The organism is Amycolatopsis halotolerans (assembly GCF_042647905.1).
Lineage (GTDB): Bacteria > Actinomycetota > Actinomycetes > Mycobacteriales > Pseudonocardiaceae > Amycolatopsis > Amycolatopsis halotolerans.
The window spans coordinates 1-210,535 of record NZ_JBHRWI010000062.1 but is presented as its reverse complement, the minus strand read 5'-3'; the positions used below and the strand labels follow the sequence as shown (position 1 = coordinate 210,535).

Annotated in this window: 200 protein-coding genes and 4 tRNA genes; 62 read left to right on the top strand and 142 right to left on the bottom strand. The window is 68.7% G+C overall.

The genetic code is table 11. From position 1 onward, the window contains the following. Positions 1-730: 730 nt before the first annotated feature. The gene (gene groL, locus ACFORO_RS40430) at positions 731-2,347 is read right to left on the bottom strand and encodes a chaperonin GroEL (RefSeq protein ID WP_354742500.1); all 1,617 of its coding nucleotides are present in this window, start codon (positions 2,345-2,347) and stop codon (positions 731-733) included. 98 nt (positions 2,348-2,445) lie between these two features. Then, positions 2,446-2,739 carry a co-chaperone GroES gene (gene groES, locus ACFORO_RS40425; RefSeq protein WP_009072407.1) on the bottom strand — a complete coding sequence of 98 codons (294 nt, stop codon included), beginning with the start codon at positions 2,737-2,739 and terminating at the stop codon, positions 2,446-2,448. Positions 2,740-3,120: 381 nt separating this feature from the next. Here groES and ACFORO_RS40420 point away from each other — a divergent pair, with 381 nt between their 5' ends. Then, positions 3,121-5,043 (top strand): N-acetylmuramoyl-L-alanine amidase, encoded by a 1,923-nt coding sequence (locus ACFORO_RS40420; protein WP_377874046.1) that lies wholly within the window; start codon positions 3,121-3,123, stop codon positions 5,041-5,043. A 46-nt stretch (positions 5,044-5,089) separates the two neighbouring features. On the opposite strand, the gene ACFORO_RS40415 is transcribed toward ACFORO_RS40420, so the two are convergent. Together ACFORO_RS40415 and xrtP are read right to left on the bottom strand one after the other, a co-directional pair. Then, positions 5,090-6,418 (bottom strand): glycosyltransferase family 2 protein, encoded by a 1,329-nt coding sequence (locus ACFORO_RS40415; RefSeq protein ID WP_377874049.1) that lies wholly within the window; start codon positions 6,416-6,418, stop codon positions 5,090-5,092. A gap of 53 nt (positions 6,419-6,471) precedes the next feature. Then, positions 6,472-6,978, bottom strand: a complete 507-nt coding sequence (gene xrtP / locus ACFORO_RS40410; protein ID WP_377874048.1) for an exosortase P — start codon at positions 6,976-6,978, stop codon at positions 6,472-6,474. 377 nt (positions 6,979-7,355) lie between these two features. Here xrtP and ACFORO_RS40405 point away from each other — a divergent pair, with 377 nt between their 5' ends. From ACFORO_RS40405 to wecB, 3 genes are all read left to right on the top strand, one after another. Then, a complete protein-coding gene (locus ACFORO_RS40405) occupies positions 7,356-8,132 on the top strand; it encodes a choice-of-anchor P family protein (protein ID WP_354748129.1) in 777 nt (258 codons plus the stop codon). 12 nt (positions 8,133-8,144) lie between these two features. Then, positions 8,145-8,324 carry an LPXTG cell wall anchor domain-containing protein gene (locus ACFORO_RS40400; protein WP_344270349.1) on the top strand — a complete coding sequence of 60 codons (180 nt, stop codon included), beginning with the start codon at positions 8,145-8,147 and terminating at the stop codon, positions 8,322-8,324. Positions 8,325-8,393: 69 nt separating this feature from the next. After that, the gene (gene wecB, locus ACFORO_RS40395; protein WP_377874047.1) at positions 8,394-9,557 is read left to right on the top strand and encodes a non-hydrolyzing UDP-N-acetylglucosamine 2-epimerase; all 1,164 of its coding nucleotides are present in this window, start codon (positions 8,394-8,396) and stop codon (positions 9,555-9,557) included. Here wecB and tsaD read toward each other — a convergent pair. From tsaD to tsaB, 3 genes are read right to left on the bottom strand one after another with little or no spacing between them, the layout of a single operon-like run. Beyond that, a complete protein-coding gene (gene tsaD, locus ACFORO_RS40390) occupies positions 9,538-10,584 on the bottom strand; it encodes a tRNA (adenosine(37)-N6)-threonylcarbamoyltransferase complex transferase subunit TsaD (RefSeq protein ID WP_377874045.1) in 1,047 nt (348 codons plus the stop codon). The two genes, wecB and tsaD, sit on opposite strands and share 20 nt — an antisense overlap. Then, positions 10,584-11,066 carry a ribosomal protein S18-alanine N-acetyltransferase gene (gene rimI / locus ACFORO_RS40385; RefSeq protein WP_377874044.1) on the bottom strand — a complete coding sequence of 161 codons (483 nt, stop codon included), beginning with the start codon at positions 11,064-11,066 and terminating at the stop codon, positions 10,584-10,586. Before rimI ends, tsaD begins: the two co-directional genes overlap by 1 nt. Next, positions 11,063-11,728, bottom strand: coding sequence for a tRNA (adenosine(37)-N6)-threonylcarbamoyltransferase complex dimerization subunit type 1 TsaB (gene tsaB, locus ACFORO_RS40380; RefSeq protein WP_377874043.1), 666 nt, complete (start codon positions 11,726-11,728; stop codon positions 11,063-11,065). The genes rimI and tsaB overlap by 4 nt, the downstream gene beginning before the upstream one ends. Positions 11,729-11,809: 81 nt before the next feature. On the opposite strand from tsaB, the gene ACFORO_RS40375 reads away from it, so the two are divergent. The 9 genes from ACFORO_RS40375 to ACFORO_RS40335 all read left to right on the top strand — a co-directional run bounded on the left by ACFORO_RS40375 (position 11,810) and on the right by ACFORO_RS40335 (position 20,910). Continuing rightward, entirely contained in the window at positions 11,810-12,355 is a 546-nt protein-coding gene (locus tag ACFORO_RS40375) for a DUF3558 domain-containing protein (protein WP_354748218.1), read from the top strand. Positions 12,356-12,467: 112 nt separating this feature from the next. Next, positions 12,468-12,956: a hypothetical protein gene (locus ACFORO_RS40370; protein WP_377874042.1), complete on the top strand. Its 489-nt coding sequence runs from the start codon at positions 12,468-12,470 to the stop codon at positions 12,954-12,956. Between the two features lie 4 nt (positions 12,957-12,960). Next, complete coding sequence (locus ACFORO_RS40365) at positions 12,961-13,554, top strand: DUF3558 domain-containing protein (protein WP_377874041.1); 594 nt, start codon at positions 12,961-12,963, stop codon at positions 13,552-13,554. Further along, entirely contained in the window at positions 13,554-14,222 is a 669-nt protein-coding gene (locus tag ACFORO_RS40360) for a DUF3558 domain-containing protein (protein ID WP_377874040.1), read from the top strand. The genes ACFORO_RS40365 and ACFORO_RS40360 overlap by 1 nt, the downstream gene beginning before the upstream one ends. Further along, the gene (locus ACFORO_RS40355) at positions 14,222-15,523 is read left to right on the top strand and encodes a hypothetical protein (protein WP_377874039.1); all 1,302 of its coding nucleotides are present in this window, start codon (positions 14,222-14,224) and stop codon (positions 15,521-15,523) included. Before ACFORO_RS40360 ends, ACFORO_RS40355 begins: the two co-directional genes overlap by 1 nt. Before the next feature lie 3 nt (positions 15,524-15,526). Then, positions 15,527-16,273: an ESX secretion-associated protein EspG gene (locus tag ACFORO_RS40350; protein WP_354748143.1), complete on the top strand. Its 747-nt coding sequence runs from the start codon at positions 15,527-15,529 to the stop codon at positions 16,271-16,273. Positions 16,274-16,382: 109 nt separating this feature from the next. Continuing rightward, on the top strand, positions 16,383-17,804 hold the full coding sequence (locus tag ACFORO_RS40345; protein WP_377874038.1) for an acyl-CoA synthetase: 1,422 nt from the start codon (positions 16,383-16,385) through the stop codon (positions 17,802-17,804). Beyond that, positions 17,801-19,117, top strand: a complete 1,317-nt coding sequence (locus ACFORO_RS40340; protein ID WP_377874037.1) for a carboxyl transferase domain-containing protein — start codon at positions 17,801-17,803, stop codon at positions 19,115-19,117. Before ACFORO_RS40345 ends, ACFORO_RS40340 begins: the two co-directional genes overlap by 4 nt. Positions 19,118-19,506: 389 nt before the next feature. Then, complete coding sequence (locus tag ACFORO_RS40335) at positions 19,507-20,910, top strand: MFS transporter (protein ID WP_377874036.1); 1,404 nt, start codon at positions 19,507-19,509, stop codon at positions 20,908-20,910. 67 nt (positions 20,911-20,977) lie between these two features. Here ACFORO_RS40335 and tsaE read toward each other — a convergent pair whose 3' ends face one another. The 8 genes from tsaE to glmS all read right to left on the bottom strand — a co-directional run bounded on the left by tsaE (position 20,978) and on the right by glmS (position 30,496). Beyond that, complete coding sequence (gene tsaE / locus ACFORO_RS40330) at positions 20,978-21,433, bottom strand: tRNA (adenosine(37)-N6)-threonylcarbamoyltransferase complex ATPase subunit type 1 TsaE (RefSeq protein ID WP_377874035.1); 456 nt, start codon at positions 21,431-21,433, stop codon at positions 20,978-20,980. Further along, the gene (locus ACFORO_RS40325; RefSeq protein WP_162834387.1) at positions 21,430-22,518 is read right to left on the bottom strand and encodes an alpha/beta fold hydrolase; all 1,089 of its coding nucleotides are present in this window, start codon (positions 22,516-22,518) and stop codon (positions 21,430-21,432) included. The genes tsaE and ACFORO_RS40325 overlap by 4 nt, the downstream gene beginning before the upstream one ends. Continuing rightward, positions 22,515-23,636, bottom strand: coding sequence for an alanine racemase (gene alr, locus ACFORO_RS40320; RefSeq protein WP_377874034.1), 1,122 nt, complete (start codon positions 23,634-23,636; stop codon positions 22,515-22,517). The genes ACFORO_RS40325 and alr overlap by 4 nt, the downstream gene beginning before the upstream one ends. Positions 23,637-23,665: 29 nt before the next feature. Then, positions 23,666-24,766 (bottom strand): ABC transporter ATP-binding protein, encoded by a 1,101-nt coding sequence (locus ACFORO_RS40315; protein ID WP_354748156.1) that lies wholly within the window; start codon positions 24,764-24,766, stop codon positions 23,666-23,668. 3 nt (positions 24,767-24,769) lie between these two features. Beyond that, on the bottom strand, positions 24,770-26,203 hold the full coding sequence (gene xylB, locus ACFORO_RS40310; RefSeq protein ID WP_377874033.1) for a xylulokinase: 1,434 nt from the start codon (positions 26,201-26,203) through the stop codon (positions 24,770-24,772). Continuing rightward, a complete protein-coding gene (locus ACFORO_RS40305; protein WP_354748160.1) occupies positions 26,193-27,017 on the bottom strand; it encodes a DeoR/GlpR family DNA-binding transcription regulator in 825 nt (274 codons plus the stop codon). The genes xylB and ACFORO_RS40305 overlap by 11 nt, the downstream gene beginning before the upstream one ends. Before the next feature lie 159 nt (positions 27,018-27,176). Further along, positions 27,177-28,622: an NAD(P)H-hydrate dehydratase gene (locus ACFORO_RS40300; protein WP_377874032.1), complete on the bottom strand. Its 1,446-nt coding sequence runs from the start codon at positions 28,620-28,622 to the stop codon at positions 27,177-27,179. An 11-nt stretch (positions 28,623-28,633) separates the two neighbouring features. Then, positions 28,634-30,496, bottom strand: a complete 1,863-nt coding sequence (glmS, locus tag ACFORO_RS40295) for a glutamine--fructose-6-phosphate transaminase (isomerizing) (protein WP_354748163.1) — start codon at positions 30,494-30,496, stop codon at positions 28,634-28,636. A gap of 194 nt (positions 30,497-30,690) precedes the next feature. Between glmS and ACFORO_RS40290 the strand changes: the two genes are divergently transcribed. After that, positions 30,691-31,527, top strand: coding sequence for a dienelactone hydrolase family protein (locus ACFORO_RS40290; protein WP_377874031.1), 837 nt, complete (start codon positions 30,691-30,693; stop codon positions 31,525-31,527). A 14-nt stretch (positions 31,528-31,541) separates the two neighbouring features. Here the strand turns inward: ACFORO_RS40290 and ACFORO_RS40285 are convergent, their stop codons facing one another. From ACFORO_RS40285 to rplM, 6 genes are all read right to left on the bottom strand, one after another. Next, positions 31,542-31,991, bottom strand: a complete 450-nt coding sequence (locus ACFORO_RS40285; RefSeq protein WP_377874030.1) for a hypothetical protein — start codon at positions 31,989-31,991, stop codon at positions 31,542-31,544. Positions 31,992-32,007: 16 nt separating this feature from the next. Then, positions 32,008-34,677 carry a hypothetical protein gene (locus tag ACFORO_RS40280; RefSeq protein WP_377874029.1) on the bottom strand — a complete coding sequence of 890 codons (2,670 nt, stop codon included), beginning with the start codon at positions 34,675-34,677 and terminating at the stop codon, positions 32,008-32,010. Next, a complete protein-coding gene (locus ACFORO_RS40275) occupies positions 34,677-34,991 on the bottom strand; it encodes a hypothetical protein (protein WP_354748171.1) in 315 nt (104 codons plus the stop codon). The genes ACFORO_RS40280 and ACFORO_RS40275 overlap by 1 nt, the downstream gene beginning before the upstream one ends. Positions 34,992-35,119: 128 nt before the next feature. Next, positions 35,120-36,457, bottom strand: a complete 1,338-nt coding sequence (gene glmM, locus ACFORO_RS40270; protein ID WP_377874028.1) for a phosphoglucosamine mutase — start codon at positions 36,455-36,457, stop codon at positions 35,120-35,122. Between the two features lie 248 nt (positions 36,458-36,705). Continuing rightward, the gene (gene rpsI, locus ACFORO_RS40265) at positions 36,706-37,194 is read right to left on the bottom strand and encodes a 30S ribosomal protein S9 (RefSeq protein WP_037816243.1); all 489 of its coding nucleotides are present in this window, start codon (positions 37,192-37,194) and stop codon (positions 36,706-36,708) included. A gap of 11 nt (positions 37,195-37,205) precedes the next feature. After that, complete coding sequence (gene rplM, locus ACFORO_RS40260; RefSeq protein WP_009072361.1) at positions 37,206-37,658, bottom strand: 50S ribosomal protein L13; 453 nt, start codon at positions 37,656-37,658, stop codon at positions 37,206-37,208. Positions 37,659-37,911: 253 nt separating this feature from the next. Between rplM and ACFORO_RS40255 the strand changes: the two genes are divergently transcribed. Continuing rightward, the gene (locus tag ACFORO_RS40255; RefSeq protein ID WP_377874027.1) at positions 37,912-38,817 is read left to right on the top strand and encodes a hypothetical protein; all 906 of its coding nucleotides are present in this window, start codon (positions 37,912-37,914) and stop codon (positions 38,815-38,817) included. Positions 38,818-38,869: 52 nt separating this feature from the next. Further along, positions 38,870-39,565 (top strand): DUF4333 domain-containing protein, encoded by a 696-nt coding sequence (locus tag ACFORO_RS40250; RefSeq protein ID WP_377874026.1) that lies wholly within the window; start codon positions 38,870-38,872, stop codon positions 39,563-39,565. Positions 39,566-39,786: 221 nt separating this feature from the next. Here ACFORO_RS40250 and ACFORO_RS40245 read toward each other — a convergent pair whose 3' ends face one another. From ACFORO_RS40245 to eccCa, 5 genes are all read right to left on the bottom strand, one after another. After that, the gene (locus ACFORO_RS40245; protein WP_354748179.1) at positions 39,787-40,077 is read right to left on the bottom strand and encodes a WXG100 family type VII secretion target; all 291 of its coding nucleotides are present in this window, start codon (positions 40,075-40,077) and stop codon (positions 39,787-39,789) included. Between the two features lie 63 nt (positions 40,078-40,140). Further along, positions 40,141-40,461 (bottom strand): WXG100 family type VII secretion target, encoded by a 321-nt coding sequence (locus ACFORO_RS40240; RefSeq protein WP_116202477.1) that lies wholly within the window; start codon positions 40,459-40,461, stop codon positions 40,141-40,143. Between the two features lie 241 nt (positions 40,462-40,702). Then, the gene (locus tag ACFORO_RS40235; protein WP_377874025.1) at positions 40,703-41,062 is read right to left on the bottom strand and encodes a hypothetical protein; all 360 of its coding nucleotides are present in this window, start codon (positions 41,060-41,062) and stop codon (positions 40,703-40,705) included. A gap of 10 nt (positions 41,063-41,072) precedes the next feature. Then, on the bottom strand, positions 41,073-43,088 hold the full coding sequence (locus ACFORO_RS40230) for a type VII secretion-associated protein (RefSeq protein WP_377874024.1): 2,016 nt from the start codon (positions 43,086-43,088) through the stop codon (positions 41,073-41,075). 43 nt (positions 43,089-43,131) lie between these two features. Beyond that, positions 43,132-47,151: a type VII secretion protein EccCa gene (eccCa, locus tag ACFORO_RS40225; RefSeq protein WP_354748186.1), complete on the bottom strand. Its 4,020-nt coding sequence runs from the start codon at positions 47,149-47,151 to the stop codon at positions 43,132-43,134. Between the two features lie 329 nt (positions 47,152-47,480). On the opposite strand from eccCa, the gene eccD reads away from it, so the two are divergent. Together eccD and ACFORO_RS40215 are read left to right on the top strand one after the other, a co-directional pair. Further along, entirely contained in the window at positions 47,481-48,881 is a 1,401-nt protein-coding gene (gene eccD / locus ACFORO_RS40220; RefSeq protein ID WP_354748188.1) for a type VII secretion integral membrane protein EccD, read from the top strand. A gap of 8 nt (positions 48,882-48,889) precedes the next feature. After that, positions 48,890-50,548 carry a S8 family serine peptidase gene (locus tag ACFORO_RS40215; RefSeq protein WP_354748190.1) on the top strand — a complete coding sequence of 553 codons (1,659 nt, stop codon included), beginning with the start codon at positions 48,890-48,892 and terminating at the stop codon, positions 50,546-50,548. Between the two features lie 124 nt (positions 50,549-50,672). Here the strand turns inward: ACFORO_RS40215 and ACFORO_RS40210 are convergent, their stop codons facing one another. The 3 genes from ACFORO_RS40210 to eccB form a co-directional block, all read right to left on the bottom strand. Further along, positions 50,673-51,722, bottom strand: a complete 1,050-nt coding sequence (locus tag ACFORO_RS40210) for a WXG100 family type VII secretion target (RefSeq protein WP_377874023.1) — start codon at positions 51,720-51,722, stop codon at positions 50,673-50,675. Continuing rightward, positions 51,719-52,027: a hypothetical protein gene (locus tag ACFORO_RS40205; RefSeq protein ID WP_377874022.1), complete on the bottom strand. Its 309-nt coding sequence runs from the start codon at positions 52,025-52,027 to the stop codon at positions 51,719-51,721. Before ACFORO_RS40205 ends, ACFORO_RS40210 begins: the two co-directional genes overlap by 4 nt. A gap of 91 nt (positions 52,028-52,118) precedes the next feature. Further along, entirely contained in the window at positions 52,119-53,669 is a 1,551-nt protein-coding gene (eccB, locus tag ACFORO_RS40200) for a type VII secretion protein EccB (RefSeq protein WP_377874021.1), read from the bottom strand. 882 nt (positions 53,670-54,551) lie between these two features. On the opposite strand from eccB, the gene eccE reads away from it, so the two are divergent. The 3 genes from eccE to ACFORO_RS40185 all read left to right on the top strand — a co-directional run bounded on the left by eccE (position 54,552) and on the right by ACFORO_RS40185 (position 58,136). Continuing rightward, the gene (eccE, locus tag ACFORO_RS40195; RefSeq protein WP_354748198.1) at positions 54,552-55,784 is read left to right on the top strand and encodes a type VII secretion protein EccE; all 1,233 of its coding nucleotides are present in this window, start codon (positions 54,552-54,554) and stop codon (positions 55,782-55,784) included. Between the two features lie 82 nt (positions 55,785-55,866). Continuing rightward, a complete protein-coding gene (locus tag ACFORO_RS40190) occupies positions 55,867-56,586 on the top strand; it encodes a hypothetical protein (RefSeq protein ID WP_354748200.1) in 720 nt (239 codons plus the stop codon). A 134-nt stretch (positions 56,587-56,720) separates the two neighbouring features. After that, positions 56,721-58,136, top strand: a complete 1,416-nt coding sequence (locus tag ACFORO_RS40185) for an alpha/beta fold hydrolase (protein WP_377874019.1) — start codon at positions 56,721-56,723, stop codon at positions 58,134-58,136. Here the strand turns inward: ACFORO_RS40185 and ACFORO_RS40180 are convergent. The 40 genes from ACFORO_RS40180 to ACFORO_RS39985 form a co-directional block, all read right to left on the bottom strand. After that, the gene (locus tag ACFORO_RS40180; RefSeq protein ID WP_377874018.1) at positions 58,133-58,528 is read right to left on the bottom strand and encodes a type II toxin-antitoxin system death-on-curing family toxin; all 396 of its coding nucleotides are present in this window, start codon (positions 58,526-58,528) and stop codon (positions 58,133-58,135) included. The two genes, ACFORO_RS40185 and ACFORO_RS40180, sit on opposite strands and share 4 nt — an antisense overlap. Continuing rightward, positions 58,525-58,728 (bottom strand): CopG family transcriptional regulator, encoded by a 204-nt coding sequence (locus tag ACFORO_RS40175; RefSeq protein WP_067587897.1) that lies wholly within the window; start codon positions 58,726-58,728, stop codon positions 58,525-58,527. The genes ACFORO_RS40180 and ACFORO_RS40175 overlap by 4 nt, the downstream gene beginning before the upstream one ends. A 57-nt stretch (positions 58,729-58,785) precedes the next feature. Next, positions 58,786-59,622: a tRNA pseudouridine(38-40) synthase TruA gene (gene truA / locus ACFORO_RS40170; RefSeq protein WP_377874017.1), complete on the bottom strand. Its 837-nt coding sequence runs from the start codon at positions 59,620-59,622 to the stop codon at positions 58,786-58,788. Positions 59,623-59,694: 72 nt separating this feature from the next. After that, positions 59,695-60,240, bottom strand: a complete 546-nt coding sequence (gene rplQ / locus ACFORO_RS40165; RefSeq protein WP_354748208.1) for a 50S ribosomal protein L17 — start codon at positions 60,238-60,240, stop codon at positions 59,695-59,697. Between the two features lie 42 nt (positions 60,241-60,282). Then, entirely contained in the window at positions 60,283-61,356 is a 1,074-nt protein-coding gene (locus ACFORO_RS40160; RefSeq protein WP_009072342.1) for a DNA-directed RNA polymerase subunit alpha, read from the bottom strand. A gap of 106 nt (positions 61,357-61,462) precedes the next feature. Next, complete coding sequence (rpsD, locus tag ACFORO_RS40155; RefSeq protein WP_116202463.1) at positions 61,463-62,068, bottom strand: 30S ribosomal protein S4; 606 nt, start codon at positions 62,066-62,068, stop codon at positions 61,463-61,465. A gap of 23 nt (positions 62,069-62,091) precedes the next feature. Further along, positions 62,092-62,496: a 30S ribosomal protein S11 gene (rpsK, locus tag ACFORO_RS40150; RefSeq protein WP_009072340.1), complete on the bottom strand. Its 405-nt coding sequence runs from the start codon at positions 62,494-62,496 to the stop codon at positions 62,092-62,094. An 18-nt stretch (positions 62,497-62,514) separates the two neighbouring features. Continuing rightward, positions 62,515-62,700 carry a hypothetical protein gene (locus ACFORO_RS40145; protein WP_009072338.1) on the bottom strand — a complete coding sequence of 62 codons (186 nt, stop codon included), beginning with the start codon at positions 62,698-62,700 and terminating at the stop codon, positions 62,515-62,517. Further along, the gene (gene rpsM / locus ACFORO_RS40140) at positions 62,697-63,077 is read right to left on the bottom strand and encodes a 30S ribosomal protein S13 (protein ID WP_009072337.1); all 381 of its coding nucleotides are present in this window, start codon (positions 63,075-63,077) and stop codon (positions 62,697-62,699) included. Before rpsM ends, ACFORO_RS40145 begins: the two co-directional genes overlap by 4 nt. 197 nt (positions 63,078-63,274) lie before the next feature. Next, positions 63,275-63,388, bottom strand: coding sequence for a 50S ribosomal protein L36 (gene rpmJ, locus ACFORO_RS40135; RefSeq protein ID WP_004558882.1), 114 nt, complete (start codon positions 63,386-63,388; stop codon positions 63,275-63,277). Positions 63,389-63,425: 37 nt separating this feature from the next. Continuing rightward, on the bottom strand, positions 63,426-63,647 hold the full coding sequence (infA, locus tag ACFORO_RS40130; protein WP_004558881.1) for a translation initiation factor IF-1: 222 nt from the start codon (positions 63,645-63,647) through the stop codon (positions 63,426-63,428). A gap of 238 nt (positions 63,648-63,885) precedes the next feature. Beyond that, the gene (gene map / locus ACFORO_RS40125; protein ID WP_354748220.1) at positions 63,886-64,662 is read right to left on the bottom strand and encodes a type I methionyl aminopeptidase; all 777 of its coding nucleotides are present in this window, start codon (positions 64,660-64,662) and stop codon (positions 63,886-63,888) included. Between the two features lie 44 nt (positions 64,663-64,706). Beyond that, a complete protein-coding gene (locus ACFORO_RS40120) occupies positions 64,707-65,261 on the bottom strand; it encodes an adenylate kinase (RefSeq protein ID WP_116202460.1) in 555 nt (184 codons plus the stop codon). Continuing rightward, positions 65,258-66,565: a preprotein translocase subunit SecY gene (gene secY, locus ACFORO_RS40115; protein WP_344270202.1), complete on the bottom strand. Its 1,308-nt coding sequence runs from the start codon at positions 66,563-66,565 to the stop codon at positions 65,258-65,260. Before secY ends, ACFORO_RS40120 begins: the two co-directional genes overlap by 4 nt. 872 nt (positions 66,566-67,437) lie before the next feature. Beyond that, positions 67,438-67,884: a 50S ribosomal protein L15 gene (rplO, locus tag ACFORO_RS40110; protein ID WP_009072329.1), complete on the bottom strand. Its 447-nt coding sequence runs from the start codon at positions 67,882-67,884 to the stop codon at positions 67,438-67,440. Next, entirely contained in the window at positions 67,881-68,066 is a 186-nt protein-coding gene (gene rpmD / locus ACFORO_RS40105) for a 50S ribosomal protein L30 (RefSeq protein ID WP_004558875.1), read from the bottom strand. The genes rplO and rpmD overlap by 4 nt, the downstream gene beginning before the upstream one ends. 1 nt (position 68,067) lies before the next feature. Continuing rightward, on the bottom strand, positions 68,068-68,715 hold the full coding sequence (gene rpsE, locus ACFORO_RS40100; protein WP_067583695.1) for a 30S ribosomal protein S5: 648 nt from the start codon (positions 68,713-68,715) through the stop codon (positions 68,068-68,070). 31 nt (positions 68,716-68,746) lie between these two features. Further along, complete coding sequence (gene rplR / locus ACFORO_RS40095) at positions 68,747-69,148, bottom strand: 50S ribosomal protein L18 (protein ID WP_354740637.1); 402 nt, start codon at positions 69,146-69,148, stop codon at positions 68,747-68,749. Beyond that, a complete protein-coding gene (rplF, locus tag ACFORO_RS40090) occupies positions 69,148-69,687 on the bottom strand; it encodes a 50S ribosomal protein L6 (RefSeq protein WP_354740635.1) in 540 nt (179 codons plus the stop codon). Before rplF ends, rplR begins: the two co-directional genes overlap by 1 nt. Positions 69,688-69,703: 16 nt before the next feature. Continuing rightward, on the bottom strand, positions 69,704-70,102 hold the full coding sequence (rpsH, locus tag ACFORO_RS40085; RefSeq protein ID WP_354740633.1) for a 30S ribosomal protein S8: 399 nt from the start codon (positions 70,100-70,102) through the stop codon (positions 69,704-69,706). A 106-nt stretch (positions 70,103-70,208) separates the two neighbouring features. Further along, positions 70,209-70,394: a type Z 30S ribosomal protein S14 gene (locus ACFORO_RS40080; protein ID WP_116204585.1), complete on the bottom strand. Its 186-nt coding sequence runs from the start codon at positions 70,392-70,394 to the stop codon at positions 70,209-70,211. 4 nt (positions 70,395-70,398) lie between these two features. Further along, entirely contained in the window at positions 70,399-70,962 is a 564-nt protein-coding gene (rplE, locus tag ACFORO_RS40075) for a 50S ribosomal protein L5 (protein ID WP_354740630.1), read from the bottom strand. 1 nt (position 70,963) lies between these two features. Further along, positions 70,964-71,278, bottom strand: coding sequence for a 50S ribosomal protein L24 (gene rplX / locus ACFORO_RS40070; RefSeq protein WP_033291190.1), 315 nt, complete (start codon positions 71,276-71,278; stop codon positions 70,964-70,966). Further along, complete coding sequence (rplN, locus tag ACFORO_RS40065) at positions 71,278-71,646, bottom strand: 50S ribosomal protein L14 (protein WP_004558867.1); 369 nt, start codon at positions 71,644-71,646, stop codon at positions 71,278-71,280. The genes rplX and rplN overlap by 1 nt, the downstream gene beginning before the upstream one ends. A gap of 75 nt (positions 71,647-71,721) precedes the next feature. Then, the gene (gene rpsQ / locus ACFORO_RS40060; RefSeq protein WP_116204582.1) at positions 71,722-72,000 is read right to left on the bottom strand and encodes a 30S ribosomal protein S17; all 279 of its coding nucleotides are present in this window, start codon (positions 71,998-72,000) and stop codon (positions 71,722-71,724) included. Further along, positions 71,997-72,242: a 50S ribosomal protein L29 gene (gene rpmC / locus ACFORO_RS40055; protein WP_009072314.1), complete on the bottom strand. Its 246-nt coding sequence runs from the start codon at positions 72,240-72,242 to the stop codon at positions 71,997-71,999. The genes rpsQ and rpmC overlap by 4 nt, the downstream gene beginning before the upstream one ends. Then, complete coding sequence (gene rplP, locus ACFORO_RS40050; protein WP_020662795.1) at positions 72,242-72,658, bottom strand: 50S ribosomal protein L16; 417 nt, start codon at positions 72,656-72,658, stop codon at positions 72,242-72,244. Before rplP ends, rpmC begins: the two co-directional genes overlap by 1 nt. A 3-nt stretch (positions 72,659-72,661) precedes the next feature. Further along, positions 72,662-73,507, bottom strand: a complete 846-nt coding sequence (gene rpsC / locus ACFORO_RS40045) for a 30S ribosomal protein S3 (protein ID WP_377873171.1) — start codon at positions 73,505-73,507, stop codon at positions 72,662-72,664. Beyond that, on the bottom strand, positions 73,507-73,920 hold the full coding sequence (gene rplV / locus ACFORO_RS40040; protein ID WP_344270166.1) for a 50S ribosomal protein L22: 414 nt from the start codon (positions 73,918-73,920) through the stop codon (positions 73,507-73,509). Before rplV ends, rpsC begins: the two co-directional genes overlap by 1 nt. Before the next feature lie 28 nt (positions 73,921-73,948). Beyond that, positions 73,949-74,230: a 30S ribosomal protein S19 gene (rpsS, locus tag ACFORO_RS40035; RefSeq protein ID WP_003102083.1), complete on the bottom strand. Its 282-nt coding sequence runs from the start codon at positions 74,228-74,230 to the stop codon at positions 73,949-73,951. Positions 74,231-74,248: 18 nt separating this feature from the next. Beyond that, positions 74,249-75,082 (bottom strand): 50S ribosomal protein L2, encoded by an 834-nt coding sequence (gene rplB, locus ACFORO_RS40030; RefSeq protein WP_037816266.1) that lies wholly within the window; start codon positions 75,080-75,082, stop codon positions 74,249-74,251. 15 nt (positions 75,083-75,097) lie between these two features. Further along, the gene (gene rplW, locus ACFORO_RS40025; protein ID WP_009072304.1) at positions 75,098-75,409 is read right to left on the bottom strand and encodes a 50S ribosomal protein L23; all 312 of its coding nucleotides are present in this window, start codon (positions 75,407-75,409) and stop codon (positions 75,098-75,100) included. Then, on the bottom strand, positions 75,406-76,095 hold the full coding sequence (gene rplD / locus ACFORO_RS40020; protein ID WP_377873170.1) for a 50S ribosomal protein L4: 690 nt from the start codon (positions 76,093-76,095) through the stop codon (positions 75,406-75,408). The genes rplW and rplD overlap by 4 nt, the downstream gene beginning before the upstream one ends. Before the next feature lie 2 nt (positions 76,096-76,097). Then, positions 76,098-76,748, bottom strand: coding sequence for a 50S ribosomal protein L3 (gene rplC, locus ACFORO_RS40015; protein WP_344270152.1), 651 nt, complete (start codon positions 76,746-76,748; stop codon positions 76,098-76,100). Positions 76,749-76,778: 30 nt separating this feature from the next. Next, positions 76,779-77,084: a 30S ribosomal protein S10 gene (rpsJ, locus tag ACFORO_RS40010; RefSeq protein ID WP_003102098.1), complete on the bottom strand. Its 306-nt coding sequence runs from the start codon at positions 77,082-77,084 to the stop codon at positions 76,779-76,781. Positions 77,085-77,470: 386 nt separating this feature from the next. Continuing rightward, a complete protein-coding gene (gene tuf / locus ACFORO_RS40005; RefSeq protein WP_354740624.1) occupies positions 77,471-78,664 on the bottom strand; it encodes an elongation factor Tu in 1,194 nt (397 codons plus the stop codon). A 129-nt stretch (positions 78,665-78,793) separates the two neighbouring features. Then, positions 78,794-80,893: an elongation factor G gene (fusA, locus tag ACFORO_RS40000; protein WP_354740622.1), complete on the bottom strand. Its 2,100-nt coding sequence runs from the start codon at positions 80,891-80,893 to the stop codon at positions 78,794-78,796. A gap of 63 nt (positions 80,894-80,956) precedes the next feature. Then, on the bottom strand, positions 80,957-81,427 hold the full coding sequence (rpsG, locus tag ACFORO_RS39995; protein WP_007031033.1) for a 30S ribosomal protein S7: 471 nt from the start codon (positions 81,425-81,427) through the stop codon (positions 80,957-80,959). Continuing rightward, positions 81,427-81,801 (bottom strand): 30S ribosomal protein S12, encoded by a 375-nt coding sequence (gene rpsL, locus ACFORO_RS39990; protein WP_003102113.1) that lies wholly within the window; start codon positions 81,799-81,801, stop codon positions 81,427-81,429. The genes rpsG and rpsL overlap by 1 nt, the downstream gene beginning before the upstream one ends. A 979-nt stretch (positions 81,802-82,780) precedes the next feature. Further along, positions 82,781-82,933: a hypothetical protein gene (locus ACFORO_RS39985; RefSeq protein ID WP_101436018.1), complete on the bottom strand. Its 153-nt coding sequence runs from the start codon at positions 82,931-82,933 to the stop codon at positions 82,781-82,783. A gap of 74 nt (positions 82,934-83,007) precedes the next feature. On the opposite strand from ACFORO_RS39985, the gene ACFORO_RS39980 reads away from it, so the two are divergent. After that, positions 83,008-83,496 carry a GNAT family N-acetyltransferase gene (locus ACFORO_RS39980; protein WP_377873169.1) on the top strand — a complete coding sequence of 163 codons (489 nt, stop codon included), beginning with the start codon at positions 83,008-83,010 and terminating at the stop codon, positions 83,494-83,496. Here the strand turns inward: ACFORO_RS39980 and ACFORO_RS39975 are convergent. From ACFORO_RS39975 to ACFORO_RS39955, 5 genes are all read right to left on the bottom strand, one after another. After that, on the bottom strand, positions 83,489-83,980 hold the full coding sequence (locus ACFORO_RS39975) for an MmpS family transport accessory protein (RefSeq protein WP_377873168.1): 492 nt from the start codon (positions 83,978-83,980) through the stop codon (positions 83,489-83,491). The two genes, ACFORO_RS39980 and ACFORO_RS39975, sit on opposite strands and share 8 nt — an antisense overlap. 70 nt (positions 83,981-84,050) lie before the next feature. Then, positions 84,051-84,284: a hypothetical protein gene (locus ACFORO_RS39970; RefSeq protein ID WP_377873167.1), complete on the bottom strand. Its 234-nt coding sequence runs from the start codon at positions 84,282-84,284 to the stop codon at positions 84,051-84,053. An 18-nt stretch (positions 84,285-84,302) separates the two neighbouring features. Next, a complete protein-coding gene (locus tag ACFORO_RS39965) occupies positions 84,303-84,683 on the bottom strand; it encodes a hypothetical protein (RefSeq protein ID WP_377873166.1) in 381 nt (126 codons plus the stop codon). Positions 84,684-84,723: 40 nt separating this feature from the next. Beyond that, on the bottom strand, positions 84,724-86,484 hold the full coding sequence (locus ACFORO_RS39960; protein ID WP_377873165.1) for a hypothetical protein: 1,761 nt from the start codon (positions 86,482-86,484) through the stop codon (positions 84,724-84,726). A 100-nt stretch (positions 86,485-86,584) separates the two neighbouring features. After that, positions 86,585-88,447, bottom strand: coding sequence for a hypothetical protein (locus tag ACFORO_RS39955; protein WP_377873164.1), 1,863 nt, complete (start codon positions 88,445-88,447; stop codon positions 86,585-86,587). Positions 88,448-89,077: 630 nt separating this feature from the next. Between ACFORO_RS39955 and ACFORO_RS39950 the strand changes: the two genes are divergently transcribed. From ACFORO_RS39950 to ACFORO_RS39930, 5 genes are all read left to right on the top strand, one after another. Next, positions 89,078-89,659 (top strand): YbaB/EbfC family nucleoid-associated protein, encoded by a 582-nt coding sequence (locus ACFORO_RS39950; protein ID WP_377873163.1) that lies wholly within the window; start codon positions 89,078-89,080, stop codon positions 89,657-89,659. Beyond that, positions 89,656-89,991 (top strand): hypothetical protein, encoded by a 336-nt coding sequence (locus ACFORO_RS39945; RefSeq protein ID WP_377873162.1) that lies wholly within the window; start codon positions 89,656-89,658, stop codon positions 89,989-89,991. Before ACFORO_RS39950 ends, ACFORO_RS39945 begins: the two co-directional genes overlap by 4 nt. Before the next feature lie 13 nt (positions 89,992-90,004). Beyond that, entirely contained in the window at positions 90,005-91,168 is a 1,164-nt protein-coding gene (locus tag ACFORO_RS39940) for a hypothetical protein (RefSeq protein ID WP_377873161.1), read from the top strand. A gap of 132 nt (positions 91,169-91,300) precedes the next feature. Next, entirely contained in the window at positions 91,301-92,779 is a 1,479-nt protein-coding gene (locus tag ACFORO_RS39935) for a hypothetical protein (protein ID WP_377873160.1), read from the top strand. A 122-nt stretch (positions 92,780-92,901) separates the two neighbouring features. Continuing rightward, entirely contained in the window at positions 92,902-94,404 is a 1,503-nt protein-coding gene (locus ACFORO_RS39930) for a hypothetical protein (protein ID WP_377873159.1), read from the top strand. A gap of 4 nt (positions 94,405-94,408) precedes the next feature. On the opposite strand, the gene ACFORO_RS39925 is transcribed toward ACFORO_RS39930, so the two are convergent. From ACFORO_RS39925 to rpoB, 3 genes are all read right to left on the bottom strand, one after another. Then, complete coding sequence (locus ACFORO_RS39925) at positions 94,409-95,047, bottom strand: zinc ribbon domain-containing protein (RefSeq protein ID WP_354740599.1); 639 nt, start codon at positions 95,045-95,047, stop codon at positions 94,409-94,411. 129 nt (positions 95,048-95,176) lie between these two features. Continuing rightward, a complete protein-coding gene (locus ACFORO_RS39920) occupies positions 95,177-99,088 on the bottom strand; it encodes a DNA-directed RNA polymerase subunit beta' (protein WP_377873158.1) in 3,912 nt (1,303 codons plus the stop codon). 90 nt (positions 99,089-99,178) lie between these two features. Next, positions 99,179-102,682: a DNA-directed RNA polymerase subunit beta gene (gene rpoB, locus ACFORO_RS39915; RefSeq protein WP_354740595.1), complete on the bottom strand. Its 3,504-nt coding sequence runs from the start codon at positions 102,680-102,682 to the stop codon at positions 99,179-99,181. A gap of 719 nt (positions 102,683-103,401) precedes the next feature. Between rpoB and aroQ the strand changes: the two genes are divergently transcribed. Further along, a complete protein-coding gene (gene aroQ, locus ACFORO_RS39910) occupies positions 103,402-103,848 on the top strand; it encodes a gamma subclass chorismate mutase AroQ (RefSeq protein WP_377873157.1) in 447 nt (148 codons plus the stop codon). Between the two features lie 101 nt (positions 103,849-103,949). On the opposite strand, the gene ACFORO_RS39905 is transcribed toward aroQ, so the two are convergent. The 13 genes from ACFORO_RS39905 to rplJ all read right to left on the bottom strand — a co-directional run bounded on the left by ACFORO_RS39905 (position 103,950) and on the right by rplJ (position 116,958). Further along, on the bottom strand, positions 103,950-105,032 hold the full coding sequence (locus tag ACFORO_RS39905; protein WP_377873156.1) for a hypothetical protein: 1,083 nt from the start codon (positions 105,030-105,032) through the stop codon (positions 103,950-103,952). A gap of 26 nt (positions 105,033-105,058) precedes the next feature. Next, a complete protein-coding gene (locus ACFORO_RS39900) occupies positions 105,059-105,667 on the bottom strand; it encodes a hypothetical protein (protein WP_354740587.1) in 609 nt (202 codons plus the stop codon). A 36-nt stretch (positions 105,668-105,703) separates the two neighbouring features. Beyond that, entirely contained in the window at positions 105,704-106,966 is a 1,263-nt protein-coding gene (locus ACFORO_RS39895; protein ID WP_354740585.1) for an MlaD family protein, read from the bottom strand. Further along, positions 106,966-108,186, bottom strand: a complete 1,221-nt coding sequence (locus ACFORO_RS39890; RefSeq protein ID WP_377873176.1) for an MCE family protein — start codon at positions 108,184-108,186, stop codon at positions 106,966-106,968. The genes ACFORO_RS39895 and ACFORO_RS39890 overlap by 1 nt, the downstream gene beginning before the upstream one ends. 10 nt (positions 108,187-108,196) lie before the next feature. Further along, positions 108,197-109,378 carry an MCE family protein gene (locus ACFORO_RS39885; RefSeq protein ID WP_377873155.1) on the bottom strand — a complete coding sequence of 394 codons (1,182 nt, stop codon included), beginning with the start codon at positions 109,376-109,378 and terminating at the stop codon, positions 108,197-108,199. Then, positions 109,375-110,361: an MCE family protein gene (locus ACFORO_RS39880; RefSeq protein ID WP_116200921.1), complete on the bottom strand. Its 987-nt coding sequence runs from the start codon at positions 110,359-110,361 to the stop codon at positions 109,375-109,377. Before ACFORO_RS39880 ends, ACFORO_RS39885 begins: the two co-directional genes overlap by 4 nt. Next, on the bottom strand, positions 110,358-111,386 hold the full coding sequence (locus ACFORO_RS39875; RefSeq protein WP_377873154.1) for an MCE family protein: 1,029 nt from the start codon (positions 111,384-111,386) through the stop codon (positions 110,358-110,360). The genes ACFORO_RS39880 and ACFORO_RS39875 overlap by 4 nt, the downstream gene beginning before the upstream one ends. Continuing rightward, on the bottom strand, positions 111,383-112,714 hold the full coding sequence (locus ACFORO_RS39870; protein WP_377873153.1) for an MCE family protein: 1,332 nt from the start codon (positions 112,712-112,714) through the stop codon (positions 111,383-111,385). The genes ACFORO_RS39875 and ACFORO_RS39870 overlap by 4 nt, the downstream gene beginning before the upstream one ends. Beyond that, entirely contained in the window at positions 112,711-113,547 is an 837-nt protein-coding gene (locus ACFORO_RS39865) for an MlaE family ABC transporter permease (protein ID WP_037360186.1), read from the bottom strand. Before ACFORO_RS39865 ends, ACFORO_RS39870 begins: the two co-directional genes overlap by 4 nt. 2 nt (positions 113,548-113,549) lie before the next feature. Beyond that, positions 113,550-114,302: an MlaE family ABC transporter permease gene (locus tag ACFORO_RS39860; protein ID WP_051165981.1), complete on the bottom strand. Its 753-nt coding sequence runs from the start codon at positions 114,300-114,302 to the stop codon at positions 113,550-113,552. Between the two features lie 32 nt (positions 114,303-114,334). Beyond that, positions 114,335-115,513: an ABC transporter ATP-binding protein gene (locus ACFORO_RS39855; RefSeq protein ID WP_377873152.1), complete on the bottom strand. Its 1,179-nt coding sequence runs from the start codon at positions 115,511-115,513 to the stop codon at positions 114,335-114,337. Between the two features lie 454 nt (positions 115,514-115,967). Then, positions 115,968-116,354, bottom strand: a complete 387-nt coding sequence (rplL, locus tag ACFORO_RS39850; RefSeq protein ID WP_354740573.1) for a 50S ribosomal protein L7/L12 — start codon at positions 116,352-116,354, stop codon at positions 115,968-115,970. Positions 116,355-116,403: 49 nt separating this feature from the next. Next, positions 116,404-116,958, bottom strand: coding sequence for a 50S ribosomal protein L10 (rplJ, locus tag ACFORO_RS39845; protein WP_354740571.1), 555 nt, complete (start codon positions 116,956-116,958; stop codon positions 116,404-116,406). Between the two features lie 318 nt (positions 116,959-117,276). On the opposite strand from rplJ, the gene ACFORO_RS39840 reads away from it, so the two are divergent. Then, the gene (locus ACFORO_RS39840) at positions 117,277-118,287 is read left to right on the top strand and encodes a hypothetical protein (RefSeq protein WP_377873151.1); all 1,011 of its coding nucleotides are present in this window, start codon (positions 117,277-117,279) and stop codon (positions 118,285-118,287) included. Positions 118,288-118,290: 3 nt separating this feature from the next. On the opposite strand, the gene ACFORO_RS39835 is transcribed toward ACFORO_RS39840, so the two are convergent. The 6 genes from ACFORO_RS39835 to ACFORO_RS39810 form a co-directional block, all read right to left on the bottom strand. Continuing rightward, positions 118,291-119,100, bottom strand: a complete 810-nt coding sequence (locus ACFORO_RS39835; protein ID WP_344270011.1) for an alpha/beta fold hydrolase — start codon at positions 119,098-119,100, stop codon at positions 118,291-118,293. A gap of 69 nt (positions 119,101-119,169) precedes the next feature. Continuing rightward, a complete protein-coding gene (gene rplA, locus ACFORO_RS39830) occupies positions 119,170-119,889 on the bottom strand; it encodes a 50S ribosomal protein L1 (protein WP_354740566.1) in 720 nt (239 codons plus the stop codon). A 73-nt stretch (positions 119,890-119,962) separates the two neighbouring features. Further along, a complete protein-coding gene (rplK, locus tag ACFORO_RS39825; protein WP_009072206.1) occupies positions 119,963-120,397 on the bottom strand; it encodes a 50S ribosomal protein L11 in 435 nt (144 codons plus the stop codon). Positions 120,398-120,479: 82 nt separating this feature from the next. After that, on the bottom strand, positions 120,480-121,292 hold the full coding sequence (gene nusG / locus ACFORO_RS39820) for a transcription termination/antitermination protein NusG (protein ID WP_377873150.1): 813 nt from the start codon (positions 121,290-121,292) through the stop codon (positions 120,480-120,482). Positions 121,293-121,366: 74 nt separating this feature from the next. Continuing rightward, the gene (gene secE, locus ACFORO_RS39815) at positions 121,367-121,798 is read right to left on the bottom strand and encodes a preprotein translocase subunit SecE (RefSeq protein WP_354740562.1); all 432 of its coding nucleotides are present in this window, start codon (positions 121,796-121,798) and stop codon (positions 121,367-121,369) included. Between the two features lie 32 nt (positions 121,799-121,830). Further along, positions 121,831-121,903 (bottom strand) — tRNA-Trp (locus ACFORO_RS39810). 446 nt (positions 121,904-122,349) lie between these two features. On the opposite strand from ACFORO_RS39810, the gene ACFORO_RS39805 reads away from it, so the two are divergent. Together ACFORO_RS39805 and ACFORO_RS39800 are read left to right on the top strand one after the other, a co-directional pair. Then, entirely contained in the window at positions 122,350-123,252 is a 903-nt protein-coding gene (locus tag ACFORO_RS39805; protein ID WP_377873149.1) for a TIGR03619 family F420-dependent LLM class oxidoreductase, read from the top strand. 80 nt (positions 123,253-123,332) lie between these two features. After that, positions 123,333-124,211, top strand: coding sequence for an SGNH/GDSL hydrolase family protein (locus tag ACFORO_RS39800; protein WP_377873148.1), 879 nt, complete (start codon positions 123,333-123,335; stop codon positions 124,209-124,211). 109 nt (positions 124,212-124,320) lie between these two features. On the opposite strand, the gene ACFORO_RS39795 is transcribed toward ACFORO_RS39800, so the two are convergent. From ACFORO_RS39795 to ACFORO_RS39770, 6 genes are all read right to left on the bottom strand, one after another. Continuing rightward, a complete protein-coding gene (locus tag ACFORO_RS39795) occupies positions 124,321-124,719 on the bottom strand; it encodes a MaoC family dehydratase (protein ID WP_354740556.1) in 399 nt (132 codons plus the stop codon). Then, positions 124,716-125,165, bottom strand: a complete 450-nt coding sequence (locus tag ACFORO_RS39790) for a MaoC family dehydratase N-terminal domain-containing protein (RefSeq protein ID WP_377873147.1) — start codon at positions 125,163-125,165, stop codon at positions 124,716-124,718. Before ACFORO_RS39790 ends, ACFORO_RS39795 begins: the two co-directional genes overlap by 4 nt. A gap of 126 nt (positions 125,166-125,291) precedes the next feature. Continuing rightward, positions 125,292-125,456, bottom strand: coding sequence for a 50S ribosomal protein L33 (gene rpmG / locus ACFORO_RS39785; RefSeq protein WP_005152047.1), 165 nt, complete (start codon positions 125,454-125,456; stop codon positions 125,292-125,294). 49 nt (positions 125,457-125,505) lie between these two features. Continuing rightward, positions 125,506-125,578: transfer RNA gene (locus ACFORO_RS39780), tRNA-Met, on the bottom strand. Positions 125,579-125,751: 173 nt separating this feature from the next. Beyond that, a tRNA-Thr gene (locus ACFORO_RS39775) sits at positions 125,752-125,824 on the bottom strand. A gap of 79 nt (positions 125,825-125,903) precedes the next feature. Next, the gene (locus ACFORO_RS39770) at positions 125,904-128,525 is read right to left on the bottom strand and encodes a putative bifunctional diguanylate cyclase/phosphodiesterase (protein ID WP_354740553.1); all 2,622 of its coding nucleotides are present in this window, start codon (positions 128,523-128,525) and stop codon (positions 125,904-125,906) included. Positions 128,526-128,774: 249 nt separating this feature from the next. Between ACFORO_RS39770 and ACFORO_RS39765 the strand changes: the two genes are divergently transcribed. From ACFORO_RS39765 to lon, 4 genes are all read left to right on the top strand, one after another. Then, on the top strand, positions 128,775-129,716 hold the full coding sequence (locus ACFORO_RS39765; protein ID WP_354740551.1) for a GNAT family N-acetyltransferase: 942 nt from the start codon (positions 128,775-128,777) through the stop codon (positions 129,714-129,716). Positions 129,717-129,751: 35 nt separating this feature from the next. Next, the gene (locus ACFORO_RS39760) at positions 129,752-130,600 is read left to right on the top strand and encodes an SAM-dependent methyltransferase (RefSeq protein ID WP_354740549.1); all 849 of its coding nucleotides are present in this window, start codon (positions 129,752-129,754) and stop codon (positions 130,598-130,600) included. Continuing rightward, a complete protein-coding gene (locus ACFORO_RS39755; RefSeq protein WP_377873146.1) occupies positions 130,597-131,421 on the top strand; it encodes an SAM-dependent methyltransferase in 825 nt (274 codons plus the stop codon). Before ACFORO_RS39760 ends, ACFORO_RS39755 begins: the two co-directional genes overlap by 4 nt. 87 nt (positions 131,422-131,508) lie before the next feature. Beyond that, positions 131,509-133,911, top strand: coding sequence for an endopeptidase La (gene lon / locus ACFORO_RS39750; protein WP_377873145.1), 2,403 nt, complete (start codon positions 131,509-131,511; stop codon positions 133,909-133,911). Positions 133,912-133,974: 63 nt separating this feature from the next. Here lon and ACFORO_RS39745 read toward each other — a convergent pair whose 3' ends face one another. The 3 genes from ACFORO_RS39745 to ACFORO_RS39735 form a co-directional block, all read right to left on the bottom strand. Continuing rightward, positions 133,975-134,622 carry a hypothetical protein gene (locus tag ACFORO_RS39745; protein ID WP_377873144.1) on the bottom strand — a complete coding sequence of 216 codons (648 nt, stop codon included), beginning with the start codon at positions 134,620-134,622 and terminating at the stop codon, positions 133,975-133,977. Positions 134,623-134,641: 19 nt separating this feature from the next. Further along, positions 134,642-135,523, bottom strand: coding sequence for a glucose-1-phosphate thymidylyltransferase RfbA (rfbA, locus tag ACFORO_RS39740; RefSeq protein ID WP_354740541.1), 882 nt, complete (start codon positions 135,521-135,523; stop codon positions 134,642-134,644). Between the two features lie 74 nt (positions 135,524-135,597). Next, entirely contained in the window at positions 135,598-136,746 is a 1,149-nt protein-coding gene (locus tag ACFORO_RS39735) for a sialidase family protein (protein ID WP_354740539.1), read from the bottom strand. A gap of 199 nt (positions 136,747-136,945) precedes the next feature. Between ACFORO_RS39735 and ACFORO_RS39730 the strand changes: the two genes are divergently transcribed. Then, positions 136,946-137,647, top strand: coding sequence for a hypothetical protein (locus tag ACFORO_RS39730; protein WP_377873143.1), 702 nt, complete (start codon positions 136,946-136,948; stop codon positions 137,645-137,647). A gap of 44 nt (positions 137,648-137,691) precedes the next feature. On the opposite strand, the gene ACFORO_RS39725 is transcribed toward ACFORO_RS39730, so the two are convergent. After that, entirely contained in the window at positions 137,692-138,183 is a 492-nt protein-coding gene (locus ACFORO_RS39725; protein ID WP_354740535.1) for a YajQ family cyclic di-GMP-binding protein, read from the bottom strand. 118 nt (positions 138,184-138,301) lie between these two features. Between ACFORO_RS39725 and ACFORO_RS39720 the strand changes: the two genes are divergently transcribed. From ACFORO_RS39720 to ACFORO_RS39710, 3 genes are all read left to right on the top strand, one after another. Beyond that, a tRNA-Tyr gene (locus ACFORO_RS39720) sits at positions 138,302-138,383 on the top strand. A gap of 433 nt (positions 138,384-138,816) precedes the next feature. Further along, a complete protein-coding gene (locus tag ACFORO_RS39715) occupies positions 138,817-139,302 on the top strand; it encodes a VOC family protein (protein ID WP_377873142.1) in 486 nt (161 codons plus the stop codon). A 20-nt stretch (positions 139,303-139,322) separates the two neighbouring features. Beyond that, positions 139,323-140,117: a MerR family transcriptional regulator gene (locus ACFORO_RS39710; RefSeq protein WP_377873141.1), complete on the top strand. Its 795-nt coding sequence runs from the start codon at positions 139,323-139,325 to the stop codon at positions 140,115-140,117. A gap of 201 nt (positions 140,118-140,318) precedes the next feature. Here the strand turns inward: ACFORO_RS39710 and htpX are convergent, their stop codons facing one another. After that, positions 140,319-141,170, bottom strand: a complete 852-nt coding sequence (gene htpX, locus ACFORO_RS39705) for a zinc metalloprotease HtpX (RefSeq protein ID WP_354738661.1) — start codon at positions 141,168-141,170, stop codon at positions 140,319-140,321. Positions 141,171-141,318: 148 nt separating this feature from the next. Between htpX and ACFORO_RS39700 the strand changes: the two genes are divergently transcribed. From ACFORO_RS39700 to ACFORO_RS39640, 13 genes are all read left to right on the top strand, one after another. After that, positions 141,319-142,281, top strand: a complete 963-nt coding sequence (locus ACFORO_RS39700) for a YncE family protein (protein WP_377873140.1) — start codon at positions 141,319-141,321, stop codon at positions 142,279-142,281. Positions 142,282-142,320: 39 nt separating this feature from the next. After that, positions 142,321-143,190: an LLM class F420-dependent oxidoreductase gene (locus tag ACFORO_RS39695; protein WP_377873139.1), complete on the top strand. Its 870-nt coding sequence runs from the start codon at positions 142,321-142,323 to the stop codon at positions 143,188-143,190. Then, complete coding sequence (locus tag ACFORO_RS39690; protein ID WP_377873138.1) at positions 143,187-144,059, top strand: LLM class F420-dependent oxidoreductase; 873 nt, start codon at positions 143,187-143,189, stop codon at positions 144,057-144,059. The genes ACFORO_RS39695 and ACFORO_RS39690 overlap by 4 nt, the downstream gene beginning before the upstream one ends. A gap of 200 nt (positions 144,060-144,259) precedes the next feature. Further along, positions 144,260-145,498 (top strand): methyltransferase domain-containing protein, encoded by a 1,239-nt coding sequence (locus tag ACFORO_RS39685; protein WP_377873137.1) that lies wholly within the window; start codon positions 144,260-144,262, stop codon positions 145,496-145,498. Next, positions 145,495-146,283, top strand: a complete 789-nt coding sequence (locus ACFORO_RS39680; RefSeq protein WP_377873136.1) for a glucose-1-phosphate cytidylyltransferase — start codon at positions 145,495-145,497, stop codon at positions 146,281-146,283. Before ACFORO_RS39685 ends, ACFORO_RS39680 begins: the two co-directional genes overlap by 4 nt. Continuing rightward, entirely contained in the window at positions 146,280-146,924 is a 645-nt protein-coding gene (locus ACFORO_RS39675; protein WP_354738649.1) for a PIG-L deacetylase family protein, read from the top strand. The genes ACFORO_RS39680 and ACFORO_RS39675 overlap by 4 nt, the downstream gene beginning before the upstream one ends. Before the next feature lie 4 nt (positions 146,925-146,928). Beyond that, complete coding sequence (locus ACFORO_RS39670; RefSeq protein ID WP_377873135.1) at positions 146,929-147,951, top strand: NAD-dependent epimerase/dehydratase family protein; 1,023 nt, start codon at positions 146,929-146,931, stop codon at positions 147,949-147,951. Beyond that, entirely contained in the window at positions 147,951-149,216 is a 1,266-nt protein-coding gene (locus ACFORO_RS39665; RefSeq protein WP_377873134.1) for a DUF4910 domain-containing protein, read from the top strand. Before ACFORO_RS39670 ends, ACFORO_RS39665 begins: the two co-directional genes overlap by 1 nt. Positions 149,217-149,256: 40 nt before the next feature. Next, complete coding sequence (locus ACFORO_RS39660) at positions 149,257-150,549, top strand: hypothetical protein (protein WP_377873175.1); 1,293 nt, start codon at positions 149,257-149,259, stop codon at positions 150,547-150,549. Beyond that, complete coding sequence (locus ACFORO_RS39655; protein WP_377873133.1) at positions 150,546-151,499, top strand: glycosyltransferase family 2 protein; 954 nt, start codon at positions 150,546-150,548, stop codon at positions 151,497-151,499. The genes ACFORO_RS39660 and ACFORO_RS39655 overlap by 4 nt, the downstream gene beginning before the upstream one ends. Then, entirely contained in the window at positions 151,496-152,677 is a 1,182-nt protein-coding gene (locus tag ACFORO_RS39650) for a polysaccharide pyruvyl transferase family protein (protein ID WP_377873132.1), read from the top strand. Before ACFORO_RS39655 ends, ACFORO_RS39650 begins: the two co-directional genes overlap by 4 nt. Then, a complete protein-coding gene (locus tag ACFORO_RS39645) occupies positions 152,674-153,213 on the top strand; it encodes a dTDP-4-dehydrorhamnose 3,5-epimerase family protein (protein WP_377873131.1) in 540 nt (179 codons plus the stop codon). Before ACFORO_RS39650 ends, ACFORO_RS39645 begins: the two co-directional genes overlap by 4 nt. 6 nt (positions 153,214-153,219) lie before the next feature. After that, positions 153,220-154,530: a glutamate-1-semialdehyde 2,1-aminomutase gene (locus tag ACFORO_RS39640; RefSeq protein WP_377873130.1), complete on the top strand. Its 1,311-nt coding sequence runs from the start codon at positions 153,220-153,222 to the stop codon at positions 154,528-154,530. Here ACFORO_RS39640 and ACFORO_RS39635 read toward each other — a convergent pair. Beyond that, the gene (locus tag ACFORO_RS39635) at positions 154,527-157,718 is read right to left on the bottom strand and encodes a BTAD domain-containing putative transcriptional regulator (protein ID WP_377873129.1); all 3,192 of its coding nucleotides are present in this window, start codon (positions 157,716-157,718) and stop codon (positions 154,527-154,529) included. The genes ACFORO_RS39640 and ACFORO_RS39635 overlap by 4 nt on opposite strands. Before the next feature lie 117 nt (positions 157,719-157,835). Here ACFORO_RS39635 and ACFORO_RS39630 point away from each other — a divergent pair, with 117 nt between their 5' ends. Both ACFORO_RS39630 and ACFORO_RS39625 read left to right on the top strand, forming a co-directional pair. After that, positions 157,836-159,305, top strand: a complete 1,470-nt coding sequence (locus tag ACFORO_RS39630) for an FAD-dependent monooxygenase (protein WP_377873128.1) — start codon at positions 157,836-157,838, stop codon at positions 159,303-159,305. A gap of 28 nt (positions 159,306-159,333) precedes the next feature. Further along, the gene (locus tag ACFORO_RS39625; RefSeq protein ID WP_377873127.1) at positions 159,334-160,500 is read left to right on the top strand and encodes an SGNH/GDSL hydrolase family protein; all 1,167 of its coding nucleotides are present in this window, start codon (positions 159,334-159,336) and stop codon (positions 160,498-160,500) included. Between the two features lie 49 nt (positions 160,501-160,549). Here ACFORO_RS39625 and ACFORO_RS39620 read toward each other — a convergent pair whose 3' ends face one another. The 14 genes from ACFORO_RS39620 to ACFORO_RS39555 all read right to left on the bottom strand — a co-directional run bounded on the left by ACFORO_RS39620 (position 160,550) and on the right by ACFORO_RS39555 (position 179,454). Then, entirely contained in the window at positions 160,550-161,191 is a 642-nt protein-coding gene (locus ACFORO_RS39620; protein ID WP_354738629.1) for a phosphatase PAP2 family protein, read from the bottom strand. Positions 161,192-161,199: 8 nt separating this feature from the next. Beyond that, positions 161,200-162,369, bottom strand: coding sequence for a glycosyltransferase (locus tag ACFORO_RS39615; protein WP_377873126.1), 1,170 nt, complete (start codon positions 162,367-162,369; stop codon positions 161,200-161,202). Continuing rightward, a complete protein-coding gene (locus ACFORO_RS39610; RefSeq protein ID WP_377873174.1) occupies positions 162,366-163,565 on the bottom strand; it encodes an O-antigen ligase domain-containing protein in 1,200 nt (399 codons plus the stop codon). The genes ACFORO_RS39615 and ACFORO_RS39610 overlap by 4 nt, the downstream gene beginning before the upstream one ends. Before the next feature lie 10 nt (positions 163,566-163,575). After that, positions 163,576-165,102 (bottom strand): right-handed parallel beta-helix repeat-containing protein, encoded by a 1,527-nt coding sequence (locus tag ACFORO_RS39605; protein ID WP_377873125.1) that lies wholly within the window; start codon positions 165,100-165,102, stop codon positions 163,576-163,578. Then, positions 165,102-166,982, bottom strand: coding sequence for an alginate lyase family protein (locus ACFORO_RS39600; RefSeq protein WP_377873124.1), 1,881 nt, complete (start codon positions 166,980-166,982; stop codon positions 165,102-165,104). The genes ACFORO_RS39605 and ACFORO_RS39600 overlap by 1 nt, the downstream gene beginning before the upstream one ends. Further along, entirely contained in the window at positions 166,982-169,147 is a 2,166-nt protein-coding gene (locus tag ACFORO_RS39595) for a bi-domain-containing oxidoreductase (protein WP_377873123.1), read from the bottom strand. The genes ACFORO_RS39600 and ACFORO_RS39595 overlap by 1 nt, the downstream gene beginning before the upstream one ends. Continuing rightward, positions 169,144-171,048, bottom strand: a complete 1,905-nt coding sequence (asnB, locus tag ACFORO_RS39590) for an asparagine synthase (glutamine-hydrolyzing) (protein WP_377873122.1) — start codon at positions 171,046-171,048, stop codon at positions 169,144-169,146. Before asnB ends, ACFORO_RS39595 begins: the two co-directional genes overlap by 4 nt. Positions 171,049-171,061: 13 nt before the next feature. Then, positions 171,062-172,654 (bottom strand): Wzz/FepE/Etk N-terminal domain-containing protein, encoded by a 1,593-nt coding sequence (locus tag ACFORO_RS39585; RefSeq protein WP_377873121.1) that lies wholly within the window; start codon positions 172,652-172,654, stop codon positions 171,062-171,064. Further along, positions 172,651-173,955 carry an exopolysaccharide biosynthesis protein gene (locus ACFORO_RS39580; RefSeq protein ID WP_377873120.1) on the bottom strand — a complete coding sequence of 435 codons (1,305 nt, stop codon included), beginning with the start codon at positions 173,953-173,955 and terminating at the stop codon, positions 172,651-172,653. Before ACFORO_RS39580 ends, ACFORO_RS39585 begins: the two co-directional genes overlap by 4 nt. 146 nt (positions 173,956-174,101) lie before the next feature. Beyond that, on the bottom strand, positions 174,102-175,175 hold the full coding sequence (locus ACFORO_RS39575; RefSeq protein ID WP_377873173.1) for a glycosyltransferase family 4 protein: 1,074 nt from the start codon (positions 175,173-175,175) through the stop codon (positions 174,102-174,104). 130 nt (positions 175,176-175,305) lie between these two features. Beyond that, complete coding sequence (locus ACFORO_RS39570) at positions 175,306-176,640, bottom strand: nucleotide sugar dehydrogenase (RefSeq protein WP_354738613.1); 1,335 nt, start codon at positions 176,638-176,640, stop codon at positions 175,306-175,308. A gap of 221 nt (positions 176,641-176,861) precedes the next feature. Further along, entirely contained in the window at positions 176,862-177,572 is a 711-nt protein-coding gene (locus ACFORO_RS39565; protein WP_377873119.1) for a glycoside hydrolase family 75 protein, read from the bottom strand. Positions 177,573-178,179: 607 nt separating this feature from the next. Continuing rightward, entirely contained in the window at positions 178,180-178,812 is a 633-nt protein-coding gene (locus tag ACFORO_RS39560) for a polysaccharide deacetylase family protein (RefSeq protein ID WP_354738609.1), read from the bottom strand. Positions 178,813-178,989: 177 nt separating this feature from the next. Next, entirely contained in the window at positions 178,990-179,454 is a 465-nt protein-coding gene (locus ACFORO_RS39555) for a CGNR zinc finger domain-containing protein (protein ID WP_377873118.1), read from the bottom strand. A 97-nt stretch (positions 179,455-179,551) separates the two neighbouring features. Here ACFORO_RS39555 and ACFORO_RS39550 point away from each other — a divergent pair, with 97 nt between their 5' ends. Next, on the top strand, positions 179,552-180,412 hold the full coding sequence (locus ACFORO_RS39550) for an alpha/beta fold hydrolase (protein WP_377873117.1): 861 nt from the start codon (positions 179,552-179,554) through the stop codon (positions 180,410-180,412). 58 nt (positions 180,413-180,470) lie between these two features. Further along, positions 180,471-181,490: a hypothetical protein gene (locus tag ACFORO_RS39545; RefSeq protein ID WP_377873116.1), complete on the top strand. Its 1,020-nt coding sequence runs from the start codon at positions 180,471-180,473 to the stop codon at positions 181,488-181,490. A 1-nt stretch (position 181,491) separates the two neighbouring features. Here the strand turns inward: ACFORO_RS39545 and ddaH are convergent, their stop codons facing one another. Then, positions 181,492-182,337, bottom strand: coding sequence for a dimethylargininase (gene ddaH, locus ACFORO_RS39540; RefSeq protein WP_377873115.1), 846 nt, complete (start codon positions 182,335-182,337; stop codon positions 181,492-181,494). A 74-nt stretch (positions 182,338-182,411) separates the two neighbouring features. Between ddaH and ACFORO_RS39535 the strand changes: the two genes are divergently transcribed. From ACFORO_RS39535 to ACFORO_RS39520, 4 genes are all read left to right on the top strand, one after another. Next, a complete protein-coding gene (locus ACFORO_RS39535) occupies positions 182,412-182,855 on the top strand; it encodes an Lrp/AsnC family transcriptional regulator (protein WP_037712217.1) in 444 nt (147 codons plus the stop codon). A gap of 51 nt (positions 182,856-182,906) precedes the next feature. Continuing rightward, entirely contained in the window at positions 182,907-183,668 is a 762-nt protein-coding gene (locus ACFORO_RS39530) for an enoyl-CoA hydratase (protein WP_377873114.1), read from the top strand. 279 nt (positions 183,669-183,947) lie between these two features. Beyond that, positions 183,948-185,876 carry a 2-oxoacid:acceptor oxidoreductase subunit alpha gene (locus ACFORO_RS39525; RefSeq protein WP_377873113.1) on the top strand — a complete coding sequence of 643 codons (1,929 nt, stop codon included), beginning with the start codon at positions 183,948-183,950 and terminating at the stop codon, positions 185,874-185,876. Further along, entirely contained in the window at positions 185,873-186,937 is a 1,065-nt protein-coding gene (locus ACFORO_RS39520) for a 2-oxoacid:ferredoxin oxidoreductase subunit beta (RefSeq protein ID WP_354738595.1), read from the top strand. Before ACFORO_RS39525 ends, ACFORO_RS39520 begins: the two co-directional genes overlap by 4 nt. 66 nt (positions 186,938-187,003) lie before the next feature. Here ACFORO_RS39520 and ACFORO_RS39515 read toward each other — a convergent pair whose 3' ends face one another. Further along, a complete protein-coding gene (locus ACFORO_RS39515) occupies positions 187,004-188,395 on the bottom strand; it encodes a sunset domain-containing protein (protein WP_377873112.1) in 1,392 nt (463 codons plus the stop codon). Positions 188,396-188,407: 12 nt separating this feature from the next. Continuing rightward, entirely contained in the window at positions 188,408-189,445 is a 1,038-nt protein-coding gene (locus tag ACFORO_RS39510) for a polyprenyl synthetase family protein (protein ID WP_377873111.1), read from the bottom strand. Positions 189,446-189,704: 259 nt separating this feature from the next. Between ACFORO_RS39510 and ACFORO_RS39505 the strand changes: the two genes are divergently transcribed. Continuing rightward, the gene (locus tag ACFORO_RS39505; RefSeq protein WP_377873110.1) at positions 189,705-190,355 is read left to right on the top strand and encodes a hypothetical protein; all 651 of its coding nucleotides are present in this window, start codon (positions 189,705-189,707) and stop codon (positions 190,353-190,355) included. Positions 190,356-190,692: 337 nt separating this feature from the next. Here the strand turns inward: ACFORO_RS39505 and nuoN are convergent, their stop codons facing one another. From nuoN to ACFORO_RS39420, 17 genes are all read right to left on the bottom strand, one after another. Next, a complete protein-coding gene (gene nuoN / locus ACFORO_RS39500; RefSeq protein WP_377873172.1) occupies positions 190,693-192,258 on the bottom strand; it encodes an NADH-quinone oxidoreductase subunit NuoN in 1,566 nt (521 codons plus the stop codon). A 12-nt stretch (positions 192,259-192,270) separates the two neighbouring features. Then, positions 192,271-193,821: an NADH-quinone oxidoreductase subunit M gene (locus tag ACFORO_RS39495; protein ID WP_354750179.1), complete on the bottom strand. Its 1,551-nt coding sequence runs from the start codon at positions 193,819-193,821 to the stop codon at positions 192,271-192,273. A 1-nt stretch (position 193,822) separates the two neighbouring features. Next, positions 193,823-195,730, bottom strand: a complete 1,908-nt coding sequence (gene nuoL, locus ACFORO_RS39490) for an NADH-quinone oxidoreductase subunit L (protein ID WP_377873109.1) — start codon at positions 195,728-195,730, stop codon at positions 193,823-193,825. Positions 195,731-195,743: 13 nt separating this feature from the next. Next, on the bottom strand, positions 195,744-196,043 hold the full coding sequence (nuoK, locus tag ACFORO_RS39485) for an NADH-quinone oxidoreductase subunit NuoK (protein WP_033291119.1): 300 nt from the start codon (positions 196,041-196,043) through the stop codon (positions 195,744-195,746). Further along, the gene (locus tag ACFORO_RS39480; protein WP_377873108.1) at positions 196,040-196,918 is read right to left on the bottom strand and encodes an NADH-quinone oxidoreductase subunit J; all 879 of its coding nucleotides are present in this window, start codon (positions 196,916-196,918) and stop codon (positions 196,040-196,042) included. Before ACFORO_RS39480 ends, nuoK begins: the two co-directional genes overlap by 4 nt. After that, entirely contained in the window at positions 196,915-197,460 is a 546-nt protein-coding gene (nuoI, locus tag ACFORO_RS39475; RefSeq protein WP_182890363.1) for an NADH-quinone oxidoreductase subunit NuoI, read from the bottom strand. The genes ACFORO_RS39480 and nuoI overlap by 4 nt, the downstream gene beginning before the upstream one ends. Continuing rightward, a complete protein-coding gene (nuoH, locus tag ACFORO_RS39470; RefSeq protein WP_354750185.1) occupies positions 197,447-198,793 on the bottom strand; it encodes an NADH-quinone oxidoreductase subunit NuoH in 1,347 nt (448 codons plus the stop codon). The genes nuoI and nuoH overlap by 14 nt, the downstream gene beginning before the upstream one ends. After that, the gene (locus tag ACFORO_RS39465) at positions 198,790-201,348 is read right to left on the bottom strand and encodes an NADH-quinone oxidoreductase subunit G (protein ID WP_377873107.1); all 2,559 of its coding nucleotides are present in this window, start codon (positions 201,346-201,348) and stop codon (positions 198,790-198,792) included. Before ACFORO_RS39465 ends, nuoH begins: the two co-directional genes overlap by 4 nt. After that, entirely contained in the window at positions 201,345-202,625 is a 1,281-nt protein-coding gene (gene nuoF, locus ACFORO_RS39460; protein ID WP_354750189.1) for an NADH-quinone oxidoreductase subunit NuoF, read from the bottom strand. Before nuoF ends, ACFORO_RS39465 begins: the two co-directional genes overlap by 4 nt. Further along, the gene (gene nuoE / locus ACFORO_RS39455) at positions 202,625-203,488 is read right to left on the bottom strand and encodes an NADH-quinone oxidoreductase subunit NuoE (protein WP_377873106.1); all 864 of its coding nucleotides are present in this window, start codon (positions 203,486-203,488) and stop codon (positions 202,625-202,627) included. The genes nuoF and nuoE overlap by 1 nt, the downstream gene beginning before the upstream one ends. Further along, a complete protein-coding gene (locus ACFORO_RS39450; RefSeq protein WP_354750193.1) occupies positions 203,485-204,816 on the bottom strand; it encodes an NADH-quinone oxidoreductase subunit D in 1,332 nt (443 codons plus the stop codon). Before ACFORO_RS39450 ends, nuoE begins: the two co-directional genes overlap by 4 nt. Further along, positions 204,813-205,574 (bottom strand): NADH-quinone oxidoreductase subunit C, encoded by a 762-nt coding sequence (locus ACFORO_RS39445; RefSeq protein ID WP_354750195.1) that lies wholly within the window; start codon positions 205,572-205,574, stop codon positions 204,813-204,815. The genes ACFORO_RS39450 and ACFORO_RS39445 overlap by 4 nt, the downstream gene beginning before the upstream one ends. 6 nt (positions 205,575-205,580) lie before the next feature. Beyond that, complete coding sequence (locus ACFORO_RS39440; protein WP_009072052.1) at positions 205,581-206,129, bottom strand: NuoB/complex I 20 kDa subunit family protein; 549 nt, start codon at positions 206,127-206,129, stop codon at positions 205,581-205,583. Between the two features lie 4 nt (positions 206,130-206,133). Continuing rightward, positions 206,134-206,544 (bottom strand): NADH-quinone oxidoreductase subunit A, encoded by a 411-nt coding sequence (locus tag ACFORO_RS39435; protein WP_354750225.1) that lies wholly within the window; start codon positions 206,542-206,544, stop codon positions 206,134-206,136. Between the two features lie 696 nt (positions 206,545-207,240). Further along, positions 207,241-208,536, bottom strand: coding sequence for a geranylgeranyl reductase family protein (locus ACFORO_RS39430; protein ID WP_377873105.1), 1,296 nt, complete (start codon positions 208,534-208,536; stop codon positions 207,241-207,243). A 10-nt stretch (positions 208,537-208,546) separates the two neighbouring features. Next, positions 208,547-209,236, bottom strand: coding sequence for a demethylmenaquinone methyltransferase (locus tag ACFORO_RS39425; protein ID WP_377873104.1), 690 nt, complete (start codon positions 209,234-209,236; stop codon positions 208,547-208,549). Between the two features lie 10 nt (positions 209,237-209,246). Then, on the bottom strand, positions 209,247-209,894 hold the full coding sequence (locus ACFORO_RS39420; protein ID WP_377873103.1) for a DUF4386 domain-containing protein: 648 nt from the start codon (positions 209,892-209,894) through the stop codon (positions 209,247-209,249). 90 nt (positions 209,895-209,984) lie between these two features. Here ACFORO_RS39420 and ACFORO_RS39415 point away from each other — a divergent pair, with 90 nt between their 5' ends. Next, positions 209,985-210,443, top strand: coding sequence for a MarR family winged helix-turn-helix transcriptional regulator (locus tag ACFORO_RS39415; protein ID WP_377873102.1), 459 nt, complete (start codon positions 209,985-209,987; stop codon positions 210,441-210,443). Positions 210,444-210,535 lie beyond the last annotated feature (92 nt).

The window sequence follows — 210,535 nt, the reverse complement described above, 5'->3', positions numbered from 1 at the left end:
ACCGAGGCGGACCATCAGGAACCGGCACCCGAGGCTGGACACAAGCACTCAACACCCTTGCCGCACTCTTCCCAGACCGACTCCCACTCCACTAGAATAAAAGAAGAAACCATCCGTGGCTTACACGGAAATCATGACAGGGTCGATCCGGACGCCCGCAGGCGAAATCTCCTGGTCGGAAAGCTATCGCGCAGCTGCGCAACGACCAAGGCAGCGCCGGACTGCGCGACACCCTCGCGAAACTTGCCACCGGCGGCACGGACTGGGCCGCCGGAATCGTCGCGGTACCGGCGGCCATGAAAGACAACGGGTACACCCGCGCCTACCTCGAACTCACGCCGTGGAAGATCGGCCCGCGCGCCGCGGCCCGGGCCGTTCCCGGAGCTGTCCTCGATCGCGCTTCGGTCGAGCCCCGCACTGACCTACTTGCGGATCTCCAGCCGCCGAGACGCGCCCCCGCCCTCCACTGGGGGGACGCCCCAGCCCAATTCTATCGGCCCCACCCCATGGAACCCGCTTCTCAGCCGCACTTGTCCACAGCACCACGGACTTGTGGAAGCCACCCTCCAAGGCACCCAAAGCGAACCCAGCCTGAGCTCGGCCACGTCAAGTCCCGAAGCCCGTCACCGACGCAGCGGCTTCCCTTTCTCAAAGCACCGCAACAAAAAAGCGAGGCGGCACTCCCCCAAAGGGAAGCACCGCCCCGCCAAAAGACGCAGCCGGAACTACATCAGTGCGAGTGGCCGTGGCCGTGTCCGGCGTCCGGCTCCTCCTCGACCGGCTTCTCGACCACGGAGCTTTCCGTGGTGAGCACCAGCCGGGCGATGGACGCCGCGTTCGCGACGGCCGAGCGGGTCACCTTGACCGGGTCGACGATGCCGCCCGCGATCAGGTCGGTCAGTTCGCCGGTGGCCGCGTTGAAGCCCTGGCCCCAGGTCTGTTCCTTGACCTTGTTCACGATGACCGCGCCCTCGTGGCCCGCGTTCGTCGCGATCCAGTGCAGCGGGGCGGTGAGCGCGTCGCGAACGATGCGCACGCCGGTCGCCTCGTCACCGGTCAGGCCGAGGTCGCCGTCGAGCTCCTTGACCGCGTGCACCAGCGCCGAGCCGCCGCCGGGCAGGATGCCCTCTTCGACGGCCGCCTTGGTCGAAGCCACGGCGTCCTCGATGCGGTGCTTGCGCTCGTTCAGCTCGGTCTCGGTGGCCGCGCCGACCTTGATCACGGCCACGCCGCCGCCGAGCTTCGCGAGCCGCTCCTGCAGCTTTTCGCGGTCCCAGTCGGAGTCGGTGGTCTCGATCTCCTTGCGGATCTGCGCGGTCCGCCCGGCGATGTCGTCCTTCGTCCCCGCGCCGTCGACGATCGTCGTGTCGTCCTTGGTGACGACGACCCGGCGGGCCTTGCCCAGCGAGCCGAGGTCGACCTCGGACAGCTTGCGGCCGATCTCCGCGGAGATGACCTCGCCGCCGGTGACGACCGCGAGGTCGTCGAGGAACGCCTTGCGGCGGTCGCCGAAGAACGGGGCCTTGACCGCGACCGCGGTGATCGTCTTGCGCAGCGAGTTCACCACGAGGGTGGACAGCGCCTCGCCGTCGACGTCCTCGGCGATGATGAGCAGCGGCTTCTTCGCCTCGACGACCTTCTCCAGCACCGGGAGCAGGTCGGCCAGCGACGAGATCTTCTCGCGGCTCAGCAGGATGTAGGCGTCCTCGAGGGTCGCCTTCTGGTCCTCCGGGTTGGTCGCGAAGTGCGCCGACAGGAAGCCCTTGTCGAACTGGACGCCCTCGGTGATCACGAGCTCGGTCGCCAGCGTGGACGACTCCTCGATGGTGATCACGCCGTCCTCGCCCACGCGCTCGACGGCCTCGCCGAGCAGCGCGCCGATCGCCGCGTCACGCGAGGTGACGGTGCCGACCTGGGCGATGTTGTCGCGGCCCTTGACCGGGGTGGCCTTGGCCTTGAGGACCTCGATGACCTTTTCCGCGGCCGCCTCGATGCCCTTGCCGACCGAGGTCGGGTTGGCGCCGGCGGCGACGTTGCGCAGGCCGTGCTTGACCAGCGACTGGGCCAGCACGGTGGCGGTGGTGGTGCCGTCGCCCGCGACGTCGTTGGTCTTGGTGGCGACGCTCTTCGCGAGCTGCGCGCCGAGGTTCTCGAACGGGTCGTCGAGCTCGATCTCACGAGCGACGGTGACGCCGTCGAGGGTGATCGTCGGGCCGCCGAACTTCTTGTCGAGGACGACGTGGCGACCGCGCGGGCCGAGGGTGACCTTGACCGCGTCGGCGAGCTTGTTCACCCCGCGCTCGAGCGCGCGACGAGCGTCCTCGTCGAAACTGATCTGCTTGGGCATAACGCTTTCCGCTTACCTTTCGGTTGTCGTGCGACGCAAAACGCCCCGCACCCCGGCATGAGCGGGGCCCGGGGCGTCCTTGCGCTGCGAGTGACGCGTCAGTTGATGACGGCCAGCACGTCGCGGGCGGAGAGGATCAGGTAGTCCTCGCCGTTGTACTTGACCTCGGTGCCGCCGTACTTGGAGTAGATGACGACGTCGCCGACAGCCACGTCCAGCGGAACGCGGTTGCCCTTGTCGTCGATGCGGCCCGGGCCAACGGCCAGAACCTTGCCCTCCTGGGGCTTCTCCTTGGCGGTGTCGGGGATGACGAGGCCGGAAGCGGTCGTCTCCTCGGCCTCGCTCGTCTGGACAACGATCTTGTCCTCGAGCGGCTTGATGTTCACGCTCACCGGGTTGACCTCCACGGTCGTCGAAAGCGTCGGCATGATGACTGGTTACGGCTCATACCACCCCCGCCGTCGCGGGTGCCGGGGCGTGTCCGGGCCGTTCATTTAGCACTCTAGCCACGTGAGTGCCAGCTTCGCAAGGAGGGTCCGGTCACGAGCCGGAACTCGGGACGGAAGCCGCTGACCGGCGGCTTTGTTCCACGCGGATTCCGCACCCCCGGCCGGGCGCGGCGATCAGCCGCGCACGCCCGGCTCGGCAGCCGGCCCAGGCTCTCAGGCACCGCCGTGTGCCCGTTCGGCCCCATCCGGCGGATAACCCCCACCAACTCCCCCGGCGACTGGTTGGATCCGCACAGACAGGCATCTCACTCCTGGAGTCCTCCTATGCCCCGCTCACTCCCGTGGCGCCTGGCCGCCGCGACCACCGGGCTGCTGGCACTCGCCGCGATCGCGGTCACTGTCCCGGCCTCCGCCCAGCCGGCCAACGAGGCCCGTCAGCGCGCCTTCGCCGACGCCGCTCGCGAATTCGGCGTCCCGCTGGACGTCCTGCTCGGCGTCTCCTACCTCGAATCCCGCTGGGACACCCACTCCGGCGCTCCCAGCACCGCCGCCGGCTACGGACCGATGCACCTCACCGACGTCCGCACCACCGGCCTGCGCACCAGCGAGTTCGACAACCCCGACGAAGACCCCCGCGGCGACGACTCGCGTCCGACCCTGCGGCTGAAGGCGCTCAAGCCCTCGCCTCCCCCGCCCGGCAGCCAAACCATCGACAAGGCCGCCGAGCTGCTGCACACCGACGCAGCGAAGCTCCGTACGAACGCCGAAGCGAACATCCGCGGCGGAGCGGCACTGTTGGCCCAGTACCAGCGAGAGTTGGGCGTCAAGAGCGACAACGCGAAGGACTGGTACGGAGCCGTCGCGCGATACAGCGGTTCCGAAGACGTCACCGGCGCGCGCACCTTCGCCGACGAAGTCTTCGCCACCATCAGCAGCGGCATCACGCGTACGACCGACGACGGCCAGGCCGTCAAGCTCGCCGCCGCCTCTGACGTCACCCCGGACCGTGCTCAGGCAGACCGCCTCGGCCTGCGCGCCGGAGAGCCGCCGGCCACCGAGTGTCCGCGGTCGATGTCCTGCGAGTCGGTCCCCGCGCCGTTCCAGAAGATCGGCGACAGCTACGGCAACTACGACAAGGCCGACCGCCCGCGCGACCAGAAGATCGACTACATCGTCATCCACGACACCGAGGGCACCTGGGACTCGGTGATGAAGCAGGCCCAAACCCCGGGCCAGACCGCGTGGCACTACACCGTCCGCTCCTCGGACGGCAAAGTCGCCCAGCACGTGCCCACCAAGGACGTCGGCTGGCACGCCGGGAACTGGTACCTGAACGCGAAATCCCTCGGCGTCGAGCACGAGGGCTTCGCCGCGCAGGGGACCTGGTTCACCGAGGCGATGTACCGCCAGTCCGCGAAGCTCGTGCGCTACCTCGCGCACCGCTTCGGCGTTCCGCTGGACCGCGCGCACATCCTCGGCCACGACGACGTGCCCGGCCCGAACGCGGACAAGATCAAGAGCATGCACTGGGACCCGGGCCCGTACTGGGACTGGGCGCACTACTTCGACCTGCTCGGCTCCCCGCTGGAGCACGGGGGCGCGCCGGATTCCGACCTCGTGATGATCGCGCCGGAGTACTCCGCCAACCGTCCGGTGTTCACCGGCTGCGACAAGATCGGGTCCGGAAACCCTTGCCCCGAGCGGAGTTCGGGCTCCGTCGTGCTGCACACCGAGCCGAGCGAGTCCGCGCCCCTGCTGTCCGACGTGGGCATGCACGGGCCTAATCCGTCCACAATGGACGTCTCGGACATCGGCAGCCGCGCGGCCACCGGCCAGAAGTACGCCGTCGCGGACACCAAGGACGACTGGACCGCGATCTGGTACCTCGGGCAGAAGGGCTGGTTCCGCAACCCGGGCGACGCGCCCACCGCGTATCCGGCCGACGGATTCGTCGCGACTCCCAAGGAGGGCAAAGCGACCGTGCCGGTCTACGGGAGCGCGTACCCGGAGGCCGGGGCATACCCGAAGGACGTTCCGGTGCAGGAGCTCAAGCCGCTGCCGTACCAGTTCGGCACTGGCCAGAAGTACTCGGTCGGCGGGCTGACCGGCTCGGAGTACTACTCGGCGTCCTTCGACGTCGCGACCAACAAGGTCGTGAAGGGCAAGTCCAGGTACGTGGAAATCCAGCTCGGCCACCGCGTGGCGTACGTCAGCCGCGACGACGTCGACCTCGAACCGGCGTCCTGACCGCGGCTCGCTGAATGCCCGGGCCGCCCGCGCGCGACCCGGGCATTCACGCGTCCAGGGCCACCTTCACGCCAGCGCTGGCCTCGGTGTTGCGCCGGGTCTTGGCCCAGCCGTTGCGACCGCGCACCAGCCGGAACAACGCGCGCCAGGACGTGATGTAGAAGGTGTAGATGTAGGCCGCGTACAGCAGGCCCATGCCGATGCCGCGGAAGATGTTCTTGCTGCGCAAGCATTTCATCTGGTAGATCGGACCCCACACGACGAACGGCAGCAGCCCGAACGAACCGTAGATCGCGAACAGGATCCACGCGCCGCCGGTGAACCACGTCCACACCTGACCGGGATCGCCCGCGGTGCTCACGAGAAGCAGGATGAACGGCACCGGGTACAGCAGCGAGCCGAGCAGCTGCATCCACGGCTGCGCCAGGTAGTACATCATCTCCGCGGCGCCCAAAGTGGACACGTGCGGCGAGTCCCAGATCCGGCGCAGGTATCGCATGCACTGCATGGTCCCCTGCCCCCAGCGCGTGCGCTGCACCAGGAACCGGCGGAGGCTGTACAGACCTTCTTGCGCCACATGCGAATCCGGCGTGAACCCGGTGCGCCAGCCCGCGGTGAGCAGGTGCACGCCGAGTTCGAAGTCCTCCAGCAGCGAACCGCGCCACGGGGCGAACTCGTCACCGGCGATCGAGTCCAACGCGGACAGCCGGGTGAACTGTCCGTTGCCGCCCATGGAGATCGTGCCGGTGAAGCCGCGCGACGTCTGGATCGCCGCGATCGCGGTACGGAACTCCAAGTCCTGCAACTGGGCGAGCTTCAGCCCGAACGCGCGGGAGAACCACGTACGGCCAGGTGGACGGCTGCGGAAGTTGCTCATCCGCACGTCGAGCTGGACGGCGCCGACGGTCTCGTCGCCGAACAGGTGGTCCGCCGCGCACACTTCGAGGCAGTTGGGCGCGGGACGGCCGTCCGCGTCGACCACCACGACCACCACGCGGTCGCGATCCGCGTCCGGACCGAGCCATTCGTCCAGCTCGCGGTAAGCGGCGTTGAGCGCGTCTCCCTTGCCGGTGCGCGCTTCCGGGCGCTGGCGGGCGACGAGGTGCAGATTCGCGTCGTAGCCGCCGTTTCGCCGCCACACCGAGCGCACGACGCGGGCGGTGCGGTCGTCGGAGTCGTCGTCCACGACCCACACGTGCGCGCGGCGGAAGGTGCCGCGCAGGTATTTCACCGTCTCGCGGATCACCACCTCCTCGTCGCGGCAGGGAACGAAGAAGTGCCAGGAGAAGTCGGCCGGATCGCCGACCGGAGCGGGTTTGCGGCGCAGGTACGGCACGACGATCACCACGACGTACACGAGGAACGCGACGCTCATGGTGAGCGCGAACGCCTGCGTGACCGACAGCAGGATCTTCAGGCCGGAGTCGCTCACGCCGCGGCCCGCTTCTCGGCCTTCGTCTTCCGCGTCGCCAGCCAGACGAAGAGCACCAGCGAGATCGCGCCGCCGATGACGCTGACCAGCGAGCCGAGCAGGGTGTGGCCCCAGTAGTAGCCCTCGTCGGTGCCGAGCCTGTTGACCAGCCCGACGATCGTGAGAATCCGTAACTGATTAACCAGAATCACCGCGATCGCGGAAATTCCCAGCGAGAAAAAGAGCCTGCGGGCATTCTGCGGCCGGAACCACAGAAGTGCGGCGGTAACTAATAGCAACGGTAGAAGAAGGAATACCGACGAGCATTCCGGAGTCATCCGCAACCCGAATGGAGTATCGCCAGACAACCCGAAGTAGACCGATTCCCGATTTCCGGCCACATAGACCCCCGATGAGGTGACAACCCGGAGGATGACACCGGCCAGCTGTACTTCCAGTTCCCGGTACCCGCGCTCCACGAGCACCAGCACGACCCCCGCGGCGAGCACCCCGAACACCGCCATACGCAGCGGAAACCGGGATGCGCCGGACACCGGCGCGTTGACTGCTGTCACGACGACCCTCTCGAGAAGAAACCCAGCGGAACCGGGGCGGAACCGGCCACGGTCGTGTCCGCGACGGTTTCCGCCCTTCCCCGGGCAACCCCTTTCCGGGGATGCCCGAGCAGCTTTCGGCATATTCTTACTCAAGCTTGCTACTCCGTTCGAGTGATACTTCGCGCAACCTGGGAAAAAGCCGAATTCGTATCACCCGATGTGGTGATCCCACGAAAAAGCTGTGCCATTTCGGAAACGTCCGCCGATAACCGATCCGCGTGCCGACTCTTGCTCAGCGGGTTTAGTCCGCGCGGCGGCTCGCCCTGAGAAAATTCGGAGGACCAGTGAAGAGACACCTCGTGCGACGAGGCGGCATGCTCGCCGTTGTCGTGGCGAGCATCGCCCTGGCCGGAGCCGCTCCGGCCAGCGCCGCTCCCGGCGACGGGTCGGCCTACGGCGTCAACGTCAACGTGACGCTGCTCGGCCAGCCCGCGGTGCACCTTGGCCCGCTCGCGGCCGCGAACACCAACGGCCCGACGGAAAGCACCGCGGTCTCCGCGAATGTGACCGGCGTGCTCACCACCGGCGTGATCACCACGTCCGCCGTGCGCGACGACAACTCCGGCGCGGTCACGGCGAAGGCGTCCACCGCCGACGTCGGGCTGCCGCTGCTCAAGGCCGCCGTCGGCAATGTCGGCGCGAAGGCGGTCGAAGCCGTCTGCACCGCGACCCAGGAAGGCGTCAAGGGCAGCACCACGCTGGTCGGCGCGAACCTCGGCAGCCTCGGCAACGTCGACGCCAGCCCGGCCCCGAACACCGAACTGAAGGTCCAGGTCGGCCCGCTGCACGTGGCGACGCTGATCCTGAACGAGCAGATCAAGAACCAGGACGGCAGCCTCACGGTCAACGCCCTGCACCTCAAGCTGCTCGGCGGCGACGCGCTGGGCGCTCTCGGTTCGGGCGACGTGATCCTCTCCTCGGCGACTTGCGGCCCGGCCGCTCCGCCGATGCCGCTCGCTTCGGGAGCAGGCATGTGGATCGGATTCGGCGTGGTGGCCGCAGTCGCGGTACCGGTCGGCCTGCGCTTCTCCCGGCGTCGTTCGCCCCGCCTGACCCGGTGAGGTGATGGACCGATGTACAAGATGCCTGGCGCCGGGGTCGGCGTCGCCGGTGGCGGGGTGGGCACCCTCGCCGCCACCGGCGCCGACGTCGGCTGGTGGCTCGCGGTCGGCATCGCGCTGGTGATCCTCGGGATCGCCGCGCTGATCGCCGTCCGCCGCCGGAATCGGCGGTTCTCCCGCCTGGACGGCTGAAGAATCCGGGCTGCCGGCGTGATCCCGCCGGCAGCCCGGTTTTCCGGGACACTCGAAAGGGTGAAAACGTTGGACGTGATGCTGCTGGCCGGGACGCGGCCGGAGGCGGTGAAGCTCGCACCGCTGGCGCTGGCCTTGGACGCCCGGCCCGGGCTGCGGCCGCTCGTCGTGCACAGCGGTCAGCACCAGGGCATGGTCGAACAGGCGCTGGCCCCGTTCGAGGTGGCGATCGACGCGTGGCTCGACGTGCCGCCGCGAGTGACCGGCACGCAGGCGGAACTGGTGTCCGGCCTGCTGCCCGCTCTCGACGCCGCGCTGCGCCGGTACCAGCCGTCGGCGGTAGTCGTGCAAGGCGACACCACCACCGGACTGGCCGGCGCGCTCGCCGCGTTCTGGCTCGGGATCCCGGTGGTGCACCTCGAAGCCGGACTGCGCACGCACGACCTGGCGTCGCCGTTCCCCGAGGAGGGAACGCGGCAGATGATCTCGCGGATCGCGGCCTTGCACCTGGTCCCGACCGCGGCTGCGGGCGCGGCGTTGCTGGCCGAAGGCGTGCCAGCGGAGCGAATTACGCGTACCGGCAACACCGTCGTCGACGCGGTCCTGGCGGTGGCCGCGCGCGATTTGCCCGCCCGCGAACCGGCGCTTGCCTTGCTGGAGATGGGAATCGCCGAAGCGGGCGAGCAGTTGGTGCTGGTCACGTCGCACCGCCGTGAGTCTTGGGGCGAGCCATTGACGCGCACGCTGACTGCGGTGCGACAGATCGTCGACGCCCACCCGCGCGTGCAGGTGCTGTTCCCGGTGCATCCGAATCCGGCTGTGCGGGAACAGGTCGAGGAGGTGCTGGGCGGAGTGGCGCGGGTGACCGTCACCGAGCCGTTGGAGTACCCGGATCTCGTGCGCGCGCTGCGGTTGGCGTCGCTCGTGCTGACGGATTCCGGTGGTATTCAAGAGGAAGCGCCGACGTTCGGTACGCCAGTGCTGGTGCTGCGCGACACGACGGAACGCCCGGAAGCCGTCGAAGCCGGTTGCGCTTGGCTGGTCGGCACCGACACGGAGCTGATCACCGACACCGCCGCACGCATCCTTCGCGGCGAGATTAGCGCTGCCGCGTCAGCGAATCCTTATGGAAACGGCTCCGCAGCGGCACGGTCGGCGTCGGCGATCGAGACGCTGCTAGGGGTACCCCTTGACGCGGCTGCTCTCGTGAGTCCTAAAGGGACACAATGTTGACCGGCAGGCCCGGGTTCGCCGAGAAGTCCAACGGTGCCACCGCCCGGCCTGCCGCCACCACGTGCGCACCCAACGCCGCGATCATCGCGCCGTTGTCCGTGCACAACCGCGGCCTCGGCACGCGCAGCTCGATACCTGCCGCCGCGCAGCGCTCCGCCGCCAGCTCCGAAAGCCGCGAATTCGCTGCCACCCCACCGGAAATCACGATTGTGCCGATCTCCTGCTCGCGCGCGGCACGGATCGCTTTCGCGGTGAGGACGTCCGCAACAGCTTCCTGAAAGGACGCCGCGACGTCGTTCACCGGCACGGCATCGCCAGCGCGCTCGGCGTTCTCCACCCAGCGCGCCACGGCCGTTTTCAAGCCAGAGAAGGAAAAGTCGAACTTCGCGTCGCGCGGACCGGTCATGCCGCGCGGGAACGCGATCGCCTTCGGGTTGCCCTGCTTGGCCGCCTTGTCGATCGGCGGCCCACCCGGATACGGCAGGTCGAGTACGCGCGCGACCTTGTCGTACGCCTCGCCCGCCGCGTCGTCCACAGTGGATCCGAGCTCGGTGATGCTCGACGCGATGTCGTCCACTCGCAACAGTTGCGTGTGGCCGCCGGAAACCAGCAGCGCCAACACCGGCGTCGGCAACGGCCCGTGCTGCAACGTGTCCACCGCGATGTGCCCGGCAAGGTGATTCACGCCGTACAGCGGCACATCCAGCGCGGTCGCATAGGCTTTCGCCGCCGAAACCCCGACCAGCAACGCACCCGCAAGACCCGGCCCAGCCGTCACCGCGATCGCGTCCACATCGGACAGTTTCAGCCCCGCAGTGGCAAATGCCCGCTCCGCCGTAGGCACCATCGCTTCGAGATGCGCGCGGCTGGCGACCTCCGGCACGACGCCGCCGAAGCGAGCGTGCTGGTCCACACTGGACGCGACCTCGTCGGCGAGCAGTTCCACCGTGCCGTCGTCGTGCAGCCGGACGAGGCCGACGCCGGTCTCGTCGCAGGAGCTCTCGATGCCCATGATGACGCGCGCCATCAGCCGGCCACCTCGTCTCGTGCCGGGGCCTGCGCGGGGCGGGCCATGGTGAACGCGTCGGCACCGGAAGGCTGGTAGTAGCGCTTCCGGATGCCGAGTTTTTGGAAACCGTGTGTCTCGTACAGCGTCACGGCCGGATCGTTGTCCGTGCGCACCTCGAGGAAGACAGCCGCGTGCAACTCGTCGGCGCGAGTCAGCAACGCTCGTAGCAACGCCTTGCCGATGCCCTGCCCCTGCGCCTCCGGCACGACGCCGATCGTGTGGACGTTCGCTTCGTAGTCGCCGCGTCGCCCGACCACCGCGAGCCCCGCGTACCCAAGCAGGGTCTCCCCGTCGTCCGACCGCGCGGCCAAGTAGTAGTGCCCCTGGTCGAGCTCGGAATGAAACGCGCGCGCATTCCAGGGATCGTCGCCGGGAAAGAGGATCTTCTCGATCTCCGCGCACCTCGCGACGTCAGCGCGGCGCAACTGGTCGAGCTTCACAGCGCGGTCACCCTCTTGCGCGCAGCGGGCTCGACAGCGTCCGGACGACGCAGGTACAGCGGCGTCAACGGCTCCGGCTCCGCGCGCTCGAGAAGCGCCGTACGCGCCACGCGCACCAACCCAGCCGGCGACGGAAACCGCGGCTCGATCGGCACCACGCCGACCGCCGCCGCGTACTGCAACGCCCCGTCCCCCGCCGCGACGCGAATGTCAGTTTCGATGTCCGCAGGCCGCTGTACGTGCGGACCGTCCGTGCGCGCGCCCGAAGCGTCGTACGCAGCCCAGTAGACCTCGCGCCGCCGCGCGTCCGTGAAGACGAGAAACGGCTTCTCCGTACGCACCACGTCCGCAGCGATCGCGTCGAGACTGCACACCGGGTACGCCGGGATGCCGAGCGCGTGCGCGTACGCAGCCGCCGTGGCCATGCCCGCCCGCAACCCCGTGAAGGGCCCCGGCCCGACGCCGCACACGATCGCGTCGAGCTCGCGGAGCGTGACCCCGGCCTCGTCCGCAGCAGCAAGCGCATGCGGGGCGATCAGCTCGCCGTGCGCCCTCGGATCCACCGTGACGCGGTCCGCCCGAGTGACGAGCTCAGCCTCGTCGAGAGCGACGATGCCCGCCGTCACCGCCGGAGTAGCCGTGTCGATCGCCAATACCAGCACGATTTCCCAGGATAGCTCTGGTCCGAAGGGGACCGGGGAGCGGGCGGGGCGGACGGGGGGTCGGGAAAGATGCGTTCCGTGATGAAGCCGTCTTTCGTGGCCTTGCTCGGCGGGATGCTGCTTTTGGCTGGCTGTTCGGCCGCTCCGGCCCCGGAGTCCTCCGCGCCGCCCGACGTGTCGCAAGGGCCCCAACCGCTCAACGTGCGGAAATACGAACAGGACCCTTGCGCTCTGCTCCCCCAGGCCGCAGAGGTCTTCAACGCGGTCCGCAACCGCAAGATCACCGGTGCCATCACCCCGGCCTGCACCTGGAACGACAGCAAGAACAGCACCCTGACCATCGGCTTCCTCCCCGTGCAGGGCGGCCTCGCCACCATCGGCCAAAACCTGAGCAGCACTGGCTACTACGACCCAGCCCCCGCAATCGACGGCTACCCGGCGGCCTACACCAACGTCCTCGACAACCGAGCGCAAGGCGGCTGCCAAATAGCAGTCGGCGTCCAGGCTGACGAGGCATTCACCAGCTCAGTCATGCTCTTCCCGCGGTCCCCGTCCTATGGCGACCCGTGCTCGGTCGCGCTCAAAGCCGCGCAGGCGGTCGTGGCCACCCTCAAGGCAGGTTCCTGACAACTGCCCGGCTTGGGGGATTTTGTCCACGCGCGGAACCTCGACCGATTAAGCTCAGTCAAAGCATCGGCAGTCGGAGACAGTGCCGCCGGGAGCGAGGGGGAACGTCATCGTGGGCAATGGGGAGTCGTCCAGCAGCCAGCCGGCGGACGGGCGCGCGGGGTACGTCGACCCGGAGGAGCAGGCCAAGCGCGACCGCCAGGACAAGCAGTTCGGCGAAGCGATGAACTCCAACGGCGTGCGCGTCTACCAGCAGCGCGCGGCGGAGGACGCCAAGGTGAACGCCGCCGCGGCGGGCGGCGGGTTCAACATGGACGTCGACGCGATGCGGAAACTGCAGCCGAAATGGCAGGGGATCGCGGACAAGCTCGGCGACATGATGCAACTGGGTGATCAGTTCAAAGCGTTGCCGCAGCCCGCGGAGGACCCAGCCAGCACGCTGCAGAAGAAGGCCGCCGACAGTCACGCCGATGCGTATACGGCAAGCCTCAAGCAGCAACAGATCTACGCACAGGGCTACGCGAATCAGCTGAAGAACGCCATCGGCAAGTACGAGAAACAGGAGCGAGCGAACACCGACGGCCTGCGCAAGCAAGGATGAGCCGGTGAAGACGACCGTTTACGCTGCGGCAGGCGCGCTCCTGCTACTCACTGTGACCGCCTGTTCTTCCAAGCCGGGCACCCCAGCCCCGGCGACCTCGGAGTCGTCCGCGGCGCCGCCCAGCACCGCGCGCAGCGTGCCACGGGTGACCAGCCCGCTCGACGCGACCAAATACGAGCAGAACCCCTGCGCCCTGCTCAGCCAGGCCCAAGCGACCCAGCTCATCAGCTCTGTCCGCAACCGCCAGGCCGCAGGCGCCGTCGCGCCCATCTGCAGCTGGTACGACGCCGACGGCAACCGGATCGGGCTCGGGCTCCTCCCGCACCAGGGCGGCTTGGCCAGCGCGTACCAACACCAGGACAGCCAGTCTGGCTACTTCGAAGCGATCCCCGACATCGACGGTTACCCGGCAGTTCTTTCCGGAACGACCGACAGCCGGAAAAGCGGTGGCTGCCAGGCCATCGTCGGTATCGCCGACGACGAAACCTTCACCAGTTCGATCCTGCTCCAGCCAGCATCGCCTCTCTATCAGGATCCGTGCTCGCTGGCAGTCAAAACGGCCGCGGCCGCCATCACGACGATCAAGGCGGGTACGTGATGGCGAGCCGCATCGTGTTGGACGTCATCCGCATGCGCGACGCCGACCGCTCCGCGGCCACACGGCCCGAATCAGTAAAGCCTGTCGCCTTCGCTGCGGCCGGGAGCTTCCTCCTTCTCGCTGTCACCGCCTGTTCCACGACCCCAGGCACCCCGGTTCCAGCGACACCCGAGTCCTCCTCGGCACCGACAAGTACCGCGCGCAGCGTGCCCAAGGTGAGCAACCCCCTCGACGCGACCAAATACGAGCAGAACCCCTGCTCACTGCTAAGCCAAACCCAGGCCACCGAGGTCATCAACTCCGTCCGCAACCGCCAGGGCAAGGGTCTCGTCGCGCCCATCTGCACCTGGTACGACGACAGGGACAACAGCGTCGGCCTCGGGCTGCTCCCTAACCAAGGCGGCCTCGCCGCCGCCTACTCCAACAGCGACAGCGAATCCGGGTACTTCGAGGTCGCCCCCGACGTCAACGGCTACCCAGCCGTCTTCGCAGGCACCACCGACGACCGGAAACGCGGCGGCTGCCAAATCGCCGTCGGGATCAAAGACGACGAGACCTTCACCGCCTCCGTGATGCTCGACAAATCGTTCCCCGGTTACAACGATCCGTGCTCACTGGCAGCAAAGACAGCCGCCGCTGCCGTCACCACTCTCAAGGCAGGTGCTTGATGGCTAACCTCACCCCGCAGGAGATCGTTCGCCTGGTCAAATCGGGCAAGGGTTCCGGCGGCATGTTCCACGGTTCCGACCAATCGGCGGCCCTCTCCACTCAGCACGAGGACATCGCCAGCGAAATGCGGCAGCTCCAGAGCTCGATGGACGAGTACTGGAAGGGCGACGCCGCCGGGCGGGCTTACGTCGGGGCTGGGCCGCTGGTTCAGGCGTCTCAGACCAGTGGCCAGCACCTCGCGCAGGCTCAGGCGCTCTACTCCGGTCAGGGCGGTTCCTTCGACGGACTGCGCGACAAAATCACGTCGGTCGGCGATCTCGGGGACAAACCGGCGGACGACTGGGTCAGCGACACTCCGTTGTCTTTCCTCTCCAACCGCTCCAGCGAGATCGATGCCTGGAACAAGAAAGCGCAAGAAGTCGTCAGCAGTTACGAGTCGTACCACGGGGAATCGACGGAAAACTCCGCGCGCTGGGCGGACCCGTCGCAATACGGGCAGCTAGCGATGCCCTCCGCCGGCGGTGACTTCACCATTACGCAGCCCGGCGGCACCGGTACCGCTCATCTGCCCGCGCACTACACCCCGGGCGGGCCTGGCGGCACCGCTGGCACGCACTCCGAGGGCGGCTACGTCGCCGACAACAACACCGGCAGCAGCACCGGCGACAACACCAGCCACCGCGATCACACCAACGATCGCACCGGGCCGCCGGGGGCGTTGCCTCCCACGGACACTCACCGGTGGGATTCGGGGCCTCCGCCGCACAACGGTCCGACGGAGACGCCGGGCAAGTACCACCCGCCGCACAGCGATCTGCCGGATGACACTCGGACCTCCGGGTACGTTCCGCCGGATCTCACCAGCACCAACAATCCCAACAGCACCAATAACCCCAACTCCTGGTCGTTCAACAGCAGCAATCCCAACACCGCCAACCCCAACGGCGGCAGCAGCAGTCTGTACACGCCGGGGCTTCCGGGAACCGGCAGCGGCTACTCGGGCAACCCAGGCAGTGGCAACGCGGGCAACCCAGGCAACAGCGTCGGCCGAGGAGCGGGTACCGGTACCGGGCCGTTCGGTGGCAACGCTGAAGGCGTCGCCAGAGGTGGAGCAGCGGCCGGAGCCAACGGGCGCGCGGGGGCGTCGGGCATGGGTGCGGGCGCGATGGGCCGCGGGCAGAAGGGCGAAGGGGAAGACGACCTCGTCCACGAGACCGCCGATTACCTGGTCGAGCAGGACCCGGACGCCGCCCTCATCGGGGACCTTCCCAAGGCGGTTCCGCCGGTGATCGGGCTCTGACGGATGCTGGTGCTCGCCCGCGAGGTGGTGCTCCCTGCCGATTGCCTTCCCGTCGCGGCGGAGCTCGCCGGGGTTTCGCTCCCGGCGGCGCTCTCGCCGGACCCGATCTGGCGCGACCCCGAGGAGACGCACGCGTATCGCGAAGCCGCGGTGAACGCCATGGCCGACCAAGGCGTCTGGGGGCGCGGCGGTCCGGACGAGACGTTCGTCCGGACCATGACCGTGTTGTGCCGCGGGGCCAGTGAGCTGTCGGCGACCGTCGAAAGCGGGCGGGATCGGCGGTATTGGCTGGTCGTCGCGGCATTGAACAAGGACGCGGTGCTCGCGTGCCACATGCCGTCCACCGGCACTGTGGTGTTGCGGCCGGCCCGGCCGGAAGCGTTGGCGGAGGACTTGATCCGGGAGCTGCCGCGCGTCCAGCCCGCGCAGGGGCAGGCGGTGTCGGTGCCGGAATCGGCGTTGAATTTGGCGATCGACGGCGGGCCGGCGCGGCAGGACGTCCGGCATTTGCTCGACGTTGCCGCGCTCCCCCGCGTCGGCGGCGGGCAGATCACGGCAGCCGTCCGGGACGGGCTTGGCGGGCGGCGGATCAGCGGGCGCGACATCTGCACGTATTACGACACCGAGCACGGCCGTTACCTGTTCTCGTTCTCCGAAACCGAGGGCGGCGAGCGGTACGTGAACGTCGCCCCCGGCCGCTACGAAACGATGGTCCAACGGGTGCGCGCGCTGCTCGATAATCTCGCCTGAACCTGGGTACCCCTGACAATCAGGATCTGTGAATCGCGTCGCAGGTGGCCACCGCCACAAGGCGGTACGGTGCGGTTCCAGGTGCCGGTGACGCAGGAGGTCCGCGAAAGTGCCCGATCCGCTGTTCCCCGCAGTCGCCGCCGGATCCGGCAAGGAAGCGCTGCGCTTCGGAGACCGAAAACTCACCTACGCCGAGCTCGGCGCGGTCGCCGGCGCGCTGGCCGCCGAACTGCCCCGAGACCGCCGGGTCGCGGTGTGGGCGACGCCGACGCTGCACACCAGCGTCGCGGTGGTCGCCGCGCTGCTCGCCGGGGTTCCGGTGGTGCCGCTCAACCCCAAGATCGGCGAACGCGAACTCGGGCACATCCTCGCCGACAGCGAGCCCGCGCTGGTGCTCGCCGAACCCGGCGTCGAACTGCCCGCCGCGCTCGACCTGCCGCGTCGCGACATTCCGCTTGAAGGCGACGGGAAACTGCCAGCCAGCGAGCCGGACGCCGAGGCTCCCGCGTTCATCGTCTACACGTCCGGCACGACCGGCCCGCCCAAGGGCGTCGTGCTGCCTCGCCGCTCGATCGCGACCACTCTCGACGCGCTTGAGGACGCTTGGCAGTGGACGGCTGACGACGTGCTCGTCCATGGCCTGCCGTTGTTCCATGTGCACGGCTTGATCCTGGGCATCCTCGGGCCGCTGCGCCGCGGCGGCTCGGTTCGTCATCTGGGGCGGTTCTCCCTTGAGGGAGTCACCGAGGAACTCGCGAACGGCGCGACGATGTTGTTCGGCGTCCCGACGATGTACCACCGGATCGCTGAAACGGTCGCGACCGATGAAGCCCTCGCCAACGCGCTCAAGTCCGCGCGGCTGCTGGTCTCCGGCTCGGCCGCGCTGCCGGTGCACGACCACCAGCGGATCACCGCCGCGACCGGGCAGCAGGTCGTGGAGCGCTACGGCATGACCGAAACCCTGATGAACACCAGCGTCCGCGCCGACGGCGAGCGCAAGCCGGGTTCGGTCGGCGTTCCGCTCGCCGGGGTCGACCTGCGGCTGGTCGACGAGTCCGGCGCCGAAATCAGCGAGCCCGACGCGGTCGGCGAGATCCAGGTCCGCGGGCCGAATCTGTTCACCGAATACCTCAACCGGCCGGACGCGACGGCCGCCGCGCTCGACGGCGGCTGGTTCCGCACCGGCGACATGGCCACCCGCGACCCCGACGGCTACGTCCGGATCGTCGGGCGCAAGGCCACCGACCTGATCAAGAGCGGCGGCTACAAGATCGGCGCGGGCGAGATCGAGAACGCGCTGCTGGAACACCCGAAGGTCGCCGAGGTGGCGGTGACCGGCGAACCGGACGACGACCTCGGCGAGCGCATCGTCGCGTGGGTCGTGCCGGACGGCGAGCGCCCGACGCTCGAAGAACTCGCCGACCACGTGTCGAAGCTGCTCGCCCCGCACAAGCGGCCGCGCGTCGTGCGGTACCTGGATGCGTTGCCGCGCAACGACATGGGCAAAGTCATGAAGCGAGCGCTGGGATGAACAGCACCGCGCGCGAGCTGCTGGCCGCCATCTCCGCCGGGTTCACCGACCTGTCCCTCGCGGACACCCCGGCGGACGATCCGCTCGGCTGGCCGGGCTATCCGGAGGCCAGGGCAGCAGCCGCCGCGCGCACCGGCGAGACCGAATCGGTCGTCGTCGGAGAGGCGAAGATCGGCGACGTGCCCACTGTGCTGATCGCCTGGGAGTTCGGGTTCCTCGGCGGTTCGATCGGACAGCAGACCGGCGACCGCGTCGAAGCCGCTTTCGCCCACGCGAAAGAGCGTGGGCTACCTGTGGTGTCGCTGGTCGCGACTGGCGGCAGCCGGATGCAGCACGGCATGCGCGCGCTTTCCCAGCTCCAGCGAATCGCGCGCGCCGCCGCGGACGCGCGCGCGGCGGGTGTGCCGCAGATTTCCGTTCTGCGCAACCCGTCCACCGGCGGCGGCTGGGCGACGCTCGGTGCCGGTTCCGACGTCGTGCTGGGACTGCCAGACGCCCAAGTGGGCTTCGCAGGCTCCCGCGTACGGCCAGCGACGTCGCCCGCGGAGGCGTACACCGTCGAAGCGAAGCTGGAATGGGGACAGGTCGACCGTCTCGTTGAAACAGACGAGCTGGGTGACGTGCTCGCGCGATGGCTACAGCTATTGGCTTCGCCGTCGACAGAGCCCGCGCCCCCGCCTAACGCCCGTCGCGACGCCACGCTGCCCGAAACCGGCTGGGAAGCCGTACGGACAGCGCGCGCTTCTTCGCGAGCGCGCGCACCCGAGTACCTCGACGCGTACTTCGACTGGCGAGAGAACGTCCAAGGCGACCGTGCCGGTCACGTCGACGAAGGCGTCCAATGTGGCTTCGGCTGGCGAGAAGACCGCACGATCGCGTACGCAGCACAGTGCGGCACCGCGACGCGTCCAGCAGGCTTTCGCACCGCAGCACGGCTTATCCGGCTGGCATCCCGGCTAGGGATTCCGGTGTTGACGCTTGTGGACACTCCCGGCGCGGCAAACGACGCGGAAGCGGAAGAAGGCGGGATCGGACCAGCGATCGCGGAACTGTTCGAGGCGATCGCCACCGCCGCGGTGCCCGTCACCACGCTGGTGATCGGCGAAGGCGGTTCCGGCGGCGCGCTGGCTTTCGCCGCGCCGGGCACGACCTGGATCGCCCCGGACGCCTACTTCTCGGTCACTTCGCCGGAAGCGGCGGCGGCGATCCTGAAACGCCCGATGACCGACGTGCCTGCCGTGGCCGACCAGCTGCGGTTGCGCCCGCAGGATCTGGTCGGCCTCGGCCTGGCAGTCGGAATTGTCGAGCCCTAGCGACCTAGAGCCCGGAGAGTCCTAACGGGTCACGCCTCGACGGCGCGGACCCGCCACTTGCGCTGCGCGTAGGACGCGAGGGTAGCCGCGACAGCGACTCCCGCGGTTGCACAGCTTGCGATGGCCACGAATACTGCCGTCATTGCGGCTCCTCCTCACGGGGTGCGCACGCCGATGCCGTCGGCGAATCCGGGTGATCCGCTGGCCGACGTGTGCGAGTTGATGGGGTTTAACAGGTATCTACCTGCTATAACGCATGGTCCCCGCTACGCGTTACCTGCGCTACCCCCGTGCGGGAGTGAGACGTATCACGTTACGCTTTGGATCGCTCGCGGTAGGTGATGTCGGGGGCTCTGCGCAGTGAGTCCTGAAAACGCGAAAGGAGCGATGTGACAGAGGCAGCAGACGGGAGGGGGCCGTCGGGCGGCGCCACGGTCACGGACGACAAGACGATGCGCCGGGCGGTCGGCGCGGCCGCGGTCGGCAACATCACCGAGTGGTTCGACTTCGGGGTCTACGGCTACCTCTCCACCACCATCGAGGCCCAGTTCTTCCCGCCCGGCAATCCCGCGCTGGCCCAGCTCGCGACGTTCGCGACCTTCGCGGTGGCGTTCCTGGTGCGTCCGCTCGGCGGGCTGTTCTTCGGTCCGCTCGGCGACAAGATCGGCCGGACCAAGGTGCTCGCGGTGACGGTGATCCTGATGGCGACCGGCACCTTCCTCATCGGACTGATCCCGTCGTACTCCTCGATCGGGCTGGCCGCGCCGATCCTGCTGGTCTGCGCGCGGGTCCTGCAGGGCTTCTCGACCGGCGGCGAATACGCGGGCGCGATGACGTTCATCGCCGAGTACAGCCCGGACCGCCGCCGCGGCTACTTCGGCAGCTTCCTGGAGTTCGGCACCTTCATCGGGTACGCGCTGGGCGCGACCGTCTCGTCGGTGCTCCCGCTGGTGTCGACGCCGGCCTTCATGGACACCTGGGGCTGGCGGATCCCGTTCATGGTGGCGCTGCCGCTCGGCATCGTCGGGGTTTACCTGCGGACGAAGCTCGAGGAGACGCCCGCGTTCCAGCAGCTGCTCGACGAGTCGGGCAAGCGCGAGGACGCCGAGGCCAAGCACGTGGTCCGCACGATCTTCGCGAAGTACTGGCCGACGATGCTGCTGGCCGGCGGGCTCGTGGTGACCTGGAACGTCACCAACTACATGCTCACCAGCTACATGCCGACCTACCTCAAGGACGACCGCACGATGTCCGAGAACGGCGGACAGGCCATCTCGGCCACTGCGGCGGAGTGGCTGCAGATCGGCGTGCTGTGGCTGGGCGTGCTGCTGATCCCGCTCCTCGGCAAGCTCAGCGACCGCTACGGCCGCAAGCCGATCCTGTGGGTCGGCGCGGGCGGGCTGATCGTGCTCGGCCTGCCGATGGTGCTGCTGCTCAAGAGCGGGTCGCTGATCTCGGTGCTGCTCGGCCTGATCCTGATGGGACTGCTGCTGATCTGCTTCTCCTCGACCTGCCCGTCCACGCTGCCCGCGCTGTTCCCGACCGAGGTCCGGTACGGCGGGTTGTCGATCTCGTTCAACATCTTCGTGTCGGCGTTCGCCGGGACGGTGTCGCTGGTGATGAGCGCGCTGGTGCTGGCCACCGGGGATCTCAAGTGGCCTGGGTATTACCTGATGATCGCCGGGGTGGTCGGGGTGATCACGCTGCTGAAGCTGAAGGAGACGGCGCGGAAGCCGTTGCCTGGCTCGGCTCCTTCGCTGTCCGCCAGCGAGGAAGCCACTGCCGGGCGGTAATCGCCTAACGAGCCGTGAAGGGCCCCTTGAAGGAATCTGATTCCCTCAAGGGGCCCTTCACGGACGGTCAGGCCGCTTGCAGCTCGTCGACCCGGGTGGTCCAGGAGCCGTGCGGTTCCAGCACGACGGTCCGGGTGTCGTCGTCGTGGCGGGCCAGCCGGACGACCAGGTGGTCCTCCGACAGCCGCTCCGCGCTGCCCTCGCCCCACTCGACGACCACCGCGGACGACTCCAGGTCGGTGTCCAGGTCGAGGTCGTCCAACTGGGACAGATCGCCGCCGAGCCGGTACGCGTCCACGTGGATCAACGGGACCCCGGCGGCGCCCGCGGCGTGCACCCGCGCCAGCACGAACGTCGGCGAACTGACCCGTCCGCCGACGCCGAGACCGTCCGCGATCCCGCGGGTCAGCGTCGTCTTCCCGGCCCCGAGCGGACCGTCCAACAGCACCAGGTCGCCCGCGCGCAGGGCCGCGCCCAGGGTCCGCCCGAAGGCCATCGTGTCCTCGGGGGTTTCCAGAATCACCTTGTCCACCACCAGTTTCGCCGGTTCGGCGCGGCGCTGCCACCACAGCGCTGCAGCAGGTCGATGAGATGGCTGTTCACCAGCTCAGGCTGTTCGAGCTGCACCATGTGCCCGGCTCCGCGCACGCGCACCAGCTCGGCGTCCGGCAGCTCGGCGGCGATCCGCTCGGCGTGCGCGAACGGTGTGAAACGGTCCGAGTCGCCGCCGATGACCAGCACTTGTGCGTGTTTCAGCCCGGCCAGCACAGCGTAGCGATTGTGGCTGCCGAGTGTGTCGACGAAGTTGATCAGCCCGCGCACCGGCGTGACAGCCAGCATTTCCAGCATGAAGTCGACCAGCCGCGGCGAGACGTCGCGGCTGCCGAACGCGAGCCGTCGCACTGCCTGCCGGGTCAGCTGACCGCCGGCTGCGCGGACGAACTCCACCAACCCGGGTTGCCATCCGGCCAGCTCGCCTACGCCGCGCGTGAGCGGGTTGTACTTGGACAACAACGGCCTCGGCAACCCACGCGCGCCCACTTCGCCCGCCGCGGTCGCGATGAAGGCGACGCCGCATACGCGGTCCTCGAAGAGGTCTGGCCGTTGCGCTGCCAACTCCATGATCACCATGCCGCCCATGGAATGTCCCATGAGGACAATCGGTCCTTCGGGCACCATCGCGCGCAGCACGCTGTCGAGGTCGTGCGCGAGCTGCTCGATCGTCGACGTCTCAGTGGACGCCTCTCCGGACAGACCGTGGCCGCGATGGTCGAAATAGACCTGCCGTACGCGCGGCAGTCGCAGCGAAGCGACGTCGCGACGCTGAAAGTGCCACGAGCGCCGCGAAAGCGCGAAGCCGTGTACGCCGACGAGAGTCAGCTCCGGCTTTTCGCCGTCCTCAGGGTCGATCTCCTCGACCGACAGCGGCGTGCCGTCTTCGGCGGCGACAGTGGACGTACGGTCTGGCTTCAGCTCACCGAGCGGCTCGTCGGCGAACGGGTCCTCGGTCGGTTTGCGTTGCTGCGTCGCGACAACTGCCGCTGCGGCACCCGTCACCACCGCTCCGACTCCGCCGACGATCGCCCACAGCCGCGCCGAAGGAGTCACGCCCGCTCCCCCACGTACCGGCGCTGTACGCGCGGCCGGTACATCGAGGTGACGATCTCGTAGTCGATGGTGCCGAGCTTGTCCGCCCATTCGCGCGCGGTCGGCTCGCCGGAGCGGCCGGACCCGAACAGCACGACCTCGTCGCCGACGCGAGGCACGTCCTCGTTGCCGACGTTCACCACGAGCTGGTCCATGCAGACCCGCCCGACGACTGGCCGCCGTCGCCCGCCCAGCCAGACATCCATCCGGCCGGACAGCGTGCGCGGCACCCCGTCGGCGTATCCGGCGGGCACGAGCGCGAGCGTGGTGTCCTCCCGCGCGGTCCAGGTGTGGCCGTAGGAGACGGATTCGCCGGCGGCGAGCGGCTTCGTGAGGACCACGCTGGAGCGGAACGTCATCGCCGGGCGCAGGTCGTCGTCGGTGGGCACCGGGTTGAGGCCGTACATCGCGATGCCCGGGCGGACCAGGTCGAAGTGCAGGTCGGGCCGGGTGAGCGTGGCCGCGGAGTTGGCCAGGTGCCGGATCGGGTCGAGCCCGGCGGCGAGGGCCGCGTCGTAGGCCTCGGCGAACAGCTTCGCCTGCGCGTCGATCGACGCGTGGCCCAGCTCGTCGGCGCAGGCCAGGTGCGACCAGATGGCCACTACCTCGACACCGCGCGCCTTGGCCGCCGCCTCGACCAGCGCCGCCCAGTCGGCGGGCGGACAACCGTTGCGCGACAGACCGGTGTCGATTTTCAGGTGCACGCGGGCACGCTTTCCGGCGAGCTTCGCGGCGGCGTCGACCCGGGCCAGCTCACCGAGAGAGCTGACGCCGAGGTCGATGTCCGCCTCGATGCCGGGCGCGAAATCCAGCTCCGGGACGTCCAGCCAGCTGAACAGCCGGACTGACAGCCCGGCCGCCCGCAGGTCAAGGGCCTCCTGGAGCGAGCAGGTGCCGAGCCAGGCGGCCCCGGCTTCGACAGCGGCGCGGCCTACCGGAATCGCGCCATGGCCGTACGCGTCGGCTTTGACCACGCACATCACGGCCGCACCGGGTGCCCGGTCGGCCAGCAAGGAAACGTTGTGGCGCACAGCGCCGAGATCGACCACGGTCTCGGCGTGCGGAGAACTGGCAGTCATAACGACTGCCAGTTTCCCACGTCATCGACTCAAGAGAGACGCTGCCCGGAAGTACCGGAGAAGACGTGCAGCTCGTCCGGGCGGATCCGCAGGTGCAGGGTGTCGCCCATGCGCGGCGGCGTACGCGGGTCGACGCGCGCGACCACGTTGCGTGACGCACCCTCCGCGGACTCCTCGACACCGGCGCCGAGCTTGCCGTAGACGTAAGCGTCCGAGCCCAGCTCCTCGACCAGTTCGACCTTGATCGGCAGCGTGCCGTCGGTGTCGGTGGTGGCTTCCAGCGACTCGGGACGGAAACCGATGGTGACCGTGTCGCCGTCGGCCGCGGAACGCACCTCAGGCTTGAGCGGCACCTGCACGCCGCCGACCTCGGCGCCGTCCGCGGTGAGCTTCGCGGCGACCAGGTTCATCGCCGGGGAACCGATGAAGCCCGCGACGAAGACGTTTTCGGGCCGGTCGTACAGCGCGCGCGGGGTGTCGCACTGCTGCAGCAGACCGTCCGACAGCACCGCGACGCGGTCACCCATCGTCATGGCCTCGACCTGGTCGTGGGTCACGTACACGGTGGTGACGCCGAGCCGGCGCTGCAGCGCGGCGATCTGCGTACGGGTCGAGACACGCAGCTTCGCGTCCAGGTTCGACAGCGGCTCGTCCATGAGGAACACCTGCGGCTCACGCACGATGGCGCGGCCCATCGCGACGCGCTGACGCTGACCGCCCGACAGCGCCTTCGGCTTGCGGTCCAGGTACTGCTCGATGTCCAGCAGCTTCGCCGCGTCGAGCACCTTCTGCTTGATCTCCGACGCGGGCCGCCCGGCGATCTTCAGCGCGAAGCCCATGTTCTGCGCGACCGTCATGTGCGGGTACAGCGCGTAGTTCTGGAACACCATCGCGATGTCGCGCGAACGCGGCGGCAGCTGCGTGACGTCGCGGTCGCCGATCCAGACCGCGCCCTCGTCGATGTCCTCCAGGCCCGCGAGCATCCGCAGCGCGGTGGACTTGCCCGAACCCGACGGCCCGACCAGCACGAGGAACTCGCCGTCGGCGATTTCCAGGTCCAGCGCGTCGACGGCGGGACGCTCGGTCCCGGAGTAGCGCCGGGTCGCCTTGTCGTAGGTGATGCTGGCCATCGGTCAGTCCTCTCCCAATTTCGCGGAAACCCCGTGCGCGGCCTCGCGCGCCTCGAGGTGGCGTTGCTGGATCTCGATTCCGGCGGCGCGCAGCGCCCCGGTCGGCTCGTCCAGTTCGAGCTGGTTTTCGGTCCCGTGCCACACGGGCGGTTCGGCGGTGCCCGCGAGCGCCCAGGCGGCTTGCCGAGCGGCGCCCTGCGCGACGTACTCGCCGACCTCGGGAATCACCACGGGCAGGCCGAGCACGATCGGCGCGATCGCCCGCACCGCGGCGGACTGAGCGCCGCCGCCGATGAGCAGCACGCGCTTCACGGCCATGCCCTGCGCGCGCACCGCGTCGAGCCCGGCGGCCAACCCGCAGACCATGCCCTCGACGGTCGCCCGCGCGACGTTCTCCGGCGTCATGTTCGCCCTGGTCAGACCGTGCAGCGAGCCGGTCGCTCCGGGCAGGTTCGGGGTGCGTTCGCCGTCGAGGTACGGCAGCAGCGTGAGCCCGCCCGCGCCCGGTTCGGCGGACAGCGCGAGCCGGTCGAATTCGGTCAGGTCGACGCCGAGCATCGCCGCGCCCGCGGTGAGCACGCGGGCGGCGTTGAGAGCTGCGGTCAGCGGAAGGAAGCGGCCGGTGGCATCGGCGAATCCGGCGACCAGGCCGCTCGCGTCGGCCGCGCCGGTCTCGGTGACGCCGAAAACCGTGCCGCTGGTGCCGATCGAGATCACCGCGTCGCCCGGAGCCAGTCCGAGGGCGAGTGCGGCGGCCATGTTGTCGCCGGTGCCTGCGGAGACGAGCATGCCGTCGCTGGTGTGCCCGGCGACGTCGGCCGGGCCGAGCACCGTGGGCAGATCCGGGGTGCGGCCGCCGAACGCGTGCGCGAGGACGTCGGGGCGATAAGTGTTGTCGGTCGGGGAGAAATAGCCGGTGCCGGAGGCGTCGCCGCGGTCGGTCACCGCGGTTTCCGGACGGCCGAGCAGCCGCCAGGTGAGCCAGTCGTGCGGCAGCAGAACGCGCGCGACGCGATCGGCGTTCTCCGGTTCGTGCTCGGCGAGCCAGCGGAGCTTGGTGACGGTGAAGCTGGCGACCGGCACCAGCCCGACCGACTTCGCCCAGACGCCGGGTCCGCCCAGCTCCTCGGTCAGATCTTTGGCTGCCTGCGCGGAGCGGGTGTCGTTCCACAGCAACGCCGGACGGACCACCTCGCCCGCCTCGTCGAGCGTGACCATGCCGTGCTGCTGACCGCCGACGCCGATGGCTTTCACGCCGTCGAGGACGTCGCGAGTGGCGTCCGCAAACGCTTGCGCCCACGCTGCGGGGTCGACCTCGGTGCCGTCCGGATGCGGTGCCCGACCGGTGCGCACGATCTCGCCGGTGCGCGCGTCGCAGACCACGACCTTGGTCGACTGCGTCGACGAATCGACCCCGGCCACCAGTTCAGCTGTCATAGGGCTGCCCCTCCTCGACGTACTCCGCGGCCTCGACCGCCGTTCCCTCGTTCAGCGCGGCCTCGATCTCCTCGGTCGGAGTGGCTTCGCTGGTGATCAGGAGGTCGTAATCGCCGACGGTGCCGTGCGCGTACGTCGCGGTGCGGCCGAACTTCGAGTGGTCGAGCACCAGCACGTTGCGGTTCGCGGCGCGCAGCACGGCTTTCTTCAGCTCGGCGTAGTCGCGGACCGGGTGGAACAGCCTGCCCACCGCGACCGCACTCACCGAGACGAACGCGATGTCCACGCGAATGCGCTCAAGCAGCGCGAGCACATCGGGGCCGGAGCAGGAGTCGTACTCGGGGTCGTAATGCCCGCCTGCCAGGACCACGTCGACGCCGGTGCCCAGCAGCCGCGCGGCCTGCAGCGAGTTGGTGATGACGGTGCGGCGTTCGAGCTGGGCCAGCCGCTCGACCAGCGGGAACAGCGTGGTGGAGTCGTCCACGAACACGGTCTGGCCGGGCTCGACCTGCCGAATCGCGAGCTCCGCGAGGGCTTCCTTCTCGGCCGAATGCAACGTGAACCGGCTGGCGGTCTCCATGGTGAGCGCCGGATACGCCTCGACCTTGCCGCGCAGCTTGCGCAGCAGCCGCTTGTCGGCGAGATCGTCGAGGTCGCGGTGCATCGTCATGAGGCTGACGCCGAACCGCTCAGTGAGGTCGTCGATCCGGACTTCGCCCTGGTCAATGACGTAGTCGAGGATCTCCTGACGGCGCTGTTCCACCGCGGCGTCGGACGGGCGCGTCTTCGGCCGTCCTGGCGTGTCTCGACTCACACCTTGTTCTTACCAGATATCTCGGCCCGAGTTAACACGTAACTCGATAACTCCTGCGTCACCTTCAAGCGCCCCAATGTGGCATTGGGTGCGTCAGACGCACCGAACGCCACATTGGGTGCGTGAGATGCACCCAATGCCACATTGGGGCAGCGCGGGTCAGCGGGTAGCGGCGCGGACCAGCCGGAGCGCGGCGGGGATGGCGTCGACCAGACCGGATGCCGACGTCGGCACGTCCTCGGCGGCAAGTGCGCCCGCCAGCGAATGCACCTGCGCGGCGGCTGCGGCGGCCAGCCACGGGTCAAGCCCGGCGGCGAGCAGCGAGCCGACCAGGCCGGTCAGCACATCGCCGGAGCCTGCGGTGGCCAGCCACGAACCGCGTGGCGTGTTCACGGCGACGCGGCCGTCCGGAGCGGCGACGACTGTGCAATGGCCTTTCAGCAGCACGACGGCGTCGTACTTCTTCGCCGCCTCCCGCGCCGCCGCGACTCGGTCCGCGCCCGGGCGGCGGCCCATCAGGCGTTCGTATTCGCCAGCGTGCGGGGTGAGCACGAGCGGAGTGTCCGGGTCGCGGGCGTCGAGGACTTCGGGAGTGTGCGCGATGAGCGTGGTGGCGTCGGCGTCCGCGCACACCGGGACGCCCTGGCCGAGGATGTGCCGCAGGATTTCCCGGCCTTCGCCGCCGGTGCCGATGCCCGGGCCGACCACCCACGCCTGCACCCGGCCCGCGTCGGTGACCGAGCCGGTCGCGACGATCTCCGGCCAGCGCGAGCGCACGACGTCCGCCGCGTGTCCGGCGTAGCGGACCATGCCCGCCGTCGCGCGGACCGCGGAACCGGACGCGAGCACCGCCGCCCCGGGATATGTCGCCGATCCGGCCGCGATGCCGACGACGCCTTGGGTGTACTTGTCGTCCTCCGGGCCGGGAATCGGCCATGCCTCGGCGACGTCGGCGAGATCCAGGCGCTGCAGGTCCGGCTCGTCCAGCCACGGCCGCAGACCGATGTCGACCAGTACGACCTCGCCGCATTCCTCTGGAGCCAGTACGTGCACGGGCTTCAGCGCGCCGAACGTGACCGTGCGCGCGGCGGTGACGTGCGGACCGTCAACCGCACCGGTGTCCGGGTCAACGCCACTTGGCAGATCCACCGCCACAACCGGCGCTTCGATCTGCGCCACCAGTTCGGCGGCGTCGGGACGCAGTGGGCCACGGGCGGAAATGCCGACGATGCCGTCCACGACGACATCCGCCTGCTCGATCCACTGTGGACTGTCCGCAATGGACACCATACGGCCGCCGGATCGCCGCAGCGCAGCCAATCCGGCCGGATGCGCCTTCTCCGGCTTCAGCAGTACGGCAGCGACCGCGACCCCGCGCCGACGCAGGAAAGCGCCAGCCCACAAGGCATCGCCGCCGTTATTGCCCGAGCCGACCAGCAGCACGACCCGCCGCCCGGAGACGCCGCCGGTGTCCTCGGCCAGCAACCCGGCCACCTCGGCGGCGAGGCCGAAGGAGGCCCGGCGCATCAGCTCGCCGTCCGGAGTGCGCGCGAGCAGCAGGTCTTCCGCCGCGCGAATCCGTTCTGTAGTCCAGATTCCTTGCACGGCGGCTCCCGCTACTCGACAGTGACGGACTTCGCCAGGTTACGCGGCTTGTCGATGTCGTACCCGCGGGAACTGGCGATCTCCGCGGCCAGCACCTGCAACGGCACCGTGGAGACCAGCGGCTGCAGCAGCGTCGGCACCGCGGGCACCTCGATGAGTTCGTCGGCGAACGGGCGCACGGTCTCGTCGCCCTCCTCGGCGATCACGATCGTGCGCGCGCCCCGCGCCTGGATCTCGCTGATGTTCGACACCAGCTTCGAGTGCAGCACCGCGCGGCCCTTCGGCGACGGCATCACGACGACGACCGGCAGGCCCTCTTCGATCAGCGCGATCGGACCGTGCTTCAGCTCGCCCGCCGCGAAGCCCTCCGCGTGCATGTACGCGAGTTCCTTCAGCTTCAGCGCGCCTTCCAGCGCCACCGGGAACCCGACGTGGCGGCCGAGGAACAGCACCGCGCGCGAGTCGGAGATCCGCCGCGCGATCTCGCGCGTCTGCTCCACAGTGGACAGCACCTTCTGCACCGCGGCCGGCATGGCTTCCAGCTCGGCGAACTCGCGGGCGACCTCGTCCGGGTACTTCGTGCCGCGCGCCTGCGCCAGCGCGAGACCGACGAGGTAGTTCGCGGCGATCTGCGCGAGGAACGCCTTGGTCGACGCGACCCCGATCTCCGGCCCGGCGTGCGTGTACAGCACCGCGTCGGACTCGCGCGGGATCTGCGCGCCGTTGGTGTTGCAGACCGCCAGGACGCGGGCCTTCTGCTCGCGCGCGTGCCGCACGGCTTCGAGGGTGTCCGCGGTCTCGCCGGACTGGGAGACGGCGACGACGAGCGTGTCGCGGTCGAGAACCGGGTCGCGGTAGCGGAACTCCGACGCCAGCTCCACCTCGACCGGCAGCCGCGTCCAGTGCTCGATGGCGTACTTCGCGACCAGGCCCGAGTGATACGCCGAACCGCAGGCGATGACGAAGACCTTGTCGACGTCACGCAGGTCCTGGTCGGAAATCCGCTGCTCGTCGAGGATGATCCGGCCGGCCTCGAAGTGCCCGCGCAGCGTGTTCGCCAGCGCCTCCGGCTGCTCCTCGATCTCCTTGAGCATGAAGTACTCGTGGCCGCCCTTTTCGGCGGCCGACAGGTCCCAGTCGACGGTGAACGGCTTGGCCTGCGCGGCGTCGCCGTGGAAGTCGGTGACCTCGTAACCGTCGCGGGTGATGACGACCAGCTGGTCCTGGCCCAGTTCGACGGCCTCGCGGGTGTGCTCGATGAACGCGGCGACGTCGGAAGCGACGAAGTGCTCGCCCTCGCCGACCCCGACCACCAGCGGCGACGACCGGCGCGCGGCGACGATCGTGTCCGGCTCGTCCGCGTGCGTCACGACGAGCGTGAACGCGCCCTCCAGCCGACGGCACACCGCGGCGACGCTGGCCGGCAGGTCGCCCTTGGTGTCGCCCTCGGAGTAAGCGAGGGAAACCAGGTGCGCGGCGGTCTCGGTGTCGGTGTCGCTGGCCATCTCGATGCCCGCGGCCTCGAGCTCGGCGCGCAGCGCGGCGAAGTTCTCGATGATCCCGTTGTGCACCACGGCCACGCGGCCGGTGGTGTCCCGGTGCGGGTGCGAGTTCCGGTCGATCGGGGCCCCGTGCGTGGCCCAGCGGGTGTGCCCCATGCCCGCGGTCCCCGCGAACGCGTCGCGGCCGACCTCGTCGAGCCGGGCTTCCAGGTTGGCCAGACGGCCGGCCTTGCGCTCGACTGTCAGCGCGCCGGCACCGTCCAGCACCGCCACGCCAGCCGAGTCGTAGCCCCGGTATTCCATGCGGCGGAGCCCACCGAGCACGACGTCCAGAGCCGGGCGGTGTCCGACGTATCCCACGATTCCACACACGCGAACTAGCGTAACGAGACAAGTCCAGTCCCCTACTCCGGTCCCTAGAGCGGGGTTTTCAGTGCCGCTGAGCTGGGCGAGCGGCCTCCCGGACAACGCTTGACCGGGTGCGCGCGCAGTCCGGCGGCGGACCCCTAAACCGATCGGGGTGGCGCACCGGGCCGGGGCGGGGCACGGGCAGTAAGGTCACGCGCATGGCCAGCAAGCCCAAGCAGCTGCTCACGGAGCTGTCCCACCCGGGACCCCACGAGGTTTTGCGCGGCAACCTCGCCCTGGTCGGACTGCCCGGCGTCGTGTTCACCCCGCGCCAAGGCCTTGGCCTGCCCGCCATCGCGTTCGGGCACGGCTGGATGCAGCCGGCGACCCGCTACCGGCAGCTCCTGCACCACCTCGCGAGCTGGGGCGTGGTCGCCGCGGCCCCCGCGACCCAGCTGGGCCCGCTCCCGTCGCACCGCCTCCTGGCCGGCGACCTGCTGACGACGCTCGACGTCATCACCACGGTCCGCCTCGGCCCGGACGGCATCAGCGTCGACCCGGAGAAACTGGGCCTGGCAGGCCACTCCACCGGCGGCGGTTCGGCAGTGCTCGCAGCCGCCCAGTCCGCCGGAGCAGGCGACGACGCCCGCCCCAAGGTCCGCGCGGTGGCGACAGTGGCCGCGGCGCAGACGTTCCCGCCCGCGACGGAAGCCGCGAAGGTGATCGGCGCCCCCGGTCTGCACCTGGCCGTGGACGGCGACCTGGTGGCCCCGGCGGTCGGCCACGCGGATGCGATCGCCCAGGCTTGGGCCGGTCCGGTGCAGCTGCGGACGCTGGCGAAGTCCTCGCACCTGGCGGTGACGGAGGGCCGGCACTGGAGCCAGTTGCTGCTGCAGGGCAAGCCGCAACGGGCGACTCAGCAGTTGGCGAAGGCGCTGTTCACTGCGTTCTTTCTCACGCATTTGACGGGTACGGACAAGTACCTGCCGCTGCTGGACGCGGATGTGAAGCGCGCGCCGATCGAGGTTCCCGAGGACGAGGAACCGGCTGCCTGATCAGCCGGTTCGGCTCAGGTAGCCAGCCAGTCGGTGTTCGTGTAGTCGTCCTCGTCGTGGTGCACGCCACGCCGATGCCGCCCCGACGCCGGAGCCGCGGCAGGCGGTGCCGGAGCAGGAGGAGGCGTGCTCGGCCGCTCGGCAGCGGGCTCGGCGGACACGTAGCCGGCGCGACGTTCCTTCTCCGCCTCGTCGTCCTCGAACCCGAAGCTGACCTCGCCCTTGGGCTTGTCGCCGACGGTCGACTCCATCACCCAGCCGCCGGCCTTCGCCGCGCGGCGGGCGCTCTCCTGCACGCGGACGATCACCTGGCCGACCGTGCGCAACTGCTTGTCGCTGGCCTCTTTGCTTTCCTTGAGGTCTTTCCGGACCCGGCTGCCGATCAACGCGAGCCGTTCCTCCGCCTCGCGTTCGATCTGGGCCATCTTGTGGCGGAACCCCGCCCCCAGGTCTTCGCTGCTCACCGCGTCCTCCCCCGTTCTAACGGCCAGGCTGATCGTCGTCGAGCAACGAACCGCTGATCCGGTTCGAGTTGGACTGCGAACCGAAAAGACCGCCGTCGACACGGTACGCGCTCGACGAACGTTCCTGCTCTCCTCCGCCGCCCGGCGCATTGCCGAGGCCGCCCATCATTCCGCCGCCCATCATGGCCGGGGTGCCGGAGCCGCTCGCCTCGTGATGCACGGGCGCGGTGCCGAGCTGCGAGGTGTCGGTCGGCGGAGCGTCGCCTGCCGAGGCCGCCATCGGGTCGCCGATGTCGCCGAGGCCGACGTGCGGAGCGGTGCCGATCCCGGGGTCGGCGGAGAACGGGTCGAGCACGGACTGGGCGCTCGTCGAATCGTCCGGTCCCGACGCCGCCGCGGCCGCTGCCGGCTCGTGCGTCGCGGGCAGTTCGTGCGAGGGCGGCTGGCCGGGGACGACCTGGTGCTCCTGCGCGGCTGGCTGACCGGGGACGGCTTGATGTGCTTGCGCGGCGACCTGATCCGGGGCTTGATGTCCTTGCGCGGCGACCTGATCCGGGACGGCCTGGTTGGCGGCAGCGGCCACTGGCTGGCCCGCCGCCGCGTCCGGCACCGGCGTACCGGGCGGCGTAGGACCGCCCGGCGTGGCCTGCCCGCCGACCGCCGAAGCCGCAGCGGCTCCACCGCCGCCGGTTCCCCCGTTGTGGTTGCCCGGGTTCAGCGCACCGTCGTCGCCGAGGGTGTACTTCGTCGGATGGCCGGATCCGTCGTCGATGGTCACGACCGTCGGGCCGTCGGCTCCGGACGGCCGCTCGGCCACGATCGACAGCTTGCCGTCCTGGATGTGGATCTTGCCGTCCGGACCGGGCTGGTACTTCTGCCCGGATCCCTGCGTGCCCTCGTGTCCCTGCGCACTGTCGTGGCTCTTCGCGGCGTCCTGGGCCGGGACTCCGTCGTGCCCCTGGCCAGTCCCTTGCGCTCCGTCGTGGCCCTGCGGACCGGGCCCGGCCGCCGGGTCCGGATGCTGCTGCCCCGGAGTCCCCGGCGGCTGCGTGGCACCCGGCTTCTCCTGGTCGCCGAAGTCGAGGTCGTAAGTCTTCTGCTTGCCCGTGCCGTCGTCGACGCTGATCCCCATGTGCCCGTCCTTGCCGGGTTCGGACATGGAGATCTTGTGGCCGTCGTGCTCGACGGTCATGGTCTCGGGCTCTTCGGGCTTGAGCGCCGCGCCCGTCTTCGGGTCGATCGGATACGGCTGCCCGGTCTTCGGATCGACCTCGAGCGGCTGATGGGTGACCGGGTTGAGCCCCTCGGCCGGCTGCGGCTGAGTCTGCGGCGTTTCCGGCATCTTGGGCGTCTGCGCCGCGGCCGGGACCGGCCCGGAGCCGCCGGTGCTCGGCATCCCCGAGTCCTTGCCGCCACCGCCCGACGACGACGGCGTGGTCTGCTGGCCGCCCCCGTCCTGCTGCTTCCCGCCGCCCTGGTCAGCGGGCTTCGACGACGTGGTGAAGAGATCCTCGCGAGCCTTGCCCAGCGACGCGCCGAGCTCGTTCCACACCTGGTCGACGCTCGTCCGCGTGTGCTCGCAGACCTGCTGCCAGTTGGTGACGTGCTTGTCCATGAACCCGCAGAACCCGGCGAGCCACTTCTTGGCCCACTCCTGCCCGGCGTCCTTGGTCTCGTCGTTGAGATCGCAGCTGTCGTCGTCCATCTTGTCCTTCATGTCCTGAGGCATGAGTCGAACAAAATGCTTGAAGTCGTCGTCGCTCGCGTTGCGGCCCATCTCGGCGACCCGGATCAGCCGGTCGATGTCGCCGGGCGAGAAGTCGCCCTTGTTGGGGTACTCGGTGATGTAGTAATCCTGCAGCCACTGGCACTTCGCCCGGATCAGCTTCGCGATCGAGGCGATGCTGCGGTCGATCAGGCCCGCCCCGTCCTTCAGGGTCTGCTCGACAGCCTTCGTGCCGTCGGTGATCCCCTTCCAGGACTGCTGAGCCGAATCCCGCGCGTTGCCCGACCAGTTGGCGAACACGGTCGCCATCCGGTTGTCCTGATCCGCCGCGGCGTCCACAATGGACGCGTTGACGTCCGTCAATTCCTTGGCAGCGGCCTTGAATTTGTCGAACGGGATGTCCCGCTGCTCGTCGAACGGGTCGCCGACGTGCGGCTGGAACGGATGGTCCGGCAGGTTCTGCGCGACCAGTCCACGGGCGCGGCTGTAGAGCGGCAGCAGGTTCCGGAACGGTTGCAGGCCCGAGACGCCGAGGTCGAGGATCTCGTTCGAGTTCGCGACACCCGGATCCGTGTCAGTGTTCTTGGCGCCCTGGTCTTTCAGCTTCTGCTTGTCGCCGTCGACCGCCTGCTGCTGCTTGTCCTGCGCCGCCTTCGCGCCTTTGTCCGCCTGGTCCTTTGCCTTGCCGTACCAGTCGTAGACGTCGCTTTCGCTCGACCACTCCCAGTCCATGTCTCCTTCGGAGATGGACAGCTTGTCCTTGTAGTAGTCGCGCCAATGGTTGCGGTCTTCGTCGCTCTGAAAGCCGTAACTCTGCGCTTCGCCGTCGTCGTCTTCGTCCTCGACGTAGTCGAAGTAGCGAAGCGCCAGCCCCCGTTTGGTGTTGCTGTCGATGCTGGGGTCGTTCATCAACTGCTGGAACTCTTGGAAAGTCGGGAAGTTCCCGCTGCGCTCGGCCATCAGCGCTTGCCGCTCTTCGTGATGGAGTCCGAGCTGCTCGCCTCGTTGGACGTGTACTTCTTGCTCGCCGACCCGAGGTTGTTCCCGAAGTCCTCAGACGCCTTCACGTAGCTGTCGACGCACTTGCCGACCGCCTCGATTCCGGTCTTGTACAGCTGGAACGAGCCGTGGTGCTTCCGCCCGAAGTCCGCTTCGGTGATCTGCAGCTGCTTCAACGCGGGCAGCGTCGTCTGCAGCCGGTCCTTCGCCGCGTCCCGCACGAATCCGCCCGCCGTCTCCAGCATCTGCGGATCGACATTCTGCCGGTTCCCCACGCTCGCCCCTCCTCGACTGCCCAGTGCTTCCGGACCTTGGACGCACAAAAGCCGTCGGCGGTGCCGGACACTCGTCTACGGAATGTACCCGGAGAGTGACGAGGAGCGCAGCGATTCGGGCAGTTCGGTCAGGAGACCGCGGACACGACCCCAGCCAGCCGATCCGCCGCGGCCTGAGCCGTGTCGTGGGCCGGGGCCTCCACCATCACCCGCACCAGCTGCTCGGTCCCGGACGGACGCAGGAGAACCCGGCCTTCCTCGCCGAGTTCGGCTTCGACCTCGCCTATCGCGTCGCGGACTTCGGCGGACCCGGCGACCGCTGCCTTGTCCGCCACCGGGACGTTGACCAGCACCTGCGGGAGCCGGTTCATCACCGCGGACAGTTCCGCCAGCGGTTTGCCCGTCGCGGCCATCCGGGCCATCAGGCGCATCGCCGTCAGCAGGCCGTCGCCGGTGGTGGCGTGGGCGGGGAGGACTACGTGGCCGGACTGTTCGCCGCCGAGGGCCAGGCCCGACGCGCGCAGTTCCTCCAGCACGTAGCGGTCACCCACCGCAGTCGTGACGACCGTGATGCCGTGGGCCTTCATCGCCAGGTGCAGGCCGAGGTTGCTCATCACGGTCGCGACCAGGGTGTCCTTCACCAGCGCGCCTTCTTCGGCCAGCGCCAGCGCCAGGACCGCCATGATCTGGTCGCCGTCCACCAGTTCGCCGGCGGCGTCGACGGCCACGCAGCGGTCGGCGTCTCCGTCGTGGCCGATGCCGAGGTCGGCACCGTGTTCGACGACTGCCGCGCGCAGCAGGTCAGGGTGGTTCGAGCCACAGCTGTCGTTGATGTTGAGGCCGTCCGGCTCCGCGTGCAGGGCCACGACCTCGGCGCCGGCCCGGCGGTACGCCTCCGGAGCGGCCGCGGACGACGCGCCGTTCGCGCAGTCCACCACGACCGTCAGGCCGGTCAGCGGGTGCGGCGTCGCGGCGACCAGGTGCTCGATGTACTTGTCGAGCGCGTCGGGAACGTCGGTGACGCGGCCGACGCCGTCGCCGGTCGGGCGGGTGATGCCGGTCGCGTCGAGGCCGGATTCGATCTCGTCCTCGATGCTGTCCGGCAGTTTGTGCCCGCCGGCGGCGAAGAGCTTGATGCCGTTGTCCGGCATGGGATTGTGCGAGGCGGAGATCATCACGCCGAGGTCCGCTTCGAGCGCACCGACGAGGTACGCGACGGCGGGGGTCGGGAGCACGCCGAGCCGCAGGACGTCCGCACCGGCTGACGCGAGGCCCGCCACCACGGCGGCCTCCAGCATCTCGCCGCTGGCGCGCGGGTCGCGGCCGACCACGGCCACCGGGCGGTGCGAACGGTCGTGCGCCGCCAGCACTCGGGCGGCGCTCGCCGCGACCGACAGGGCCAGTTCCGGGGACAGGTCGGCATTGGCCAGACCGCGTACCCCGTCGGTGCCGAACAGTCGAGCCATCTGATCCCTCTCCTCGAACTGCGAGACCGAAAGTCTAGCCCGCGACGCCGCTGTCCAACCGGAGGGCAGGGGGCGCGATCGGGGCCACAAACGCAACCGGCGGCGCACGAGGTGAGACCTACGTACGCCGCCGGGGTCCAGGGGCTTGCCCCTGGCGGGGGCTTGGGGGTTCGACCCCCAATGTGATCGCGGAGTGAGCCCGGTGAAGCGCCGTCAGGCGCGAGCAGGGTTCGCCCACGAACGGAGCATCAGCGCTTGGAGTACTGCGGGGCCTTACGGGCCTTCTTGAGGCCGTACTTCTTCCGCTCCGTGGCGCGCGCGTCACGGGTCAGGAAGCCGGCCTTCTTCAGTGCCGGGCGGTCGTCGGCGTCAACCTCGACCAGCGCACGGGCGATGGCGAGACGCAGCGCGCCCGCCTGGCCCGAGATCCCGCCGCCCTTGAGGTTGGCGAAGATGTCGAAGGAGTCCGGCTTCTCGACGGTGACGAGCGGCTCCTTGATGAGCTGCTGGTGCACCTTGTTCGGGAAGTACTGCTCGAGCGACTTGCCGTTGAGCTTGAACTCACCGGTACCCGGCACGACGCGGACGCGGACCACGGCCTCCTTGCGGCGGCCGACCGTCTGCGCGTTGCCACCGGCGGCACGCGACGGGCGCGGGGCGGCGGCGGACTCGCTGGTCGCCACGGCCTCGGCGGGGGTCTCGGTCGAAGCGACGACCTCGGTCTCGGTGCTGGTCAACTGTTCCTCACTCACTGCGCGACCTGCGCGATCTTGGTGATCTCGCGCGCCTGCGGCTGCTGCGCGGCGTGCGGGTGCTGCGGGCCGGCGTACACCTTCAGCTTCTTGGCCATGGCGCGGCCGAGCTTGTTCTTCGGCAGCATGCCCTTGACCACCTTCTCAACGAGGTGCTCGGGCTTGGTGTCGAGCAGCTCGCCGAAGGAGCGCTTCCGCAGGCCGCCGGGGTAGCCGCTGTGCCGGTACGCGAACTTCTGCTCGCGCTTGTTACCGGTGAGAGCGACCTTCTCGGCGTTGACGATGATGACGAAGTCACCGGTGTCCACGTGCGGGGCGTAGGTCGGCTTGTGCTTGCCGCGCAGCAGCGTGGCGACCTCGGTCGCGAGCCGTCCGAGCACGACATCCTCGGCGTCGATCACGTGCCAGGCACGAGTGACGTCGCCGGGCTTGGGGCTGTACGTGGGCAAGGGTCTACCTCGTCGTCATTGCGTGTGGGTAATGTGCGGGCCGAGCGCTGACGCGCCGCAACGCACAACGACATATGAAGATACCCCTGTGGTCCCGCCTGTTGTGCAGCGGGGGTGCGAAGACGCCTCGTCGGCCGGTCACAGCGTACCCGACCGGTTCCCGGAACCACCACGCCGCCGTGCGCGTCCGCTCGAGGTGAGACGATTCGCTCGCGCATCCGCGCGAGCACGAGCGAGCACCTGGGGACAGCAGTTGAAGACACGAGCGAGGACGACCGCAGCCGTACGGACGACCGCGGCCGTCGCCGCCGTGCTGGCGCTCGCGACCGCGTGCGGGCAGGCCCGCGCCGGCACCGCGCTGCCCGACGGCGATCAGGCCGCCGCGTACGTCGGCGCGAAGTTCGAGAAGGCCATGGCGAAGCTCGGGGACACGATCGTCGACCCGCGCAACGTGACCAACTCCGCGGACCGGTACTTCAAGTTCGACGACAAGTACCTGCACAACATCGTCACCTCCGCGCGCACCGGCAGCCCGGAGAGCCGCATCGTGCACAACCGGTCGCAGAAGAACCCCAACGAGTTCCTCGACTCGTTCACCCCGGCCGACGGCACCGTCGAGTACCTCTACCTCGGCCCGGCCTACAAATCGCTCGCGCCGACGCCGTGGGTGTCGATGCCGAAGCCGGAGGCCGGGCTCGTGCAGCCGTGCGCGTGGGGCGGGGTGCAGATCGCGTGCAAGATGGGCGACTCGGTCGACAGCTCGTACAAGGCGGACAAGAAAGCGCTGCGCGGCGCGAAGAGTTCCGCGGACGGCACTGAGCAGCTGACCGTGAACGTGCCGTTCTCGATCTTCCTCGACCGGCGCGTCGAACTGCTGCCGGACAAGCTGGTCAACCAGGTCGGACCGGAACTGCGCAAGGCCGTCGTGCCGAGCACGATCACACTCAAGCCGGACGGTTCGCTCGCCGAGTTCACGATGGCGGCCAAGTTCGAGGGCGACGGGCACAAGGTCGAACTGCGCTACGACTTCAAGTTCACCGGCGAGGCGACCGCCTCGGACCTGCCGACGATTCCGGACGCCTCGCAGGTCACCGTGCTCGCGGACGACGCGGCCAAACAGGACTTCTACCGCAGGCTCGGCGAACTGCAGGGGCGCTGATGCGCACTCTCCCGCCGACCCCCGCGCCCATCGAACCCCGAGGTGAGCACCGATGACCCAGCCTCCCGACCAGCAGCCGCAAGGCCAGCCGCAGTGGTGGCAGCCGGGGACGAACCCGCCGCAGCAGGGCTATCCGTCCGAAGTGGACAGTTCCGGCTGGCAGGGCGGACAGCCCGCGGGCGGCCAGTGGGCGCAACCTCCGGCGCAGCAACAGTTTCCGCCCTCGCAGTATCCGCAGCAGGGTTACCCGGCTCAGCCTTACGGGCAGCAGGGCCAGCCGTACGGCGGGCCTGGGCAGGCGCACAGCCAGCCGACTCCGGTGCCGCCGCAAGGCCAGCCGGGGCAGCAGCCGCCCGGAAGTCCTTACGGCGGCGGGTTCCAGCCGTCCGAGTACGGCGGGCTCGGCGCGTTTTCTTCCGCCAAGCCAGGAAAACCGCGGTCGAAGAAACCGTTCCTGATCGCCGGCGCGGTCGTGGTGGTGCTCGCCGCCGCGGCCGGGATCTCGTGGGCGACCGGAGTGTTCAGCGGGGACACCCTGGACCAGAAGTCGTTGCAGGACGGCGTTTCCAAGGTGCTCAACGAGAACTACGGCGAGCCGGACGTCAAGAACGTCGCGTGCCCGTCCGGGCAGACGATCGAGAACGGCGCCACGTTCGACTGCACGGTGCAGGTCGGCGGGCAGCCGAAGAAGGTGACCGTGCGGGTGCTCAACGACAAGCCGGAATATTCTGTCGGCGCTCCGCACTGAGCGGCGCGGTTTCCCCGGCCAAGCCAGGAAAACCGGTCGAAGAAACCGTTCCTGATCGGCGACGCGATCGTCGTGGTGCCGACCGCCGCGCCAAGGCGCTCAACGAGCAGCCAGAATATTCCGTCGACACCCCACACTGAGCCGCGAAAGTCTTTCCCTCGCACGAAAACGGCGGGCCGGCACCCGAAGGTGCCTGGCCCGCCGTGGTTTCGGAGCGTGGCTCAGAACAGGTTCTGCACCGAGCGGTCCGTCGCCTGGTAGCCGTCCGCGATCTGCGGCAGCACGGCGGCGATCTGCGCCAGAAGCTGGGTGAACTCGTCGAACTTCTGGTCCCACTCGTTCTGGGCCTGGATGTACTGGTCCTTCGCTTCACCGCTCCAGCTGTGGGTCAGCGGGTTGAGGTCGCTCTTCAGGTTGTCGAAGAGGGTCTTCAGCTCGCCACCGGTGGCGGTGCAGTCCTCCGCTGCGCGGTGGATCGTACCCGGGTCTACAACAATACGGCCGTCAGGCATGTCAAGCTCCTGTCAGAAGAATGAATGAAGATGGGGGCGAAATCCGAACGGGAAAGATCCCGATCAGCCAAGAACGCCGAAGCCCTTGTTGAGCGAGTTGATGTGCTCGTGCTGCGCCGCCTCGCTCTTGGCGTACATCGAGCCACCTTCCTGAAGCAGGGTGCCGATGCGGTGCAGAGCGTCGTTGAGGCCACGACCGCAGTCGTCGAAGCGGCGCATGACGTTGTCGAAGGCACGCTGCGCGTCGCCTTCCCAGCCCGCGCGGGTCGCCTCGATGTTGGAGCGCAGGTCGCCCAGGTTCTTGTTCATCCGGCCGGTCGCGTCGACAACGCGCCCCTCAGCCTGAGTGAATTCCTTCGGATCCCCAGTGAAGCCGCCAGCCATGGGAGCTACCCCCTTCGTGAGTGGTTGTGCGCGCCGGCTGGTGTTTCCGGCACTGCACCTACGACGAAGACATTGCCAGTTCGGTTCACACTTGTCGCGACTTCTTCTCAAGTAGTTGCTTGCGTGAACGCCGGATCAGGGAACCGCCCGGCAACGGCCGGGTTAACGATCTCCGGGCGCTTCCGAAAAAACCTTGTCCACCAGCGTGGTTAGCACACGCACAGCCGGTTCCCGGAATATTTCAGGAGTCCCGGCTCATGATTCGCGACTGCGAAAAGTCCTCGTCCTCTTCACTCGTCCGTGTCTGTTCGGGCGAAATCTTGGGACGAACGGGAACCGGCTCGGGAGCGGCGGGTTCCACCGGCATCGGCAATCCGCGGGCCGTGCGGAACCGGCGGGCGGCCCCGCGCACCGCGGACGGCGCGGGTTCCGCGGCGCCGGAAAGCCGTCGCCTGCCGAACTCCTTCAGCAGTTCCCGGTTTTCGCCGCGGCGCCGTTCGCTGCGCGCGAGCGCGGTGCCCGCGACGCGCCGCGAGAAAGTGACTGCGTCCTGGCCTGCTCGGGTGAATGCCGCTGGCGCGGATTCCGGTTCGGAGGCCACGAGTGCTCCTTCAGCTGGTGATCTTCAACGTGCGCACCACCTGCTCGCACGCGGCGTCGACGCGCTGCTGCACCGCCGGCGACTGGTACTGGCAGCCGACGTGCACCCGGATCCGCCCCTGTACGAGCACATACCAGCGGACGGTAATCCGTTCGGGTTTGCTCTCGACATAGCCGATCACGCTCCGGCCACCGTAAGTCAGGTCGGAGCGGAACGCAGTGTAGTTCGCGTTTCCGCTGACTCCGGATCGCAAAGCATCGACGAGTTTCTGCCGGTCCGCCGTCGCGTCGTAGTCCATGACGAACTCCTGCGCGAGCACGAGGTCGTTGCCCCGCTCGGCGTCCTGCGGGTGCAGGATCACCTGCCGGTCCGCGACCTCGTCGGTGGTTTGGACCCAGTCGTTCGGCGCGACGAGGCTGAAGTCGTATTGGGAGAACGAGCGGCCTTGCTCGGAGTTGTTCCCGCTGCTGACGAAGTACCCGACCCCGCCCGCGATCAGCGCCGCGACCGCCACCGCCGCGGTGATCAGCCACAGCTTGCGGCGTTTCTTCGCTTTGCCGCCGGAGCCGCCCGACGCCTCGGCACCGGGAGCACCGAACGTCCCGTTCCCGGAACCGTTCTGTCCCAACGCGTTCTTGCCCGGCCCAGTCTGTAATGGACTCGGGGGCGCTACGGCTCCGAACGGCGCGCTTTGCGGTCCCCTGGCCGGATCGGCGGGTGAGAACCCGCGCGGCGGCACCGGAGCGTTCCGCGGCGGCGCGTTCAGCGCGTTCGGCACCGGCGGCACGCGACGGGTCGGCGCGTCCCCGCGGACGATCTCGGTGCGATGGTCGGTGTGCCCCGGGATCGACGAACCGGGCAGCACGCCGGTGCGGTCCGGTTCCAGCAGCACCGCCCGGAGCGCGCCGCGCGCGACGACCGTCTCCGGCTGGTCCAGGCTCGTCGGCACCACGCCGGTGCGCTCGTGCACCAGCCGGGAAATCATCGGGATCCGGCTCGAACCGCCGACGAGGAAGATCGCCGCGAGCTGCTTCGGACGCAGGCCCGAGTCGGCGATCGCGCCGCTGGTCAGCTCGACCACCCGGCCGAGCGGAGCCCCGATCAGCCGTTCCAAGTCCACTCGCGTCACGTGCGCGTCCGCGAACGGCGGCGGCAACGGGACGTCGGTGTACGTGTGCCGGGACAACGTCTCTTTCGCGCCGCGGACGTCCTGGCGCAGCACCCGGCGCCGTCGCCGCTCGGCCAGCTCGCGACCCTCGACCAGCTGCTGCCACGCCTGCGGATCCGTGCCGGACACCAGCGACCCGACGTGCTCCAGCAACGCCTGGTCGATGTCGGCCCCGCCGAAGCTCGGGTCGCCTCGGGTAGCGAGCACCTGGAACCCGCCCCGCTGCGGCGGCGCACCCGGCGCCCGCGCGGCGCGCGCGGCCTCCGGCGACCGCTGGACGACGCTGACGTCGACCGTGCCCCCGCCGAGGTCGAGCACTGCCAACGCGTCGCCAGGACGGCCGGAGAACTCGACCGTCCGACCGCCCGGCGAAGCTTCCGGGGCGAAGGTGGCCGCGTGGTACACCGCCGCGGCGACCGGTTCCGGCACCAGCGCCACCTCGCGCGCCAGCCGTCCCGCGGCCTGGCGCAGCAGCCGGGTGCGGATCGCGCCCCAGTCCGCCGGGTGGGTGAGCACCAGCAGGTCCACCTCGGCGTCGCCCGCGACGCGCCGCGCCTCGGCGACCGCCCGGTCCAGCACCGCGTGCACGACGTCGATGACCCGCAGCACCGAATCGCCGAGCAGCAGATCGCCCTCGTCGATCCGCCGCTTCGGATTCGGCTCGTACCGCGACGGGTCGACGGCCGCCTGCCGCTCGGCCTCCTGGCCGACGAACAGGGTGCCGTCGGACGCCGCGTACACCGCCGAAGACATCAACGGCTGCCCGTCGATCACCACGACCTGCGGTTCGCGGCCGTTGACCGACACGACGACACAGGTGCTCGAGGTCCCGAAGTCGATCGCGACCCGCACCGTCACCGGGCACCCCTTCGGTCAAGCGCGCCGGCTCCTCCCCGGCCGGTCAGTCCGGCTGGATCCACGACACCTGCACGAGCTGCTTCCCGTTCTTGCGGCTCAGCATGTTGCCCCGGCCCGGCGGCATGGCGCTCGGCCGGATGTTGCCGATCAGCACGCCCTCGTCGCGGGAACCGTTCATCACCATGCCGGTGGCGGCGAGTTCCTTGAGCTTGCCGATGACCGGGTCGTACGCCGCCCGCGACGCGCCACCGGTGCGCCGGACCACGATCAGGTGCAGGCCGACGTCCTTGGCCTGGGCGAGGAACTCCCCCAGCGGCTTGAGCGGGTTCGTGGACTGCGTCGCCACCAGGTCGTAGTCGTCGACGATCACGAACAGCTCCGGACCGGTCCACCAGGACCGCGTCTTCAGCTGTTCCTGGGTGACGTCCGGACCCGGCAGCCGCCGCGTCATCGACCCGTGCACGTCCTGGACCATGCTGTCCAGCTGCGCCGACGAAACGGCGTAGCCGAGCAGCGCGTCGCCCTCGAGGAACCCGAGCATCGTGCGCCGGTAGTCGACCAGCAGGATCACGGCCTCCTGCGGCGTGTAGCGCTCGGTGATGCCGCGCGCGATCTGCCGCAGCAGGTTCGTCTTGCCGGACTCGCCGTCGGCGAACGCGAAGAAGTGCGGGTCCGCGTCGAAGTCCAGGTAGATCGGCTGCAGATCTTCCTCGTTGACGCCGATCGGGACCAGTTTCGTGTCCCGCTTCTGGTCGATCTGCAGGACCTCTTCGTAGGTGATCATCTCCGGCAGCAGGCGCACCTGCGGAGCCACCCGGCCGCGCCACGCCCCGCGGATCTTCGCGACCGCGTCCGCGACGCCCGCCGCGACCGTCTCCGGATCGCTCGACCCGTCGATCCTCGGCAGGCCGGTGAGCAGGTGCAGCTTGTCGCGGGTCAGCCCGCGGCCCGGCCGCCCGGCGGGCACGTTGACCGCGATCCGGCGGTCCATTTCGGACTCGGTCGGGTCACCGAGGCGCAGCTCGAACCGCGTGCCGAGCATGTCCTTGATCGCCGGCCGGAGGTCGGCCCACCGGTTCGCCGAGATGATCACGTGCACGCCGTAGGCCAGACCCTGCGTGGCCAGCCGCGTGATCGACGTCTCCAGCTCCTCGAAGTCGTCGCGCAGCGCCCGCCAGTTGTCCACGATCAGGAACGCGTCGCCGAACGCGTCCTGCTCCGGCGTGATCTCGCCGCGGCGCTTCCGGTTGCGGAACTCCGTCATCGAGTCGACGCCCAGCGCCCCGAACCGGCCTTCGCGCTCGACCAGCAGCGTGGTCAGCTCGGCCACGATCCGGCGGGCCTTGTCCGGCTCGCGCCGAGCCACCGCGACCCCGCCCACGTGCGGAAGGTCCGCGAGGCCGGCGAGCGTACCGCCACCGAGGTCGAGGCAGTAGAACTGCGCTTCCTCAGGGGTGTGGGTGAGCGCCATCGACATGATCAGCGTCCGGAGCATGGTCGACTTGCCCGACTGCGGGCCGCCCGCGATGACGCCGTGGCCCTGCGCACCGGCGAAGTCCGCCCACAGGAAGTCGCGCCGCTGCTCGTACGGCCGGTCGACGATGCCCATCGGCACCTGCAGCCTGCCGTTGCCGAAGAACCCGACCGGGGAAAGGCCGCGGTCGTCGGTGGGGTTGAGGTTCGGCAGCATCGTGTCGAGCGAGTTCGGCTCGTTCAACGGCGGCAGCCACACCTCGTGCGCGGGCGGGCCCTGCCCGATCAGGCGGCTGACGATGACGTCCAGCTCGCTGGGCTCGACCGCCTCTTCGGACTCCGGCTTCTTCGGCGCTTCCGCTTCCTCGATGACCGGTTCCGGCTCGGGTTCCTTCGGCAGTTCCACGAAGTCCGGCACGAACAGCTGCGGCCGCTTGTCGGCGCGCACCACCGTGGCGGCCGGACCGGCGGCCTTGATGCCCGCGGGCCGGTACGGGCCCGAGACGTAGGAAGCCTTGAACCGCACCAGGGTCGAGGTGTCGTACTTCAGGTAACCGCCACCGGGGACCGACGGCAGTTCGAACGCGTCCGGCACACCGATCGCCGCGCGGGATTCCGCCGCGGAGAACGTCTTCAGGCCGATCCGGTAGGACAGGTGCGAGTCGAGACCGCGCAGCTTGCCCTCTTCCAGCCGCTGCGACGCGAGCAGCATGTGCATCTGCAGCGACCGGCCCAGCCGGCCGATCGCGACGAACAGGTCGATGAAGTCCGGCTTCGCCGCCAGCAGTTCGGAGAACTCGTCACAGACGATGAACAGCGCGGGCAGCGGGTCGAGGTCGGCGCCGTTCTCACGGGCCTTCTCGTATTCCCAGACGTTCTTGAAGTTGCCGCCGTTCTTCAGCGCTTCCTGGCGGCGGTTCATCTCGCCGGCCAGCGCGTCCTTCATGCGGTCGACCAGCGTGACCTCGTCCGCGAGGTTGGTGATGACCGCGGACACGTGCGGGGCCTTGTCCAGACCCAGGAACGTCGCGCCGCCCTTGAAGTCGACGAGGACGAAGTTCAGCGTGCTCGACGAGTGCGTGGCCAGCATGCCCAGCACCAGCGTCCGCAGGAACTCGGACTTACCGGAACCGGTCGCGCCGATGCACAGGCCGTGCGGGCCCATGCCCTCGGCCGCGGCTTCCTTGATGTCCAGCTCGACCGGCTGGCCGTACTCGCCGACGCCGAACGGGACGCGGTAGCGGTCGCGGATCGGCCGGGGCCGCCACGCCTGCTGCACGTCGAACGTCATCGGGTCGCCGGGGATGGACAGCAGCTCCAGCAGCGAGGGGTTGGACAGCAGCGGCTCTTCGTCGCTGACGTCCTGCCCGCCGCCCCCGCCGACGCGGTACGGCGCGAGAAGCCGGGCGAGCGCCTCGACCTCGACCACGCTGAGGCTGTCCGGACGGCCGAACCATTCGACCCCACCCGCGCTGCGCGCGCCGAGCCGGTCCTCCTCGACCACGAGCCGCAGGCCGCGCCGGGCGGCGAGGTTGCCGACCGAATCGGAAAGGTCGATCAGGGTGACGCCGACCAGGCCCTCCTCGAGGATGATCTGCTCCTCGCGGGTGACCTCGGCGTCGTCCACGATGATCACGACGTGCGGCTGGTCCGGGGCGGGCGTCGCGTTGCGGGAGAACCGCTGCCGGTCGCGCAGCTCCTCGTCCAGCCAGTCCTCGATCTGCTTGAGCGAACCGGCCATCATGCGCAGCTGGCCGATGCCGTCGGACAGCGTGGGGTGCTGGGTGTGCGGGAGCCACTTGGCCCACTCCCACTCCTCCTTAGCCCGGCCCGCGGTGGCGACCGCGATCATCACGTCGTCCGGGCTGTGGAAGGCGACCAGCTGGGCCAGCATCGCGCGGGTCAGCGCGCGGGTGCGGTGGCGCTCGCCCTGCATGCTGACCGCCGCGAACCCGCGGAGGGTGATCTGGGTGGGCAGGTCGGGGACGATCGAGTGCGCGCGCACGAACCGGCGCAGCGCGAGGGTGGCGATCGGCTCCAGTTCGTCCACCGGGCCGGTCTGGGGCGGGACCAGCCGGGTGGCGAGGCGGTGCGAGCTGCGGCCGACGCGCAGGTGCAGGAAGTCCTGGTCGTTCTGCCTGCGCTCCCACATCCGGCGGCTCGCCGCGAGCGACCACAGCGACTGCGGGTCCGGGTGCACCCATTCGAGGGCGGCGCGCTGGTCGACCATCGCCTCGCGGGCGCGGTCGCGCATCTGGCCGAGATACCGCAGGTAGTCCTTGCGGTCCTCGTCCATCTCGGCCTTCTTCTGGCCGCCGCCCTTGCCGCCGCCTCCGGCGAGCATGCCGACGGTGCCCATCAGCATCATGCCGCTCATCATGATCGTGGTCGGGTTTTTCGCGCCGCCCGCCGTGAACATGAAAACCATCATCCCGAGCGACGCGAAGATCATCACGCCCGGAATCGCCTTGGCGACAATGCTTCCCGGGATCGTGCGGGGCACCTCGGGCGGCGGCTCGAGATGCACCTCGCCGCCGGGCGGGCGCGGCGCGGCCAGCCGCGGCGACTTCTTGAACTGCAGCGTGCTCATCTAGAAGGACCCCTCTATTCCTGCTCGACGCCTGCACCCGGGTGCGCGGGACAACCTATCGAACGTCGCCCCGGAAATCCGGCCAACTCCAGGATCGGCATCTCGCACCCCCTCCGCGGGCCCCCGGCGGGGCCCGTCCTCCCAGTGCGCCCGAGTGTAAGGACCACCACCGACAGTGAACGGACCAGGCGGGGGAACCCACTGGTCGGTCTGGCCTAAACGGGTCTTGACGGGTATTTTCGCCGACGATTTGCGGACACGCGCTGAAACCTGCCACCAGGTTCGGTATAAGTTCCCCCGGGAGCTGTCTTTTCAGAGCGGGGGATCTAGTGGCAACGGGCACGACGGTATTCAGCAGGGTCACGGTGGTCGCACCGACGACACGCATCGACGTCGCGCTTCCGGCCGACGTGGCGGTGGCCGACCTGCTGCCCATGCTTCTGGAGATGGCCAAGGAGGTCACTCCGGACGGCGGGGCCCGGCACGGCGGGTGGGCGCTGGCCAAGCTCGGCGACGCGCCGCTCGACCCGAGCCGGACGCTCGCGTCCCTCGGCGTGGTCGACGGCGAGCTGCTGCAGCTGCGCAAGCGGAACGAGAACCCGCCGCCGCCGATGTACGACGACGTGGTCGACGCCATCGCGGAGGCCGACCCGGACACCTTCCGCCCGTGGACGAAGGAGACCGCGCGCCGCTTCGGCCATGTCGCGGGCGGGCTCGCCCTCTTCTTCTCCGCGCTGGCGCTGTTCTTCAGCGGTTCCCTCTACGGCGGTTCCTCGCTCGGCCCGGCGATCGCCGGCGGCCTCGGCGCGATCGCCTGCGTCGCGGTCGGAGCCACGCTCGCCAAGGCCTACCAGGCCGAGGCCACCGGCGTGCTGATCGCCTCCGCGGGCGGCCTCCCGCTGGCGTTCGTGAGCGGGTTCTACATCGTGCCGGGACTGTCCGTCCGGGCAAACCTTTTGCTCGGCGCCGTGCTGGTGCTGATCGTCTCGGCGGTCTGCATCCTCGTGGTCGGCGCGGGCATCCGGGTGTTCATCGCCACCGCCACCGCGGGCGTGTTCGGCTCGCTCGCCTTCCTCGTCGCGACGCTCGTGACCAGCGCCGGGACCGCGGCGGTCGCGGCGGGCACGGTCGCCGTCGCGCTGGGCTGCATCTCCTTCCTGCCGCGCGCCACCATCTGGCTCGCCAAGCTGCCGCTGCCCTACGTGCCGAGCACCGCCGAAGAGCTGAAGGAAGACACCGGCTTCCCGGACTACAAGGCGATCGAGCAGCGCACCGCGGTCGCGCACGACTACATGACCGGCCTGATGATCGGCTGCGGCGCCACCACGGCGGGCGCGGCGGTCCTCGCGGCCACCGCGCCGAACGTCTTCGGCATCATCCTCGGCGTCGTCGCCACGCTGGTCCTGCTGCTGCGCGCCCGCGCCTACGCCAACGGCGCACAGGCCATCGCGCTGCTCACCACCGGCATGGTCGCCGGGGCGGGCATCCTGCTCGGCTGGCTGTTCTTCTCCGCCACCGCCGAGCAGCGGCTGCTGTACGTCTTCGGCGCGCTGATCCTGATCGCCGCGGCCGCCCTCGTGGTCGGCGTGGTCTTCCCGGACCAGCGCTTCTCGCCGCCGCTGCGGCGCACGGTGGAGATCATCGAGGCGATCTGCATCGCCGTGGTGCTGCCGCTCGCCCTCGGCGTGATGGACCTCTACTCGACGCTGCGCCACCTCAACCTCAAGTGAGCCGCGCGATGGGCTCCCCACGTTCCTTCCCCCGCAGGCTCGGCCTCCCCGGCCGCGCCGGGGTGGCGCTGTTCGCGGCCGGGCTCGGGCTGATGTCCCCGTTCGCCGCCGCTCCGGCGTCGGCACAGACGGCGAACGCGCCCGCGGGCACCTGGGCCACTCCGCCGCCGCTGGGTCCCGGCGACTCGCCGCCCGCCGACAGCCACGGCCCGGACAAGCCGTACAAGAAGAAGAACGATTGCGTGCAGCGCAGTCTCGGGCAGAACGTCGAGATCAAGGGCCGCCCGTGGGGCCAGGACTACCTGCAGCTGCCGAAGGCGCAGGAGATCGTCCGCGCGGCGACCGGATCGGTCGGCGGCGACCAGAAGGTCGCCGTGATCGACACCGGCGTCACGCCGCACCCCTGGTTCCAGGGCCGGGTGGAAAGCGGCGGGGACTACGTCGCACCTCCGGACAACGGCGCACCGGCGGGCATGCAGGACTGCGACGGCCACGGCACCGAGGTCGCCGGGATCATCGCGGGCAATCCGCAGGACCCGAACGTCGGCTTCATCGGCGTGGCCCCGGACGCGCACATCGTGTCCTACCGCCAGCTGAGCGAGAACTACGCCAAGGACGACAGCCCGCAGCAGCCCGCGGCTCCCCCGTCCGGCGGGACCGGCCAGCCGCCCGCGGGCAGCAGCAACAGCGCGCAGCCCCCGGCAGGCAGCAGCAACAGCCAGCTGCCCCCGTCCTCGGGCGGCGGCACCGGCAGCGGAAGCGGCACCGCGCCCCAGCAGGACAACAAGGGCGACAACCGGCAGCTGCAGAAAGAGGGCACCGCGGGCACGCTCAGCACGCTCGCGCAGATCATCCGCGGCATCGCCGACCGCGGCGGGATCGGCGTGATCAACATGTCGGTCGACCACTGCCGCGCGGGCACCGCGCCCGGCGACATCCAGGAGGGCGAGCGCCTCGTCCAGGCCGCGGTGCATTACGCGGCCGAGAGGGACATCGTGGTCGTCGCGGCCGCGGGCAACGTCTCGGAAAACTGCCCGCAGAACGACCAGTCCGACCCGAACAAGCCGAAGTCGGTCGTCACGCCGCCGTGGTTCTCCGACGACGTGCTGTCCGTCGGAGCCATCCAGGAGGACGGCGGCATCGCGCCGTTCAGCGTCCACGGCCCGTGGGTCGGCGTCGCCGCGCCGGGCACCAAGATCGTGTCGCTCGACCCGGCGGAGCACTCGACCGGACTGGCGAACCTGACCATCGCGAACGGCACCCCGTCGCCGATCCAGGGCACCAGCTTCGCCGCGCCGTACGTGGCGGGCGTCGCCGCGCTGGTCCGCTCGATGTACCCGCACATGAACGCGCGCGACGTGGTCAAGCGGCTCAAAGCGACCGCGCAGCACCCGGCCGCTCCCGGCGGCCGCGACAGCTTCGTCGGCTACGGCGTGGTCGACCCGGTGGCCGCGCTCACCGCGAATCTGCCGGGCGACACCGGAAACCTCGCGCTGCCGAAGCCGGTGGTGCAGGAGGCCAAGCTGCCGCCCGCCGACGGCATCAGCTCGACGCCGATGATCGTCGCGCTCGCCGGCACCGGCGGCGGGGTGGCGGCGCTGCTGATCACGCTGTTCGTGGTGCACACGATCCGGCGGAACCGGTCCGGGTCACCGCCTCCGCGATAACTCAGGCACGAAAAGGGCCGCTCCTCTCGGGGAGCGGCCCTTTCTTTTCCACAATGGAGAGCGCCCGGTTCCGGAGACGGAGAAGGCCGCTCGCCGCGGATGTCGCGGCCAACGGCCTCCCTGGTCATTTTCCGGGTTTCGGCGGCTTCCCGTCCTTCTCCGGCCGCCGCGCGGGCGGGTCCTGGCCGATCACCGGCGGAGTCACCTGCGCTGGCTCGCCGAAGATCTCGGACGTCTTCGCCGCCGTACGCTGCCGCGGCTTGTGCTGCGAGCTTCCGCCGCCACCGCCTCCGCCGCCCATGCCGGCGAAGCCCATCATCGGCATCATCGACGTGCCCGAGCCCTGATTCGCCGCAGCGGGCTGCGGGGCCGGGGCGACCGGCTCGACCGGCGGAATGCCCGCCTGGCCTTGCTCCAGCCGCGGATCGGCGGCGGTTTCCTTGCCGTGGTGGGAAGTCTCCGCGGCGGACGGGCTCACCGAATCGTCCGAAGAGGACGCGGAAGACGCCACTGTGGACTCCCCGGCCGCGGCGTCGGCCGACGGGCGGGTCGCAGCAGCAGCGGCACTCGCGGGCCCGTCCGCGTCGTGCAGCCGGAACTGCTCCGCCGGATAGTGGTGCCGCAGCTCGATGCTCGACGGGCTCCCCTCCTGAGCGTCCACTCCGGAGCACAACCGGCCAAACTCGCGCAGCACGTCCTCCGCCGCCTCGTGCAAGGACTTCAGCGATTGCTCGGTATCCCGCATCTGCGAACGCGCCCGCGAAGCGCCGCCGCTGGGCAGCATCGCCGATTCGGACAGCAGATCGGCAGCGTCGACCAGCACCTCCTCCGCCGCGCCCGCGATCTTGCGCAGCGATTCGGTGAGCTGGTCGAGCGAACCGGCGAGCGCGTCGAGCGCGTCCTCCGCCCCCTCGCTCGCGGCGCGGATTTCGCCGAGGTAGGCGACAAACGCGTCCGCGTCCGGCCCTGACCACGACGCGTCGATCCGGCCGAGGTCCTCCGCGAGGTCCTTGGACACCCTGGCCGCCGTGCGGGCCGCGGCGCGCAGGCTCTCGGCCTCCGCGTCCAGCTCCTCCCAGCGGCCGGTGAGCGGCTGGTAGTAGGCGGCGACCGGATCGGTGACGCCCAGCTCGCGGGCGAGCTCGGTCACGTACGCCAGAGACGGCTCCGTCACGAGATCCTCCCGGCGCGCTCGATCCGCTCGGCCGCGTCGGCGTCCCGCTCGGCGTGGCCGGTGGTGAGCTGCTCCAGCGCCGCGGTGACCGACCGCAGCGCGGCCACCCCGGCGGCGAGCTGGCCGCGCAACGCTTGCGAAGCCTGTGCGTACGACTCCGGCACGCCCAGCCGCGCGGCCGCCTCGCCGTACGCCTCGGAGGTGGTCGCTTTCGCGCCCACCTCGCCCGCGGCGGTCTCCAGTTCGTCGGCCGCCCGCGCGACTTTCGCCGCGTAGCCGCCGACGACCGCGCCATCGATCCGCACGGCGCTTGTTCCCGGACTGCTTCCCGGCGTTGCCACGTTCGACCCTCCGCTCACCCGGTGCGTGTCCGAGTGTGACGGACGGAACCCGCCGTCAGTTCCCCGCGGGTTGCTGCTGTCCGGCCGCCTGCGGTTTGTACGAGCCCGCGTTCGGGTCGATCGGGACCGAATCGAACTGCTTCATCACGTTCTGCACGTTCAGCGACGCTCCGGTCGGCAGCAGCCCGATGATCGATTCCGGTGCCGGCAGCCGGTTGTCCAGCCCCAGTTCGTTCGCGGTCGCCGCGTCCGGGACGCCGTAGCGGATGCCGCGGTCGGAGATCAGCTGGATCGGGCCCTTGTTGAAGGTCGCGCTCGTTTCGGTGGCCGACTGCACCACCGCGCCGTACCCGGTCGGCATGTAGAAGCCGGTGATCGGCACGCCGTTCGGGCCGGTGTTGCTGACGCTGATGATCTTCGAGGTGCCGTCGGCGTTCTTCTCCACCGGGATCTGCTTGTTGATGTAGACCGAGGTGTGCGCCTGGCTGTGGTCGGCGCTGAGCGACCAGCCGAGACACGCCACCGGCGCCTGGACGGCGTCGAGAACGGACGGGACGACCTGCGGGTAGGTGTCGACCCGCACGTAGTCGGGATCGCCCGGCTGCAGCACCTTGACGTTGTTGATCTTGTCGAGGGTCAGGGTCGGCGTGGTGGCCGAGCCGCCGCTCTTGGCCGTGCGCACGATGTCCGCGACGGCGGGCGACACCTTCTGGATGCCGCTCTTGGCGATGAGCCAGAACTCCAGCGCGCCGCCGGAGGGCTGGGTCGAGAAGACGTTGCCGACGGTCAGGCCGTCGAAACTGCTCGACGGCGTCCCGCCCTCGCCGGCCACCGGCGGCGGGGTCAGCTTGGTGACCTCGGGGATCGCGTTGAGGAGAGCCTGCGACACCTTGCGCGCCTTCGTCGGCAGGTGCAACGCGGACCGCACCGGGTCGCTGGAGCTGGACGACACCTCGGCGCGCACGGTATTGGCGTTCGACCGGTAGATGAGGTAACTCTTGCCGTTCCCGGCGTCGCCGAGCAGCGCCTGGTTCGCCTGCAGCTCGCCGCCGAGCTTGTCGATGCCGGCGATCACGTCGGTGTTGGTCTTGTTGACCGAGTCCGGCTGCGGCAGCGACAAGTCGAGCACGACCTCGTCGCAGACCGCCCAATTGGGGGTAGCCCGCTGGTCCGCCGACGGCAGCAGCTGCGGTCCGTCCGGAATGCCGGTGAGCTTCTCGCGCGGCATGTTCTTCAACTGTTCATCGGAGACGACAGTCGGGTTCTTCACGTCGGCCGCCTGCGGCTGGCCGCCTTGGCCGCCGCCCGGCTGCCCCTGGCTGCTCTGCTGCTTCTGCGCCATGAGGATCAGCCGCGCCGACGCGAGGTTGAAGGTCGGGATCAGTCGCGCCGGGTTTCCCGTGACGACATACACGGTGCCGGACTGCTCGCCGATCACGATGTTGTCCGACTGCGGCACCGCGGGCGCGGGACTCAACAGGCCCCACAGCACGAAAACGACGGCGCCCAGCACGCCGAGGATGACGCCGACCGCCGTCGCGCGCCCGTGCGAGCGCATGGGGTCGTGCAGCATCACCGCATCACGGCGGACCAGCGCGGACTGCATCCTGCGCAGGACGAACTTGTATGCCTGAACCTGAGACTTAGTCGTGGGTGTTGATGGCATTCTCGACCTACAGTCCTCCCCGTCGCGGTACGGTTCCGCAGGATAGCCGTACGGGGACCGTCTGGTGTGGGGTTTCTACCAACTCCGGTTAGGGTCAGGCATCCCGGGACCGGCTTTCCGGGTACGCAGCACTCACGAGGGGAAGAGAACGCGCGGATGTCCGTCAGCACGCCTCCACGTCCGCCTGGTCCGCAGGGACCGCCACCGCCTCCCGGGGGACGTCCCCCGGGTCCGCCGCAGCGGCCCGGCAGAACCGGCGGACCCGGTGCGGCTCCCGGCGGTCCCGGAATGCCCCCTCGCACTCCCGCTCCCGGCGGCCCTGGCGGTCCCGGTGGTCCGGGCGGCCCAGGCGGACCTGGCGGTCCCGGACGGCCCGGCGGACCGGTCACTCCCGGGCCCGGCGTCCCCAAGCCCGGCGCGCCCGGACCCAAGCCCGGTGGACCCGGTGGACCCGGTGGACCCGGCGGGCCTAAGCCTGGTCCTGGCGGTCCCAAGCCCGGCGGCCCCGCGGGTCCTGGCGGCCCGGGCGGGCCCGGTGGCCCAGGCGGACCTGGCGGTCCCACCGGCCCGCGCACCGGACGTCCTGGCGGCGGCGGTCCCGGCGGTCCGCGTCCGGGCGGTCCCGGAGGCAATGGTCCTGGCGGTCCCGGTGGCCCTGGCGGCGGCGGACCTGGTGGCCCCGGCGGCCCTGGCGGCGGCGGTCCCGGTGGTCCGGGCGGTCCCGGCGGCGGCGGTCCCGGCGGCCCTGGCGGCCCGAGCGGCGGCGGCCCTGAAAGCAGCGAACCCGCACCGACCGGCGGCGGCGCCGCGACCGCGCTCCGGATGGCCCCGCCCTCGCGGCGGCGCTCCGGCGGCATCTCGCTCGGCCCGCTCCCGGTGGTCAACCTCGTCGTGCTGGAAGTCGGCGTCGCGATCGGGCTCGTGCTGCTCGCGATCAACATGCAGCTCAAGTACGTCGCGATCGGCGTCGCGGCGCTCGGCCTGATCTTCGCGTTCCTGCGTGTCGGCGGACGCTGGTTCACCCAGTGGCTCGCGCTGACGCTGCGGTACCGGTTCCGCTCGCGCGGCCGCGTGGCGACCCCTCCGCCGCCGACCAGCATCGAGGAACTCGCCGAGGAAAGCGCTGTCACCGGCCCGGAGGACGCGCGCGTCAGCCTGCTGCGGCTGGCCGTGCCGGACCTCGTGGTGGCGCACGCCGTCGACCACGAACGGCAGGAAGTCGGCATCGCCTGGAACGACGGCACCTGGACCGCGGTCCTGCTCGTCGAGCCGATGCCGGCGATGATCTCCCAGGCCGGCGGCGCGCCCAGCCTTCCGCTGTCCGCGCTCGCGCCGTGCCTGGAAGACCGCGGCGTGCTGCTGGACTCCATCCAGATGATCTGGCACAGCTACCCGGGTTCGGCCGCGATGCCCGCGGACGCCCCGGCCCTCAGCTCCTACCTCGAGGTGCTCGGCCCGCTGCCCGCGGCCGCCCGGCGGACCACGTGGATCGCGGTCCGGCTCGACCCGCGGCGCTGCCCGGAGGCGATCCGGGAACGCGGCGGCGGCGTCGTCGGCGCGCACCGCGCGATGATCGGTGCGCTGTCGCGGGTGCGGAACGCGCTGGAATCCCAGGGCGTGCCGACCCGGCCGCTCGACCCGGACGAGTTGCTGCGCGCCAGCATCTCGGCGGCCGAGCTCACCGCGGTCGCCGGTTCGAACGAGAAGGTCAGCCTGCAGGAGAGCTGGACCGGCGTCACCGCGGCCGGCATCGGGCACTCCAGCTACGCGATCACCGGCTGGCCCAAGGGAAAGATCAGCGGCAGCCTCAACGGGCTCACCAGCGTGCGCGCGCTGTCCGCGACGGTCGCCATGGCGATCTCGCCGTCCGCCGACGAGGGCCGCATCGGCCTGCGCGGCGTGGTGCGGCTCAGCGCCCGCAACCCGCGTGAGCTGGACGCGGCCGACCAGCGGCTGCAGAGCATCGCGGAGCGGCTGGACGTCGACCTGACCCCGTTGAAGGGCATGCAGATCTCGGCGTTCTCCGCGACGCTGCCGATCGGAGGGACGGCATGAGCGCCGCTTGCCAGCGAATCATCGTTATTCATGCCGCGGCCTCCCCGGCAGCCAGCGTGAAACTCCTCGAGGAGGCGGCGGAATGAGCACGCGTGTTCGCGACGCCGGGCAAAACACCGGCGTCGCCCCGGAGTTCACGGTCGACCCGGCCATGCTCGACGCGATCAGCCCGTCCGGCGACCGCGGCGGCGTCGTCCTCGGCTCCGGCCTCAAGGGCGAACCGCTGACGGTGTCGGCCCTGCGCTCGCAGCCGACCCGCATCGTGCTCGTCGGCGGCCTCTACCTGGCCCGCCAGGTCGCGATGCGCGCCTTGGCGACGGGTGCCTGGGTGGTCGTGGCCACCGGACGTCCCGCGGCGTGGCAGGTGCTGCAGCAGGCCGCCGGAAGCCGCGACGGACGTCCGTCGCCCCTGGTGCAGATCCGCCGGCTCTCCCCGGTCGAGCTGCCGCGCCCGTCCGAGGACGCCCCGCTGCTCGTGGTGACCGACGGCGGACCGACCCCGCAGGACCTGTTCCCGCCCCGGTCGCCGTGGCAGACCACGGTGTACGTGCTGCCGTACCTGCACCCGCAGGCAGGCACCACGGCCAACGCGGCGGACCTCGTGCTGATGCAGCGACTGCCCGCCGGACAGGCTGAATTGGCCGCCCGCATCTGGCGGCTGCCGCCGCAGATGATGCGTCAGCTGACCACGCTGAAGGACGACCAGGTCGTCGCGCTGGGCACGAACCTGTGGCGTCCGCTGCGGCTGGTCACGACGCAGAAGGAACAGCAGCTGCTCGGCCCGGTCCGCCGAGGCGACTGAGAACTCCGGAGAAGTGAAGGCCTCCTTGCTTGCCGCAAGGAGGCCTTCACTTTTTCCGGACTCGGCCGATCGGTGCCCGCGGCTGGCCGATCGGCCGATCAGCCGGCGCTGGCCAAACCGCCACGATGTGCCGCATGATGCTCACGAAGCTGCTCGCACCGGTGCTCGCCGGAGTGGTGCTCGTCCCGTTCGCGCCCGGCGTCGCGACGGCCGCTGAACCGCTGAAGTGGAAGCCCTGCAAGGAAATCGCCAGTGGCTGGCCCGCGAACGATGCCCGCACCGAATGCGCTTCGCTGAAGGTTCCCGTCGACTACGCCAAGCCGGACGGACGCACCTTCGACCTCGCGGTGAGCCGGATCAAAGCGTCCGGGAGCCGTGCCGGAGCAGTCCTGGTCAATCCGGGAGGCCCCGGCGATTCCGGCATGGGCTTGCCGCGCGATCTCCTGGAATCGACCGTCGCGGGCATCGGCACGCACCACGACCTCATCGGCTTCGCGCCGCGCGGAATCGGTTACAGCGCAGGCCTTTCCTGCCCGCATGATTCCGCCGAGCCGGATCCGTCCTTGCCGGACAAGGAAAAAGCCCGGTTCACCGCTGAGCAGAACGCGAAGCGGTATCGGGCCTGCGTGGCGAAGGATCCGGAGTTCATGCGGAACCTGACCACCGCGAACATCGCGCGCGACATGGACCGCGTCCGGAAGGCGCTCGGCGAGGACAAGATCGGCTACTTCGGCATTTCCTGGGGCACCGCACTCGGCGCGGAATACCGCACGCTGTTCGACGGCCACGTCAGCCGGATGCTGCTCGACTCCGTCATGGACCCCGCTTTCGACCTCGGCCGCGTGGACTACGACGAGGCCGCCGCACGGGAAGCTTCCTTCCACGACCTCGCCGGCTGGATCGCGGGCAACGACCGCGTCTATCACTTCGGCACCACGAAAGCCCAGGTCATCAAGGCCCTGCTGGATCTTCGCGCGAAGGCCGCCGATCGACCCGCCGTGGACAGCCTGCTCACCGCGCACCGCGCCAACTGGCCGAACTCCGCACATCAGCTGGCCGCGCTCCGGTCCGGTGCCTCGCTCCCCGGCGCGGCGCCGCAGGCCCGGACCGCCTTCGGCTGGAACGAGCCGAACCCGGAGTTCAACGGGGACCAGCAGGATGCCTTGATCTGCAACGAAGGGACCGGCACCCGGGACTTCGAGACCTACTGGCGCCACCACGTCGCGCTGTCGGCCAAGTTCCCGGTCGCCGGAAGCCACGGCCAGTTCGACGGACGCTGCACCGGCTGGCCGCTGCCGCCGACGCCATGGCAGTTCACCGCGGGCAAGAGCCCGCTCCAGCTCGTCGGGCACGCCTATGAGTCCGTGACGCCGTATCCGTGGGTCCGCGACATGCAGACCCGCATCGGCGGGGCGCTGCTCACCGTCGAAGACGACGAGCACGGTTCGCTGGCGGAGCTGCCGTGCGGAGCCAAGGCAGTCGAGTTCTTCGACACGGGGAAGACGTCGAACACGACTTGCCCTGGCGCGCCGATTCCGCCCGCGAGTTAACGATCGACCCGCGGCCGGGCGTCGGCTTGGGACCACTCCCTCAGACGCCCAGCCACGGACTGGTACGGCAGGGTCCCGGTCGCGGTCGCGATCACCAGGTCGTACGCCTCGTCCTCCGGCGCGTCCAGGTCGAAGCCGTTGAGCCCGTAGAAGACGTACACCGACATCCAGCCCAGGCGCTTGTTGCCGTCGATCAGCGGGTGATTCCGGACGATGGATTCCAGCAGCACCGCGGCTTTCTCGTGCAGCTCCGGATAGGCGTCCTGTCCCATCAGCGAGGACTGCGGCCGGTGCGCCGCCGCGTCGAGCAATCCCAGATCGCGTATCCCGGGCGCCCGCAGGTCGGCCGACAGCAGGAGCAGGTCGTCCAGCGTCAGGTACTCGATTTTCACTGCGCCAGGCGATCAAGCAGGGCGGCGTAGCGGGAGCGGCCTTCGAGGGAAAGCTCGTGAACCCGGTCGTCCCGGACCCGGCGGGCCGCGGCGTCCGTGATCGCCCGCACCACCGCTTCGTGCTTGCTCACCCCGTCCGCTTCGGAAAGCAACGCGAGCGCACGCTCCACTTCGTCGTTCAACCGCAAAGTCATCGCCATGCTGTTGATGATACCAGAGTGGTATCACCGTGGGCTGCTTTTTACGGCCGGCCCGGCCTAAAGCTCGGTCGACGACCGCACGTTTCGCGTCTGCTCCGCGCGCGCGGCCAGCAGCTCGTCCGGCGGGTAATCCACCGCTGTCAACGTCAATCCGTGCGCCGGAGCGACCGCGCTGTCCCGCGCCCCGCTCGCCAAAACCTCGCCCGGCCACTCGGTTCCGCGCCGCCCGTCCCCCACGAGCAGCAACACCCCGACGAGGCTGCGGACCATCGAATGGCAAAAAGCGTCCGCGCTGACCCGGACTTCCAGCAGATGCTCGTCGATCCGCGTCCACTCCAGACGCTGCAGCTCGCGGATCGTCGTGCCGCCCTCGCGCTGTTTGCAGTACGCCGCGAAGTCCTGCAGGCCCAGCAACGCCTCCGCGGCAGTGTTCATCCGCTCTGTCGACAGTGGACGGCCCCAAGCCAGAGTGTCGTTGCGGCGCAGCGGATCGACGCCCCACGGGGCATCTGAGACCCGGTAACGGTAGTGCCGCCGGATGGCCGAGAACCGGGCGTCGAACCCCTCGGGAGCCACGCGGGCGTTCAGCACCCGCGCGTCGGCGGGCAAAAGTTTGTTCCAGCGGCCGCGCATCCGCGTCAGATCCGGGATTCCCTTTTCGTCCACAGGAATCCGGCCCGGCGCACCGGGTTCGAACGGGACGACGTCGACGTGCACGACCTGGCCCGTCGCGTGCACCCCGGCATCCGTGCGGCCGGCGACGACCACGGACTTCGGCACCGACTCCCCCGGCGGCTGGCGGTGCAGCGCCTGCTCCAGCTCGGCCTGCACGGTGCGGCGGCCGGGCTGGCGGGCCCAGCCGGAGAAATCCGTGCCGTCGTAACTCACGTCCAACCGCAGACGAACGAGCCCGCCCTCCCCGTGGGGAGCGGCGGGCTCGTCCGATGTAGACAGTGCCGGCAGGACTCAGTCCTTCTTGGCGTCCGCGTCGTCCGAGGCAGCAGCCTCGTCCGCGGCCGGAGCGGCCTCTTCGGCAGCCGGGGCCTCTTCGGTCGCGGCAGGAGCCTCAGCGGCTTCCTCGGCGACCGGAGCGGCGGCGACCTCGTCCTTGGCGAACTTGGTGCCGCGGGCCCGCTCGGCCTCAGAGGTCACGGTCTTCTCCGCGACCAGTTCGATGACGGCCATGGCGGCGTTGTCGCCCTTGCGCGGCATCGTCTTGGTGATGCGGGTGTAACCGCCGGCGCGCTCCGCGAAGTGCGGACCGATCTCGGCGAACAGCTTGTGCACGACGTCCTTGTCCCGGACGACCTTCTGCACCAGGCGACGGTTGTGCAGGTCGCCCCGCTTCGCCTTGGTGATCAGCTTCTCGGCCAGCGGGCGGACCCGCTTGGCCTTGGCCTCGGTCGTCGTGATCTTGCCGTGCTCGAACAGCTGAGTGGCCAGGTTGGCCAGGATCAGCCGCTCGTGCGCGGCAGACCCGCCGAGCCGGGCTCCCTTGGTAGGGGTGGGCATGACTTTCTCCTAGTTCAGCTCACAGCGTCCGGGCACGAGGCCTCAGAGCTGCTCGGTCTCTGCGTAGTCCTGGCCATCGTCGTGGCCGTCGTCCGAAATCCCGCCGCCGATGCCGGCGACCCCTTCCGACCAGCCTTCGCCGTCGTAGCTGGTGGCAGCCGCGGACGGGTCGAACCCGGGCGGGCTGTCCTTCAGCGCGAGGCCGAGGCCGACGAGCTTCAGCTTGACCTCGTCGATCGACTTGGCGCCGAAGTTGCGGATGTCGAGAAGGTCCGCCTCGCTGCGCGAGACCAGCTCGCCAACGGTGTGGATGCCTTCGCGCTTCAGGCAGTTGTACGACCGGACGGTGAGGTCCAGGTCCTCGATCGGCATCGCGTAGGCGGCGATGGTGTCCGCCTCCTGCGGCGACGGGCCGATCTCGATGCCCTCGGCGTCGACGTTCAGCTCGCGAGCGAGACCGAACAGCTCCACCAGCGTCTTGCCGGCCGAGGCCACCGCGTCGCGCGCGGTGATCGACGGCTTGGTCTCGACGTCCAGGATCAGCTTGTCGAAGTCGGTGCGCTGCTCGACACGGGTGGCCTCGACCTTGTAAGTCACCTTCAGCACCGGCGAGTAGATCGAGTCGACCGGGATCCGGCCGATCTCCGCGCCCGCCTGCTTGTTCTGCAGGGCCGGAACGTAACCGCGGCCGCGCTCGACGACGAGCTCGATCTCGAGCTTGCCCTTGCCGTTCAGCGACGCGATGTGCAGATCCGGGTTGTGCACGGTGACGCCCGCGGGCGGCACGATGTCGGCAGCCGTGACCTCACCCGGGCCCTGCTTGCGCAGGTACATGGTGACCGGCTCGTCCTCTTCCGACGACACGACCAGTTCCTTCAGGTTCAGGATGATGTCGGTGACGTCTTCCTTCACCCCGGGAACGGTGGTGAATTCGTGCAGCACGCCGTCGATGCGGATGCTCGTCACGGCCGCGCCCGGGATGGACGACAGCAGCGTGCGCCGCAGCGAGTTGCCGAGCGTGTAGCCGAAGCCGGGCTCCAGCGGTTCGATGGTGAACCGGGAGCGGGTCTCGTTGACCGTCTCTTCGCCGAGAGCCGGCCGCTGGGAAATCAGCATTTCTTAGTTTCCTTTCCAGACGACGCCCGCCATATGACGTCGAAGGGATGGCGTGACGGCGGCGCACTCTGGGCGCCGCCGCCCCGTAACCAGTCGCAGAGACCGGTTACTTCGAGTAGAGCTCGACGATCAGCTGTTCCTGCACCGGAACGTCGATCTGCGCGCGCTCCGGCAGCTGGTGGACCAGCACGCGGAGGTTCGACTGAACGACCTGCAGCCACGCCGGGACCGGACGGTCGCCGAAGGACTCCTTCGCGACCACGAACGGAAGCGTGCCCGCCGACTTCGGCTTGACGTCGATGATGTCCCACTTGGTGACCTGGTAGGACGGCACGTTGACCTTGACGCCGTTGACCAGGAAGTGGCCGTGGCTCACCAGCTGCCGCGCCTGACGGCGGGTGCGGGCGATGCCGGCGCGGTAGATCACGTTGTCCAGCCGGGACTCGAGGATCTGCAGCAGGTTCTCACCGGTCTTGCCCGGACGCCGCACGGCTTCCTTGTAGTACCGGACGAACTGGCGCTCGAGAACGCCGTAGGTGTAGCGAGCCTTCTGCTTCTCCTGCGACTGCAGGAGGTACTCGGACTCCTTGATGCGCCCGCGGCCGTGCTGGCCCGGCGGGTAGGGGCGACGCTCGAAAGCCTGGTCGCCGCCGATGAGGTCAACCTTGAGGCGACGCGAAATACGCGTCGCGGGGCCGGTGTAACGAGCCATTTCTTAGTACTCCTCCCCGTTCCTCAGACCCGGCGCCGCTTGGGCGGGCGGCAGCCGTTGTGAGGCTGCGGGGTCACGTCCTGGATGGTGCCGACCTCGAGGCCGGCCGCCTGCAGCGAGCGGATCGCCGTCTCGCGGCCCGAACCCGGGCCCTTCACGAAAACGTCGACCTTCTTCATGCCGTGTTCCGCGGCCTTGCGGGCGGCGTTCTCGGCGGCCATCTGCGCGGCGAACGGAGTCGACTTGCGCGAGCCCTTGAAGCCCACGTGGCCGCTGGAGGCCCACGCGATCACGGCACCGGTCGGGTCCGTGATCGAGACGATGGTGTTGTTGAAGGTGCTCTTGATGTGCGCGTGACCGTGCGCGACATTCTTCTTTTCCTTGCGGCGGACCTTCTTGGCCCCCGCAGTGCGGCTCTTGGGTGGCATGTTCTGAGGGATCTCCTGTTAGCGCGCGTTCTCTTGGTGAGCGGCGACCGCTTCCTGCTGCCCTCGCCGGATGATGGATCCGGCGTCGGTGTAGAGGTTGCGCAGTGCCATCGGGCGGGCGTAGAGCGCCTTGGGCGAGACACAAGCCGTGGAGCGACGGACGGAACCGCCCATGCGAACGACCTTCTTGCCCTGGGTGCTCACTTCTTGCCAGCCTTCTTCTTGCCGGCGACCGTCTTCTTCGGGCCCTTGCGGGTGCGGGCGTTGGTCTTGGTGCGCTGACCGCGCACCGGAAGACCGCGACGCCAGCGCAGACCCTGGTAGGTCCCGATCTCGATCTTGCGCCGGATGTCGGCGTTCACCTCACGGCGAAGGTCACCCTCGACCTTGAAGTTTTCGTCGATGTAGTCCTTCAGCTTGACGAGATCCTCGTCGCTGAGGTCCTTGACGCGGGTGTCGGCGTTCAGCTCGGCAGCAGCGATCATCTGCTTCGAGCGGGTACGGCCGATCCCGTAGATGTAAGTCAGCGCGATCTCCAACCGCTTCTCGCGGGGGAGGTCTACGCCAGCGAGTCGTGCCACTGGTGCTCCTTTTTCGGGTTCGTCTTCAGGTCTGCTCCCCGTCCGGTTCCGGAACCGACTCGCCTGTCGGCCCGTGGCTTGCGCCCCGGGTGTCCCGGCCCCGGCCTGAAGTCCGGGGGTGCGCCGGAGTCGCTTTCACGATCCGGCAGGCACGGGGAGGGTGGGTAGCCGTCAAGCGGCCTGCTGCAGTGCGGTGGTCAGCCCTGACGCTGCTTGTGACGCAGGTTCTCGCAGATCACCATGATCCGGCCGTGACGGCGGATCACCTTGCACTTGTCGCAGATCTTCTTGACGCTCGGCTGAACCTTCACGTCTTCCTGCTTCCTGCTCTGCTCGGCTCTGGCGTGATCACTTGTAGCGGTAGACGATGCGACCACGGGAGAGGTCGTAGGGCGACAGCTCCACGACAACCCTGTCTTCGGGCAGGATGCGGATGTAGTGCTGCCGCATCTTGCCGCTGATGTGTGCCAGGACCTTGTGGCCGTTCTCCAACTCGACACGGAACATCGCGTTGGGGAGCGGCTCGACCACGCGGCCTTCGACCTCGATGGCCCCGTCTTTCTTAGCCATGTCCTCCGCAATCCCTGAGCACGCGTGACGTGCACAGCGTGATCGGTTTTGAGCTCGAGTCCTTGCTTACTGGGTGGTGCTCGGCCACACTCGGCCCCGGGTCCATGAGGTTCGCGAGAATTCACGAGCATGCTGGAACCGGCGCATGAGCGCGCCGACTTGACAGTGTACGCAACCCGTGCAGTACCCCGTCGACCGGGGGTGAAGTAGACCCTTGTGAGTGGCGGCGCGGGGCCGCTCAGGACTCTTCGGGCAGGGTGAGGACCCAGGGACCGTCTTCGGTGATGGCGACGGTGTGCTCCCAGTGCGCGGCGCGCGAACCGTCGATGGTGACGACCGTCCAGCCGTCTTCCAGTTCGAGGGTTTCGCCGCTGCCGCCGGTCAGCATGGGCTCGACCGCGAGCGCCATGCCGGGCTTGAGCCGCGGGCCCTTGCCGGGTTTGCCGACGTTGGGCAGGAACGGTTCCATGTGCATCTCGCGACCGATGCCGTGGCCGCCGTACTCGAGGATCATCCCGTACTCGCGGCCGTCGTCCCGGCTCGCCTTTTCGGCGGCGGTCTGCACGGCGAACGAGATGTCGGTGAGCCGGGAGCCCGCGCGGACGGCTTCGATGCCCGCCCACATGGCGCGTTCGGTAGCCGCGGAAAGCTCGTGGTCCTTTTCGCTGACCTCGCCGATTTCCAGCGTCACCGCGGAGTCGCCGTGCCAGCCGTCGAGGATCGCGCCGCAGTCGACCGAGATCAGGTCGCCCTCGGCGAGCACCTGCTTGCTCGACGGGATGCCGTGCACGATCTGCTCGTTGACCGAAGCGCAGATCGACGCCGGGAACCCGTGGTAGCCCTTGAACGAGGGCACCGCGCCGGCGTCGCGGATCGTCTGCTCGGCCAGTTCGTCGAGCTCGGCCGTGCTGACCCCGGCCCGCGCGAGCTCGCGCACGGCGGCAAGGGTGCGGGCGACGACGAGACCGGCCGCCCGCATGGCCTCCAGCTCGCCGCGCGTCTTGACCTCGATCATGCGCCCGCGGCGGAGCACTTGCAGAACACGCAATCCTCCGAGGTTCACGTGCGGTCGCGCAGCGCTTTCAGCACGCGGTCCGAGATCTCCTGCACCTCGCCGACGCCGTCGACCTTCACGAGGATGTCGGCGTAGTACTCCAGCAGCGGCGCGGTCTCCGACACGTACACCTGCTGGCGGCGGCGGATCACGTCTTCGGTGTCGTCCGAGCGGCCGCGCGACATGAGGCGGCCGACGACGACGTCCTCGGCCACGTCGAGCTGGATGACCGCGTCGAGCTTGCTGTCGGCCTCGCTCAGCATCTCGCCGAGGACCTCGGCCTGCTTGGTGTTGCGGGGGAACCCGTCGAGCAGGAAGCCTGCCTTCGCGTCCGGTTCGGCCAGCCGCTCGCGGACCATCTCGTTGGTCACCGAGTCCGGCACCAGTTCGCCCGAGTCCAGGTACCGCTTGGCCTCCTGGCCGAGCGGGGTCTCCTGGCCCACGTGCGCCCGGAACAGGTCGCCCGTCGAGATGTGCGGGATCCGCAGCTGCTCGGACAGGGCCACCGCCTGCGTGCCTTTGCCCGCGCCGGGCGGGCCGACGAGAACCAGTCGCGTCACTTCAAGAACCCTTCGTAGTTGCGCTGCATCAGCTGGCTTTCGATCTGTTTGACGGTGTCGAGCCCGACGCCGACCATGATCAGCACAGCCGTGCCACCGAACGGGAAGTTCTGGTTGTTCCCGCTGCCGGTGAGGGACAGGAAGAAGTTCGGGAGGATCGCGATGATGCCCAGGTACAGCGAGCCGGGGAGAGTGATCCGGCCCAGCACGAAGCTGAGGTACTCGGCGGTCGGGCGCCCGGGCCGGATGCCCGGGATGAAGCCGCCGAACTTCTTCATCTCTTCCGCACGCTCGTCCACGTTGAACGTGATCGTGATGTAGAAGTAGGTGAAGAAGATGATCAACAGGAAGTAGAGCAGGATGTGCACCCAGCTGCTCTGGTTGACCAGGTAGTTCTGAATGAACGACTGCCAGCCCGAGTTGCTCTGCGGGTCGCCGATCAGCTGGCTGAGCAGCTGCGGCAGGTACAGCAGCGAAGAGGCGAAGATGACCGGGATGACACCGGCCTGGTTCACCTTGATCGGCAGGTAGGTCGAGGTGCCGCCGTACATCCGGCGGCCGACCATGCGCTTGGCGTACTGCACCGGGATCCGGCGCTGGCCCTGCTCGACGAAGATGACGCTGGCGATGATCACCAGGCCGAACGCGAGGACCACGACCAGCGCGACGCCGCCGCCGTTGCTGATGATGTTGGCGCCCTCGGCCGGGATGCGGGCCGCGATGTTCAGGAAGATCAGGACGGACATGCCGTTGCCGACGCCGCGCTCGGTGATGAGCTCGCCCAGCCACATCATCACCGCGGTGCCCGCGGTCATGGTGACCACGATCAGCGTCAGCGAGTAGATGCTGTTGTCCGGGATGATCGGCTGCGAGCAGCCCTGGAACAGGGTGCCGCGGTCGGCGAGCGCGACCACGCCGGTGGCCTGCAGGATCGCCAGCGCGATCGTGAGGTACCGGGTGTACTGGGTCAGCTTGTTCTGGCCGGACTGGCCTTCCTTCTTCAGCTCCTCGAACCGAGGAATGACCACGGTGAGCAGCTGAATGATGATGCTCGCGGTGATGTAGGGCATGATGCCCGTCGCGAACAGCGACAGCTGCAGCAGCGCACCGCCGCTGAAGAGGTTGAGCAGCTGGTACACGCCCTGCTGATCGGCCTGTGCGGTACAGGCCTGCACGGCGGCGAACGAGACCCCCGGAGCCGGGATGGTTGCACCGATCCGGTAGACCGCGACGATGGCTAGCGTGAACAGGATCTTCTTGCGTAGATCCGGCGTCGCGAGAGCCGAGCGGAATGCGCTGAGCACGCGGGGGACCTCCTCGGCGTCGTCGGTCGTCCCAACCGACGATCGGCTTGGCCGGTACGAGACCGGCGGGATGTCTGACTCACTGGCAAGCCAGGAACGCTTCAGGGCAAACAGGCCCGGAAGCGTGCCGCCGACTCTAACAGCTTCGCATGGGCCGCCCGCAGCGCGTGTGCGTTTTACGTCTCAGTGCGAGACAGCCCCGCAGCACTGAGCCGCAGGTGAGGCCAGTCGGAGCACAGATGATCACCTGTTCGGCCCGCGCCGTTCGGCGGGCTTTCCCACAGCAGCACGAAAAAACGCCACCACCGCGCCCCCGCTGACGATCCGTGAGGGGAACCTTCACGGACTCAGAGTCCCCCAGGGTTCCCCTCACGGACAAACATCCCCAGGGCTCCCCTCGCGAACCGGCATTCCCTCAAGGGGCCCCTCACGGAACCAGATTCCCTCAAGGAGCCCTTCACGGACCGCCTCCGCCCACCGCCGGAACGCGCCCCAATGTGGCATTGGGTGCATCGCACGCACCCAATGTGGCGTTCGGTGCGTCTGACGCACCCAATGCCACATTGGGGCGCAAGCCCCACCCACCAACAAACCGCACCGGTGCACCTCGACAAACCGCACCGGTGCGCCCAACGATCGAGGCACCCAGCCCCTCCCCCGCACCCCGATACGAAGCCTCCCTGCGGTTCGGGGGTGCTTGTCAAGGCATCTTTCCCGCCTTGACAAGCACCCCCGAACCGTCAGCACAATCAACCTTCGGGGTGCCCCACGCAACCAACGAGCGGCAATGTCGCCGCCAGGCGACGAGCCGAGCAGACAAAACAAAGCGGGCCCGCCCGGAAAACCGGACGGGCCCGCTTAACGCAGCCAGATCAGCTAACGGTGGCCGAACCACCAGCAGCCTCGATCTTCTCCTTGGCAGAGCCGGAGAAAGCGTGCGCGGTCAGCTCGAGCTTGACCCCGTTCAGGTCCCCGTTGCCGAGAACCTTGACGAGCTTGCCCTTGCGAACGAGACCGTTCGCGGCCAGCTCCTCCGGACCGACCTTGCCACCGTCGGCGAACACGCGGGCGATGTCGCCCACGTTCACCGGCTGGTACTCGGTGCGGAACCGGTTCTTGAATCCACGCAGCTTCGGCAGCCGCATGTGGATGGGCATCTGCCCACCCTCGAACCCGGCGGGCACGTTCTTCCGGGCCTTGGTGCCCTTCGTGCCGCGACCGGCGGTCTTGCCCTTCGAACCCTCACCACGGCCGACGCGGATCTTGTCGCGCTTGGCGCCAGGAGCCGGACGAAGGTGGTGGATCTTGATGGCGGTCATGCCTGGACCTCCTCGACCTCCACCAGGTGGCGGACGGTGTGGATCAGGCCGCGCACCTGGGGGGTGTCCTCACGCACGACGCTCTGGCGGATCTTGCGCAGCCCGAGGGTGCGCAGCGACTCGCGGTGAGCGTGCTTCGTGCCGATCTTGCTCTTGACCTGAGTGACCTTGAGCTGAGCCATGTCAGACCCCCTGGCCGGCACGCTGACGCAGCATCCGGGCCGGGGCGACGTCCTCGAGCGGCAGACCGCGGCGAGCGGCCACCTCCTCCGGACGCTGCAGGCCCTTCAGGGCCGCCACGGTCGCGTGCACGATGTTGATCGCGTTGTCGGAGCCGAGCGACTTCGACAGCACGTCGTGGACGCCCGCGCACTCCAGCACCGCGCGCACCGGGCCGCCGGCGATGACGCCGGTACCAGCGGAGGCGGGACGGAGCAGCACGACACCGGCGGCTTCCTCACCCTGGATCGGGTGCGGAATGGTGCCGGCGACGCGCGGAACGCGGAAGAAGTTCTTCTTCGCTTCCTCGACGCCCTTGGCGATGGCCGCGGGAACTTCCTTGGCCTTGCCGTAGCCGACGCCGACCTGACCGTCGCCGTCGCCGACGACCACCAGGGCGGTGAAGCTGAAGCGACGACCGCCCTTGACGACCTTGGCGACGCGGTTGATCGTCACGACCTTCTCAAGGTGCGGGGTCTTGTCCTGGCCGGCCCCGCCACGGCCGCCGTCGCGCCGGTCCCGGCCGCCACCGCGGCGGTCGTTGCGGTCGTTGCCGCCCTGACCGCCCGGTCCGCCCTGGCCGCCGCCGAATTGCCGTGTACGTCCCGGCATCAGGCTTTCCTTCCATTCACGAGCATGTGCATCAGAACTTCAACCCCGCCTCACGGGCGGCGTCGGCAAGCGCGGCGATGCGGCCGTGGTAGGCGTTGCCGCCACGGTCGAACACCACGGCTTCGATGCCGGCGTCCTTGGCGCGCGAAGCCACCAGTTCGCCGACCTTCGCCGCCTTGGCCTTCTTGTCGCCCTCGAACGACCGGAGGTCGGTTTCGAGGGTGGACGCCGACGCCAGCGTGTGACCGGCGAGGTCGTCGATCACCTGCACGGTGATGTGCCGCGAGGACCGCTTGACGACCATGCGGGGACGCACCGGCGTCCCGCTGATCTTCTTGCGGAGGCGGAAGTGCCGACGGGTCTTGGCGACGCGGCGGCGGGTCGAGATGTCCTTGCCGACCGGCTTGCGCTTGGTGATAGTCGTGTCGCTCATCACTTACCCGTCTTTCCGACCTTGCGGCGGATCTTCTCACCCTCGTAGCGCAGGCCCTTGCCCTTGTACGGGTCCGGGCGGCGCAGCTTGCGGATGACCGCGGAGATCTGGCCGACCTTCTGCTTGTCGATGCCGGACACCGAGAACCGGGTCGGCGACTCCACCTTGAAGGTGATGCCTTCCGGGGCCTCGATCTTGACCGGGTGGCTGTAGCCGAGGGCGAACTCGAGGTCCGAACCCTTGGCCTGCACGCGGTAACCGACGCCGTGGATTTCGAGCTTCTTCTCGTAGCCCTCGGTCACGCCCACCACGAGGTTGTTCACCAGCGTGCGGGTGAGACCGTGCAGGGCACGGCTCGTGCGCTCGTCGTCCGGACGCTTCACCAGCAGCGTGCCGTCCTCGTCGCGCTCGACGAAGATCGGCTCGGCGACGGTGTGCTCCAGGGTGCCCTTCGGCCCCTTGACCTTGACGTTCTGGCCGTCGATGGTCACCTCGACCCCGGAGGGGACGGCGACCGGCAGCTTTCCGATGCGTGACATGTCTGTGCCCCCTTCCTTACCAGACGTAGGCGAGGACTTCGCCGCCCACGTTGTTGCGCTTGGCCTGCCGGTCGGTCTGCAGGCCGCCGGACGTCGAGATGATCGCGACGCCGAGGCCGCCGAGAACGTTCGGCAGTTCGGTCGATTTTGCGTAGACCCGCAGACCCGGCTTGGAGACGCGGCGAAGGCCGGCGATGCTCCGCTCGCGGTTGGGGCCGTACTTCAGCTCCACGATGAGGTTCTTGTGCTTCTCGCCCGGCTCGTCGCGGTAGCTCGCGATGTAGCCCTCGCGCTTGAGGATCTCGGCGATGTTCGCCTTGATCTTCGAGTGCGGAAGCACGACCTCGTCGTGGTACGCCGAGTTCGCGTTGCGCAGACGGGTCAAGAAGTCTGCGATCGGGTCGGTCATCGTCATGGTGACCTGTCAACCTTTCTCGCCTGGTTCCCCGCCTCGCCCGGCCGGAGAGGTCTCCGGCCGGGGCGGCGGGGCCTGTGGCGAACTGGGAATAGAGTTTCGAGCCTTACCAGCTGGACTTGTGGACACCGGGCAGTTCGCCCGCGTGCGCCATCTCCCGGAGGCAGATCCGGCACAGGCCGAACTTGCGGTAGACCGAGTGCGGACGGCCGCACCGGTTGCACCGGGTGTAGCCGCGCACCGCGAACTTCGGCTTCTTCGAAGCCTTGCTGACTAGCGCTTTCTTAGCCATCGGCTCAGTTCTCCTTGAACGGGAAACCGAGCTTGCGCAGCAGCGCCCGGCCCTCGTCGTCGGTGGTGGCGGTCGTGACGACGGTGACGTCCATGCCGCGAGGGCGGTCGATGTCGTCCGGGTTGATCTCGTGGAACATCGACTGCTCGTTGAGACCGAACGTGTAGTTGCCGTTGCCGTCGAACTGCTTGGGCGAAAGCCCGCGGAAGTCGCGGATACGGGGCAGCGCGATGGTCAGCAGCCGGTCGAGGAACTCCCACATCCGGTCGCCGCGCAGCGTGACGCGCGCACCGATCGGCTGTCCCTCGCGGAGCTTGAACTGCGCGATGGACTTGCGGGCCTTCCGGATTTCCGGCTTCTGCCCGGTGATCAGGGCGAGGTCGCGGACCGCGCCGTCGATCAGCTTGCTGTCCCGGGCGGCGTCCCCGACACCCATGTTCACGACGATCTTCACGACGCCGGGAATCTGGTGCACGTTGGGGATGGAGAACTCCTTCTGGAGTTCGCCCTTGATCTCTTCGCGGTACCGGGTCTTCAGACGCGGCGCGATCTTCTCTGCGGTGGTCATGTCAGATGTCCTTGCCGTTCCGGCGCGAGACCCGGACCTTCTTGCCGTCCTCGCCGATGCGGTAGCCCACCCGGGTCGGCTTGCCGTCCGAGTCCACGACCATCACGTTCGACACGTGAATAGGCGCTTCCTGCGTCACGATGCCGCCGGACTGGGCGCCACGCTGGGTCTGGGTGATCCGGGTGTGCTTCTTGATCCGGTTGACACCCTCGACCAGCACGCGCTCCCGCTCGGGGTAGGCCTGAATGACCTTGCCCTTCGCGCCCTTGTCCTTGCCGGCGATGACGACGACCGTGTCGCCCTTCTTCACCTTCATCACAGCACCTCCGGCGCGAGCGAAATGATCTTCATGAACTTTCGGTCGCGCAGCTCGCGGCCCACCGGGCCGAAGATGCGGGTGCCCCGGGGCTCGTTGTCGTTCTTGATGAGCACGGCGGCGTTCTCGTCGAACCGGATGTAGGAACCGTCCGGACGACGGCGCTCCTTCACCGTGCGGACGATGACAGCCTTGACGACATCGCCCTTCTTCACCCCGGCGGCCGGGATGGCGTCCTTCACGGTGGCGACGATGATGTCGCCGATGCCGGCGTAGCGCCGCCCGGAGCCGCCGAGCACGCGGATGCAAAGGATTTCCTTCGCGCCCGTGTTGTCGGCAACCCGAAGCCGCGACTCCTGCTGGATCACGTCAACTCCTGTATGTCGCGCTGGTTCTCGCTGTCGCGAGCCTTGCGGAACCAAGGACTCCCGAAAGAGCCCTGCTTACTTGGCCTTCTCCACGACCTGCACCAGACGCCAGCGCTTGGTCGCCGACAGCGGCCGGGTCTCCATCAGCGTGACCCGGTCGCCCACGCCCGCCTCGTTGTTCTCGTCGTGCACCTTGACCTTGGTGGTGCTGCGGAGAACCTTCGAGTAGCGCGGGTGCTTCTTGCGGTCCTCGAGCTCGACCACGATCGTCTTGTCCATCTTGTCCGAGACGACGTAACCCTCGCGGACCTTGCGGTAGTTCCGGGCGGTCTTCTCGGTGGCAGCCTCGCTCATGCGGCACCTTCACTTTCGGCGTCGGGCGCCACGGACAGGCCGAGCTCGCGCTCGCGCATGACCGTGTAGATCCGCGCGATGTCCGTGCGGACGGTGCGCAGCCGACGGTTGTTGTCCAGCTGCCCGGTCGCCATCTGGAAGCGGAGGTTGAAGAGCTCCTCCTTGTATTCCTTCAGACGCAGCACGAGCTCTTCGGCGGTGAGCTCACGCAGCTCGGATGCCTGTGCGGCTCCGTTAGCCATCAGAACTCACCTTCCCGGGTCACGATGCGGCACTTCATGGGCAGCTTGTGGATCGCGCGACGGAGCGCCTCGCGGGCGGTCTCCTCGTTCGGGAAGCTGATCTCGAACATCACGCGACCCGGCTTCACGTTGGCGATCCACCACTCGGGCGAACCCTTGCCGGAACCCATGCGGGTTTCCGCCGGCTTCTTGGTCAGCGGGCGGTCCGGGTAGATCGTGGTCCACACCTTGCCGCCGCGCTTGATGTGACGGGTCATGGCGATACGAGCGGACTCGATCTGCCGGTTCGTCACGTAGCTGTGCTCAAGCGCCTGGATGCCGTACTCGCCGAAGCTGACCTTGGTACCGCCCTTGGCGGCGCCGTGGCGCTTCGGGGAGTGCTGCTTGCGGTGCTTGACCCTGCGCGGGATGAGCACGTCTCAGCCCTCCGTCTTTTCTGCGGTCTCGGTGGCCGGAGCCGCCTCGGTCGCGTTGTCGCTCTTCGCAGCGGCGGCGGCGCGGCCGGCCTCGGTCGAGGTCGGGGTCGTGCCCGACGCGCCGGAACGGCGCGGACGGGACGGCCGGTCGCCGCGGTCGCGGCGCGGCGCGCGGTCCGCGGCCGACGCGGCGGCGTCGCGCTCGGCGCGCGCCTTCAGTCCGCCGACCAGCTCGCCCTTGTAGATCCACACCTTCACGCCGATGCGACCGAACGTCGTCTTGGCCTCGAAGAAGCCGTAGTCGATGTCGGCGCGCAGCGTGTGCAGCGGGACCCGGCCGTCGCGGTAGTGCTCGGAGCGGGACATCTCGGCACCGCCGAGACGACCGCCGCACTGCACGCGGATGCCCTTGACCTGCGGCGAGCGCATGGAGGTCTGGATCGCCTTGCGCATCGCGCGGCGGAACGCCACGCGGTTGCTCAGCTGCTCCGCGACACCCTGGGCGACCAGCTGCGCGTCGGCCTCGGGGTTCTTCACCTCGAGGATGTTCAGCTGGACCTGCTTCTTGGTCAGCTTCTCCAGCGCGCCGCGGATCCGGTCGGCCTCCGCGCCGCGGCGGCCGATGACGATGCCCGGCCGGGCGGTGTGGATGTCGACGCGGACGCGGTCACGGGTGCGCTCGATCTCGACCTTGGAGATGCCGGCGCGCTCCATGCCGGTGGAGAGCAGCTTGCGGATCTTGACATCCTCGGCCACGTACTCCGCGTACTGCTTGTCGGCGTACCAGCGCGACTTCCAGTCAGTGGTGATACCCAGGCGGAAGCCGTGCGGGTTGATCTTCTGGCCCACTACCGGCCACCTGCCTTCTTGTTGCTCTTCTTCTCCGCAGGCCGCGACTCGACCACCACGGTGATGTGGCTGGTGCGCTTGCGGATCCGGTACGCACGGCCCTGGGCACGCGGACGGATGCGCTTGAGGGTCGGGCCCTCGTCGGCGGTCGCGGACTTGATCCAGAGCGTCTCCGGGTCCAGCTGGAGGTTGTTCTCGGCGTTGGCCGCCGCGCTGGCGATGACCTTCGCGAGCTGCGTGCTGGCAGCCTGCGGCGCGAACCGGAGCACGGCCAAGGCCTCGCTGACGCTACGACCCTTGACGAGCTCGATCACCCGGCGCACCTTCATCGGCGCGTCCCGGACAAAGCGAGCCCGCGCGACGGCCGTGGGCAGCTCTTCTGCCGTGGCCGTGGCGTTTGACTGGGCGTTCATCTGCTTCCCTTAACTTTCTCTGGCCCGCTCAGCGGCGGCGCGACTTGCGGTCGTCCTTGATGTGGCCCTTGAAGGTCCGCGTCGGGGCGAACTCGCCCAGCTTGTGACCCACCATCGCCTCGGTGACGAACACCGGGACGTGCTTGCGGCCGTCGTGCACCGCGATCGTGTGCCCCAGGAAGTCCGGGATGATCGTGGAGCGCCGCGACCAAGTCTTGATCACGGTCTTCTTGCCCGATTCGTTGAGAGCGTCCACCTTCTTGAGCAGGTGGTCGTCCACGAACGGGCCCTTCTTAAGGCTGCGTGGCATGTGCTTCTACCTCCCTGCTCAGCGCTTCTTGCCGGTACGCCGGCGGCGGACGATCAGTTTGTCGGACGGCTTGCTCTTGCGAGTGCGGCCTTCGGGCTTGCCGTTCGGGTTCACCGGGTGGCGACCACCGGACGTCTTGCCCTCGCCACCGCCGTGCGGGTGGTCGACCGGGTTCATCACGACACCGCGGACAGTCGGGCGCTTGCCGCGCCAGCGGTTGCGGCCCGCCTTGCCCCAGTTGATGTTCGAGTGCTCCGAGTTGCCGACCTCGCCGACGGTCGCGCGGTTGCGCACGTCCACGTTGCGGATCTCGCCCGAGGGGAGACGCAGCTGGGCGTAAGGACCGTCCTTGGCGACGAGCTGCACGCGGGCACCGGCGGACCGGGCCATCTTCGCGCCGCCGCCGGGGCGGAGCTCGATCGCGTGGATCACGGTGCCGACCGGGATGTTGCGCAGCGGCAGGTTGTTGCCCGGCTTGATGTCGGCGCGGGGGCCGTTCTCAACCGTGTCGCCCTGCTTCAGCTTCTCCGGCGCGATGATGTAGCGCTTCTCGCCGTCGGCGTAGTGCAGCAGCGCGATGCGCGCGGTGCGGTTGGGGTCGTACTCGATGTGCGCGACCTTGGCCGGCACGCCGTCCTTGTCGTGGCGACGGAAGTCGATCACGCGGTAGGCGCGCTTGTGGCCACCGCCCTTGTGCCGGGTGGTGATCTTGCCCGAGGCGTTGCGGCCGCCGGTCTTGCTCAGCGGACGCAGCAGCGACTTCTCCGGCGTGGACCGGGTGATCTCGGCGAAGTCCGAGACGCTCGAACCGCGACGACCCGGGGTCGTCGGCTTGTACTTGCGGATGCCCATTGTCAGCTCAGTCCTTTACGCGGTGGGTCCGCCGAAGATCTCGATCGCCTTGCTCTCAGGCGAAAGAGTCACGATGGCGCGCTTGGTGTCCTTGCGCTTGCCGAAGCCGGTACGAGTCCGCTTCCGCTTGCCCTGGCGGTTGGCCGTGTTGACGCTGACGACCTTCACGCCGAACACCTTCTCGACCGCGATCTTGATCTGGGTCTTGTTGGCGTCCGGACGGACGATGAACGTGTACTTGTGGTCCTCGAGCAGTCCGTAGGACTTCTCGGAGATCACCGGCGCGAGCAGGATGTCGCGGGGGTCCGGAATGGCGACCGAGCTCACTTCTCGTCACTCCCTTCCGAAACGTCGCTCGAACGCGCGAGGGCCTTGACGACCTTCCCGCGGACGGGGCCTGCCACGAACGCGTCGTAAGCGGCCTTGGTGAACACGACGTCGTCGTTGACCAGGACGTCGTAGGTGTTGAGCTGGTCAGCCCAGATCAGGTGCACGTACGGCAGGTTCCGCGCGGACACCCAGGCGAGCTCCTCGTCGCGGTGCAGGACCACGAGAACGCGCTTGGCCTGGGTCGCGGCGGCGATCGCCGTCTTGGCGGTCTTGGTCGACGGCTTCTCGCCGGTGACCAGTTCCGTCAGGACGTGCAGCTGGCCGGCGCGGGCCCGGTCCGAGAGGGCGCCACGCAGAGCGGCGGCCTTCATCTTCTTCGGGGTGCGCTGGGTGTAGTCGCGCGGCGTGGGGCCGTGCACGACGCCACCGCCGGCGAACTGCGGCGCGCGGGTCGAACCCTGGCGGGCGCGACCGGTGCCCTTCTGCCGGTACGGCTTCTTGCCGCCACCGGAGACCTCACCGCGGGTCTTCGTGTCGTGCGTGCCCTGGCGCGCGGCGGCCAGCTGGCCCACCACGACCTGGTGCATCAGCGCGACGTTGGCCTGCACGTCGAAGATCTCCCCGGGGAGCTCGACGGTGCCGTCGGCTTTACCGGCCGGAGTCTTCAGCTCGACGTTCGTCATCGTCAGTTTCCACCCTTCGCGGCACTGCGCACGAACAGCAGGCCGCCCTTGGGACCGGGCACCGCGCCCTTGATCAGCAGCAGGCCGTCCTCGGCACGCACCGCGTGCACGGTCAGGCCCTGCGTGGTGACCCGGTCGCTACCCATCCGGCCCGCCATGCGCAGGCCCTTGAACACGCGGCCCGGCGTGGCGCAGCCGCCGATGGAACCCGGCTTGCGGTGCACGGCCTGCGCACCGTGGCTCGCGCCCTGGCCCTTGAAGCCGTGGCGCTTCATGACGCCCGCGTAGCCCTTGCCCTTGCTGGTACCGGTCACGTCGACCGAGGTCCCGGCCTCGAACACCTCGGCGGTGATCTCCTGGCCGACCTCGTAGGTCTCGGCGTCGGTGGTGCGCAGCTCGGCAACGTGGCGACGCGGGGTCACGCCGGCCTTGTCGAAGTGGCCGGTGCGCGGCTTGTTCACCTTGCGCGGGTCGATCGCGCCGAACGCCAGCTGCACGGCCGCGTAGCCGTCCTTGTCAGTGGTCCGAACCTGGGTCACCACGTTCGGTCCGGCCTTGACGACAGTGACCGGGATGACCCGGTTCTGCTCGTCGAAGACCTGGGTCATGCCGAGCTTGGTGCCCAGGATGCCCTTCATTTGCCTGTCAGACATGAGTTCTTATCTCCGCCGCTCGCCCAACGCTTACTGGATGTTGACGTCGACGCTCGCCGGGAGGTCGATGCGCATGAGCGCGTCCACCGTCTTCGGCGTCGGGTCGAGGATGTCGATCAGACGCTTGTGCGTGCGCATCTCGAAGTGCTCGCGCGAGTCCTTGTACTTGTGCGGCGAGCGGATGACGCAGTAAACGTTCTTCTCGGTAGGCAGCGGCACCGGCCCGACAACACGGGCGCCGGTGCGCGTGACCGTTTCCACGATCTTGCGCGCCGAGGTGTCGATCGCCTCGTGGTCGTAGGCCTTGAGCCGGATGCGGATCTTCTGTCCCGCCATGGTGGCTGCGTTCCTTGTCGTCTCGTGCCGCTTTGTCTCGTCAACCTGGGCCGGAGCCCGGGTTTCAGCAGTTCAACGGCCCTGTCCCCGGTCCACGCGGTCGGGCGTGTCGCGCCCGCCGCACAGACGGATCCCTAAGGATCGTCGTCTTGCCTGGTCTTCCTCTACGTGAGGAGGCCGCGGGCCGACGCGAGAGTCGTCCCTACTGGCCTTGCCCGCTAGCCTCACCCGAAGGACGAGCTCCACGGACCGTGGCCACTCGTGCCAGGGCGGCCGGAACCCCGAAGGGTTCGGCCGCCCCAGGACGAGCAACCTGAATAGTGTCGCACACGTGAGTTGACGCCCTGAACTCGGGGGTGTATTGACCCGAATTCAGGGCGCCGACGTCACTTGTTGATCTTGGTAACCTGGCCCGCGCCGACGGTCCGGCCACCCTCGCGGATGGCGAAGCGCAGACCCTCGTCCATGGCGACCGGCTGGATCAGCACGACGCTGATGTCCGTGTTGTCGCCCGGCATGACCATCTCGGTGCCCTCGGGAAGGGTCACGACGCCGGTCACGTCCGTGGTGCGGAAGTAGAACTGCGGGCGGTAGTTGTTGAAGAACGGGGTGTGCCGTCCGCCCTCGTCCTTGGACAGGATGTAGACCCGGCCCTCGAACTCGGTGTGCGGGGTGGTGGTGCCCGGCTTCACGACGACCTGGCCGCGCTCGACGTCCTCGCGCTTGATGCCGCGGACGAGGAGGCCGACGTTGTCGCCCGCCTGGCCCTGGTCCAGCAGCTTGCGGAACATCTCGACACCGGTGACGGTGGTCTTGGTCGACTTCTCGCGGATGCCGACGATCTCGACCTCTTCGTTCACGTTGACCACGCCACGCTCGACGCGACCGGTCACCACGGTGCCGCGGCCGGTGATCGTGAAGACGTCCTCGATCGGCATGAGGAACGGCTTGTCGAGCTCGCGCACCGGGTCCGGCACGTTGTCGTCGACGGCGTGCATCAGCTCGAGCACGGCGTCGGCCCACTTCTGGTCGCCCTCGAGCGCCTTGAGGCCGGACACGCGGATGACCGGAGCGTCGTCGCCCGGGAACTCCTGCGAGGACAGCAGCTCGCGGACCTCCAGTTCGACGAGCTCGAGGATCTCCTCGTCGTCGACCATGTCGGACTTGTTCAGCGCGACCACGATGTAGGGCACGCCGACCTGGCGGGCCAGCAGCACGTGCTCGCGGGTCTGCGGCATCGGGCCGTCGGTCGCCGCGACCACCAGGATCGCGCCGTCCATCTGCGCGGCACCGGTGATCATGTTCTTGATGTAGTCAGCGTGGCCGGGGGCGTCCACGTGCGCGTAGTGACGCTTCTCGGTCTGGTACTCGACGTGCGAGATGTTGATCGTGATGCCGCGCTGCTTCTCTTCCGGCGCGTTGTCGATCTGGTCGAACGCACGGGCTTCGTTCAGCTCCGGGTACGCGTCGTGCAGAACCTTGGTGATCGCCGCGGTCAGCGTGGTCTTGCCGTGGTCGACGTGACCGATGGTGCCGATGTTGACGTGCGGCTTGCTCCGCTCGAACTTCGCCTTCGCCACTGGAATGTCCTCCTGGACTGATTTCGCGTTGTGCTCGTGGGGCAGCGTGGCTGCTGCCCCACGAATGTTCCTTCGTCGTTGCTGCGGACGTTCAGGAGAGTTCCTTAATGCCCGCGCGCGGTGAGGGAGTTACTCCCCCGTCGCCTTCGCGATGATTTCCTTCGCGACGTTCGCGGGAACCTCGGCGTAGGAGTCGAACACCATGGAGTAGTTCGCCCGGCCCTGGGTACGGGACCGCAGGTCGCCGACGTAGCCGAACATCTCCGACAGCGGGACCAGTGCCTTCACGACACGGGTACCGGCGCGCTCCTCCATGGCCTGGATCTGGCCACGGCGGGAGTTGAGGTCGCCGATCACGTCGCCCATGTAGTCCTCGGGAGTCGTGACCTCGACGGCCATCATCGGCTCGAGGATGACCGGGCCGGCCTTCCGGGCGGCTTCCTTCATCGCCATGGAGCCGGCGATCTTGAAGGCCATTTCGGAAGAGTCGACCTCGTGGTACGCGCCATCCAACAAGGTGAACTTCAACCCGACGAGCGGGTAGCCGGCCAGGATGCCGTACTGCATCGCGTCCTGGGCGCCCGCGTCGACCGACGGGATGTACTCCCGCGGCACGCGGCCACCGGTCACCTTGTTGTCGAACTCGTAGAGAGCACCGTCGGTGCGCTCGAGCGGCTCCAGCTTCACGATGACCTTCGCGAACTGGCCGGAACCACCGGTCTGCTTCTTGTGGACGTAGTCGAGCTTTTCCACAGTCTTCTTGATGGTCTCGCGGTAGGCGACCTGCGGCTTGCCGATGTTCGCCTCGACCTTGTAGTCGGACTTCATCCGGTTGACGAGCACCTCGAGGTGGAGCTCGCCCATGCCGGCGATGATCGTCTGACCGGTCTCCTCGTCGAGCTGGACCTGGAAAGTCGGGTCCTCCTCGGCGAGCTTCTGGATCGCCAGGGACAGCTTCTCCTGGTCGGCCTTCGTCTTCGGCTCGATGGCCACCCGGATAACGGGGTCCGGGAAGGTCATCGACTCGAGGACGACCGGGTTCTGCGCGTCGGCAAGGGTGTCACCGGTCGTGGTGTCCTTCAGGCCGATGACCGCGTAGATGTGGCCGGCCAGGGCCTCGTCGACCGGGTTCTCCTTGTTGGAGTGCATCTGGAAGATCTTCCCGATGCGCTCCTTGCGCTCCTTGGTCGCGTTGACGACCTGGGCGCCGGAGGCGACCTTGCCCGAGTAGACCCGGATGTAGGTCAGCTTGCCGAAGAACGGGTGCGCGGCGATCTTGAACGCCAGGGCCGAGAACGGCTCCTCGGTCGTCGCGTGCCGGGTGACCGGGGTCTCGCCGTCCGGAAGCAGGCCCTCGACCGGCGGCACCTCGAGCGGCGACGGCAGGTAGTCGATGACCGCGTCCAGCATCGGCTGCACGCCCTTGTTCTTGAACGCGGAGCCGGCGAGCACCGGGAACGCCTCGCGGGTGACGACCAGGTGGCGGATGCCGCCCTTGATCTCGTCCTGGGTCAGCTCCTCACCCTCGAGGAACTTCTCCATCAGCGCGTCGTCGGTCTCGGCGACGGCCTCGACCAGCTTCTCGCGGTACTCGGCGGCGCGGTCGGCCAGCTCGGCCGGGATGTCCTCGACGGCGTAGTCGTCGCCCTTCTGCACCTCGCCGCGCCAGACCAGGGCCTTCATCCGAACCAGGTCGATGACGCCCTCGAAGTCGTTCTCCGCGCCGATCGGCAGCTGGATGGCCAGCGGCCGGACGCCGAGACGGTCCGTGATGGTCTGCAGGGTGTAGTAGAAGTCCGCACCCAGCTTGTCCATCTTGTTGACGAAGCAGATGCGCGGGACGTCGTACTTGTCCGCCTGCCGCCAGACCTGCTCGGACTGCGGCTCGACGCCTTCCTTGCCGTCGAAGACCGCGACCGCGCCGTCGAGCACCCGCAGGTTGCGCTCCACCTCGACGGTGAAGTCGACGTGCCCGGGGGTGTCGATCAGGTTGATCTGGTAGTCGTTCCAGAAGGTGGTGGTGGCAGCCGAGGTGATGGTGATGCCCCGCTTCTGCTCCTCCTCCATCCAGTCCATGGTGGCGGCGCCGTCGTGGACTTCGCCGAGCTTGTAGTTGATCCCGGTGTAGAACAGGATCCGCTCGGTGGTGGTGGTCTTACCGGCGTCGATGTGCGCCATGATGCCGATGTTGCGGACCTTGTTGAGGTCGGTCAGCACTTCACGTGCCACGAGAATGTTCCCCTGTCTCGAACGTGGGGCCCGGCATGGCTTCTATCGGCAGCCGGGCGGTCATCACCAGCGGTAGTGCGCGAAGGCCTTGTTCGACTCGGCCATCTTGTGCGTGTCTTCGCGGCGCTTGACGCTGGCGCCAAGGCCGTTGCTCGCGTCCAGCAGCTCGTTCTGCAGCCGCTCGATCATCGTCTTCTCGCGGCGGGCCTGCGAGAACGACACCAGCCAGCGCAGCGCCAGCGTGGTGGAACGACCGGGCTTGACCTCGATCGGCACCTGGTAGGTGGCGCCACCGACGCGGCGGCTCTTCACCTCGATGGTGGGCTTCACGTTGTCGAGCGCGCGCTTCAGCGTGACGACCGGGTCGGTGCCCGTCTTCTCGCGAGCGCCTTCGAGAGCGCCGTAGACAATGCGCTCGGCCAGGGACCGCTTGCCGTCCTTCAGCACCTTGTTCACCAGCTGGGTGACCAGCGGGGAGGCGTAGACGGGGTCGGAGATCAGCGGCCGCTTCGGCGCCGGACCCTTGCGAGGCATTAGCTCTTCTCCTTCTTCGCGCCGTACCGGCTGCGCGCCTGCTTACGGTTCTTCACACCCTGGGTGTCGAGCGAACCGCGGATGATCTTGTAGCGAACACCCGGCAGGTCCTTAACCCGGCCGCCGCGCACGAGCACCATCGAGTGCTCCTGGAGGTTGTGGCCTTCACCCGGGATGTACGCGGTGACCTCGATACCGCTGGTCAGCTTCACACGAGCAACCTTGCGCAAGGCCGAGTTCGGCTTCTTGGGAGTCGTGGTGTACACGCGGGTGCACACGCCACGACGCTGCGGGCTCCCCTTGAGGGCCGCGGTCTTCTGCTTGGCAGCCTTGTCCTGGCGGCCCTTGCGGACCAGCTGCTGGATCGTGGGCAATGGACCAGCTTCCTGTCGTGATCTTGCTTCTTCGTGTCTTCACCGGTCCCCGCGGTCGGGCGTGTCGGCCCGCGTCACGGTCTCTCGACCGGTAACTTCCCGGAGGGATTTTCCGTCGGAACCCCACGTGGCGAGGCTGGTGAACCGGGTGCAAAAGCACCCCGCTCATGCCCAACGGCACGCGGAGCGGCCCGACGCCTGCCGGGCACGGTCTCCAAAGATACCCGTCCACTCGCGGAGCGGTCCGGGCGGGGGGTCGCTACGGTCGCCGACCGGTCATCGTAACCCCAGATCGGGGCCTTGAGACGGCGCCGCGCGGGACTTCCCGAGATGCAGAACGCCGGGCTCCGGGACGCTATTCCGGAGCGGGTTCCCGCGGTCAGAGGGCACTCGGCTCGCATGCCGGGACGGGACGCCCAGCGAATGGACGCGCGCCGGGCCTCGCGGCTTCCCGCGCCCCAATGTGGCGTTCGGTGCGTTCAGCGCACCCAATGTGGCGTTCGGTGCGTTCAGCGCACCCAATGTGGCGTTCGGTGCGTCAGATGCACCCAATGCCACATTGGGGTGTTCTCAGCGGCGCGGTGTGTGGCGGGTTCGTTGTGCCGTGCTGGCCAGGGGACGCGGAGCACAGCCTGGCGATACGGGCGTGGCTCCGTTGCCGAGAAAGGGCCGTGAGGGGAACCCTGAGGAACTCTGATTCCCTCAGGGTTCCCCTCACGTACCTTCGGCTTCGCGCAAGACCCCTGCGCACCGCCGACACCGCGCCCCGCTGCCGAGGAAGCCCATCGGGGCGGTTCGCCCGGGTGCTGCGCCGAGACTGGCGGCGGCGTTAAGAACGCGAGAGAAATTCTTCGGCGGCAAGGAGAAGAGCCGCCGGCTGTTCCACAATGGACCCGCGTCCCGGGGTGACAATCACCTCACCGGGACGGAATCGCGAAACCCGGCCCGGCGGTGTGCACCCGCCGGGCCGGGCCGCGGGTCAGTCCTCGTCGGGCTTCGCGTGGTCGGGCTTGCCCGGGTTGGGGTCGCGCGACAGATCGATCAGCGGGTGCACTCCAGCCCCCTCCGGCGCGGCATGGCTGCCGCCGGTCTTCTTGTCCCCCGGCTGGTCGACGTTCTCGCTGCCGTCCATGTCGCCTCCTCGTTCGGTTCCCCTGCCGGTCTGCACGGTACCTGCCGGGGAAATCGGTGGACGGACTCCCCAAGATGAGGGACGTGGACTGGAAGATCAGCGAATTCCCGGCCGAACACCCCGACTCCGCGGCGATCCTGCGCGAATACATGGACGAGCTGGCGTCGCGGTATCACGGCCGCCCGGCGACGCCGGCGGAAGTGGACGCGGCGCTGGCCGACGAGCCCAGCGACGGCCTCGCAGCGCCGACCGGGGCGTTCCTGGTGGCTTATCGCGAGGGGAAGCCCGCCGGTTGCGTCGGGGTGCGGATGGTCGGGCCCGGGCTGAGCGCGTTGACGAAGGTGTACGTGCGCCCGGAGCATCGCGGACACGGCGGCGGCAAGGTCATCGTCGCGGCGGCTGAAGAAGCGGCGAAGCGGCTGGGCTCGACCCGGATGCGGCTGGATACCCGGGACGACCTGGTCGAAGCACGCGCGCTCTACGCGTCGATGGGCTACGCGGAGGTCGAGGCCTTCAACAACGACCAGTACGCCGAGCACTGGTTCTCCAAGGACCTCAGCTGAGCCGTCCCGCGCAGCTGGCCACGTCGCCGCCGGTGGCTTTCGCGGACCGCGCCAGCACGCCGTTCACCGAGATCCGGCATTCGACCGCGCCGCTCGACTGGCCCATCAGCTGCACAGTCGGCGCGACGGCGGTCTTCGGCCAGGTCAGGGTCTTGCTCCACGGCAACGGCACCGACAGCTCCTGGTGCACCAGGCCGAGGCCGTTGTCGTCGTAGACCACGGTGGCGGTGCCGGAGCCCGTGAGTTCGTAGGTGATCTGCCAACTGGACGGCGCGGGCGCGGCCGGTGCAGTGGACGTCGTCGGGGCCAGAGTGCGGGTGACGGTGCGGTCTGGGGCGCGCTGCGGCACTTCAGCAGTCGGCGCGGACACGGCGACCGGAGCCGGCGCGGGGTCGTCGCCGGTGCCGAGGATCACTACGGTCGCGGCGACGGCGGCCACCGCGATGGCCGCGATCGCGAGCCTGCCGATCAGCTGTCTGTCCATGTTCCTCGTTCTTTCGCCGGGATCCGCCGGTGGTTCCCGGGGACGGGGGGAACCACCGGCGGAGACGGGGTCAGCCGGGCAGGATCCGGCCGGGGACGCCGTTCAGCGACTGGATCAGGCCCAGCGCCGGGACGCCCAGCGGCGCGAACGTCCAGATGTTGTTCAGGTTCGACGTGTCCGGCTCGTCGACGACGGTGACACCGGGCTGGTCCTGGGTCGCGGCCAGCGCGGGCGCGGCGGCGCCGAGCACCGCGGCTCCGGCGAGCGCGGTGGCGGCCACGGCTCGGACGACGGTCTTCTTCATGGCTTTCTCCTTCTGTGGTCAGGAAACGGCGGTGATGGCGTTGAACACCGGCGCGAGGAGCTGGGCCGGGGCTTGGGTGGTCGGGCCGAGGAGGCTGCCCGCGTCGAGGCCGGGGACGACCCAGACCGACGGGCCGCCGCCGGTCGGTGCTCCCGGGACGCCGGGCAGGCCCGGGGCGGGCAGGTTCGGCACGGAAGGCAGCGAGGGCAGTCCGCCGGTCGGGAGGGACGGGAGGCCGCCCGTCGGGAGCGTGGGCAAGCCGCCGGTCGGCAACGAAGGCACTCCAGCGGGCTGAGCGGACGTCTCCGGGGTGGCGGCGTCGGCCGCTCCCCCGGCGAATCCGGCGAACGCCCCGGCCGCGGCGAGCGGCAGCAGGATCCGGGCGGCAATACGTTTCATCAGGGTTTTCCTTTCTTCGGGTTTTTTCGGGGAACGGTGGTCAGCGGAGCGCGCCGCTGATCGGGACGATGGTTCCGTCGGGGATCCACTGCCCGGCGTAGTCGCGCGCGGCCTGCATGCCGGGCGCGTGCGGTTCGTTGGGGTACATCGGCATCGCGTTGACCTGCGCGGCCGCGAACAGCTGCACCTCGCCGTTCACGGATGTCCACTGTGGACCGAGCCAGGTCCGTAAACCGCCTAGCGACGGGCTTTCCCCGCCGAAGCTGTTGCCGACGGCCACCGCGTAGCTCACCGCGAGCTGGTCGCGCGGGTCGAAGCGCAGCGGCATGGCCGCGCTGGCCACGGTGTTGACGATGGGTCCGTTGAGCAGCCACGGAGCGAGGTACAGGCCGAACTGGTGAGTCGGTTTGAGCCGCTGCGACTCGGCGGCGCGGCTCATCGCGAGGTACCCGTCGCTCCAGCCGGAGACGACCACCAGCGCGGTGTCCGCCGCCGCGTCCGGGCGCACCGGCAGACCGACGCGCGCAGCAGTGTCTCGGACGAGCTGCGCGGCCTGCACGCCACGCGGCGACTTGTCTTCGACCAGCGTGATCGCCGACGGCTTCCGCGAGGCGAGGAACTCGACCAGCTTCACCAGCGAACCGCGGTCCTCCGGCGACAACGCTTCTGCCGGACAGCTGGTGAGCACGTCGCGTTTCTGCGCCACCAGACCGCCGAGCGCGGCTTCCGCGCATTCCGGCGCGTCGGCGTCCGAAACCGCCGGGCCCGTCTCGGTGCCCGCGTCGACGTCGACCGTGGTGGTCGCGTCGCCCTTGCGCACCACGAGAGTGCTGCGTCCGGCCGGAAGTTCGACCTCGGCCCAGCTGCCTTCCGCGCCGGGACGCGCGGCCGCGGTGGTCACGATCCCGCCCTCGACGCCAGCGGACAGGTCCGTACCCGCGCTCGAAGGGAAGTGCACGAGATTGCGCCCGGGCCGGTGCGGGCTGACCAGCACCGGCACCGTCGCGCCGCCGACCGTCGCGTCGGCCAGGATCGGCACTCCGGGCACGGGCAACGGCGCTGGCTGCGGCACCGCAGCGAGCGCGCTCCATGCAACGAACCCGAGTGCGACACCGGCGACGCCGTAGCGGTAACCGCGAATGGAAGCGTTGCGAGACAACAAGATCGCCGACACCACAGTCACTGCTGCGGGAAGCAGGACCACCACGATCAGCGAGACGCCGAAGAGCGTTTCGTACAACCGTCGGTCGAAAGCAACCCCGGAGACGCCGAGTTGCACGACGCCCGCGAGCGTCAGCAGTCCGGCGAGGCTGACCGAAAGCGGACCGACGCGCAACGGCGTCGAACGCCACTGCTCCACCGGCACCCAAGCCGACAGCAGCGTCACGCCGAACCACAGCGCGGCCGCGGCGACGTACACAGTGTCGATGGCGAAGGAAATCCCCGAACCATCGACGGAGGTTTCCAGCACCACGAGCACGACCAGCGCGAGCGAAGCCCATCGACCCGCCGAGGGCCACCGCAGCAGCACCGGCACCGCCAGCGCGAGCACGACGTGGACGATCAGCGCGACGAGGTTGACGTCGACTGTCGCCGCCGACACCGCGGCCAGCACCGCCGACCCGACACCCAGCGCACCGGTGGTGATCCACAGCTTGCGCGGCAGCGGACCGACGAGCGGGCGCAGAATCCCGGTACCGGCGAGGAATGCCGTCGCCAGCAGCAATATCAGCCGCAGCACCAGCGCGGCACTGTCCACACCGGACGATCCGGTGGCGACCGGAGTGACGTGGTGATCCATGGAGACCTTCCGGACTTGTCCTCGGGGCCGGTCCGTGAAGGGCCCCTTGAGGGAATCTGATTCCCTCAAGGAGTCCTTCACGGCACGCGGCCAGCGGGAGTTACTTCACGTTCTGGTCGGCGACCACGAACAGCTCGGAGTGCGGCTTGGCGTTGCCGAAGTCCCCGTGCGGCCACGACTTCCGGTTGAAGTTGAGGCCGACCTGCCCGGTGAACTCGTCGCGGAAGTTCTGATCGACCGCGACCTTCCCGTCCGGCGACAGGTTCAGCAGGTTGACCTTGTGGTCACCGTCCAAACCGGACCGGGCGACGAAGTAGTTCGACACCGCGATGTGCTGCGGCTGCTCGGTTTCGTGATAGAGACCGTCCTGGCCGAGCGCGAAGTTGTCGTACGCGCCCCAGTGCGGGCCCGCCCCGGGCACGCCCGGGTTGATCGGCGCGGAGCCGACGACGGTCGGCAGGTCTCCCCCGCCGCCCTGCTGCGCCTTCTCCTTGGTGTCGACGCGACCCTTGATGTCCTCGACCTTGTCGCCGGCCGCGACCAGCTTCTGGATGTCGAGCACGTACACGCCGCCGGTGGTGCCGGGGTCGTCCGGACCGAGCGCGCCCTTCTGCCTGCCCTGCACCGCGTGGTACAGGAACCGGTCGTCCGGGCTGGTCTGCAGCCAGCCGCCGTTGGAGCTGGCGCCGTTGGAGTCGTTCTGCGAGTAGATCGGCTTGCCCGCGGTGCCGTCGTCGAACACCTCGATCCAGTGCGGATCCTTCGCCGTGATGTCCGGCGTGTAGAAGATCGCGCCGCCCTGCATCGTCTCGGCGAACGCGCCCTTGTGGCCGGGCTTGTTCGTCACCGTGGTCTCCATGACCGCGCGGCTTTCCGAGTGCAGCGGGTCCGCCGGGTTCGCCCGGGGGCCGTCTTGCAGGTAGGACACCGCTTTCAGCTTCGGGTGATTGCGGTCGGAGATGTCCCAGGTGCGGATCGTCGGCCGGCGCAGATACGGCGACGGCTGCTTCACCGGGTCGAGAATGATGTTGCGCGGTTCGGCGTAGTCACTGGTGACGAGGGTGTTGAGATCCTCGCGCGCCTGGACGCCGTGCGGGTTCGCGCAGGACGGTTTGCCCAGCTGCGGCAGGTTGTCGCACAGCTTCGCGTTGTCGCCCTGCGGGGTCGCCGCCGGATTCTGCGACAGCACCTGCGCGTTCTGGTCGAAGTGCACGACCTCGCCCGGGCTGCCGGCGAAACCGTTGCCGATCTGCGTGGAACCGTCCTGGTACGCGTATGGACCGGGCACGACCGGACCGCCCATGTACGTGCCGTACGCGGTGCCGTCCTTCAACACCCAGTACGCGTCGGGCACGGAACCGCCGAGCGTCTGCGTCGGCAGGCTGATGCCCTTAAGTTTGAGCTGTGGCAACGCACTGACGTCGAACGCGTACGTCGCCGCGGCGAACAACGCGCCGGCGTAGATCGTGTCGCCCTTGTGCCACACGTACTGCATGTGGTGCGGCTCGTTCTCGACAAGCGGCCCGACGGTCGCGGTGTTCACCACCTTGCCGTACGTCGGCGAGCCCTGCGTCGCGTCGATCACCGCGAGGAAATCGGGACCGGGCAAGGCATTCTTGACTTTGCCGAGGCCGCCGCCGAGCGAACCCGGCAGGTTCTTGACGTCCTTCACCGCGGTGTCGGCGATGTTCTCGTCGCCCGCCCAGACCAGCAGCCACTTCTTCGGCGTGCCGTCGGCGGAACGCGCCTGCGCGGCAAGGTCTTTGCTGACCAGGTGGTTCTGCACCCAGTACTGCTTGCCGTCGGACGCGGTTTTGGCGTCGGTGACCACCTGAACGTCGGCGTAAGCGCTGGTGGTGGACCCGGTGTAGGTCACCGCACCGATCGCGAGCGCGACCGCGCCGGCGACGGTCAGCGCTTTCCGCCATCGGGGCGGGGCGCCCGAGGAGGAGCTGAATCGCATGGTGTCTCCCTGTTTGTGTTCCCGTGAAGCGCCCGCGAAGGCACTTCTTTCCCCGTTCTCGGGGCAGCACGAAACCCGCGCGAAACCCACGCCGAACAGAGAAAGCGTTCATCCCCTCGGGTCAGAGAAACCCGTTGCGGGGAAAGAGAAATCAGCCAGCCGGACGCGGCCGGGAGAAAAGGTCAGGAATCCCTACACAGCGCGCTGGCCTGCTGGCGCAGATCCACGTGCAGACGCCACACCAGGGCAACCGGAAAGGACATGCGCGAAATACTCTGGCGAACCGCACCCACTGTCAATGCGGTGATCAATCGTGGGAACGTCGACCGAAGGAGTGAATATCCCACGAGATGGGCCGAGTTGCCCGCCCCTCGCCCCGCGACCGACTGGAGGCGCGGCGCTGACCTGCGATGCTCCGTTCGGCCCAAAGTATGTTCGCCGCTTCGGCGTCCGGGGTGGGGCTGTTCGCCCGATATGTTCGTTACCCTTTCGTGATCAAATCCCGGGAACTTTCGCCCCGACCCCGCGATGAATCACCCATGCCGGATTCGCTGACCCTGCGGCGCGAACCTGACAGAAGCGGCATAATCCGCACATCAGGTGAGGGACCAGGGGAAGGGGTGAGCGCCGGTGTCGGCAGAGATGGAACGACTCGTCGCGGAGTTCGACAAGTTCCAGACGAAGCTCAAGCAGGCCGAAGCGCAGTTCGCGAAAGTCGGCGACATGCAGGAGGAGCTGAGCGCGCTCGAGGCCGAAGTGATGTCGCCGGACCGGGCGGTCACCGTCGTCGCGGGCCCCAGCGGATCGATCAAAGACCTCCGGCTCACCCCGGACGCGCTCCGGCAGCAGCCCGACCAGCTGGCGACCTCGATCCTGGCAACCCTGCACAAGGCCGTCGCTGAATCCGCTCGCAAGCAGGCCGGGATCGTCGACGAGCACGTGGGCACGGCCTTCGGGTTGAACGTGTCCGACCAGGTCTTGGAAGCCCAGGCAGCTGGTTTGGGAACCACTGTCGAAGAACTGGAGTCCAATCTGCCGGAGGAGCAGCCGCGGCAGGCAGCACCGGCCCGGGACGACGAGGACTTCGCGAACAACGATCTGCTTCGCGACGACGGACGGACGGCTCAGGCGCCTCCGTCGGCACCGCCCTCGGCCTCGTCGGGCGACCAGTTCCTCCAGAACTTGTTCGACGACGAGGAGGGGCACCGATGAGCCCGACGAACGGCGGCCACAAGGTCGACACCGCTGCCCTTGCCAAGTACTCCACGGGACTCGACCGGTACAAGGGCGAGGCGGGAAAGTTCGGCGACCTCATCAACCACGCCGACGTGACCGACAAGTCCTGGGGATTGATCGGGCTGGCAGTCAAGCAAACCTACACAAGCAAGCTCGACGACCTGAAGGAGCTGCTCGAACTTCTCAAGAACGGCGTCGAATCCTTCCAAGGCAAGGTCAGCAAGGCCGCCGAGATCTACGACGGCCACGAACAAGACACTGTCATGAAGTTCGGCAAATTCGAGACGAAGATCGACGGGCCGCGCTGAGCAGGGGGGAACCATGGGACAGGACAGCATCGCCGACGGGGTGAAGCTCCACGACGACCACCGCGGCGAAAACGCGTTCGGGCACGGTCTGCACGAGGCCAAAGAGGCCACGGCGCACACCCCGTTCGTCGGCAAAGGCGTCAGCACCATCTCCAACGCCTACGACAAGTTTTCCAAAGCCGACAGTGTCGGCGACGTCGCGGCGGCGAGTGGCCAACTGCTGCAGGACGGAGCGGGTTTCGTCGCCGGGGCGACGATGGACATGGCGAGCTTCGCGCTCGACCCGGTGGGCTGGCTGGTCAGCAACGGCCTGAACATGCTGCTGGACCTGATCCAGCCGCTCAACGACGCGTTGCACTTCGTGACCGGCGACGGTCCCGCGTTGGAGAAGGCGGCAGGAGACTTCGTCGCGATCGGCACGGGTTTCGTGAAGCTGGCCGACGATTTCGTCAAGACCGGCGACGAGGCCCTCAAGGATTGGGAAGGCGAGGGCGGAGAGGCGGCCAAGAAGGCCTTGGCCGAGTTCGCGCAGGGCATCAACGGCATCGGCTCGGCCGCCGGCTCTGTCTCCGACACCCTGAAGATGTGGTCGATGGTCATGACCGTCATCGAGGAGGTCGTCAAGGCGATCATCTCGGAACTGGTCAGCTGGCTCATCTACATCTGGCTGCCCGCGCTGGCGGCCTCGATCGTGAGCTTCGGCTCGTCTGTGGCGGGTGCGATGGCCGCGTCCGTGGCGAAGGCGGCGAGCGCGATCGGCAAGATCACCAAACACCTCGGCAAGCTCGGCAAGCTGCTCGACAAATTCATGGGCTTCCTCATGAAGTGGAGCGACGACCTGGTCAAGCAGGGCTCGAAGCTCACCAAGGCGGGCAAGGTCGGCATGACCCCCGGCCAGGAGAAAGCGATCACCGGCGCTTTTGCCAAGGGTTTGAACGCCCAGGGCGCCGCGTACAACCAAGCCGCGAAGGACGTCTTCACCAGCGTCCCGCGCAAGGTCTTCGACGAGACGGTCAAGGCGACCACCGGTGTCGCACCGGGTGACTTGTCCAAGGGTTCGGCTTACACCGCCAAGTCGGCATACAAGGCGACGGACAAGGCGATCACCAACCTGAAAGGGGATCATCCCGGCAACGGGCAGAGCGTCGAAGAAACCAAGGACGACCTGGACATCTGACCGGCCGCGCCAAGTCCTCGGCCCCGCCTCGCACGCGACAGCGGACCTGCTCGGCGCGTACTACCCTCGCCCTGCCACAGCACAAGACCTCTTCACCCGGGTGCCGAAGAGCAGCCCACAGGAGCCGCGAAAATGGCAGCACTGCTCGAACCCTGGTACATAGTCGGCGGCTACGTCCTGACACTGCTCCTGCTGCTGCTCGCCGGCCGGTTCGAGAGCCGCAGCGTGGTCAAGACTGTCGTCTGCGAAGCACTCAGCCTCGCCGCGCTGTTCGGGACGACGCTGTACTGGCTGACCGCCGGGACTGAGAGCAGCGGACCGGCCATCGGCTGGGTGTGCATTCCGCTCGCGATGGCCGGGTTCGCGCTCTGGCGGATTTTCCGGCAACGGTTCTGGATCCGACGGCTGGGCGCCGTCGGGGAGCCGACTTTCGGGGTTCTTCCCCGGCAGGGCCGCACCGTCGCGATCACCGAACCCGATCGTCCGAGGACCCGCGGCATCGCGGAGTTCGAGCGGCAAGGGCACCGGCTGCTGGGCGTCGAGTATTCCTCCGGTACGCCCGATGGCGTGCTCGATTCGGTCGCCAATCAGGTCGACGGGATCTACACCCTCGTGGAGCTGCGGATCCCCGCCGGGCCGACCCTGGTGATCAGCCCGCGGACCAAGGCCTTCGAACCGGAGCTGTTCACCCCGCTGGAAGACGCCAAGATCACCCGCAACCAGGCCGGTTCGCCGAAACCCTCCGCGGCGCTGACGGCGTTCGAACTGGATCCGGACTTCGACCGGCGGTTCGAGGTGACCACGAGCGACCCGGAGTTCGCCCGTCAGGTGCTCACCGGCCAGGTCCGCGAGATGATCATGACCGACCTGTGGTTCCGGGTGCACGAGGTCGTGTTCGACCACGACGCGATGTGGACCGCGGAAGCGGGCGGGCTGACGGAAGAACGGGTCTTGGGCAACGGGAGGCGGCTCGCCCTGCTTGCCGCGCAACTGCCCTCCGGCCAGTGGACCAGCTCCGCGGCGGCCGGCTTCCGCCGGGTGACCGCACGCGCCGAAACCAGCTACGACCTGTGGTACGGCGATCGAGGCGGACTGATCCGGACCAAGCTGAACCGCCGCCGTGAAGCGCGGGACCGGCAGCCGGTGACGTCCACGTCGCTCGCGATGCGCTCGCTGGTCGCGGCGGTCATGATCGTCAGCGCCGTCCTCGCGATGAGCAATTCGCTTCTCGTCATGAACGGACAGGGCACCGAGGTGGACTTGAAGGTGACCTGGATCGACCGCGGTGCCGCGCCGGTCTGTCGTGGAAGTTCGGGGAAGTGCACCGGGGGCTCCGCCGCTCGGGTCCGCGGTACCTACGTGCTCGACGGCTCCGCCTATACCTCGACCACCCGGTGGTCCGAGGAAATGCCGGAAGTGGGCGACATCGTCAAGGTTCAGCTCGGACCGTTGTGGTGGAGCCCGATCTTCGAGAGCGGCAGAGCCGCACAGGGAGTCATTTTCACCTGCTTGTTCCCGTTGCTGTTCGGTTTGCTGATCGTCAAGGTGACCTACTGGCCGAGGGCATCGCGCCGGGTACGGAAGACCCGCGAAGCCCTCGCCACGGCCTGAGCCGCAGAACTTGTCGCGAAAGTGCTCGACCGCGCTCGGCAAGGCAAGGGAAGCCACCGACATATCCGGGATGGCGCTCCGGGGAAAAGGTCCGCGGAAATCTCGAACTGTAAGGGTTGTGCGTGACCGGAGAGCTGATTGTCCCTGGGTATTTCTTCGGCGGCTACGCACTGGCCTTCGGCCTGCTGTGGATCGCCGCCTGGGCCGAGCGACGCAGCGCGGTCCTCGCGGCGGTTTTCCATACGCTCTGCGGAATCACGGTTTCCCTGACGACGCTGTATTGGTTCTCCGCCAGCGTGGCCGTACATCCGCTGGCTTGGTACGGCGTGCCGCTGGTCGTCGCTGCGCTGCTCGCCTGGCGGGGCTGGCATCAGCAGCGCTGGGTCACCCGCGTCGACTCGACCGGCGAACCCAGCTTCGGTTTCCTGCCTCGCCACGGGCTCGCCGTCCCGCGGGACCATCCCGATCCCTGGCCGAGCCGGGCCACCGTCGAGTTCACTCACCACGGGCACCGGCTGCTCGGGATCGAGTATTCGACCGAATCTCCTTACCGGGACGAGAATTTCCGCCGGAAGTCGAAGCTAGCCGAAGCGCTCGGTTCGATCTGCTCGGTCGTGGAGCTGCGCATCCCGAACGTGCCCGCGCTGACCATCTCTCCGAAGACCAAAGCCTTTGCCTCGGACCATTTCACGCCGCTGGAAGACATGCGGATCACCCGCAACCAATTCAGCTGGCTGCGCCCGGACACCACACTGCACGAGTTCGAGGTCGACCCCGAATTCGACCGCCGGTTCTCCGTCTACACCTCGGATCCGGAATTCGCCCGGGAGATGCTGACCGGCGAGGTCCGCGAACTGATTCTGAACGACCGGTGGTTCCGGGTCCACCAGGTCGCGTTCCGCGAGGACGCGATCTGGACCACCGACACCGGCGGGCTGACCGAAGACCGGATGTTCGACAACTCCCGCAAGCTCGCGATGCTCGCCGCGGCCGTGCCCTCGGCGATCTGGGAGAAGTGGGCTGGCGACCGGCGATTCCGCTCGGCCGCGACCAGTGCCGACACCCGCTACGACGCGTGGATCGGCAAGCGCGGCGGGTTCATCCGCACCCCGCTCAACCGCAGGCGCGACGCCCGGGACCGGCAACCGGTCACCTCGGTTTCGCTGACCGCGCGGACTCTCACCGCGCTCGCCCTGATCGTCATCGGCGTGGGACCTGCGGGCAATTCGATCGCCGTGCTGACCGGGCTGGCACCGCAGGTGCAAGCGACCGTCTCGCGCGTCAGCGAAGGCGGCACCCGCCATTGCGTAACCACGAGCGGCGGCATGTCCTGTACCGCGGACCGGGCCGAGGTCGACGGAACCTACGAGCACGACGGCAGTACGCGCGAAATCACCGCCGACTGGTCGCAGAATGACCTTCCAACGCGCGGTGCCGTCGTCGACATCGCGGTCGGCCCGTTCTGGGGACATCCGGGATATCAGGTCGGCTCGGCGTTCGCGGCCGTCGATCTGCTCGGCGCGTTGATCTGGCTTGTTCCGGGGCTCCTGCTGATCAAACGCACTTACTTCCCGAGCGTCCCCCGCCGGGTGCGCAAGCGGCGCGAAACCCTCGCCAAGGTTTGACCACTCAGAGCCGGTGCCCGCAATCCGCGCAGAACACCGCCCCCGCCTTGGATTCCTTCCCACACTCTCCACAATGGACAGTCGGGGCCAGTGAACTCCCGCACCCGGTGCAGAACTTCCCGCCGTTCACCTTCAGCCCGCAATCAGGACAGGTGAGCTTCGCACGGGTGCCCAGATCCAGGTCCTTGGTCCAGTTCTTCTCGCGCGCCTGGTCCCAGATCTGGTCCCGCTGCGCCGCCGCCTGCGCTCGCGAAATCTCCTCAGCCACGATGGGAGAACATCGCAGGCACTGGCCGATTTCCTCGTTCCAGCACTGATCCGCGCACATCCAGTCGCTGCAGCCGCGACACTGCCGGAAGCGCGGGGTGATCTCCTCGACCGCCGCGGTCAGCGCGCGGTCCTTCGCCGGCGAGTTCGTCGCGCGGTCGTATTTCCACTGGTCCGCGGAGCTGCTCAGCTGCTGCAGCGTCCCGCCGAAGAACGAGCCCACCGCGCGCAGCATGCTGCGCCCGGTCTCCATCGTGTCCCGCTGGAACGCGGAGCGGTACCCGTTTCCGCAGCGCTCGCAGTGGAACTCGAACTGGTAGCCCTGGGCATTGGAGAGATCCGAGAAGTTGTCCGTGAACGGCACGACATCAGCCACGCGCGCGAATCTAAGCCAACCGGAGAAGCCCCACGACCGTACAAGTACCGTCTCCGGACCCGCTACGCACCGCGACGAAAAAGCCCCCGGTCACGAGGACCGGGGGCTTTTCGTTCAGCTACGCGTGGTTCAGCGGAAGTCGCGACCGAAGTCGTAGTCGTCCAGCGGAACCGCGGCGCCGGTGCCCGAACCGAACACGTCCGGGGTGTAGTAACCGTCGTCGTAGGACGGGATCGCGTACGCCGCGACCCGCGCCTCCTCGGTCGGCTGCACCTGGATGTTCCGGTACTTGTTGATGCCCGTACCGGCCGGGATGAGCTTACCGATGATGACGTTCTCCTTGAGGCCCACGAGCTTGTCCGAGCGGCCGTTGATGGCCGCGTCGGTCAGGACTCGCGTGGTCTCCTGGAACGAGGCCGCCGACAGCCACGAGTCCGTGGTCAGCGACGCCTTCGTGATGCCCATCAGCACCGGACGGCCCGAAGCCGGCTCGCCGCCCTCGGCGACCGAGGCGCGGTTCGTCGCCTCGAACTTCGTCCGCTCGGGCAGCTCGCCCGGCAGGAAGTCCGTGGCACCGGAGTCGATGATCGTCACGCGGCGCAGCATCTGCCGCACGATGACCTCGATGTGCTTGTCGTGGATCGACACACCCTGCGCCCGGTACACCTTCTGGACCTCGTCCGTGAGGTGCATCTGCGCTTCGCGCGGGCCCATGACGCGCAGGACCTCGTGCGGGTCCGGCGTGCCCTCGAGCAGCTGCTGGCCGACGTTGACGTGGTCGCCGTCGCCCAGCGGGCCGTTCGGGGTGTTCGCGAGCCGCTGCCGCTTGGACAGCTTGTCGAAGACGATCTCCTCCGACCCGTCGTCCGGGATCAGGGTGATCTTCCAGAACCGCTCGCTCTCCTCGATCCGCACGCGGCCGTCGACGTCCGCGATCGGAGCCTTGCCCTTCGGCACCCGAGCCTCGAAAAGCTCGGTAACACGGGGCAGACCGGTCGTGATGTCGTCACCGGCGACACCACCCTGGTGGAAGGTACGCATCGTCAGCTGCGTGCCCGGCTCGCCGATCGACTGGGCGGCGACAATGCCGACCGCCTCGCCGACGTCGACGAGCTCGCCCGTCGCCATCGAACGGCCGTAGCAGGTCGCGCACACGCCGACCGCCGACTCGCAGGTCAGCACCGAGCGGACCTTCACCTTGGTGATGCCGCTGGAGATGAGCTTGTCCAGCGCCGGGTCGCCGATGTCGTCGCCCGCGTTCAGCACGACGTTGCCCTTGGCGTCCACCGCGTCCGTCGCGAGGTTCCGCGCGTACACCGAGGTCTCGACGTGCTGGTCGCGCACGACCTTGCCGTCGCCGAGGTCCTCGCCGATCGGCATCATGATGCCGCGCGTGGTGCCGCAGTCGACCTCGCGGACGATGACGTCCTGCGAAACGTCCACCAGACGACGGGTCAGGTAACCCGAGTCGGCGGTACGCAGCGCCGTGTCCGCCAGGCCCTTCCGGGCACCGTGCGTGGCGATGAAGTACTCCGCCACCGACAGGCCTTCACGGAAGTTCGCCTTGATCGGGCGCGGGATGTACTCGCCCTTCGGGTTCGACACCAGACCGCGCATACCGGCCAGCGAACGGACCTGCGTCATGTTGCCCGCCGCGCCCGACTTCACGATCATGGCGATCGGGTTGTCGTCCGGCAGCGCCGTCTCCATGATCTTGTGGACCTCTTCGGTCGCCTGCGTCCACACCTTGACGAGCTCGTTGTTGCGCTCGGTGTGCGACAGCTGACCGCGCTGGTACCGCTTCTCGACCTGGTCGGCCTTGCCCTCGTACTCGTCGAGAATGGCCTTCTTGCCGACCGGGGTCAGCACGTCCGAGATCGCGACCGTGACGCCCGAGCGGGTCGCCCAGTAGAAACCGGCGTCCTTGAGCTTGTCCAGCGTCTGCGCGACCTGCGTCATCGAGTACCGCTCGGCGAGGTCGTTCACGATCGCCGCCTGCCGCTTCTTCGGCATCGGCTCGTTGATGAACGGGTAGTCCGCCGGCAGCAGGTCGTTGAACAGCACGCGGCCCAGCGTCGTCTCGGCCAGCCACGCCTTGCCCGGCTCCCAGCCCTTTTCCGCGAGCCGCGCCTCGTCGGCCTTGGCCGGCTGACGGTCGGTGACGCGGATCTTGACCGGGGCGTGCAGGCTCAGCGCCTTGCGGTCGAACGCCATGATCGCCTCGGCGGGCGACGAGTACGCGTTGCCCGCGCCCTCGGCGTTCTCGCTGAGCCGGGTCAGGTGGAACAGACCGGTGACCATGTCCAGTCGCGGCATGGCGAGCGGACGGCCCGACGCCGGCGACAGGATGTTGTTCGCCGACAGCATCAGGATCCGGGCCTCGGCCTGCGCCTCGGCCGACAGCGGCAGGTGCACCGCCATCTGGTCGCCGTCGAAGTCCGCGTTGAACGCTTCGCAGACCAGCGGGTGCAGCTGGATGGCCTTGCCCTCGACCAGCTGCGGTTCGAAGGCCTGGATGCCCAGCCGGTGCAGGGTCGGCGCACGGTTCAGCATCACCGGGTGGCCGGTGATGACCTCTTCGAGCACGTCCCACACCTGCGGCCGCGAGCGCTCCACCATCCGCTTGGCGGACTTGATGTTCTGCGCGTGGTTCAGGTCGACCAGCCGCTTCATGACGAACGGCTTGAACAGCTCGAGCGCCATGTCCTTCGGCAGACCGCACTGGTGCAGCTTCAGCTGCGGGCCGACGATGATGACCGAACGGCCCGAGTAGTCAACACGCTTGCCGAGCAGGTTCTGCCGGAACCGGCCCTGCTTGCCCTTGAGCAGGTCGGACAGCGACTTCAGCGGCCGGTTGCCCGGGCCGGTGACCGGACGGCCGCGGCGGCCGTTGTCGAACAGCGCGTCGACGGCCTCCTGCAGCATCCGCTTCTCGTTGTTGACGATGATCTCGGGCGCGCCGAGGTCGATCAGCCGCTTCAACCGGTTGTTGCGGTTGATCACGCGGCGGTACAGGTCGTTCAGGTCCGACGTGGCGAAGCGGCCACCGTCGAGCTGCACCATCGGGCGCAGGTCCGGCGGGATGACCGGGACGGCGTCGAGCACCATGCCGCGCGGGTCGTTGCCGGTCGCCTGGAACGCGGCGACGACCTTGAGCCGCTTCAGCGCGCGGAGCTTCTTCTGCCCCTTGCCGTTGCGGATGGTGTCGCGCAGGTTGTCGGCCTCCGCGGCGACGTCGAACTCGGTCGCCAGCTTCTGGATCGCCTCGGCGCCCATGCCGCCGGTGAAGTACTCGCCGTACCGGTCGATCAGCTCGCGGTAGAGCAGTTCGTCGGCGATCAGCTGACGCGGCTCGAGCTTCGTGAAGGTCGTCCAGACCTCCTCGAGACGGTCCAGCTCGCGGCCGGCGCGGTCGCGCAGCTGGCGCATCTCGCGCTCGCCGCCCTCCTTGACCTTGCGGCGCACGTCGGACTTCGCGCCCTCCGCCTCCAGCTCGGCCAGGTCGGCTTCCAGCTTCTGCGCGCGGGCCTCGATGTCGGAGTCGCGCTTCGTCTCGAGGTTCTTGCGCTCGACGCCGATCTCGTTCTCGAGGGTCGGCAGGTCGTTGTGCCGCAGCTCGGTGTTCACGCCGGTGATGACGTAAGCCGCGAAGTAGATGATCTTCTCGAGGTCCTTGGGCGCCAGGTCCAGCAGGTAGCCCAAGCGCGACGGAACGCCCTTGAAGTACCAGATGTGGGTGACCGGCGCGGCCAGCTCGATGTGGCCCATCCGCTCACGGCGCACCTTGGCGCGAGTGACCTCGACGCCGCAGCGCTCGCAGATGATGCCCTTGAACCGGACGCGCTTGTACTTGCCGCAGTAGCACTCCCAGTCCCGGGTCGGACCGAAGATCTTCTCGCAGAAGAGCCCGTCCTTCTCCGGCTTGAGGGTCCGGTAGTTGATGGTCTCCGGCTTCTTGACCTCGCCGAAGGACCACTGACGGATGTCGTCGGCGGTCGCGAGACCGATGCGGAGCTCATCGAAGAAATTGACGTCCAGCACGTCTAGATCCCCTTGGGGTTGATTCGGCTAGAGGAGGGGTCGGCGGTGGAGCCGGGATCCGCGGGAGGCAGATCCCGGCTCGACACCGAATCAGTGCACGACGTCGTCCACCGAGGGCGACTCGTTGCGGGACAGGTTGATGCCGAGGTTCGCCGCCGCGCGCTCGAGGTCCTCGTCGTCGGAGTCGCGCATCTCGATCGCCGCGCCGTCGCTGGAGAGCACCTCGACGTTGAGGCACAGCGACTGGAGCTCCTTGAGGAGCACCTTGAACGACTCCGGGATGCCCGGCTCGGGGATGTTCTCCCCCTTCACGATCGCCTCGTACACCTTGACGCGGCCGACCACGTCGTCCGACTTGATCGTGAGCAGTTCCTGCAGCGTGTAAGCCGCGCCGTAGGCCTGCATCGCCCAGCACTCCATCTCGCCGAAGCGCTGGCCGCCGAACTGCGCCTTACCGCCCAGCGGCTGCTGGGTGATCATCGAGTACGGGCCGGTGGAGCGGGCGTGGATCTTGTCGTCGACCAGGTGGTGCAGCTTCAGGATGTACATGTAGCCGACCGACACCGGGTACGGGTACGGCTCGCCGGAGCGGCCGTCGAACAGCGTGGCCTTGCCGTTCTCCTTGACCATGCGCTCGCCGTCGCGGTTCGGCTTGGTCGCCCCGAGCAGCCCGGTGAGCTCCTCTTCCTTCGCGCCGTCGAACACCGGGGTGGCGGTGTTCGTGTTCGGCGCGACGTCGTAGAGCTCCTCGGACAGGTTCTTCGCCCAGTCCGGGTTGCCCTCGATCGTCCAGCCCTGCGAGGCCAGCCAGCCGAGGTGCAGCTCGAGGATCTGGCCGATGTTCATCCGTCGCGGAACACCGTGGGTGTTCAGGATGATGTCGACCGGGGAGCCGTCCTCCATGAACGGCATGTCCTCGACCGGCAGGATCTTGCCGATGACACCCTTGTTGCCGTGCCGGCCGGCGAGCTTGTCGCCCGGCTGGATCTTGCGCTTCTGGGCCACGTAGACGCGGACCAGCTCGTTGACGCCCGGGGGCAGCTCGTCGTCGTCCTCGCGGGAGAACACCCGGATGCCGATGACCTTGCCGGTCTCGCCGTGCGGCACCTTCAGCGAGGTGTCGCGGACTTCGCGGGCCTTCTCGCCGAAGATCGCGCGCAGCAGGCGCTCTTCCGGCGTCAGCTCGGTCTCGCCCTTCGGCGTGACCTTGCCGACCAGGATGTCGCCGTCGCGGACCTCGGCCCCGATGCGGATGATGCCGCGCTCGTCGAGGTCGGCCAGGACCTCCTCGGAGACGTTCGGGATGTCCCGGGTGATCTCCTCGGCGCCCAGCTTGGTGTCGCGGGCGTCGATCTCGTGCTCCTCGATGTGGATCGACGTCAGCACGTCGTCCTGCACCAGGCGCTCGGAGAGGATGATCGCGTCCTCGTAGTTGTGGCCCTCCCACGGCATGACCGCGACGAGGAGGTTCTTGCCGAGCGCCATCTCACCGTTCTCGGTGGACGGGCCGTCGGCGATGACCTGGCCCTGCTCGACCCGGTCCCCCTCGTTGACAATCGGCCGGTGGTTGAAGCACGTGCCGTGGTTGGAGCGGCGGAACTTGTACAGTCCGTAGCTCTTCCGCGTGCCGTCGTCGTGCATGATCGTAATGATGTCCGCGGACAGCTCCTCGACCACGCCGGCCTGCTCGGCGACCAGGACGTCCCCGGCGTCGACCGCGGCGCGCAGCTCCACGCCGGTGCCCACGTACGGAGCCTGGTTGCGCAGCAGCGGCACAGCCTGACGCTGCATGTTCGCGCCCATCAGCGCGCGGTTCGCGTCGTCGTGCTCCAGGAACGGGATCATCGCGGTGGCGACGGAGACCATCTGCCGCGGCGACACGTCCATGTAGTCGATCTCGAGCGGGTCGATCAGCTCGACCTCGCCGCCCTTGCGGCGACCGAGGACCTTGTCCTCTTCGAAGTGCCCGTCGTCGGTCAGCGGCGCGTTGGCCTGCGCCTTGACGTAGCGGTCTTCCTCGTCCGCGGTCAGGTAGTCGACCTGGTCGGTGACCTGGCCCTCGACGACCTTGCGGTACGGCGTCTCGATGAAGCCGAACGGGTTGACCCGCGCGTAGGAGCAGAGCGAGCCGATCAGGCCGATGTTCGGGCCTTCCGGCGTCTCGATCGGGCACATCCGGCCGTAGTGCGACGGGTGGACGTCGCGGACCTCCATGCCGGCGCGCTCACGGGACAGACCGCCCGGGCCGAGGGCCGAAAGACGACGCTTGTGCGTCAGGCCCGACAGCGGGTTGTTCTGGTCCATGAACTGCGACAGCTGCGAGGTGCCGAAGAACTCCTTGATCGCCGCGCCGATCGGGCGGATGTTGATCAGGGTCTGCGGCGTGATCGCCTCGACGTCCTGGGTGGTCATGCGCTCGCGCACGACGCGCTCGGTGCGGGAGAGGCCGACCCGGATCTGGTTCTGGATCAGCTCGCCGACGGTGCGCAGGCGGCGGTTGCCGAAGTGGTCGATGTCGTCGGTCTCGACCGGCACCTCGACGCCGGCGGAGCTGGTCATCTTGTCCTCGCCGGCGTGCAGCCGGACCAGGTACTCGATGGCCGAGACGATGTCCTCTTCGGTCAGCGTGCCGGTGTCGTAGGTCGAGTCGAGACCGAGCTTCTTGTTGACCTTGTAGCGGCCGACCTTGGCCAGGTCGTAGCGCTTCGGCTTGAAGAACAGGTTCTCCAGCAGCGTCTGCGCGCTCTCCTTCGTGGGCGGTTCGCCCGGGCGCAGCTTGCGGTAGATGTCGAGCAGCGCCTCGTCGGTGCCCGCGGTGTGGTCCTTCTCGAGGGTGGCCAGCAGCGTCTCGGAGAACGAGAAGCGCTCGCGGATCGCCTCGGTGGACCAGCCGAGCGCCTTCAGCAGCACGGTGACCGGCTGGCGGCGCTTGCGGTCGATGCGGACGCCGACGGTGTCGCGCTTGTCCACGTCGAACTCGAGCCACGCGCCGCGGCTCGGGATCACGCGCACGCTGAAGACGTCCTTGTCGGTCGTCTTGTCGACACTGCTGTCGAAGTACACACCCGGAGAACGCACCAGCTGGGACACGACGACCCGCTCGGTCCCGTTGATGATGAAGGTGCCCTTGTCGGTCATCACCGGGAAGTCGCCCAGGAAGACCGTCTGGCTCTTGATCTCGCCAGTGTTGTTGTTGACGAACTCGGCGGTGACGAACAGCGGGGCCGCGTACGTCATGTCCTTGTCCTTGCACTCCTCGATCGAGGCCTTGACCTCGTCGAAGCGCGGGGCGGAGAAGGAGAGGGACATCGAGCCCGAGAAGTCCTCGATCGGAGAGATCTCGTTGAGGACTTCTTCCAGACCGCCGACCGGGTTCTCTTCGCCTTCGTTGACGCGGCGCTCGAACCACGCCTCGTTGCCGGTGAACCACTGGAACGACTGGATCTGGACGTCAAGCAGGTTCGGGGTGGAGAGTGGCTCGCGGATCTTCGCGAAGGAGACCCGCTTGGGCGCTCCGGGGATTCCCGTGGCCTGCGCGCGGGATTCAGCCGAGGTGGTCGCAGCAGTGGCCTGGTTCGCGGGAGAGACTGCCAAGATGCGTCCTTCCGGGGACAATGAGCGGTGAGCAGCCGCGATGGCAACAGCTGTCGCGGACTGTCAGGGGTGCCGTGTGCCCACTATCCTAACTACCGGCTCCGGGCAGCCTGAAAGAGGGCAGCGCAAAGAAGCAGTCTAGCCCCCATGACGCGGTCTGTCCAGGGGGCACTCCCGACGGGGCCCAGCCTGCATCGCGTCACCTTGGGGCAGTGCGTCTCCCTGAGCCTCACTGCGTCCTCTGGCTCCCGGTTCGCCCGGGTTTTCGCGCCCCTCCCGCAAGGTTCGCGTTCCCCGGCCGTGACCGTTGGCAGTAAGCGTGAACCCACGCGGCTTTGGAGTCAAGATGCCGCGCGGCGGTCCCGCCGGTTGGCGCAGCGTCGAAGCGGGACAGCGCAGGGTGACCGATCCGGCGGCCACCGAGGTTACCGCCGGGTACCCGCGGCCCGCCGCGCAGGTCGGCCCGGCCACGACGCAGGTCGGCGGCCCGCACGCACGCGCGACGGCCGTTTTCCGCACGGCGCGGCGGGCGCGGGATGGATCACATTCCGCGAGCGGTCGTGCGCTGAGCGGCAGAGCGGAATAGGGGAACTTCGGGCAGCTCGAACCCGGATTCCGGGTCCCCCGGGCAGGGGTTGCGCGCGGTGGGAGGGAGCGGTTGGCAACGGCGCGGTCCCGGTGATCAACTGGGCGGGGCCGAACTCCCGGAGGTGCGCACGATGCCGGAACCCGACGCGTCGCTTCCCGCGCTGGTCCTGCGCAGGCTGGCGATCAGCGAGCAGGTCGCCGCCGCGAAGTTCGGGGCCGGGCGGGCGGTCGACGATCCCGTCCGCGAACAACGCGAGCTGGCCCGCGTCCGGAACCTGGCCCGTGAAATCGGCCTTGACCCGGACCTCGCCGCGGGGTTTCTCTCCGACCAGATCGCCGCGAGCAAGCAGGTCCAGCGCCGTCTCTTCGAGCGCTGGACCGAGCATCCCGGAGACCGGCCGACCGGCGGCCCTGACCTGTCTGTGCTGCGCGCCGAACTGGACGGCCTCACAGTCGCTCTGCTGGACCGGCTGGCCGCGACCGGCTCCGAACCCCTCACACCGCCGGAAACGCCGGACGAGCTGAAACAGGAGCCGCTCCGGACGGCTTTCCGGACGCTCGCTCAGCGACACTCGTGAGTGCTGGTCCCGGGTAGAACCGGGATAAGCAATCACGAGACACGACGACGGCCCGCCCCCAGAGGTTCCGGGAGCGGGCCGTGACGTCTGCTGAGGACTGTCTACTTCGACGGCGGGGCCGAGGCGGGCGCAGACGATGCCGGTGCGCCAGCGGCCGGTCCGGCGGCCTTGTAGGTGTCCATGTCGGTGATCTTCCAGGTGTCGCCCTGCAGCTGGGCGTCCACGTGCATCTGCGCCGTGCCGGCCGCGGTCTGCTTCGTGTCCGCGCGCGTCGACGTCTGGTCGATGAACAGCATCACCCGGGCGAGGTCGCCGTTCAGCCGGATCACCGCGCTGCGGGTGACCTTGCAGGTCACGACCACCTTCTGCTGCGGCGCGAGCTTCTTGACCTGGCCCATCAGCGCGTTGTAGCTCGTCTTGACCTGGTCGGTCGCGAGCAGCTGGTTGGCCGCGTCCTCGGTCTTCTTGATGTTGTTGAAGTCGTAGGAGAACAGCGTCTCGATCGCCTTCGAGACCTGGTCCTTCACCTGCGCGGTCTTCGCCACGTCGAGCACCGCGCGGTTGCTCGTCGAATCGGCCGCGTCCGAGCCCTTGACCTGGAAGATGACCGCCGCGGCGACCAGCGCGAGGGCGACCACCAGCAGCAGCGCGACCCGCACCGTGTTGCGGCTGACCACGGACCGCTGAGCCGGGACCGAGTCGTCCTCGGCCCGTGCCTTGGTCTCGGCTTCCTCGACGTCGGAGGGCTTCGCCGAACCGGTGTCCCGCTTCTTCCGCCGCGGGCTCGGCCGTTCCTCGTCGACCGTCTCGCCGGTCAGCGCGTCGACCTCTTCGGCCGGGGCTTCCTTGCTGACGCCGGAAACCTCGGAGACCTCGGCTTCCGGCTCAGCGGCTTCGACGGTGTCTTCCTCGACCGCGGGCGCGGTCTCGGCGACCTCGGCCTCCACGGGCTCGGTGTCAACAGACTCAGGCTCGGCCGGGCGCACCAGCCCGCCGCGGGGGATCCGCAGCTCCTGGGTCACCTCGGCCGGATCCGCGTCGGGAAGCGGCCGCGGCCGGGGGCGCGGCTTGGGCGAGGCCGCCGGCGCCGCCGGGTCCGACGGCTTGCGCAGCCCGGCGACCTTCGGCTTGCGAGCCGGTGGCGTGCTGCTGCTGCGCGGTGGCTGGCGACGGGAGGGGGGCACTGCGGAACTCCGATCTGCGGGTGAAGCTACTGGCCGGCGGCGACGAGCGGCACTTGGTCGATCCCGGACAGCTTCCAGTCGCTGCCGACCCGGGTCATCTGGACCTCGAGCCGCAGCGCCTTGGTGGCGTTCTTGCCGCCGGCCGAGGTGTCCGTGCTGATCGCGGCCAGGAAGCTGGCCTTGCCGTCGTGGTCGTTGAGCTCCTCGACCGCGATGTCCTGGATCGTGGTGGTGACCTTGACCTTCTGGTCGGTCAGCGCCTTCGAGTAGTTCGGCTGGGCCTGCGCGATCTGCTTGGCCATGTCGTCGCTGGAGACCGACTTCTGCTTGGCGAAGTAGTCGTCGAGGTGCTGGTAGTCGACCTGGGTGTAGGCCAGCACCGCGGCCGAGCCGTCCTTGAGCACGTCGTCGCGCGCCGAGGCGAGGTCCCGGTCGCCGTCCATCTCCGCGACCAGCCACATGATCCCGAACACGATCGCCACCACCAGCGCGGCGAGGGCGAACGCCCCGGACCCGAGCAGCCAGACGCGCGGCGATCCGGGAAGCGTCCACTTTTCCTGCGCCGCACCGGCCGAAGCCGGTTCGGGCGTATCAGCGGTCACCTCTTCCTCGGCGACCGCGTGCTCGGCACTCATAACACTCCAGAGTAGGTAACAGTCATCAAATCCCGGTCAGCCGAGTCCCAGCAGCGAGCCCATGCTGTTCAGCGAGACCCCGGGGCTGCCGACGACACCGGGCACCTGCGCGTCGCGCTGCTCCTGCAACTGCTGCGCGGGCCGGTTCTGGTTGGCCGCGATGTCCTGCTGGGACGGTTGCACCGGCACGCCGTTGTAGGGCGCGTTCTGGGAACCCCGGACGTTGATCGGGCTCCCCTTCGGCTCGGCACAGTAGGCCTTGTCGTCCTCCGGCCGGTACGAGGTGTCCGAGCCCGGACGGTACTGGCTGTAGGGCACGTAGCCCTTCGTGCACGACGGCGGGTTGAACAGGTTCAGCACCAGGCCGAGGTGCGCGGTCCCGTCGCCGGGGGCCACCGACGGCGCGGCGGCCGCCAGTGCCGGATACGTCACCAGGCCCTGTTCGAGGCCGTCCAGCCGGGTCACGGTCAGGTTGGCCGTCGTCAGCAGGTTCGCGGTCAGCGCGCCGAGGCCGGGCCCGGTGTCCTTGACCACCTGGCTGATCTGGGTCGCCACCTGCGGGGTGACGCCGATCAGCTTGCGCAGGTCGCCGTCGGAGTTCTTGAGCGTCCCGCTGAGCTGGTTGAGGCTCTTGGAGAAGGACGCGAAGTTCGACGCCTCGTCGTTCTGCGTGTCCAGCACCTTGCCGCCGGCCTGCAGCAGCTGCACGGTCTGCGGCAGGTACTGCTGCGCGGTGGTGGTGAAGCTGCGCGCGGTGTCGAGCAGCTGCTGCAGGTCGCCGCCGGTGCCGCGGAACGCGTCGTAGGACTCGTCGACGACCTTCCGCAGCGCGTCGGTGGGCACCGAGGCCGACAGCGAGTCGAGGTCGCCCAGCAGCCGGTCGGTGCTGACCGGAGTCGTCGTGCGCGCGGCCGGGATCACCGAACCGCCCGCGAGGTAGGGGCCCTGATCGTTCTTCGGCCGCAGGTCGACGTACTGCTCGCCGACCGCGGACCGGTTGGCGATCACCGCGTCGAGGTCGGACGGCACGCGCGGGGCCGACGGGTCGATGTTCAGGTCGGCTTCGAGGCCGGTCTGGGTCAGCCGCAGCTGCCCGACGCGGCCGACGTTGAAGCCGCGGTAGGTCACCTCGGCGTTGGTGAAGATCCCGCCGGATTCGTTGAGCTGCAGCTTCACCGTGTAGCCGCTGCTGCCGAACACCGTGCCGAGGCCGGCGAAGCGGATCAGCGCGTACACGATGGCCACGACCGAGATGATCGCGAACAGCACCAGCTGGATTTTCGTCCTGCGCAGCAACATCAGCCAGCACCTCCGGAAAGCACCCCGAACAGGCCGGACAACCCGCCCTGCGACGGCTGCCCGCCGCCCTGGCCGCCGGTCGAGGACGGAGCCTGCTGCTGCGGCGCGGGCTGGTTGCCCGGGAACGACAGCGGCGGCGGCTGGTTCGACGGCGTGCCTTCGACGCCGCCGGTCAGCCCGGGAAGCGGGACCAACCCGTTGAGCCCGTTCTGCCTGCTGCGGCCGAGGTTGTCGATGACGTTCTTCAGGTTCAGGTCGACCTTGGCGAACAGGTTGAAGTAGTCGCCCTTGACGTCGTTGTAGGCCTGGTCGGTGAACGGGTAGGTCAGCAGGATCTCCAGCGCCTTCGGCAGGTCGCTGCCCGCCTCGCCGAGCTTCTGCAGCGTCGGCGTGAGCGCCTTGAGGTCGGCCACCAGGTCCGCCTTGCTCTTGTTCACCGTGTCGGTCGCGACACCGGAGAGGTTGTTGAGCGCGTTCAGCATGGTCACCAGCTGGCCGCGCTGCTGCTCCAGCACCCCGAGCCCGGGCCCGAGGTTGTCGACCGCGCCGACCAGCTTGTCCTTCTGGTCCCGCAGGGTCATCGACAGCCGGTTGAGGCCGTCGAGCGCGCGGGTGATGTTGGCCGACTGGTTGTCGAGGTTCGTGACCAGCTCGTTCGCGTTGGACAGCAGCGCCTTGATGTCCGGCTCGCGGCCGGCGGTGGCGTTGTTGAGCTCCTTGGTGATCGTGTTGAGCTGCTCCACGCCGCCGCCGTTGAGCAGCAGGGACAGCGCGCCGAGCACCTCCTCGACCTGGACGTCGCGGCCGGTGCGCGCGAGCGGGATGGTCGCCCCGTTCGCCAGCTGCCCGGTCGCCTCGGTGCCGCCCGGCGAGGCCAGTTCCACGTACTTCTCGCCGAGCAGGCTCGACTGCTTCACGTTGGCCATCGCGTTGGCGGGCAGCTTCACGTCGCCGTTGACCTCGACGGTCACCTCGGCGTGCCAGCCGTCCGGCGTCAGCCCGATCGCCTTGACCTGCCCGACCGGCACCTCGTTGACCTTCACGCCGGACTGCGGGACGAGGTCGAGCACGTCCTTGAACTGGATCTTCAGCGTGTACGGGTGGCTGCCGAGGTCGGCCCCGCCGGGCAGCGGGACGTCGTAGACGCCGTTGAACGCGCAGCCGCTCAGCACGAGCGCGGTCACCGTGGTGAGCGCCCCGCCCGCGGCGAACTTGGTCAGTCGCTTCACGTCAGCTCCCCTGCGTCCCGTAGACCTGGCCCTGCAGCGGGAGCGGCAGCGGCGGCAGCTGGCCGTTCTGCATCGCCTGCAGCACCTGCGCGGTGGACGGGAGCGGAACCACGCCGTCGACCACCTTCGCGATGCCGTCGCAGGCGTTGCCGAGCAGCTGCTTGGTCACCGAGGTCTGCTTGAGCAGGCTGCAGATCATCACCAGCGGCGGCTGGGTCAGCTCGTTGAGGTTCGGCCGCGCGTCGAGCGTGCCGGACGAGCCGTTGTAGACGCCGACGATGTTGGACAGCGCGACCGGCGCGACGTCGAGGATCTCGGCGAGCGAGCTGCGCTGGTCCACCAGCACCTTGGTCACGCTGGCCAGTTTGTCCACATTGGACTTCAACCGGCCGCGGTTGCGTTCGATGAAACCCTGCACCGACTGCAGCGTGGTGCCGAGCTGCTGCACGGTCTGGGCGAGATTGTCCTTCTCCCCGGCCAGGAATCCGCTGACGTCGGCGAGCTGGCTCTCGAACTGGCGCACCTGGCCGTCGCTGTTGGCGAGCGACTGGGAGAACTTGCCGAGGTTCTGCACCGTCTGGAAGAGGTCGTCCTTGTTGCCCGCCAGCGTGCCGGACGCCTGCCCGAGCTTGGTGATCGTGTCGTGCAGCGCCTTGCCGTTGCCGTCGAGGTTGTTCGCCGCGGTGTTCAGCAGGTCCGAGAGCGAGCCGTTCTTGTTGGCCCCGTTGGGTCCCAGCGTCTCGCTGACCTTGGCGAGGCTGGCGGCGAGCTGGTCGACCTCCAGCGGCACCTCGGTGCGGTCGAGGCCGATCGTCGCGCCGTCGGAGATGCGCGGGCCGCCGGTGTAGGCCGGGGCGAGCTGGATGTAGCGGTCGCTGACCAGCGACGGCGACACGATCAGCGCCTTCGCGTCGGCGGGCACCGCGACCGAGCGGTCGTATTCGAGGTCGACCTTGACCTGGTTGCCCATCGGCTGGATCTTGGTCACCGTGCCCATGTCCACGCCGAGCATCCGGACGCTGTTGCCCTCGTAAAGGCCTACGGCGCCGGCGAAGTACGCGGTCAGGTGGTTGCGGCCGGCGTCCTTGAGGGTCCACCAGAGCGCGCCCGCGACCACGAGCGCGAGCACGATCGCGATCGTGAAGCCGCGGGTGAGCGACTGGCCGAAGCGGGTGTCGGTCATTTGGAGTTGCACCCCTCCGGATTGAGCGGGCCGACCGAGGGAAGCACCAGGCCGCAGATGTAGTTGTCGAACCAGTGCCCGGTGCCGATCGTGTTGTTGAAGACCCGGATGAACGGGGCGAACTTCTGGATCCCCTGCGCCAGCGAATCCTGGTTGCGCTGCAGCATCGAGGTGAGCTGGTCGAGCTGGGTGAGCACCGGGTTCAGCTGGCCGTCGTTGTCGTCGACCAGGCCCTGCAACTGCGTCGACAGCTGCTTCGAACCATCCAGCAGCGTCTTGATCGCCTGCTCGCGCTTGCCGATCTCGTCCAGCAACTGGTTGCCGTCGGTGATCAGCTTCTGCACCTCGGCGTCGCGGTCGACCAGCGTCTGCGACACCTGGCGCGTGTTGGCCAGCAGGTTCGCCAGCTGCGAATCGCGCTTGGCGATCGTGTCCGACAGCTTCGACAGCCCGGACAGCGCGCCCTTCACGTCCTGCGGCGTGTTCGAGAACGTCTGGGTGATCGCCTCGAAGCTCTTCGACAGCTGGTTCGTGTCGATCGCGTCGACCGTCTGCGACAGGCCGCGGAACGCGTCGAGCACGTCGTACGGCGACATCGTGCGGTCGCGCGGGATCGGCGCGCCGGGGTCGAGGTTGCCGTTGCCCTGCGGGTCGAGCGCGAGGTACTTCTGGCCCAGCAGCGTCTTGATCTTGATCGCCGCCGTGGTCTTGTCGCCCATCCAGGCGTCCTTGACCTTGAACGACACCTTGACCGACGCGCCGTCCAGCTTGATGTCGGACACCTTGCCGACCTTCACGCCGGCGATCCGCACGTCGTTGTCCTTCTGCAGCCCGGCCGCTTCGGAGAAGTCCGCGCTGTAGGTGGTGCCGCCGCCGATCACCGGCAGGTCCTCGGAGTTCATGGCGGCGACGAGGCCGAGCGCCATGACCGCGATGCCGACCAGCGCGATCGGGATCGGGTTGCGTTTCTGGAAGGACTTCATCCCTTGCACCTGTCCCGGTTCGTCGGCAAGAGCGTGAAGTTCGTGTTCGGCAGCAGCGGCGGCGCGCCGACCGTCCCCGTCATCTCGCACGCGTAGAAGTTGAACCACGAGCCGTAGTCGGCGGTGCGGGTGAGCGCGCTGACCTTCTTCGGCATGAACTGGATGAAGTGCTCGACGAGCGGTTCGTTCTGGTTCAGGTTCGTGGTGAGCTTGCCAAGGGCCGCGATGTCGTCCTTCAGCGGAGCCCGCGCGTCGGTCAGCAGCCCGGCGGTCGTGGTGGCCAGGTTGCCCAGCCCCTCGATCGCGTCGCCGATCGGCTTGCGGTCCGCGGCGAGGCCGGACACCAGCTGCTGCAGCTTCACGATCAGGTCGTTGAGCTGCGGGGTGTGCTGGTTGACCGTGTCGAGGACCGAGTTGAGGTTGTCGATGACCTCGCCGATCACCTGGTCCTTGTTCGCGATCGTGGTGGCCAGCGAGGCGGTGTGCGACAGCAGGCTTTGCACCGTGCCGCCCTCGCCTTGGAGCACCTGGATGACCTCGTACGACAGCTTGTTCACGTCGGCCGGGTTCAGCGCGGTGAACAGCGGCTTGAAGCCGTTGAACAGCTCGGTCAGGTCCAGCGCGGGCGTGGTGCGCTCGAGCGGGATGGAATCGCCCGGTTTGAGCGTCGCGCCGCTGGTGTCGTCGCCCTCGCCGAGGGAGACGTAACGCTGGCCGACCAGGTTGCGGAACTTGATCTGCGCGGTGACGCCCGCCGGGAGCTTGCGTCCCGAGTCGACCTCGAAGTCCACCTGCGCCTGGCGCTTGTCGACGATCTTCACGTCCTTGACCTGGCCGACGCGGACGCCCGCGATGCGCACGTCGTCGTTCGGCAGCAGGAGCGTGGCGTCGGTGAACCGCGCGGAGTAGGAGCTGGTGCTGGTGGTGTTGATGTTCGCGATGCTGATGCCGAGCACGGTCGTGAACAGCACCGTGATCACCACGAAGATCGCCAGCTTGATCAGCGGTGCGGCGAGTCCCCTCACTTGACCGTCACCTCCGTGCCCCGGTAGAGCGGGCCGACGAGCAGCGAGCCCCAGCCCGGGAACTGGTTCTGCGACATCCCCATCTCCGGGCTGACCAGCGCGGCGAGGAAGTTGTTCTCAGCCGCGGTGTTGACCGGGTTGCCGCCCGAGGCGCCGCCGCCGTTGATCCCGGCCGCGTCCGCCTTGAAGTTGGCCGGGTTCAGGCCCTCGCCGACGGTCTTCGGGGCCGCGCCCTGTTTGGTGCCGTCCTTGAACGGGCCGTCCGGCGGTTGCTGCGGGAACGGGTCCGGCGCGGGGTTGAGGTCGTAGCAGCGCGGACCGCGCTTGTCCTCGAACCTCGGCTCCTCGCCCGGCTTGTACGGCCCGCGGTTCACGACGATCTCGATGGTGGCGTTCAGGCCGGGCTTGCCGTTGAACTTGCCCAGCGCCGCGTCCGCCGTCGGCACGACCTTCGCCATCTGCTTCAGCACGCACGGGTATTCCGGCGAGTACTTCGCGAGCAGCTCGGCGGTCGGCCGCGCGGTGCTGGCGAGGCTGATGAGGTTCTGCGAGTTCGCCTCCAGGAACGACTGCAGGTCCTGCGACGCGGTGGTGAGGTTGCCGTACAGGCTGGACAGGTTCCCCTGCTCGGCCACCACGGTGCGGGTGGTCGTGCTCAGGTTGTCCAGGCTCTGCACCAGATCCGGCGTCGCGTTGCTCAGGTGGCCGGAGAACTCCGCGAGCGCCTGCAGGTTGTGCTGCAGTTCCGGCTCGTGCGGGTTCAGGTCGCCGATGTACTGGCCGAGCTGCGAAAGCGTCTCGCCGAGCGGTTTGCCCCGGCCCTGCAGCGCGGTCGAGATCGCGGTGAGCGTGCTGGACAGCTTCTGCGGCTGCACCGCCTGCAGCACCGGCATCAGGTGTTCGAGCGCCTGGTCCAGCTCGACCGCGCCGGAAGTGCGGTCTTGGGTGATCACGTCGCCCTGGGAAAGCGTCTTGCCCGACGGGTCCTGCGGAATCTGCAGCGACACATAGCGTTCGCCGAACAACGTCTTCGGCAGGAATCGCGCGGACACGTTCTCCGGAATCAGCTTCACCGACTCCGGGTCCATCGCCAGCGTCAGTTCCGCGCCGTTCTCGGTCGCCTTGATGTCCTGCACCGAACCGACGATCAAACCGCGGACCTTCACGTCCGACTGCTTGAGCAACTGGTTGCCGATGTGGCCCGCGTCGAGCTTCACGGTGACGAACTTGCTGAACGCCTTGTCGTACATCGCGATGCTGAGCGCGATCCCGCCGACGAGCACCGCCACCAGCAGCAGGCCGAGCAACCTGCGCCGTAGTGTGGTCATCCCGCAATCCTCACCGTGACGTCGGTTCCCCAAATCGCGAAACCGATGAAGAAGTTCACGACCGAAACCGTGACGATGGAAAGCCGCACCGCGCGGCCGACGGCCACGCCCACCCCGGCGGGCCCGCCGCTGGCCCGGTACCCGAAGTAACAGTGCGAAAGAATGATCAAAACGCTGAAGATCAGCACCTTGATGAACGAATAGAGCACGTCTTGCGGTGGTAGGAACAGGTCGAAGTAATGGTCGTAGGTACCCGCGGATTGTCCGTAGATATAGATAACGACCAGCCGCGAGGCGAGGTACGAGCTCAGCAGGCCGATCACGTACAGCGGGATCACGGCCACGAACCCGGCGATGATCCGCGTGGTCACCAGGTACGGGAGGCTCGGCACGCCCATCACCTCGAGCGCGTCGATCTCCTCGGAGATCCGCATCGCGCCGAGCTGCGCGGTGAAGCCCGCGCCGACCGTCGCCGACAGCGCCAGCCCGGCGACCAGCGGTGCGATCTCGCGGGTGTTGAAGAACGCGGTGAGGAAGCCGGTGAAGGCCGAGGTGCCGATCGAGTTCAGCGCCGAGTAGCCCTGAAGGCCGACGAGGACACCGGTGAACAGCGTCAGGCCGACCATCACGCCGACCGTGCCGCCGATGACCGCGAGCGAGCCGGAGCCGAAGCTCACCTCGGCGAGCAGCCGCAGCACTTCCTTGGTGTAGCGGCGCAGCGTGCGCGGTGTCCACAGCAGAGCCCGGCCGTAGAACGACATCTGGTCGCCGAGCGTGTCCAGGGTCTCCAGCGGGCGGTTGGCGATCCGCTTCGCCCCCGAAAGGAACGTCATGGTCAGTCCAGCTTTCCGGGCACGAGCTGCAAGTAGATCAGCGTGATCACGAAGTTCACCACGAACAGCAGCAGGAACGTGATGACCACCGACTGGTTCACCGCGTCGCCGACGCCCTTCGGGCCGCCGCTCGGGTGCAGGCCGCGATAGGCCGCCACGACCGCGGCGATGAAGCCGAAGATCAGCGCCTTGATCTCGCCGACCCAGAGGTCGGGCAGCTGGGCGAGCGCGGAGAAGCTGGACAGGTACGCGCCAGGGGTGCCGCCCTGGAGCACGACGTTGAAGAAGTAGCCGCCGAGCACGCCGATGACGCTGACCATGCCGTTGAGCAGGAGCGCGACGAGCATCATGGCGAGCGTGCGGGGCACGATCAGGCGCTGGACCGCGGAGACGCCCAGCACCTCCATCGCGTCGATCTCCTCGCGGATGGTCCGCGCGCCAATATCAGCACAGACCGCGCTTCCTCCTGCGCCGGCCACCAGCAGCGCGGTGACCAGCGGACTGGCCTGCTGCACGGTCGCCAGCACCGAACCGGCACCGGTGTAGGACTGCGCGCCGAGCTGGCGGGCGAGCGCGCCGAACTGCAGCGAGATGACCGCGCCGAACGGGATCGCGACGAGCGCGGTCGGCAGGATCGTCACGCTCGCGACGAACCAGGCCTGCTGGATGAACTCGCGGAACTGGAACGGGCGCTGGAAGATGCCGCGGATGATGTCGAGGCCGAGCGCGAACAGGTTCCCGGTCTCCCGCAGCATTCCGTAGCCGGGGATCTTGGCCGTGCTGGTGGTCACGCGCCACCCTGCCCGTGCCGGGGCGACCGGCGGTCCGCGCCCGGAATGCGCGCGACCTGGTCGGCGGGAAGCTGTCCCTGGTGCTGGTTCGGCACCGGGCCCGGTGTGCTGACCGGGGGCAGCTGCTGGGTGTCCTCGGGGCCCGTCTGGTGGTGGAACGCACCGGGGTTGGGCCGCACGTTGTAGTGCCGTTGCTGCTCCGGGGTGAGGGATTCGATGATCCCCTCCTGCGCCGCCGCCGGGAGCGTGTGCAGGATCCGCATCACGCGGTCCATCCGGCGCTTGGCCCCGCCGCGCTCCGGCACGCCCGGGCTGACCTGCATCTGCGGCACGACACCGCGCACGTCCTCGTTGAGCACGTCGCCGTGGCCCGCCTCGGCCTCGGCCTGCTCGCGGGCCATCTGGGCGCTGTCCTTCTCCTCGGACATGCCGATCGGGCCGAGCTTGCGGCCGTTGAGGAACTGCTCGACCACCGGTTCGTCGCTGGTCAGCAGCACCTCGCGCGGGCCGAACATGACGAGTTCCTTGCGGAACAGCATGCCGAGGTTGTCCGGCACCGTGCGGGCGAGGTTGATGTTGTGCGACACGATCAGGAACGTCGCGTCGATCTGGGCGTTGACGTCCAGGAAGAGCTGCGAGATGTAGGTCGTGCGGACCGGGTCGAGACCGGAGTCCGGCTCGTCGACCAGGATGATCTCCGGGTCCAGCACGAGGGCGCGGGCGAGGCCGGCGCGCTTGCGCATACCGCCGGAGATCTCGCCGGGGAGCTTCTTGTCCGCGCCGGCCAGACCGGTGATCTCGAGCTTGTCGAGCACGATCCGGCGGATCTCGGTCTCGGACTTCTTCGTGTGCTCCCGCAGCGGGAAGGCCACGTTGTCGAAGAGGTTCATCGAGCCGAACAGCGCGCCGTCCTGGAAGAGGACGCCGAAGAGCTTCCGGATCTCGTACAGCTTGTGCTCGGAGCAGGTGACGATGTCGACGCCGTTGATGACGCACCGTCCGCGGTCCGGCTTGAGCAGGCCGATCATCGACTTCAGGAACACGGACTTGCCGGTTCCGGACGGGCCGAGCATCGCCGAGACCTCGCCGGGAGGCAGGGTCAGCGTCACGTCCCGCCAGATGGTCTGCTTTCCGAAGGACTTCGTCAGACCTTCGATGACCACCTCGGCACCCATCGCACCTCCAGGAGCTGTTCCGCGTCGTCGCGCACCGCCGCCCCGTCACCGCTGGCAGCGGCGGAGCTCGCGCGGCGAACTCCGCTTCAACCAGGTGCAACGAGCTGAGCGCGAACAGGTTACTCACCAGTTTTGTTCTCTGGCCAGCCCCCGTGCACACCTCACGCGACGGGGATCCAGTACGGCGACCGCTGGCAGCACGGTAGTGCACGTCACGTTCGGGCGCAGATCCAGATGGCCGACCCGCGCTCACCCTGACGGGTTAACCGGCGGAAACGCGGCAAACAGGGGGTGACCCGGACCCGTCGGGTGAACGATTTGTTCGCCTGAACGAGGGTGCTCGCGATCCGGTTCGGCGACTGTGCGTCTTTTTGTCCCGGACAGCAAAAAGGGCGGGCACCCGTGTCGGGTGTCCGCCCTTTTCGACGTGACGCAGGCGCTTGCGCGCCCGGGATCACTTGATGGAGATCTTGGCGCCAGCGGCCTCGAGCTTCTCCTTGGCGGCCTCGGCGGCCTCCTTGTCGACCTTCTCCAGGAGCGCCTTCGGAGCGGCCTCGACCAGCTCCTTGGCCTCCTTCAGGCCCAGACCGGAGACGACCTCGCGGACGACCTTGATGACCTGGATCTTCTTGTCGCCGGCCGAGTCGAGGACGACGTCGAACTCGTCCTGCTCCGCGGCGGCCTCGGCCGGAGCGGCGCCCGGGGCGGCCGCGACAACGGCGGCCGGGGCGGCGGCGGTGACGTCGAAGACCTCTTCGAACTCCTTCACGAAGTCCGACAGCTCGAGGAGGGTCAGCTCCTTGAAGGCGTCGATCAGCTCGGCGGTGCTCAGCTTCGCCATGATGGCTTCCTCTCAGAAAAACGAACTAAAACGTTCGGGGTGGGGTGGTTCAGCTCTCGGCGGGTGCTTCGGCTGCTTCGGTACCGGTGGCGTTGCGCTGCTTCTCCTCCAGCGCGGCAGCCAGGCGGGCAACCTGGGACGCCGGCGCCTGGAACAGCGCCGCGGCCTGGGAAAGCTTCGCCTTGAACGCGCCCGCCGCCTTGGAGAGCAGCACCTCACGGCTGTCGAGATCAGCGATCTTGGAGATCTCGTCCACGGACAGCGCGCGGCCGTCCATGTAGCCGCCCTTGATGACAAGCGCGTTGTTGTCCTTCGCGAAGTCGCGAAGTGCCTTCGCGGCGTCGACTGCCTCGCCCTGCACGAAGGCGATCGCGGTCGGGCCGACGAACAGGTCCTCGATCCCCTCGAGGCCGGCGTCCTCAGCGGCACGCTTGACGAGGGTGTTCTTCGCGACCCGGTACTTGGCACTGGTGCCGAGAGCGCGGCGCAGCTGGGACAGCTGAGTCACGGAGAGGCCGGTGTACTGGGTAACGACGGTGGCCGAGCTGCTGCGGAAGCTCTCCGCGATCTCGGCGACGGCCGCCACCTTGTCGGGCTTCGCCATGGTCGCCTCCTCTCTTGGCTAGTGTCACCACTGGCCATGACGGAGGCGCCTCCGAACGACAAAAACGCCCACGCGCAGCAGACGCGGGGCGTTGCCCAGTCTCGCGACCGGGGTGAAAGCCTCGTTCCTCCTGCGCAGGCCGTCCGCCGTACTGCGGAACCTTCGTTCCCCGGGAATCCGGAGAAAACCAGCGGTCTTTGGTAGAACCGTCGACCAGCATACGGGAGGGCGGTTCGAGGTTCGCGGGCACCCCCTGGCTGAGCTGCGAGAACCGGGGCAGTCTCGGGAAATCGCGGCGGAGCGGGCATCATTGGTGACGTGGCGGAACAGCGTGATCACGGAAAGCCGGAAGAAACTCCCCCTCCCGGCCCGGGTGGGTCCTCGGCGCAGCCGCCCGCACTTCCGCAGCCGGGCGGGGCCGAGATCGCGCCGCGGACTCCCGCTCAACCGGCGGCTCCGAACGAGCCGCCCGCGCTTCCGCAGCCGAGCGGATCTGCCGAGCCCCAGCTGGATCCCGAGCAGCTGCGCCAGTTCCAGGAATTCCAGCGGTTCCAGGAGTACCTGCGGTTCACCCAGTCCCAGCAGGGCACCGAACCGGCTCCGGCCCCCGACGCGGGCTTGGTCCCGGTCGGCAACCGCCAGCCGCAGCCACTCGCCGGCGGCCAGCCGCCAGCCCCGCCGCACCAGCCGGGCGCGCTGACCGCGTACGAGGAACCGCCGCGCGAGCGCCGCCCGGTGCCGCGCTGGGTGAAACGCCTCGGCGGGAAGATCCTGGGCTGGGTGATCGCCCTGGTCATCCTCGGCATCCTGATCAACTGGGGCTACCACCAGATCTTCCCCAGCGACGACGGCAAGACCTCAGCCCAGATCGCCGCCGAGGGCGGCGGGACTTACCACACGAACCAGATCCTCACGACGGCCTCGCCGTACGAATCAGTCCGCCGCGTTTACGACGGCATCGCACAGCACGGTCCCGGGCAGAAGAGCATGGTCGACCACGTCTGCGGCCTCTTCGACCAGGCCACGCAGCTGAAGTTCGCGACTGATCTCGGTTTCACCGACTGCGCCGCCGCGGTCCAGGGTCTGCATGACCGGCTCGACCGCGCGCCCGGTTCGGTCGACGCCTACGCCGAGTCGATCTCGAAGCGTTCCGGATGGCCACCGGGCGAGGACGTGGTGGTCAAGTCGTGCGACTTCCCCATCACCGGAGGTCCGGCCCTCGGCGACTTCACCGTCAAGCAGGTCGAAAAAGGACAGTGGCTGATCTCCGGACACCAGCGCGGACCGGAGAAATGCGCGCCGCCGACAGCGACCTCTACTCCGGGCTGACCGTCAGGCAGGCGAACTGATCGGCAACCGGGTCTCCCCCGTGTCCGAGTACGCGAAGAAGTCCACCAGCGACGCCGCGAAAGCCGGGTGCGCCACCGCTTCCATGTGGTTCCCCGGGACCCGCACCAGTCGTGCGCCCGCGATCCCCGCCGCGAGACGCTCCGGCTGAGTCGCGAGTTCGTCCGATTCCCCGGCCAGGATCAGCGTCGCCGCCGAGAGGTTCGACAGCCGCATCGGGCCGTGCGGGGTCGCGTGCATGACCGCGGCCAGCGCTTCGACGTCCGCGCCCGCCCGGCGGGCCAGGCGGCGGAACGGGCGCGCCGCCGAGGGCACCTCCGACCGGTCTTCGGCCAGCAGCCCCGCGGCGATCTGGCTCCGGTTGACCACCCGGGCGTCCACGCCGCCGAAGTCCACGATTCCCGCCCCGACCCCGCCGACCGCGAGGCAGCGGACTCGCCGGTCACGCGTAGCCACCAGCAGCGAGACGATCGCGCCCATCGAGTAGCCCGCCAGGCAGACCTCTTCGAGACCGAGTTCGTCGAACAGCGCGGTCAGGTCCGCGGCCATGATGTCCTCGCCGTAGGCCGCCGGATCGTGCGGCTTCTCCGACTCGCCGTGCCCGCGCGCGTCCAGCGCGATCACCGTGAAGCCCGCCTTGACCAGCGCGTCCACGACTCCGGGGTTGACCCAGTTCACCTGGGAGTCGGCGGCGAAACCGTGGTGCAGCACGACGGGCCGCCGGTGCCGTCCGTCGCCCTCCCAGACGGTGTAGCTCAGCTGGAGCCCGTCGGGGGCGATGAACGTCGTTGGCATATGTCCATGAGACACGAAAAAAGGGTGGTCACGCACGAAGCGTGACCACCCTTTCGCGTGATGTGCGACTCAGACCGCCGAGTCCTCGGTGAGGAGGTTGCGGGTCCGCGCCGGGTCGACCGGGATGCCCGGGCCCATCGTGGTGGTGAAGGTGATCTTCTTGACGTAGCGGCCCTTCGCCGACGACGGCTTGGCGCGCAGGATCTCGTCCAGCGCGGCCGCGTAGTTCTCCACCAGCTTCTCGGTGTCGAACGACGCCTTGCCGATCACCAGGTGCAGGTTCGCCTGCTTGTCGACGCGGAAGTTGATCTTGCCGCCCTTGATGTCCTTCACGGCCTTCTCGACCGCGGGGGTCACCGTGCCGGTCTTCGGGTTCGGCATGAGGCCGCGCGGGCCGAGGATGCGGGCGATGCGGCCCACCTTGGCCATCTGGTCCGGCGTCGCGATCGCGGCGTCGAAGTCGAGCCAGCCACCCTGGATGCGCTCGATCAGTTCGTCGGTGCCGACCGCGTCCGCGCCGGCGGCTTCGGCCTCAGCGGCCTTGTCGCCGACGGCGAAAACGATGACGCGGGCGGTCTTGCCGGTGCCGTGCGGCAGGTTCACGGTGCCGCGGACCATCTGGTCGGCCTTGCGCGGGTCGACCCCGAGACGCATCGCGACCTCGACGGTCGCGTCCATCTTCGTCTTGGAGGTCTCCTTCGCCAGCTTCGCGGCCTCGAGCGGCGCGTACAGCCGCGCCTTGTCGATCAGCTCGCTGGCCTGGCGGTAGGCCTTGCTGTGCTTGGTCATGCTTCTGTCCTCAAATCAATGGATCAGTGTGGTGGCGAGCCAGCACTGGCTCTCCCACGGGTTGCTTTGAAAGTCAGCCTTCGACCGTGATGCCCATGGAGCGGGCGGTGCCGGCGATGATCTTCGCGGCCTGGTCGATGTCGTGCGCGTTGAGGTCGGTCTCCTTGGTCTTCGCGATCTCGCGGACCTGGTCCCAGGTGACCTTGGCGACCTTGGTCTTGTGCGGCTCGCCGGAGCCCTTCTCCACGCCCGCGGCCTTGAGCAGCAGCTTGGCGGCCGGCGGCGTCTTCAGCTTGAAGTCGAACGACCGGTCTTCGTAGACGGAGATCTCGACCGGGACGACGTCCCCGCGCTGCGACTCGGTCGCGGCGTTGTAGGCCTTGCAGAACTCCATGATGTTGACGCCGTGCTGACCCAGCGCCGGGCCGACCGGCGGCGCGGGGTTGGCCGCACCCGCCTTGATCTGCAGCTTGATGATCGCCGCAAGCTTCTTCTTCTTGGGTGGCATTACCTTGTGTCCTTCTTAACTGACGTGAGTCCCCCGCACACCTGCCAGTACGCGGGGACTGCCGACCGGGATGGCCCGGCCGTCAGATCTTGGAGACCTGGCTGAACGAGAGCTCGACCGGGGTCTCCCGGCCGAAGATCGACACCAGGACCTTCAGCTTCTGCCCGTCGACGTTGACCTCGGAGATCGTGGCGGGCAGCGTGGCGAACGGGCCGTCCATGACGGTGACCGACTCGCCGATCTCGAAGTCGACCTCGACGGCGGGCGCGCCGGACGACGCGGCCGCGGCGGAGTCCCCGCCCTTGGCCGCCTTGGCCGGGGCTTCCTTCTCGACCTGCGGGGCGAGGAACTTCAGCACCTCGTCCACGGTCAGCGGCGACGGCCGCGAGGTGGCCCCGACGAACCCGGTGACGCCCGGGGTGTTGCGCACCGCGCTCCACGACTGGTCGTTGAGGTCCATCCGGACCAGGATGTAGCCGGGCAGCACCTTGCGCTGCACCTGCTTGCGCTGGCCGTTCTTGATCTCGGTGACCTCTTCGGTCGGAACCTCGATCTGGAAGATGTAGTCCTCGACGTCCAGGGTCTGGGTACGCGTCTCGAGGTTGGTCTTGACCTTGTTCTCGTAACCGGCGTACGAGTGCACGACGTACCACTCGCCCGGCGCGGCCTTGAGCTCGGCGCGCAGCGCGGCGACCGGGTCGTCCGCCTCGGGGGCGGGCTCGGTCACGTCGTCGTCCGATTCCTCGGACTCGTCGGTGGCGGCGGCGACCTCGTCCTCGGCGACGGGCACCTCGACGGACTCGGCGGACTCCTCGTCGCCGGGTGCCGTCTGCACCTGCTCGTCGGAAAGCTCGGTCAGGTCGCGACCGGCTTCGGTGCCGTTGTCGGAGGTCACGTTCCGTCCTCTCAGTTGATCGCTTGCCGGGCCGGACCGGGGCCCGGCCAGCGCGGTGGCGCGCCCGTCGGGCGTCAGCCGAAGACCAGCCCGACCAGCTCCTTGAAGCCGAGATCGAGACCGCTCACGAGGGCCACCATGAACACCACGAACACCAGCACGACCGCGGTGTAGGTGACCATCTGCTTGCGGTTGGGCCAGATGACCTTGCGCAGTTCGGCCCAGACCTCGCGGATGAACCGCGTGAACCGGGCGAACACCGAGGCCTTCTTCGCCTTCCGGTCCCGCTTAGGGGTCGGCGCGCCCTTGGCGTCGGCGGGCTTCGCGACCTTGTCGCCCGCCTTGCCGGACGGACGGGTCGAGCCCGGCCGTGCCTCGGACTTGCCTGCCGGCCGAGCGGAAGCGCGGCGTTCGCGCCGAGCCGCGGCGGACACCGGGCGGGATTCGACTCCGGGCTTGCCCGAATCGTCCTGCTCGTGCTCGCCGCTGGCGTCGCTGTCGCTCACGACCACTCCTCCGCTCCACCAGTTCCCGTACGCAGGGGTGACAGGACTTGAACCTGCAACCTGCGGTTTTGGAGACCGCTGCTCTGCCAATTGAGCTACACCCCTGTGGAGCCCGGTCACCCTGGCTCCGGAGGACGCATTCCATCGTCCCCACCATCCGGCGGGGATGACCGTAGTGCGTTCCGAGTTCCGAAGTCTACGGCAAGGCGGATGTTGCCTTGCAACCCAGCCCCCTCGACGCCCGCGCGGCGGTCTCACGGCGCCCCGGAGGCGGCCGTTCCGGGCCCTTCGGACGGCATCCCGGAACCCTCGGCGAAGATCACCCGAACGTGCGAATATAGGCCCGTGCACCGTAATCCGATTAATCGCGAAACCGCCGACGGGCCCCTCTCGCTCGCCGGGTCCTCCCGTTTCACAGGCATTCGGATTCATTGTGCGGCCAGCGAAATCGGCGCTGCCGCCGCGAATTTCCCCGCCGGGGCACCAAGATCATCCCGACGGAAGATGATCTTCATTGCCCGGCAAGCGAAACTCATGATCAAGGAGACCCGGTGACCACATTCCGGCTCGGACTGGCGCTGCCGCAGTACGGCAAGCTCGCCGACCCCTCCGCCATCGCCGGCTTCGCCACCGAAGCGGAGCGCATCGGCTTCGCCTCGCTGTGGGTCGGCGACCGGGTCCTGACTCCGGTCTCCCCCAAGACCTATTACCCGTCCGGAACACCCGAACGGCCGTATCCGCCGGAGTTCGTCCGCTTCGTCGATCCGCTGCTGGCGCTCACGATCGCCGCGAACTCGACCGAGTCGGCGCGGCTGGGGTCGAGCACCCTCAACGGCCCGCTCTACTCGCCGGTGCTGCTGGCGCGCTCCCTGACGTCGCTGGACCTGCTGTCCGGCGGCCGGCTCGACGTCGGCCTCGGGCTCAGCTGGCTCCGCGACGAGTACACCGCCGCCGGGGTGCCGTGGGAGCACCGCGGCGCGCGGCTGGCCGAACTGGTCAAGGTGCTGCGGACGCTGTGGACCGCGGATCCGGCCGGGCACCAGAGCGAACGCTGGGACATCCCGGACTCGCTGATCGGCCTCCGGCCGATGCAGCAGCCCGGCCCGCCGGTGCTGCTGGGCGGGGCGTCGGACGCGGCGCTGCGGCGCGTCGGCCGGATCGCGGACGGCTGGCTGCCTGCCGGGCTCCCGGTCCCGATGCTGCGCCAGAAGTGGGCGGTGGTCGTCGAATCCGCGGAGAAGGCCGGCCGGGATCCGGAGTCGCTGCGCCGGGTGCTGCGGATCAACCCGACGCCGGGTTCGAAGGTCGCGACCATCGAGGACGTCGCAGGTCAGCTCAAGGCAGCCGAAGCCGAGGGGATCACCGAGGCGCTGGTCGATCTGCACTATGTGGCCGAAACCGTCCCGCACGCGCTGGAGCTCGCGGGCGAGCTGCACGGTGCTGTCTTTGCGTGATCACCCGTAAGCGGGTCGTCGGCGAGGGGCGGGACCGGTAAAACGGTCGGGTGGGGGCTAACAAGAGCGGTGGATGCGGGTTGCTCGTCCTCGTTGTCGTGGGGGCGCTGCTGGCCGTCGGCTACTACAAGTCGAAGCACGATTCGTCGGCCGCACCGCCGTCCGGCGCGGACACCGGCGGCGGCAGCGGCCGGTACGTCGCGCTCGGCGACTCGTACACGTCGGCGCCGCGCACCGGGAAGCAGTCGGGATCGCCGGCCGGATGTGCGCGCTCGGACAACAACTATCCGCACCTGGTGTCCGCGAAGCTGAAGCCGGCGAAGTTCGTGGACGTCAGCTGCAGCGGCGCGACGACGGACGACCTGACCGACACCCAGTCGACGCGCAACGGCTCAAACCCGCCGCAGTTCGACTCGGTCACCGCGGACACGACGCTGGTGACCCTCGGCATCGGCGGCAACGATGTGGGATTCATCGCACTGGCGCAGACCTGCGTGACCGCCCACGAGAGCGCCTCGCCGTGCAAGGACCGGCTCACCGCGGGCGGCAAGGACCAGCTGGCCGACCGCATCAGCGAAGCCGCGAAGAAGGTCGGCAGCGCGCTCGATCAGATCCACAAGAAGGCTCCGAAGGCGCGGGTGGTGGTCGTCGGCTACCCGACGGTCCTCCCGGACGGCGACGGTTGCTGGCCGGTTCTTCCGTTGGGCTCCGGCGATGTGGCGTATCTGCGGGACGCGCTCGGGAAACTCAACGATGCCTTGTCCGACCAGGCCAAGTCCCACGACGCCGGGTTCGCGGATACGGCTCAGCCGAGCAAGGGCCATGACGTCTGCGCGAATTCGGATGTGAAGTGGATCGAGGGGGTGATCCCGACGTCCTCGGCCGCGGCGCTGCACCCGAATGCGCGGGGTGAGGCTGGGATGGCTGGCGTGGTGGAGTCCGTGCTCGGGGTGCACTGAGGCCGCCCCAATGTGGCATTGGGTGCGTCCCACGCACCCAATGTGGCGTTCGGTGCGTCAGATGCACCCAACGCCACATTGGGGTGGTCAGGCCGAGCTGGGATGGGTGTCAGGGGCGGACGAGGGCCTGCGGTTTGCCCAGCACGGTCTTGCCCTCGAACTTCACCGTCAGGTCGATCCGGGCCAGCCCGTCGTCCGTCATGGCACCGACCTTGCCGGTCACCTCGACCAGCGCGCCCTCGTCGTTGTCCGGGACCACGACCGGGCGGGTGAAGCGCGTGCTGAAGTCCACGAGGCGGGCCGGGTCGCCGAGCCAGTCGGTGACGATGCGGCCGGACAGGGCCATGGTGAGCATGCCGTGCGCGATCACGTCCGGGAGGCCGACCTTGGTCGCGAAGTGCTCGTTCCAGTGGATCGGGTTGAAGTCGAGCGAGGCCCCGGCGTAGCGGACCAGCTGGTCGCGCGTGATGCGGACCTCCAGTGGAGGCAGTTCGTCGCCGATGTTCACGCTTCCGCCCCCCGAACCACGAGCTGGGCCCGCGTCGTGCACACGAGTTTGCCGTCCGCGTCGGTGATTTCCGCGCGGAGGTTGATGAAGTCGTTGCCCGCCCGCGCCATGATCGCTTCGATCTTGGCCGAGATTTCCAGCTCGTCGCCCGCGTGCACCGGGCGCTCGTAGCGGAAGCCCTGGTCGCCGTGGACCATCCGGGAGTAGTCGAGGCCGAGCGCGGGGTCGGTCACGATGCCGTTGATCTTCGGCAGGTTGAGGATGGTGAGGAAGGTGGGCGGCGCGAGCACGTCCGGGTGGCCGGCCGCGCGGGCCGCCTCCTGGTCCCGGTACACCGGGTTCGGGTCCCCGATCGCGTCGGCGAACTCGCGGATTTTCTCCCGGCTCACGAAGTACTTGCTGTCCGACGGGTACTCCCGCCCGGTGAACGACTGGTCCAAAGGCACGCGAAGAAGGCTAACCGAACCGCGGCGCCGACCCGCGCGGGTGCCTGAACCGGCCAGTAGACAGCGAAAAGCCGCCCCGGCGAGTGGCCGGGGCGGCTCTTCGAAGCTGGTAAAAGACCGCCTGCGTCAGCGGGTCTCTTTGTGAGTCCGGTGCGTACCGCAGTTCGGGCAGAACTTCTTCATCTCCAGGCGATCCGGGTTGTTGCGCCGGTTCTTCTTGGTGATGTAGTTGCGGTGCTTGCACTCCTCGCACGCCAGCGTGATCTTGGGTCGCACGTCGGTGGCAGCCACAGCGTTTCCTTCTCTCTCAGATCCGGGGGCCAGCCCCGTCGTTACCGCGTAGCGGTGGCCGGACTTGAACCGGCGACACAGCGATTATGAGCCGCTTGCTCTGCCAACTGAGCTACACCGCCCTACCGTGACGCCCGCCCCGAAAAAACCAAACCGGACCGACCAAACCAACTTGACCCGGCCGGGGGTCCAGGGGGCTAGCCCCCTGGCGGGGGTCTGGGGGTTCGACCCCCAGATGGACGCCGCGAAGCGAGCCACGTCTGCGCTTTCTGCAGACATAGCTCGCGGACTCGCGAGCCCCTTTACGGAATCGAACCGTAGACCTTCTCCTTACCATGGAGACGCTCTGCCGACTGAGCTAAAGGGGCCTGCCTCTCGCGAGGACTTGGAAAGATTAGCAAGGGGGTTCACCCGGCTGTGCAACCGGGGTCGGTTAACCGCAAAACCTCAGGTCAGCAGGGTCAGCACGGTCTCCGAGTGCCGTCCGGGCGAGCGCGCCGTGCGGGCCTGCAACCACGCCTCCAGGCGGTCCTCCGGCAGCGGCCGCGAGATCAGATAACCCTGTGCGACGTCACATCCCATCGCCTCGAGCTGATCGCGTGCCACGTCCTCTTCGACGCCTTCCGCCACGACCGTCAGGCCCAGCGAGTGACCGAGCTCGACGATCGATCGCACCACGGCGAGGTCGCCGAGATCCGTGCCCATGCCGAGCACGAAACTCTTGTCGATCTTGACCTGGTCCACCGGCAGCTGGCGCAGGTACGCGAGCGACGAGTAGCCGGTGCCGAAGTCGTCCACCGCGAGCACGATGCCCAGCGAATGCAGCTCGCGCAGGATCGGCAGTGCCTTCTGCGGGTCGGACATCACGCCGGACTCGGTCAGCTCGAACGTCAGCAGTTCCGGCGGCACGTCGAAGCGTTCCAGTTCACGCTGAACCTTTGCCGGGAAGTCCTCGTCGGCCAGATTCCGCACCGAGAGATTCACCGCCGCGGAGATGCGCAGGCCCTCGTCGAGCCACTTGCGCACGCGCTTCAGCGATTCCTCCAGCACGAACGACGTCAGCACGCCGATCAGGCCGGCCGCTTCGATCGCGGGCACGAACTCGTCCGGGCCGAGACGGCCGAACTCCGGGTGCACCCAGCGCACGAGCGCCTCGACGCCTTGCACCTGACGGTTCGGCAGCGTCACCTTCGGTTGGTAGTGCACCGAGACGTGGCCGTCTTCCAGCGACTGCCGGAACTGCGTGACCATCTGGAAGCGGCGCAGGAAGATCTGTCCCATGCTCGGCACGTAGCCGCGCACTTCCTCGCCGCCGCGGGTGGCGCGGACGGCGACGTCGGCGCGCTGCAGCAGGCCGTCGACGTCGACCTCGCCGTTGTCGTCCACGGAGCTGGCGTAGCCGATCATCGCGTTGGCCTCGACGGAAAGCCGGTCCACCGGATACGGCTCGGACAGCTGGACGCGCAGTCGTTCGGCGGCGCGGTGGGCGTCATCGACGGTGCAGTCCACGAGCAGCGCGGCGAAGGACGCGCCTTCGAGCCGGGCGAGCGGGACGTCCGGGCCGAGTGCGCCGCGGATGCGGGTGCCCGCGGCGACGACCATCCGGTCCGCCCACGAGTAGCCGAGCGCGTCGCTGACCGTGGAGAAGACGTCGAGGTCGATCCGCAGCACCACGACCTCCGCCGATTCGCGCAGCGGATCCCGCGAGACCTGCTGGAATCCCGGCCGATTCAGGTGCCCGGTGAGCGGGTCATGGTAGGCGTCGTGGCGAAGCGTGGCGAGCAGCCGCCGGTTGTCGAGCGACGTCGCGAGGTGGCTGGCCATCGTGCCGAGCAGCTGGACGTCGTACTTGCCGAAGCCGCGCCAGCGGGAGAGCCGGTCGTGCGCTTCGACGACGCCGAGCAGCTTGTTCGCGCTGCGCAACGGCACCACGAGGGCTTCCTGCGCACTGCGTTCCAGCAGCGCCGCGCGGACGTCCGGGTTGGCCTCGGTGATCCGGAAGTGCCGGACGTGCGCGCCGGGCAGGCGCAGCAGCGGATCGTCGTGGGCCGGGTCGGAGGCCGGAAGTTCGTTGCCCGCGACCACGACCCGCATCGGATCGTCGGCCTCGAGGCGCAGCCGGAGCACGACGCGTCCGGCGGCCAGCTGGTCCTTGATCCGCTCGGCGATCGTGGCCCATTCGCGCACGTCGACTCCGCCCACCAGTTCCTCGGCGCGGCTCGCCGGACGTGCCGCGGCCTGTTGACCGGACCGCGCGACCATCAGGCTCACGTCGGACAGCGCCTCCATGTCCCGTTGTTCGCGGAGCAGATCGGAGTAAGCCCAGTACAGCGCGGTCAGGCCGAGGAACACCGCCAGCACCAGCGGCCAGGCCTGCGGAGTGCTCGCGATGACGAGGTAGCCGGTGAGGCCGACCGAGGCGTTGACGAACCCGACCACGAGGATGCGGCCGGTCAGCCGGATCGCGGTGCTCACGCGCATCCGGCGGCGCAGCACGCGCACGGCGGCCAGCGCGAGCAGCGTGCTGACCAGCGGCGCGGTGAGCGTTCCGGCGAGCGCGGCGACCCACGGCATGGTCGGCCCGCCGCCCATGGCCAGGTGCACGAGCCCGGCGACGGCGAACGCGCCGGTGATTTCGAGCAGGAACGCGCCCGCGTTGTAGAGGACCCGGCCGGCGACCTTGCGGGCCAGCAGCGTGCCGATGCCCGCCACGAGATGCGCGGCGAGCACCACTTCGAACGGGGCGACGAAGAAACCGATTACCAGCGGGATCTCGGTGAATGAGATGGTCCACGAAATGCCGCTGCGGACGTCGACGTTGATGCCGAGCTGTTCGGCGAGCAGGAACGCGACCGCGAGCACCGGGCCGATCCACCAGAGCTTGGCCGAGCCGTGGAACGGCAGCCAGGCGCCGACGGCGAAGGCCGCGAGCAGGCCGAGGCCCAGCACGAAGAAGGTGTAAACGCGGAAGCGGCTTTCGTCCGTGCGGCCTTCGGCCGGTGCGGAGCCAGCACCTCCCGAGCCCATCGCCTCCGGCGCGGTACCGGGATGGGCGTTGCTGTCCGGCATCCGACCTTCCTTCCCGGCTGCCCGGTCGCGCTCGTCCGTGACGTCAGGTGTGGGCGAGGGCGCCACCTTACCCCGTAGGGCGTACCGGCGTCCCTTTCGAGACAGTAGGAGATCACCCCAGGGTTAACAATGGGCGTTCTTCTCTGACCTGCGTGGACCAAGGAGTGAAACTCCCGGTTCGTCCCGGAACCCCCGAGCCGGGGAGTGTTCTGGGGGTCTTTTCCGGCCCGGTCGGCGGACAATGGCGGCATGCACAACGACGTGACAGCCACCGGCCATGCGGCGCGCATCGCCACGGTGGACGCGCTGCTTCCCGCGCCGCTCCCCTTCGAGGTCGGAGGGGATTCCGCCCTGCTTTCCGCCGAGGTCGGCGACACCACCGCGGCCGGTCTGACGACCTGTACCGGACTCGGCCCGGACAGCCCGCGCTCGATGTGGCGGGCGCTCGTCGAGCACCGGCTGGAAGTCCAGCTCGCCGGTCCGGATCCGGCCGCCGGCCTCGACGCTTTGCTCACTCGATGGGATGAACACCTGGGGTCCCTCGCCCGAGTGGGGGATACGGAGTGCGCCGCGGTGCTCTCCCGGCCCAGCCGCGACACCGCCGGGGCCACCGAACTCCTCCGGCACGGCTTCGCCCCGGTGGGCGTGCTCGCGGTCCGCCCGGCGCAGCGGATGGCCACCGGACCCGACGCGACGCCCGGTGTCTGCATCCGGCACGCGACCCCGGACGACCTCTCCACCGCGGTCGCGCTGCAGCTGGAATTGCAGCGGTACGACGCGCAGTTCGGCCGGATCACGCTCCGTCCCGGCGTCGAGGAGCTGATCACCAAGGAACTGCTCCACCACCTCGAACGGCCTGAGCCGCAGGTGTGGATCGCGGAGCTGTACGGCCAGCCGCTCGGCATGGTCGTGCTGCAGATGCCCGACGAGACCGGCTGGATCCGGCACCGCGTCGCCGCTTCCCGGGTGGGTTATCTGTCGTCGCTGGCGGTCTCCGAGGCGGCTCGGTCGTCCGGTGTCGGCACCGCGCTGGCCACGCACGCGCACCAGGTCTTCGACGAGGCTGGCGCGGACGTCGTGCTGCTTCACCACGCCGTGGCGAATCCCCGGTCGACGCCGTTCTGGTACGCGCAGGGTTACCGTCCGCTGTGGACTGGCTGGCAGCGTCGGCCCGCGGTGCGTTCTCGCTAGTCTGGCGGTTGCCAGACCGTCCGAGGGGAGTCCCAGTGACCGAAAAGCCCGACGCCGCACCGAAGGCGCCGGAAGGCGTCGACGTCGAGAAACCCTCGGCCGCGCGGGTCTACGACTGGTACCTGGGCGGCAAGCAGAACTGGGCGGTGGACCGGGAATTCGGCCGCAAGGTCGAGAAGATGTGGTCGCTCGCCCGGCCCGGCGCGAAGCAGAACCGCGAGTTCATGAACCGCGTGGTGCGAGCCGCGCTGGACGCGGGCATCCGCCAGTTCCTCGACCTCGGGTCCGGCGTGCCGACCGCGGGCAACGTGCACGAGGTGGTCGAGGCCGCGCTCGGGGACGACGACGAGGCGACCGTGGTTTACGTCGACTACGAGCCGGTGGCCGTGGCGCACGCGACACTGATCCTCGAGGACGAGGCGGCCACCGACTGGGCCGGCATCGTCCAGGCGGACATGCGCGACCCCAGGACCGTGCTGAGCGACCCGCGCACCCGCGAGCTGATCGACTTCGACAAGCCGGTGTGCGTGATGCTGATGGCGGTGCTGCACTTCGTCGGCCCGGACGACGATCCGGACGCCGTCGTGCGCGCCTACCGCGACAAGCTCGTGTCCGGCAGCTGGCTGGCGATCTCGCAGATGAGCGAGGGCGACGGCAGCGGTCCGGCGCTGGAGGGGCTGCGCTGGTTCGTGGAGCAGTACCGCAAGACGAGCAATCCGATGTGGCTGCGCGACCGCGACGAGATCGAGCCGTTCTTCGGCGGCTGGCCGCTGCTGGAGCCGGGGATCACGCATCTGCCGGACTGGCGGCCGGAGCGCGAGCTGAACGCCGTCGAGGCGGAGGCCCGCCCGTTCGCCTGGTGCGCCGTGGCGCGCAAGCCGTGACCGCACCCGACGCGCCCCGCGGCGTGGACGTCGACAAGCCGTCCGCCGCCCGGATCTACGACTGGTACCTCGGCGGCACCCAGAACTGGGCGGTGGACCGGGAATTCGGCCGCCGTGTCGAGAAGGTGTGGCCGCTGATCCGGCCAATGTCGCGGGAGAACCGGGCGTTCATGAACCGGGTCGTGCGGGCGGCGCTGGACGCGGGGATCCGGCAGTTCGTCGACCTCGGGTCCGGCGTGCCGACCGCGGGCAACGTGCACGAGATCGTCCGCGAGCAGCTGCCGGCGAGGGTCGTGTACGTCGACTACGAACCGGTGGCCGCGGCGCATTCGCGAGTGATCCTCGAAGGCGAGGAGGCGACCGACTGGGCCGGGATCGTCGAGCGCGACATCCGCGATCCGGAGGCGATCTTCGCCGACGAGGTCACGCGGGAGCTGATCGACTGGTCGCAGCCGGTGTGCCTGCTGATGATCACCGTGCTGCATTTCCTCGGCCCCGGCGATCGGCCGGACGAGCTGGTCGCCGCCTACCGCGACCAGCTCGCGCCCGGCTCCTGGCTGGCGGTCACGCATGGCACCTGCCGGGACGACGCGCCGCCGGAGCGCGCGGCCGAGGTCCGCGCGTTCGTCGACGCGTACAAGGACACGTCGAACCCGGCGTACCTGCGTTCGGATGACGAGATCCGGCCGTTCTTCGACGGCTGGCCGCTGCTGGAGCCGGGGATGAGCGCGCTGCCGGACTGGCGGCCGGACGAGCCGGTGTCGGAGTTCGCCGCGGAGGTCCGGCCGTTCGCGTGGGGCGCCGTCGCGGTGAAGCCCTGACTTCTCTCCCAGCGAACACTCCCTGGGAAACAAACCCGCCCTTCGGAGAGTTGAGCACCTTAGACTCAACTTATTCGAGGAGTGCACATGACCGACCCCCGCCTCCTGCCCGTCCTCCCGCTCGATGACGACGTCGTGCTGCCGGGCATGGTGGTCCCGCTCGACCTCGGCGACGCGGAGACCCGGGCCGCAGTGGAGTCCGCCCAGGCCAAGACCCCCGCGACCGCGTCGTTCCCCGGCATCCGCTCGGGCGCGGCGAGCAAGGCCGAAGTCCTGATCGTCCCGCGCGTGCACGGCGAGTACGCCGAGCTGGGCACCGTCGCGACCGTCGAACGGATCGGCCGCGTTCCCGGCGGCAAGACCGCCGTGCTGCTCCGCGGCACCGCGCGCGCCTCCGTCGGCCGGATCGCCGACGGCCCCGGCGCGGCCCGCTGGGTGCACGCGGACGCCGCTGACGAAACTTCCGACGACCGCACCGCGCAGCTCGCCGCGGAGTACAAGGCCGTGGTCATCTCCGTGCTGCAGCAACGCGGCGGCTGGCAGATGATCGACGCCGTCCAGCAGGTCGAGGAGCCGTCCGCGATCGCCGACCTGGCCGGCAACGCGCCGTACCTGTCCACTGATCAGAAGCTGGAGCTGCTGAGCGCGCTCGACGTCAGCGTCCGGCTGGAGAAGGCCCTCGAGTGGAGCCGGGAGTACCTGGCCGAGCTTGAGGTCACCGAGACGATCCGCAAGGACGTCGCCGATGGGATGGAGAAGCAGCAGAAGGAATTCCTGCTGCGCCGCCAGCTCGAAGCGATCCGCAAGGAACTGGGCGAACTCGACGGCACCGCGGCCGACGACGACTACCGCGCCCGCGTGGAAGCCGCCGATCTGCCGGACGAGGTGCGCAAGGCCGCGCTGGCCGAGGTCGACAAGCTGGAGCGGACGTCCGAGCAGTCGCCCGAAGGCGGCTGGATCCGGACCTGGCTCGACACGGTGCTGGAGCTGCCATGGACAACACGGACGAGCGACAATTTTGACATCGCCGCCGCGCGGGCCGTGCTCGACGCGGACCACGCGGGCCTGGACGACGTCAAGGAACGGATCATCGAGTACTTGGCCGTGCGCAAGCGCCGCGCGGAATCGGGCCTCGGCCCGGTCGGCGGACGGCGTTCCGGCGCCGTGCTCGCGCTCGCCGGTCCTCCCGGGGTCGGCAAGACGTCGCTGGGCGAGTCGGTGGCGAAGGCGATGGGACGCAAGTTCGTCCGCGTCGCGCTGGGCGGCATCCGGGACGAGGCAGAGATCCGCGGCCACCGGCGCACGTACGTCGGCGCGCTGCCGGGCCGGATCGTGCGCGCCATCAAGGAAGCCGGGTCGATGAACCCGGTCGTGCTGCTCGACGAGATCGACAAGGTCGGAGCCGACTACCGAGGCGACCCGACGGCCGCGCTGCTCGAAGTGCTGGACCCGGAACAGAACCACACGTTCCGCGACCACTACCTCGAGGTCGAGCTGGATCTGTCCGATGTGGTCTTCCTGGCCACGGCCAACGCGCTGGAAACCATCCCCGGCCCGCTGCTGGACCGGATGGAACTGGTGACGCTGGACGGCTACACCGAGCACGAAAAGGTCACCATCGCGCGGGATCACCTGCTGCCGCGCGAACTTGAGCGGGCGGGCCTGGCGTCCGGCGACGTCGTGCTGACCGACGACGCGTTCAGCCGGATCGCCGCCGAGTACACCCGCGAGGCCGGGGTGCGCGACGCGAACCGGACGATCGCGAAGGTGCTGCGGAAGATCGCGACGAAGGTGGCCTTGGGTTCGGTCTCGCTGCCGCTTTCGGTGTCCGCCGCGGACCTGGAGACCTACCTCGGCCGCCCGCGGCACGTGCCGGAATCGTCGCTGCCGACGGCGACCCAGCGGACGTCTTTGCCAGGCGTGGCAACGGGTTTGGCTGTTACCGGCGCTGGCGGGGACGTGCTGTACATCGAGGCGTCGCTGGCCGATCCGGAGAGCGGGGCTTCGGGCCTGCAGCTGACCGGGCAGCTGGGTGACGTGATGAAGGAGTCGGTGCAGATCGCGCTGTCGTACCTGCGGTCGCACGGGGCGGAGCTGGAACTGCCGGTGGGAGACCTGCGAGAGCGGGGAATCCACGTGCACGTCCCGGCGGGTGCGGTGCCGAAGGACGGCCCGTCGGCCGGTGTCACGATGACGACCGCGCTGGCGTCGCTGCTGTCCGGGCGGGTAGTCCGGGCTGATGTCGCGATGACCGGCGAGGTTTCGCTGACCGGGCGGGTGCTGCCGATCGGCGGGGTGAAGCAGAAGCTGCTGGCCGCACACCGCGCGGGGATGAAGACGGTGATCATCCCGCAGCGGAACGAGCCGGATCTGGATGACGTGCCCGCTGAGGTGTTGTCGCAGCTGGAGGTGCATGCGGTGGCTAACGTGCGGGAGGTGCTGGAGTTGGCGCTTACGCCGGCTTCTTCGGAGGTTCGGCAGGCGGCTTGATCGTAGGTTCGTGAAGGGCTCCTTGAGGGAATCAGATTCCCTCAAGGAGCCCTTCACGGCACGTCAGGAGAAGTCGACCTTCTCCCACTCAAAGCCTTCCACCCAAGCCGAGTCGCCCTCCGCGAAGCCGGTGAACGCTGTCACCACCTCCGCCAAGTTCCCAGCCTCCGTGCGGTAATGCCGCTCCGGCGACCCATCCCGACGCTCCAGTGCGAACTTCCCCTTCGGCACCGCCGCGAACTTGCCCTGTCCTATTTGGACATAATGATCGCCGCGTTCCAAGACCGCGTACCAGTTCTTTGCCGACAACCGGCCCAGCGCCGCCTTGATGCCCGCTGCGTCAGGGTTTTCCACTCGGGAGCCGTCGCACATGGTCAGGTCCAGTACGTTCGGCCGGTGCACCTCAGCGGTCTGCGGGTTGAACACCGTCAAGTCGTGTTTTCGGGCCAGGTCAAGGACAACGCGCGTCACCTCGGCCGCGCGCGGGTGTTGCATCGTCAATACCGCGCCGTCGCCGGAGCGCTCGATCGCCGCGCTCCATGGGGATTCTTCAGGGTCCGAAGCCTCGTGCAGTTCCGGGTATTTCGCGGTCAGGTCGCGGTAGAACCCGTCAAGCGACGAGTCAGCCGGGCCCGAGCCTTCGCGAAGACGGACGTAGCGGGCTTGCGGATCATCGGCATCCCCAGCCCAGACCCCCAGGTCGTAGCTCACAATTCCCTTCCAGCAGGAATCAGCTCTGCGCCCCCGCGAGCAAAGCCACGTTCATCACGTACTCGCCATACCCCGATTTGGCCAGCTTGGTCCCCAGCGCATGGCATTCGTCCGCGCTGATGAAGCCCATCTTCAGCGCGACCTCTTCCAGACACGCGATCCGCACGCCGGTCCGGTGTTCCAGCACCTGCACGAACTGACCGGCCTCCAGCAGCGAATCGTGCGTGCCGGTGTCGAGCCACGCGAAGCCGCGGCTCAGCTCGATCAGCTTGGCGCGGTCGCGGTGCAGGTAGGAGAGGTTGACGTCGGTGATCTCCAGCTCGCCGCGCGCCGAGGGCTTCAGGTTGCGGGAGATGTCGACGACCTCGTTGTCGTAGAAGTACAGTCCGGTGATCGCGTTGTTCGACCGCGGTTTCTCCGGCTTCTCCTCAATGGACAGCAGGGTGCCGTTCTCGTCGATCTCGCCGACGCCGTAGCGCTCGGGGTCTTTCACCTGGTACCCGAACAGGACGCAGCCGTCGAGGTCGGTCGCCGCGGTGCGCAGGGTGGTGGAGAAGCCTTGGCCGTAGAAGATGTTGTCGCCGAGGACCAGCGCGACCGAATCGTCGCCGACGAAGTCCGCGCCGATCACGAACGCTTCGGCGAGGCCGTTCGGGCTCGGCTGTTCCGCGAACGAGAAGGACAGGCCGAACTGGCTGCCGTCGCCGAGGAGGCGGCGGAAGTTCGGCAGGTCGGCCGGCGTCGAGATGATCAGGATCTCCCGGATCCCGGCCAGCATCAGCACCGAGATCGGGTAGTAGATCATCGGTTTGTCGTAGACCGGCAGCAGCTGCTTCGACACGGCCTGCGTAATCGGGTGCAGACGGGTTCCGCTGCCCCCGGCGAGCACGATGCCCTTCACAGCCCCTCCTCACGTGCGGTGGTGGTGTTCACCGTACCGAGTGAGCTTCGAGGCCGTCTGGGACTCCGCTCAACTCAGAACGCGGGGCCTTTGCCGAAATACGCCTGGCAGCCGTTCGCGTACTCGGTGGCGATCTCCAGCGCGTTCTTCCCGCCGTCGACCGGCAGCACGGTGGACGAATAGTTGGGGCAGTAGTTGTTGTAGATGCCGGTGATGTGCACCGGCGCGGGGAGTTCGTACCAGTTCCCGGCGCCGAAGTTGTCGTTGGCCAGCAGCGTCTGCCCGTTTCCGGACACCGGGGTGCCGTCGGCCCGCGTGTAGATCTGGCCGACCATCACCAGCCGCACGCCGTTCGGGCCGCCGGGGAACAGGGTGGTGGTCTGGGCGTGCTGGAAGTAGTAGCCGTTCGCGGTGTTCACCCTGGTGCCGGGGTCGGCCGGGTCGCCCCAGTTCGCGCCGTCGGCGGAGATTTTGTAATACGGATCGCAGTAGCGGTCGCGGTAGTTGCAGATCTCGTAGCCGAACCAGTACCGGCCGTCGGGCAGCCTGCGGATGTTCGGCATGCCCGGCCGCACCCTGGACGGCCCGATGGCCATCGTGAGCTGCTTGGTTCCCCAGTTGATCCCGTCGGTCGACGCGACGCGGTTGAGCACCTGGCCGTACTTCGGCGCCTGCGTCTCGTCGGCGTAGTGCAGCCAGAGCGTGCCGCCGGCGTCCACGGTGAACTCCGGCTCCCAGATGCCGTCGTGGTTGTGCGAGAGCGCGGCTTCGGACAGGTACCGCCAGTTGCGGCCGCCGTCGCGGCTGGCCCACACCTTGATCCCCATCCGGCGCTGCGGGCCCGAGTCCTGCCGGTAGGTCGCCGCCCAGAGCAGCGTGCCCGCGCGCAGCCGGCCTACCCGCTGCGGCAGTTCGTAGAGGGTTCCGCAGCACTGGCCGAACTTGGCGTCCGGGTCGCGGATCTCGCTGATCCGGTGGAAGGTCTCGCCCTCGTCGGTGCTTTCGAGGATCGGCGCGAACCGGCCGTTGCCGTCCTCGCTGGTCAGCGCCGCGATGATGTTCCCGCGACCGAACGGCGAGTACTCCAGCCGCACCAGCCTCGGGTACGAGCCGAAACCGGGTACGAGCAGCTTCTTGCCCGCTGCTTCCGCGACCGGCGCGAGCACGGTCACGAGGACCGCCAGCGAGGTGAGGAAAGCAAGCACGGGGGTCCAGCGGCGCATCCAGGAACTCCTCTCACGATCAGACGGGCGATTACACCACGTGGTCGGCTCGACACCATCGATTTCGCCTGGTCACCCGCGTGAGTCCACCCCTTCGAGGAGATCGCTGGGCTGTTCAGGGGCACCCGCTGCGTAACGACCGGGCGGAGCGTGACGAAAGATCATCCGGAGGCCCCGTCGGGGCACGCTAGGGGGAACCATGCGCCGCACCATCGGGCGTCTCGCCGCCGTCTGCGCGGCGGTGGCGATCACCGCGTCGTGCTCGCTGCAGCCGTCGGGTGTCGGGGCGATCGTGCGCCAGATGCCGGACGAGCCCAGCGACGTCCCCGCGCCGGTGCTGCCTCCGCCGCCACAACCGAACAAGCCTCGCCTCGCCGAGAACCCGACGGAAACCCACCAGGGCAAGAACAACGCGACAGTTCCGCTGACCTGGCCGTCCGGGGTCTCGGGGTTCCTGACCTTCGACTGTCCGAAGTGCACCGGGCACGTCGCCGTGACGACGGACGGCACGGAAGGCCTGCTGGTCAACGACGGCGACGCCTACCACGGGACGGCTTGGTTCAACGTCTCCCCCGGCGGCAAATCGGTGCACACGCTGACGGTCGAGGCAAAGGGCTCGTGGACCGCGACGATCACCGACTACCGCGGAGTGCCGGTCGTCGAACCGGGCAAGCCGTACAACGGCCACGGGGACGCGGTCCTGGCGGTACCCCCGAACACGAACTGGGGGAAGTTCTTCACCGGCTCGAAGGGCTCGAACGGAGTCTGGGTCCTGGTCGACGGGTATCCGCATCTGGCGGTGAACCACATCGGCGAGACCACCGGGGAGTTCCCGCTCACCGGACCCACGTATGTGGCGGTGGAGACGTTCGAGGCGGATTGGACCTTTACCGCCTTTTGAGGGCCTGCTGGAATCCTGATCCGGACGCCAGCAGGCCCCGAGAGTCACCGGTAGTTGGTGAACTGCAGCGCGATCTCGAAGTCCTCGCCCTTCAGCAGGGAGATCACGTCCTGCAACTGGTCCTTCTTCTTGCCCGACACCCGCAGCTGGTCGCCCTGGATCTGGGCTTGCACGCCCTTCGGGCCTTCATCGCGGATGAACTTCGCGATCTGCTTCGCCTTGTCCGACGCGATGCCCTGCAGGATCTTGCCGCTGATCTTGTAAATTTTGCCGGAGATCGCGGGCTCGCCTGCCTCGAAGGCCTTCAGCGAGATGTTCCGCTTGATCAGCTTCTCCTTGAAGACCTCCACCGCCGCGAGGGCGCGCTCTTCGGTCTCCGACTCGATCGCGATGGCTTCCTCGCCGGACCAGCTGATGCCGGTTCCGGTGCCGCGGAAGTCGAACCGCGTGCCCAGTTCCTTGCTGGCCTGGTTCAGCGCGTTGTCCACCTCCTGGCGGTCGACCTTGCTCACCACGTCGAAAGAGGGATCCGCCACGTGTCCTCACACCTTGTCTCAGCTCGTCAGGGACCCCCAGCGTAGCGCCGGGGCATCCCGGTTGACCGGCCGTCCGGACCGTTGGGTATCCTTCTTTCCGGCCGGTTCGCCCGGCCATGGCAGGTTACCCAAGCGGCCAAAGGGATCTGACTGTAAATCAGACGGCTCAGCCTTCGGGGGTTCGAATCCCTCACCTGCCACCCCCAGAGCACCCCGGGACCAACCAGGTCACGGGGTGCTTTTGTGTTGCCCGGACGGCCTCGGACGGGCTCAGGGTCAGCAGGCGAACTTGGTCGCGGCGCTGTCCATGGGTTGCTTCAGGACATCGGGCCAGGTGGCCGTATCGCTTTCCAAGCGGGTCTCGTCACCCTGGGCCGCTGTGCAGTCACCGGGCGAGAGTTGCGTGGTTTCCGGGTCGAAGGTCCACAGCAGACTGAACGAGACTCCCGGCGGCGAGCCGGACCCCGCGTCCGTCTGGGTACTGGACGAAATCCACTGAACCTCCCTCCTTGCCTGGCGACGTCGAAATGCTCTGGCAGTCGTCGAAGGCTCTGCACGTATGTCGGAGAAACCCGCTCGGCCGCTGCGGATGGGCTTGACCCTCCTGCAACAGGAGGCCGCACGCTCGGCGGCATGAACGAATTTCGCGGACCGGTTCCGATGCCCGCCTACGACGCGGTGTCCCCGGGCAACTACCTCGGCTTCTACGGGATGCCGATGTTTCCCAACGTGCCCACCGCCGACCTCGAAGCTTCCACTGATTTCTGGCTTCGCGGGCTCGGCTTCGACAACCTTTTCACCCTGCCCGGGCAGGTCGTGCACCTGCGCCGCTGGGCGTTTCAGGATGTGCTGCTCAAGCCGGGGACGCCCGCGGCTCCGAGCGAGGCCAGCATCAGTTTCTCCTGTGTGCTCGGCGAACTCGACGAAATCGCCAAGCGGTGCGAGGAAATCACGCCGGGCTGCACGAGCGGACCGGAGCTGATGCCGTGGAACTCGCGGGAGTTGACGGTCGTCACGCCGGAAGGCACGAAGGTCGTGATGACCGCCGCGGAGCCGATCGACCCCGACGGCCCCGTCGCGGAGCGGATGCGCGCCGTGGGGATCGACGTCCCACGGTAGTGAGCTGCGACACTGAGGCTGTGACCGAGCAAGACGGCCTCACTGTCGGACGCACGGCGACGCTCGTCGGCGTGAGTGTCAAAACCCTGCACCACTGGGACGCGGTCGGCCTGGTGCGCCCAAGCGAGCGCACCAGGTCCGGCTACCGCGTGTACTCCGCCGACGACATCGCGCGCCTGCACCGAGTTCTCGTCTACCGCGAGCTAGGCTTCCCCCTGTCGGAAATCGGCCGCCTCCTGGACGACCCGACCGCCGACGCGCACGCCCACCTGACCCGCCAGCGCCGCGAACTGCGGGAGCGGATCGAGCAACTGGAACACATGGTCTCCGCCGTCGACCGCATGGCAGCGGCCACCCGCGGCGGAATGCAGCTGACCGCCGAGGAACAGATCGAGATCTTCGGCTCCGACTGGAACCCGGAGTGGGTAGACGAAGCCGCGGAACGCTGGGGCGACACGAAGCAGTGGGCGGAATACCGCGAGCGAACCACCGACCTGACCCCGCAAGACTGGCAGGAAGCCGCGGCCGAACACGAAACCCTCCACACGGACCTCAGCGCAGCACGACAGTCCGGCGTCGAACCCGGCTCAGCAGAGGCGAACACCCTCGCGGAGCGGCACCGAGCAACGCTGTCGCGCTACTTCGACTGCACGCATTCGATGCACGTGTGCATCGGGCGAAAGTTCGTGGAAGAGACCGGATACACGGAGTACTACGACGCGTTGGCACCCGGACTCGCGAGCTGGCTACGAGACGTGATCTTCGCCAACGCGATCGCACACGGAGTGAACCCAGAAACAGCAGTCTGGGAGTAACCACCCCCGCACCGGTGCACCCAACGGTCGAGGCAGCCAGCCCCTCCCCCAACCCCGATACGAAGCCGCCCTGCGGTTCGGGGGTGCTTGTCAAGGCATCTTTCCCGCCTTGACAAGCACCCCCGAACCGTCAGCACAATCAAGCTTCGGGGTGCCCCACGCACGCCAAGGCCGATGTCGCCGCCAGGCGACGAGCCGGAATCACCGCCCCCGCCGAGCCATCTCCTCAAGCCGCCGAATCCGGTCCTCGATCGGCGGGTGGGTCGAGAACATCTTGCTCAACCCAGCCCCCGGCCTGAACGGATTGGCAATCATCAAATGCGACTGCGACACCACAGCCGGTTCAGGCGCGAGCGGAGCAGCCCGGGTCCCCCGCTCCAACTTCCGCAACGCCGAAGCCAAAGCCAACGGATCCCCGGTCAGCTCAGCCCCAGAAGCATCCGCCTGATACTCCCGAGACCGGCTCACCGCCATCTTCACCACCCCAGCCGCGATCGGCCCGATCAGCACCAACAGCAGCGACATGAACGGATTGCCCTCGCGATCATTCCCCCCAAAGAAGAACGCGATATTCGCCAGCACACTGACCACACTCGCCAACGCCCCAGCCACACAAGAGATCAAAATGTCCCGGTTGTACACGTGCGACAGCTCATGCCCGAGCACGGCACGCAACTCGCGCTCGTCGAGCAGTTCCAGGATCCCCGTAGTGCAACAAACAGCAGCATGCTGCGGATTACGTCCTGTAGCGAACGCATTAGGCGCCGCGGTAGGACTCACGTACAACGAAGGCATCGGCTGCCGAGCGGAAGTAGCCAACTCCCGCACGATCCGGTACATCGCCGGCTGCTCGACCTCCGACACCGGCCGCGCGTGCATCGCGCGCAGGGCCATCTTCTCGGAGTTGAAGTAGGCGTAGGCGTTCATCCCGAGCGCCACGATCAGCCCGATCACCAGGGCCCCTCGCCCGAACAATCCGCTGATCCCGACGATGATCGCCGAGAGCAGACCGAGCAGCATCGCCGTCTTCAGCCCGTTGTGGTGCTTGTGCACGCGCGCTCGCCTCCGTCCGCCCTGGCAGGGTGCCGCAAAGTGGGTTACTCACTGGAAACAACGCGATCGGGGGACCCGAAGTTCCTTCGCATGATCCTTGTCCGAGTTAGGGTCAGCGGGCAACCCAACCGACCGGGGCAGGTGAGCGATGCACGGTTCCCAGATATCCCGGCGAGGGCTGTTTACGCTGGTCAGCGCGGGCGCGGCGGTACTGCTGGAAGGCAGCGCGGCGGCGGCCGGGCGGGTCAGCACCGTGCAGGTCGGCGGGACACTTTCGGCTATCGCGGTGAGTCCGGTCACCGGGCTGGTTTACGCGGCCGACCAGGCGTCCGGCGCGGTCCTGGTCCTCGATCCGGACGCGGGGAAGGTCGTGTCCGCGCTCGCGGTGGGCGGGGAGCCGAGCGACGTCGTGGTGGGCACCGACCGGATCTACGTCGCCAATCCGCCGGGCGGCACGGTGCTCGCCTTCGACAGCCAGACCCATCGCTTGCTCAGCGTCGTCGGCGCGGGAGCGGGTGCGTCGGCGCTCGCGATCGATCCCCAGGCCAACCTCGTATATGCGGTGAGCGGCAAGACTGGCACGTTCGCGGTGCTCGACAGCATCAGTCTCACTCAGCAGGACCTGCTGCCCGCGCCGAAGCCGGGGCTCGCCGGGATCGCGCTCGACCGCGGCCGGCGGCGCGCCTACTGCACCAGCCCGACCACGAACTCGGTCGAGATCTGCGACCTCGACCAAGGGGCGTTCACGGCCAGCGTGCCGGTGGGCGCTTCTCCGACCGGGATCGGCGTGCACGAGTTGAGCGGTTCGGTGTTCGTGGCGAATTCGGCGATCCACCATCTGTCTATTGTGGACGGATCCGCGCGGGCGCAGGTCAAGACGGTTCTCTTGCGCAGCGAGGCGTCGTCGCTCGCGGTGCACCAGGGCAGCGATGTCGTGTACACCAACGGCGGGCAAAATGGACTGTCTCGTGTGGACGGACGCACGGAAACCCTTACCGGGGAGCTTGGTCTCGGCGTGAACCCGGGCGCCGTGGCGGTGGACCAGCGCACGCGCACGGTGTACGTGACCGATCCGCTGCACGGCACCATCACCGTCGTGCGCGATTTCTGACCGCACGCATGAAGTTACTCCAGGTATACGGTGTCCGGTATGGAACTTGGTCTCCAGGTCCCCGACTTCACCGTGCCGGGAGGGACTGCCGCGCTCGGCGAGGAGTTGGCCGGAGCGGTGCGGGCGGCGGACGACGCCGGGTTCGCTTATCTCGCGGTGATGGACCACTTCTTCCAGATTCCCAGCGTCGGCCCGAGCGATCGCCCGATGCTTGAGGCCTACACCACGCTCGGCTATTTCGCCGCGCACACCCAGCGCGCGAAATTGTTCACCTACGTCACTGGCGCGATTTACCGGCATCCCGGCCTGCTCGCGAAGGCAGTCACCACGCTCGACGTGCTGTCCGGCGGACGCGCCATGCTCGGCATCGGGGCCGGGTGGAACGAGGAAGAAGCCCGCGGGCTCGGTTTTCCGTTTCCGTCCAGAACGGAGCGGTTCGAGCTGCTCGAGGAGAACCTGCGGTATGTCCGGCAGATGTGGGACGAGGAAGACAAACCGTTCTCCGGCAAGCATTTCTCCGCCGAACGACTGCTCAACAGCCCGCAGTCCTTGCGACGGCCGCCGATCATGGTCGGCGGTGGCGGGGAGAAGAAGACTCTTCGGCTCGTCGCGAAATACGGCGACTTCTGCAATATCGGCAACGGCCCGGATCTCGGACACAAGCTCGACGTGCTCAAGCGGCACTGCGAAACCGAGGGCCGCGACTACGCCGAGATCGCCAAGACGGTTTACCACTACCTGGACATCGGCCCGTCCGGGGAGAAAACCGGCGAATTTCTCGCCGAGGCGCGAAGGCTGCACCGGCTCGGCGTCCAGGCCGTGATCGGCCCGCTGCCTGGCGGGCTCGACCGGAAAAAGATCGAGATTTTCGCGCAAGACATCATTCCGGCGGTTAAGGAGTTGGCATGAAACTCGGGTTGCATCTCGCTCAGCAGACCTGGCCGAACGGCCCGGCGGCGCTCGGCGCGGACCTGGCGCGGGTGGCCCGGACCGCGGACGAGGCCGGGTTCGAATACCTGTCGGTGATGGACCACTTCTTCCAGATCTCCAGCTACGGCCCGCCCGAGCACGAGATGCTGGAAGCCTGGACCACGCTCGGCTTCCTGGCCGCGCACACCGAACGGGTCAAACTGCTCACGCTCGTCACCGGCGTCATTTACCGGCACCCGGGCCTGCTCGCGAAAGCGGCGACGACGCTCGACGTGTTGTCCGGCGGGCGGGCGATCCTCGGCATCGGGGCGGGCTGGAACGAGGAGGAGTCCCGCGCGCTCGGCTTCCGGTTCCCGCCGATGAAGGAGCGCTTCGAACAACTCGAGGACGCGCTCCGGTACGTCCACCAGATGTGGGCCGAAGGCGACGAACCCTTTACCGGCACGCACGTCAGCGCCGAACGGCTGCTGAACAGCCCGCAGCCGATCCAGCGGCCGCATCCGCCGATCTTGATCGGGGGCAGCGGCGAAAAGAAGACACTGCGGTTCGTCGCGCAATACGGCGACATCTGCAATTTGATGCCCAACTCGGACCTTCCGCGCAAACTGGAGGTCCTGAAGCAGCACTGCGAAGACGTCGGCCGCGACTACTCCGAGATCACGAAAACCGCTTCGCTGCGCCTCGATACCGGTGAAAACGGCGAGAAAACCGGGCAACTGCTGGATGAACTGGGCCGGCTGGCGGAACTCGGGTTCAGCGTCGCGACCGGCTGGGCGCACGGCGTTCCGGACCCGGCGGTGCTCGAACGGTTCGCCACCGAAGTGATCCCGGCGGCGGAAAAGCTGTGACCCGCTGACGAACGGGTGACGGCTGCGCCATCCGGTGCCGGTCGCCCACCCGTTCGTCGCAGCACTCAGCGGCATTTCGCCGCCGTCATTGTCTCGGTTCCGAATCGACTCCGGTGAGCTTCCCGGCGCGCTGTAACGACGGCCGGGCGCGGATCGACCTGCCCTACGCAGATCGCGTCGCTACCGGAGGAGCCTGGTACATGACCACATGTCGACTCTGCGGTTCGGAAAGAACCGCCAGCGTGGTCGACCTCGGCGCGACCCCGCCGTGCGAGCGGTTCCTGACCGCCGCGCAGCTGGCCGAACCCGAACCGACTTTCCCGCTGCATCTCGAAGTGTGCACGGAATGCTGGCTCGCGCAGCTCCCGCCGCTGCTCGACCCGGCCGACACTTTCACGGATTACGCGTATTTCTCGTCTTTTTCCACCTCGTGGGTCGAGCACGCGAAACGGTTCACCGACGCCGCCGTCGAACGGCTCGGGCTGACCGACCGGTCTTTCGTCGTCGAGGTCGCCAGCAACGACGGGTACCTCCTGAGGCACGTCGTGGAACGCGGAATCCGTTGTCTCGGCGTGGAACCCTCGGTGAACGTCGGGCAGGCCGCGCGCGAGGCGGGGGTGCCGACGCACACCGCGTTCCTCTCCGAGGACACCGGCCGCGAGGTGCGCGCCGAACACGGCCCGGCCGACCTGGTCGTGGCGAACAACGTCTACGCCCACATTCCGGACATCCGCGGGTTCACCCACGGGCTGCGCGCGCTCGTCGCGAACGACGGCTGGGTGTCGATCGAGGTGCAGCATCTGCTCACGCTGATCGAGAAGAACCAGTACGACACGATCTACCACGAGCATTTCCAGTATTACACGGTCGAATCGGCGAGGCAGGCGCTGGCGACCGGCGGCTTGACCCTGGTCGACGTCGAACTCCTGCCCACGCACGGCGGGTCGATCCGGCTCTGGGCGCGCCCGGCCGAGGCCGCGGGCGAGCCGAGCGCCCGGATGACCGACGTGCTGGCCCGGGAGAAGGCGGCCGGGCTGCACGAGCTGTCCGGGTACACCGAATTCGCCGACCGGGTCACCCGCGTCCGGCTCGAATTGCTCGAATTTCTTCTTGCCGCCCGGAAAGCCGGGAAGACGGTCGTCGGGTACGGCGCGCCGGGCAAGGGCAACACCCTGCTGAACCACTGCGGCATCCGGCCGGACCTGCTGGCCTACACGGTGGACCGCAATCCGTACAAGCACGGCCGGTTCACGCCGGGCACCCGGATCCCGGTCGTGGAACCGGACCGGATCGCGGCCGACCGGCCGGACTACGTGCTCGTCCTGCCCTGGAACCTGCGGGACGAGCTGACCGAACAGCTTTCCTACGTCGGCGCGTGGGGCGGCAAGCTCGTCTTCCCGATTCCGCGCCTGGAAATCGTCGAGGTGGCAGTGAAGTGAAGGTCGTTCTGTTCTGCGGCGGTTACGGCATGCGGATGCGCAGCAGCGAGGCGTCCGACGTGCCCAAGCCGATGGCGATGGTCGGTCCCCGGCCGCTGATCTGGCACGTGATGCGCTACTACGCGCATTTCGGGCACACCGAGTTCGTGCTGTGCCTCGGCTACGGCGCGCACCACATCAAGGACTTCTTCCTGCACTACGAGGAAACGACGTCCAACGATTTCGTGCTGCGCGGCGGGAAGCCGGAACTGCTGTCCACCGACATCGCCGACTGGACGATCTCCTTCGTGCAGACCGGCATCGAATCGCCGATCGGCGAGCGGCTCCGCCGGGTGCGCGACCACCTCGACGGCGACGAGATGTTCCTCGCCAACTACGCCGACGTCCTCACCGACGCGCCGCTGGACAACATCGTCGAGCGCTTCCGGAACAGCGACGCGGGCGCTTCGATGCTCGTCGTGCCGCCGCAGTCGTCGTTCCACTGCGTCGAGATGGACGAGGGCGGCCGGATCGGCGCGATCACGCCGGTCAGCGAACTCCCGCTGTGGGAGAACGGCGGCTATTTCGTGCTGCGGCAGGACATTTTCGACCACATCCCGGAGAACGGCGACCTGGTCGCCGACGGCTGCGGCGAACTCGCCAAGCGCGGCCGGCTGCTCGCCTACCCCTATCGCGGGTTCTGGAAGCCGACCGACACGGTCAAGGAACGCTACGCACTCGACGCCGCTTACACGCACGGCGACCGGCCGTGGGCGTTGTGGGAACGCGAAAAGGTGCACGCGTGATCCGCCTCGGCGCCGAGGTGAAGAGCATCGTCGTGCTCGGCGCGCATTGCGACGACATCGCCATCGGAGCCGGCGGCACGCTCCTCGAGATCTGCGAACAGCGTCCCGGGCTTCAGGTCGACGCGCTGGTGCTGTCCGGCGGCGGCACCGACCGGGAGACCGAGGAACGCGCCGCGCTGGCCGCGTTCTGCCCGGGCGCCGAGCTGAACGTCACGGTGCTCAAGCTGCCCGACGGTCGCCTCCCCTCGCATTGGGAGGAAGCCAAGAACGCGCTGGAAGACCTCCGCCGCCGCACCGATCCGGACGTCGTGTTCGCGCCCCGCACCATCGACGCGCACCAGGACCACCGCGGGCTCGCGCAGCTCGTGCCCACGGTGTTCCGCGGCCATCTGACGCTGGGCTACGAGATCGTCAAATGGGACGGGGACCTCGGACGGCTGCCCGCCTACGCGCCGCTGTCCGACGACGTGATGCAGCGCAAGATCGAACTGCTGCACGAGCATTACGGCTCCCAGCAGCACCGGCCGTGGTACGACCGCGAAGCCTTCCTTGGCCTCGCGCGGATCCGTGGAATCGAATGCCAAGAACGCTATGCCGAGGCGTTCGAGGCGAACAAACTCGTCATCGACCTAAGGGGCTGAAGGCATGCGCGTGCTGCTCACGGGGCACACGGGATATCTGGGCACGGTGATGGCGCCGGTGCTCGCCGCGGCGGGACACGAGGTCATCGGCCTCGACTCGGGCTTGTTCGCCGCTTGTGTGCTCGGCCCGGCCCCGAGCGACCCGGTGGGGCTGGCCGTCGACCTGCGGGACGTGAAAGCCCAGCACCTGCGGGGTTTCGACGCGGTGATCCACCTCGCCGCGCTGTCCAACGACCCGCTCGGCTCGCTCGCGCCCGAACTGACCTACGACATCAACCACCACGCGTCGGTCAAGCTCGCGAAACTCGCGAAGGAGGCCGGGGTTTCCCGGTTCCTCTACGCCTCGACCTGCTCCGTCTACGGCGCTTCCGGCGGCAGCGGTCTCGTCGACGAGGACGCGCCGCTGCGGCCGGTCACGCCGTACGCGGAGTCGAAGGTCCGCGTGGAGGCCGAGGTTTCCGAACTGGCCGACGACGACTTCACCCCGGTGTACATGCGCAACGCCACCGCGTTCGGCTTCTCGCCCCGGCTGCGCGCCGACATCGTGCTGAACAACCTGGTCGGCCACGCTTACCTGTCCGGCGAGGTCCTCGTACTCTCCGACGGGACGCCGTGGCGGCCGCTGGTGCACGCCGACGACATCGCCCACGCCTTCACCGCCGCCCTCGAAGCGCCGCGCGAAGCCGTGCACAACAAGGCGTTCAACATCGGCACCGAGCGCAACAACGTGACGGTCGCCGAGATCGCCGAAGAGGTCGTCGCGGTGGTTCCCGGTTCCAAGCTGCGGATCACCGGCGAGGCCGGGGCCGACCCGCGTTCGTACCGCGTCGATTTCTCCCGGTTCCGCGAGGCGGTCCCGTCCTTCGACTGCAAGTGGGGCGTGAAAGACGGTGCGCTGCAACTGTTCGACGCCTACCGCCGCAACAGCCTCACCCAGGAACAGTTCCAGCACCGCTTCACGCGACTGAACTGGTTGAGCGACCGGCAGGCCGCCGGCGCGGTCGACGCCACCCTGCGGCACGCCTGATGCGCACGGGGCCCGAGATGCACGCTCTGGTGGAACGGTTGTACCCGTTCTGCCGGAGCATCACCGGCGACGGCGTACGGCAGACCCTTGCCGTCATCGGCGAGCACCTCCCGCTCGACCGGTACGAGGTGCCGAGCGGCACCGAGGTGCTGGACTGGACCGTGCCCGCGGAGTGGAACATCCGCGACGCGTTCGTCGCGGATTCCTCCGGGCGGCGGGTGATCGACTTCCGGAAGTCGAACCTGCACGTGGTCGGCTACAGCGTCCCGGTCGACCGGGTCGTCAGCCTGACCGAACTGCGCACGCACCTGCACACGCTGCCGCAGCAGCCGTCGCTGATCCCGTACCGCACCAGTTACTACTCCCCCACCTGGGGTTTCTGCCTCGCGCAGGACGTGCTCGACACGCTGCCGGACGGCGACTACCACGTCAAAATCGACTCGACGCTCGCCGACGGACACCTCACCTACGCCGAGCACGTCGTGCCGGGCGAGGTGTCCGACGAGGTGCTCGTCTCGTGCCACCTCTGCCATCCGTCGCTGGCCAACGACAACCTCGCCGGCATCGCGGTGGCCGTCGCGCTCGCGCAGGCGCTGGCCGGGGAAAAGCCGTACTACACCTACCGGTTCCTGTTCATGCCCGGCACGATCGGCGCGATCACCTGGCTGGCGCGCAATTCCGAGCGCATCGACCAGGTCAAGCACGGCGTCGTGCTGGCCTGCGCCGGGGACCGGGGTTCGCTGACGTACAAGCGCAGCCGACGCGGTGACGCCGACATCGACCGCGTCTTCGCGCACATCCTCAAGGACAAACCGCACGAGATCCGCGATTTCTCCCCGTACGGCTACGACGAGCGCCAGTTCTGCTCCCCCGGCTTCAACCTCGGCGTCGGTTCGCTCACACGCACGCCGTACGCGGGCTACCCGGAGTACCACACCTCGGCGGACAACCCGTCCTTCGTCGACCCGGACTCGATGGCCGACACCCTCGACACGCTGCGGACGGCGTTCTCCGTGCTGGACCGCAACCGGCGCTACGTGAACCTCAGCCCGTACGGCGAACCGCAGCTCGGCAAGCGCGGGCTGTACGACTCGCTCGGCGGGCGCAGCGACGCGAAACAAGCCCAGCTGGCCATGCTGTGGGTGCTCAGCCTCTCCGACGGCGACCACAGCCTCCTCGACATCGCCGAACGGGCGGACCTGCCGTTCGGTGCCGTAGCCGCGGCGGCTGATGCCCTTCAGGCCGCCGGACTGCTGAAGGAGTGAGGCCGTGCCGTCGATCCTGCGTTCGCGAGCCGTCCGCGCGATGGCGGGACGGCTCAGCTGGGGCCTTGGCGACCAGGCTGTTTCGAGCCTGACCAACTTCGTGGTCGGGCTGTACGTCGCGCGCTCGCTCGGCGCGACGGCGTTCGGCCTGTTCAGCATCGCGTGGGTGACCTACGGCGTCATGCTCAACATCTCGCGCGGGATCGCCACCGACCCGCTGATGGTGCGCTTCTCCGGGGTCGCCAGGGCCAGCTGGCGGACCGCGGTGGGCCAGGCGGTCGGGACGGCGCTGGTGGTCGGGGTCGCTTCCGGGCTGGTCAGTGTCCTTTTCGGACTCCTGGTCGGCGGTTCGCTCGGGGCCGCGTTCGTCGCGCTCGGGGTGGTGCTGCCGTTCCTGCTCGTGCAGGACGCCTGGCGGTTCGGGTTCTTCGCGCAGGGCACCGGGCACAAGGCGTTCCTCAACGACGGGATCCAGGCCGTCGCGTTGTTCCCGGCGCTGGTTCTCGCCGCGCGCTACGACACCGTGGTCGCGTTCCTGCTGGCCTGGGGCTGTTCCGCCGGGGTCGCGGCCGCGTTCGGCTGGGTCCAGACGAGCGTCCTGCCAAGGCTCGACGGGGTGCGCGCGTGGCTGCGGGACCATCGCGACCTGGGCGTGCGCTACCTCGTGGAGAACGTCAGCAACAGCGGTTCGTCGCAGCTGCGGGCGTACGGGCTGGGCGCGATTTCCGGACTGGCCGCGGTCGGCACGGTCCGCGGCGCGGAACAGCTGCTCGGGCCGTTTCTCGCGCTGCTCATGGGACTTTCCCTCGTCACTGTCGCCGAGGGAGCGCGGGTGCTCCGGCAATCGCCGCATCGGCTGTGGCACTTCTGCGTGGTGCTCGGCGCCGCACAGGCCGCGGCCGCGCTGGTGTGGGGTCTCGGGTTGTGGTTTTTCATCCCCGACGACGCCGGCCGGTTCGTGCTCGGTTCGCTGTGGGACAGCTCGTCGCTGCTGGTCCCGGCGGTCACGATGGCGGTCGTCGGCGCGAGCTTCACCACCGGCGCGACGGCCGGGCTGCGCGCGCTCGGGATGGCGCGGCGGAGCTTGCGGTCCCAGCTGATCGCGTCCGCGTGCTACGTCGTGTTCGGCCTGATCGGGGCCGCGCTCGGCGGTGCGGCCGGCTCGGAGTGGGGCGTCGCGGCCGCCACGCTCACCGGTTCGGCCGTGTGGTGGTGGCAGCTGCGCAGCGCGCTCCGCGACCACTTCGCGGCGGTGCCCGAGTTTCCCGTCGCGTCAGGTTCATTCAGCCAAGCAGAACTCCATTCGGCTTCCGAGGAGATGAAACCGGCATGAGCACGCCGCCCCGGCTGACCATCGGTCTGCCCGTCTACAACGGAGAGGAATTCCTCAGCGAAGCACTCGACGCGCTGCTCGGGCAGACCTACGAGGACTTCGAACTGATCATCTCCGACAACGCGTCCGAAGACGGCACGGAAGAGATCGTCCGGAAGTACGCGCAGGAGGACTCGCGGATCCGGTATCTGCGCCAGCCGCGCAACATCGGCGCGACCCCGAACCACAACGTCCTGCTCGACCAGGCACGCGGCGAGCTGTTCAAGTGGGCGTCGCACGACGACCTCTACGGCCGGGAGCTGCTGGCGAAGTGCGTGGCCGCGCTCGACGCGCGGCCGGAGATGATCCTCGCGCACTCGCACCAGGCGATCATCGACGAGAACGGCGCGGTGACGGTGCCGCTGGACTACCGGCACAAGACAGATGCACCGCGACCTTCGGCACGGTTCAAAAGCCTGCTGTTCGAGCCCGGCGGCGACGATTTCTACGGCGTGATGCGCACGGAGGTGCTGCGTCGCGTCACCCCGATGGACAGCTACCACCACGCGGACCGCACCTATGTGGCCGAACTTGCGCTGCACGGGCCGTTCTACCAAGTGCCTGAGCTGCTGTACTTCCGGCGCGATCACCCCGACCGAGCGGAGCGGGCGAACCCGAGCAAGCGCTCCCGGTGCGCGAACCTCGATCCGAAGCGCGGCAACGCGATCTTGAACCCGACCGCGCGGCTGCTCGCCGAGTACGTCTGGGGTTTCGTGCACGGGATCCGTTCCGCGCCGCTGTCGTCCGGCGAACGCCGCGCCTGCTACCTCGCGTTGGTGGAGTGGTTCACCAGCCGGGCCCGGCCCGGCGGAGGCGGGGAACGCGTCGAGGACCGGGCCCCGGTGCACGCGGCCGAGCTCAACCTCACTGTCGACCGCGTGGTCGCCGGGCGCGAACGGCGGGTGCCGTGACCGTTCGGGTCGGGGTCTTCGGACTGCTCGGTTCAGGCAACCTCGGCAACGACGGCTCGCTGGAGGCGGTACTGCGCTTCCTGCGGGCTGAACATCCGTACGCGAAGGTGTCCGCGTTCTGTGGTGGGGCGGACACCATTCGCGCGCGGTACGGGATCCCCGCGGCCCGGTTGAACTGGTACAGCGGCGAATACCGGCACGCGTCCGGGCCGCGGTCGATCGCGGCCAAAGCCCTCGGGAAGATCATCGACGTTTTCCGCACGGCCTGGTGGGTCCGGCGGCAGAACGTGGTGATCGTTCCCGGCATGGGCGTGCTGGAGGCGACGCTTCCGTTGCGGCCGTGGGGATTCCCGTACGCGCTGTTCCTGCTTTCGCTGTGCGGGCGGCTGGGACGGACGAAGGTCGCGCTGGTCAGCGTGGGCGCCGATCGGATTCGGGTGCCGGCCACGCGGTTTCTGGTGCGGTACGCGACGCAGCTCGCGACGTATCGGTCCTTCCGCGATGACCTGTCGCGCTCGGCGATGGCTGACATGGGCGTACCGGTCACGAATGATCGCGTCTATCCCGATCTCGCCTTCGCCTTGCCGACTCCCGCCGCGATCGAGAACCCGCGGGCAGTTGGCATCGGTGTGATGGCTTACTACGGCGGCAACGACGATCGTGCGCGCGGTGACGAGATTTACCGGGCTTACGTGGACGCGATGACCGAATTCGTGCGGTATCTGGTCCGCCAGGAGCGTCCGGTCCGGCTCTTCATCGGGGATCGGATGGACCTCGAAGTAGTGGACGAGATCGTCGAAACGGTCGACTCGCCGCTGCTCTCCGCGGCCGTCCCCGGCACCCTCGACGAGTTGATGTGTTCGATGGCCGAAGTGGGCACGGTCGTGGCTACCCGATACCACAATGTGTTGTGCGCGTTGAAGATCGGGCGGCCGACGGTCGCGATCGGATACGCGAAGAAAAACGACGTGCTGATGGCCGAAATGGGGCTCGGCGAGTTTTGCCAGGAGGCCCGCGCGGTCGACGTGCCTCGGTTGATCAAGCAGTTCGAGGAATTGCAGCGGCGGGCTCCGGAGCTCAAGGCGGAACTCGCCGCCCGCAACGAAGAATGCAACCAGCAGTTGAAAGACCAGTTCGCCCTGTTGTCAAGGTCGCTCATTCCCGCGGAGGTGTCGTGAAAGCCGTTCCCGTGCCGTCGATTTCCGGCGTGTGGCTGTTCCGGCCGACGCCGCACCGAGACGATCGCGGCTTCTTCTCGCGGACCTTCGACGCGGAGGTCGCGCGGTCGGTCGGCATCGATCCGGACGGGTTCGCGCAGGACAGCGTGTCCCGCTCGGTGCGCGGCGTGGTGCGCGGGATGCACCTGCGCTCCGGGGCGGGCGAGGCGAAACTGGTGCGCTGTTCGTTCGGCGAGGTGTTCGACGTCGTGGTCGACCTGCGGCCGGGCTCGCCGACTTTCCGTTCCATGGAAACGTTTCACCTCTCCGGCGACACCCAGGAGAGCATCTACCTCCCGGCCGGATGCGCACACGGTTTCCAGGCGCTGAGCGACGTCGCCGACGTGTCGTACCGGATCGACCGCGCGCACGACCCGTCCGAGGACGTCGCCATCGCGCACGACGACCCGGAGCTCGCCATCCCGTGGCCGCTGCCCGCGGCTTTGCTGTCCGAACGCGACGCGTCGGCCCCTTCCCTGGCCGATGCCTTGAGGTGACCCGTCATGGACCTGCCACTCTCCCGAATCGCGAACGAACGCCTGCACCGCGCTATCCCCGGCGGTGCGCACACCTACGCCAAAGGCGAGGACCAATACCCCGAACATCTCGCGCCGGTCATCTCGCACGGGCGCGGTGCGTACGTCTGGGACGTCGACGGCAACCGCTATCTCGAGTACGGCTCCGGCCTGCGCGCGGTCAGCCTCGGCCACGCCCATCCACGCGTGACCGCCGCCGTGCGCGATGTGCTGGAACGGGGCAACAACTTCGTCCGACCGTCCATTGTGGAGCTTGAAGCGGCGGAACAGTTCCTGGCGACGGTCCCGACCGCGGACATGGTGAAGTTCGCGAAAAACGGCTCCGACGCGACCACCGCCGCCGTCCGGCTCGCCCGCGCCGCCACCGGACGGCCGCTGGTCGCCCAATGCGCTGACCACGCATTCTTCTCCACCGACGACTGGTTCATCGGCACCACCCCGATGTCAGCCGGGATTCCCGCAGCGACGATGGCGATGACCGTGGCCTTCCCGTACGGCGACCTCCCCGCGACCGAACAGATGCTGCACCAGTTCCGCGGGCAGGTGGCGTGCCTGATCCTGGAGCCCACCAAGGGCGTGGACCCGCCGGACGGCTATCTCGCCGGGCTGCTCGACCTCGCGCATCAGCACGGCACGCTGGTGATCTTCGACGAGATGATCACCGGATTCCGGTACTCCGAGCACGGCGCGCAGGGCCTTTACGGCGTGACGCCGGATCTCTCGACGTTCGGCAAAGCGCTCGGCAACGGTTTCGCGGTCGCGGCGCTGGCGGGTCGACGGGATCTGATGGAGCTAGGCGGTCTGCGCGATTCGCGGGATCGGGTGTTCCTGCTCTCGACGACGCATGGCGCCGAGACCCCGTCGCTCGCCGCCGCGATGGCGGTGATGGAGGCCTACGCGGCGGAGGACGTGACGGCCCGGCTGCACACGCTCGGCGCTCGGCTGGCGGCTGGCGTGACTGACGTGGCGGCTGCGCACGGGGTCGGCGGGCAGGTAGTGGTGCGGGGGCGGGACAGCAACCTGGTGTTCGCGACCCTCGACGCGGACGGTCAGCCGTCGCAGGAGTATCGGACGCTGTTCATGCGGTGCCTGCTGGAGAACGGGGTCTTGGGTCCGTCCTTTGTGGTCAGTGCGGCGATGACGGAGGAGGACATCGACCGGACTGTGGAGGTGGTCGCTTCGGCATGCGTGGTGTACCGGAAGGCATTGGAAGCAGGGGATCCCACGCCGTGGCTGGGCGGGCGGTCGATCAAGCCGGTGTTTCGCCGGAAGGCCTAACCCTCCCGGTCCAAGTCCCGCAGCAGCGCTGGGTCGGCCGAGAGCAGGGCTGACGGGGCGGTCAGCCGCCAGCCGCGCTCGTACGCGGCAGCGAAACCTTCGTCGCCTAGTTCGGCGCGGCCGCGGGCGCTCAGCGCGCGGATCTGCAGATCGGTCCGGTCGTGCGCACCGCGCAGCCTGGCCGCAGCGCCGAGCAGGGCGGCGGCGTCCCGGTGGTGCCCGTACAGCGCGGCGACACCGGCTACCGCCACTGCCACCATCGCCAGGATCGGCATGTCCGAGCTGTCCACCGCGGCGACGTACGCCCGGCTCAGCGCCGCTTCGGCACCGAGTCCGTCGCCGGTCTCGAGGCAGAGCGCACCGCGCGCCACGGAGATCAGGGCCTGATTGTGTCCGCTGGCCCCGAACCGCGGGTGTTCCGACAGTCCGGCCTCGGCCGAATCGATCAGCTCGCGGGCCCGGTCCAGATCGCCGATCAGCACCCACAGCCGGGCTTCCAGCGCGTCGGTCAGGATCGCCAGCTCGGGAGAGGACACGCGCTCCCGGTTGGCGGCGATCATCCCCGCCGCGCGCGCGGTCTCGCCGCGCCGCACGTGCAGGTCGATCGAGCGCAGGTTGAGGAAGACCTCGTCGCTGAGGCTGAGCGAGCCGAACTCGCGGGCCAGCGTCCTGGCCTGGGCCAGATCGGCCAGCCCGCCGCCGAGATCGCCGTCGTACTGCCGCAGCAGCGCGCGCAGCGGCAGCGCGGTGGCGAGGCCCCAGCGGTCGCCGGCCCGGCCGAAGATCTCCAGCGCGGCGGCGACGTCGCCGCGGAACTGGTCGAAGCGACCCGCGTTCTCGGCGAACTGGGCCCGGAACAGGTGCGCCAGCCCGGACAGCCATTCGTCCGGTCCGTCGATGAACCGCTGGACGGTCTCCGGCGACGCGCTCGTCTCCGGGATGGTGGCCAGTCGGAGCGCGACCAGCGCGCCGCCGAAGGACGGCAGCTCCGGCTGGCCGGCAAGCGCCCGCAGTTGCTCGCGCCAGTCGGCGGGCGGGGCATACGCGGCGAACCGGTTGACCAGCAGCACCTGCTCGGCGACGGCGCGCCGCACGCTCGGCCGCGCGCCCGGCGTCGAAACCGCCTCGCCGAGCCAATGAACCGCGTCGGTGTGGCCGCCGAGCATCTGCCAGTACCAGGTCAGGTTCACCGCGAGCCCGATCGCGCCGTCAGCGTCGCCGGTGTCGCAGAGGTGGCGCAGGGCGGCGAGCACGTTGTCGTACTCGGCGCGGAACACCCGCAGCGCGTCCAGCTGCCGAGAGCCGCGCAGCAGCGGGTCGTTTTCGGCGACCAGGCCGGTGAAGTACTCGGCGGCGAGATCCCGCACGCTGGTCCGGAGTTCTTGTGCGGCAAGGCTTTCCAGCCCGTACTCGCGGATCGTCTCCAGCATCCGGTACCGGCCGGTGTCCGGGACGAGCCGCAGCAGCGACCGGTCGGCCAGGTCCGCGAGCAGGTACGGGATCTCGCCGGACGGCAGCGCGGCGTCCGCGCAGACCGCGGCGGCCGACTCCCGGGTGACTCCGCCGGGCAAGACCGAGATCCGTTCCGCGACCGTGCGCTCGTCCGGGCTGAGCAGCTCCCAGCTCCACGCGATGACCGCGCGCAGCGTGCGGTGCCGGGGGAAAGCGGTGCGGCTGCCGGTGGCGAGCAGCCGGAACCGGTCGGACAGACCGGCCGCCAGGTCAGGCAGGGCGAGCGTGCGCAGGCGGGCCGCGGCCAGTTCCAGCGCCAACGGCAAGCCGTCCAGGCCGCGGACCACCGTCGTGACGTCGGCGAGATTCGCTTCGTCAACGACGAAACCGGGACGCACGGCCGCGGCCCGCTCGGCGAACAGGCGCACCGCCGCGGTCCGCCGGGCGGGTTCGACCTCCGCGTCCGGCTCGGGCAGGGCGAGCGGGCCGAGCGGCACCAGCGCTTCGCCGTCGACGGCAAGCGGTTCCCGGCTGGTGGCCAGCACCCGAAGCCCGGCGCACCGGGACAGCAGCGCCTCCACCAGATGGGCCACGGCGTCGACGAGGTGCTCGCAATTGTCCATCAGCAGCAACCGTTCCCGGCCGCCGAGCTGGTCCGCGAGCACATCCAGCTCGGTACCCTCGACCCGCGTCCTCGCCTCGAACAGCGCGCCGCCGCGCATCCTGATCCCGGCCAGCACGGCCGCGCCGACCTCGGCCGGTTCGGAGACCGAAGCGAGGTCGATCAGCCACGCGCCGCCCGGGTATTCGCGGCGGCGGGCGGCTTCCAGCGCAAGGCGGGTCTTGCCGGCTCCGCCGGGGCCGAGCACGGTGACCAGCCTGCCGGCGGCGAGCAGTTCGCCGATCCGGGCGAGGTCGTCGTCCCGTCCGACGAAGCTGGTCAGTGCCGCCGGGAGGTTGCCCGGGCTTTTCGCGGGAAGCGCCGCGACCGGGTTGCGCAGCAGGCGCAGATGCCGCTCGCGCAGCGCGGTGCCCGGGTCGGCGCCGAGGGTCTCGGCCAACGCCTCGCGGATCTGTTCGTAGCGAGCGAGCGCGTCGGCCTGGCGGCCCTGTGCGGCGAGCGCGTCCATCAGCAGCGCTGCCGCCCGCTCGTGGACCGGGTGCTCAGCGAGCAAGCGGGACAGCCGGGCGGCAGCCGCCTCGACGCGGCCCAGCGACAGTTCGGCGTCGGCGAGATCGGCCACGGCTTCGACGGAGACCTGCGCGAGCCGGGTCGCGGCGGCCACCGACACCGCGGCGACCGCTGCTGGCTCGGTGTGGGGCTGGTCGCCCCACACCGCCACGGCCTCGCCGAGCACCTCCGCGGCTGCGGACAGATCGCCGGATCGCAGGTGGTCCCGGCCAGCGGCGATCAAGTGTTCGAACCGCAACGCGTCCACGTCCGCCGGAGCCACGTCCAGCCGGTAGCCGCCAGCGGCCGGTACGACGACGTCCGCCGAACCGAGTACCCGACGCAGCCGCGAGACGAGAGCCTGCAGGGCATGCGCGGGATCAGCGGGCGGATCTTGGGCCCAGATCGCGTCGACCAGGACGGCGGGCTCCACCGTGCGCCCGCCGGCGAGCGCCAGCCGCGTGGTCAAGGCCTGCAGCCGTGCGCCGGGGACGGACAGGACGGCATCGCCGCGAGACACCTGCACGATGCCGAGCAGCGTCACGCGAAGCGGGACAGCAGCCACCCTTCGATCTTCGCGTGCCCGCCCGATGGCCGACTGAACCGGGGTGTGCGCGCCGTGTGCGCCTCGTGTGAGCGGTGGCGGGCAATCTCGGGCTCACCACAGAAGAAGGGGGTTGTCATGCACGACGTAGTGATCGCGGGGGCGGGGCCGGTCGGCCTGTTCCTCGCCGGTGAACTGGCTCTCGCCGGCTGTTCGGTGCTGGTGCTCGAAAAGGAGGCGGACCCGCATTCCCCGTGGCGGAAGATGCCGCTCGGGATGCGGGGGCTGTCGGGCGGGTCGGCCGAGGCGTTCTACCGCCGCGGAATGCTGCGTTCGCTGCTGGCCGAGTCCGGCGCGGCCCCCGCCGAGGAAGAGCAGGTGCGCCCGAGCTGGGTCGGCCATTTCGCCGGCACTTCCCTCGACCCGGCCGACGTAGACCTCTCCGCCCTGCCCTATCGGCTGCCCAGCCCCGCCCTGGACGGCGTCATGACCAGCCTCGAAGCGGTCGAGACGGTGCTGGCCGAACGGGCGGTCAAGCACGGTGCCGAGATCCGCCGCGGCGTCCAGGTCAGCGGTCTCGTCCAGGACGACGAGGGGGTGGTCGTCCAGGCCGGCGAGCACGAGTACCCAGCTCGCTGGCTCGTCGGCTGCGACGGTGGACGCAGCACGGTGCGCCGGCTCGCGGGCTTCGCCTTCGTCGGCACCGAACCGCAGCTCACCGGGTACGTCGCGCTGGCGACGTTCGCCGATCCCGACAAGCTGACTCCAGGCTTCAATCTGACCGCGGCGGGCATGTACCTCACGATGCCCACGCCCGGCCACTTCGGCGTGCTGGACTTCGACGGCGGCGCGTACGACCGTTCCCAGCCGCTGACCCGCGAGCACCTCCAAACGGTGCTGCGCCGGGTTTCCGGCACCGACGTCACACTCGACGAAGTGCACCGCGCCTCCAGCTTCACCGACCGGGCGCTCCAGACGACCGAATACCGGCGCGGCCGGGTCCTGCTCGCCGGCGACGCCGCGCACATCCACTCGCCGCTGGGCGGGCAGGGGCTCAACCTTGGCATCGGCGACGCCATGAACCTGGGCTGGAAGCTCGCGGCGACCGTGCGCGGGGACGCGGCCGACGGGCTGCTCGACACCTACGCCGCAGAACGCCATCCGACCGGCGCGCGGGTGCTCGACTGGTCGCGAGCCCAGGTGGCGGTCATGCGCCCGGACCCGCACTCCCGGGCGATCCAGGCCGTGACGCGCGACCTGATGACAACCCGGGCCGGCACCACCTACGTCTTCGAGCGTGCCTCCGGACTGTCGCTCCGCTACGACCTCGGCGACGAGCATCCGCTGGTCGGCCACAACGCGCCGGACTTCCGCCTCGCCGACGGCAGCCGCCTCGGCGAACTGCTGCGGGACGGCCAAGGCGTCGCCCTCGACTTCTGCGCGGACGAACGACTGCGTGCCGTGGCAGCGCGGTACCGGGTCCGGTACCAGGCCGTCCCGGCCCGCGACGACCTCGGCTACGACGCCGTGCTCGTCCGGCCGGACGGCATCGTCGCCTGGGCGAGCGGCCACGGCTCGTTCGAAAACGCCCTCGCCCGCTGGTTCTGACCCACTGTCCATTGTGGAGGTTCACCTCATGGAAAACCACTGGATCGCTGCCTGGGGAACCGCGCAGCAGCTGGCACCGGCGGCCGAGCTTGGCGGCGGGCCGGAAATGCCGGACGAAGCGCCGCCGGACTTCACCAGCACCCCGGAAACGCTGAGCGCCCAGACCGTGCGCATGGTGGCTCGGTCCACGGTCGGCGGCACCGCCGTGCGCGTCGCGCTTTCGAACTCCTTCGGCCACGCACCGGTCCGCGTCGGCTCCGCCTTCCTCGACGGCACCCGGCTGACCTTCGGCGACCGGCCCGAAGTGGTACTGCCGACGGGCGCGCAGACCTACAGCGACCCGATCGAGTACACCGTCTCCGCGCAGACCGACCTGACCGTCTCGCTGTATCTCCCCGACGAGAAGGTCACCCCGACAATCCACGACGTCGGCCTCCGCACGGCGTGGCTCGCCCCGGGCGACCAAACCGCCGAGCCGAACCTGCGGGACGCCACCGAGTTCCAGTCCTACCTGTGGCTCACCGGCATCGACGTGCTCGCGCCGGCCAACGCCGCCACTGTCATCGCCTTCGGCGACTCCGTGGTGGACGGTATGGAGACCACACCCGGAGCCGACGCGTCTTGGCCTTCAGTGCTCGCCCGCCGACTCGCTGCCGAGCCTGGCTTTCCGCCCCGTGCAGTGGTCAACATGGGTATCTCCGGCAACCGCGTCCTGCGCGAGACCGACGGCATGGGAGCCAGCGCGCTGGCTCGCTTCGACCGTGACGTGCTGGCCCGCCCCGGTGCCGGCTGGATCATCCTGGCCGAGGGCGTCAACGACCTGTTTTTCGGCTCCATGCCGGGAATGCCGGAGAGCGAACGGGCCACCGCGGCGGATCTCGTCGGCGGTTACCGCCTGCTGATCACCCGAGCCCACGCGCACGGCCTGCGCATCGTCGGCTGCACGCTGCCGCCGATCGGTGGCACTCCGGTGTTCACGCCGGAGTTCGAGGACGCCCGTCAGCAGCTGAACCGCTGGATCCGCGACAGCGGCGAGTTCGACGCGGTCACCGACCTGGACGCGGCGCTGCGCGACCCGGCCGAGCCGACGAGGACGCGCCCTGAACTGGTCTCCGCCGACGGCGTCCATCCGAACGACGCCGGGCAAGCGGTGCTCGCCGAGGCCTTCGACCTGGAGCTGTTCCGGCACGCCTGACTGTCCGTGAGGGGAACCCTGAGGGACTCTGATTCCCTCAGGGTTCCCCTCACGGACGGTCGGCGATCCGGTCGATCCAGTACCCCGTGACCGGCACGATCGCCAGCGCGGCAGCGAAGCCGCCGATCGTGTCGGTCGGGTAGTGCGCGCCCAGCCCGACCTCGGCCCAGGCCATCAGGAAGCCAGCCACCAACGCGAGACCCAGCAGCCACGCCACCGCAGCGAACCGGCTTAAGCGACCCGCCAAGACGTAAGCGCCGGTCAGCGCCAAGGCCGTAGCGAAGGCGGTGTGGCCGCTGGGGAACGACAGGTAGCTGCCATGAATAGTCCGGCCAGTCAGCGGTTTCAACACCGAAGTCACCCCGACAGTGAGACTGCAGCCGACAACCGCCAGCACAGCCGTACGCGGGCGGTGGGTCAGCAGGCAGCCGCCGATTATCAGGAGCAGGATCAGCACCGCGCCCAGTGGTTCGCCGCAGAAGTCGATCGCGGTCGCGAAGTACCACCAGGGGTCGGGCACTAGGTCCGGGCCGGGCAGGAGCGGGGCGTCGAACGCGCTCGGCACCGAGTGTCCGGCGAAACGGACGCCCAGCGCGATCAACGCCACGAGCCCGAGCACGGCCAGGACCAGCGACGGCGTGCGCAGAACCAGCGGAAGCGCCAGTGGCGAGGTCTTCAGTCGGTCGCGCACACCGTCCTTCATACCGCTGAAATCGCTTCCTCGTAGCCTTCGAGCAGCCGTTTCAGCCCGACTTCCGGGGTGAAGTCCGCGTCGTACCGCTGCCGTGCCGCCTCGCCCATCTTCCGGTTCAGCTCCACGTCGGCCACCTCGCGCAAAGACGAGGCCAGCGCCGCCGCGTCGCCAGGAGTGTGCAGCAGGCCGGTGCCGCCGTCGGTGATCAACTCCTCGAACGCTCCGTGCGCGGGCGCCACCGTCGGCACCCCGGCGGCCATCGCCTCCACCACCACGAGGCCGAACGCCTCAAGCCACGTCGAAGGCACCACAACCGCCGCCGCGCGGGCGATCAGTTCCTGGCACGAAGCCCGGTCCTGGAGCCCGACGTACGACACGTTGTCCCGATCGGCAGCCCAAGCCGCGACGTCGTCGGACAGCGGCCCGGTCCCGGCGATCAGCAACGGCAGCTTGCCGGAGTACTGCTCCCAGGCCGCCTTGAGCAGCGGGATGCCTTTCTCCTCAGTGAGCCGTCCCAGGAACAGAAGATGCTCGCCTTCGCCGATGCGCCGCCGTCCCTGATCGGGGACGAAGTTGTGCTTCACCGTCATCCGCGCGGCAGGCATCCCCGCGTTCACGAGAAGGCGGCGCTGAGCGTCGGAGATGCAGAAGAACCGCGTCACGCCGGTTCGCCAGCGATCACGGTTAACCAGCAGGTTCACCGCCATCGGCACGGTTGCCGCAGCTGAGTCGCGGTAACAGGCGTGCCGGACGGCGGGGACTGGCAGGCCACCGACGCAGTCAGTACAGATCCGGCCGTCGCGGTAGAGCGTGCCGGGAGGGCAGACGAGGCCGTAGTTGTGCAGCGTCGCGACCACCGGCACGCGCGCGTCGGCGCACGCGGCCAGCACCGACGGGGACAGCAGCGGAAACGTGTTGTGGACGTGCACGACGTCCGGCCGCTCGACTTCCAGCCGCGCCCGCAGCTCCGCCCGCGACGCGCGGTTCCACGGCACTTGCAACGGCACCAACGCCTTGCGCGCCAACGGCATCGAGGCGATGTCGTCGCTGTGCCGCTCGAACCGCCGCACGTCGATCCCGGCCGAGGACAGCAGCGCGACCTCGGCGTCGACCACGTTGTTCTCGCCGCTCGGCTGCTCCGACCGATAGCGGTTGTGCACCACCAGAACCTTCACGCCAGCCTCTCCCTCGCTGGAGCCTCGCCCGCGGCCAGCAACGACGCGGCCACCGCCAGATGCAGCAGATACGGCGACGCGTCGCCGAGCCCGGCTTCGGTGTAGGACGCGGAAATCACGTAAGCGATCAGGAAAATCGCTGACGCCCGAGCCACCGACGGCGGCCGCAGCACCGCGATCGCGACCAGCACCAGCAGCATCGCGGCGACGATCCCGATCCCGACGAAGCCCTCCTCGTGGTAGATCGCGAGCCAGCTGTTGTCGATCGGCAGGCCGTCGTAGGACTTGTCGGTGAGGCCGACGCCGAAGATGTACTCGAACCCGGTTCGCGGCGCGGAAAGCAGCGCGTCCCACACCTTCGCGCGGCCGGTCAGGCTGGAGAAATCGTCGGTGCTCTGGCCCCGCAGGAACCAGGCCTGCAGCAGGCCGCCCAGCACCACCGCGGCGAAGCCGGCCACGAGCACGATCCAGGCGAACACCTTCCGCGCCCGCGCGCTGACCAGCCCCAGCGACACCAGCGCGACGATCAGCCCGGCGACGAGCCCGAGGGTCGCGGTGCGGGTGTGCGTGAGCAGCAGCAGCCCGAGCGACGGCACGACGACGAGCAACGCGCTCTTGGCGTCCGTCTTCTTGCCGAGCCACATCAGCACCGCGAGCCCGGCGATGACCGCCGCGTACTGCCCGACCTGCGGCGGCGTCAGCGGCCACACCGCGCCGGAAAGCCGGCCGCCGTAGATGTCCGGCATCGCCTTGCCCGGCGCGATCGCCAGGCCGAGCACGACCGACAGCAGTACCGCGCCGAACATCCGGATGTGCGCCCGCACGAACGCGAACGACCCGTCCCACCAGCCGCTGAGCAGCCAGAGCGTCGCGACGAACACCGTGAACCGGAAGCACCGGAACAGCGAGCCGTAGCCGGATTCCAGGTGCACGCTGGCCACGATGCTCGTGAGCAGCAGGAAGGTCAGGAGCAGCAGGTACGCGCTCGGCCGGATCCTGATCCGCAGGTTCAGCATCAGCGCGAGCAGGAACGCGGTCATCAGCGCGCCCATGGTCACCAGCTGGATCACCGTGCGCGGCAACGGGATCACCGTCTGCGCGCCGGTCGAGCCGAGGGTGTTGAGGATGAGCAACGCCCAGGCCGCGCTCACCGCTTTCGGGACCGATTTCGTTTCGGCGGGCAGCGCGACGGTCAGTTCGGCCACGTCAGCCCCCGTTCGGCTTGTAGCTCGAATTCGCGTCCTGGTGATACGGCGCGCTCTGCCATTCGCCGATGCCGACGATGTTGCTCATTTCCCTGGCGACGAACGTCCACGGTCCGGCGTACGCGTTGTCGTGCCAGGAATTGTCCTGCTGGAACGTGATCGACTGCTGGATCACCGCGCCCTGGTACGGCGACCAATTCGGGTAGCTGCCGAAATTCGCGAACACCCCGGTCCGGGCGCACACTTCCTCGCAGCCGAGCGCCTTCGAGTTGAGGGTGAACTGGTTGTGCTGCACCACGACCCGCTGGGTCTTCCACCGGCAGTCGCTGTACAGCGGTTTCTTCGCGATCGCCGGTGCGGAACAGGTCGCGACGTTCGGCACGAGTTTCGTGCACGAGCCGCTGGAGGTGTTCGCCGGGCTGTTGCAGAACCGGTCGGCGTTCTCCCACAGGATAATGCCGTTCCAGTTGTCCTGCAGCACGTTTCCGGAGATCTCGAGATTGCTCGTGCGGGCCTTCAGCCGCGGTTCGCCGCCGGACTCGGAAATGTAGATCGTCGCAGCTGGGAACGGGTCGCCGCGGTCGGCGTGCGCGCGGCCGTCGAGCAGGTTGTTGCGGCGGAACGTGTTGTCGCGGATGATCGCGTTGTAGCTGGTTTCGTAAATGATCGCAGCGCTGTCGTTGTTCTCGATCAGGTTGCCCTCGATCAGGAAGTCGTTGTTGTTCGTGTCGGCCCACAGCCCGGTGCCGCGGTTGTCGTGCACCCAGTTGCCGACGACGTCCGCGCCGTCCACCGCCCAGAACTTCATGCCGCCGGTGCAGCCGCACTCCGGGACCTTGGACTCCCAGTTCCCGGTGTTGTTGCCGGTGATCTCGGTGCCCCGCAGCACGAGCCCGGTCACCACGGCGTTGCCGGAGTAGGCGTTCAGGCCGTACTGGCCGTTGCGCCGCAGGCAGCTGTCGAGGATCTGCTGCTTCGGCCCGGCCATCAGCCCGGCCCCGTCGTTGTCCTGCACGGTCAGGTGCTGGATGACCCACCCGGGAGCTGAATCGTGGTTGACCACGCCTTCGTCGCGCGGCGCGGTGAAGCCCCGCACGGTGAACGATTCGAGCCGGACGTCCTTGGCCGGACCGGCGAAGGCGTACCGGTTCTTCTTGTGCCCGTCGAACACCGCGCCGGGAGCGCCGAGGTAGACGTCGCCGTCCTTGGGCTGCACCTGGGCGTACTCGTCATCGCTGAGCCGGTGCGTGCCGGGGGCGAGCCAGAACGTGGTGCCCGCCGGGGAGTTCTTCGTCTTGGTCGACAAGTCGTCCACCACGGCCGGATCCACCGGGACGGCCCCGGCGGGCGCGGTCGCCGGACCTGGCGGCGCGTGGTCGCAGACCGCGGCGACCGGGCCCTGCGGCGTGGTCGATCCGGCGACCGGAGCGGACGCGGCTCCGGACGAACTGCACGAAGCCAGCGCGAGCGGGAGCAGCGCTCCCAGCAGCGGCACCAAAATCCTTCGCACGGTGGATCCTCTCGGCATCAGGGCAGGCGGAGCACGGTGGTCAGCGGCCCGGTGACGGGACCGGAGCCGAGCAGCGTCGTGGCGGGTTCGCGGCGGCCGAAGCCGGGCGAGTACCAGCCCAGCGGCGGATTCGTCTCGCCTCGGTGCGCGGTCCAGGCGAGCTGCGACGGAAGCTCCAGCGTCGCGGTACGACCGGGCCAGGTGAGCTGCGCGGTGTTTCCGTCCAGCTCGACGGCCAGCAGCGGGCCGAGGTGGAAGGCGAGTTTGGCGGAACCGCCGCCGGTCACCTCGTCGACCACGGTCAGCGTCCGGCCGGACAGCTCGACGGTGCGGCGGTGCAGCGCCGGGGCGTAACCGTCGTGTTCGGCCTGCCATTGGGCGGGCGTCGCGGCGAGGGTGCGCGAGTTGGCGTGCCGCGTCCACAGGAACGGGCCGCCGGAAGTCGATTGGTCGACACCGCCGAGCTGCAGCGTGTTGTGGCCGAGTGTGGAGCGGAAGTACGCGCGCCACTCGGGTTCGCCGTGGTAGCAGTACGTTCCCGGGTCGGCGAGGATGTCGACGCCGTCGTGCCGGACCTCGAGGGACAACGCGTCGGCGTGCGCGTGCGCGGCGATGGCGAGGAAGCCGTGCGGGCCGCTGTCGCAACGGCACCAGATCTCCGGGCCGTTGTCGCTGCGCAGGATGGTCATGCCCGCGTCGGAGAAGACCGGACGCTCGCGGGAGTTGTCGAGTTGCGGCACTCGGGAGCGCAGCGCTGCGAACAACGCGGTGCGCACGTCGGCGTCGGGCAGCTTCGGCCACCATTCCGCGCGGCCGAACAGTGCGTCGCCGGTGGCCAGCAGCGAATGCCAGCGGTCCGTCTCCGGTCCGTCCACGATCAGGCCGTAGCCGTCGTCGGCGTCGCCTTGGCGCGGCGGGCGTCCGGCACAGTCCACAATGGCCGCGAGGGCGTCGCACATCGCCCGCAGTTCCAGCCAGGTCGAGCGCGGCAGCCGCGGTCCGGCTTCCAGCGCGGCGGCGAGGCTCAGCTCCAGCACGAGACCGTGGTACTCCGTGGCCAGCTCGCGGTTCAGGCCGGAGGTGAAGGTGTTGGCTCGCAGGTGAAAGTCCAACGAGCGGATCGCGTCCGTCCGCCAGCTGGCGGACTCCGGGAACCAGTCGAACGCGCACGACGCCGCCAGCTGTCCGGCCGCCTCCGCGAGCACGTGGTTGTTGGCCGACGTGCCCCGGCTCGGGAACGCCGCGAGCCACCGCTGGTGATGCCAGATCTGCCGCAGCGCCTCGGGATTGTCCTCGAACAGCCCGGGCGCGCCGGGCCAGCCGTCCAGCAACCGGCGCACCCACACCCACGACAGCAGCCGGATCCCCAGCTCGATCCCGCTCAGCCAGTGCACGCCGCGCATCGGCGGGTTGGCCGCCCACCACGACTTCAGGTGGTCGGCCACCCGGTGTGCGTAACGGTCGTCGCCGGTCACCCGGTACGCCGCGGCCAGCACGGTCAGGTGTTGATGCCGCGAGGGTTCCCAGATCTGCTTGATGTCGCCGATCGCGTTCTCGTCGCGGTACGGGATCTCGAAGGAGTACCAGTCCCCCGGCGCGCGACGGCCGGTCTTCGGGTCGAACGCCCAGTCCGGCGCGACGAGGTCGTCGCGTGCAACGCCGAAGTACTCGGCGTGCCCGTCCATCAGCCGATCCGCCGCCGCGACCAGCCTCTCCCGCCCGGTCGCGGGCACCTCCGGCTCGGCGGGCCAGGCCGCGAACGTCCGGGTCGGCGACCAGGTCGGCTGCCGCTGGGATTCGCCGCGCCACCGCTGCTTGCGCACGACGTCGCCGACCCGGCCGACGATCTCCGCCGGTCCCATCGCGGACAGCCGGCGCAGGTACCAGGACGGGTCCATCACTGCTCCAACCGCACCGGCGCGCCGGTTTCGAGGCTGCGGTGCACGGCCAGCGTCGCCAGGGTCGTGGAGACGAGTGAGTCGAGGCTGATCGGCATCGCGACGCCGGTCTTCAACGCGGTGATGAACGCGTCGAGTTCGGCCTGCTGGCCCTTGTCGCGTGCCTTCGGCAGCCGCGAACTGGTCCAGCGCTTGCGCCCGAACACCGAGGCGCGGACGAAATCGTCGAATTTCAGCACTTTCCCGTCGGCGAGCACCTCAAGCGTTTCCTTGGGAAACGCGGTGCTGCCGCTGGTGATGTAGCTGATCGTCGCGGTCGAACCGTCGGCGTAGCGCAGCAGCACCTGCAGGTCGTGGTTGCCGGGAGTGCCGGTGGCGTAGACCGAAACCGGGTCGCTGCCGAGGAACCAGCTGACCGTGTCGATAAAGTGCCCGCCCTCGCCGACGAACCGGCTGCCCTCGGAATCGGCCTGGTTGTACCAGCTGTTCGCGTCGAGGCGGCCCGCGTTGACCAGGTACCGCACCGAAGCCGGGCCGACGCGCGGGCCGAACTGGTTCTTCGCCTCGACCAGCAGCGGCGCGAACCGCCGGTTGAACCCGACCTGCAGCCGGTTGTTGCCCGATTCCGCCACCGCGTCCACGACGCCGCGCAATTCCTTCTCCGACAACGCGAGCGGCTTCTCCACGAAGACCGCCTTGCCCGCCAGGAGCGCCCGCCGGGTCAGCTCGGCGTGCGAGCTGTGCCGGGTCACCACGAAGACCGTGCTGACCTGGTCGTCCTCCAGCAGTGCGTCCACATCGGTGCTGGCTGCGACGAAACCGAACTTGCGCTTCGCGTTGGCCCCGGAAAGCGCCGACGTGGTGACGACGTCGGTGAGCAGCACGCGCTCGTCCCCGGCCAGGTGCGGCAGGATCATCGACGACGCGTAGTTGCCCGCGCCGATGAACCCGATCCGCAGCCACTGCAACGGATCCGTCCGTTTATCGACGATCGGAGCCGCCGGAACTGCGGACACCACGCTCTCGTCCTCGGCGGGCGGCGCGTCGGGGTAGCGGAACAGCACCGCGACCGCCTTCAGCTCGCCCTCGTTGAGCGCCCGGTAGGTCTCGACCGCTTTCGCGAAGTCCGCGGTGTGGCTGATCAGCGGCGTCACGTCGAGCTTGCCCCGCGCGGCCAGGTCGAGGAAGCATTCGAGGTTGCGCCGTTCCGTCCACCGCACGTAGCCGATCGGGTAGTCCCGGCCCTCCAGCTCGTAGGACGGGTCGTACCGGCCAGGCCCGTACGACCGGGAGAACCGGACGTCGAGTTCCTTTTCGTAGTAAGCGTTCCACGGCAGGTTCAGCGAGATCTTGCCGATGTCCACCACCCGGCCGCGGTCGCGCGCGAGTCGCGCGGCCAGCTCCACCGGATCGTTCGACGCCCCGCCCGCGGCGAGATACACCTGGTCCACGCCGTGTCCGCCGGACAGCTCGGCCACCGCCTGGTCGATCTCGCCGGACGCCGGGTGCCCGCAGGCGAGCGCGCCCAGTTCCCGCGCGAGTTCGCAGCGCTGCGCGTCGGGGTCCACGCCGACGACGCGCGCACCGCTCGCTACCAGCAGTTGCACGACCAGCTGGCCAATCAGGCCGAGCCCGACCACCAACGTGAGGTCGCCGAGCTGCGGTTCGCCGCGACGGACGCCCTGCATCGCGATCGCGCCGACGGTCGCGAACGCCGCCTGCCGCGGCGACAGCCCGGTCGGCACCTTCGCGTACAGGTTCTTCGGCACCCAGTTCAGCTCGCTGTGCAGCGCGTGCTCGTTCCCGGCGCACGCCACGAGGTCGCCGACCACGACGTCGTCGATGCCCTCGCCGACCTGCTCGACCACGCCGCACAGCGAATAGCCCAGCGGCGTATAGGAATCGAGCTTCCCGGACACCTTCCGATACGTCGCGGCGAGCCCGTTCGTCGCGACGCTCTGCATGACCTTCGCGACCTGGTCCGGCCGCGACCGGGCCTTGCCCAGCAGCGACATGCCCGCCTCGGACACCTTCATCATCTCGGTGCCGGTCGAGATCAGCGAGTACTGGCTGCGGACCAGCACGCCGCCCGGTTTGCACGCCGGCACCGGGACGTCGAGCAGGGCCAGCTCGCCGCTCTTGTAGTTCTGCACTACCTGTTTCACTGGACTCCTAGCCGCTCGCCGCGGAGGGCCCCGCGGTACCAGTACTCGAGGGTCAGCACGTGCCAAAGATGTTTCGCGCGGTCCTCGCGCCCGGCGGCGTCCTCGGCCACCAGCTTGCGGAGGGCATCGCGCTGCAGGAAGCCGGACTCGACCAGGACGCCGTCCTCGATGACCTCCCGCACCAGCGGCGCGAGGTCCCGGCTCATCCACGCCCGCAGCGGCGCGCTGAACAAGCCCTTCGGCCGGTACACGATTTCGTCGGGCAGGATCGCCGTGGCCGCTTTCTTCAACGCCACCTTGCCTTGGCGTCCGACGATCTTCTCCCGGCCGGGCACCCGGAACGCGGCCCGGACCACTTCAATGTCCACAAAGGGCGTTCGCACCTCGGTGGAAGCGGCCATGGTGGACCGGTCGGTGTAGGTGAGGTTCAAGCCGGGCAAGAACATCCGCGCGTCGGCCAGGCACATCCGGTTGACCTGGTCGGTCAGCTTCGTGTCGTAGTAGATGTCGGCGTGCTCGGTGAGCACATCGTCCACTTCGGACTTGAGATCCGGCGAGACCAGGTCGAGCAGCTCGGCCCGGTCGTACATGGTGTAGCTGCGCCGGAACGCCGTTTCCTCCGGAAGGTCCGCAAAGGACAGAAACCGCTTCGCGAACCGCACCGACCGGTAGCCGCGTGTGGACGACGCGACCGGCAGCCGGTCGACCGCCGCCCCGATCGCCCGGCGCGCCACGCCCGGCACCCGCCGGTACCGCAACGCCAGCAGGTTCGCCAAATGCTTGCGGTACCCGGCGAACAGCTCGTCCGCGCCCATGCCCGACAGCAGCACCTTCACCCCGGCCTCGCGCGCGGCCGAGCAGATCAGGTACGAGTTGATCGCCGCCGGGTCGCCGATCGGTTCGTCCAGGTGGTGCGTCATCCGCGGCAGCAGGTCCTGGACGTCCGGCGCGATCTCGATCTCGTGCAGGTCCACGCCGAACTGCCGGGCGACGATCCGGGCGTAACGCAGGTCGTCCGGCATCGCCTCGAATTTCGCGTCCTCGGGACGGAAACCGATCGTGTAAGCCGAAATCCCCGGCAGCTCGCGCGCGGCCAGCGCGGTGAGGTAGCTGGAGTCGAGACCGCCGGAGAGGAAAGTCGCCACCGGGACGTCGGACAGCAGGTGCTTGCGGGTGGAATCCTCGACGACCGCGTGCAGGTCGACCTCGCCGCGATACGCCGCACCTTCCTCGGCGACTTCACGGAGCGACCAGTAAGCGCCCGTGTCCGTGCTGCCGTCCGGCCGGAACCGCAACCAAGTACCCGGCGGCAGTTTCTCCGCCTCCCGGTAAGCGCACCGACTGTCCGGGACCCAGTAGTACAACAGCGACGCGATCATCGCGGCCTGGTCCACGTTCAAGGTGTCGCCGAGTTCGCGAGCCAGCGCCTTCAGCTCCGACGCGAACACCACCCCGCCCCCGCGCCGCACGAAGAACAGCGGCTTGATCCCCAACTGGTCTCGCACCAGCACCAGCTCACCGGTGCGTTCGTCGTACACCGCGAAGGCGAACATCCCGCGCAGCCGCGGCAGGCAGTCCGTCCCCCACTCCCGCCAGGCCCGCAGCAGCACCTCGGTGTCGGAGGTGCCGCGGAACCGGACCCCGGCGGCTTCGAGTTCGGCCCGCAGCTCCGGCGCGTTGTACAGCTCGCCGTTGTAGGTCAGGGCGAGGCCCTCGGCCGTCATCGGCTGCGCGCCGGTTTCCGACAGGTCCACGATGGACAACCGACGGTGTCCTAAGTGGACGTCCCGGTGGTCGTAGCGGCCGTCGCCGTCCGGTCCCCGGTGCGCGAGGCACTGGGTGAGCCGGTCGGTGAGCGGGCCGCCGTCCGGCCAGCTGTACGCGCCCGCGATGCCGCACATGCGCTTCGTCCCCCTAGCTTTCCTGTACGGGTTTGAGCCGCCTCGTCGGTGCGTCCGGGTCCACTGGCGACGGCGGACGAGTCCGGTCGAGCGGACGGCGCCTGCGCTCGTTGTCGCGCTTCCCCGGCCATTCGATCGGCTTGGTTTCCTCGCGCAATGCCAGCTCGACCGCGTCTTCCTGTTTCTTCGCGACCACCGCCGCCCGCCCGCGCATTGCCGTGTGCAGCCCGTCCCAGAGCGTGCCGTCGGTGCGGTCCTTCGGATCCGGATCGACCAGCACCACGCCGAGGATCGGCACACCACAATCGGCGAGCTGCCGCGCGACGGTGTGCAGCCACTGCGTGTTCGCGAACCCGGCGCGCACCACCAGCACCGCCTCCGCGCCGAGCGCCGACAGGTCGGTCCACGCCGTGCCCGGAGCGGCCGTGCCGACCCCGACCCGACGCACCGCGCGCGCCACCGCCGGGTCGCCAGCCTCGACGACCTGGACGTTCCCCTCCACCGGCAGCCGCGACACTTCCTTGCCCGGCAGGTCGTCCACGAGCACCACCGGCCCGTCCTCGGCCAGCGAACGGCCGAGTTCCACCGCTAGCTCCGCCGCGGTCGAAGCCGCGCCGATCTCCAGCAGCGACAGCGAAGCCCGGTCCTCCCGCGCAGCCCGCGCCAGCGTGAGCGCGACCCGGCTGGATTCGGTGACCGCCTTAGAACGCCGCCACAGCTTCGCCGGACCGATCGGCTTCACGCCGACCTGCGCGATCACCGACGCCCCGAGGTGCTGAGAAATTTCGCGACGCAAGACCGGCCGGTCCCGGACCAACGCGGACACCGCGGCGAAAGCGAGCCCGAGCGCGAGACCCAAGGCCAGCCCGACGCCGCCGTCCGTGCCATAGGTCTTCAGCTTCGACACCGGCTGGACCGCCGGCGCGTCCACGATCTGCGTCCCGGCGATGACCTCCGGCGACCCGATCCCGGCCTGCTGCGCCTGGTTCTGCAGATCGGCGATCTTCGACACCAGGTTCGCGCGCTGCGTGTACAGCTGTTCCAGCGCGCCCGCGTTGGAATTGCGGCCCTTCGCGACCTCGGCCGCGGCCTGGTTGTCGATGTCCGCCAGCTGCGCCTGCGACTGATCCCGCTGCTGCAGCAACGCTTTCGAGCGGCCGGTCGCGGCGGCTTGAGTGCGCTGCGTGTGGTTGGCGATGAACGCGTCCGCGAGCGCCTTCGCCTTCGCCACCGCGTCGTCCTTGGTCTTCCCCTTGACCGTCACCTGCATGACGTTGTTGGTGAGGCCGAGCCCGGCGTAGTCCTTCAGGAAATCCGACGGCGATTCGGAGTTGTTGATCCGTTTCAGCGCGGCTGCCGCCATGTTCGCCGTCGAAAGCACGGCGACGTCGGTGCGCATGAGCGTGCCGCTGTCGGTCGGTGAATCGTCCGGGTGGATCACCATGATCTTCGTGACCGCGGTGGGCGGCGCGGGAAGAAAGATCGCCACCGCGCAGCCGAGGACCAACCCGGCCAGCGCGGTCGTCAGCCAGAACCGCCGCTTGCGCCGCAGCGCGACCACCAGCCGCTGGAGATCCACCAGCGGCTGGGCCTGCCCGGCGCTCATCGCGCACCAGCCAGTTCATCGGTCCGCGGCTTGGCGACCGGCTTCTGCTTCGGTCCGCCCGCGACGTGCACTTCCCGTGCCAGCACGGCACCGAGAATTTCGTGCCCCGAGTCCGCGCAGGCCTCCGCGATCGAAACCAATTCCCACGCGTTGCGCGAGCCGAGCGAGAGCACCACGAGCACACCTGCCGTTCCGTCCGGCACGATCGGCTGCGCCCCGGGTACCACCTCGACTTCGGTCACCGTCACCTCGACACGGATGCGGTCGCCGCGAGCCGTGCCGACGAACTGCTCCGCGACGTTCCGCGCCGAGGCGTCCCCGCGCGGAACAAGAATCAGCAGCCGCAACACTCCGTCGCGATCCGCACCCAGCCGCGCGAGCACGCGGCGATACCGCACCTCCCGAGCCGCATCGTCGGCCGACGCGGACACCTCGGGCAGATTCCACGGCCGCTCGTTCCCGACGGCCTTCCGCCACCACTTCGCCGGCGCGTCCGAAGCCGCCGGCGTGTCGATGCTCGCCAGCACCGGGGCACCCAGTGCCGAACCGATTTCGCCTTCGCCGCGCGGTTTCCGGTCGGTCCTCGCCCCGAACAGATAGGCCAGGATCCCGAGTACGAAGAACAACACCGCACCACCGACCGTCAGCTGCGGGAACGTCGGCGCGGACGGCGAGGACGGCCGTTCGGACGGGCCGAGCACGACCATGTTGCCCGCGCCGGTCGCCGCGTCAGCCGCGTTGAGATTGTTGACCGCCTGCTCCAGCGCGGTCCGCAACCCCTGCAGCGTCGTGCGCGCCTGCACGCCCTCGACGGTGTCGCCGTTCGCCACCGACTTCGACAGATCGAGGATCCGCTGGTTGGTCTGCACGATCTGCTGGCGCAGCGATTCCTTCTGCTGTTGCGCGAGTTGCGCGGCCTGGTCCGCGGAATTTCCGAGCAATTGCGTCGAATACTTCACGAACTCGCCCGCGACCTGGTCTGCCAGCTGCTGCGAGCGCTCCGGGCTGGAGCCTTTCGCGGTAATCGTCACGACATTGCCCTGCGCGACCGACGCGGCGACCGATTTCTGCAGATCCGTCCCGCGAATCCCGAGCCCCAGCGCCGCGGACGCCCGGTCGAGCACCACCGAACTCGTCGCCACCTGCGCCTCGGTCAGCAGTTCGTCCGGCTGCCTCGGTCCCTGCAGCAACACGCTGGCCTGTGCCTCGTACCCCGGCGAAAGCACCACGGAAGCCCCGGCCCCGACACCCGCGCCGATGACCGCGAGCAGAAGCAACGCTCGCCATCGCCGGCGCACCACCTTCCCCACTACAGAAAGGCGTACTGTTTCGTCACTCAAAACCAGGTCTCCCCTCACGGGCCGACGCACGGGTCATTGACCCCGTCGCGGCACCGCGCCGGTTGGTTACACCATCCGGCCGAACCTTGTTCGAAACGCGACCCGGCTCAACCCAGCGCACGCTCGTACGCCTTGATCAACGCCGCCTGGGAATTGCCCCAGGCGAGCGGTCCGCGCACGCGCTGCTTGCCGAGTTGTCCCATCCGTTCCCGCTGCTCGGGGTCGTCCAAGAGCACGGAGACGAGCTTCGCGAACTCCGCGATGTCGTTGGCCGGGGCGTAAAGCGCCGCCTCGCCCGCCGACACCCGCGCCTCGCGCAACTCGAACGACACCATCGGTTTGCCCATGGCCATGTACTCCATGACCTTGTTCATCGTCGACACGTCGTTGAGCGGGTTGCGCGGATCCGGCGAAAGGCACACGTCGGCCGCGGACAAATACCGCAGGAGATCCTCGTCGGACACCCGGCCGGTGAATTCCACCTGTCCGGACAATCCGAGCTGATGCGACAACGCGACCATCTCGTCGAACGTGTCGCCCGCGCCGACGAACACCGCGTGCCAGTCGTCGCGGCCCACCTCGTCGCGCAGCGACGCGAGCGCGCGCAGGGCGTAGTCCACGCCGTCCTGCGGGCCCATCACGCCGAGGTAGCAGAGCAGATTCGGCTTGCCGCGCTTGAGTTCCGGCTCCACCGGCACCTCGTGGAACCGCTCCACGACCGGCGCGCTGCGGACCACGAACACGTCCTCGGGCGCCTTGCCGCCGCGGATCCGCGCGACCTGCCGGTAGCTCTCGTTGGTGGACAGCACGACGTCCGCCGCGCGATAGGTGGAACGTTCCAACGCACAAACGCCGCGGTAAAGGAAATCCTGCCCGCGGTCGAATCGGGACAAATACAGTTCCGGCACCAGGTCGTGCTGATCGAAAATGAACTTCGTGCCGCGTCTTCGCAACATCCGGGCGACGAGGAACAGCAGATCCGGCGGGTTGCAGGCATGTACGACGTCGACCCGGCCGATCTTGCGCGCGAGCCGGAACGTGTGCCACAGCGCGGATCCGTACTCACGCGCGTACCCGGCGGGCCCGCCGGTCGCCGCCTGCAGCGGATACCGGTGGATGTGCACGCCGTCGAGCACGACTTCGGCCTCAGTGTCCCGTTTCGTGCCCTGCGGGCAGATCACGTGCACCGTCATCCCGGCGTCGCGCAGCGTCTGGCATTCCTGCCACACGCGCCGGTCGAACGGCACCGACAGATTCTCGACGAGAATCAGCGCGACCCGGTTCCGCAGGATTTCGTTCTCGGAAAAGCCTTCACCAGGCAAGGCCGACGTACCCCTCTTCCGCCCGGCGCGCGGCGGCGTCCGGGACGCGGACCAGATCGACCAGCACCGGCCCGCTGCCGTGCGGCAGCGCGGCCAGCACCTCCGGGTCCGAGGTGCCGATCAAGCACACCTCGGCGTGGTCGAGCACCTCCTGCACCGACCCGGCGAGCAGCTGCCCGAGGTGCGGCAGCCTGCTTTCGATGTACTCGCGGTTGGCCCCCATCAGCCGCGAGAGGCTGACGTTGGCGTCGTGGATCTTGAGGTCGTATCCCTTGCCGAGCAAGCGTTCCGCGAGTTCGACCAGCGGGCTCTCGCGCAGGTCGTCGGTGCCCGGTTTGAAGGAAAGCCCGAACAGCCCGATCTTGCGTTTCCCGGTCCGCGCGACCAATTCGAACGCCCGGTGGAGATGTTCGGCGTTCGACGGCAGCACGTGCGCGAGCAACGGCACCGAGACGTCCGCCTGCCGCGCGGCGTAGACCAGCCCGCGCAGATCCTTCGGCAGGCAGGAGCCGCCGAAGGCGAAGCCGGGCCGCAGGTACGCCGGGCTGATGTTGAGCTTGCGGTCGGCCAGGAACACGTCCATCACCTGATGCGAATCGAGCCCGAGCGCACGGCAGATCGCGCCGAGTTCGTTCGCGAAACCGATCTTCACGCCGTGGAAAGCGTTGTCCGCGTACTTCGTCATCTCCGCGACCGGGATCGGCACGCGGAACACGTCGCCGGGCAGCCCCTCGTACAGCTTCGCCACGACGTCGCCGCTGCCCGGATCGAACTCGCCGATCACCGTTTTCGGCGGCTGGAAGAAGTCGCGGACGCTGGTGCCCTCGCGCAGGAATTCCGGGTTCACCGCGACGCCGAAGTCGACCCCCGCGGTACCGCCGCTGCGCTTTTCGAGGATCGGCACGAGCAACCCGAGACAGGTGCCCGGCAGCATCGTGCTCCGGAACACCACCGTGTGCCGATTCTCGTTGTTCCCTAAAGCTTTTCGTTCTTTCAACGCATCGCCGATCTGCTCGGCGACCCGCTGCAGGTACTCCGTGGAAAGACTCCCGTTGGGCGCGGACGGCGTGCCGACGCACACCAGGGAAACGTCCGTCGCGAGGATCGCCTCGGCCACCTCGGTCGTCGCCCGCAATGCCCCGGAGGCGACCACTTCCGCGGTCAATTCCCCGATCCGTTCCTCCACCACCGGCGCCTTGCCGGCCGTCACCAAGTCCACCTTCGCCGGATTGACGTCCACGCCGACGACCTCGTGCCCTTGTCCCGCCAGGCAAGCCGCGGACACGCACCCGACGTATCCCAGCCCGAAGACGCTGATCTTCACAACGAAACCTCCGCCCGACAGCATCGCTGCTCATTGGTCGGAGCGCGGACGGCCTTCGTTACCGGTTCCGCATAACAAGGCGGGAACCCGTGTCCTCGCACGGATTCCCGCCTTGCGCCGCCCACCGGACCGACGGTTACCCCATCCGGCCGCATCGCCCGGGGAATTTGCCCACCGTTGTCCGGAAAGGGCAGTGAATGCCTTCCGAAGCTTCGGAAAATTCAGTTTCCGCCCACGAACGCCGAGGCCAGCTTTTCCCCGGTGCTCGTGGCCGCACCGTGATCCTCGATCGGGTTAACCGCCGAGTCCTTGAAGCAGACATAGGTCACGCCGGAGTCGACGCCGCCGTTCTTCGGGTCCGGATTGATGCCGAGACCCTTGGCCGTCGCATACGACGCCTCGCCGATGATCTTGTTCGGCCCGGTGTCGCCGATGACCGCGTACTCGACCTTGCCGTTGTAAATCACCGCACAGGAACCGCCGCCGCGGAGGCCGGAGTTTTCGTAGTTCCAGATGCTGCTCGAAGACGGGACCACGATGTAGGGCAGTTTGGCGGCATTGAGCGGCTTGCCGTCGGATTGCGGGAAGGCGGTGTCGGGGAGGAAGCAGCAGTCGGTGTTCTCGTTGCACTCGGTGGTGCGCTGGCCGTCGCAGTCGATGTCCATGTCGGCTTTCCAGAAGACCGCTTTGCCCGCGTCGCACACCGGGACGGTCGCACTGCCGGAGTCTTCGTCGGTTTTGTACTTGCCGTTGGAGATCTGCTTGCAGGAGGCGACCTTGGCGAGGATCTGGTCCGCGGTCGGGCCCGCCTGAATTCTTTCCGCGGCCGGATTCGCGGCGGGGTTCGCGGCCGGGGTCGCCGCGGCGGCGAGCGCGGTGGGCAGGACAGCGGCGGCTATCGCCAGAATCGCGAGCAGGACGAGTTTCCGCATCGACGCTCCCTGTTTATTAGGAAACTTTCCTTACGGCGGCGCGCGCTCAGGATGCCGCCGAACGGATGCGGTCACAACCCGCCGAAAGGGGGTGTTTTTTCCCGCCGAACCGAGCAGCCCGTGAAGGGAACCCGTCGGGGTCGAGGTCCAATGCCAGGACTCAAGCCACGCAGCCCATGCCCGCCGACCGTCCACAAAGGACGTCAACACCGCCGGGATGCCTGATTTGTCGTCAGGTGACCGCTTGCCAAACTCCGTGAGGGGAACCCTGAGGGACTCTGAGTCCCTCAGGGTTCCCCTCACGGACTTCAAGACCCGGCCACATGGTGACAAATCAGGCATTTCGGCATTGTTAGCGTCCTTTGTGGACGGTCAGCGAGCCGAGGTCACGCGGCTTAAGTCCCTGGCATTGGAATCTGATTCCCTCAAGGGGCCCCTCACGGACGACAAGTCCCGTTCCGCCCGCCCACGCTGACCTGACAAGAGCCACGCCCGGCCCCCTTCGGCTTGGGCGGACGGGTCTCAACCGCACTTGCAGCGCCGCCGTGAAGTCCCCGGCAGTGGAACCCAAGTACGTGAAGGAGCCCTTCACGTACCGGACCGCGAGTTACCGGCCCGGGCGAGATGCCCAGCGGGTCGGGAATCGGCGCGGGCGGCGGCTCACTGCCTCGGCCCAGCGCGAGCTCAGGTCCGACCGGATCTCCGTCCGCGACCGCACCAGCGCCGCCCCGCGCACCCCGCCGACATTCGCGTACACCCGGGTCGCCCCGGCCTCCCGCAGATGCGTCAGCACTCGCCGGTCAAAGCGCCCCTCCGGCAGCGAAAACCGCCGCACCGGGGTGCCGCTCAGCTGCTCCAGCAACCGCGGCGCCTCGTCCAGCTCCCGGCGCACCGCGAACGAACCGTCCAGCCGCCGCCAGTCCAGCCGGTCCCAGCCGTGCGATCCGACGTGCATCCCCGCGTCCACCAGCTGCCGCAGCCCGTCGCGATCGACGTACCCGCGCTCGCCGACCCGGCCCGCCAACGGGAAGAACTCGGCATAAAGCCCGCGCTCGACCAGCCGCGGCAACGCGATCTCGACGTCCGAGGAGTTCCCGTCGTCGAAAGTGAGCTGTGCGCCCGTCCCCGAGACGACGTCCAGGAGCGCGTCGAACTGCTCCACGGTGATCCACCGCTCGTCCTCTCCCGGGTCGAGGGCTCGCAGGGGTTTGCCAATGCCGTGCACCGCGAAGGTGATCATCGCGCCTCCCGTCCGACGAACCGTACCCGATTAATCGGATTCGCAAACGGAGTAGTTACCGACGCCGATCCCATGGTCAACAACACACTTCCGGCGTGGAGAAAGCACTCCCGCAGGAAAATCGGAATACGTCCACACTTGTAGACAACCTGAATCTTCACACGTTTGGGTGAAGGTTCAATGATTACGCTGATAGTGCCGCCGGGCCTTCTCCCGGTTCCCGCAAGCCGCCATCGAGCACCAGCGCGCGCGGTTGGCCCGGCTGCGGTCGAGCAGGAACAACTGGCACTCGTCATTGGCGCAGGCCCGCAGCCGCCCGGGAAGATCCTTTTCGAGCGCCGCCCAGTCCAGAACCGCCCCGACCGCCAACCGGGCATGCGGCGGCGTCTCGACCTCCCAGCTGAGGCCGTCCGCGGAAACCTCCGGCACCTGACGCACCCCGTCGAGCAGCGGACGCAACGCGACCGGCGAACTGTCCCCGCGCACGACGTCGCGCAGGAGATCCCGCGCCTGCCGCAGCAGTTCCAGCTCCGCGGCACTCCCGTCGCCGCCGCGCTCCCGCGCCCACTGCCGGTCGAGCGCGTCCCGTTCCTCGCCGTCGATCAGCGGCCTGCTGTTGAGCAGGTCGAGCAGCGCGTCCATCAAAGCTCTCCTAACCAGACTGAACCCTTTGACAGGTTAGCTCGACCGTGCTTCCATGGCGAGACCTAACCAGATTAAAACCTCAAAGGGGTTAGTCATGATCCAGCACCGGACGACCGCCGTCGACGGCCAGCAGCTCTTCTACCGCGAGGCCGGACCGGCCGACGCGCCCGTGATCGTCCTGCTGCACGGGTATCCGACCAGCTCGTTCATGTTCCGGAACCTCATCCCGCTGCTGGCCGACCGCTACCGCGTGATCGCGCCGGACCACCTCGGCTTCGGCCACTCCGCCGCCCCTAGCGCCGACGAGTTCGACTACACCTTCGACGCCCTCGCCGACCTCACCTCCGGCCTCCTCGACCAGCTGGGCCTGGACCGCTACGCGGTTTACGTCCAGGACTACGGCGCCCCGATCGCCTGGCGGCTCGCGCTCAAGCACCCCGACCGGATCTCCGCGATCGTCACGCAGAACGGCAACGGGTACGAGGAAGGCTTCGTCGACTCGTTCTGGACCGGCCTCTGGGCCTACGGCGCGAACCCCGGCCCGGACACCGAACCGGCCGTCCGCACCGCGCTGAGCTACGACGCCATCCGCTGGCAGTACCTGCACGGCGTCCCCGACCCGAGCCTGGTCAGCCCGGACACCTGGGAACACGACCACGCCCGCGTTTCCCGCCCCGGCAACGACGAAATCCAGCTCGCGCTCTTCCGCGACTACCAGCACAACCGCCCGCTTTACCCGCAGCTGCACGAATTCCTGCGGACCTACGACGTCCCCGTGCTGGCTGTTTGGGGCCGCAACGACGAGATCTTCGGCCCGGCCGGCGCGGAAGCCTTCGCCCGCGACGCCAAAGACGCCGAGGTGCACCTGATCGACGGCGGACACTTCCTGCTGGAAAGCCACCTAGACGTCGTGGCGGGCTACCTGCGCGGCTTCCTCGGCCGGGTCCTGAAGTAGCCCGGGTCCGGCAAAACTACCGACCCGAAACCGCCTGTCCTGCGCGGAAAATCGGCCAGTGCCCCGCTTTGCGAAACCGCGGTTGTCTCCCCGGCCGATCGCCGCGGCCGTCGTGTTCGTCGTCTTCGCCACCGCCCTCGTCATCCACCTGACGACCCGCTCGGACGACGACCCGGCAGCCGAACCCGCGACGAGCAGTCCGGTCAGCGCCACCACCAGCTCCAGCCCGCCGAGCAGCACCGCCCCCTCGGCCCCGCTCGACCCGGCGGGCTACCAGAAGCTCCTCACCGCGATCGGCGCGTCGATCACCCCGGCCGTTCAGCAGCTCGAGCAGGCGACCACCCCCGCGGAGGTGAACAACGCGAGCTCGAGTCTCGGCAGCGCGGTCAGCAGCGCCATCCAGCAGCTCGACTCCGCCCTTCCCCCGGACGCGATCCGCAGCACCAACCGCGCACTGCTGTCCGACTTCACCGTGCTCTACAACAGCTCCGTTCCGAAGATCGGGAGCAGCGCGCTGACGAACAAGCTGTGCGGCGGCGTCTCAGCCGTCGCGGAGCTGAGCAACGACCAAGGCATCGCCGGACTGCGCGACACCCTCGCGAAACTGGCCACCGCCGACCCTGCCCACCCGTATCACCTCGACCCGCTCTTCCCCGACGCCCACCCGGAACCAAACCGCAGCGCGGAAAACGGCGCGGTCCTCGCCGGCGCGGGCGGCGGCAAGAACAGCGTCAGCATCAAGAACGTCTCCGGCACCGACCAGGCCGTGACGTTCGCCGACCTCTCCCACCCGGTGTTCACCGTGTACGTGAAGGCAGGAGCCACCACCTCCGCGAGCGGCATCGCGGACGGCCACTACACCGTCTACAGCACCGGCGGCACCGACTGGGACGCCAGCCGCGGCCGCTTCACCCGCGACTGCTCGTTCTCGAAGTTCGGGGTACCCGCGGCCATGAAAGACAACGGGTACACCCACACCAACATCGACCTCACTGTGCGCAAGATCGACCCGCGCGCACTGCCGTCCGGACCGTTCCCGGAGCAGTCCTCGATCGAGCCGCTGGAGTACCCGCACTGACCTACTTGCGGATCTCCAACGTGCAGCACTTCGGCCCGCCGCCAGCCTTCCGCAGCTCCGAGATATCCACATACACCGGCTCGTAACCCCGCTCAACGAGCCGAGCACCAAGGTCCGTCGCCTCGACCGGCAACACCACGTTGCGCCCGTCAGACACCCCGTTCAACCCAAAGCACTCAGCATCCGCCGCAGTAGCAAGGACAGCGTCCGGGAACATCCGCCGCAGCACCCGCTGCGAACCCGGCGAGAACGCGTCCGGGTAATAGACGACCTGCGCGGTCGCCGTGTCCGTCGCCTCGGCCAGCACGAACAGCGCGGTGTCCAGGTGGTAGTAACGCGGGTCGATCAGCTGCAGCGACACGACCGGGACGCCGAGCACCTCCTGTGCCTCGGCGTGCGCGGCCGGGTCGGTGCGGAAGCCGGTGCCGGCCAGCAGCAGCCGTCCGGTCCAGGCGAAATCGCCCTCGGCCTCGTTGATCTTCTCCGGCATGGTCAGGTCGCGGTAGCCGTGTTCGAGGAACCAGCGGCGGAAGTGCTCCGCCTCGGCGGCGCGCTGCGGGGCGCGGAACCGCGAGCCGAGCACGCGCCCGTCCACGACGGTGCCCGAGTTGGCCGCGAACACCATGTCCGGGAGGCCGGGTTGCGGATCGATTTCCTCGACGGTGTGGCCGAAGCGGCGATAGGTGTCGCGCAGCTCGGTCCATTGCGCGACGGCGACGTCCGCGCTGACCGGCTTGGAGGGGTCCATCCAGGGGTTGATCGCGTAGTCGACGGCGAAATAACGCGGCGGGCACATCAGGTAACGGCGGGGCGTGGGCACCCGCGGCGGCACAGCCTCTCCCTGCATACAACCAGGCTAAGGTGGACCTAATCTCGCAATCAATCGCTGTTCACTGCGCACCTGCGTGCTAAACATTGCGTGTGAACACCATCGACCAGCGAATCGTTTCCTGCCTGGTGGCCAACGCCCGCTCCAGCTACGCGGAGATCGGCAAGGTGGTCGGGCTGTCCGCCCCGGCGGTGAAGCGGCGCGTGGACCGGCTGCTGGAAACGGGCGTGCTGCGCGGCTTCACCGCGGTCGTCGACCCGGAGGCGCTCGGCTGGGGCACCGAGGCGTTCGTCGAGGTGCACTGCCAGGGCAACGTCACGCCCGGCCGGATCCGGGCCCGGCTCGAACCGCTGACCGAGGTCGTCGCCGCGTACACGGTGTCCGGCGCGGCGGACGCGATCGTGCACCTGCGCGCCGCCGACATCCACCACTTGGAGACCGCGCTGGAACGGCTGCGCGGGCTGGAGATCATCGACCGGACAGTGTCGACGGTCGTACTGTCCCGGCTGTTGGAGCGCCCGCCGACGCCCTCCTGAGTGACGGTTCCAACCGGCAGCGGCACACCCGCGCCTGCGATGCTGAGCGCCATGACCGACCGCATTCACAGCGAGCACGACCAGGGCGTCGCGCTGCTCACCGTCGACGCCCCGAAGAGTCGCAACGCGCTCACCCTCGACCTCTCCGCCGAGCTGGCCGCGGCGGTCGCGCGCGCCGAAGCCGACGAGAGCGTGCACGCCGTGATCGTTACTGGCGCACCGCCAGCGTTCTGCGCAGGCGCGGACCTCACGGCGCTCGGCAAGGCCGACGCCGAAGGGCTGCGCTCGGTATACGCGGGATTCCTCGCTGTCGCCGGATGCCGCCTGCCGACGATCGCCGCAGTCGGCGGGGCCGCCGTCGGCGCTGGTCTGAACCTCGCGCTGGCCGCCGACGTCCGTCTCGTGGGACCGCACGCCAAGTTCATCCCGCGGTTCCTCGAACTGGGCCTGCACCCCGGCGGCGGCATGACCTGGATGTCGCAACGGATCCTCGGTCCGCAGCAGGCGTCCGCGATGGCGTTGTTCGGCGAAACCCTTACCGCGGAATCCGCAGTGCGGGCCGGGTTCGCACTGCGCTTTGTGGACGGCGACCACGACGCATTGGTCCAGGCCGCGCGCGACCTCGCCGCCCCGACGGTCGCCGCGCCGCGCGAGGTCGTGCTGTCCACCAAGCGGACTATGCGGCACACGAGCGGCCTGACCGAACACGCCGCGGCGGTCGACGCCGAGCTCGTTCCACAACTGGAATCGCTGGCCGCACCGGCATTCGCCGAGCGATTGGCGGCGATGAAGGCCCGCATCAGCGGGCGCTGACCGGCACCGCGCACAAATTCCCACATTCCGGGAACCCTCAACCTGGAGCAAACTGCTGGTCAGTGCCGCGCGGGCGGCAAGAGACGCGCGTCACTCCGGACGACGGCCTGATTCGCCCTACGATCGAGGACACCCCGGTGGGCCTGGGTACCCCACACTTGACCGCACTCCGACCGCGGCCTGACGTGTGGCGAGTAACCTCGGAAACAGGCCTCGGCGGGCTCCCCGGGGAGCCGACCCTGGCCCGCAGCACGCCGGGAGAGAGGGATTCCCTGACCCATGAGCACCAGTGCGAACGGCAGCGCGGCCGGGAACGGGCAAGGCGCGCTGACCGCGTCCCGCTCCACCGAGGTGAACAAGCTGGACCGGGTGGTCATCCGGTTTGCCGGCGACTCGGGCGACGGGATGCAGCTGACCGGCGACCGGTTCACCTCGGAGGCGGCGGCGTTCGGGAACGACCTGTCGACCATGCCGAACTTCCCGGCCGAGATCCGGGCGCCACAGGGCACCATCCCCGGCGTCTCGTCCTTCCAGGTGCACTTCGCCGACTACGACATCCTCACGCCGGGCGACCGGCCGGACGTCCTCGTCGCGATGAACCCCGCCGCGCTCAAGGCGAACGTGCGCGACGTCCCGCACGGCGGGACGATCATCCTCAACACCGACGAGTTCTCCAAGCGGAACCTCGTCAAGGTCGGTTACGAAACCGACCCGCTCGACGACGATTCGCTGTCGCCGTTCCAGGTGCACCGGGTCGCCATGTCGACCCTGACCCAGGGCGCGCTCGCCGACACCGGCCTGGGCAAGAAGGACGCCGAACGCTGCAAGAACATGTTCGCGCTCGGCCTGCTGTCGTGGATGTACCACCGGCCGACCGAGGGCACCGAGCGGTTCCTGCGCGAGAAGTTCGCCAAGAAGCCGGACATCGCCGAGGCGAACATCCTTGCCTTCCGGGCAGGCTGGAACTACGGCGAGACCACCGAATCGTTCGCGACCACCTTCGAGGTCGCGCCCGCGAAGCTGGACAAGGGCACCTACCGGCAGATCACCGGGAACACCGCGCTGGCGTACGGGATCGTGGCCGCCGGACAGCAGTCCGGGCTGCAGATCCTGCTCGGCACGTACCCGATCACCCCGGCCTCGGACGTGCTGCACGAGCTGTCCAAGCACAAGAACTACGGCATCATCACCTTCCAGGCCGAAGACGAGATCGCCGGCATCGGGGCCGCGCTCGGCGCGTCCTACGGCGGGGCGCTGGGCATCACGTCCACGTCCGGTCCCGGCGTCGCGCTGAAGTCGGAGACCATCGGCCTCGGCGTGATGACCGAACTGCCGCTGGTGATCATCGACGTGCAGCGCGGCGGGCCGTCTACCGGCCTGCCGACCAAGACCGAGCAGGCCGACCTGCTGCAGGCGATGTACGGCCGCAACGGCGAATCGCCGGTGCCGATCGTCGCGCCGCTCTCGCCCGCCGACTGCTTCGACGCGGCGATCGAGGCCACCCGGATCGCGCTGAAGTACCGCACGCCGGTGCTGCTGCTGTCCGACGGCGCGATCGCCAACGGTTCCGAGCCGTGGCTGGTCCCGAACGTCGAGGACCTGCCGGACCTGCGCGTGGAATTCGCCTCGGAACCCAACTCCGACAACGGATCCGGCGAGTTCTGGCCGTACGTGCGCGACCCGGAGACGCTTGCGCGGGCGTGGGCGATCCCGGGCACTCCCGGGCTGCAGCACCGCATCGGCGGGCTGGAGAAGGCCGACGGCACCGGCCACATCTCCTACGACCCGGACAACCACGACAAGATGGTGCGGCTGCGCCAGGCGAAGATCGACGGCATCGACGTGCCGGACCTGGAGGTCGACGACCCGTCCGGCGAGGCGCGCGTGCTGGCGCTGGGCTGGGGTTCGTCCTACGGCCCGATCGGCGCGGCCTGCCGCCGCGTGCGCAAGCTCGGGATGCCGATCGCGCAGGCGCATCTGCGGCACCTGAACCCGTTGCCGCACAACCTCGGCGAGGTGCTCGCGCGCTACGACCGGGTCGTGGTCCCGGAGATGAACCTCGGCCAGCTCGCGCTGCTGCTGCGGGCGAAGTTCCTGGTGGACGTGCATTCCTACACCAAGGTCGCCGGCCTGCCGTTCAAGGCCGAGGAACTGCAGAACGTGTTCTCCGACATCATCGCCAACCTCGTTCCGGAGGGCGTCAAGTGACCGCCATCGATCTCGGGCTGCCGCAATTGGGCGGCATCGACCTGGTGCCGACCACCGACGAACCGCAGAAGGCCAAGGACTACAAGTCCGACCAGGAAGTGCGCTGGTGCCCCGGCTGCGGCGACTACGTGGTGCTCAACGCCGTGCAGTCCTTCCTGCCGACGCTCGGGCTCAAGCGCGAGAACATCGTCTTCATCTCGGGCATCGGCTGCTCGTCGCGGTTCCCGTACTACCTCAACACCTACGGCATGCACTCGATCCACGGCCGCGCGCCGTCGATCGCGACCGGGCTCGCCACGACGCGCCCGGACCTGTCGGTGTGGGTCGTGACCGGCGACGGCGACGCACTGTCCATCGGCGGCAACCACCTGATCCATGCGTTGCGGCGCAATGTGAACATCAAGATCCTGCTGTTCAACAACCGGGTCTACGGGCTGACCAAGGGCCAGTACTCGCCGACGTCCGACCAGGGCATGGTCACGAAGTCGACGCCGATGGGTTCGCTGGACACGCCGTTCAACCCGCTGTCGCTGGCGATCGGCGCGGAGGCGTCGTTTGTGGGCCGCGCGATGGATTCCGACCGCAAGGGCTTGACCGAAGTCCTTGAGGCGGCGGCGAAACACCGCGGTTCGGCACTGGTGGAGATCTACCAGAACTGCCCGATCTTCAACGACGGCGCGTTCGATGTCTTGAAGGACAAGGACGAAGCCGCTTCCCGGCTGATCCCGCTCCGCGCGGGCGAACCGATCCGCTTCGGCGCGGAAGGCGAGTACGGCGTCCGCCGCGGCGACTGGGGCGGTTTGGACGTCGGCAAGGTCGCGGAAATCGGCGAGGAAAACCTGGTGGTGCACGACCCGTCCATCGCGGACACGTCGTACGCCTTCGCGCTTTCCCGCCTCGGCGACCAGAACCTGAACCACGTCCCGACGGGCATCCTGCGCCAGGTCGAACGGCCCACGTACGACGACGCGGCACGGGCCCAGGTCGAGCAGGCGCGTGAGGCTCGGAAGCCAGACCTGCAGGGGTTGTTGCGGGGCAAGGACACCTGGACTGTCGTTTAGGCTTTAGTCCACTTACGACAGAGGCCGCCACCCCCTCGGGGATGGCGGCCTCTGTCGCATGTGGACTCAGTGCAAGGGCCGGAACCCGACCCGCTCAGCATCAGCCGCGCTGCGGAACCACACCTCGGCGACCATCTTCGGGAACTGCGGCGAATCCTCGCCGCAATACCGCAACGCCGTCACGCTCGCCTTCACCGTGAAACCATCCGCCGGACGCCCGCCACCCGGACGCGGCATCGCTGAACCCGGACCAAAAGGCCCCGGCGGCACCGCGTCATCGGCGGTCTGACGAGCAGGCGGCGGCTCCGGGGCAGCCATCGCGGCCTGATTCGGCTGCACGGACGGCTCGAACAGCGAACCGCTGTGCCCACCGGCGAGATCCGGCTCGCGGCGCTCCACCGGGCGCATCGACGGCTGGATCGGCTGCGGCGCGTCGAAACCGCCGCGCGGCGATTCGCGGCGCTGCCGCTTCGGCAAGCCCTGGCTTCCCGCGGCGTCCGCAGTGTCCTCAATGGACTCCGCGGCGGGCTCGGCGTTCGGGACCAGGTGCTCAGTCGTCGAGTCCTCTTCGAGGTGACCGACGGCCGACTCGACCGGCTCGGCGGGTTCCTCGAACGCCGACCGCTGCGGCGCGTCCGTCTGGTTGAACCAGTCCGGCTCCGGCTCGGCCGCACGGCCTGGCCCGGGGCGGAACAGCGAGACCGGTTCGGGCTCCGGAGCGGTGCTGTCCAACGGATTCGGGTCGAGCCGTCGCTCCAAAGAGGACAGTCCGTCGGCCGGTTCGGCCAGGTAGTGGCTCTGCTCCTGCTCGGCGGGACTGTCCGCTTCGGAGTAGTCCGCCGCCGGGACGTCGACCGGCTCCGGGATGCGGTGGTAGCCGCTGTCGTGCTCGTCCGCCGGTTCCGCGATGCGGTGGTAGCCGCTGTCGTGGTCCTCGGCCGGTTCGGCGATGCGGTGCGAACCGGTGTCGACCGGCTGCAGGTACTCGGTGGCCGCGGCGCGATAGGCCGAACCGGAGTCCTCCGGAGCGCTCTCGGCCGGTGCGCTGTCGAAAAGACCGTTCGCCGCTTGGTGTTCGCGCGCCTCGGCCTGAGCGAACGCCTCGTCGACGTCGTCCTCAGGAGACTCCGCAGTGTCCACAGAGGCCGCCGGTTCCGGAGCCGTCCGGTATTCCGCGTCGTACTCGGCTTCCGGCTCGAAAGCGCTCGTCGCCTGGATGACTTCCGTCGGAGCGTGCTCGCGGCGGTCTCTGGTCCAGTCCTCCGCGGGCGGCAGGACCGCGGTGCGCGCGGGCGCGCTGGCCGCCGCGCGTGCCGTGTCGGCGTGCGCACTCGCCAGTTCCGCTTCCAGTTCGCGTACCCGCTTGCGCGCCGGACGCGCCAGCACCAGCCAGGCGATGACCGCGCCGACGATGAAGGCCAGCAGGCTCCAGAGCCACACCTGCCCGAAAATGGACATTTCTCGCCCCTTTTAGAACGTTCGCGCGACCAGGTAGTCGGCGACCGACTCGCAAGCGTCGCGCGCAGGGGAAGCGGGCAGCGAGGCGAGCTCGGCACGTGCTCGGGAAGCGTAGTCGGAAAGGGTTGCCCGCGCGCGTTCGAGGCCGTTGGAACGGCGCAGCAGCTCGAGCGCCTCGGCCACCAGGTCGTCGTCGGTGATCGGGCCGGCGAGCAGCTCGACGAGCCGCGGGTCGGTGCCCGGATCGGCCAGCGCGTACAGCATCGGCAGCGTGCGAACGCCTTCCCGCAGGTCAGTGCCCTGCGCCTTGCCGAGCTCGACCGAGGGCGACGCGATGTCGATGACGTCGTCGGAGATCTGGAAGGCCGCCCCGATGATGTCGCCGAAGCGGCGCAGCGCCTGGATGTGCTCCTCGGCCGCGCCGGACATCATGCCGCCGAAGCGTCCCGACGTCGCGATCAGCGAACCGGTCTTCTGCGCGATCACGGTGAGGTAGTGCTCGACCGGATCGTCGCCGGGGCCGGGCCCGACGGTCTCGCGCATCTGGCCGCTGACCAGCTCGCCGAACGTCTCGGCGATGATCCGCGCGGCGTCCGTGCCGAGGTCGGCGACGAGCCGCGAAGCGTGGGCGAAGAGGTAGTCGCCGGTGAGAATGGCGACGGTGTTGTCCCAGCGCGAGTTGACGCTCTCCGCGCCGCGCCGCATGGTCGCCTCGTCCATGACGTCGTCGTGATACAGCGTCGCCAGGTGCACCAACTCGACCGCGGCAGCCGCGATCAGCACCTGCTCGCCCTGCTTCGGCCCGAACTGCGCGGACAGCAGCGTGAACAACGGACGAAAACGTTTGCCCCCCGCCTCGACCAGGTGCAACGCCGCGTCGTGCACGGCGGGCACGTCGCTCTTCACGACGTCCCGCAGCATCGTCTCGACGTCCGCCAGCCCGCCCGCGATCGCGCGCAGCAAGGGCTCGTCCTGGATCTGCAGCCCGACGGTCGCGCGCAGGTCCTCGACAGCGCCATCCCGGGCCGCCCCCGGAGGTGGTGAAGACACAGACACGTCGGCTCCGCTCTCTCGTGGCGCTCGTCGCCAGTCGGTTACCCCCTTCAGGGTAGTGGTTGCCCCGCGGCCTGCCTTTACCCGCTGTCCTGCGGAAACGGTGACGAACGCGACACTGCCGCCCCAGTCGCGCGCCAGGCCACGAACGGGTTGATCCGCGATCCCGGACGGGTGATCGCCGCCCGAGGACGCAACGGGCGATTCGGACCTGCGGATAGACCTTTGAGCAGCATCAGCAGCGAGGAGACGAGACATGATCATCAAGCGCACCGCACTGGCCACCGCGGCACTGGCCGCCACCGGTTTGCTCGCCGCTGCCGGCCCCGCCGCCGCGGACAGCCCCGCCGGAGTCGCCGACACCGGCAACGCGAACTTCACCAAGGCCGGAACCACGATCTCCATCCCGACGCAGGCCCCGTGCGCCGTAGAAGGCCCGACCAGCGGCTCCGCGACCGCAGTGTCCAAACCCGGCGTCACGTTCGGCGGCGGCACGTCAAGCTGCACCACCGAGGTCGTCGACCCCGCGAACGACGTCACCACCACAACGTCGACCGCCACCGGCAACAACTTCGAGCTGTCGGCCCTGGTGAGCACGGGCGGCAAACGCATCCGCATCTCGTCGTACACGGTGACCTGCAAGGCAACCCAGAGCGGCACGAACGCGAACTGGACCCTGAGCGGCCTCACCGGAATCAGCGGCCTGCCGTCCCCCATCCCCGCGAACTACACCAAGCCGCTGACGAAGAGCGATGGAACCGTACTGGCGAATGCGGTCTTCAACATCCAAACGCTCCCCGGCGACGGAAGCATGACCCTGACCATGCTGCGCGTCGACTTCGCCCCCGCCTCCGGCGCTTCGGGATCGGTCACCGTAGGCCACACCGCCTGCGCCCCCACCCCCTGAAGTACGTGAGGGGAACCCTCATTGACTCTGATTCCCTCAGGGTTCCCCTCACGACCCTCGACCGTCCGTGAAGCCCACCCGCTCACCGCCCGCCGCGACGCGCCCCAATGTGGCATTGGGTGCATGCGACGCACCGAACGCCACATTGGGTGCATCTGACGCACCCAATGCCACATTGGGGCGCAAGCCCCCACCCCCACCGAACCGCAGCCGCTGCACCCAAAGCGAGGCACCCACACCTCCCCCACCCCCGCGCCGTAGTCACACTAAAAAATCGGGGTGCCAAGCCTCACCACCCGAGCGCAATGTCGCCGCCAGGCGACGAGCCGCCCGAGACCTAGGAAGCAAACCCTCCAGCCCCAGCCCAATCCAACGCAAACGCCGGAAGAACCCCCAGCACCAACGTAACCACCACGCCCAAAGCAATAGCCGCAGTAGTAAACCCACCCGGCACAGTCACCGTAGGCCCATCAGCAGCAGGCTCAGAGAAGTACATCAACACGATGACCCGCAGATAGAAGAACGCAGCCACCGCGCTAAAGATCAGCGCGACAACCACCAACGGCGCCATCCCGTCCGACAACGCCGCCGAGAACACCACGAACTTCCCGATAAACCCGCTGGTCAACGGAATCCCAGCCAACGCAAGCAGCAGGAACGTAAACACCCCGGCCAAAACCGGCGACCGCTTGGCCAGCCCGGCCCAAGCGGAAAGATGCGTAGCCTCCCCACTGGAATCCCGCACGAGGCTCACCACGCCAAACGCAGCCAACGTAGTGAACCCATAAGCCAGCAGGTAGAACAGCGTGCTCGAAAGCCCGTCCTCGGTCATCGCGATAGCACCCACGAGCAAGAACCCAGCGTGCGCCACCGACGAGTAAGCGATCATCCGCTTAACGTCAGTCTGCGTCAGCCCCAAGATCGCCCCGAGCGCCATCGAAATGATGGCCACCGCCCACATAACCCCGCGCCACTCCCAGCTGGTCGAGGAAAACCCGACGCTGAGCACCCGAAGAATCGCCCCGAACGCGGCGACCTTCGTGCAAGCAGCCATAAACCCGGTAACCGGAGTAGGCGCACCCTGGTAGACGTCCGGCGTCCAAGTGTGGAACGGCCCCACCGAACCCTTGAACAGCAGGCCCACCACCAGCAAGCCAAGACCAGCGAACAACAACGTGTCCGAACGGTCAGAACCAGCAGCAGCATGCGCGATGTCGGCCAGCTTCACCGAGTCCGCGTACCCATACAGCAGCGCGAGCCCGTACAGGAAGAACGCCGACGAGAACGCCCCCAGCAGGAAGTACTTAACCGCCGCTTCCTGCGAAATCAGCCGACGACGGCGAGCGAGCCCGCACATCAGATACAGCGGCAGCGAAAGCACTTCCAACGCGATGAACATCGTCAGCAGGTCGTTCGCCGCACAGAATGTCATCATCCCGCCGAGCGCGAAGAGCGTCAGCGGAAAAACCTCGGTCTGCGACGTAGTAGCAGCCTGCGCCCGATCCTGCACCGTCCCCGGCCGAATCGCCGCCTGCGCCACGAACGCGCCACCAGGCTCAACCTTGCGGTCCGCGATCAAGAAGACCGCACCAAGCCCGAGCAGCAACAGGGTGCCCCACAGGAACAGCGACGGCCGGTCCACCGAAATCGAACCGGAGAACGTCGTCGTACCGGCCTTCGAAGCGGAAGCGCCGGTCGCGTAGAGGATCAGCGAAACCCCTGCGGCGATGATCGCGACGAGGGAGATCGTGACCTGGATTCCCCACCGCGTCGCCTTCGGTGCGAACGCCTCCACCAGCACGCCGATGCACGCGACGCCGAAGACGATCAGCATCGGCAGCACGGCCGCGTAATCGACCGAAGGCACTTCGATCGGCGCTGCCGGCGCCTGCGCCAGGAACATGTCGAGCACGGTTTACTTGCCTCCCTGCACGGCAGACAGCGTCGCCTGCACCGACGGGGTGATCGTGTCGAGCATCGGCTTGGGATAGAAGCCCAAGCCGATGATCAGGATGACCATGGGCGCGAGAATTGCGATCTCGCGTTTGCCCAGGTCGGTAATAGCCTTGCGAGCGCCGAGTTCCGGCGCGATCGCGGTGCCCGGTCCCCCGCCGACGCCCACGAGAGCGTCACCGCGAACCGGGCCTTGCATGATCCGCTGGTACAACCACAGCACGTAAGCCGCGGCGAGCACCATGCCCACGGTCGCGAGGATCGTGTACACCGGCTGGTCCACAAAGGACCCCAGCAGCACGAGGAACTCGCTGATGAACGAGTTGGTCCCGGGCAGCGACAGCGCGGAAAGCCCGGCCAGCAACAGCATTCCGCCGAGCAGCGGGGTCACCTTCGCCATGCCGCCGTAGTCCGAGATCTTGCTCGACCCGCCGCGCATCACGATCAGGCCGATCACCACGATCAGCATCCCGGTGGAAAGACTGTGGTTCAGCATGTACGACACCGAGCCGACCATCGCCTGCTCGTTGAAGGTGAAGATGCCCAGCGCGATGAACCCGAAGTGGGCGATCGACACGTAGGCGATGAACCGCTTCATGTCGCGCTGACCGGCCGCGAGGATCGAGCCGTACAGCACGCCGATCACCGACAGGATCAGCACCAGCGGCGCGAGCGCCTTGCTCCCCTCCGGGAACATCGGCAGGCAGTACCGCAGGAACCCGAACGTGCCGACCTTGTCCAGCACGCCGACCAGCAGCACCGCGACGCCGATCGGGGCCTGGCCGGCGGCGTCCGGCAGCCAGGTGTGGAACGGGACCAGCGGCGCCTTGATCGCGAAGGCGAGGAAGAAGCCGAGGAACAGCCAGATCTGCGTGCCGGTCGGCGCGTCGCGCACCACCGTCACCAGCGTGGCCCAGTCGAACGTGCCCTTGCCGAGCTTGTCCGAGGCCAGCGAGTACGCCCCGATCGCCGAGGCCAGCATGATCAGGCCGCCGAGGAACGAGTACAGGAAGAACTTCACCGCCGCGTACTGCCGGTTCGCGCCGCCGTAGCCGCCGATCAGGAAGTACATCGGGATCAGCATGATCTCGAACAGCACGTAGAAGAGGAACACGTCGGTCGCCGCGAAGACGCCGATCGTGATCGCCTCCTGCAGCAGGATCAGCGACAGGAACCCGCCCGCGCTGCGGCCCGCGGGCAGCTTGTCGGTGAGCCCGAGCGCGCCCACGACGATCGGCACCAGGAGCGCGATCACCGCGATCATGATGAGCGAGATGCCGTCGGTGCCGAACGAGATGTGGATGCCGAAGTTCGGGATCCAGTCCATCGTCGTGGCCTGCTGGATGCGCTCGCCCGAGGGCGAGTAGCTCGCCCAGAACGGGATGATCAGCAGGAACTCCACAATGGACACGGCGAGCGCCGTGGCGACCGCGGCCCGGTCGTTCCCCTTGAGGAACGCCAGCACCAGCGAGCCGGCCAGCGGCAGCAGGATGAGCGCCAGAAGCCAAGTCATGTCAGGAGAACCTCACCAGCAGAAGGGCCGCGAGAAGCAGGAACGTGCCGCCGAGCATGGACAGTGCGTAGGACCGCACGAATCCGGTCTGCGTCCGGCGCAGCCGCCCGGACCCGCCGCCGAGTGCCGCGGCGAGGCCGTTCACCGCGCCGTCGACGCCGCGGTTGTCCACGTACACCAGCGCCCGCGCCAGCCAGGTGCCCGGACGGGCGACCAGGGTTTCGTTGAGCGCGTTGCCGTACAGGTCCTTGCGCGCCGCGCGGACCGGCCAGGCCACCCGCTCCGGCCGCTCGACCGGAACATCGCGCGACGGGCGGAACAGCCAGACCGCCAGCAGCACACCGAGCGCGGCCAGCACCAGCGTGAGCACCGGGACCGTCCACGACGGGATCGGGGTGTGCTCGGCTTCAGCGTGCTCGCCGACCACCGGGGCCAGCCAGTCCACGAACCGGTTGCCCAGCGCGAAGAACGCACCGGCGCCGACCGAGCCGACCGCCAGGATCGCCATCGGGACCCACATGATCGGCTTGGACTCGTGCGGGTGGAAGTCGCGTCCGTCGCTGCTCTTGATGTCCTTCCAGCGCTGCTTGCCGAAGAAGGTCATCATCATCAGCCGCGTCATGTAGAACGCGGTGAGCCCGGCGCCGAGCACCGTCGCGAGCCCGAAAGCCCAGCCGCGCCAGCCTTCCTGGCCGAACGCCGCCTCGATGATCGCGTCCTTCGTGTAGTACCCGGTGAGGAACGGGAAGCCGATGATCGCCAGGTAGCCGAGGCCGAAGGTGACGAAGGTGATCGGCATCTTCTTGGCGAGGCCGCCGAACTTGCGCATGTCGACCTCGTCGTTCATGCCGTGCATGACCGAACCGGCCCCGAGGAACAGCCCGGCCTTGAAGAAGCCGTGCGCCACCAGGTGCATGATGCCGAGCGCGTAAATGCCCGGCCCGAGGCCGACCGCCAGCATCATGTAGCCGATCTGGCTGACCGTCGAGTACGCGAGCACCTTCTTGATGTCGTCGTAGGCACAGCCGACGATGCACCCGAGCAGCAGCGTGACCGCGCCGACGAGCGTGACGACCAGCCGTCCGTCCGGCGTCGCGGTGAAGATGACGTTGGAGCGGGCGACGAGGTACACGCCCGCGGTGACCATCGTCGCGGCGTGGATGAGCGCCGACACCGGGGTCGGGCCTTCCATCGCGTCCGGAAGCCACGCCTGCAGCGGGAACTGGCCGGACTTACCGCAAGCGCCCAGCAGCAGCAGGATCGCGATGGCGGTGATCGCGCCCGGCGGGATCTTGCCCTGCGCCACGCCCTCGAAGACCTGCGCGTAACCGGTCGATCCGACGTACTTGAACATCAGGAAGATCGCCAGCGCGAGCCCGACGTCGCCGACGCGGTTCATCAGGAACGCCTTCTTCGCCGCGGTCGCCGCGGACGGGCGGTTCTGATACCAGCCGATCAGCAGGTACGAGGCGAGGCCCACGCCCTCCCAGCCGAGGTACAGCGTCACGAAGCTGTTGCCCAGCACCAGGATCAGCATCGAGGCGACGAACAGGTTGAGGTACGCGAAGAAGCGGTACCGGCCCTCGTCGTCTTCCATGTAGCCGATCGAATAGAAGTGGATCAGCATGCCGACGCCGGTGATCAGCAGCACGAACGTCAGCGACAGCGCGTCGATGCGCAGGCCGAAGTCCACTTGCAGCTGGGTCACCGGGATCCACGAGTAGATCTTGGTGTCGGTGACCGAGTGGCTGTCGGTGGAGAAGAACAGGATCACGGCGTACACGAAGGCGAGCGTGACGGTGGCACAGCCGAGCAGGTGCCCCCACGCCTTCGCGCGTTTTCCGGATAGCAGCAGAACCAGGGCGCCGAGGGCGGGAAGGGCCACCAGCAGCCACGATGATGCGGTCACTCGGTCGTCTCCCTCAGTACTTCAGCAGGTTCGTGTCGTCGACCGAGGCCGAGCGGCGGGTGCGGAAGATCGCCATGATGATCGCCAGCCCCACCACGACCTCGGCGGCCGCGACCACCATCACGAAGAACGCCATCACCTGGCCGTGCAGCCCGCCGTTGATGCGGGCGAAGGTGACCAGGGTCAGGTTCACCGCGTTCAGCATCAGCTCGATGCACATGAACACGACGATCGCGTTGCGGCGGACCAGCACGCCCACCGCGCCGATGCAGAACAGCAGCGCGGACAGCAGCAGGTAGTAGCTCGGGGTCACTTTCCGTCCCCTTCTTCTTCCTCGGCGGGCGCGGCCTTTTCGGCTCCGCCGACCAGTGCGTGCGCGTCGGGCTTGGGACCCTCGTCGGAGATGAGCTTGCGCTCGCGCATGAGCCGGATCGCCGAGGTGGACTCGATGATCTCCGACAGCGACTCCGGCGCGACCGAACCGTCCGGCAGCAGCGCCGGGGTCGAGACCGAGCTGGCGGTGGCGAACACGCCGGGACCGGGCAGCGGCGACGGGCGGTCGTGCTCGCCGCGGAAGCGCATCTTGACCAGTTCGCGCTGGGAGAGCTTGCTCTTGCCGCTGCGGCCGGTGAAGGCCAGCACCATCGCGCCGAGCGCGGCGGTGATCAGCAGGGCCGAGGTGAGCTCGAACGGGAACAGGTACTGGGTGAAGATCAGCCGCCCGAGACCGCCGGGGCCGCCGCCGGTCTGCTGGTACGGGTCGAGCGGCTTGGCCGGGGTCACGTTCACCATCGCGCGGAACACGCCCGCGGCGATCAGCGCGGCGAGCCCGATGCCGAGCACCGACGCGGCGAGCCGTTGCCCGCGAAGGACTTCGACCACCGAGTCCGAGCTGTCCCGGCCGACCAGCATCAGCACGAACAGGAACAGCATCATGATCGCGCCGGTGTAGACGATGATCTGGGTGAACCCGAGGAACGGCGCGGACTGCGTCATGTACAGCGCGCCCAGCGTCAGCATCGTGAGCACCAGCCACAGCGCCGAGTGCACGGCGTTGCGGGAGAAGATCATCCCGAGCGCGCCCAGCAGCGAGAGCGGCCCGAGGATCCAGAACGCGATGGCCTCGCCGGTCGTCACGGACGCGTCGACGCCGGACGCCGGGGCCTGCGCGAGAAGGGCGGCGATCACTTCTTCGCCTCCTGCTGCTGCGCGTTCGCGGCCAGTTCGGGACCGTTCACGTAGTAGTCCTGCTCGTTGTCGCCGAGCCGCATCGGGTGCGGCGGCTGCTCCATGCCCGGCAGCAGCGGGGCGAGCAGGTCTTCCTTGGTGTAGATGAGCCGCTGCCGGTCGTCGTCGGCGAGCTCGTAGAAGTTGGTCATGGTGAGCGACCGGGTCGGGCACGCCTCGATGCACAGGCCGCAGCCGATGCAGCGCAGGTAGTTGATCTGGTAGTCCGCGCCGTACCGCTCGCCCGGCGAGTACCGCTCTTCGTCGGTGTTGTTGCCGCCCTCGACGAAGATCGCGTCCGCCGGGCACGCCCACGCGCACAGCTCGCAGCCGACGCACTTCTCCAGCCCGTCCGGATGCCGGTTGAGCTGGTGGCGGCCGTGGTAGCGCGGTGCGGCCGGAGCGCCCGCCTCGGGGTACTCCTCGGTCGCGACCTTCTTGAACATCATCCCGAAGGTGACGCCGAATCCCTTGATGGGATTGAGGAAGTCAGTTGCCGCCATCTTCTGTTCCTTCCTGTGCGGCCGCCGCGGTGACGCCGGCCGGCTTGCGCCGCGCGGCCTTCGCCTCCGCCTTGGCCAGCGCCTTCTGCCGCGGCGTCGCGTCCGGGACCCGCAGGTCCAGCGGCGGCAGCGGGTAGCCGCTTCCGGCCAGGTCGACGTAGTCCGATTCGGGCACCTTCTTGTCCGGCAGCGCGAGGCTCAGCAGCACGAGCACCACCAGCACGATGCCGACCCCGATGAGGATCTGCGGCCAGCTCCACTGGATCGTCTTGATCGCGACCACGACCACGATCCACACGAGGTTGACCGGGACCAGGACCTTCCAGCCCAGCCGCATGAACTGGTCGTAGCGCAGCCGCGGCAGCGTGCCGCGCAGCCAGATGAAGAAGAACAGCAGGATGAAGGTCTTGGCGAAGAACCAGAGAATCGGCCACCAGTTCTGGTTCAGCGCCGAATCGTCGCCGACGAACGGGAACCGCCAGCCGCCGAGGAACAACGTGGTGCAGAACGCCGAGACGATCACCATGTTGACGTACTCGGCGAGGAAGAACATCGCGAACTTCATCGAGTTGTACTCGGTGTGGAACCCGCCGACCAGCTCGGATTCGGCCTCCGGGAGGTCGAACGGCGCGCGGTTCGTCTCGCCGACCATCGAGATCACGTAGATCACGAAGCTCGGGATGAGCATGTAGAAGTACCAGCCGTGCGCCTGCGCCTGCACGATTTCCGAGGTCTGCAGCGAACCGGAGTACAGGATCACCGCGACGATCGAGAGGCCCATCGCGATCTCGTAGGAGATCACCTGCGCCGCCGAGCGCATGCCGCCGAACAGCGGGTACGGCGAGCCGGAGGCCCAGCCCGCCAGCACGATGCCGTACACGCCGACCGACGAGCAGGCGAGGATCACCAGCACGCCGACCGGGAGGTCCATCAGCTGCAGCACCGTCCGGTGCCCGAAGATCGAGACGACCGGGCCGAACGGGATGGCCGACAGCGCGATGAGCGCGGGGACCGCGGACAGCACCGGCGCGAGGAAGTACACCTTGCGGTCGGCGGTGTCCGGGATGATCTGCTCCTTGAACGGGAGCTTGACCGCGTCGGCGAGCGACTGCAGGTAACCGCCGGGGCCGACCCGGTTGGGGCCGGGCCGGTTCTGCATCCGGCCGATCGCCTTGCGCTCCCACACGATCAGGAAGATCGTCAGGACCGGCCCGATCAGGAGGACCACGACCGCCTTGATCAGGACGAGCCACCACGGGTCTTCGGCGAGCAGCCGGGCGCGTTCGGCCGCGTCCGGGTACTCGGCGAGGAACTGCGTGAGCTGCGGGCTCACTGGTCACCTCCGGAGATCTGCACGAGCGCGCCGTGTCCGGCGGCGAGTGCGGCGCGGACGGCCGAGCCGTCGGAGTTGCCGGGCAGCCACACCACGCCGTCCGGCAGGTCGGCGACCTCGACCGGCAGGGTGATCGACCCGCGCTCGTTCGACACCCGGACGGTTCCGCCCAGGCCCTCGGCGGTCTTCGCCGAAAGCCGCGCGACCGGCGGCCGCTGGGTGCCCTTGAGATGCGGTTCGTCGTCCTGCAGCGAGCCGTTGTCGATCAGCTGCCGCCAGGTGGCGAGCACCGCCTGTCCCTGCCCCGGCTCAGAGCGCCCCAATGTGGCATTGGGTGCCTTGAGCGAGCCAGCGGCGCGCAGCGCCTCCGTTGAGGGCGGCGGCGGGGGCATGGATGGAGCACCGAACGCCACATTGGGTGCGTCAGATGCACCCAATGCCACATTGGGGCGCTTGCCGAGGCGAGCGAAATCGGCGGCCGCGGCGGCCGGGGTCTGGGTGAACAGGTCGGCGTCCATCTCGACGGCCAGGGTGTCGAGCACCCGGCCGTCGGAGAGGGAACCCGTGCTCTCCAACGTCGCGGCGAAGTCGCGGCGGCGGCCCTCCCAGTTGAGGTAGCTGCCGGACTTCTCGACCGCCGGGGCGATCGGCAGGACCACGTCGGCCCGTTCGGTGACCTCGCTCGCCCGCAGTTCCAGGCTGACCACGAACCCGGCGTTGTCGAGCGCGCGGCGGGCCAGGTCCGGGTCCGGCAGGTCGTTGGGGTCGACACCGCCGACCACCAGCGCATCCAGCTGTCCGCCCGAGGCGGCCTGGAGGATGCCGGTGACGTCGCGGCCCGGCGCGGCCGGAAGCTCGGCGCCCCACTGCTTGCCGACCTCGGCGCGAGCCGCGTCGTCGGCGACCGAGCGGCCGCCCGGAAGAAGCGTGGGGACACAACCGGTTTCGAGTGCACCCCGGTCGCCCGCGCGGCGCGGGATCCACGCCAGCCGGGCTCCGGTGCGAGCGGTGAGCCGCAGCAGCGCGGAGAACAGACCGGGGATTTCCGCGGCCCGCTCGCCGACCAGGATCACCGCGCCCTCTCCGCTGAGCGCGGTGTCGACGTCGGCCGCGTGCTGCGCGATGCCGTCCACCGCGGCCGCTTCGCCGCCGGGAACGCAGGCCAGCAGTTCGCCGAAGGTCTTGCGCACCGAGGAGGTCGTCCACTGTCCCAAGTGGACAACGCGGGTGCGGTTCTTGCGAGCCGCCTTGCGCAGCCGCAGGAACACGATCGGCGCTTCGTCCTCGGGCTCGAACGCCACGCACAGCACCGTGCGAGCGCTTTCGAGCTCGCCGAACGTCACGCCGGTCTCCGGCGTGGTGCCCACGACCGTCGAGCCGAGGAACGCCAGCTCCTCGTCCGAGTGCGCGCGGGTGCGGAAGTCGATGTCGTTGGTGCGCAAGGCGATCCGGGCGAACTTCGAGTACGCGTAGGCGTCCTCGACGGTCAGCCGGCCACCGGTGAGCGCCGCGCCGCCCTTGCCCTCGCGGGCCTTCAGCAGCCCGGCCGAGGCGATCCGGAGCGCGTCGGTCCAGGACGCCTCCTCCAGCTCGCCGTTCTCATTGCGGACGAGCGGACGGCGGATCCGGTCACCGGCTTGCACGTAGCGGAACGCGAAGCGGCCCTTGTCGCACAGCCATTCCTCGTTCACCTCCGGGTCGTCGCCGGCCAGCTTGCGCTGGACCTTGCCGCGCCGGAAGTCGGTGCGCTCGGCGCAGCCGGACGAGCAGTGCTCGCACACGCTCGGCGCCGACACCAGGTCGAACGGCCGCGACCGGAACCGGTACGCCGCGCTGGTGAGGGCGCCGACCGGGCAGATCTGGATCACGTTGCCGGAGAAGTAGCTCTGGAACGGCTCGCCGCCGGTGGTGCGGGAGGCGAGGTCCAGCACGTCGGCGGTTTCCGCGGTGCCGATCTGCTGGTGCGCGCCGCGTTCGAGCAGCGCGATGAACGGGTCGCCCGCCACCTGGTCGGAGAACCGGGTGCAGCGCTGGCACAGCACGCAGCGTTCCCGGTCGAGCAAAACCTGCGACGAGATCGGCAGCGGCTTCGGGAACGTGCGCTTCGTGTCGACGAACCGCGATTCCGCGCGGCCGTGCGCGAGCGCCTGGTTCTGCAGCGGGCACTCGCCGCCCTTGTCGCAGATCGGGCAGTCGAGCGGGTGGTTGATGAGCAGCAGCTCCATCACGCCCTGCTGCGCCTTGTCCGCGACCGGCGAGGTGAGCTGCGTCTTGACCACCATGCCGTCGGCGACCGTCATCGTGCACGAGGCCTGCGGCTTCGGCATCGGACGGCCGCCCATTTCGACCTCGACCAGGCACTGGCGGCACGCGCCTGCCGGGTCGAGCAGCGGGTGGTCGCAGAAGCGAGGGATGCTCGTGCCGAGCCGCTCGGCGGTGCGGATCAGCAACTCGCCCTTGGGCGCGATGACCTCTTCGCCGTCGATGGTCAGCTTGACGTAGCCCTCGGGGACCGGCGTTTCAGCCGTCTCGGGCTTGTCGGGCGCGATCGTCATGCCTGCGCTCCCACCAATTCGCGCTTAGTGCTTTCACACAAGGCCAGGAACTCGTCCCGGAAGTACTTGATGCCGCTCTGGATCGGCGACACCGCACCGTCGCCGAGCGCGCAGAACGAGCGGCCGAAGATGTTGTCGCACACGTCCAAGAGAGTGTCGATGTCCTCTTCGGTGCCGTGCCCCTCGACCATCCGCTCGAGAATCTGCGCCAGCCAGTACGTGCCCTCGCGGCACGGGGTGCACTTGCCGCAGGACTCGTGTTCGTAGAACTGCGTCCACTTCATGACCGCCCACGGCACCGAAACGGTCTCGTTGAAGACCTGCACCGCGGTCGTGCCGAGCATCGAACCGGCCTCGGCCGCGCCCTCGAAATCGAGCGGGACGTCGAGGTGCTCGGCGGTGAACATCGGCGTCGACGAACCGCCCGGCGTCCAGAACTTGAGCGGGATGCCGTCCTTCATGCCGCCCGCCAGCTCCAGCAACTCGCGCAGCGTGGTGCCGAGCGGGCATTCGTACTGGCCGGGCTTCTCGACGTGGCCGGAGATCGAGTAGATCTTCGGGCCGGGCGACTTCTCGCGGCCCATCTCGCGGAACCACGACGAACCGGAGTTGATGATGTACGACGCGCTCGCGATGGTCTCGACGTTGTTCACCGTCGTCGGCGCGGCGTACAGACCGGCGGCGGCGGGGAACGGCGGCTTGAGCCGGGGCTGGCCGCGGCGGCCTTCGAGCGAGTCCAGCAGCGCCGTTTCCTCGCCGCAGATGTACGCGCCGGCCCCGGCGTGCACAGTCAGCTCAAGGTCCCAGCCGCTGCCGAAGATGTTCTTGCCGAGGTAGCCCTTCGCGTACGCCTCGCGCGCGGCCGCGTTGAGCCGGCGGATGCAGTGCAGCGCCTCGCCCCGGACGTAGATGAAGCAGTGGTGCGACCGCATCGCGTACGAGGCGATGATGCAGCCTTCGAGCAGCGAATGCGGGTCCGCCATCATCAGCGGAATGTCTTTGCAGGTACCGGGTTCGCCCTCGTCGGCGTTGATCACCAGGTAGTGCGGCTTGTCCTCGTTGGGCGGCATGAACGACCACTTCACGCCCGCCGGGAAACCCGCGCCGCCTCGACCGCGCAGACCGGAGTCCTTGACCACCTGCACGAGCTGCTCGGGCGTGGCCGCCAGCGCCTTGCGCGCCGCGGTGTAGCCCTCAAGCGCTTCGTAGGTCTCGATGCGCCAGGATTCCGGGGACAGCCAGCGCTTCGTGAGGACCGGAGTGATGGGATCGGCCATTACTTCTTCTCCACTTCAGGAAGCGGAACATCCTGTGCACCGGGGGCGGACCAGCCGCGATCGGCCGCGATTTGCGCGCCGCGCAGGGTCTCGACCGCCTGCGACGGGCCGTCCACGGCACTGCGGTAGGTGGCGTCGTCCTCCGGCCAGAACCCGGCGAGCTGCCGCTCCGCGCCCTTGAAGTCGGTCAGCGCCGCACCGCGCGTCGGGGCGGGCTTTTTGCCTGCCTGCAACGCGTCGACGAGCGCGACCGCCTGCTCCGGCGTCTGGTTGTCGAAGTACTCGTAGTTGACCTGGAGCACCGGACCGAGGTCGCACGCGGCGAGACATTCCGCGTGCTCCAGGGTGATCGAGCCCTGTTCACCCGGCGTGCCCGCGGTTTCCTCGTGCCCCAGCGGCTTTTCCGCCGAACCGAGGTGCGTCTGGAGCTTCTTGTAGATGTCGTCGCCGCCCAGCGCCGCGCACAGCGTGTTGGTGCAGACGCTCACCAGGTGCTCGCCGCACGGGCGGCGCTTGTACATGGTGTAGAACGTCGCGACTGCGCTGACCTCGGCGTCGGTCAGGTCGAGGTGCTGTGCGCAGAAGGCGATGCCCTCCTGGCTCACGTAGCCCTGCACCGACTGCACGAGGTGCAGCATCGGCAGCAGCGCCGACCGCGACATCGGGTAGCGGGCGATGATTTCCTTCGCCTCGCGGTGCGTGTCGGCGTCGAACACGTCCACGGCGGGCGCGTCGGCGAGGATTCCCTCGGCGACCGCCGGGTCGGGCGCGATCGCCGCGACGTCGGTGTCCGAGCCCGCCGCGGCGTACGTCTTCGTCGCGTCGCGCGGCCCCGGCTCCGGGACTGCAGTCGGGTTCGTCATCGGTCAACTCCCCCCAGAACCGGGTCGATCGAGGCGATCACGACGACCAGGTCGGCGACCAGGCCGCCCTCGGCCATCGCGGGCATCGCCTGCATGTTCACGAAACTCGGCTCCCGCAGGTGCACGCGCAGCGGGCGGGTGCCGCCGTCGGACACCAGGTGCGCGCCGATCTCGCCGCGCGGCGATTCGACCGGCGCGTAGACCTGGCCCGGCGGCACGTGGAAGCCCTCGGTGACGAGCTTGAAGTGGTGGATCAGGGACTCCATCGACTGGCCCATGATCTTCTTGACGTGGCCGAGCGAGTTGCCCATGCCGTCGCTGCCGATGGACAGCTGCGCGGGCCAGGCGATCTTCTTGTCCTCCACCATGACCGGGCCCGGCTCGGCCATCTTCGCGACCTGCTTCATGATCCGCAGGCTCTGGTGGATTTCCTCCAGCCGCAGCAGATACCGCGCCCAGCTGTCGGCGTCGGTCGAGGTCGGGATGTCGAACTCGAGTTCGTCGTAGCGCGAGTACGGCTCAGTCTTGCGCAGGTCCCACGGCAGGCCGGCGGCGCGCAGCACCGGGCCGGTGACGCCGAGTTCGAGGCACGCGTCGAGCGGCAGCACGCCGACGTCCTTGAGCCGGTTGCGCCAGATCGGCTGGCCGGTGAACATCTTGTCGTACAACGGAAGCCGCTTGTCCATGAGCTTGCAGAAGTCGAGGACCTTCTCGGCCCAGTCCTCCGGCAGGTCCTGGGCGAGCCCGCCGGGCCGGATGAACGCGTGGTTCATCCGCAGGCCGGTCAGGTACTCCAGCAGGTGCATGGCTTCTTCGCGCTCGCGGAAGCCGAGCGTCATCGCGGTGGTGGCGCCGAGGTCCATGCCGCCGGTCGCGATGAACACCAGGTGCGAGGTGATCCGGTTGAGTTCGAGGAGCAGCACCCGCAGGATCTCCGCGCGCGGCGGAGCCTTGACGCCCAGCAGCTTCTCGACGGCGAGGCAGTAGGCCATCTCGTTCGACAGCGGGGCGAGGTAGTCCGCGCGCGTCACGAAGGTGACGCCCTGGGTCCAGTTGCGGAACTCCGCGCTCTTCTCGATGCCGGTGTGCAGGTAGCCGACGACCGCGCGCAACTGCGTGACCGTCTCGCCTTCCAGTTCCAGCACGAGCCGGAGCACGCCGTGCGTGGACGGGTGCTGCGGGCCCATGTTGATGACCATGCGGTCGTCGTGCTGGGCGTCGCCGAGAACTTCGTCCCAGTCCCCGCCGGACACGTGGTAGACGGGGCCTTCGGTGGTGTCCCGGACTTCCGCGTACTCGGCTTCCGTCGTTTCTTCGTTGATGGTCACGAGTACGACCTCCGCTGGTCCGGCGGCGGGATTTCCGCGCCCTTGTATTCGACCGGGATCCCGCCGAGCGGGTAGTCCTTGCGCTGGGGGAAGCCGTCCCAGTCGTCGGGCATGAAGATGCGGGTCAGCCCGGGGTGGCCGTCGAAGACGATGCCGAACATGTCGTAGGCCTCGCGCTCGTGCCAGTCCGCCGTCGCGTAGACCGGGACCAGGGACGGGACGTGCAGGTCGTCCATGTCCATGGTGATCTCGAGCCGGATCCGGCGGCGGTAGGTCATCGACAGGAAGTCGTAGACCGTGTGCATCCGCTGCGGAACATCGACGCCGTAGTCGACGCCGGTGACCGCCAGCAGCATTTCGAACCGCAAGCCCGGGTCGTTGCGCAGCACCTTCGCGATGTCGGCGAGGTGCTCGCGGCTGACGTAGAAGGTGATCTCGCCGCGGTCCACAGTGGTCTGGAGGACTGCCGACGGCGGGATCTTGTTGTCCGCCAACGCAGCCATGAACTCGTCGGCGAACTCGTCGAACCAGCCGCCGTACGGGCGCTCCGCGGGCGGCGGGCTGTACGCGGGCAGCCGCAGGCCGCCGTAACCGGAGGTGTCCCCGCTGCCGCGGACACCGAACATGCCCTTGCGCTCGCGCCCGGCGACGACCGGTTCGGCCGCTCCGGGGCCGTGCGCTTCGAGTCCAGCTTCGGGCCGCTCCGCGCTGGACTGCGGGCCGCCGGTTTCGGGAGTCTCTTCGGGGTTCTCAGGCACCGGTGCTCACTTCTTCGCGTACTTGATCGAGGACGGGATCAGCTCGGTACGGGCCCCGCTGGCCGCGCGGATCGCGGCGCGGCGGGCGTTGATCGGCTCGTCCTGGATCTTGGCGTGCAGCTTGAGGATCGCGTCGAGCAGCATCTCCGGCCGCGGCGGGCAGCCGGGCAGGTACATGTCGACCGGCACGATGTGGTCGACGCCCTGCACGACGGCGTAGTTGTTGAACATCCCGCCGGACGAGGCGCAGACGCCCATGGAGAGGACCCACTTGGGCTCGGCCATCTGGTCGTAGATCTGGCGCAGCACCGGGGCCATCTTCTGGGTCACCCGGCCGGCCACGATCATCAAGTCGGCTTGGCGCGGCGTGGCGGAGAACCGCTCCATGCCGAAGCGCGCGATGTCGTAGCGCGAACCGCCGACCGACATCATCTCGAACGCGCAGCAGGCGAGCCCGAAGGTCGCCGGCCACAGCGAGTTCTTGCGTGCCCAGTTGACCAGTCCCTCGAGGCTGGCCAGCAGGATGCCGTTGGGGAGTTTTTCTTCCAGGCCCATGGGTTCAGTTCCAATCCAGGCCGCCGCGCCGCCACACGTAGGCGTACGCGAACCCGACCGTCACGATGAACAGCACGATCTCCACCAGGCCGAAGACGCCGAGGGCGTTGGCGTTCACCGCGAACGGGTAGAGGAACACCATCTCGATGTCGAACAGGATGAAGAGCATGGCCGTGATGTAGTAGGCCACCGGCATCCGGCCGCCGCCGACGAGCGGCTGCGGCGACGGTTCGATGCCGCACTCGTAAGCCTCGAACTTCGCGCGGTTGTACCGCTTCGGCCCGACGAGCGGACCCAGCAGCACGGAGAACACGGCGAACCCCGCCGCGAGCACGAAGAGCAGGACGAGCGGCAGATACACGTTCAGTCCGGGCGCCGCCGGTCCGGGATCGGCCTGCGCCAGCACGGGCACCATCAGCACGGGGTCTTCGCCATCCTTTCCGCGCCGCTGCGGGGTTGTTCTCGGGTGGTGGTCCGAGTCCTCGGTTGCGCACCCTAAGGGAGCTGGGTCACACCGCCGAGGGTCAGGGCGCCCTTACGGCCCGTGTCCGGACCACGGCATGCTTGTGAAATAGTTCACAAGCGACTGGTCGCGGTTGTGAAGCGATTCACAAAGCATGGGGGGAGTGTAGGACGTGAGTCACACTCTTGTCCCGAGGGGTTGCGGACTAAGGCGGCCCTAACTTGACCGGAGGGTTTCCCAGGCCCACCCCGGCCCGCAATGGCGAGACCAGCGGTAAAGGCCGATTCAAGAACCGCGCCGAGACCCCCGGGCGACTCGATCTTGTGACGTATCACACTGACCGGCCGGACAACCGATTGCTCCAGCCGGGTAATGCTCCGGCCCTGGAACGCCTGTGCCGCCCCGAAACCCGGCTCTCACACGCCCCCGTCACGCCCGGCCCCAAGCGCCCCAATGTGGCATTGGGTGCATGTCACGCACCCAATGTGGCGTTCGGTGCATCTGACGCACCCAACGCCACATTGGGGGTTTCTCAGCAGCGCGGGGGCGGCGGTTCGTTCCGGCGGAAGTCCGTGAGGGGAACCCTGAGGGACTCTGATTCCCTCAGGGTTCCCCTCACGTACCTCGGCAGCGCGCGCCAGGCTGAGGTCAGCGCGGGCTGGGCGTGGCGCGCGCGAGAGCCGCGATCAGCCGGTCGACCCCATCGCCGCCGCGGGCGTCGTAGCAGCCGGAAAGTCCCTTGTACACCAAGGGAAGCAGCTTGTTGACCCGCAACCCGTACTTGGTGGCCGCGTGCATGATCTTCGGCTTCCCGATCAACTTCGCGAACACGTTCCCGAGCCGGTAATACCCGCCCATCAGCTCGCCGACGGCCCGCGGATACCCCTCCAACGCCCGCTCCCGGGTCGGTCCTTCCGGCCGGGCCAGCGCCTGCACGACAGCCTCGGCCGCGAGCTGCGCGGACTCCATCGCCGCGGAGATTCCCTCGCCGTTGAACGGGCTCACCATGCCGCCCGCGTCGCCGAGCAGCAGCAGCCCGTCGCGGTAATGCGGAGTCCGGTTGAAGCCCATCGGCAACCCGGCGCCGCCGACCTTGCCGATCGCGTTTTCCTCGCGGTAGCCCCATTCCTCGGGCGTTCCGTCGAGCCACTGCCGCAGCAACGCGCGGTAGTCGGTGTTCCGGAAGGACGCGGAAGTCGACAGCATTCCGAGCCCGACGTTGACTGTCCCGTCGCCCAGCGGGAACGCCCAGCCGTAGCCGGGCAGCAGCTTCGGGTCGCGCGGGTCGGAGCGGTCCCACAGTTCGAGGTGGCCCTCGATGAACGGGTCGTCGTGCTTCGGGCTCTTGTAATACCGCCGCACCGCGACCCCCATCGGCCGCTTCTCGTTCTTGTCGATCCCCACGCTCAACGCGAGCCGAGCCGACACCCCGTCACAGGCAAGCACCAACGGAGCGCGGTAACTGACGGGAGTTTTCTCCGGCCCGACCTTCGCCTCGACCCCGACCACCCGACCGGAAGCGTTGGTGATCGCGCTGGTGACGGTGGTCCGCTCGTACAGCCGCGCACCCGCCTTGACCGCGGTCTTGGCGAGCAAGTCGTCGAAGTCATGCCGAGTCCGAGACACCCCGTAAGGCGGGTAGTCGGTCAGATCAGGCCAGTCGAACTCAAGCGTCAGGTCGCCGGTGAGGATGCGCAGGCCGCGGCTGCGCACCCAGCCCGCCTCTTCGCTGGTGTCGAGGCCGAGGTCGATCAGCTGCTTCACGCCGCGCGGGGTGAGACCGTCCCCGCACACCTTCTCGCGCGGAAAGACAGTCTTCTCCAGCAGCAACACATCCACCCCGGCCCGAGCGAGGTAGGTGGCCACGGTCGAACCAGCCGGTCCCGCCCCGACCACGATCACTTCAGCGTCGTGGTCTGGGCTGCGGCGGCGCGAGGTCGTCATGCTCCCGAGTTTAGGCAGGCTTCGTCGCGCGGTGGATCGCGACGACGCCGAATGTGAGGTTCAGCCATTCGACCTCGGTCCATCCGGCGCTCGCGATGATCTCGCCGAGCCCGCGCTGGTCCGGCCAGGCGAGCATTGATTCGGCCAGGTAGGAGTAGGCCTCGGGGTTCGTCGAGGACCGGCTGCCGACCCAGGTGAGCAGCTTGAGGATGAACCGCCGGTAGACGAACCGGATGGGGGCGAACGACGGCGTCGAGACCTCGCAGATCACCAGCCGGCCGCCCGGTTTGACCACGCGCAGGATCTCCGCGAGCGCGCCCTTGGTGTCGACGAAGTTCCGCAGCGCGAGCGAGATCGTGACGGCGTCGAAGCTGTCGTCGGCGAACGGGAGGCACATCGCGTCCGCGGCGACCATCGGCACGTTCCGGTGCAGGCCCGCCTTGAGCATCCCGACGGAGAAGTCGGCGGCGAGGCACCAGGCGCCGCCGCGCGCGTACTCGACGGTGGACACCCCGGTGCCCGCCGCCAGGTCGAGCACCTTCTCCCCCGGCTTGGCGTCCAGCACGCGCGCCGTGGTGGTGCGCCAGCGCCGGTCGAACCCGAACGTCATGAACGAGTTCGCCCGGTCGTAACCGGACGCGACGCCGTCGAACATCGCGGCGACTTCGTGCGGATCCTTGTCCAGGCTCGCTCGGGGCATAGGTCCGAGATTAGTCCGTCCGTGCCGCACGGTCGCGCGGGAGCAGGACGCTGGCGGCGATCAGCCAGCCGAGCCCGCCGAACCGGCCTACCGGGATCAGCGGATACAGCGCCGGAGTCAGCAGCGACAGCGAAGCGAGCACCGCGGCCGCGGCGACCACCAGCCCGACGACGGACAGCCAGCGCGGCAAGAGGTTCAGGAACAACGCGGGCACCGCGATCCCGGCGATCAGCAACGCCAGCGGCACCACGAACCCCGGCCCGCCGGACGCGAACGCGAGGCTGGTCAACGCCCGCGCCACCGCAGGCGTGTCCCCGGCCTGCGCGGCGGTCCAGGTGATCAGCCCGCTCATCGCGAGCGCCGCCGCGGACAGCACGCCACCGGTGAGTCCGATCACCGCTCCCGGCGCCGCGACCCCGAGCCGCCGCTGCCTGCGATAGGCCGTCGCAGCCCACACCGCCAGCGGAACCGACGCGCCGAACACCGCGAACGCGAGCAGCTGCACGACGCCCTGGTTGCCGCCGATATACGCCGCGACCTCCGCCGCGCTGGAATCCGGCCGCGTCCCCGCCGCCCCGAGCACCGCCGACGCGACGGTCAGCACCCCGAACGCCAGCGCCGGTGCCAGCAACGGCGGGCCGCCCTGCTGTCTGGTCATGGTCGTCATGGCAAACCTCCAGGTCAATTAGTTTCACTTATAGAACGATTACACTGGTGTAATGGATTGTCAAGCGATACGGTTCAGGGCATGCAAGGACCCCCGGCGTTCGGCAGCGCCTTCCTGCTGGCCCAGCTGGGCGCACACGCGACCCAGCGCTTCGCCGAACGCGTCGCGGACCTGGGCCTGACGCCGCCCCAAACCGGACTCCTCCGAGCGATCGCACGCCGCCCTGGCGAGAGCCAGCAGGTGCTGGCCGCCGAACTGGGCACGCCGCCGACCCGGCTCGTCGCTTTGGTCGACGGCCTGGAGCAGCAGGGCCTGATCGAACGCCGTCGCAATCCGCAAGACCGCCGCCTCTACGCGGTTTTCCTCAGCGACAAAGGCCAGGAAACGATGGCCGCTCTGGCAAAAGCCGCCGCGGCACACGAAGACGAGCTGATGGCGGCACTGTCCACAGAGGAACGCTCAGTGCTGCGCGAACTGCTGGCCCGAGTCGCCGCCGACCACGACCTGACCCCCGGCGTCCACCCCGGCTACCGCGCCTGACCGCCCGTCGTCCGTGAGGGGAACCCTCATTGACTCTGATTCCCTCAGCTTGAGTTTTAACCTTTGGTGTCCGTTTTCTTGGTGTTGCCGGG

Bases quoted from the DNA above. Each gene is read 5' to 3' on its own strand.
- ACFORO_RS40280 (WP_377874029.1), bottom strand. From the start codon at position 34,677: ATGGCCGAGCGCAGCGGGAACTTCCCGACTTTCCAAGAGTTCCAGCAG.
- rpsD (WP_116202463.1), bottom strand. From the start codon at position 62,068: ATGGCTCGTTACACCGGCCCCGCGACGCGTATTTCGCGTCGCCTCAAG.
- rplD (WP_377873170.1), bottom strand. From the start codon at position 76,095: ATGACGAACGTCGAGCTGAAGACTCCGGCCGGTAAAGCCGACGGCACC.
- ACFORO_RS39860 (WP_051165981.1), bottom strand. From the start codon at position 114,302: ATGCTGCGGGAGACCGGGAACCTGTTCGCGCTCGGCCTCGACATCATC.
- ACFORO_RS39980 (WP_377873169.1), top strand. From the start codon at position 83,008: ATGAGGGACGTGGACTGGAAGATCAGCGAATTCCCGGCCGAACACCCC.
- ACFORO_RS40350 (WP_354748143.1), top strand. From the start codon at position 15,527: ATGCTGGTGCTCGCCCGCGAGGTGGTGCTCCCTGCCGATTGCCTTCCC.
- ACFORO_RS39630 (WP_377873128.1), top strand. From the start codon at position 157,836: ATGCACGACGTAGTGATCGCGGGGGCGGGGCCGGTCGGCCTGTTCCTC.
- ACFORO_RS40290 (WP_377874031.1), top strand. From the start codon at position 30,691: ATGGCCAGCAAGCCCAAGCAGCTGCTCACGGAGCTGTCCCACCCGGGA.
- ddaH (WP_377873115.1), bottom strand. From the start codon at position 182,337: ATGCAGGGAGAGGCTGTGCCGCCGCGGGTGCCCACGCCCCGCCGTTAC.
- ACFORO_RS39430 (WP_377873105.1), bottom strand. From the start codon at position 208,536: ATGACGACCTCGCGCCGCCGCAGCCCAGACCACGACGCTGAAGTGATC.
- aroQ (WP_377873157.1), top strand. From the start codon at position 103,402: ATGCCGGAACCCGACGCGTCGCTTCCCGCGCTGGTCCTGCGCAGGCTG.
- rplK (WP_009072206.1), bottom strand. From the start codon at position 120,397: ATGCCACCCAAGAAGAAGAAGCTTGCGGCGATCATCAAGCTGCAGATC.
- rpsS (WP_003102083.1), bottom strand. From the start codon at position 74,230: ATGCCACGCAGCCTTAAGAAGGGCCCGTTCGTGGACGACCACCTGCTC.
- rplC (WP_344270152.1), bottom strand. From the start codon at position 76,748: ATGTCTGACAGGCAAATGAAGGGCATCCTGGGCACCAAGCTCGGCATG.
- ACFORO_RS39665 (WP_377873134.1), top strand. From the start codon at position 147,951: ATGCGCACGGGGCCCGAGATGCACGCTCTGGTGGAACGGTTGTACCCG.
- rplR (WP_354740637.1), bottom strand. From the start codon at position 69,148: ATGAGCGACACGACTATCACCAAGCGCAAGCCGGTCGGCAAGGACATC.
- map (WP_354748220.1), bottom strand. From the start codon at position 64,662: ATGATCGAGGTCAAGACGCGCGGCGAGCTGGAGGCCATGCGGGCGGCC.
- ACFORO_RS39695 (WP_377873139.1), top strand. From the start codon at position 142,321: ATGGAACTTGGTCTCCAGGTCCCCGACTTCACCGTGCCGGGAGGGACT.
- rpmD (WP_004558875.1), bottom strand. From the start codon at position 68,066: ATGGCTCAGCTCAAGGTCACTCAGGTCAAGAGCAAGATCGGCACGAAG.
- ACFORO_RS40375 (WP_354748218.1), top strand. From the start codon at position 11,810: ATGAAGCCGTCTTTCGTGGCCTTGCTCGGCGGGATGCTGCTTTTGGCT.
- ACFORO_RS40420 (WP_377874046.1), top strand. From the start codon at position 3,121: ATGCCCCGCTCACTCCCGTGGCGCCTGGCCGCCGCGACCACCGGGCTG.
- ACFORO_RS39670 (WP_377873135.1), top strand. From the start codon at position 146,929: ATGCGCGTGCTGCTCACGGGGCACACGGGATATCTGGGCACGGTGATG.
- ACFORO_RS40185 (WP_377874019.1), top strand. From the start codon at position 56,721: ATGATGCTCACGAAGCTGCTCGCACCGGTGCTCGCCGGAGTGGTGCTC.
- ACFORO_RS39585 (WP_377873121.1), bottom strand. From the start codon at position 172,654: ATGAGCGCCGGGCAGGCCCAGCCGCTGGTGGATCTCCAGCGGCTGGTG.
- nuoF (WP_354750189.1), bottom strand. From the start codon at position 202,625: ATGGCCGATCCCATCACTCCGGTCCTCACGAAGCGCTGGCTGTCCCCG.
- rplA (WP_354740566.1), bottom strand. From the start codon at position 119,889: ATGACCAAGCACAGCAAGGCCTACCGCCAGGCCAGCGAGCTGATCGAC.
- ACFORO_RS39945 (WP_377873162.1), top strand. From the start codon at position 89,656: ATGAGCCCGACGAACGGCGGCCACAAGGTCGACACCGCTGCCCTTGCC.
- ACFORO_RS39730 (WP_377873143.1), top strand. From the start codon at position 136,946: ATGCGCCGCACCATCGGGCGTCTCGCCGCCGTCTGCGCGGCGGTGGCG.
- ACFORO_RS40215 (WP_354748190.1), top strand. From the start codon at position 48,890: ATGGGCTCCCCACGTTCCTTCCCCCGCAGGCTCGGCCTCCCCGGCCGC.
- ACFORO_RS39690 (WP_377873138.1), top strand. From the start codon at position 143,187: ATGAAACTCGGGTTGCATCTCGCTCAGCAGACCTGGCCGAACGGCCCG.
- ACFORO_RS39985 (WP_101436018.1), bottom strand. From the start codon at position 82,933: ATGGACGGCAGCGAGAACGTCGACCAGCCGGGGGACAAGAAGACCGGC.
- xrtP (WP_377874048.1), bottom strand. From the start codon at position 6,978: ATGGCGGTGTTCGGGGTGCTCGCCGCGGGGGTCGTGCTGGTGCTCGTG.
- ACFORO_RS39975 (WP_377873168.1), bottom strand. From the start codon at position 83,980: ATGGACAGACAGCTGATCGGCAGGCTCGCGATCGCGGCCATCGCGGTG.
- rpsK (WP_009072340.1), bottom strand. From the start codon at position 62,496: ATGCCACCCAAGAGCCGCACTGCGGGGGCCAAGAAGGTCCGCCGCAAG.
- ACFORO_RS40160 (WP_009072342.1), bottom strand. From the start codon at position 61,356: ATGCTGATTTCCCAGCGGCCGGCTCTCGGCGAAGAGACGGTCAACGAG.
- ACFORO_RS40245 (WP_354748179.1), bottom strand. From the start codon at position 40,077: ATGCCTGACGGCCGTATTGTTGTAGACCCGGGTACGATCCACCGCGCA.
- ACFORO_RS39900 (WP_354740587.1), bottom strand. From the start codon at position 105,667: ATGAGTGCCGAGCACGCGGTCGCCGAGGAAGAGGTGACCGCTGATACG.
- ACFORO_RS39465 (WP_377873107.1), bottom strand. From the start codon at position 201,348: ATGACGATCGCGCCCGACAAGCCCGAGACGGCTGAAACGCCGGTCCCC.
- ACFORO_RS39505 (WP_377873110.1), top strand. From the start codon at position 189,705: ATGATCATCAAGCGCACCGCACTGGCCACCGCGGCACTGGCCGCCACC.
- ACFORO_RS40355 (WP_377874039.1), top strand. From the start codon at position 14,222: ATGGCTAACCTCACCCCGCAGGAGATCGTTCGCCTGGTCAAATCGGGC.
- rpsE (WP_067583695.1), bottom strand. From the start codon at position 68,715: ATGCCGGGACGTACACGGCAATTCGGCGGCGGCCAGGGCGGACCGGGC.
- xylB (WP_377874033.1), bottom strand. From the start codon at position 26,203: ATGACAGCTGAACTGGTGGCCGGGGTCGATTCGTCGACGCAGTCGACC.
- rplB (WP_037816266.1), bottom strand. From the start codon at position 75,082: ATGGGCATCCGCAAGTACAAGCCGACGACCCCGGGTCGTCGCGGTTCG.
- ACFORO_RS39960 (WP_377873165.1), bottom strand. From the start codon at position 86,484: ATGGATCACCACGTCACTCCGGTCGCCACCGGATCGTCCGGTGTGGAC.
- ACFORO_RS40240 (WP_116202477.1), bottom strand. From the start codon at position 40,461: ATGGCTGGCGGCTTCACTGGGGATCCGAAGGAATTCACTCAGGCTGAG.
- ACFORO_RS39495 (WP_354750179.1), bottom strand. From the start codon at position 193,821: ATGACTTGGCTTCTGGCGCTCATCCTGCTGCCGCTGGCCGGCTCGCTG.
- infA (WP_004558881.1), bottom strand. From the start codon at position 63,647: ATGGCTAAGAAAGACGGGGCCATCGAGGTCGAAGGCCGCGTGGTCGAG.
- rplE (WP_354740630.1), bottom strand. From the start codon at position 70,962: ATGACCACCGCAGAGAAGATCGCGCCGCGTCTGAAGACCCGGTACCGC.
- rplJ (WP_354740571.1), bottom strand. From the start codon at position 116,958: ATGGCGAAGCCCGACAAGGTGGCGGCCGTCGCCGAGATCGCGGAGAGC.
- rplX (WP_033291190.1), bottom strand. From the start codon at position 71,278: ATGAAGGTGAAGAAGGGCGACACGGTCGTCGTCATCGCCGGCAAGGAC.
- ACFORO_RS40415 (WP_377874049.1), bottom strand. From the start codon at position 6,418: ATGAGCGTCGCGTTCCTCGTGTACGTCGTGGTGATCGTCGTGCCGTAC.
- ACFORO_RS39625 (WP_377873127.1), top strand. From the start codon at position 159,334: ATGGAAAACCACTGGATCGCTGCCTGGGGAACCGCGCAGCAGCTGGCA.
- ACFORO_RS39765 (WP_354740551.1), top strand. From the start codon at position 128,775: ATGCACAACGACGTGACAGCCACCGGCCATGCGGCGCGCATCGCCACG.
- tsaD (WP_377874045.1), bottom strand. From the start codon at position 10,584: ATGGCGCGCGTCATCATGGGCATCGAGAGCTCCTGCGACGAGACCGGC.
- rplV (WP_344270166.1), bottom strand. From the start codon at position 73,920: ATGAACGCCCAGTCAAACGCCACGGCCACGGCAGAAGAGCTGCCCACG.
- nuoI (WP_182890363.1), bottom strand. From the start codon at position 197,460: ATGGCGGCAACTGACTTCCTCAATCCCATCAAGGGATTCGGCGTCACC.
- ACFORO_RS39415 (WP_377873102.1), top strand. From the start codon at position 209,985: ATGCAAGGACCCCCGGCGTTCGGCAGCGCCTTCCTGCTGGCCCAGCTG.
- ACFORO_RS39420 (WP_377873103.1), bottom strand. From the start codon at position 209,894: ATGACCAGACAGCAGGGCGGCCCGCCGTTGCTGGCACCGGCGCTGGCG.
- ACFORO_RS39855 (WP_377873152.1), bottom strand. From the start codon at position 115,513: ATGGGTGCCGAGGTGGTCATCGAAGGTCTGACGAAGTCCTTCGGAAAG.
- rpsG (WP_007031033.1), bottom strand. From the start codon at position 81,427: ATGCCTCGCAAGGGTCCGGCGCCGAAGCGGCCGCTGATCTCCGACCCC.
- ACFORO_RS39685 (WP_377873137.1), top strand. From the start codon at position 144,260: ATGACCACATGTCGACTCTGCGGTTCGGAAAGAACCGCCAGCGTGGTC.
- glmM (WP_377874028.1), bottom strand. From the start codon at position 36,457: ATGGCTCGACTGTTCGGCACCGACGGGGTACGCGGTCTGGCCAATGCC.
- rplL (WP_354740573.1), bottom strand. From the start codon at position 116,354: ATGGCGAAGCTGAGCACCGCCGAGCTGATCGACGCCTTCAAGGAGCTG.
- eccE (WP_354748198.1), top strand. From the start codon at position 54,552: ATGGCCCCGCCCTCGCGGCGGCGCTCCGGCGGCATCTCGCTCGGCCCG.
- ACFORO_RS39935 (WP_377873160.1), top strand. From the start codon at position 91,301: ATGGCAGCACTGCTCGAACCCTGGTACATAGTCGGCGGCTACGTCCTG.
- ACFORO_RS40190 (WP_354748200.1), top strand. From the start codon at position 55,867: ATGAGCACGCGTGTTCGCGACGCCGGGCAAAACACCGGCGTCGCCCCG.
- ACFORO_RS39965 (WP_377873166.1), bottom strand. From the start codon at position 84,683: ATGAAACGTATTGCCGCCCGGATCCTGCTGCCGCTCGCCGCGGCCGGG.
- ACFORO_RS39870 (WP_377873153.1), bottom strand. From the start codon at position 112,714: ATGACCACACTACGGCGCAGGTTGCTCGGCCTGCTGCTGGTGGCGGTG.
- ACFORO_RS39600 (WP_377873124.1), bottom strand. From the start codon at position 166,982: ATGGACCCGTCCTGGTACCTGCGCCGGCTGTCCGCGATGGGACCGGCG.
- ACFORO_RS40315 (WP_354748156.1), bottom strand. From the start codon at position 24,766: ATGGCCAGCATCACCTACGACAAGGCGACCCGGCGCTACTCCGGGACC.
- rpmC (WP_009072314.1), bottom strand. From the start codon at position 72,242: ATGGCTAACGGAGCCGCACAGGCATCCGAGCTGCGTGAGCTCACCGCC.
- nuoN (WP_377873172.1), bottom strand. From the start codon at position 192,258: ATGTTCCTGGCGCAGGCGCCGGCAGCGCCGATCGAAGTGCCTTCGGTC.
- nuoE (WP_377873106.1), bottom strand. From the start codon at position 203,488: ATGACGAACCCGACTGCAGTCCCGGAGCCGGGGCCGCGCGACGCGACG.
- ACFORO_RS39440 (WP_009072052.1), bottom strand. From the start codon at position 206,129: ATGGGCCTGGAAGAAAAACTCCCCAACGGCATCCTGCTGGCCAGCCTC.
- ACFORO_RS40175 (WP_067587897.1), bottom strand. From the start codon at position 58,728: ATGGCGATGACTTTGCGGTTGAACGACGAAGTGGAGCGTGCGCTCGCG.
- ACFORO_RS39885 (WP_377873155.1), bottom strand. From the start codon at position 109,378: ATGACCGACACCCGCTTCGGCCAGTCGCTCACCCGCGGCTTCACGATC.
- ACFORO_RS39640 (WP_377873130.1), top strand. From the start codon at position 153,220: ATGGACCTGCCACTCTCCCGAATCGCGAACGAACGCCTGCACCGCGCT.
- rplO (WP_009072329.1), bottom strand. From the start codon at position 67,884: ATGACCGCCATCAAGATCCACCACCTTCGTCCGGCTCCTGGCGCCAAG.
- ACFORO_RS39770 (WP_354740553.1), bottom strand. From the start codon at position 128,525: ATGCCGGACAGCAACGCCCATCCCGGTACCGCGCCGGAGGCGATGGGC.
- eccCa (WP_354748186.1), bottom strand. From the start codon at position 47,151: ATGAGCACGCTGCAGTTCAAGAAGTCGCCGCGGCTGGCCGCGCCGCGC.
- lon (WP_377873145.1), top strand. From the start codon at position 131,509: ATGACCGACCCCCGCCTCCTGCCCGTCCTCCCGCTCGATGACGACGTC.
- ACFORO_RS39550 (WP_377873117.1), top strand. From the start codon at position 179,552: ATGATCCAGCACCGGACGACCGCCGTCGACGGCCAGCAGCTCTTCTAC.
- ACFORO_RS40360 (WP_377874040.1), top strand. From the start codon at position 13,554: ATGGCGAGCCGCATCGTGTTGGACGTCATCCGCATGCGCGACGCCGAC.
- alr (WP_377874034.1), bottom strand. From the start codon at position 23,636: ATGACTGCCAGTTCTCCGCACGCCGAGACCGTGGTCGATCTCGGCGCT.
- ACFORO_RS39435 (WP_354750225.1), bottom strand. From the start codon at position 206,544: ATGGTGCCCGTGCTGGCGCAGGCCGATCCCGGACCGGCGGCGCCCGGA.
- ACFORO_RS39660 (WP_377873175.1), top strand. From the start codon at position 149,257: ATGGCGGGACGGCTCAGCTGGGGCCTTGGCGACCAGGCTGTTTCGAGC.
- ACFORO_RS39525 (WP_377873113.1), top strand. From the start codon at position 183,948: ATGAGCACCAGTGCGAACGGCAGCGCGGCCGGGAACGGGCAAGGCGCG.
- ACFORO_RS39700 (WP_377873140.1), top strand. From the start codon at position 141,319: ATGCACGGTTCCCAGATATCCCGGCGAGGGCTGTTTACGCTGGTCAGC.
- rpsQ (WP_116204582.1), bottom strand. From the start codon at position 72,000: ATGAGCGAGGCTGCCACCGAGAAGACCGCCCGGAACTACCGCAAGGTC.
- ACFORO_RS39530 (WP_377873114.1), top strand. From the start codon at position 182,907: ATGACCGACCGCATTCACAGCGAGCACGACCAGGGCGTCGCGCTGCTC.
- ACFORO_RS39655 (WP_377873133.1), top strand. From the start codon at position 150,546: ATGAGCACGCCGCCCCGGCTGACCATCGGTCTGCCCGTCTACAACGGA.
- ACFORO_RS39940 (WP_377873161.1), top strand. From the start codon at position 90,005: ATGGGACAGGACAGCATCGCCGACGGGGTGAAGCTCCACGACGACCAC.
- ACFORO_RS39880 (WP_116200921.1), bottom strand. From the start codon at position 110,361: ATGAAGTCCTTCCAGAAACGCAACCCGATCCCGATCGCGCTGGTCGGC.
- ACFORO_RS39865 (WP_037360186.1), bottom strand. From the start codon at position 113,547: ATGACGTTCCTTTCGGGGGCGAAGCGGATCGCCAACCGCCCGCTGGAG.
- ACFORO_RS39955 (WP_377873164.1), bottom strand. From the start codon at position 88,447: ATGCGATTCAGCTCCTCCTCGGGCGCCCCGCCCCGATGGCGGAAAGCG.
- eccB (WP_377874021.1), bottom strand. From the start codon at position 53,669: ATGCAGTCCGCGCTGGTCCGCCGTGATGCGGTGATGCTGCACGACCCC.
- rpsJ (WP_003102098.1), bottom strand. From the start codon at position 77,084: ATGGCGGGACAGAAGATCCGCATCCGGCTCAAGGCCTACGACCACGAG.
- ACFORO_RS40080 (WP_116204585.1), bottom strand. From the start codon at position 70,394: ATGGCTAAGAAAGCGCTAGTCAGCAAGGCTTCGAAGAAGCCGAAGTTC.
- ACFORO_RS39835 (WP_344270011.1), bottom strand. From the start codon at position 119,100: ATGCCAACGACGTTCATCGCCCCCGACGGGCTCCAGCTGAGCTACACC.
- rplQ (WP_354748208.1), bottom strand. From the start codon at position 60,240: ATGCCCACCCCTACCAAGGGAGCCCGGCTCGGCGGGTCTGCCGCGCAC.
- ACFORO_RS39515 (WP_377873112.1), bottom strand. From the start codon at position 188,395: ATGTCCATTTTCGGGCAGGTGTGGCTCTGGAGCCTGCTGGCCTTCATC.
- ACFORO_RS40400 (WP_344270349.1), top strand. From the start codon at position 8,145: ATGTACAAGATGCCTGGCGCCGGGGTCGGCGTCGCCGGTGGCGGGGTG.
- ACFORO_RS39735 (WP_354740539.1), bottom strand. From the start codon at position 136,746: ATGCGCCGCTGGACCCCCGTGCTTGCTTTCCTCACCTCGCTGGCGGTC.
- ACFORO_RS40340 (WP_377874037.1), top strand. From the start codon at position 17,801: ATGAACAGCACCGCGCGCGAGCTGCTGGCCGCCATCTCCGCCGGGTTC.
- ACFORO_RS39560 (WP_354738609.1), bottom strand. From the start codon at position 178,812: ATGATCACCTTCGCGGTGCACGGCATTGGCAAACCCCTGCGAGCCCTC.
- ACFORO_RS39425 (WP_377873104.1), bottom strand. From the start codon at position 209,236: ATGCCCCGAGCGAGCCTGGACAAGGATCCGCACGAAGTCGCCGCGATG.
- ACFORO_RS39895 (WP_354740585.1), bottom strand. From the start codon at position 106,966: ATGTTGCTGCGCAGGACGAAAATCCAGCTGGTGCTGTTCGCGATCATC.
- ACFORO_RS39555 (WP_377873118.1), bottom strand. From the start codon at position 179,454: ATGGACGCGCTGCTCGACCTGCTCAACAGCAGGCCGCTGATCGACGGC.
- ACFORO_RS39605 (WP_377873125.1), bottom strand. From the start codon at position 165,102: ATGCCGAGAGGATCCACCGTGCGAAGGATTTTGGTGCCGCTGCTGGGA.
- rplF (WP_354740635.1), bottom strand. From the start codon at position 69,687: ATGTCACGCATCGGAAAGCTGCCGGTCGCCGTCCCCTCCGGGGTCGAG.
- rpsH (WP_354740633.1), bottom strand. From the start codon at position 70,102: ATGACGATGACCGACCCGATCGCAGACTTCTTGACCCGTCTGCGCAAC.
- ACFORO_RS39970 (WP_377873167.1), bottom strand. From the start codon at position 84,284: ATGAAGAAGACCGTCGTCCGAGCCGTGGCCGCCACCGCGCTCGCCGGA.
- ACFORO_RS40250 (WP_377874026.1), top strand. From the start codon at position 38,870: ATGACCCAGCCTCCCGACCAGCAGCCGCAAGGCCAGCCGCAGTGGTGG.
- ACFORO_RS39715 (WP_377873142.1), top strand. From the start codon at position 138,817: ATGAACGAATTTCGCGGACCGGTTCCGATGCCCGCCTACGACGCGGTG.
- groL (WP_354742500.1), bottom strand. From the start codon at position 2,347: ATGCCCAAGCAGATCAGTTTCGACGAGGACGCTCGTCGCGCGCTCGAG.
- asnB (WP_377873122.1), bottom strand. From the start codon at position 171,048: ATGTGCGGCATCGCGGGCGCGTACAGCTGGCCGGACGGCGGCCCGCTC.
- ACFORO_RS39565 (WP_377873119.1), bottom strand. From the start codon at position 177,572: ATGCGGAAACTCGTCCTGCTCGCGATTCTGGCGATAGCCGCCGCTGTC.